This window comes from Xanthomarina sp. GH4-25, from assembly GCF_045363175.1.
In the GTDB taxonomy this organism is placed as follows: domain Bacteria; phylum Bacteroidota; class Bacteroidia; order Flavobacteriales; family Flavobacteriaceae; genus Xanthomarina.
Window position 1 is genome coordinate 115,344 of sequence record NZ_JBJFLO010000005.1, and the last position, 205,366, is coordinate 320,709.

A 205,366-nucleotide genomic window follows, 5' to 3' on the forward strand; every position below is an offset into this window, starting at 1 on the left:
ATTAGATCCGGCTTTTGCAAAAGACAATGCAGATATTTGGGCTATCAATCAATTATTTAATGGTTTGGTGCAAATGGACACCAGTTTAAATGTGAAACCAAGCATAGCTAAAAAATGGACAATTTCTGAAGACGCCCTTAATTATACTTTTACACTTAGAAATGATGTATCTTTTCATAAGCATTCATTATTTGGAAAAGATTCTACAAGAACTGTAAAAGCAAGCGACATTGAATTTAGCTTTAATAGGTTAATTGACAAAAAGTTAGCCTCTCCTGGAAGCTGGGTATTGAATAAAGTAGACTCCTATAAAGCAGTAAACGATTCCACATTTCAGATAAAATTAAAACAACCATTTCCTGCATTTTTAGGACTATTGACCATGAAATATTGTTCTGTAGTTCCTAAAGAAATTGTAGAACATTATAAGAGTGATTTTCGTTCGAATCCAATTGGCACTGGACCTTTTAAATTTAAGCGTTGGGAAGAAAACATCAAGTTAGTTTTTAGAAAAAATAATAATTATTTCGAAAATGATCATCAAGGACATCAGCTCCCTTATTTAGAAGCTGTAGCCATTACTTTTTTACCAGATAAACAAAGTGAATTTCTTCAATTTGCCCAAGGAAATATTGATTATGTTTCTGGCTTAGATGCATCTTATAAAGATGAAATTCTAACAGCTAATGGACAGCTTAGAAATTCGTATTCGAAAGATGTGAACATGTTAAGAAGCCCTTATTTAAACACGGAGTACTTAGCTTTTTTAATGGATTCTAAAATTCCAGAAATTCAATCTTCACTCATCCGAAAAGCCGTAAATTATGGTTTTGATAGAAAAAAAATGATGATTTATCTTCGCAATGGCATTGGTATTCCCGCAAATGGTGGTTTTATCCCAAAAGGACTACCTGGTTATGATGAGTCTATTGGTTTCACGTATCAACCAGAAAAAGCTAAGCAACTAATTGAACAGTTTAAAAAAGAGACTAATATTCAAAATCCAGAAATAACAATTACAACTACAAGTAATTATTTGAGTTTTTGTGAATTTATTCAACGTGAATTGCAAAAAATTGGACTTCAAGTTTATGTTGATGTTATTCCTGCTGCCACTTTAAAAGATGCTAAAGCTAATGGCAAATTAGATATGTTTCGAGCCAGTTGGGTTGCCGATTATCCAGATGCTGAAAATTATTTATCTTTATATTACAGTAAGAATTTTGCTCCAAATGGGCCTAATTACACACATTTTAAAAACAACCAGTTCGATTTGTGGTATCAACAAGCATTTACCGAAACAAACACATGGCAAAGAGAAATGTTATATACAAAAATGGATAGCCTTATTATGCAAGAAGCCCCTATTGTACCTTTGTTTTATGATGAAGTCGTACGGTTTACTAGAAAAAACATTGAAGGGCTTGGCATTAATCCAATTAATTTATTGGAGCTAAAACAAGTAAAAAAGAATTAATTAAGTACTCCTAAACTTTTTTGTTTCCTCAAATATATGCTCTAAAATAGCAGCATCTTGTTCCGTAAATTCTAAATTTCTTCGAGACATCACTACATTAGCCACCTCAAAAGCTTTCTTAGTTAAATAAGTTGTAAAACCAGAACTTCCTCCCCAAGAAAAACTTGGAACAAAATTTCTAGGAAAACCACTTCCAAAAATATTGGCGCTTACACCAACAACTGTTCCTGTATTAAACATGGTATTAATTCCGCATTTGCTATGGTCTCCCATCATGAGTCCGCAAAACTGCAAACCAGTTCTTGCAAAACTTTCTGTTTGGTAATCCCAAAGCCTTACTTCAGCATAATTATTTTTAAGATTAGAATTATTGGTATCTGCTCCAAGATTACACCATTCGCCTAAAACGGAGTTTCCTAAAAACCCATCATGACCTTTGTTTGAAAACCCAAAAACAACTGAATTTGTAACCTCTCCTCCTACTTTACTAAAAGGCCCAACAGTTGTTGGTCCATAAATCTTAGCTCCCATTTTCACTGTTGCATGCTCGCACAAGGCAAAAGGACCTCGAATAATGCTCCCTTCCATTATTTCGGCATCTTTACCAATATAAATGGGACCATTTGTGGCATTTAAAGTGGCAAAATTTAGCTTAGCGCCTTCTTCAATAAAAATAGATTCTGCATTAATAGTATTAACCGTTATAGGTATAGGTTGCGACCTCCTATTGTTTGTTAATAACTCAAAATCTTCTTGAATAGCTTCACCATTTTTTGAGAAGATATCCCAAGTGTGTTCAATTCTCAACACATGGTCATGATATTCGATAGCTTCGTATGTATCTAAATCTATGTCCTCTTGAGTGTCTTTAGTAAAGAAAGCAATAACATCTTCATTTTTAAAAATAGCTTGATTACTTTCTAAGCTTTTAACCATTTCAGCTAATTCCAAATTTGGCAAAAAAGAAGCATTTATCATGATGTTTTCATCCATTTCAACCATGGGATACTTATCAGACAAATAATCTTCAGTGACCGTAGTAGTTGTAAACTCTAAATAGGCTTCCCACTTTTCTCTAATGGTTAAAATACCAATTCTTATATCTGCTACTGGTCGCGTATATGTAAATGGCAACAAATTATTTCGAGAAGGACCATCAAAGAGAATGTAATTCATGAGACATTGGTGTTTATAGCTTTATAAAATGAAAACCTAGAGTTAATCAATTCAAAAGTAAGGTAAATATAGAAACAAAAAAAAGCCTTCAAGAAAAATCTGAAGGCTTTTGTATAATATAGTCGAGCTAAATTATTTTTTAAATTTAGCGTATTTGTTTTTGAATTTATCAATACGACCAGCAGTATCTACCAATTTAGATTTACCAGTGTAAAATGGATGAGATGTTCTAGAAATCTCCATTTTCACTAATGGATATTCAACACCATCAACTTCTAAAGTTTCAGTTGTATTAGCAGTAGATTTAGTTAAAAACACATCTTCATTCGACATATCTTTAAAGGCTACTAATCTATAATTTTCTGGATGTATATCTTTTTTCATCGCTAATCGCTTTTATTGTATTCTATTTTCGAGGTGCAAATTTAAGAATTTTTTACAAATGAACAATACTTTTGTTTTTATTTTTTTAAGTTTTATTATTTTTCAAAAATAAGCTGTAACGTTTTCCTATATTTGTTTACTAACTTACTATAACTTTAACTAACAAAACTATATTAAAAATGGAAAAAACCTTAAAATCGCTATCTATAAATAATGGTCTAATTTTAGGTCTTATTTTATCTGTTATTACAGTGCTAATGTACGCTATAAATCTAGATCTTTTCACCAAATGGTGGGTAGGGATTATTTTATTTTTATTAGCACTTGGTATTGGAGTTTATTCTGCAATAAAAGTCAAGCAACAACAACAAGGTTTCCTTAGCTTTAAACAAGCTTTTAGTGCTTATTTTATTACTATTGCAGTTGGAAGTTTTATTTCAACAATTATTGGAATTGTTATTTTTACATTTGTGGATCCTGATGCTGCAACTTATTTAAACGAACAAATTCTTATCATGACAAAAGAAGCTATGGAAGGATTTGGAGCACCGCAAGAAACCATTCAAAATGCACTTATGGAAGCAGAAAAGAAAAACAATTTTGCGTTAATTGAACAATTAAAAGCGTTTGTTTGGAGACTTTTGTTTTATTGCATCTTTGGGCTTATTGTAGCTTTAATAGTCAAGAAAAACAATCCTGAAACTGAATAAATTCTCTATTTTTGTAAAGCGATTTATAAAACACATACATGAATATATCAGTAGTTATACCACTACTTAATGAACAGGACTCATTAAACGAGTTACATGATTGGATTGCAAAGGTTATGCAATCCAATCATTTTTCTTATGAAATCATTTTTATCGACGATGGTAGTACTGATGATTCTTGGAAAACTATCATTCAATTATCGGAAAAAGATACCAATGTAAAAGGCATTCGCTTTTTAAAGAATTTTGGAAAATCTCAAGCCTTACATGCTGGATTTGATAAAGCACAAGGCAATGTTATAATTACTATGGATGCAGATCTTCAAGATAATCCTGAAGAAATACCCGAGCTTTACAACATGATTGTTTCAGAAAAATACGATATGGTTTCCGGCTGGAAAAAGAAACGCTACGATTCAGTTATTTCTAAAAATCTTCCTTCCAAATTGTTTAATTATGCTGCACGAAAAACTTCAGGTGTTAAACTTCACGATTTCAATTGTGGCTTAAAGTCTTATCACAAAGATGTTGTTAAAAACATTGATGTGAATGGTGAAATGCATAGATACATTCCTGTTCTAGCTAAAAATGCTGGTTTTACCAATATTGGTGAGAAAGTTGTACAACATCAAGCTAGAAAATATGGTGTTACTAAATTTGGGATGGATCGGTTTATTCATGGTTTTTTAGACTTAATTACCATTTGGTTCTTATCACGTTTTGGCAGAAGACCTATGCATCTATTTGGTGCTCTTGGTGTTTTAATGTTTACCATAGGTTTTGCTTTTGCTATATATCTCGGTATTGATAAATTGTTTCTAAATCCGTTTGGAAGATTAATAACACAACGTCCACAATTTTATATCTCTCTAGTAACCATGATTATTGGTACCCAATTTTTTGTAGCTGGATTTTTAGGTGAAATCATTCTTAGAACCAAACAGGACAAAAAACGCTATTTAATTAAAGACGAATTGAATTTGAAACCTCAAACTAATTAAAAGTAATTGAATCTTTTAGAATTACTTATTTTTGCATCACATTTTTAAAATATGATATACATTGAACCAGAATTATTAGAAAGAGTAAATACATGGCTCACACCAGCTTTTGATAATGAAACACAAGCACATATAAAAAATTTAATTGCTACCAATCCCAAAGAACTTAAAGAAAGTTTTTACAAAAACTTAGAGTTTGGAACTGGTGGTATGCGTGGTGTTATGGGAATTGGCACCAATAGAATTAATAAGTATACGCTAGGAAAAAACACACAAGGACTAAGTAATTACTTGCATCAATCTTTTCCAAACGAAACTATAAAAGTTGCCATTGCTTTCGATTGCAGACACAACAGTCAGTCGTTAGCTAAACTTGTAGCAAACGTATTTTCAGCAAATAATATTGAAGTATTTTTATTTGAAGATTTACGACCAACTCCTGAATTATCTTTTGCTCTAAAGCATCTAGGTTGCCATTGTGGCATTGTATTAACAGCATCACACAATCCTCCAGAATACAATGGATATAAGGTATATTGGCAAGATGGCGGACAACTTGTACCACCTCAAGATATTGAAATTATAAACGAAATAAACAATCTGGATTATTCCGAAATTAAATTCGAAGCCAACGAATCTTTAATTCAATATATTGGTAAAGAAGTAGATGATGTCTTTATTAACGCATCTATTAAAAACGGGAGTTTTAACACTACACAACAAGCTAAAGATAATTTAAACATTGTATTTACCTCGTTACATGGCACTTCAATTACTATTATTCCTGAAACATTAAAACGAGCCGAATATAAAAAGGTGCATATTGTGGAAGAACAAGCCGAGCCTAATGGCGACTTTCCTACTGTGGCTTCGCCAAACCCTGAAGAACCAGAAGCCTTAAAAATGGCTTTAGATTTAGCGGATAAAGTTGAAGGAGACATTGTAATTGGAACAGATCCTGATAGTGATAGAATTGGTGTGGCTGTTAGAGATTTTAACGGAAACATGACCTTGCTTAATGGCAATCAAGCCATGCTAATGATGACAGATTTTTTATTGAAACAATGGCACGCTGAAGGGAAAATTCAAGGAAACCAATTTATTGGATCCACCATCGTTTCAACACCAATGATGAGCGTTTTAGCAAAAGCTTATGGAGTTGAATGCAAGATAGGCTTAACAGGTTTTAAATGGATTGCCAAAATGATTAAAGACTTCCCAGAACTCGATTTTGTTGGTGGTGGCGAAGAAAGTTTCGGGTATATGGTTGGTGATTTTGTACGAGATAAAGATGCGGTAACTGCAACACTACTTGCTTGCGAAATTGCTGCTCAAGCCAAAGCTAACGGCAGTTCATTTTATAACGAATTAATCAAACTTTACGTAAAACACGGTTTATATAAAGAAAGATTAATATCCTTAACTAAAAAAGGTATTGAAGGTGCTCAAGAAATCAAACAAATGATGGTTGATTTCAGAAAAAAACCACTTACAATTATTAATAATTCAAAAGTTATTAGAATTGAAGACTATCAAAGTTCAATGGCTAAAAACCTTGTTACTGGAATCGAAGAAATGATACCTATTCCAAAATCAAACGTATTGATATATTATACTGAAGATGGGAGCCAGATAGCATTACGACCAAGTGGAACCGAACCAAAAATTAAATTCTATATTAGCGTGAATACAACGCTAGACAATGTGTCAGATTTTATTATCACGGAACAAAAATTGGAAACCAAGATAGATGCTATCATTAAAGATATGCAACTTAATTAAATGAAAAAAATAATAAATCAACTTTGGCCATTTATAAAAAAGTTTAAAAAGCACGTTTTTTTAAATGTCTTTTTTAATTTATTATATGCGTTGTTTAGTGCTCTAGCTTTTATTTCGCTTATTCCCATGTTAAATGTTTTATTCGATAAAACATCTGTAGTTACAGAAGCTCCTGTTTGGAATGGCATAAAAGGCATAAAAACTTATGGAGAACAATTATTAAATTATAAAGTTAGTAGTTATTTAGAAGATGGAAATGCACAAATGGCTTTGGTAATTGTTATTTCTTTGGTAATTTCTACCTTTTTACTTAAAAATTTATTTGGCTATATTTCAATGCAACACATGATGTATCTTAAAAATGGGGTTCTCAACAACCTTAGAAAAGATATGTACAAAAAAATTATCGAGCTACCTTTAAGTTTTTATTCTAAAAAACAAAAAGGAGATGTCATGGCCAGAATTCTAGGTGATATTAATGAAATGCAAAACTCTTTCTTTATTGTTTTAGAACTTATTGTAAGAGAACCAGCAACTATTATTTTCTCTTTAATTTTCATGTTTACCTTTAGCTGGAAACTAACACTATTTGTTTTACTATTTATACCGGTTGCAGGACTTTTAATCTCTAGATTAGGAAAAAGCTTAAAAAGCAATTCTTTAAAAGCTCAACAAGAATCTGGAAAATTAATCTCAATTGTAGAAGAATCTTTAACAGGTTTAAAAATTGTTAAAAGTTATAATGCTGAGCCTATTTTTAAAAATAATTTCACCAGTTCAGCAGATAGAATTTTAAGGCTTTCTAATAAAATAGGACTCAAAAATAATCTAGCTGGACCTGTTAGTGAAGTTTTAGGAATTACTACTATTGCTGTTCTGTTATGGTATGGTGGCCAATTGGTACTTGTAGATAAAGTGATTGAAGGTACAGATTTTTTAGCGTTTATGGGATTGTCTTATGCTATTTTAACCCCAGCAAAAGCTATAAGTAAAGCATCTTATCGTGTTAAAAATGGCATGGCAGCAGCCGATCGTGTTTTCGAAATTTTACACGAACAGGATACTATGGCCGATTTACCTAATGCGACTGTATTATCTGACTTTAATAAAGAATTGACTATTAATAATATGTCTTTTAAATATGATAATGATCTTGTCCTTAAAAACTTCAGCATTAAAGTACCAAAAGGGAAAACCGTTGCCCTTGTTGGACAGTCTGGATCCGGTAAAAGCACCATTGCAAACTTGGTTACAAGATTCTACGATATTAACGAAGGAAGTATTAACATAGACGGAATTAATATTAAAAATGTTACTAAAAAATCTTTAAGAGATCTTATGGGGTTAGTCACTCAAGACTCCATCCTATTTAACGATTCTATAAAAAATAATATACTCATTGGAAAACCAAATGCTACCGAAGATGAAATTATTGAAGCTTTAAAAATTGCTAATGCTTGGGAATTTGTTAAAGACCTACCGAGTGGCATTGAAACCAATGTTGGAGATGCAGGAAATAATTTCTCTGGAGGCCAAAAGCAGCGTTTAAGTATTGCTAGAGCTGTATTAAAAAATCCTCCAATCATGATTTTAGACGAAGCAACTTCTGCCTTAGACACAGAAAGCGAACGCTTAGTGCAAATTGCTTTAGAGAATATGATGAAGAACAGAACATCTATAGTAATTGCTCATAGATTATCAACTATCCAAAATGCAGACGAAATTATCGTGATGCAAAAAGGTGAAATTGTAGAACAAGGAGCGCATCAAGAATTATTAGACAAAAACGGTATGTACAAAAAGCTGGTCGACATGCAAAGTTTTGAGTAAACTAGAATAAACTTATAAATTAAAAAAGGACAACATTTACATGCTGTCCTTTTTTGCTATTGTTAGACTTGGGGAAAACTAACAAATAAGTAGGTTGGTTGCTGTAAACATAAAACAAATTTGTATATAAACCAAATAAAATATGCTACTCATCGTATTAAACATGCTGTTTGTCGATGATTTCTAATTTATACTATTGATTTACAATCGATTAGCTTTTTTATTCTTTTTTGATTAAACTTTTAGTAATTTGTAGTGTCTAATAATAAAACATACGAGTGACTGAGGAATTAAATCTTGTTGAGCAACTTAAATCAGAAGACACAAAAGAGGCTGCCTTTAGAGAGTTAATTACTCAATATAAAGAACGTTTATATTGGCATATTCGAAATATTGTTAAATCTCATGACGATACAGACGATGTCCTACAAAACACTTTTATTAAAATTTTCAAAAACATTCATAACTTTAAAGGAGACAGCAAACTCTTTTCATGGATGTATAGAATAGCAACAAATGAGTCTTTAACTTTTTTAAAACAAAGAGCAAAACATTTACAAATCTCGAACGAAGAAGCACAACAACTTGCTATAAACAACTTGAAAGCTGATGTTTATTTTGAAGGAGATGATATTCAATATAAATTACAACTGGCAATTGCAAAGTTGCCTGAGAAACAACAATTGGTATTTAACATGAAGTACTTTCAAGACCTTACTTATAAAAACATGTCCGACATTTTAGAAACAAGTGAAGGAGCACTAAAGGCATCATACCACATTGCTTCAAAAAAAGTTGAAGAGTATTTAACTAACAATTAAACTTTTATTATAAAAAACAGTCTAAACATTAAGATGAAAAAGAATAGTATCCATAATATAAAAAAATCGGGATTAAAAACTCCTGAAAATTATTTTTCCAATTTGGAAGAAACTATTATGTCACAAATACATCTAAATGAGAACATAAATAAATCAGCATTTAAAACTCCTGAAAATTATTTTGAGACCCTTGAAGATAGAATTATCAATCAAGTTCAAGACAAAAAAGAAACAAAAGTTATTTCATTAATATCTAAACGACATATATTAACCATTTCAAGTGTTGCAGCTGCCATTGTCATATTATTTAATCTTAATATATTTAATAACAGTATCTCTTTTGACGAGATAGAAACCGAAGCTTTAGAAAATTATGTCTCGAATCAGGATTTAGAAACGTTAGATATGGAGGCTGAAATTATTGAAGACATCGATATTTCATCATTTATTTTAGAGGATGCCATTAGTGATGCATCTCTTGAAAACTATCTATACAATTCATCAGACTTTGAAGATTACATGTCTGAATAACATTTTATACAAATGAAAAAAAACATCCTTATTACCTTATTAATACTCTTGAGCCTCACAGGTTTCGCTCAAGACAAACACGAAAAAATAAAAGCTCTTAAAACAGCTTATATTACTGAGCAGTTAAATTTGTCTAAAACTGAAGCAGAGAAATTTTGGCCTATTTATAATAAATATGAAGAAGAAAAAAGTGCTATAAAAAGTGAAAGCCATAAAGACAGAAAAGATATTGATTATAATAAATTAACTGAGGTCGAAGCCAATGCCATGCTGGTTGAAATGAAAGCCTTAAACAATAGACGATACAAAATCTACAACAATCTGATTACCGATCTACAACAGGTCATTTCGTCCAAAAAAATTGTTCAACTAAAAAAGGCAGAAATGGACTTCAACAGAAAAATGTTTGATGAGTATCGAAAAAGGCATCATCCCGAACATAAAGAAAAACCATAAAAAAAGAAGCCAGTTGGCTTCTTTTTTTATTTAAATTTCAGCTTACTTATTCTTCCATGACCAGCTGCATAAGCAATACTATCATTTAAAAACCTTAAAGTATAAAATCCTTCCTTACTTAAATTTCGCCAGGTAACTCCTCCATCATTACTATAATCTATTCCTTTAAAACCAACCGTTACTAACTCTTTTCCTTCTCTGTTTGGAACATACCGAACACAACTTCTATAACCAGGATTTTGTCCATTGGCAATTAAGTTCCATGTTTTTCCACCATCGGTAGTAGTTATTTTATTAGCTGTATTGTTATCTGGTTTTGTATAATCTCCTCCTATACCAAAGCCAATGTACTCATCGTAAAAAGCAATAGAATAGATCCCTTCTGTTTCTTTTTCGTTAATAATTGGAGTTTGTACTACATCCCAAGTCAAGCCCTTATTTTTAGATAAATAAACTCTTCCTGATGTTGTTGCAACCCAAGTGTTATTACCAGAAATAGCAATATTGGTATTGCTTGCTGCAAAAGCACCTTCACTTTCAATTCCTATTGGCAACTTACTACAAGGCACTTTATTCCATGTATGTCCACCATCTCTAGTTATAATGATACTTAAACACTCTTCTGTAGTATCACCAATGGCTATTCCTTCTTTATCATTCCAAAAGGTCAAGGCATCGTAAAAAACTTTAGGGTGCTCTTCTAAATAGACCAAATCCATACTTCCTTTGTCTCCTGTTTTAAATAACAGAGCTGGATTACCAACACTTAACATAAAAAAATCTGTTGCTGTATGAGCAATAGACCTAAATTCTAATTGTAATGAGTCGAGTTCTTGTTTAGAAATCTGCCAATTTGCCTTCTTTGGATTATAAAGTCCATATGTGCCATTATTAGCTGCAAAAGCCAGGCTTCCATCATCTAAAATATCAATAGCTCTAATACTCAACAAAGAATCTTTTAAAATAGACTCAATTTCTATAGACTTAAAATCCCTTGGAATAAATACTTCATTTTCTTTACATGAAATCAATAATCCACAACCAAGAATAAAACAAATAAGGTATCTCATTTTATAATTTTTTGAGGAAAGATAAGTCTATTCATCTAAATAATAAAAACATTCGTGAAATCGTAGCAATTAACGTAACTTTGCAAGCTTATAAAATTACAATGAGATTACACAGGAATTTATGTTTTGCAACAATTGACGGTTTAACGTTAATCTTCAATGAAGGAAAATATGCCGATAAAGTTATTCAACAATTATTAAAACGAGATAAACGTTGGGGAGCAAGAGATCGTGCTTTTGTTGCCGAAACCACATACGAAATAGTAAGATGGAAGCGCTTATATAGTGAAATTGCTGAAGTAAAAGAACCTTACAGTCGTGAAGATTTATGGCGAGTATTTGCTGTTTGGGCCACCTTAAGAGGTATCAAATTACCTGATTGGAAATATTTCGAAAACACACCTACACGAAAAATTAAAGGACGATTCGACGAACTTTCTAAAATTAGAAAATTTAAAGAATCTATTCCAGACTGGTTAGACGAAGTAGGTGAAAAAGAACTTGGAAAAGCTGTTTGGACCAAAGAAATTGCTGCATTAAACGAACAAGCAGATGTTATTTTAAGAGTGAACACCCTTAAAACAACAAAAGAAAAATTACAATCTGAATTATTCGATCTAGACATTGAAACCGAATTTATAAAAGATCATCCTAGCGCTTTAAGATTAAAAGAACGTGCCAATGTTTTTACTACTGACGCTTTTCAAAATGGGCATTTTGAAGTTCAAGACGCCTCTTCACAATTAGTTGCAGAATTTTTAAATGTAGAACCAGGTATGCGTGTGGTTGATGCTTGTGCTGGTGCTGGTGGGAAAGCTTTACATCTAGCTTCTCTAATGGAAAATAAGGGTCAGATTATCGCCATGGATATCTACGATAATAAATTAAAAGAATTAAAACGTAGAGCTAAACGTAATGGGGCACATAATATAGAGCCTAGACATATAGATTCTACTAAAGTTATCAAAAAATTATACGGCAAAGCTGATCGTGTTCTCATAGATGCACCTTGTTCTGGACTTGGTATTTTACGTAGAAACCCTGATGCTAAATGGAAATTACAACCAGAATTTATTGAAAACATCAAACAAACACAACAAGAAATTCTTCAGCAATACTCTAGAATGGTAAAACCCGGAGGACAGCTAGTATATGCCACTTGTTCTATTCTACCTTCTGAAAATAAAAAGCAAGTGGATACTTTTTTAACATCAGAAATGGGAAAAGATTTTACCTTTGTAAAAGATAAAAGCATTTTATCTCACAAATCTGGTTTCGACGGATTTTACATGGCATTATTAGAAAATAAAAAATAAATACTTATGAAACACATTTACTTTATAATAGGATTATTATTAGTAGCTACAACTGCTTCTGCACAAATTCCAACAAATTATTATAGTTCTGCAACAGGAACTGGTTACGCCTTAAAAACACAATTAAAAAAAATAATTGATGATGTAAACGATGGTTTATCAACCGAGTACACATCAATTAATCTTAGTTATGGTGATCTATATGATACGTTTGAACTATCAGATAAAGATTTTTATTTCGAAAACAATGGAACACTTTTAGACATGTATTCTGAGGGTGTTATAGCTGTTCCTGGACCAGCAAATGGTATAAACGATACAGATTCTTATGAGTATACTTATGGATCTGCTCAACAAGATGATGGTACATTGGGTACAGAAGAAGGACAACGTTTTAATAGAGAACATATCATTCCACAAGCAGTTTTCGATGGAGATACACCAATGAAAAATGATGCGCATTTTGTTGTACCTACTGATAAATATGTAAATGGCCGAAGAGATAATTTCCCTTTTGGAGTTGTTCAAAATGCAACTTTAATAACAACAAATGGTTCAAAATTAGGAAACAATTTAAACTCTGGATATTCAGCAGGTTATACAGATACTGTTTTCGAACCTATCGATGAGTTTAAAGGAGATATAGCTAGAATGTATTTTTATTTTGTAACTAGATATGAAGATGACATGACTAGTTTTAACCAATACGATATGTTTGATGGTTCTAACGACAAATGTTTTACAGATACTTTTTTAAACATCTTATATACATGGCATGTAAACGATCCTGTATCTCAGCGTGAAATTGACAGAAATAATAATATAGATGGTATTGGAAATACCACAAGACAAAGAAACAGAAACCCTTTTATTGACAATCCTCAATACGTATTAGATATTTGGCAAAATGAGCTTACTATAAAAGAATTTGAAATTACAAATACAATCAAAATGTTTCCTAATCCTGCTAAAGGTAATGTAGTAACAATTTCGACTAATGATGACATATTAGTTGAAGTTTATGATATTTTAGGTAAAAAAATAAAATCTCAAAACATATCATCAAATCTAAATAAATTAGATATTTCTAGACTTTCTAAAGGTATTTACTTAGTAAAACTTAATTCATCTAAGGGCAGTACCACAAAAAAATTAATTAAACAATAAGCATTGTGTAACAAAATATTAAAAAAGCGCCTTAATATTAAGTCGCTTTTTTTTTGGTGAATAACTCTAAATTTTCAATAATTTATATAGTAATTATTATGCTGAAAAAAAGTAAATTTGCACTTTAAAAGAAACAACATAATCTAACTCATACATAATGATTCATTTCTTCGGAAACCAAAACAGTAAAATATTTGCTGTTCAAGCAACAAAAGAATTATCAACCGAAACCATATCTAAATTAGTGTGGTTATTTGGCAACCAACCAAAAATAGAACAAGCATCTCTAGATGCTTTTTTTGTTGGACCTCGCGCTGCCATGATTACACCTTGGAGTACCAATGCTGTGGAAATCACGCAAAACATGGGTATTGAAGGTATTATCCGTATTGAAGAGTTTCAAGCAACTGATGAAGATTTCAAGGATTATGATCCTATGATTTCGGAAAAATACAACGGGTTACATCAAGATTCTTTCTCTATTGATATTAAGCCAGAAGCTATTTTAAATATTGATAATATTTCGGCTTACAACCAACAAGAAGGACTCGCTTTAAATGATGAAGAAATAGCATACCTAGAAGGCGTTTCAAAAAAAATAGGCAGACCATTAACCGATTCAGAAGTTTTTGGTTTTTCGCAAGTAAATTCGGAGCATTGTCGCCATAAAATCTTCAATGGCACTTTTGTAATTGATGGTGAAGAAAAACCAAGCTCACTTTTTAAATTAATAAAAGAAACATCTAAACAACATCCAAACTCCATTGTTTCAGCATATAAAGATAACGTGGCTTTTGTAAAAGGCCCACGAGTAGAACAGTTTGCACCTAAAACGGCTGACAAACCTGATTTTTACCAAATAAAAGAATTTGATTCTGTTATTTCACTTAAAGCAGAAACACACAATTTCCCAACAACGGTTGAGCCTTTTAATGGAGCTGCAACAGGTTCAGGTGGTGAAATTCGCGATCGATTAGCAGGTGGAAAAGGCTCATTACCATTGGCTGGAACAGCTGTTTATATGACAGCCTATTCCCGATTGGAAGAAAAGAGATTTTGGGAAGAAAAAATGGAAGCACGTCCTTGGTTGTACCAAACACCAATGGATATTTTAATTAAAGCCTCTAATGGTGCTTCAGATTTTGGAAACAAATTTGGACAACCACTTATTTGTGGTTCTGTGCTAACATTTGAACACGAAGAAAACACAGCATCTAGTAATGCAAAAGCAAGGAAACTGGGCTATGATAAAGTTATCATGCAAGCTGGTGGCATTGGTTATGGCAAAGCAGATCAAGCGATAAAAGACACACCAAAAGAAGGCAACAAAATAGTTATTCTTGGTGGAGAAAACTACCGAATTGGCATGGGTGGCGCAGCCGTTTCATCAGCAGATACGGGAGAGTTTGCTTCAGGAATTGAATTAAATGCTGTTCAGCGTTCCAACCCAGAAATGCAAAAACGTGCTGCAAATGCAGTTCGTGGTATGGTGGAAAGTGATGAAAATTTTATTATTTCTATTCACGATCATGGTGCTGGTGGTCACTTAAATTGTTTAAGTGAATTGGTTGAAGACACTGGAGGTAAAATTGATTTAGATAAATTACCTGTTGGAGATCCTACCCTTTCGGCTAAAGAAATTATTGGAAACGAGTCTCAAGAACGAATGGGATTAGTGATATCTGACAAACATATTGAAACCTTACAAAAAATTGCAGAACGTGAGCGTTCGCCAATGTACACGGTTGGCGATGTTACAGGTGATGACCGTTTTACGTTTGAATCTAAAACCACTGGTGAAAAACCTATGGATTTAGCCTTGACAGACATGTTTGGAAGCTCTCCTAAAACCATCATGACAGATAATACGGTTGTCAGAAAATATAAGAATCCAAGATATAAATCGAAAAACGTACTCATCTATTTAGATCAAGTTTTACAGTTAGAAGCTGTGGCTTGTAAAGATTGGTTAACTAATAAAGTAGATCGTTGTGTTGGAGGAAAAGTAGCCAAGCAACAATGTGCTGGCCCCTTACAATTGCCCTTGAATAACTGTGGCGTTATGGCTTTGGATTATAAAGGAAAAGAAGGCATTGCAACATCTGTTGGTCATGCACCTATCTCAGGATTAATTTCACCAAAAGCTGGCAGTAGAAATGCCATTACAGAATCGCTTACCAATATTATTTGGGCGCCTTTAAAAGATGGATTAGAAAGTGTTTCATTGTCTGCCAACTGGATGTGGCCTTGTAAAAATGAAGGTGAAGATGCACGGCTATATGAAGCTGTTGAAGCGGTTTCAGAATTTGCCATCGATTTAGGAATTAATGTTCCCACTGGAAAAGACTCACTTTCCATGAAGCAAAAATATCCAAATGAAGACGTTATTTCCCCTGGAACGGTTATTATTTCAGCTGCTGGAAACTGTAATGATATTACCAAAGTTGTAGAGCCTGTTTTTCAAAAAAATGCGGGAAACATTTATTATATCAATATATCCCAAGATGATTTTAAATTAGGTGGAAGTTCATTCAACCAAACCTTAAATGCCATTGGAAATGAAACGCCAGATGTAACAAATCCAGAATTTGTAAAAACCGTTTTTAATACCATTCAGGATTTAATTAAAGCTGACAAAATTGTTGCAGGACATGATGTAGCTTCAGGTGGTTTAATTACAACACTTTTAGAAATGTGTTTTGCAGATGTGAATTTAGGAGCCGAATTAAATCTAACGGACTTGGCTGAAACAGATTCTATCAAACTCTTTTTCTCTGAAAATACAGGAATTGTTTTTCAAGCAGCTGATGATTCAATTGAACAGATATTAACAGACGCAAATATTAAATTCTTCAATATAGGAACCGTTCAAGAAAGTGATGTGTTAAGCATTATTAATGATGATGAAGTTTTCACATTAACCATTTCAAGACTACGTGATGTTTGGTATAAAACATCCTTCCTATTGGATCAAAAACAAACGGCAAACGGTTTGGCACAAGACAGATTTGATAATTATAAAAACCAACCATTAGAATATATATTCCCTAAACATTTTATTGGGAAACTTCCTGCCATTCAGAACGCTAGTGAAAAATCTCGCCCAAAAGCCGCTATACTACGAGAAAAAGGTTCAAACTCTGAACGCGAAATGGCTAACGCCATGTATTTAGCTGGATTTGATGTGAAGGATGTTCATATGACCGATTTAATTTCTGGTCGTGAAACACTTGAAGATATTCAATTTATTGGGGCTGTTGGTGGTTTTTCAAATTCAGATGTATTAGGTTCTGCTAAAGGTTGGGCAGGTGCTTTTAAATACAATGAAAAAGCCAACACAGCTTTAAAGAATTTCTTTAAACGTGAAAACACACTTTCTGTTGGTATTTGCAATGGCGCACAACTTTGGATGGAACTGGAATTGGTTAATCCAGACCATGATACACATGGAAAATTAACGTATAATAATTCCAAAAAACACGAAAGTTCATTTACTTCTGTGGAAATCCAGAAGAACAATTCTGTTATGTTATCCAGTTTAGAAGGCTGCAAATTAGGTGTTTGGATATCTCATGGCGAAGGTAAATTTAGTCTACCTAACAAGGAGAAAGATTATAACATTGTTGCTAAATATGGCTACGAAGGTTATCCTGCAAATCCTAATGGTTCAGATTTTAATACGGCTATGATGTGTGATAAAACAGGAAGACATTTAGTAACCATGCCGCATATTGAGCGCTCAACATTCCAATGGAACTGGGCAAATTATCCAGAAGGCCGAAAAGATGAAGTGTCTCCTTGGCTAGAAGCATTTGAAAATGCTAAAAAATGGATTGAGAACAAAAAGTAACTCGTTAATTAATTATAAATCAAGGGACTTGAATAATTCAAGTCCCTTTTTTTATACTGTCAATTTATTATCAGTTTTTTTTCCTATTTTGCAAGTCTTCAAACCTCATAGACAAATGACAGAAATTACCAGACTTTTTGACTTTCCATATTATCAACTTGAAAAATATAATTTGGAAGCTGCACTTGTTACCAAACAAAATGGTGAATGGGTAAAGACTTCTACCAAAGAATATCTAGAAAAGTCGAATGCAATGAGTCGTGCGCTTTTAAAATTAGGTATTCAAAAGAATGATAAAATTGCAGTGATTTCTTCTACAAATAGAACGGAATGGAATATCATGGATATAGGTATTCTTCAAATTGGAGCTCAGAATATACCTATCTACCCAACGATTTGTGCTGAAGATTATGAATATGTTTTAAATCATAGCGAATCTATCTACTGTTTTGTTTCAGACGAAGAAGTTCTAAAGAAAGTACGTAAAGTACAATCAAATACAAAAATAAAAGATGTGTATTCTTTTAATCATATTGAAGGCTGTAAGCATTATTCAGAATTACTAGACCTTGGCAAAGATGAAAGTAATCAAAATGAGGTACAGGCTCGTAAAGATGCCGTTTCTCCATTAGATTTAGCAACAATCATTTATACTTCAGGAACAACAGGTAAGCCAAAAGGAGTCATGTTGTCTCATAATAATATTACAAGTAATGCTCTGGATGCTTCTCATCGATTACCAATAATGAGTCATAAAGAAAATAGAGTGTTAAGTTTTTTACCTATTTGTCACGTTTTTGAACGTGTCCTTATTTATTTATATCAATATGCAGGTGCTACTATTTACTTTGCAGAAGGCATTGACAAGATTGGGGAAAATGCAAAAGAAATTAAACCGAACTTAATGAGCGTTGTTCCTAGACTTCTAGAAAAAGTCTATGATAAAATCATGGTTAAAGCCGAAGATTTAACAGGAATAAAAAAAGTGCTTTTCTTCTGGGCAGTGTCACTAGGTGAGCAATGGGAACCCTATGGTCAGAATGGTTGGTGGTTTGAATTTAAACTTAAAATTGCTAATAAGTTAATCTTTAGCAAATGGCGTGAAGCCTTGGGAGGAGAATTACATACCATGGTCTCTGGTAGTGCTGCATTACAAACAAGATTAACTAGAGTGTTTTCGGCTGCAGGTATGCAGGTGATGCAAGGTTATGGACTTACAGAAACATCTCCAGTAGTTTCTGTTGAAATGTATAAAGACAACAACTTTAGAGTTGGTTCCGTTGGAAAACCAATTTTGAATGTTGAAGTTAAAATTGCAGAAGATGGAGAAATCTTAATTAAAGGACCAAACGTAATGATGGGTTATTATAAAGATCCAGAAAAAACTGCAGAAGTAATGACCGGAGAATATTTTCACACAGGTGATAAAGGCGAAATTGATTCAGATGGTTTCTTAAAAATTACAGGTCGTAAAAAAGAAATGTTTAAAACCTCTGGCGGAAAATATGTTATTCCAACACTATTAGAAAATGAATTAAAACAATCCCCTTTTATTGAACAAGTTATGGTTGTTGGAGAAGGCGAAAAAATGCCAGCAGCATTAATTCAACCAAACTTTGAGTATATTCAAAATTGGATTGATAGAGAAGAAAAAAATATTGGAAAATCTGAAAAAGAAATAGCAAACTCTGATGAAATTATTAATATCATTCAAGACAAAATAAATACCTGCAATAAAAATTTTGGTAAATGGGAACAAATTAAACGCTTTGAGCTAACTCCTGATGTTTGGTCAATAGATGGAGGCCACCTTACTCCTACTATGAAAATGAAGAGAAATGTTATAAAAGAAATCTACAAAGACCTCTACGAAAAAATATATCGCCCATAAATTTCAAACTCCTTTTTTTATTTAAGGAGTTTTTTTTATTCAATTCCATGTTAAATTTTTACAATTTATTATGCGTGCATAATAAATTTTCATATCTTTGGTTTTCATAAACACTAAATATGAAGGATAAAACCATTGACTATGTATTACGAACTACCTGGTTAACAGTTCAAAAAATGTACAATGAAGAAGCTTCAAAATTCGAAAGCACTATGGCTACCGGATTTACTTTATTAAGCATAGACCCAGAAGAAGGAACTCCCTCTACCTCTCTTGGACCAAAAATGGGAATGGAAGCAACAAGTCTTTCAAGAATATTAAAAACGATGGAAACTCGAGGATTAATTGAAAGAAAGCCTAATCCTGAAGATGGACGAGGGGTTTTAATTTATTTAACAGATTTTGGGAGAGAGAAAAGAGGCTATTCTAGAGATCGGGTTTTAAAATTTAACGAAGCCATTAGAAAAAATGTACCATTAGAAAAATTAATCACGTTTTATGAAGTAGCCGATACCATAAACGATTTAATTTCTAATAAGAAAATATATACCAACGAAGTAAACAACACAAATATTAATAGATAAAATCGTTTAGAATAAAATGAGTATAAGACGTATAAAAAAAATAGCAATTGTTGGTTCTGGAATTATGGGATCTGGTATTGCATGTCATTTCGCCAATATTGGTGTTGATGTGTTATTATTGGACATCGTTCCAAGAGAACTAAATGACAACGAAAAAGCTAAAGGACTAACTTTAGAAGATAAAGCAGTTAGAAATAGAATTGTTAACGATTCTTTAACGGCCTCATTAAAATCGAAACCTTCTCCTATATATCATCAATCCTTTGCTAGTAGAATTACTACTGGAAATCTAGAAGACGATATTTCCAAAGTAAAAGATGTCGATTGGATTATGGAAGTAGTTGTGGAACGTCTAGATATTAAAAAGCAAGTCTTTGAAAAACTTGAAAAACATAGAACGCCAGGAACTTTAATTACATCCAATACGTCTGGTATTCCTATCCATTTTATGAGTGAAGGAAGAAGCGATGATTTCCAGAAACATTTCTGTGGTACCCACTTTTTCAATCCAGCTCGATACTTAAAATTATTTGAAATTATTCCTGGACCAAAAACAGATCCTTCTGTTCTAGAGTTTTTAAATGAATACGGTGAAAAATTCTTAGGAAAAACATCTGTTGTTGCTAAAGACACTCCTGCATTTATAGGAAACAGAGTTGGTATTTTTAGCATACAAAGTTTATTTCATGCCGTTAAAGATTTAGATTTAACTATCGAAGAAGTAGATAAATTATCTGGACCAGTAATTGGTCGTCCAAAATCGGCAACCTTCCGTACAGTAGATGTTGTAGGTTTAGATACTTTAGTTCACGTGGCAAATGGTATTAGAGAAAACTGTCCTAAAGATGAACGTTTAGAGTTATTTGAATTACCAGATTTCATCAACACCATGATGGAAAACAAATGGTTAGGAAGTAAAACTGGACAAGGTTTTTATAAAAAAGTTAGAAAAGAAGATGGATCTTCAGAAATTCTTTCTCTAGACTTAAATACCTTAGAATACCGTTCTGCAAAACGTGCAAAATTCGCAACTTTAGAAATGACTAAAACTATTGATAAAGTAGTAGATCGTTTTAAAGTATTAGTAAAAGGAAAAGATAAAGCTGGTGATTTTTATAGAAAAAGCTTCACAGCATTATTTGCTTACGTTTCAAACAGAATTCCGGAAATTTCAGATGAGCTTTACAAGATTGATGATGCCATGAAAGCTGGTTTTGGGTGGGAACACGGACCTTTTCAAATTTGGGATGCTATTGGTGTAGAAAAAGGAATCGAATTAATGAAGGCTGAAGGTTTAGAGCCTGCTGCTTGGGTAAATGATATGATTGCTTCTGGTAATACATCTTTTTACTCTGTTAAAGAAGGAGCTTCATACTTTTATGACATTCCTTCTAAAAAACAAACTAAAATACCTGGACAAGATAGTTTTATCATCCTTGATAATATTAGAAAAACAAACGAGGTATTTAAAAACTCTGGTGTTGTTGTTGAAGATTTAGGAGACGGAATCCTTAACCTAGAATTCCAATCTAAAATGAACACGATTGGAGGCGACGTTTTAGCAGGATTAAACAAAGCTATTGATATAGCCGAAAAAGATTTTGCTGGTTTAGTTGTTGGTAACCAAGCTGCCAACTTCTCTGTTGGTGCAAACATCGGAATGATTTTCATGATGGCTGCAGAACAAGAGTACGACGAACTTAACATGGCTATTAAATACTTCCAAGATTCTATGATGCGTATGCGTTATTCTTCCATCCCAACTATCTCTGCTCCTCACGGAATGGCTTTAGGTGGTGGTTGTGAAATTTCTTTACACGCAGATAAAATTGTTGCAGCAGCCGAAACATACATGGGACTTGTAGAATTTGGTGTTGGTGTTATTCCTGGTGGTGGTGGCTCTAAAGAAATGGCTTTAAGAGCACAAGATCTTTTCGAAAAAGGCGATGTGCAATTAAATATCTTACAGGAACATTTCTTAACTATTGGTATGGCAAAAGTATCTACTTCTGCTTATGAAGCATTTGATCTAAACCTAATGCAAAAAGGAAAAGATGTAGTTGTAGTAAACAAAGACCGACAAATTGCAGTTGCAAAACAACACGCTTTGTTAATGGCAAATTCTGGTTACACGCAACCTGTAAAACGAAACGACATACTAGTCCTTGGTAAACAAGCATTAGGTATGTTTTTAGTAGGAACAGACGCGATGCAAGACTCTAATTACATTTCAGAACATGATATGAAAATTGCTAATAAATTAGCTTACGTTATGGCTGGTGGTGATTTATCGGAACCAACTCGAGTAACAGAACAATATTTATTGGATTTAGAGCGTGAAGCTTTCTTAAGTTTATGTACAGAACGTAAAACTTTAGAGCGTATTCAACACATGTTAACCAAAGGAAAACCTTTAAGAAACTAAAAAAAATGAAACAAGCATATATAGTAAAAGCATATAGAACAGCTGTAGGAAAAGCACCTAAAGGCGTTTTTAGATTCAAACGTACAGATGAATTAGCTGCTGAAACCATTCAGCACATGATGAAAGAACTTCCTAATTTAGACAAAAAACGTATAGACGACGTTATTGTTGGTAACGCCATGCCAGAAGGTTCACAAGGATTAAATATGGCACGATTTATTTCATTAATTGGATTAGATAGTGTAGATGTTCCTGGTGTAACGGTAAATCGTTTTTGTGCTTCAGGAATTGAAACCATTGGAATCGCAACTGCAAAAATCCAAGCAGGAATGGCAGATTGTATCATTGCTGGTGGTGCAGAAAGTATGAGTAGCGTACCAATGACAGGATTTAAACCAGAACTAAATTACGACACCGTAAAAGCTGGTCATGAAGATTATTATTGGGGCATGGGAAATACTGCTGAAGCTGTTGCAAAACAATTCAACGTATCTCGTGAAGACCAAGATGAGTTTGCATACAACTCACACATGAAAGCATTAAGAGCACAAGCTGAAAATCGTTTTCAAGATCAAATTGTTCCAATTGAAGTAGAACAAACTTATATAGATGCTAACGGAAAAAAAGCAACAAAATCTTATACAGTAACTAAAGATGAAGGACCTCGTGCAGGAACTAGCAAAGAAGCTTTAGCTAAACTTAGAGCAGTATTTGCTGCTGGAGGAAGCGTTACTGCTGGTAATTCGTCTCAAATGAGTGATGGAGCTGCTTTTGTGATGATCATGAGCGAAGAGATGGTTAAAGAATTAAACCTTGAACCTATTGCTCGTTTAGTAAACTATGCTGCTGCAGGTGTGGAACCTCGAATCATGGGAATAGGTCCTGTAAAAGCAATCCCTAAAGCCTTAAAACAAGCAGGTTTAAAACAAGACGATTTAGCACTTATTGAATTAAACGAAGCATTCGCTTCTCAATCTTTAGCTGTTATTCGCGAACTAAACTTAAATCCAGACATCATTAATGTTAATGGTGGTGCCATTGCACTAGGTCATCCACTTGGTTGTACTGGAGCAAAATTATCTGTCCAGTTATTTGACGAAATGCGTAAGCAAAACATGGTTGGCAAATATGGAGCAGTAACGATGTGTGTTGGAACTGGTCAAGGTGCTTGTGGCATATTTGAATTTTTAAAATAATACTAAATACTTAACACAATTATAAAAATGGAAGCAACAGAAAAAGACATCTTACGTGGAGGTCAATTCTTAGTTAAAGAAACAAAATGCGAAGACGTTTTTACTCCTGAAGATTTTTCAGAAGAGCAAAAAATGATGAAGGAAGCCGTTCAGGAATTCAACGAACGTGAAATTATTGCACATAAAGCTCGTTTTGAAGCAAAAGATTATGCTCTTACTGAAGAAGTGATGAAGAAAGCAGGGCAACTTGGATTTTTAGGAGTTGCTGTTCCTGAAGCTTATGGAGGATTAGATATGGGATTTGTATCTACTCTATTGGTTTGCGATTACATTTCTAGTGGTACTGGCTCTTTCAGTACAGCTTTTGGTGCTCATACAGGAATTGGAACTATGCCAATTACATTGTATGGAACTGAAGAACAAAAACAAAAATACGTTCCTAAATTAGCTACTGGTGAGTGGTTTGGGTCTTACTGTTTAACAGAACCAGGAGCTGGTAGTGATGCCAATTCTGGAAAGACAACTGCTACACTATCTGAAGATGGTAAATCTTATAAAATTAACGGTCAGAAAATGTGGATTTCCAATGCTGGTTTCTGTCATTTAATGATTGTTTTTGCTCGTATTGAAGATGACAAAAACATTACTGGCTTTATTGTTGAATACGATAAAAATAATCCGAACGGCATCACTTTAGGTGAAGAAGAACATAAATTAGGAATTCGTGCCTCTTCTACCCGTCAAGTATTTTATAGCGATACGGTTGTTCCTATAGAAAACATGTTGGCTGGTCGTGGTGAAGGTTTTAAAATTGCCATGAATGCACTTAATGTGGGTCGTATTAAATTAGCTGGTGCTTGTTTAGATTCGCAAAGACGAATATTAACAACTGCTGTTCAATATGCTAACGAACGTAAACAATTTAACACACCAATTGCAGATTTTGGTGCCATTAAATACAAATTAGCAGAAATGGCTTCAAGTGCATATGCAGGAGAATCTGCGACTTATAGAGCTGCTAAAAATATTGAAGATCGTATTGCCATGCGTCAAGCTGCTGGAAATACACATCAAGAAGCAGAGCTTAAAGGAGTTGAAGAATACGCTATTGAATGTTCTATTTTAAAAGTAGCTGTTTCTGAAGATGTACAAAATTGTGCAGACGAAGGTATCCAGATTTTTGGTGGTATGGGATTCTCAGAAGAAACTCCAATGGAAGCTGCATGGAGAGATGCTAGAATTGCTCGTATTTACGAAGGAACAAACGAAATTAATAGAATGCTTTCTGTTGGTATGCTTGTTAAAAAAGCCATGAAAGGTCATGTCGATTTACTAGGTCCTGCTCAAAAAGTTCAAGAAGAGCTTATGGGAATTCCTTCTTTCGACACACCTGATTATTCTGAGTTATTTGCAGAAGAAAAAGAAATGGTTGCTAAATTGAAAAAAGTGTTTTTAATGGTCGCTGGTGCTGCTGTTCAAAAATTTGGCCCAGATTTAGACAAACATCAACAATTGCTAATTGCTGCTTCAGACATCTTAATAGAAATTTATATGGCAGAATCTGCTATATTAAGAACAGAAAAGAATGTGAAACGTTTTGGCGAAGATGCTCAAGCTGTACAAATAGCGATGGCAAAATTGTATTTATATAATGCTGTTTCCATTGTTGAGAAAAACGGAAAAGAAAGTATTATTTCTTTTGCCGAAGGAGACGAGCAACGTATGTTGCTTATGGGATTAAAACGTTTTGTAAAATACGCAAACTATCCAGACATTGTCGATTTACGTATTGCTATTGCTGAAAAAGTAAAAGCAGAAAATAAATATTGCTTTTAAAAATTAAGTTTAGTTAGAAGAAAAAAAGTCGTTTCAAATTGAAACGACTTTTTTTATTTTGATACTTTTTCATCCAAGATTAAATCATTACAAAATGAATAAAGATGGTTTTTGGTATTATTATTGTGATCGTGTCTGCAACAAGAATTATTTTTAAATTTAAAGTTTCATCTTAATCAAAAAACTATTACTAAACTCATCAATCATGAAATCATTAAAACTACTACTTTTCATTTGCATTACTTTTACTTCTTTAAACGCACAAAACAATTTTTCAACCGAATATTTTAGACAACTACGCTACAACCATGTGTCTCCATATATTCCATTGGCTGGAACTCACCAAATAGATAGTATTACTGCTCAATCGACATCTCATTATATTTTTAAATATGATGGTTCCAACAGATTGACAGAGATTATTAACAATCATTATTTTACAGAAAAAGTGCATCCATTGGCATCCATTGGAGTTTACAAATTAGTTTTTGAATACTCAAAAAATAAAGTCACTAGGACTTTCTTTGATATGAATGGGAAACGAATCAGTAACGACAGGGGCATTTACAAGGAAGTTTATTCCCACAATAAAAATGGCTTTATAAATAACCTAAAATTTTATGATCTTGAAGACAAACCTATGGAGTCTAATTGGGGAATTGCAGAGTATCAATGGGAAAAACACAAAAAATTAATAATTGAAAATAGGTTTAATTTAAAAAACGAACCCGTTCCTTTATCTCCATATTTTCAATTTGGTACCACTGGTATCTTATTAGATAAAAAAGGACTACCAAAAGCACATTATAATTTAGACACGAACTTAAACATTATAAATAACGATAAAGGGACAGCTTCTTATCAAGACACTTATGATGACAAAGATAACCATATAAAATATAGCTATCACGATGCAAATGATAATCTGATTATGAATCAATGGGGTTTTGCTTATGGCATTAAAGAATATGATAGTATTGGCAACCAGATTAGACTCAATCAATTTAATACTAAAGGAGAGCAAATTAGAACTCGAGAAATTTATTCGAATACAACCATAGAATATGCATCTTCTGCCTCCAAAAAAGACACGCTAAAAATTCACAATACATCTTTAGGATATATAAAAGCACTACAGCAATTAAAACCAGATGTTATGAATCAGGTAATGAACGATAGTCTAAATAAAGTTAGTATAGGTTATGATAGAGAAACTAAAAAAGAATATGCAAGAGCAACCACAAAAACAGACATGATGGCTTTTGCAAATAATTGGAATAAAGCAAATAACAAATTCCCTTTTAAGCCAAATGACCAAATAGAAATCCTAGATATATATAACCGAATTGCAACTGTTAAAGTATTTTCTGATAATTGGGTGGACTATCTACATTTAATAAAATTAGATGGTGAATGGAGTATCATCAACATACTTTGGCAACATAAAGATATTAATCGCTATCCTAAAGAGTAATTACTTTTTTTATTTTCATTAATTTAGTGGAAAATATGTCACATGAAAAACACTCTAATTCTTTTTACCTTTATATTCTTATTTTCATTCACTACGCAAGGACAAGGGTTACTTACAGAAAAAAATAATTTCACACACCAAGATACTCTTAGAGGAACTATAACTCCAGAGCGAGAATGGTGGGATTTAACCTATTATCATTTAGATGTAAAAATAGCGCCCGAAACGAAATCTATTTCCGGTAAAAACACCATACAGTATAAGGTGTTAAAGCCTTATGCAGAAATGCAAATAGACTTACAAGAACCTTTAAAGATCACCAAGGTGGTTCAAAATGGAGAAGAATTAAATGTTAGAAAAGATGGAAATGCTCATTTTATAACACTAACTGAAGCGCAAAAAAAAGGAAGTATCCAATTTATTGATGTGTACTACGAGGGGCAACCCAAAGAAGCTGTTCGTGCACCTTGGGATGGTGGTTTTACCTGGTCTGAAGATAAAAACGGGATTCCGTTTATTGCAACCTCCTGTCAAGGCTTAGGTGCTAGCGTATGGTGGCCAAACAAAGACCATATGTACGACGAGGTAGACAGCATGTTAATTAGCGTTAATGTGCCTAAAAACTTAACGAATGTTTCAAACGGAAAACTAAGAAGTACTGAAAAACATAGCGATAATACTGTAACCTCAAATTGGTTTGTTAGCAACCCCATAAACAATTATGGCGTCAATGTAAATATTGGCGATTACGTGCATTTTTCTGAAGTATACGAAGGTGAAAAAGGCCCATTGGACATGGATTATTATGTATTACGAGATAACTTAGTTAGAGCCAAAAATCATTTTAAAGATGCTCCAAGAATGATAGAGGCTTTTGAACATTGGTTTGGACCATATCCTTTTTATGAAGATGGTTTTAAATTAGTTGAAGTTCCTTACTTAGGGATGGAACACCAAAGTTCTGTAACCTATGGCAACCAATACAAAAAAGGGTATTTAGGGAATGATATCACTGGTTCAGGTTGGGGTTTAAAATTCGATTTTATTATTATTCATGAATCTGGACATGAATGGTTTGCAAATAATATTACGTATAAAGACATGGCAGACATGTGGATTCATGAAAGTTTTACAAACTATTCAGAAAGCTTATTTGTTGATTTTTTCTATGGAAAAGAAGCGTCTTCAGAATATGTTATTGGTTCTCGAAAGAACATAAGAAACGACAGTCCGATTATTGGTTCTTACAACGTAAATAAAGAAGGTTCTGGAGATATGTATGCAAAAGGAGGAAACATGTTACATACCTTAAGACAGCTAATTGAAGATGATGAGAAATGGCGACAAATTTTAAGAGGATTGAACAAAACCTTCTACCATCAAACGGTTACAACAAAACAAATTGAAGATTATTTAAGCGAACATAGTGGTATTGATTTAACCGCATTTTTTAATCAATATTTAAGAGACATCAGAATCCCAACATTAGAGTATATAATAGAAAATAATGAATTAAAATACAGATGGATCAATATTGTCTCCAATTTCGATATGCCAATTCAAGTCACTTTTGACGATAAAAAACAATGGATTTATCCAAATGCTGAATGGAAATTGACACCAATTGAAGGAGACACTATAGAAGTAGATCCAAATTTTTACATAGAGATAAAAAAGCTTTAACAAATTGTCAATTCCAGAAATATACTTTAAAACTGATGATGAATGGCGTGATTGGCTACACCAAAATCATGATGTTTCTATAGGTGTTTTCCTAATATTTTATAAAGTAACTCATGAAAATGAAAGCATGCGTTGGGAAGAGGCTGTTAAGGTTGCACTTTGTTATGGTTGGATAGATTCTACTGTTAAAAGTTTAGGTAACGGAAAAAGACGGCAATATTTCACACCTAGAAACTCTAAAAGTGTTTGGAGTGCTTTAAATAAAAAACATATTAAAGAGCTTAAAAAATCCAAATTAATGCATGAAAGTGGTTTACAAAAAATAAAAATTGCGAAACAAAATGGTTCATGGGCTGCTTTAGACGACGTTGAAAAAGGTATCATACCTCAGGATTTGCAGATAGAATTTAATAAAAATTCAACCGCTTTTTTAAACTATCAAAACTTTGCTCCTTCCTACAGAAAGAGCTATTTATATTGGTTAAATCAAGCAAAAAGAGAAATTACTCGGCAAAAACGTATTGTAGAAATTATAAAATTATGTGAAGCAAACATTAAAAGTCGAGGCAATTGGTAAGTTACTCTACTCGCTTTAACCCTTCTAAATCTTCAATTTTAATTTGTTTTCCTGAAGTGGAAATTAAATTTTCTTTTTTAAATTGAGATAAAACACGAATGGCCGATTCTGTAGCTGTTCCAACTACGCTTGCATAATCTTCTCTAGAAAGTACCACATTTAAAAATCCTTGGTTGTTTAGACCGAAACTATTATGAATATATATGAGTGCTTCTGCCAAACGCTGCTTTACAGATTTCTGAGCCATATTAACCACTACATTATCAGACTCTTTTAAATCGTGGGCCATCTGTTTTAGCATGTCCATGGAAAAATCAGAATTATTCTTTAAGTTTCCAAAAATTTCGGCTTTAGGAATAAAACAAACCTCCATATTGTTTAGAGCTACAGCACTTAAATTAACAGCTTCGTCACTAATTAAAGAACGCTGTCCTAACAAATCACCTTTAACAACTAGTTTTACAATTTGATCTTTACCGTTTGCACTTAACTTAGACAGTTTACATATGCCATCTTTAACACAGTAAACTCCATTAAGCGTATCTCCTTCTTCAAAAATAGTTTCACCTTTTTTAATAAACTTAGATGTTTTACAACCAGAGATGCTTAACAACTCCTCCTTAGATAAAGACTTTAAAGAGCTAAACTCCCTAATGATACACTGTTCACACTTACTCATACCTATTTTATTAAGTTCAGTAAAATTAACTAAAACATGACAAATATCATATCAAAATTCTTAGTATCTTTTAATCTTTGTAAAAGGTATAAACGAGCAATCAATTATGAAGCATTCTTTATGTTTCCACTGTGGTGATTCATGTGATCGTCATGTAATTACATTTCAAGAGAAATTATTTTGTTGTAATGGGTGTAAAACCGTTTACGAGATTTTCTCTGAAAACGATTTAACTTGTTATTACGATTTACAAAATTCTCCAGGAGCCATTCCAAAAGAAATCCAAGGTAAATACGATTTTTTGGAACAACAAAAAATAATTGATAAGTTACTTGAGTTTAATAATGAAAACACACAAATTGTTACATTATACATTCCTCACATACATTGTAGTTCTTGTATTTGGATTTTAGAAAACCTCAATAAATTAAACCCTGGAATTTCGTCTTCGCAAGTTAATTTTGGAAAGAAAAATGTTCGAATCACATTTAATTCAATAACATGCTCCTTAAAAGACGTTGTCTTATTAATAAGTTCCATAGGTTACGAACCATATATTAGTTTAGACGATTTTAAAACAGGCAAAAACAACGTTAACAGATCTTTAATATACAAATTAGGGATTGCTGGTTTTGCTTTTGGAAACGTCATGTTTCTTTCGTTTCCAGAATATTTTGAAGTTGGCGAATACTGGTTAGAACAGTACAAGCATTTGTTTCGTTGGCTGATGTTTGCTTTTTCTGTTCCAGTTATATTTTATTCTGCTCAAGATTATTTCATTTCAGCTTATAAAGGACTGCGTTCCAGAATTTTAAACATTGATGTGCCAATTGCGCTTGGTGCAGCAGTTTTGTTTTTAAGAAGTACCGTTGAAATAATTTTCGATTATGGTTCTGGATTTTTCGACAGTTTAACTGGTTTGATATTTTTCCTACTTCTAGGAAGATTTTTTCAACAAAAAACTTATGCTTATCTATCCTTTGAACGCGATTATAAATCTTATTTCCCTATTGCAGTAACCAAAGTAACTTCTGATGGGAAAGAAATACCCACTCAAGTTTATGATGTAAAGAAAGGTGACAGATTACTTATTAGAAACGAAGAATTAATTCCTGTGGATGGTATTTTAATTAGTGGTAATGCATCTATAGATTATAGTTTTGTAACTGGAGAGTCTGAAACCGTATCCAAACAATCTGGCGACAAACTATTTGCTGGAGGAAAACAAACTTCAGGAGGTATAGAAATGGATGTTTTAAAAAGCGTTGAACAAAGTTATTTAACACAACTTTGGAGCAACGATGTTTTTAGTAAAAACAAAGAAGATGGTTTTACAACGCTAACAAATGCAATTAGTAAAAAATTCACTTTCACCGTTCTTGCCATTGCTTTTATATCTACAGCATATTGGTTATTTGTTGATCCTTCTAAAGCTATTAATGTCTTTACTGCTGTTTTAATTATTGCCTGCCCATGTGCCATTGCACTCTCTGCTCCTTTTACATTTGGAAACTTATTACGGATTTTTGGAAAACTAAAATTTTATGTAAAAAACGCATCAGTTATTGAACAATTAGCCGAAGTAAACACCATAATTTTCGATAAAACAGGAACTATTACTACTAGCCAAAAAAGTCACGCAACCTACCAAGGCGAAGCTTTGAGTGCTTCGGAAGAAATGCTCCTAAAAAATACGCTTCGTGGTTCAAATCATCCATTAAGTAGAACTTTATATCAAATTTTAGATGAACATAATATTATTACTTTAAATCGTTTTGAAGAACACTTAGGTAAAGGCATCGAGGCCTCTCATAACGATACAAATATTAAAATTGGATCTGCAAATTTTGTAGGAAACTTAGCAGACACAAGTGTGTTAAACACATCTGTTCACATTAGTACAAATAATATTTACAAAGGTAAATATACCTTCCATAATAATTATAGAAAAGGCTTGTCTAAACTTTTTAATACGTTAAAAAAGGATTACGATTTAGTAATTCTATCTGGTGATAACGAAGGAGAACAAGAAAATCTAAAAAAAATATTACCTTCTAAAACCAAGCTAATTTTTAATCAAAAACCAAACGATAAATTAGAATATATAAAATACCATCAAACAGAAGGTGCCAAGGTGCTTATGGTAGGAGATGGACTTAATGATGCGGGTGCTTTGGCTCAAAGTAATGTAGGTATTTCTATATCAGAAAACGTGAATGTATTCTCTCCTGCTTGTGATGCTATTTTAGATGCTTCAAAATTTAATCAAATAATTAATTATATTAGAGCATCAAAAAGCGCTATAAAAATTATAAAATGGAGTTTTGTATTGTCTTTTTTATATAACACAATAGGGCTTTATTTTGCTGTAACTGGACAGTTAGCTCCAGTAATTGCTGCAATTTTAATGCCGTTAAGTTCTATTAGTATTGTAGTTTTTACAACTATTGCTACTAATTTGTTAGGAAGAAGATTAGAATGATTAAAAATAAACAAATATGATAAAAATCATATTTTTAAAACGGTTACAAAAGTATTTTTGAACCTTAACTTTGTGTTGGTATGAGTGCTATTTATATATTATTAGGTATCAGCATTTTAGTTGCTATCTTCTTTTTCATAATCTTTATTATGGCGGTTAGAAGTGGGCAATTTGACGATGGTTATACGCCTTCAGTACGCATGCTTTTTGAAGATGAATTAGTAAAAAAACAAACAGAGACAACAAATAAAAAACCAAAAAAGACTAATTAACTATTATGGAAGTACAACAATTTTATTACGATAACAAAGTCGTTAGGAATTTCCTTTATGCAACAATTTTATGGGGAGTTGTAGGAATGTTGGTAGGGTTACTATTAGCATTTATGTTTTTATTCCCGAATTTAACCGATGGTATTTCTTGGTTAAGTTTTGGGCGATTAAGACCTTTACATACAAATGCTGTAATTTTCGCTTTTGTTGGAAATGCTATTTTCGCAGGTGTATATTACTCAACCCAACGCTTACTTAAAGCTAGAATGTATAGCGATGTATTAAGTAAAATAAATTTCTGGGGGTGGCAGTTAATTATTGTTGGCGCAGCAATAACTCTTCCTTTAGGTTTTTCTACATCTAAAGAATATGCAGAGTTAGAATGGCCGTTCGATATTGCTATTGCAGTTGTTTGGGTAGTATTTGGCGCCAATTTAATTGGAACCATGATTAGAAGGAGACAACGTCACCTTTATGTCGCTCTTTGGTTTTATTTAGCAACCTTTGTAACTGTTGCTGTTCTTCATATATTTAATAGTTTAGAAGTTCCTGTAAGTGCTTTTAAAAGTTATTCTGTTTATGCTGGAGTTCAAGATGCTTTAGTTCAATGGTGGTATGGACACAATGCCGTTGCGTTTTTCTTAACTACTCCTTTTTTAGGTCTAATGTATTATTTTGTGCCAAAAGCAGCTAATAGACCTGTATATTCTTATAGATTATCTATTATACATTTTTGGTCCTTAATCTTTATATACATTTGGGCAGGACCACACCATTTATTATATACTGCTTTACCAGAATGGGCTCAAAATTTAGGAGTTGCGTTCTCAATTATGTTATTAATGCCTTCTTGGGGAGGGATGATAAACGGGTTGTTAACGCTACGTGGTGCATGGGACAAAGTACGTACTGATCCTGTTTTAAAATTCATGGTTGTAGCGATTACTGGTTATGGTATGGCAACCTTTGAAGGACCAATGTTATCTCTTAAAAATGTAAATGCTATTGGCCATTATACAGATTGGATTATTGCACACGTACACGTTGGTGCTTTAGCTTGGAACGGCTTTTTAGCTTTCGGTATGATTTATTGGTTAATACCTAGATTAGTTAAATCTAAATTATATTCAAACGCTTTAGCAAACTTCCATTTCTGGATTGGTACTTTAGGTATCATTATGTATGCTCTACCTCTATATGTTGCTGGTTTTACCCAAGCAAGTATGTGGAAACAGTTTAATCCAGATGGGACTTTAGTTTACGGGAACTTTTTAGAAACAGTTACCGAAATTATGCCAATGTATTGGATGAGAGCTATTGGGGGTACTCTGTATCTAACTGGGATGTTAGTCTTAGTTTATAACGTCATTCAAACTATAAGACATGGGGCTCAAGTTGTAGATGAACTTGCTGAAGCACCTGCTTTACAAAACGTTTCTAAGAAACGTACAGCTGGCGAAGGATGGCACACATGGTTAGAACGTAAACCAATTAGATTAACTATTTATGCCACTATAGCGATCTTAATTGGGGGAATTGTACAGATTGTTCCAACCATTATGGTGAAATCTAATATTCCAACAATAACAAGTGTGAAACCTTACACACCTTTAGAGTTAGAAGGACGTGACATATACATTCGTGAAGGTTGTGTTGGATGTCACTCACAAATGATTCGCCCCTTTAGAAGTGAAGTAGAACGTTATGGAGAATATTCTAAAGCAGGAGAGTATGTTTACGACCATCCATTCCTTTGGGGTAGTAAACGTACAGGTCCAGATTTACACCGAATTGGTGGGAAGTATTCAGATAACTGGCACTTAAACCACATGTACGATCCACAAAGCACATCTTCTGGCTCCATAATGCCAGCTTATCAATGGTTGGTAAGAGATGAATTGGATAAATCCAATACAGAAACCAAACTAAGAGCTATGGTATCACTAGGTGTTCCTTACACAGAAGAATATATTGCCAATGCACAACAACATATGCTAGAGCAAGGAACTCAAATTGAGAAAAACTTGTATTCCGATCCAGATTTTGCTGAAACTTACGAAGCAGACAAACAAGCTGGTGGCGAAGATTTTATTGAAATGCGCAATCGTGAAATAGTAGCTATAATTGCTTACTTACAACGATTAGGCACAGATATTAAAGTACAAGATTTAGACGAATCAGCAACCACAATAAACTAATAAATCATGTTAAAATTTGCAAAAAATTATATGGATAGTATAGAGGGAATCGAAATTTTCCCTATCATTTCCTTATTGATATTTTTCACTTTTTTTGTGGTATTGTTTTGGTGGGTTTTTACTGCCAAAAAGGAGTATATCGACGAAGTAAGTGACTTGCCACTAGATAACCAAAAAGACCAAATATTATGAGACATTTAATCCCTTCATGGGTAAGAGTACCCGTTATATTTTTTATTGTTTTTTCATTAGTAGAATATTTTACTAATTCAGGTAAAATGCCTGCGTTTGTAGAGTATCCCATGGTGCTACTGTTTTTGGTTTTTATTCTTTTGTTAATAATTGCTATAGAGGCCATTGTTAGTTCTATAGAGAATATTCTTTATCAGAGTTTAGACAAGGAAGCCAAGGCTAGATATGATGCTAAAAAGCAACAGCCTTCTAAATTAGGTGTTTGGTTAGAAACAGTATATAAAAAATCTTTAGGCCAAAAACCAATTAAAGAAGAACATGAAATTGTATTAGATCATAATTACGATGGTATTAAAGAATTAGATAACGATCTTCCACCTTGGTGGTTGTATGGCTTCTATGCTTCAATCATATTTGCTGTAATTTATTTAGTGAAGTTTGAAGTTTTTGAAAGTTATGATCAATATGATGAGCTTGAAACCGAGTATGCTGAAGCTAAATTAGCCATAGAAGAATATAAGAAAACAGCCAAGGATTTAGTAGATTTTAATACAGTAGAGCTTTTAACAAGTGCATCCGATTTAAGTAATGGAAAATCAATATACGAAGCCAATTGTGTGGCATGTCACCAAGCAGATGGAGGAGGTGGTATTGGACCAAACCTAACTGATGAATATTGGATTTTAGGTGGAGGTATTAAAAACGTCTTTAAAACAGTCTCTGAGGGTGGTAGAAACGGCAAAGGAATGATTGCCTGGAAACAAAGTTTAAAACCATCAGAAATTGCTCAAGTATCCAGTTATATCCTACAGTTTTCAGGTACAACACCTGCAAAACCTAAAGAAGCAGAAGGAGAAATTTGGACAGAATAAATAACAAAATCAATAGATTTAAGAATTAAGACCACATCTTCCAACCAAATGTCTTAATTCTTAACTCTTTAATTTAAAGTCATGGAAGTTCCAGAAAACGAATCATTTAGAGACACCATAGGCACATTAACTGAAGATGGAAAACGTGCTTGGGTATATCCTAAAAAACCAAGTGGAAGATTTTATGAATATCGTAAAATAGTTAGCTACATTCTATTATTATTTTTATTTGCTGCTCCATTTATTAAAATTAATGGAAACCAGTTTTTATTATTTAATATTTTAGAACGACGCTTTAACATTTTTGGACTCCCTTTTTGGCCACAAGACTTCCATCTCTTTGTAATTTCCATGATTATAGGAGTTATATTTATAGCTCTTTTTACCGTTAGTTTTGGTAGAATCTTCTGTGGATGGATTTGTCCTCAAACCATCTTCATGGAAATGGTTTTCCGAAGAATTGAATATTGGATTGATGGAGACAGAAACAAACAACGCAGGTTAGACAACCAACCATGGAATGCAGAAAAAATTAGAAAACGCAGCTTAAAGTGGTTTATTTTTGTAATTATTTCGTTTCTAATAGCCAATGTATTTTTAGCATACCTCATTGGAAGTGATAAACTTTTACAATATATCGTTGAAGGTCCTCTAGAACATACAGGAACCTTATTTCCTCTTATTATTTTCACAGCTGTATTCTATTTTGTTTTTGCATGGTTTAGAGAACAAGTTTGTATTATTGCTTGTCCTTACGGTAGATTGCAAGGAGTGCTTTTAGATGATAAGTCCATAATTGTAGCCTACGATCATAAAAGAGGTGAAGGCGAGAATGGAAGAAAGAAATTTAGAAAAGGAGAAGACAGAGAAGCTTTAGGACATGGAGATTGCATAGATTGTTTACAATGTGTACATGTATGCCCTACCGGAATTGATATAAGAAATGGTACGCAATTAGAGTGTGTAAACTGTACTGCTTGTATAGACGAATGCGACCATATTATGGAAAGTATTAATCTACCAAAGGGCTTAATTAGATATGCTAGTGAGGACGAAATTGAAAAGAAGGAGACGTTTAAAGTTACTGCAAGAATGAAAGGCTATATAGCTGTTCTTGTAATTTTAACAGGAGTCCTTTTTGGAATGATGTCTTTAAGGAACGATGTAGAAGCACGTGTATTAAGATTACCAGGACAACTTTATGAACATAAAGAAGGTGACATTATTAGTAACGTTTTTACATATAAACTTATTAATAAAACCACCAAAAACATTGAAAACATTCACTTTAAACTAAGAAAATATAAGGGTGAAATAATATTAGTTTCAAACTCTAATACATTTGTAGTTCCAGAACAGGGCATGGCAGAAGGCACTTTGTTTATTGAAATTGAAAAGAAAAATTTAGAAGGAGATAAAAACAAACTTATGATTGAGGTCTATAGTGGAGATGACTTAATTGAAACGACAACTGTAAACTTTTTGGCTCCTAGAAGTTATCATTAAATTTAAAACAATAAGTATTAACTAAAAGAGATTCTTGCTTTGCAGGAAGTTAGATATGAAAATAAATTGGGGAACAGGTATCGTTATTGCTTTTATATGCTTTATAAGCTTTATTATGTATTTTGTTATAAATATGAATACCAATAGTAAATACGATCATGATTTGGTTGTAGAAGAATACTATCAAGCAGAATTAGGCTTTCAGGATGAAATAAACAAAGAAGAACATGCAAAAACATTATCTGTAAACATTAGTTATAAAAATAGCGATGAAGGTTTATTAATCATTTTTCCTGAAAACTTAGAAACTCAAGAAATTACAGGAATGGTATCTTTATATAGAACTTCTAATAAAAAACTTGATTTCGAACTACCTATTACTATTTCCAATAACACCATGCTTATTCCAAACAATAAACTGTTAAAAGGTAGATGGAATTTAAAAGTAGATTGGAAATATCAAGATAATGCTTATTTATTCAAAAGAGAAATCATGTTTTAAGCATATTTAAAAACTACAATTCTCAAATTTATAATACTAAGTTTATGCTTTGGTCTGCACTTTTATTAGGTTTATTGGGTAGTTTCCACTGTGTTGGCATGTGTGGTCCTATTGCCTTTATGTTGCCTGTAGACAGAAGTCATTCTTTAAGAAAAGTAGTTCAAATTTTCACTTATCATTTTGGAAGATTATTAGCATATAGCCTTATTGGATTAGTATTTGGTCTCGTTGGGAAAGGATTATACCTTTTTGGCATTCAGCAGCAACTTTCCATTGCTATTGGTGTTTTAATGATTGTAGTTGTATTAATTCCTACAAGAATCTTTAACAAATATAATTTCTCGAAACCTATTTATAAATTGATTTCTAAAGTAAAATCTGCACTAGGACAGGCAATGAAAAAAAAATCGGCAGATACTTTTTTAACTATTGGGTTTCTTAATGGCTTTCTTCCTTGTGGTTTAGTTTATATGGCTGTATTTGGATCTCTGGCATCAGCAAGCGCTCTACAAGGCAGTTTATATATGTTTCTATTTGGCTTAGGAACCATTCCATTAATGACCTCGGCTATTTATTTAGGTAAATTTTTAAATGCAACCATCAAACAACGTATCCAGAAAGCTATTCCTGTTTTTGTAGTAATTATTGGTTTGCTTTTTATTATTCGTGGTTTGGGTTTAGGTATTCCTTACCTCTCTCCTGCTCCAGTTGTTGAAATGGTTAAAGGCGACATGGATTGCGAATAAGCCCCTTACTTATTGAAACAATCTTTTGCTATTGCCAAAATAAGCTTGATTTTAACTCAGCTCTTTGTTTTATACAGTGCTGTTTTTTTTCTCCCAAGCGTTATGTTAAATTAGAATTCCAAAAACCCATAAAGAAATATTTTTGAACTCATCATATCTTAACAGTCTTTCAGCTTCTCTTGATTTTGATTATCTAGATAACAACTGCTTTTTATTTACACATCTTAATCACATTAGTTAATTACAAAAGATGCATTGATATAAAAATTACGCCCTTGTTGTGAAATGTTATTCCAATCTGCATAGGTTGAATAATTCGTGTCCAAGATATTTTCAATCCCATATTTTAAAACCAATTTGTTTTCTTTTAAATAGAATATATTCCCTAGATTCAGATTTAAAATAGCAAACGAAGCTGTTTCATTTTCACCATAAAAATTGCTGTAATTTGTTTGATTTCCGTTTCCGCTTAATTGCAAAGCTGCGTTAAATAAATTTCTGGAATAATTAATTTCAGCTAGATAAGAAAATGGTTTTATAAATGGTAAATACTCGTCATTACTTCCTTTTCCATAATTATAACCAATGGTTCCATTTACAGAAAACGCATCAGATAATTTATATTCAGAATTTAAATACACATCAAAAATTTTAGCGTTAGACAAGCTGTTATAGATTTTAACTCCATTTGCTCCAATTGTCATTGCACTTAAATCTGAATCAATGTCTCCAATAATATAATCCATGAGATAAAAGTAAGATGTTTCTAAACCTATTTTAAATCTGTTTAAATAAAAATTTGTAGCAGCGTTGACCTCTAAAGCTTTTTCGTTCTCTAAATTTGGATTTCCTATATAATCGAAATTATCGAAACTATTGTATAAGAAAAACCCATAACCTTCACTAACAGAAGGTGCTCTCTCTCCATAACCAACACCAAAAGTAGCATCGTAATTATCTTTTTTAATTTGATAATCTGTTGAAAAGCTCATTAAAAAACGTGTTTTAGAATCGGTTAAATCTGGATAAAAAATCTGTAAGCTTTCTAAACCAACTTCTTCGGCAATGGTATTATTATGGTATCCAAATCTAGCCGAAGCTGAAATAGTTTTATCTTCAGATAAAGCAAATGCATCTTTTACATAAATTCCGGTATACAACGTTCTAATATCTGGCCATGTGTACATAAACATAGCTGGCTGATTGGAATCGTTTGGATACATGGTCATTTCGGCTAAAGAACGATTGTAAAACCCATTTAAATTAATCAACAGACTATGTTTGTTTTCCTTTAAGGTTGCTTTGGTGTAAAAACCATAGGTATCGCTCCAACCTGGCATATCCATTCTTATAGGCACATCTGGACGTTTAGAATCGTCCATAATATGTGTAATGGTATTGAAATACAATTTAGATTCCCAGGATTTAATTCTAGTTGAATCGTTTATATAGGTATGTGTTAGAGACGTTATTAAGGCTTCTGCTAAGGACACGTCCATTGGTAAGGCAGGATAACCAACATCTGTAGCTTTATCGTAAATGATATTGGCATCTAATACATGGTTTTCTGATAATTTATAGCCTCCTTGTAATGACAGGTTATACTTTTGAAATTGAGAATAAAGAACTTCATTATGTCCTCCAGCATCATAATTATCAGATTTTCTAAAAATACCATCGGCATTAATATAGAATTTATTACCTGTATATTCTAAGTCTAAACCAGCAGACCTATAGTTTCCATTAGTTTCATAACCTAAATCGACACTTGTTTTTAAACCTGTACCATAAAACTTAGAACTAGGCATTTTTAAATCGATTCCTCCACCAACACAATGGCCATTTTCTGTTCCTTCCTGTCCAGAATCGACACTAACTTTATCTAGATTAGAGACATCGACATAAGATGTAATTGGATCCATGGTATCTGTACATGCTCCAAAGATTTGCATCCCATCGATGGTTACAACTAATCTTTGACTAGCCATATTATTCATGGTAGGTTCCCATGCATAATTCCCCCTTTTAATCATGGTTATTCTATTAGATTTCTCTAAATAATCGTCAATACTGGATAATGTTTTTTCCTGACGGTAATTGCTTAGTTTTCTTTGACCAATTAAGATAACTTCTTCTAATTTGGTAGTGTCATTCTCTTTGATATATGGATCTTCCTGTGCATAAACTAACGCACCAAAAAGAAAGCAAACACACAATAAGGTGAGCTTTTTCATAATTTTTAGTGATTTAAGCAGACACATTGAGACATCTCAATGTGTCTGCTTTGTTTAAATGAATTGTCTCTTATTAAAATTCCAATTCTAAATAAAGACTACTTTGGGAATTATCTTCAGTTACTTCTTCCCCTTTCAGAACTGTATTTAATGGGTCCATAAGTTTTAGGTTAAGTACCCAATAGCCTGTCATGGTTAAAGACAAGTCTCCTTGATACGTACCTTCAACAGGTTTATAGGTTAAATCTGTATTGTTTGGCGAACCATGATTCCCCATTCCTGGCATTCTTGGATCTAGGGTTATAGTATAGTCTTCTACAATTGGAAAAGACATCATGCTTTCCATTTTATACAATCCAACTTTCATATTATTAATCGCAATTTTAGGGTCTTTAGGATCTATTAATGCTAAGACGTAATTTGAACCATCGCTTCCCATAAAGCTAGTTACATTCTGGTTATCGTTTTGCAAAACAGTAATGGTATCCATAACAGAATAATCTACATCATTTATGGAATAATTAAAAGTTAAAGACCAACCAGAGCCATCCATACCTGTCATTTGGTAAATAATATATCCTTGATAAACAGTGTCTTTTCCTGGTGCTTTTGTAATGTCAGAATAAGGACTAGAATGTTGCATAGTTGGCATTTGCATCATTGGCATCCAACTAATTGAATAGTCTTCAAAATATGTGTCGTTAGTATGATCTTTTATTCTTAAGCTTACTTCGTTATAACCAGTTATAAAATAACCTGATTCGCTATATAACTCTATGGTATGTGAGTTATTTATAATTTCTTTGATTTTTGTTAATCCCTCCACTTCACTTATTTCTTGAGGGGAATCGTTAGTATCATCGTCTGTAGAACAAGCAGTAGTGAATAAGGCCATAAATAGAATTAGCACTATATATTTTAGTTTCATTTTTTGTGTTTTTAGTTTAAAAATTTTATGTAGCATGTTAGTCTCGCCTATACAAATAAGCCAGAAACTACTTAAACTCTTAGAGTTTATGTGATAATAAATAATTAACTAAAAATTGGTGGAGGTGTATCGATGTCAAAATACGTTTTTACGATTTTAGGCGACATATGTGATAATAAAACTTGAGGTAATTTATACTCAGAAAATTGAATTTCTAAGATATTGATATTAGAAACACAAAAAACATCCAAAGATATCCTTTTACTCTCTTGAGCAGGAATTTTACTGTTTGTTTCCGAATTATTCTCAGAGAGCTGTTTTTTTAATTGACACTTACCATTACAACCTTGCTGATTGTCTTTCTGAATACATAACGTTTTAGCAATAAAATCCTGATTCACAAGAAACTCTCCCACAATAACAAGCGTATTTATATTATGTGCAAACAATATAAATACAAGTACAAAGGCAGTTATTTTATGAGCTATTGCTGAAAACATACACAAATTTAAATAATAAAATACTTACAAAACATGATTAAAATCAGATAATTTAAAGAATTACAAAAAAATAAAAGGATAAAAAAAAGAGCTAAACAAATGGTTTGGCTCTTTTAGATTAAATATCGAAATAATTACATTTTAAATGTCATAACAGGTAATACTGCATGATTTGCTATATCTTCAGAAATACTTCCTTCAAAAAAATGTGCTATTCCAGTTCTTCCATGTGTAGCTACAGAAATCATGTCTGCTCCTATTTTATTTGCGAAGTTTAGCACGCCTCTTTCAACCGTATAATCTGAAACAAAATTAATGTGCTTTAGTTTCTCTAAATGACCATCTGCTTTCATTAGAAAGTCACTTACAAGCTCATCTATTTCATTTGTACTTCTAAATCTATCTGAAGGCAAATTAACATATAGTAAATGTAAGTTGGTGTTTAAGCTATTAAATAGTTTAACTGCTCTTAAATACACCTCAACAGAATTAGAAGAAAAATCGCTAGCAAAAACAACATCTTTTAAATCAGTTTTATCAAACCTACTTTTAAGAACCAAAACAGGAATTTCAGAATGTCTTACAACCCTTTCAGTATTAGAACCTACAAATATTTCTGAAAGCCCACTAGAACCATGAGAGCCCATAACAATTAAATCTGCATCGTGTTCTTGAGCTACATCATTAACTTCGCTAAACACTTTAAAATGCTTAACAATTGGTGTAATAGTCGCTGCTTTTAAATAAGGTTTATCTAAAAACTCATTAAATTTTTTTTCGGCAAGCCTTAAAAAGAAAACAGCTTTTTGGTATTGTTCTGAATCTGTTGTATTTATAACAGCATCAGACATTTCGAGCATGTGTAAAGCTAGAATTTCTGCATTGTTATTTTTTGCTAATTTAACAGCTGCTTCTAGTGCATATTCAGAATGTTCTGAGAAATCTATTGGGACAATTATTTTTTTCATTTTAAAAGTTTTTGTGATTTAACTTAAGGCATGAATGATGACTTAATTTAACGATTTTTACTTAGAAATCAAAGCACTAATCAACTTTAAAATAAGAGTTGCTTAAAAATCTTTTCTTTTAGATTTAAAAACAATTCTAAGCACTGGCATAATTACCCAAATTGCTAACATGCCGATTGAGACAACAAACCCGAAATTCGTTCCAAAAAACTGTTTAAAAACGGCTCCTGTATAACCTAATAAAGCAGAAATATCTAGTTTTAATAAAATAAGAGTTCTTGACAAATCGATAGGATTTAACATGGTTCCTATTAAGGATAATTTGTCTAATGGATAGTCCTCAAACAAAATTAAGGTCATTAAAAAAATACCATCGTAAATTATGGCAAGAAACAACCATAATAAAATAGCATAGCCAAAACCTTTTATTTTATTCTCGTTAGAAAGTGCAATATTAAATGCTAAAGCAGTAAAAATAAAAGTTAGGAATGTTCCAGTAATTAATAACAATGAAAAATCCCATATAGCTGAAGATTCAAACAATCCGTAAAAAATAAACGGAATTCCTAAACCTAAAATTAAGCTCATAGATAAAGAAATAGCAACACCAAAATACTGTCCTAAAAAAATGGAAGATCGTTTTAAAGGTTGCGCTAAAAGAAGCTCTGTAAACTCTTTGGAATTATAGTAATACATAACACCAAAAATGGTTCCTATTAATGGTACTAAAACAATAATTACATTCATGAGTGTTATAACTGCTTTGGAGAGGTCGTTATTTAAAAACAATAAGACTATTCCAAGCAATAAGTAGAATGCAAAGTACACGTAACTCCAACGGCTTCGCATTAAATCGTAAAAACTATATTTTAATATTTTAAGCATGATTGTCTGTTAATATGGATGCGATAGCATGTTCGAAATCTGGTTGTTTTGTTTTGTTTTTAAGCTCGTCGATACTTCCTTTAAAGTAAATTTTTCCTTCAAGCAGAAATACAATTTCATCTGAAATCTCTTCAACAAAACTCATAATATGAGAGGTAATTAAAATGGTCTTACCACTCATTTTTTGTGCTTGGATTAGTTTTTTTAACCTTAATAAGGAAATGGGGTCTAAACCAGAAGTTGGTTCATCAAGAATTACCAATGGACTATCGAACATAAAAGTTAAAACTAGGTTTACTTTTTGTTTGGTTCCACCTGAAAGATTTCCTAATTTTTTATCTAAAAATGGTTCTAGTTTAAAGAGATTGATTAAGTCTTGATCCAAAGTGGTGTTTTCACGCAAATCCTTAATCATTTTAATTAATTCTTTCACCTTCAAATTACTTGGAAAATTAGCAATTTGTGGTAAATAATCAATTTTATGCCTGTAATCTGAACCGTTTTTCACATTTTCACCCAATACAGAAATTTGACCTTTATTAGGAATAACCATTCCTAATAAACATTTTATAAGGGTTGTTTTACCGGAACCATTTGGTCCAAGGACTGCAAAAATACCACCTTCGCTAATCTCTAAATCGAGACCACTTAAAACCTGGTTTTTTCCGAATTTTTTATGTAAATTTTGAATACTTACCATACTATTTTTTTCATTTTAGGATTATTATCCAGTAAATTATCTGGCGTAAATACAGGCGATACTTTTTCAGAAAAATCAATAATATCTATAAATAAACTACGCAATAATATGATAGTTTCTGGTGTTCGGTTTACAATATAAGAAAACAACTTTACTGGTCTATATGGAATGTCTCCAATCCCATTTTTGTTTAAATCGTAACCTGTGTAATTGCTCCAATAATTTTTATCGAAAAGATTATCGTTAATGTTGCTGTTATAAGAAATATCAAAAGAATTATATAGAAAGTTATTACTTGTAAAATGATTGGTATAACAAGCGCCACGTACTTTTATAGCCCAACCATTACTAATAAAATTATTCTTTTTATAGTTAATTCTATTAGAGCCTTCGATGTTAATACCAATAGTGTTATCTTTAAAAGTATTCCCTTCTATTTCGGCATCGTTAATTTCTTTTAGAAGCAAACCATAAGAGGCTGTTCCCCAGTTTTCTTTAAAAATGTTATTATACATTTTTATTTTTTTGGAAAACATCACTGCGACTCCTGCGCCATTATTTTCGAAAATATTATCTTGATAAATATCGTCGTTAGAGAACATAAAATGTAATCCATAACGAACATTATTGGCACTTACATTGTTTTTAATTATACAATCATCAGAAAATTCTAGATAAATTCCATCTCGAACATGTTCAATAAAATTATGTTCTATTTCTATATTCTTACTATACCATAATTGAATGCCATTTCCAGAATTGTATTCTTCAACAGCATCTCCAATAATTTTATTATGAAATATTTTTCCATTGCGTCCTTTTTCAATATAAATTCCAAAAAAAAGTTTTTCCAATACCAGGTTTTGTATCACAAAATCATTACTCCTTTTGACACGAATGGCTGCATAATCTTCGGTATAGCTTGTTCCAACATTTATAATAAATAAGCCATCAACAGTTACGCTATCTGAAACTATGGTAATTATTTCACCTTTCATTTCGCCATCAATTACTGGATAGTTTTTACCAATAATAGTTAATGGTTTATCTACTAAAATATTATACTCTTTGTAAGTCCCTTTTTTAACAACAATGGTATCGAAGCTTTTAGCAACTTTTATAGCATCATTTAATTTTGAAATCGGACAATCTTTGCATACCTCAATTGTTTGTGCATGCAAGCCTCCAACTAACAAAACAATTAAAAAAGACACAATCTTAATTTTCATGTTATTGTTCTTTAAAATGAATCAATAATTCGTTCCATGTATAAAGTGTTCCTTCTTTATCAGCTTGAACCATTTCAGCATCATTTTTTGTTTTAAAAGCTGTTAAAAAAGCTCCCATAGGACTTGGAACATTTTTACTAATTAAAAAAGTAGCTTTGGTAGCGTCTACAAGTGTTTCTGGTTCTGTATATATGTTTGTTAGATATAGTTTTATTTCAGAGTCATCGAATTCTTTTTTAAAGTTTATCATACATTCTGAAGCATCAAACTTGTAAATTTTACCTTTATTTGTTACTATTTCGGCAGCATGTACTTTATCTACTATGGTCATTTTACAAAAATGACACCCATCGTTTCCATAATCTATAGCTTGTGGCCCTACGTTACAACTAGCAAGCATCAATAGCATGACCACAAAGGAATATTGTTTTAATCTTTGCATAATTTTAGTGTTTTATTTAAGAAATTAATAAGCTTACTCTTTTGCCTTTATTAAGCTAAATTTTCTACCTAACCAAAAAGCTACAAGAGTTAAAGACATACCAACAAACATCAAGTAACCACCTATATGTGGCAAAGATGTCACATCAAAATTCAATAGTTTTTGGTGTCCAAATAAAGGGGGTTTGTAAGACATTGGTGTCCCATCTGGATTGTTTAATTTTAAAATAGCATGTGGATCTAAATCACTTCCATATTCAGTGAGCCAATTATTAAAATCGTACATGCCTAATAAGCCTAAAACAGACATTAGCACAAACCATCCAATAAAGAATTTATAACTTACTTTACCTGCAAATCCTAATAAACCAATAAGAACTCCTAGTAGGCTCATTCCAAGAATGACTTTAGGAAAAACTGAAAACTCCCACATATCTTCTGCTTTCGGAATGGTTTTCATGCCTATATAATGATTTAAACCATCAATATTTTGAAGATCAAATTCTTCGACACCTTGAATACCATCCAAGTAAATGTTCATTCCTAATGGTTCTGGATATTGTGGAGCACCAAGCATAATGTTCCATAAAGGGAATTTAAAAAGCCCAAGTAACAAAAGTGATCCGATTACCATTATAATTCCAGCCTTTTTCATAATATGAATTATTATTTAGTTAACCATTTAGTTAATAGTGATTTAAAAGAAAGGCGAGAGAGACAAATCTACTCTCGCCTTATATAGGAAAATAAACACTAAAACAAAATTTTCCTAATTGTATAATATGGTTAATGATAAAATTTAATCTTCACCTAAAGACCATGATAGCTCTATGTTAGAGTCTGCTGGAGATACACGAATATATCCTTGCATTTCTTGGTGAAGTGCCGAACAGAAATCTGTACAATAGAATGGCCAAACACCAACTTGTTTTGGCTCCCATGTTAAGGTTCTAGTTTGACCTGGAGCTATTAACAGCTCAGCGTTATTTGCACCAATCATAGCGAAACCGTGAGGTACATCGAAATCTTGCTCTAAATTAGTAACATGGAAGAATACTTTGTCTCCTACTTTAACACCTTCTATATTATCTGGTGAAAAGTGACTACGTATCATGGTCATGTAAACATGCACATTTTTACCATCTCTAACTATTTTTGCTTCAGCATCGTTAGTTGCTTTTCTTGGGTGCTCATTTTCAGCTAGTCTATAGATTTTTTTCGAATTATTTTTAATGATTTCTGCTGGAATTGCTGCTGCATAATGTGGTTCGCCATGTGTAGGGAAATCTAAAAGTAATTCCATTTTATCTCCAGAAATATCATATAGTTGTGCAGAATGCTCCATCTCTGGACCAACTGGTAAATAGCGATCTTTTGTAATTTTATTCATAGCGAACATATATTTACCAAATGGCTCTCTTGAGTTTCCTCCAGGAATAGTTAAATGACCCACAGAGTAATACGTTGGTTTTCTATCAATAACTTCCCATGTTCCTAATTTCCATTTTACAACTTCAGAAGAGATAAAGAACGTAGTATAAGCGTTTCCTTGACCATCAAATTCTGTATGTAAAGGTCCTAAACCTGGTTGTTCTACAGAACCTGCAAGCACGTCTTCGAATTTTAAAATTGGAATACCATAAGCATCGCCATCAAATTTTTTGTTTTCGATGGCATCTAACATTTTAGAAAATGAATGCACAGTTAGGTTAGCAGATAATTTACCATTACCTACAATGTACTCTCCTGAAGGATCCACATCACAACCATGAGGTGATTTTGGAGTTGGTAATAAGTAAACAGCTCCAGGAACTTCAGCTGGATTAACCACACGTACTTCTTTCTTCATAGTAGAAGTTGCTGTATGAGTTGCTTCATCATAAACATTATGAGCATAATTTGCTGGCATCATGGTACCACCACCATTATTTACATATTCTTCAATTTTCTTCCAGTTTATGGCTGCAATAAAATCTTTGTCGTTTTGTGATGCATTTACTTCTAGCAATGTATTTGCTTCTTCTGTATTATATGTTGTAAAAAAGAACCAACCATGAGATTTTCCACGTCCAGGATGTGACAAATCGTAATTAAATCCTGGCATTAACACTTGGAATTTAATATCCATATGGCCATGCTCTGGATCTACTGATATAAAAGACAAAGCCCCTTTAAAGTTTCCTTTATAATCTTTAATTGACATATCTCTTTGTGGCACTGGCACAGAAAAACGTGTTCCAGCAACTACATATTCAGTATTTTCAGTTATAAAAGATGAACTATGGTTTCCGGCACTATTCGGAACTTCAATAATTTCTTCGGTTTCAAAGGTTTCAAGACTAATTCTTGCAATACGTGGTGTGTTGTTTCCATTAATAAAAACCCAACGGCCATCTAATTTACCATTAGTTTGAGAAATGTCTGGATGATGAGAATCATCCCAAGGAATAAAACCATAAGAAGTTTCTAGCAATGGTTTAGTTTCTTCAGAATACCCATAACCATTTGTTGGAAATTGTGAGAATACTGGAATCTCTTTAAACATTCGTCCAGATGGCAAACCGTAAACCGTTAGGTTTCCACTATATCCACCAGAAATGAAAGCGTAATGTGAATCATGTTCTCCTGGTGCAACATATACTTTCTCTGCATTACTCGATTTTAAAGCTCCACCCGTTTTGCTAGATTTTTGGTCGCCACAGCTTGTAAAAGCTACAACCGTAATTAAAAAACCTATTGTTAATTTATAAATGTTTTTCATTGTTATAATATTTTTAATTTGTGTTTATTCTGTTGGTGGTAACATAACTTTATCTACCACATGTACAATTCCATTTCCTGCTGGAACACTTGCAATTATTTTTGCACCTCCAATATACACGTCGTCACCTTTTACTTCTACTGCAACATATTCATTATTGGCTTGCCCTAATTTTTTAAACTTTTTTAGAAAGTCTTTAGAATAGTTTCCAGGCGTTACATGATACTTCAAGATATTTGCTAAAGCATCTTTGTTTTCTGGTTTTAGAAGGCCTTCAACTGTACCATCTGGCAAAGCTGCAAACGCTTCGTTTGTTGGTGCAAATACCATTAATGGACCAGCATTAACTAATACATTTTCTAACTGAGCCGCTTGCACTGCTGCAACAAGTGTTGTATGGTCTGGTGAACCTATTGCTATTTGCAAAACATTTGGTGTAGCTTCATCGTCTTGGATAAATGCTTGCCCTTGTCTTTCAGGTGCTTCTGTTGATGCCACTTTTGTTGATTCTTCTGATTGACCTGTTGTATTAGCTTCATTTTTGCAGCTAAAAAACAAGACAACTAGAATTATCGTGACTAAAAATTTTAGGTTAGTAGTTTTCATATTAAATTATTTAAGTGTTCTAAAATATTCTAATACAGCTCTAGCTTCTGCTTCTGTTAAATTCTGATTTGCCATTGGCGAACCATTAAATTCCATTAACAATTCTTTGGCTAGAGGATCTGATTTTGTCATTTCTTCTGGATTTAGAATCATGTTCATAACCCATTCTGGAGTTCTACGTTCTAGAATGCCAGTTGGAGCTGGACCGATAAATTTTTTGTCGGTTCTATGACAAGCTGTACACATTTTTTTAAATACATCTTCTCCTTTAGTAGCCATAGACTGATCTATATCTGCAGATAAGTCTACTGATTTAATTGGGCCAACTCCCTTATTAGTTAAGTCGATCTTCTCAGATGCTTTAACTGTTTTTTCTACTTTAGGGGCCTCTTTTTTCTCTGTTGCCTCCTTTTTTTGGTAAGAAAATGTTTCTTCTTTTTTCTCTTCTTTTCCTCCACAACTTACAAGTAGTGAAATAAATAAAACGGTAATAATTTTTAGTGTTAACTTCATGGTATATATTTAATTTATTAAGACAAATTTAAGGGCTAGATTTAGAATAAAATATGATATAAATCATATTTAAGATAATTTGGTCTTTTTTATAAAAAAAAGAGTTGAACAATTGTTCAACTCTTTTAAACTCTGTTAAAGTTACTAACTAAAAATCTTATTTAAATTTTAAAGGTCATGACTGGTAAAGTAGAATGATTAGCAATATCTTCAGAGATACTACCTTCAAAAAAATGAGCAACACCTTTTCTACCATGGGTGGCTACAGCAATAACGTCTGCACCAATAATATTTGAAAAATTTAAGATACCTTCTTCAATGCTATAATCATTTACGTAATTAACTTCGTTCATTTTTTCAATTCCACCATCGGCTTTTCTTAAAAATGTTGCTACTTGTTTTTCTATTTCTGCAGAACTTCTAAATTTGGTGCCTGGCATATTTACATAAACCAAATGCATTTTTGAATCTAATTTTTTAGCCATTTCTTTGGCTCTTAGATATTGCTGTACAGCTTCTTCTGTAAAATCGCAAGCAAAAACCATATTTTCAAACTCCATTAATATTGGGTTATGTTTAATAACCAACACTGGAATGTCAGAATGCCTTACTACTTTCTCTGTATTAGAGCCTACAAGAACTTCTTTAATACCACTTGCGCCTTGGGACCCCATAACTATTAAATCTGCTTGATTTTCTTTAGCAACTTCATTGACTTCGCTAAACACTTTAAAATGCTTAACAATAGGAGTCACTTTTATGTCTTTTAAATAGTCTTTATTTAAAAATTCTTTGAATTTTTTTTCTGCCAATTTTAAAAAGAAAAGAGATTCCAATTGTTTAATATTATCTGCTTTATTAATTACAGCTGTAGATATTTCCAACATGTGCAATGCTAGAATCTCAGCATTGTTTTTTCTTGCCAAAAAAGATGCTGCTTCTAAAGCATACTCAGAAAATTCTGAGAAGTCGACAGGTACAATTATTTTTTTCATTGTATTTGGTTGTATTTTTCTTTAAATAGTCATAGAAAACAATTGAGTTTCTGGCATTTTTTCTTGCAATAATAAATCGAATGCCATGCAAATGTTTCGTACATATGGTTTTCCTTTTTCTGTAACCTCTATGTTGTTTAAATTTATTTTTAACAAACCATCAGCTTCCATTTCTTGAAGTTTTACAAGTACTTCTGGAAGTTCTTTGAAATATGATTCATCTGTATCCCAAGATGTTTTAAACTGACACATAAGATTTAATATATGTTTTCTTATTATCAAGTCTATTTCGTATAAAATATGACCTCTATAAACAGGTATAATATTTTCGTTTATTAAATGATAGTATTCTTCTAATCCTTTTACGTTTTGTGCAAAACCATACCAGCTATCGCTTATGGAAGAGACGCCTAAACCAATCATAACCTGTGTTTTAGATGCTGTATAACCCATAAAATTTCTATGCAATTTATGCTGTTTTATAGATTTATAAAGAGCATCTGTTTTTAAGGCAAAATGGTCCATGCCAATTTCAACAAAACCAGCTTTGGCTAATAACTCTTTGCCTAATTCGTATTGTCTTCTTTTGGTTTCAGGAGATGGCAAATCTTCATCTTTAAAACCTCTTTGTCCATTTCCTTTTATCCATGGTACATGCGCATAACTATAGAATGCCAAACGATCTGGCATAAGTTCTTTAGTCTTTCTTATGGTCTCTTCTACGTGTTCAATAGTTTGAAATGGTAATCCGAAAATAATATCATGACTAACAGATGTATATCCAATTTCTCTAGCTTCCTCTGTAACGCGTTTAACATTTTCGAAAGGCTGAATTCTGTGAATAGCTATCTGTACCGTTTTATTATAATCTTGAACTCCAAAACTAACCCGTCTAAAACCTAGATTGTAAAGCGTTTGTAAATGATCTTTGGTGGTATTGTTTGGATGCCCTTCAAAACTAAATTCGTAGCCTTCAGCTAAAGTGGCTCTTTTTAATAAACCATCTATTAGGCGTTTTAAGTTAGCTGTCGAAAAAAAGGTTGGTGTACCACCTCCCAAATGAATTTCTTTAATATTTGGTTTCGAATCAAATAAATTACAATACAAATCCCATTCTTTAAGAACAGCTGTTATATATGGAGATTCAACTTCATGCCGTTTAGTAATTCGTTTATTACAACCACAAAAAGTGCATAAGCTTTCGCAAAAAGGCAAATGCAAATACAGACTTAGACCTTCAGTTTTATTAGTCTCATTAAACGATTTTACTAACGACGTTTTCCATTTTTTAGATGAAAACGTATTAATATCCCAATAAGGAACTGTTGGATAACTGGTGTATCGTGGTCCAGCAACATTGTATTTATTTACTAACGACTTTTTCATTACGAAGTTATTCAGATACAAATGTATATTTAAGACACTTTTTAAAATATGACTTTTATCATATTAGCAGGTTTAAAATTTTAAATCCTTCTAATATTTATGTAACTTTGAGTAAACATTAAATAATATTTCAAAATGAAAAAATCGATAATATTTGCGCTATTGCTAACTTTAACATTTGCAATAAGCTGTAAAAATGACAAAAAAGAAAGCACTGAAACAGAAGTAACAGCTACTGAAGAAAAAGTGGTTGAAACTGTAAACGAAGAAGTAAAAAAAATAAAGATTAAGCTAGAACCTAAAAGCGATAGTAACGTAAACGGAAGTGCTATATTTACTGAAACTGAAGGAAAAGTTACTATGGTTGCCGTTTTTGATGGTCTAACTCCTGGAACTCATGCTATTCATCTGCATGAAAAGTCTGACTGTTCTTCTCCAGATGGAAAATCTACTGGTGGACACTGGAATCCTACTAACGAGCCTCATGGAAAATGGGGAGACGCTAAAGGTTACCATAAAGGCGATATTGGAAACATGGAAGCAGATGAAAATGGAAATGCAACTATTACATTTAGCACAGACCAATGGTGTATAGGTTGTGGAGACGCTAATAAAGATATTTTAGGAAAAGCGATTATAGTACACCAAGGTGTAGACGATTTTATTTCGCAACCAACTGGTGATGCTGGTGGACGTGTAAGTTGTGGTGGTATAATAAGTTTAGAATAAGATTTAAAAATATAGATTTAAAAAATGCTGCCTATTGGCAGCATTTTTTTGTTTAAAGTTGTTGCTATTTTCTCTTGATTTTACACCTAATAAAAGTAAGCCTTCATCATAAAGCCTCCTATTTAATTTATTGTCATATCTTTAGAGAAACCAACCATTAAGATTCCCGATTTCTCAGGAAATGAATATGATAAAATTCTTTAGAAAAATTAGACAAAACTTACTAATGGAAAACCCAATCTCTGCTAAAGCTTCGGCTGGCACGAAAACAGGCAAGCCTGCCTTGTCGGCAGGCAGGTACTTTAAATATGCTATTGGCGAAATAATTCTAGTAGTTATTGGAATCTTGATTGCCCTTCAAATTAATAATTGGAATGAAAAAACCAAATTAAAAACTGAAGAAATCAAACTATTAACAGAATTGAAGTCGGCATTAATTAGTGATAAAGAAGATATAAAATCAAATATTGGTGAACACGCTTCTACAGCAAACTCTATTTCAATTTTGTTAGAACATCTTTCTAACCAATTACCTTACAATGATTCCCTGGATTTTCATTTTGCAAATGCTTTAAATACTACAAGGTTTGCTCACACTTCAAGCCCTTACGAAACTTTGAAGATAAAAGGGCCAGACCTAATTGAAAATGATAGCTTAAGAGTGATGCTAGGAGACTATTACGATAAACATGTTGGATATCAATTTGAACTGCAGGAATTGAGTTTGGAGAATTTTAATTTAGCTAAAGAAAGACAGTTTGAACTTTTTACAAGTTTACGTTTTTGGGATAAAATGAAACCAGTTGATTATAATTTGTTAGTTAAAAACACTTATTACAATTCTTGGTTAACACTCACTGAAGGAATGCGAAAATGGGAAGTCAAAAAATTCCGAATACTAAATGAAAAAAACGAACAATTACTTAACCTTATAAATAATGAGATTGATAAAAGCAAATAATGAACATTTAGCATTAATCCATGATAAAATTCTTTAGAAAAATACGCTACAACCTTATGGAGAAAAACTTGCCTTCCGGACAGGCAGGCAAAACAGGTAAATACCTAAAATATGCTATTGGCGAAATAATCCTGGTGGTAATTGGTATTCTAATAGCTCTTCAACTTAATAATTATAAAGAAAACGAAAAACTAAACGACACCAGACAAAAGTATTATCTACAATTATTAGAGGATTTACATAAGGATATTCAATTTTCAAATAATATTATAAATAGGTTACAAATAGATAGACAGGCTTACAATAATTATCTAGAACATTTTAATAATACGGAATTAAAACCCATGGAGGTTTATAATGAATTGATGGCCTTAAACATTCTTTCTAGTACTATTGATTTCAATTCAAGCACCATAGAATCTCTTAGAAGTAGTGGCGAATTAATTCTTTTCCCTTTAGAAATACGCAGTAAATTAATTGACTTATTACGTATGCAGGAAGCTACCTTAAAGATTGTGGCAGATAATGATGGTGGCAAATCCGATCTTTTAATGAATCTAGGACTAGTTCGTGGTGCATCAACCCTTGTTAATAGATTACATAATAAGCCAGAATTAAAAGCTTATTTGAACATTGAACAGAACCTACCTCAAATAATTCTTGGATTAGAAGCTGCCCATAAATGGAAAGATATATCTGAAAAAAACACCATTCATAATTTAAATGAAGTGATAGAGAATATTGAATCTATTATTGACATGATAGAATCAGAAATGAAAAACAACTAAAGTCTGACCATAAACCCATGATAAAATTCTTTCAAAAAATTCGCTACGACCTTATGGAGAAAAATAAAACAGGTAAATACCTTAAATATGCTATTGGCGAAATAATTCTTGTTGTTATTGGTATTTTAATTGCCCTTCAAATAAATAATTGGAATGAAGCCCGAAAACTTAATGATTCCATGAAGAGTGTGTATTCCATCATAAAAACAGACCTTGTAACTGATATTGAAAATATTGATAAAGTTTTAAACGGCAGTGTACGAAGAGATAGTATTCTTAAAAGAATTATTAATGGTGATATCACTAAAGAAGAGTATCTAAATTGTGAGTTTTGCAGTTTTATTATACTTGGTTTCCCAGATATAACTTTAAACACGCGTGGCGTAAAATTATTAGAAGATAATAGCGCTTGTTTTCAATTCTCACCTAGATAGTCTTTCTATCGATATTAGTAATTTTTATGGGTATTCCAATACCATAATCAGCGTTGCACTTAAGGAAGTAGGAAACAATTATAACGACGATTTTTTCTACTTTAAGAATAACAAAACTTGGTTCAAAGACTATATTAATTACGTAAAAAATGATGACTTATTAAACTATGTTCTTACATCAGACGATTATATGAATAGAGCGAACTCCTTTTATTTATTATATTTTCAAAGTTATCTAAGGCATTTAAGAGATTTCAAAAAAAATGCTCAAGTATTAATAGAAAAAATAAATACGAAAATAGAATAGCCAAAGCCTGCCAACAGGCAGGCATAACCACTAGTTTAGTACTTGTTTACATGAAACAATAACCTAAATTAATAGGCCATTAAAACCTATAACTAACATTCGCTTTTAAAAAGAAAGGCGTTCCAGGTGTAAAATGTATTTCTTCAACTGGCTCTAATTCGTTTTGTAATCTAGATTCTGTTGCAAATTGTGTTTCATTCCATTCAGTATCTAAAAGGTTTTCAATAGCAATCCCAAAAACTAAATTGTTAGTAAACTCGTAACTTAAATTTAAATCGGTCACAAAATAACCATCTGCAACTATAGAGTTGTCTTCGTTTGCAGGTCTATCATCTATATAACGATAGCGAATTCCTCCAGAGAAACCTTTTAAATTATTAACCGATAAGCCTCCTGTAAGCGTAAAATCTGGTGCTAAAGGGATATAATCTTCACCTGATGGTTCATCGACACTTCTAGCATCTGTAAAAGTGGCATCTGTATCGAAATATAACCAATCTGCTATTTGATATCTAAATCCTAAATCCAATCCATAGCGTCTAGATTTTCCACTAGGTTCTACAATTCCTGCGTCTCCAACATATACAAACTCTTGTTCTAAGAATAAGTACCATAAAGCTGTATTAAAAACCACTTTTGGAAAGGGTTTCCAAATAGCACCAAAATCGGCTCCATAAGCTCTTGGCAAAATATCTTCGCCTTGTTGTTGTACTACTACTCTAGTGTCGTTAGAGTGAAAACCAATACCAGTTTTTAAGAACCATTGCAAGTTTTCATTTTGATTAAAGAAGACGTTTACTTTTGGATTTACAATGGTTTTGTTTTCAGATAAGGTTTCGTAATCGCTTACCAACGCATCGTTATACATAAATTTAAAATAATCTAAACGTAAAGCTGGGGCAATAATAAACTTCCCAAAATCAATTTCAGCATTGATATAAGCAAACATATTGGTTTCATTAACATCACCTAAAGACAAATAATTTAATGTTTCATTTCTATTTAAAGTATGAGATAATTCTACATCGTTTACAAAATCGTAACGCATTCCAAAACCACCTGTATAAGTAGCATCGGCAGATCCTAATTTTGAATCACGTGTAAATTCTGCATTAAAACCAAAAATATCTCTAGCTTCTTTCTGTTTTATCTGGTCGCCATTTATTGGGTCTTCTAAAAAGAAGGTGAAGTTGGAATACAATTCAAAATTATATTGCGAATAAAACACATTGGATTTAAACTGTAAATCTTCAGATAAAAGTGTATTGTATTCAATGTTTACATTGGTTCTAGACGTGTTTCCTCCTTCGGTATCGTCTATAGAACCCCAACGATCTATCAAGCCCGAATCTATAGCTCTTTGTGGAATTTGCCCTGAAGCATCCCAACGACTTTTAAAATGTGATAAGGAAACCGATAATCTATCATTCCCCTTTAAATACGTGGTATATTTTCCAAAAAGATTGATACGATTGAAATTTTGAGGAGATTGGTAAGGTCCATCAAATTGAATATATTCGAAAGCCACATAAGCATTTTGATTTGGTGTATTTCCTAATAAATCGAACATACCAAGCGTTCTTAAAGAGTTAAATTGTCCGTAACTAAAGTTTATTTCACTAGAACCAATATCTTCTTTGGTATTAAAATCTACATAACCAGCCGTATTAAAATCGCCTTTATTGGCATAATAAGGTCCTTTACCAAAGTTGATATTATTAATAGTTTCAGGAATTAAAAAGTGTAAATCACTATAACCTTGTCCATGCGCATGAGACACCATGTTTACTGGCATGCCATCTACAGACAGACTGATATCTGTTCCGTGATCAATATCGAATCCTCGAAGGAAAATTTGTTCAGCCTTCCCTCCTCCTGCATGTTGTCCAATAATCAAACCAGGAACTTTTCGTAATATTTCTTGAGATGAGTTTACAGGATTGGTTTCTAAATCAATTTTCGAGATACTGTTTAAGGCATCTATTTGTTCAGTAATCACCAACTCATCCAATAAAATGGTTTTACTTTTTAAAGCTACTGTAACGCCTTTGTTAAAATGATTCTCATCTAAAACCATTAATAATTTGCTATAACCCAATAAACCTATGGTTAAAGTATCTCCAACCTTATTATTTTCTAAAACAAAAGACCCATTTGCTATCGTATGTGCATGACTGGAAGAGTTGGTATTGTAAATGTAGACACCTTCAAGAGGTTGTAGATTTTTATCTGTGACAACCCCTTTTATGTTTTGGGCATTGAGGTTAAAAATTATTAAAAGACTAAAAAAAGTAAAAATCTGCTTCATATTTGAAAGTTTTTGGTTGATAATGGATTAACTGGTAAAAATAAGACGACCTAATCAAGACCTTTTTATCATTAACAGCTTTTTAACTTTTAAACACTGTTAAAATTATAGTCTTAGGTGTTCTTACTATTACCTACGAAAAAAAGTGCGAGTCGGTTTTAAAAAAATAAATTTTACAAATAAAAGCCTGTTACTTATTACTCCTTAGTATTTAATTAGTATTTTAGAACTCTATAAAACAATGTATGCAATTAGAACAACTAGTTTCTAAATTTCAAGATAAAGATGAAAAGGCTTTCGAAACCTTATACAACATGTATAGCGAAAGCATGCTAGGTGTTATTTATAATATTGTTAGAGATCATGATATAGCACAAGATGTGATGCAAGAAGTTTTTATTAAAGCTTGGCATAGTGCAGACAGCTATTCTTCAAAAAAAGGACGATTTTTTACATGGCTAATAAACATTTCACGAAATGCAGCCATTGATAAAATACGTTCTAAAAGCTTTAAAAACTCAGGTAAAAACCTCAACGCAGATTATTTCGTAGATATTATACAGGACCATGACAATTTGGACGACAAAACGGATGCCATTGGTATTAAGAAGTTTGTTGGGAAGTTAAAAAAGAAGTGTGTAGAAGTTATTGAGCTTTTATATTTTAAAGGTTTTACACAAAAAGAAGCTTCAGAAACATTAGAAATGCCCATTGGAACTATTAAAACAAGAAATAGAAATTGTATCAACGAGTTAAGGTTGATGCTTGAAGTATAATATGGATATTAAAGAATACATAGAATCTGGAATTTTAGAACTGTATGTTGCAGGAATACTTTCTGAAAAAGAAAATCAGGAAATCTATGCGCTTTTATTAAAACATCCAGAATTACTTGACGAAGTTCTAAAAATAGAATCTGCCATTGTAACATTAACTGCAGCTGTGTCTCCAACAGACACCAAACATCTGTTTAAAGCTGTAAAAGAAAAACTAGGAATTACCAATACTAATGACACACCAGTAAGACCACTACACAAACCAGGAACAAATTGGTTTAGTTATGTAGGTTGGGCAGCAACACTTGTTATTGGACTTGGACTAATGTGGTTTGTAAACCAAAATAACAACTTAAAAGACCAAATACAAACCGTTGAAACTGATAAGGAATTATTGGAAGTTACACTTGAAAAATACAGTAATGAATTAACCGAAACCAAACAATTAATCACCTTCTTAAGAGACAAAGATATTATTGCTGTGCCACTAGCTGGACAAGCTGTATCTCCAGACTCTTATGCTAAAGCCTATTGGGATAAAAAAACCAATACAGTTGTTTTAGACGTACAAGGTTTACCAGAACCACCACAAGGAAAAGTGTATCAAGTTTGGTCTTTAACATTGAATCCGTTAACGCCTACAAGTTTAGGTACTATAGATGATTTTAGTACAGACGACAACAAACTCTTTACTATAGAAAATGCCAATGCCACTGAAGCCTTTGGAATTACTTTAGAACCAGCAGGTGGAAGCGAATCTCCAACACTTGAGCAACTTTATACACTTGGTGCTGTTGAACAGGCTTCTTAAATTTTTTATCTTCTATTTACTTACTATTCATAAACATTAATAGATAATTAATATATTAGTGTGTGTAAAACTAGTTTCCCACAATACGAAAAAATAGTTCTAAATGACAAAACTTAGAGTTTTAACAGCAATAATTTTCGCAACTATTCTGATTGGTTGCAACTCTGAAAAATCAAAAAACAATTTTGGAAAAGAGAATTTAATTCAAACGGAAATAGAATCGGATACTCTAACGAAGCACTTAAAACCATTCAAATCGGAATTGCCAACAATCGGACTTTTGATGTATAACGGAGTTTTACAAAGCGAAGTAATTGCAACTTCTGATGTTTTCGCAAAACCAAACGAAAAAGGAAAACAAATTTTTAATGTCATCACAATTGCAGAAACTGAAAAACCAATCACAACTGAAGAAGGAATCAACATTTTGCCTGATTTTACATTCAAAAATTGTCCAAAATTGACTGCTCTTTTTGTGCCAAGTGCTTATGATATGTATGCACAAATACACAATAAAAAAATTGTAAACTTTATAAAAGAAAAAAATAAAGAAACTAAATATGTTGTGAGTAATTGTGCTGGGGCTCAATTAATAGGAAAATCTGGAATTGCAGATGGACATAAAATCGTAACTTGGATTGGTGGTGGAGAACAATTACAAAAAGACTATCCCAATTTAATAGTTCAAAATGATAGTTTGGTGACTTTTGTTGAGGACGGAAAATTTAGTTCATCAAATGGAAATTTGGCAAGTTACATTTCAGCATTGAATTTATTGGAGAAAATGACAAGTTCTGAACATAAAAAATTCGTGGAAAGTTATTTATATCTTGACCGACTTCAAAATTGGTGAAAATAATAGTTCTTAGTGCAACAACGTACTTAATCCATTGCTAGTTAGCCTATTTACAAAAGTCTTCGCAGATATTATATGCATCAGTCCACTATCGTTAAGTATAATTTTAAAATTGCCCCAGAAAACGTAGCTACTTCAAAACATCACTTTGGATTAGGTTTAAACATCCGAAATGGGAAAAATCTCTGGAAAAGTGGACCTATAAAAACGTATTTTAGATTAAATGGTATTAGACATCCTGATGATATGAGTGGAATTATTTTAACCACATATCATCGTAAACTGAACAATAAACTAATTAATTTCAAAGAACAAAAGAAATATTATAAGCAATATTGGAAAATTTCAAAAATAAGTTCAGACTCACTTAACAAATGGTATAATTATAAAAACCCGGAAGACCTGTTTCAAAAAGAAGAAGAAGAAGAAGAAGAAATCTATCTTTCAAATTTCAATAAAGGCAGAATGGTTTTAGGTTCAGGATATACTTGGAAGTATTGGGATAATGGCAATGCTTCAGGTAAAGATGTTAAATTAATTGCAGAGATAATTGAAAAAAATAAGAATTCATTTTTATATATCGAGATTTATAGATATGTTTGTAGTATGAATTTGAAAAGAGCAACAGAAATAGGAAAGTGTTTATCGAACCAAATTAGGTTTCAGATTATGGAATGGCTAAAAGAACCAGAGAAACATTTCCCACCACACGAGACATTAAAACATTTCGATGATGGTGTTTGCGTTACATATATACAAGAAAAAGCAGGGTTATCACAATCGACCATTTCGACCTATCTAACTAATATGGAAAAGTGCGGACTTTTAATTTCTACAAGACACGGAAAATGGTCATATTTAAAAAGGAACGAAAAGACAATTAAACAGTTTAAGGATTTTCTATCATAAAAAAAAAAAATTACTATTACATATCGATATTTCGCTATATAACAAACTATGGAATTATTAATTGACATTTTAGGTTGGTCAGGTTCAGGCTTCATAATTATTGCCTATGCATTAACACTTATAGAAAATAAAAAATATTTAGACTATGGTAAGTATTTAAATTTGTTTGGAGGACTTTTAATAGCTGTAAACTGTTATTTCTATAATGCAATTCCACCATTTGTAACCAATTTACTTTGGAGTGTCATTGCAACTTTAACGATATATAAGTCAAGAAATACAAACGAGAAATGTAACAAAACTCAATGTTTAACTTAAAAATGATAACAATGAAAATTTTAATTATTGGAGGAAACGGAACAATAGGAAAAACTGTTGTTTCACACTTTAAAGAAAAGAACGAAATTTTAATAGCTGGAAGAAGCAATGGAAACGTAACTGTTGATATTGCAGATAGTAATTCCATAAAATCCATGTTTGAGAATATTGGTAAAGTGGATGCTATAATTTGTATCGCAGGTGAAGCCAAGTGGGCAGATTTTAATGAACTTACTGAAGATGATTACTATATTGGATTAAAAAGTAAATTAATGGGGCAAGTCAACCTTGTACGCATTGGACAGAATTACTTAAATCCAAATGGTTCGATTACTTTATCAACAGGAATTTTGGCAGACGACCCAGTTGTAAAAACAACAAGTGCCTCTATGGTAAATGGCGGAATACATAGCTTTGTAAAAGCGGTTGCACTTGAAATTGAAAACGGAATTAGAGTAAATGTGGTTTCTTCGGGAATGGTTGAAGATGCTTACGAAAAGTACAAAGATTATTTTCCAGGACACAATCCGATACCTATGAAAAAAGTAATTAACGGATATGTGAGAAGTGTAAACGGAAAAGGAAATGGCGAAATAATTAGAATTTACGACTAACAAAAAGCCAGTTGCCTACAACGTATAAAATTAATTGTTAGTTCTAGCTTACTTACGAAGGTCTTCACAGATGTTACATACACCAGCCCACTACCCTCGTTTCTATTTGGGTTTTAATTGCTAACTTTATATCTAAACGTATAAAACAAAAAGCGCCAAGTTTAAATAAACTTGACGCTTCCCAAAAAACCAACAAAAAACACTACCAAATCCCTCAATTTTATTTTTTATATTAAAAAAACAGGTTTTTCGTTGGTTACGACTACTTCAATTTTTAATATTATATTTTTTGTATATCTCTTTCCATAAGTGGTCCAAGCTCAAAAGTGCTTTCTAATAAGTCTTTCTTTAAAGCTTCTGCTTTAACTAGTTTCCCATTAGCTTTATAAATTTTAGCTAAATGAAATAAGGCCTCTGGTTCAAAGGTTTTCTCTGCAACATGTTCTTCGGCAATGACTAAAGCATTTGCATAATTTCCTTTATTGTAATAAGTCCATGCCAACAGATCGTATGACTGTGGCGTTGGTCTGTTTTTAATTTCGGTATGGGCTATTCGCAAAGCCTCATCAAGTTTTTGTAATTCTTCGGCATATAAAATAACATTGTATTTATTATACATATTGCCATATTTCGTGTTTGCAACTGCTTTAAAATAAGCATTCAGGTTTTCATCTTTGGCTTCAAAATTGTTCTGATATTCAGCAATTTCAGCTTTAAACAAATAATAATCTGGTGATTGATGATTTTCAGAAATACTATTTAATATACGAAGTGCTTCGTCTGGATTTTTTTCGTAAGAATATACAATCCAAGCAATGCCTTTTTTAGCATAAGCATTGTCTGGATGTAATGCTAAAGCTTTTAAATAATATTGATAAGATGCATCAATTTGTCCATCATGACCATAAAAATCAGCAATATTGGTATACGTCCACTGTTTGAAACCTGCTACATTTGAGGCTTCAGAAATTGCCAGTGCTTGTTCCATATACTTTATGGCAGACTGCAAATCTCCTTGATGATCGCTCCATTTTGATAAACGAATTAAATAATCGAAATCTGAAACATCCTTAATTTTATAGAGGTATGTTTTTGCCAATTCGTAATCTCCTAGTTCTAAGTACACATCAAAAAGCATTTTTTGAGTTCCTTTTAGATTCTCTCCATGAGTTTCTGCTTTCTTTAATAGCTCTAAAGATTCTTTAAATTTATGTTGCGAAATATAATTTCTTGCTAAAGCTCGTAAATAACCTGATTGCTCATAATTAGTACGTTTGTTTGCTTGAATCAAGCTTTCTTCAGCTTGAATTAGATAATCGATATCTCCAGTAACATGGAACATTTGAGATTGTGCCGAAGCAATTTTAGCCAAATATGGATACTGACTCGGTTCTTTTTCTAGCTTTTCTTCCCAAAAATTTAGTTCCTCAGTGGCTTTTTGCTTCGTTATATTTTCTTTTGTATTCAGATATAGATTGTAATCTTCTACATCTGTAATTTTATTTTGGTTTGTATGACAACTTGTTAAAAACAGAAGTAATAAAACCATTGGAAGGAATTTGTTATACGTGTTCATCTTGTTGTTGTTTTTTGTTGTTGTTTTTTTTGATTTTGGCTTTATTAAAACCATTAGAGCATGGCAACCATACTCTAATGGTAATGATAATATTACCAAGCCGAAGCTAAGTAAGGGAATGAGGCAGAAAAAGGTTTGTCGTTTGCATCTACGTTATCGTTAGATAGCTGAGGATTTTCAGAGAAATCTTCACCTCCAAAAATTAGGAGTAATTCTACTGTAATCACATCGTCTGCTAAAGCACGACCTGTTAAGACATTGGTGCCATCGTAAAACGTTGTTGTTCCATCTAAAGACAGGTTTAAGACATCTGTTGCTAATAAACCTGTAAAGGTTGCTGCATCTAATCCTAAGGCATTGGCATCTCCAGGATTAGCATAAGCTGGGCTTAAAGCCATTAAATTTGTTTGAAACATGCTTTGAAAAGCATCACCTTGTTGCGAAGGTGTTGTTACGTTAAACATATCTTTACTTGAAGGTGACACAAAAACAGTATTTACAGCTGGTCTTCCCATTTGATCTTGTTGCATGTACGTTCCAGAAAAATCAGGACTTGATTGCATTGGCATTACATCGTTCATATCATCATCGTTTGAACAATTAAAAGCTAATCCAGAGATCAAAAGGACTGCAACGATGTTTTTTATATTTAATATAGTTTTCATAATTCTAGTGTTTTTTTAAGATTTTTATTGTTTTCTTTTAGATTCTACCCACGTATTTACGGTTCCAGAACCTCCTAACATCACTTTTGGTACTTCTACTACAATTGACATTACGTTTGTTCCAGCAAAAGTATCTGAGCCAGGGTTATTAAATCCGGTGGCATTTCCAGCAAGTATTTCGCCATATTGCGCAAAATCCATAAAGAAAGGATCGTCACGAGGACCTGCAAAAATTTTCAGTCCATTACTCTCTTTTACAATCGCATTAGAACCATAAGGTGTTACTTCGACCATAGATTGTGGTGCAGAAGTTTCAACAGAACTGTTTAGACCTACACTTCCAGGAGTTGTTGGTCCAAAGAAATACATCTTCCCATCTCGTGGAATAGCTTGTATCACTAAATCTTCAACATTGTCTCCAGTTGTGTCAATGTTAAATTCAATCATAACGTTTTCATCGAAGCTGGCATCTGCTGTAGCCGAAGGACTTAATAATCCTTGAACATTTGCTACAAATACCACATTGTTTGTGTTCTGCCCTTGGAAGGCATAAAAATCTGTGATATCGCTTGTACCACCTTGTACTGCAGGAGCATCTATATGATCTGCTGCTACCATAAAGAAACCGGCAACTGCAATTGCACCGATTCCTAATAATACTTTCATTTTTTTCATAATAGTGAGTTTTTTGTTAATTAATAATTGTCTCTCATCCATACCTACGAAAAAAAGGAAAGGCCGGTTTTATATTTTTTTTTAAAAACCGATTCAAACATCTAAAAACACAACAATCCATAAGATATTCATTTGTTTGTCAGCGACTTAAATCATGTTTTCTGAGAAATATTTTAATAAATAATAATTCAATTCAACTTAAATAAACAACATTTCAGTAGTATAAATTTCTTAAACCCAAGCTTAAACCCGTATTTTGGTTTAAACCTTTAAATTAATAACCATGGAAGAGACTCTTAGAATATTTATTTACATACATGCCTTCTTTGGTGGATTAGGGTTAATTGTGGATTGGGAAGTATCACTGTAAAAAAAGGAAATCTGCTTCATAAAAGGTTGGGGAAATTATTTTCGGTTGGGATGATTATTAGTTCTTTAATCTCTATACCAATTTCTTGGTTACCCAATCATAAAAATCTATTTCTATTTCTTATTGGAATCTTTACTATATACCTGGTAGTCTCAGGAAATAGGATGATAACTTTTAAGTCTAGAAAAAAGAAACACGCTAATGCTATCGATAAAATAACTTCAGGAACCATGTTAATTCTTTCATCTTTTATGATTGTATTAGGTGTTTATGGTTTATTTAATGGTCATTATGTCCATATACTTTTTATTCTTTTTGGTGGTTTTGGTCTTTTCTTAACAGTTATGGATTTTATTTTTTACAAAAACCTCTCTAACCCAACAAACAACTGGCTAATTAATCATGTTCGAAAAATGATTGGTGCTCTCATTGCTTCCATAACTGCATTTATTGTTGCAGGATTAGGAATAGGAAATTTAATAGCTTGGATTTTACCTTCCGTTATTGGAACCATCTATATTATATATTGGAGAAGAAAATTGACTGCAAACACAGAATAAGGCTTCACTTCCAGTTTATATACCAAAAATTTACAGAAGTTGTTTTAAATATTTTTTACACCTAAAAGTTTTAGTTGATTTTCGATTTAAAATATATCTTTACAGCCAAGAAATATTTTAATCATGAATCCATCAGCAAGTGGCTGGATAAAAAAATTACTCAAAGAGTTAGAGACAACCTCTATCTGGAATCATACAGATAATCAATCGTTTTATGATTCTTTAAGAGAGAGTGGTTTTATATATGGAAGTAATGTTAAGGTTGTAAAAGAATATCTTGACTATTCTGAATTTACCGAAGAAGAAATTTGTAAAGTCAACTTTTTACTTGCTTTAAAATATATTTTTCAAGAAAACAAAACGACTCAGGTTGATTTTGTTGAGAGTGTTATTAATTTTTACATTGAAATAAATGCCTATTCAACTTCTATCTTTTCTGAAATTTTAGGAGGAAAAAAAACAGAATCTTTATTAGAAAAAATAATTCATAAACGCATACAAATTGACGATAATTTAATTGATAGAAGCTTTAATTATTTTATAACTAATGCGTTACTTTTTACAGACATATTAGCTTATAAGGCATTTTTGCAAACTCAAGAAATATCTGAAAAGCATATACAACACCTAGAATCTGCTATTGAAGCCATTGTTAGCGAGGTTTTAAATTCTAAAACAATAAAAACCGAATATGACAATAGTTTAATAAAATTAGTGGAGCAATCTGTAAGATATAAATCTCATAAAACACTTACATTTCAAGAGGCTTTAGAGTTTGTAAACACCGATTTGGAGAAATATTATATTATGGATATTGCCAGTATGGCAACTTGGGGAGATCTAAAAATTGATAAAAATGAAAAATCGCTGCTTTTAAAACTTGGTGAAAATCTAAATTTAGAACAGGAACGCATTGATAACTCCCTACTTTTTATTGAAATATTTTACAACAATAATAAAGATAAAATCGCCTTATTAAGCTCTCAGAACATTGTAAAAACCTTTTATTCAAACTCGAGTAAAATGGTTACCAAATTAATTTCTAGGAATAGTAAGAGGCTTCAAAAAGAGCTATTGGAGAGTAAAGAATTAATGGTTTTGCTAACAAAATCGACCGTTCGAGATTTAAATGACGAAGAGCAAAAAAAAGTACAAGGGCAATTATTAGATATTTTTAAATCCATACCTAGTTTGGCCATTTTTTTACTACCTGGAGGCGCTTTACTTTTGCCTTTGGTTATTAAATTTATACCAAAATTACTTCCTTCTTCCTTTGATGACAATAGAATTGAAGATTAAATTACTCTAACCAAGCTTTAAAGTCTTTAACACGTTCTCTGGCAACAATAACTTCTTGCTCGTTATAGGTATGTAGTTTTATTTGCAAACGCGAGTTTGTATAACTTATCATGTCTTTTATAGCGTTAATATGAACATAAAAAGTTCTATTGACTCTAAAGAACAAATCCGGGTTCAACTCACTTTCTAACTGTTCTAAAGTTATATCTATTAAATAACTCCTACCATCGTTTGTGTATAAATAGGTGCCTTTATTTTCGCTATAAATACATTCAATGTTTTCAATGGAAATGAGTTTTAGATGCTGCCCTACTTTTATTGAAAAGCGTTTTTTATATTCTTTTTCTTCTCTCTCAATGGGGTTTATTAATAGTTTTTTTATATCGTCGAAATTTAAAGTTATGGGCTGATTAGATTTATGGTTAGAGTTAAACTTATTTAGAGCTTGCTCCATTTCTTCAGCATCTATAGGTTTTAATAGATAATCGACACTATTTAATTTAAATGCTTGAAGTGCGTACTCATCATAAGCTGTTGTAAAAATAATAGAAGATTTTACCTCAACCAGATCGAAAATCTCAAAAGAAAGTCCGTCGCTCAACTGAATATCTAAAAATATCAAATCTGGATGTTCATTTTCCTGGAACCACGTTACAGATTCTTCAACAGAATGCAACATGGTTTCTGCCTGAACCCCCATTTTATCTAGCATTCTCTGTAAACGTCTTGCTGAAGGTTTTTCATCTTCAATAATAATGACTTTCATGTGTGTATATTTATAGCAATTAGAAAAGTTTACTTCCAGTGTTTTTTATCTTTATTCATTAACTCTTTTATTTTACGCTCTTCCCAGTTATTTCCCAATAAAAAATCTGGTAAAAACACACTTAGCCCATGTACAGCTAAGCCAATTCCCCAGAAAAACAAAGTAAAGAAATTTTTATACTGAAAATAACTTTCACCAGGATTTAGATCTTGAATGTTTATAATAACAATCATGATGTTAATTACAATATAAACCAATAAGTGGGAGTAAAATCCTTTAATTTTTTTCACCCGTTTTCTAGCACGTTCTAAACGTTCTAGTTCAGAAAAATCTCGTTCCATAATTATTTCCATTTATTTTGATTAGACTCTTCTTCTTTCTCTAAAATCTCTTGTATTTTACGTTGTTCCCAAGATTTACCATACCCAAATACGGCAAATCCATGAAAGATCAAGCCCATTCCCCAACCTAACATAGGGAACCAAAACCATTGAAAACTCCATGATGTTTGGTAATTTAAAAATGCTAAAAAAGGAATAACTATACAATAAGAAAGTAAATTCCCGTAAAAGCCTTTCATTTCTTCTACTTGTTTTTTTGCTCTGTAATATGCGTCTTCTCTGTTGTGTTCTGATTTTGTTTCCATAATGGTAATTTGTTTAGTAAGCATTGGAATTGCAACTGCAAAACTATCTGCTTGTTGATTGATGATGACTTTTCGTTTGGTTAATAAATCGTAGCGTTGCATGATATTACTCAAACCTACGCCACTGCTCTTTTTTACTATTTGTTTAATCTGTAAATTGTTTTCTACGAGTAAAAGTCCGTCTTTTTCGTAAATTTTTATATGCAACGGGTTCTTTTCTGTAACCATATTGTGTTTAACTGCATTCTCTAATAATAACTGAAGAGATAAAGGCACCACTTTACTGTCTGGGTTAGATGCTTGTTCTGGAATATCGAAAACAATACTATCTTCAAATCGCATTTTTAATAAAGACATGTAAGTTTTAGCAAATTTAAGTTCTTCGTCTACAGACACTAAATCTTTGTTTTTTTGCTCCAAAACATATCGATAGATTTTAGATAAGGAGGTTGTAAAATCTTGTGCTTTGTCTGGGTTTTCTTCTATTAAGCTTGTCAACACATTTAAGCTATTAAAAAGGAAATGAGGATCTAACTGATTTTTTAAAGCATCGAATTTAGCTGTTTGCGTTTGGGCAACTATTTGCGATTCTTTAACCTTTTTTTCCTGATTCTTTTTAAAAAAATAAAACGCATGGAATGTAATTACAATGCTTAATGTAATCCATAAACCAAAGGTGTAATTTCTATAAGATTCGTTAGCTATAAAAACTTCAATCGATTGGCCATTATAAAACATGGCTGTTAACATTCTTAATAAAAACAGTCCAATAAGAGTAATAACAACAGAACCTACAATACCTAAAATAATTCTTTTAATACTATCATTTTCTTTCCATGGATATTTTTCTAGATAACCAAAAAAATACATATTAGAATATCCTAGAACAAATGCATATAGTTGATAGAATGAAAAATGGATCAATAACTCATTAACACTTTCAAATTCAAAACCGTTAAAAATGGCATTACCTATTACAAAGACAATACAGCCTATACCAAAGGTTATTAAAATATTTTTAGTGTTACTATTCATGAGTATTATTATTTACAATCTTTTAAAATTTCTTCGGCTCTTTCTTTTCCCCAAGATGGTGCAAATTTAGATTCTGGTTTAAAGGTAGCAAAAAGTTCTAAGGCTCTTTCTACATCTTTACAAAATGGCTGAGTATCCTGACCAAAATAGCGGGCTCCACCAATTTCCCAATCAGCTTTATTTAAAACAACTCTGGGATTGTTAGGCGCAATGGCCTCGGCTTTAGTATATAATGCCATAACTTTTCCAGATAACGTCATCCCATATTTAGCCCCATCGCTTGCCACATAAACCGTATATAACAAAGCTTGCATAACCATTATTTCAGGATTTTCTTTTGAAATAGCTGTAGCATCATTTAAAAAATTTTGTGCTTGATTTAGCTGAGCTTCTAAAGCACTTTTGTCGTTTAGTTTTGTAAAACCATTCAAAATCAAAGTTTCGGCAGCATAATATGGAGGCAACCAATTATCAGGTTCAGCGTTTGCTATACGTTCAAACAGCTGTGAAGCTTCAATTGGGTTTGTTTCCCATAAATCGAATGCTTTCTGCATACCTTGTTCATATTGTGTTTGAGATTGCATGTTTGCAGTAAACAAAATGGCTGCAATTAAAATAAAATGTTTTAAGATTGTCATTGTATTCGTTTTTAATGTTGAGACAAATATCTGATTAATGATACAACAAATAAAAAGTGATTAACCGAACTGTAATATTTTAATTCTGAATTGTTATTAAACAATAAACACTTTCATAAATTTACAAAAGTGTTTATCTAATGAATTACATAGATGCCAATTAATTTTCAATCTTAAAATTAATAGGAATACTATAAGGTACTGTTACTGGATTTCCTCTTTGCAGACCAGGTTTCATTTTTGGAAGCAAGCCAATAATACGTTCTGCTTCTTTTTCAAGCATCTTATCTGGTCCACGAGATCTAATATTGGTTACGTTTCCATCTTTATCCACTTGAAAAAGGACAATAACTCTTCCATACACTCCTAGCTCTAAAGCTGTTTGTGGGTAAGTGAAATTTTTAATAATATGATTATTAATTTTTTTATTAAAACACTCTTTTAATGCTTCATTGGAAGTGTCTAAACATCCAGGAAAAATAGGCACTTTCTCTACTACTGAAAAAGGAATGCTTACGTCTTCCTCGACTTCTTCAACTTGTACTTCTTCAACTTGCACTACTCGCTCTTCAATTTTTTCCTCTTGATCTGTTTCTGTGCTTTCCAGAACAGTTTCTTCTATTTCCTTAGTGTTCTCAACAACAGTAATAATTTCTGGAGTTGAAAGTACTGTTGGTGGTGGTGGTGTTACACTTAAATCTGTAATAGGAATGTCTTCTTCATACAATTCTTCCATTTGAACATTATCTATTGAGACTTTTGTCCTTTGGTAAGTTTTATGCTCTAAAGTAAGATACGTAAAAAGTAACATGACATTTAAGCCAATGGCAAAATATAGACCACTATTTCTGCCAACTTCAACCTTTGGATTTTTTTTAGTTTTCATAACAATCTCATTTAGTCTCTTAAAGTTAAGACACTAACCATCAGATTACTATGATATTTATCATGTTTGCAACAAGCTAGGAACTGAAAAAATTATAAATTTTTAAGTTGATTGTCTGTGCCTTTTTCACTTATAGTCCAAAAGAAACCAACAAAAAAGAATTGATCGGCTGCTGGCCTTAAAGTTCTACTTGCGTAATTCCCATTACTATCTGGTGTATCTGCATATTGATATCCATTGACATTCTTGATTCCTAAAACGTTGTTCACCGATAGGTATAATATTTTTTGTGGTGAAATTAAATAAGCCCAATTCACACTTAAACTGTTATACGATTTTGTTTTCTGATTTAAAAACCCTGCCATATTTGGGTTGGTATAGGTTCTTCCAGATGCAAAAGAATAACTCATTCCAAATTGACTTCGCCAGTTCTCAATCCAATATTTAGTAACCAGTGACAGGTTATGAGTATTTACGAAATTTGGTGTGGCCTCTATAGGATAATTATTATAATCTCTTTCGCTATCTAAAAAACTGTAACTCACCCAATAATCTAAGTTTTTAATACTTTTACTGTCTCTCCAAAACAAATCGATTCCCGTTGCATATGCAGAACCAGAATTGTTGTAATTACTATTAAAATCGGCATATTCTGTATCGTATTTTATCAAGTGTTTATAATCTTTATAAAATGCTTCAGCTCTAAAAATCTGTCCATCATTATTTAACTGATAGTTTAAGATATAATGTGCTGTTTTTTGAGTATTTAAATCTTGTTCAAATTTCAATATGTTGTTGTTAGGATTTTGGAAAAAATTACCATAAGCCAAAGAAACTTGGCTCTTAGCAGATGTTTTATAAGCCAAAGATAGTCTTGGAGATAATGTTAATTGCTCAAACAACTCACTATACTCCATTCTTAAACCTGCTTTTAAAGCCAGGTTTTTTGAAAAAAACACATCGCTTTCAGCAAAAGCTGCTGAAAGGTTATTTTTAAATCCGTAAGAAATGTCATTTATAAATGGATTATCATAAGCTTCATTAAAATTAGTTGCAAAATATTCTGCTCCAAAATTTAATTTAAATCTATTGCTAAAACGATGATGTAATTTGAATTTGGCATGATACGAATTCTCTTTATCGGCTATATTATCGTCCATCACTTCAAATTCACTTTTATTGTATGTATAGCTTAGGCCTCCAAAAACAGACCAATTACCACCTAAGCTTCCCTTATAAGAGCCATTAAAATAAAGGTTTTGGTTGTTCATTTTATTATGAATTCCTTCCGAGAAATTAATATCCTCTTGAATTAAATCAAAACTTCCAAACTCGAAGGCTGAATACAATTTCAATAAACCTGTATTTGTTTTCTGTCTAAAAACAGCTTCTCCCGATCCTCCTTGAAAAGGTTTAATCCAATCGTTTCTATCTGGAAACAAAGCAACATAAGGTGCTAGATTAATATAAGAGCCATTAACACTTAGGGAGCTGGATTCCCATTTTTCTGTATGACCTAAACTAGCTCCCACGCTCATAATACCAATATCTGTTTTTTCTTGATCTGGTTCTTCAACTGTATTTAATAGAAGTACGGAAGATAAGGCCTGACCAAATTCAGCCGAATAACCACCTGTTGAAAACGTAATACCATCAAATAAAAAAGGAGAATAACGACCTCTAGTTGGTGTGTTATTAGTTGTAGGTACATAAGGTGTAAACACCCGAATACCATCTATAAAAATTTGAGTTTCTTCTGCTTCACCACCACGTACAAATAACCTGCCATCTTCGGCAACTGTTGTGGTTCCTGGAAGAGTTTGTAAAGCGCCAACAAAATCCCCTAAAGCACTTGCTGTGGTAACAACGTCTAATGGCTTCAAGACTGAAATTTTACTATTGTCTCCAGCTGAGAACGTACCTGCAGAAATAACAACTGTATCTAAAGCATTCACGTCTTCTCGTAATTTAAGCTGTAAATTGTTTAATTCGGAAATGTCCTTTGTTAACAACAAAGTTTCAAAGGCTAAGAAGGAGACTTTCAAAGTTTTGAATCCTGTTTCACTGGTTTTGAATGAAAAGTTTCCATTTTCATCTGTAGTGGTACCATCGTATGTGCCATCTAAATAAACATTAGCACCTTCTATGGGTTGGTTTTTAGTGTCTGTTACATTTCCATTAATAATCGTTTGTGAGGTTGCAGATAAGGTTAAAAGGTAGAAAAAGATTAAAAAGGTTTGTTTCATGATTGATTGTTTTACTGTTCGATTTTTTGATTGATGAAACAAATCTCTTTAGAAAATGATTGAACAAAAACAAAAAAAGACCGAAATGTAAAAATTATATGATGAATTGAATATATTTGATTTCAACCTAGAATCTATGCTAACCAAAACTGAGAAATCCTTTGCTATTCTATTTATTTTTCTTCTCATATTAGAAATTGCAACATCAAGTTACGAAAGTATTTCTAATCTAAACTATATAGCAAAACCAGCTATTCTGATTTCATTAATCATATTTTTTTGGACACAAAGTTCAAACCTAGAAATCAAGTTAAAAACCATGATATTATTAGCCTTAGTTTTTTCTTTGCTTGGAGATATTCTACTCATGTTTGTAAGTCAATCGGCAAACTATTTTATTGGAGGGTTAGTCGCTTTTTTAACAGCACATATTTTCTATGTTTTAGTGTTTTTAAAACATAGAAACACTTCAAAAAACAGCATCGTTTTTATTGGATCTTTACTAGCTTATGGCGTTCTAATATTTTATATTTTAAGAGATTCTTTAGGCAATATGTTAATCCCAGTTATACTATATATGTTAGTTATTTTTGCAATGGCAACTGCAGCATTTTTAAGAAAAGGGCAGGTTGTTAAAACTAGTTTTACTTTAGTGTTTATTGGTGCTATTTTATTTATGATTTCGGATAGTATTTTAGCTTTAAACAAATTTTATCAGCCCTTGCCATTTACAAATTTTAGTATTATGTTTACTTACTCATTTGCACAATTATTTATTGTTTTCGGACTTTTAAAACAACGATAGATTAAATCTATAACTTATATTTAACATATTGTAATCCATAGTTTTACAACAATTACATAAACTATTAATTTAGCTTTTTAAAAGGTCTAATAATTAATCTAGCTGCTTTATCAAAATTGATATAATTATAAGTCCAATTAAATAAAACAACAATTTTATTTCTAAAACCCACCAAAGACATTAAGTGTACAAACATCCAGACAAACCAAGCAAAAAAACCAGAAAACTTATACGCTTTTAAATCGACTACTGCTTTATTTCTTCCTATGGTTGCCATAGAACCCTTGTCTTTATATTCAAATTTTTTCATCGGTTTTCCTGCAATCAAACTCATCAGATTTTTTCCTAATAATTTTCCTTGTTGAATAGCTGGTTGCGCAACTTGAGGATGTCCATTTGGATAGGCTTCGGTTTTCATTAAAGCAATATCTCCAAGAGCAAAAATAGCATCATATCCTTCTACTTGATTATAGTTGTTTACACGATATCTGTTAGCTTTTTCTATAAGCACATTCTCCAAGCCTTGAATTGGGTTTCCAGTAACACCAGCTGCCCAAATTAGGGTTTCTGTTTCAAGTATTAAATTGGTGTTTGTAGATACTTTTAATCCGTCGTAATCTTTTACAAACGTATTACAATGCACAACAACTCCTAATGTATTTAAAAATTTTAGGGATTTTTTAGAGGCATGTTCACTCATTGGAGGTAACAATTTAGGTCCTCCTTCTAAAAGGTGAATTTGCATATCGCTAGAATTCAGATCATGATAATCTTTAGGCAGAATATGGTTTTTAAGCTCAGCAATTGCACCAGCAAGCTCCACTCCTGTTGGTCCACCACCAACAATTACAAAATTGAGATAAGCTTCTCGCTCTTCTTTAGAATTAGCAATTGCCGCTTTTTCAAAGTTCTGAAGGATTAAACTTCTAATGTTTAGAGCTTGTGGCACTGTTTTCATTGGCATACTATTAATCTCAATAGCTTTATTACCAAAATAATTGGTTTTTGTTCCTGTTGCAATTACCAAATAGTCGAAAGACAATTCTCCAATGTCTGTAACAATCTTTTTAGAAATTCCATCAATTGAACGAACCTCTGCTAATCTAAAAAATGTATTAGGTTGGCTTTTTATAATTTTTCTTAATGGATAGGCAATCGAATCAGGCTCCAATCCAGATGAAGACACTTGATATAATAATGGCTGAAACGTATGGTAATTGCGCTTATCTAACAGAACAACTTGTACACTTTTATTTGCAAGCATTTTAACCAAACTAACACCTGCAAAACCTCCTCCTATAATAACAATTCGTGGATTCTTAGATTTAGGAATATTCATAATATGTAGAAAAAAAATCTATTTCAAAGATACAACTTATGCTTGTTTAACACTATTTTTAAATAATGTTTCGAGTAACTGTAACAAATTTTAAAAAAGACTACTTATAGTATAACTAAACCATCCTTTTGAATAAAGAATTAGAACATAATTTTATTGAAGAGTTAGAAAAGAATCAAAACATTGTGCATAAAGTGTGTAGAATTTACACAAACAATCAAGAGGCACATAACGATTTATTTCAGGAAATAACCATACAACTTTGGAAAGCTTATCCGAAATTTCGAGGCGATTCAAAATTTAGTACATGGATGTATCGTGTTGGTTTAAATACTGCCATAACACTTTATAGAAAACGTAAACGGTCTATTAAAACTGAAGAATTCGACTCGTTTCAATATAAAATTTCATCTGAACCTTATGATGATACTGAAGAGGAACAATTAAAATTGTTATACAAAGCAGTACATCAATTAAACGATATTGAAAAAGCACTTGTCTTCCTTTATTTGGAGGACAAAAACTATAAAGAAATTAGTGAAACAATAGGAATTAGTGAAGTTAATGCGCGTGTGAAGATGAATCGAGTAAAAAACAAATTAAGAACTATTTTAAATCCGTAAACATATGGATGAATTAGAATTATTAAAAAAAGACTGGAAAAAAGATGAAGATACAAAGTATCCGAAGCTATCCTATAATGAAATCTATAAAATGATTTTGAAGAAATCGTCTTCTATTGTCAAATGGATCTTTATTATTAGCATATTAGAATTTGCTCTTTGGACTTTAATTTCATTTGCTTTTAAAAACACCGATTATAACAAGCGTTTTGAAAGTTATCATGCTGAAAATATCATGATTCCATTCTTAATATTAGGCTATATCATTTTAGCTTATTTTTTCTATAAATTTTACATGAATTATAGAACTATTTCGGCTACAGATAGCGCCAAAATTTTAATGGAAAACATCTTGAAAACAAGACGAACCGTTAAACACTATGTTGGTTTCAACCTTATTTATATGGCTGTTTCGGCGTTTGTTGCCTTGGGTATTCAGTTTGATAGAGATGAAGACATGATTTCCTTGGTGGAAAAAGCTTCGGCAAATGGTGAAGCCTTTAAATTTTATGCAATTACCATTGTTTTAACCCTTGTATTTTTAGCAGTGTTTATTGCCGTTATTCTAGGTTTTTATTATTTAATTTATGGCATCTTATTAAAACGACTTAATAAAAATTATAAAGAACTTAAAAAACTAGAAGTGTAAATATAACACCTCTAATAAGGTCCAGAAATCAGATTAATAATCATCTTCAAGACGCCATTTTCGTTTTTTATTTAATTCTTCTTTTTCCTCTAATTCTTCACGAGGTATCACTTTTAAAAACGAAGGGTGCTGTTCGATGGCATATTCTATTTTTTCAACGATATCTGCAATACTTTCATTATCATAATCGATAACAAGTGGTTCTTTAACTTCAAAAGTTTGTAAGATATTTTTCTTTTTTACACGCAAACCTTTCTTATCAAAAGATCGTCTAAAACCATCAATGACAATAGGTACAACCACAGGTTTATAATGTTTAATAATATGGGCTGTTCCTTTCCTTATAGGTTTAAATGGTGTGGTGGTTCCTTGAGGGAACGTAATAACCCAACCATCGTCTAAAGCTTTCTTTATATTAGAAATATCGCTCATTTTAACCTGACGCTTAACATCTTCACCTTTAGATCGCCATGTACGTTCAATACTAATCGAACCAGCATAAGCCAATATTTTTGGCAATAATCCAGACTTCATCGTCTCTTTTGCTGCAACGTAGTAGATATTTAATTTTGGGTTCCACAAATAACCAATGTTCTTAATATTGTCTCCTCTATTACTTAAACTTGCATTAAAAACATGAAACATGGCAACGACATCAGCAAAATATGTTTGGTGATTTGAAATAAACAAGACGTTTGTTTCTGGTAAGTTTTTAATTATTTCTGAGCCTTCAATTTGAAGCTCATTAAACCCTCTAAACCTTCTGTGGGAGAGAGAACCAATGATTCTAATAACCCATTTTTTTATAAAAAGTAAGTGTCCGAAAGGATTTCTTTTAAACAAACCCATAAAAGATTTTTTTCTTAGTTAGATAGCACAAAGATACTAAAAACAGAACCTTTACATAGCCTGTTTTAACAAGTCTTTAATTTCGCTTAACATCATAGCTGTTGCTCCCCAGACTATATGTCCGTTTAAATTAAATGCTGGAACCACTACATCTCTATTATACGAAGTAGCAACCGTTTTTTGCACCACATTTATATCGTTAATAAAATCTTGCAATGTCACTTCTAAAATATCTTCCACCTCTTCGTCCTGCTTAATAAAACTAGGAGTGATTCTAGAAATTCCAATAAAAGGCTGCACAAAAAAGTTGCTAGGTGGAATATAAACTTGTGTTAGTTTTCTTAAAACCTCAATGCAATTTTCTGGCACACCAACCTCTTCAAAAGTTTCTCTAACAGCAGCAGCTTCAATGGAAGCATCTGATTTTTCTAACTTCCCACCAGGGAATCCTATTTGTGCAGAATGCACACCTTTATAGGTCTTTCTTAATATTAAAACCAGATTTGTCTCTAAGTTCAAATTCGGATAAAATAGCGCCATCACACCTGCGTGCTTAGCATCTTTAATTACATACTTTTGTTTTTCTTTCAAAGCTTCTCTAAAAGGTGGCGACATTTTTAACTGAGAAGGTTCGGCTGGAAGTGGTATATTTTCTATTTTTGAAATGAGCTTACAAAATTTATCAAATTCCATAGTTTTCTAAATGCTATCAAAAAACATAAGCAACCATTAATAAATCTGAATATAAAAAAGGATCAAAATTCATTTATGAAGTATATTTTTCTAGTTGTAGTTAGTTTGTTCTTATTGAATTGTGAAGATAAACAATCTGATAAAAAAACAAATACATCGGTTACAGAAACAAGCAAAAAAAATAAAAAAGACACTTTTTCTGAGAAAGATGTCGAAATTAAAACGATAGAGAAAGAGCCTGAACGTTTAACAGACGAAAATGCTATGGAGTTTTTTCTTCAATACGAAAAAGAAAATCCTGAAAATAAAGTACGCATCACCACTCGTTTTGGAGACATTGACATTTTATTATTTAATGAAACAAAATTTCATCGTGCTAATTTTATTTTTTTAACGAAACAAAACTATTTTGAAGGCACACAATTTTATCGTGTTATCAATAATTTTATTATTCAAGCTGGAAACTCTGACGATTCTAAAGTGTCTAAAAAACGCAACAACATTGGCAGGTATCTTTTACCTACCGATACTAAGCGTGGTTTTAAACACGATAGAGGTGTTATAAGTATGCCTAGTGGTGAGATAGACAATCCATACAAATTAGCATCTCCATTTGAATTTTTTATTGTTCAACAAGAAGGTGGTGCACACCATTTGGATGGCGATTATACTATTTTTGGAAAAGTAATAAAAGGTTTAGATGTTGTTGATATGATAGCCAAACAAAAAACAGATGTTGGAGATTGGCCTTTACAAAACATTTACATTGAAAAAGTTGAAATTTTAGAATAGTTAAAAAATTGAAATCAAAATTAAATTTCAATTATGATTTTATTAGTCTTTATACAAACTTGGTAGACTAATTTTAAATCGAATAGCTAATAATCTTACCAAGATCACAATAAATCCTGCAATAACAAAAGCTATGTCGATATCTATTGGGAGCTTTTTTATTAAAAAATAAGAAAACCCACCAACAATACAAGCAGTAGCATATATCTCTTTCCTAAAAATAACTGGAATTTCGTTGCATAATATATCGCGAATAACACCACCAAAACAAGCAGAAATAGTCCCTAAGGAAACACAAATAATAGGGTTTAATCCTGCAGATATGCCTTTTTCTACACCAACAACTGTATAAAGTCCTATTCCAATAGTGTCGAATAACAGCAATGATTTTCTTAAATAATCTATTTTAGATTTAAAAATTACGGTAAATATGGTAGAAGCTAGAATAACATAAGCATACGTCATGTTTTTCATCCAACTAACTGGCGTGTCTCCTATTAAAATATCGCGTAAGGTTCCACCACCAACAGCTGTTACAAACGCAATTATTAAAACTCCAAAAGGATCCATTCTTTTGTTTAAAGCAACTAAAACACCAGATATGGCAAAAGCGATAGTTCCTAATATATCAATGGCGTAAAACATATTTTATAAATTCTTGTTCTAAAACATTCTTCTTAAATAGATGTACAAAATAAAGGTAAAAGCACTCAATAATAAAGCTAATATTGATTAAATTCTGATTAAAACAGAATAGATATATACAATTCAAGCAATTAAATTTACAATTGGGTAAGTATTCTTATCTTCACATGCATAATAATTAGACATTTGAAAAGTATTAATCAATAAATCAACAAAAATGAAAACACTAACTTTAATTTTATCACTTATTTTAACTTCAACATTAAGTTTTGCTCAAGAAAGTACAGAAACCTACAGTATTACTGTAAAAGTAGATAATGCTTTAAGTGATGAAGGTCACATGTTAATTGGTCTGCATACAGAAGACACTTTTATGAAAGCAAAAGGGGTTCAGATCTCTAAAAGCGAGATAGTAGATGGCACTGTTGCAGTTACTTTCGACAATGTAACACCTGGAACTTATGCTATTATGGTGTTCCATGATGCAAATGATAATGAAAAAATGGATTTCGATACTACAGGAAGACCTAGTGAATCTTATGGTATGTCTAATAACCCTGTACTTTTTGGCCCACCAAATTTTACAGACGCAAAATTTGAATTAGTAGATGAAGATATAGAAGTTGTAATTCGATTCTAATTCATTATACATCTATAAATAAAAGCGACCAAATAAATATTTGGTCGCTTTTTTATTTACAACACATTTAATCTATTATTAACACTCATTGTTATAAATTTTATTGATAGTTTTTATATTTTTATAGTCTAAATTAATTGGCATGACCATTACACAACTATATTATGTTTTAGCTGTCGCTGAAAATCAGAATTTTACAAAAGCTGCTGAAAAATGTTTTGTTACGCAACCAACATTAAGCATGCAAATACAAAAATTAGAAGACGAATTAGATGTTTTGATTTTTGATAGAAGTAAGAAACCCATTGAACTTACTGAAGTTGGTAGAAAGATTGTTAATCAAGCAAAAAACATTGTCAATGAATCCTATAGAATACAAGACATAGTCGATCAACAAAAAGGTTTTATAGGAGGCGAATTTAAACTTGGTATAATTCCAACTATTATGCCGACACTTCTACCCATGTTTCTAAAAGCTTTTATTAAAAAGTATCCGAAAATTAAACTTAAAATAGAAGAATTAACAACTGAAGATATTATAACTAGGTTAAACGAAGGGCATTTAGATGCAGCTATTGCTGCAACTCCATTGGAAACCGATAGCATTAAAGAACGAGTCTTATATTTCGAACCATTTGTTGGTTATATTCCCGAACATCATAGATTACACAGTAAACAAAAAATTAACACTTCAGATTTAGATATTGAAGATATGCTACTTCTAGAAGATGGGCATTGTTTTAGAGATGGTGTTATTAATCTTTGTAAAGCATTTAAAAGTCAAGTAGATTCGCATTTCCAAATAGAAAGTGGTAGCATAGAAACCTTAATTAAACTTTCTAATGAAGGTATGGGAATGACACTTCTACCCTATTTACACACTTTAGATTTAAATGAAAAAGCGAAACTTAATTTACATCATTTTAACGAACCAAGTCCTGCCAGGGAAGTCAGTATTATTTATCATAAAAGTGAGCTTAAAATGCAAATAATAGAAGCCTTACAGAATGTAATTTCTGGCATAATTAGAGGTGCTATTAAATTCCAAAATGTCGAAATAATTAGTCCATTACCTAAATAAAAAAAGCGACCTGTTGGTCGCTTTTAATTTTATTATTCTTTTAGATAGATTAGACATTGATTTAAATCTGGATTTTGCAGTACAAGAGATTGGATATAAATCTTTAACTCTTCAATTTCATAGGGTAATAATCTTTGAAGGGCTTTTTGTACTTCTTTGCAAAACAACGTAGCATCAAAACTAACTTTATTAAGTACTGTTTTGGTGTACTCGAACATTGCTCTCGCCATAATTATTTTAGGTTTTGGTTTAAAAAAGTAGATTTGTTAAATAGGCATTTATGTTTAGTTCTATGTCTAAATTTACTAAAAAAAAGCATTGGTTTTATATTTAAACAAAACTTTAACAGTACACATAAATTTAAAACCTGTTATCTCCATCAAGCAAATCTCCTAACCCTCCTAAGACACTCCCTTCTCCTTTGTCTTTCCCTCCTCCTTTTGGAGCTGAAGCTAAAACTCGTCCAGCCAGCCTACTAAAAGGGAGGGATTGAATAAATACAGTTCCTGGACCTTGAAGTTTTGCAAAAAACAAACCTTCACCTCCAAAAATGGTGTTTTTTATACCTCCAATAAATTCGATATCGTAATCAATATGTTGTGTAAAGCCTATAATACAGCCTGTATCTACTCTTAATATTTCACCTTGTTTTAATTCTTTTTGCACCATGGTTCCACCAGCATGAACAAATGCTTTACCGTCTCCTTCAAGCTTTTGCATAATAAAACCTTCACCCCCAAAAAGGCCTCTGCCTAATTTTTTACTAAATTCTATTCCAATACTAACACCTTTAGCTGCGCATAAAAAAGCATCTTTTTGACAAATAAACTTCCCGTTAAAAGCCGTTAAATCTATCGGAATTATTTTTCCAGGATATGGTGAGGCAAAACTTACTTTACGTTTTCCTGTTAAGTTATTATAGAAAGCAGTCATAAATAAACTTTCACCAGTAAGTATTCGTTTTCCAGCTCCAAGTATGGAATCTAAAAACCCTTTGCTTTTAGCAGAACCATCGCCAAAAATAGTTTCCATTTTAATCCCGTCGTCCATCATCATAAAACTTCCTGCTTCTGCAACTACGCCTTCTTGTGGATCTAATTCTATTTCCACAAATTGCATTTCTTCACCGTATATTTTATAATCTATTTCGTGTGCTGTCATAATAATTTATGTTTAATTTATACTTTATATGTTGCAGAAAATAACATTTTGTTACAATTAAGCTCTTACTTTTACAGACCAAGTGAAAGTAAATCTTGACACTTCTATGTTATTAGAGTTTTTGCCAACAACATTTAAAGTAATTTGCTCTCCTAACTCGGTTTGTATGGCTTTATTAATAACCTCATCTACCAAAAGCCCTTCGGAACACTCAAAAGTAATTCTTCCAGTGGCTTTTTTAGAATAGCTTGCATCATTTTTAACTAATAGCATCGCAATATTTTTACCACTTGCTTCTATTTTATTTATTATTAATGCCCCTGTAGTTAATTCGGCAGCCATACCTTGTACTGCCCAAAATAAAGATTTAAACGGGTTTTGATTAATCCATCGATGTTTTACGCTAACAATACATCTTTCTGCATCTAAATGTTTTGTACGAACTCCAGTAAAATAGGCCGACGGTAATTTAAAAAGTAAAAAGCTATTAAGTTTTTTGGGAGTTATTTTCATGTTTTGATTTTGAAATTAAAAATAGGATTTAATCATTCAAAGATAAGATTTCAATAATTTAAAAAATAATGGACGCTTATTTCTTTTCAACAACAAATGCTGGAGGATATGTTGTTGTAAACAACCCATTCCAACTACTGGCAAAAATCATTTTTGTTCCATCTCTATTTACAACAGCTTGAGCTTGCTCTTCATAACTATCATGGTAGGTTGCATGATGTTCTCCAAACCTTTCTATGGTATTGCTTGAATCTAATTTTATAGCAAATAGTTCCTTTTTTCCTATCGTCTCACAACATCCTTCACTCACGTAGGCCCAACCTGGTCTTTTTGTATTTCTACAACTTATATGTCCTCCCCAAACACCAGTAGCTTCTGTGTATTTAAAGAGTGGTGTAACTAACCCATCGGAAAGCCGAACCATTTTCATATAAAAATGATTAGGTCTGGTTGTTTTATCTCCAAAAGCGACGTACACTTCATTTCCTTCAGTATCAATTCCTAAATCTGAATGTGTAGTGTAATTATTTAGATGCCTTTTATTCGTCAAATCTATATCGTATGCTTTTAATCCCTGATTTTCTTCTTCCCCATCTTCAGAAAAAGCAGTAATAGCAAAATTACCTAAAGGACTTACCGAAAACCAGGCTAAATTAACAGCACCAAGATAATCTGTGCCAACAATTTGATTGTTTTGAATATCGAACACTAGTAACGTTAATTCGTTTTCATTAACTCCTACAATGCCAATATATTTATCATTATAAGACATATTCCCTTTATTAAGTCCATAACTAATTTTTTCAAAATCACTGAATTCATAAATTTCTCGAATGTTATTACTCTTTAAACTATAAGAAACCAACCTGTTTTTTAAAGTCCCATACATCACATCTGGATTGGTATTAGACCAGGTAGCAGAGTTTGGAATATCTGCCCATTTAATAAATTTATAAGTGCTTCCATCAAGAATGGCTGCTGGGTAACCAGATAGTTTAATAAAGGTCTCATTACTGTTCCATGGAGAATCTAAACTATAGTGATGTCTTAGTCTTTGACTATCTCCTTCAAAGACAGAAACATCGCTTATTCTTGTTATTTGATAACCAAACTTATTTGTAAAAGGCTTTAAATAATCTGGTGTATTCGTTGGAGACTGATACGTTTTCCAAGCAACATCCATAATATTTTCTTCAACAGGATGAGTTTGAGAAATACAACTTGAACACAGTATAGTCAAGACATAAGCGAATTTTTTAATCATAACTTAGTTATAAATTAGACGATATTAATCGTACCCCAATTTATTAAAAATAACCGAACTACAATTTGTTAATGTTTTGTTAAATTTTAGTACTTTGTATTGCATAATACCTTCTTTTAGATATATATTTGCATAAGAAACTATTATATGCTTTTAAAATGTTAGACAATCACCAAAAAAATATTGCCACATTTATTCATCTTTCAACCTTCTCTAGATTTATTATACCTCTTGGGAATTTTATAGGACCTTTAATATTATGGATTGCAAATAAAGACAAATCAGAATTTGTAGATGCTCATGGAAAACAAGCAATTAATTTTCAGATAAGCATTTTATTATATGCTATTATTTTAGGAATGTTAACAATTCCGTTCTTTGTTTTTAATCTATTTAGTGGTTTAGATTTTATAAATATTGACACGTTTGACAGCATTCATTTAAGCTTAACAAAACCTTCGCCACTTTTATATATAACAGGTGGATTAGGTTTTATAGCTTTTACGGGATTCATACTAGAGCTCGTTTTTATTGTAAAGGCTGGTTTGGCAGCAAAAGATGGCGAATATTACAAATACCCATTAACCATTAACTTTTTAAAATAAAATCATCAATTCTTCTTTGTTAAAACATAGAAGTATAAATCAAAATCAAAAAATGAACAGTTTAAAAAAATTAAAACGATTGACACTATGAAGATAGAGAACACAAAGGCACAAATGCGAAAAGGTGTTTTAGAATACTGCATTTTATCTGTCCTTAAAGATGAGGATGCATATGTAGCAGAAATTTTAGGCACTCTTAAAGACGCAAAACTGTTAGTGGTTGAAGGCACCATTTATCCTTTACTAACACGTCTTAAAAACGCAGGACTTCTCAATTACAGATGGGAGGAATCAACATCAGGACCACCAAGAAAATATTATGGTCTAACAGAAACAGGTAAATTGTTTCTAAACGAATTAAACACTACTTGGAGTGAATTACAAAATGCAGTTAATATAGTAACCAGTCAAAAAAACACAAAATAATGAATAAAACAGTCAACATAAATTTAGCAGGTATCTTTTTTCATATAGATGAAGACGCATACATAAAACTACAACGCTATCTTGAGGCTATAAAACGTTCATTTACAGACTCTCAAGGAAGATCTGAAATCATAGCTGATATTGAAGCAAGAATTGCAGAACTTTTTGGCGAACGTGTCAAACACGAGAAACAAGTTATTGGAAATAAAGAGGTTGATGAAGTCATTACCATAATGGGACAACCAGAAGATTATCTTGTGGACGACGAAATCTTTGAAGATGAACCAAAGACACATCAAAGCAGACCTTCAGGTCGTGCAAAAAAACTATTTAGAGATACAGATAACTCTTATGTAGGAGGTGTCTCTTCTGGGCTTGGGCATTACTTAGGTATTGATGCACTTTGGATTCGTTTAATCTGGATATTATTAATCTTTGGCGCAGGAACAGGTGTCTTACTTTACATTTTATTATGGATTTTAGTTCCAGAAGCTGTAACCACTGCCGACAAGCTAACCATGACTGGCGAGCCTGTTAATATTAGCAACATTGAAAAAAAAATCAAGGACGGCTTTGATGGTGTTTCAAATGCCGCAAGAAATGTATCAGATACGCTTTCTGAAAAAGCAAAAGATGTCTCAAATACTGTTTCCGACGCTGCTAAAAACGTCAATTTTCAAAAGCAAGGAAATAGTCTAAAATCGACATCTAAGTCATTTTTCGATACCATTGGAGATATCTTCATGTTTTTCCTTAAAGTATTTGCGAAATTTATAGGAATCATGCTTATCATTATTGGTTCTGCAACGTTAATAGGACTCATAATAGGATTCTTTACAGTTGGCGCAACCGATTTAATTCATGTTCCTGGTTTCGATTTTATAGACGCAGCAAATGCAGCTAATACACCTATCTGGCTTGTGTCTCTATTAATTCTTTTTGCTATTGGCATTCCATTTTTCTTTGTTTTCTATTTAGGATTAAAAATTTTAGTAAACAATTTAAAATCTATTGGAAACATTGCAAAATTCTCATTACTAGGTCTTTGGTTTATTGCTGTAATTAGCCTAGCGGTTATAGGTGTAAAGCAAGCTAGTGAACATGCTTTTGATGCAAATGTAAACACCAAGGAAACTCTTAATATTACAGCAAACGATACACTTAAAGTTAAGATGACTACAAATGATGCTTATAAAAATAGTGTGTATAGAAATAGTAATTCTGTAAGATTGGTTTATAATGAAAATGATGAAAAAATCATCTATTCATCAGACATTCGTCTTATTGTAAGATCTACTAAAGATAGTTTGGCTTCTTTAAGAATTGAGAAAAGTGCAGAAGGAAGCAGTTATCAACAAGCAAAAGAAAGAGCAAACAACATTAATTACAACTATGTATTAAAAGACAATGAGCTTTTATTAGATGCTTATTTAACAACTGCATACGAAAATAAATTTAGCGATCAAGAAGTAGAACTTATTCTGTATTTACCTGAAGGTTCAACCCTTTATGCAGATGATAACACTTATAGTTTTCATAGAAATTCAAGCTATTACGACGATATTTTAGAGAATGGCATGGAAGAAAAGTATTTAAAAATCATGAATAATGAAATTTTATGTTCAGACTGTCCAGATGAGGATTTTAAAATAGACATCAACGACAACGATTCTCATATTAAAATAAATGACAAAGGCATAGAGATAAAATCGAAAGGTTCTAATCTAGAAATTAATGATGCTGGCGTCAATGCAAATAGCGAAACAATGAAAGTAAACATCGACGAAAACGGTATTAATATTACTTCTGATGATAATCATACAGTTGAGTAATATTATCTAACAGTTCAGAAAAGAAAACTTTTTAAAAACTTAATAAAAAGCAATCTTTGAATCATCAATAAAATCATCAATCAAAAAACGAACAATTATGAGTACACTAACAAAAATCATGGCATCAATTATACTAGCCATCTTAATGATGTCATGTAATTTCGACGGAAATTTTGGAACAGGAATAAATGGAAACGGACAAGTAGTAATTAAAGAACGACCTTTAAATGGCACTTTTAATTCCATTAAAGTGAGTAGAGGTATTGATGTCTATTTAACACAAAGTGATACAGAACGCTTAAGTGTAGAAGCAGACGAAAATCTTCACGATATTATTACTACAAACATTGAAAACGATGTGCTTATTATAACTGCAAGTGAAAACATTGGAAGATCGACTTCTAAAAAAGTGATGTTGCATTTCAATCATATTTCATCTATCAAAACCACAAGTGGTAGCGATGTCGTTTCAACAAATACCATTCGTGTTTCAGATTTAGAATTAAATTCTACTAGTGGAAGCGATATAGAATTATCAATTGATGCCGAATCTGTTTCCTGTCACTCAACCAGTGGTAGCGATATCGAATTAACAGGTAAGACAGATAATTTTATTGCAGAAGCAACAAGTGGTAGTTCTATTGAAGCCGAAAATCTAATGACATTAAATGCGCAAGTAAAAGCTACTAGTGGTGCTGACATTAGAGTAAACACTTCTAAAAAACTTACTGCAAAAGCCTCTAGTGGTGGCGATATTAGATATTCAGGAAATCCAGAAGTTGTAAAAACTAGCGATGGTGTCTCTGGTTCAATAAAAAGAAATTAAACCCCTAACTAACAACCAAAAACTAAAACCATGTCAATCTTTAAGGGATTGAGATGGTTTTTATTAATCTTCATAAAACAAAAAAATCCAAAAACTTTCGTTTTCGGATTTTTTAATAATTTATAATATGCTATTTAGTTATAGTTAGACGTAGACACTTCAAACGAAGCATCTTTAGAAGCCAACCATCTTTCGGCATCTAAAGCTGCCATACATCCAGTTCCTGCTGCTGTAACAGCTTGTCTGTACACATGATCTGCTGCATCTCCAGAAACAAAAACACCTTCTATATTGGTTTTAGAAGTTCCAGGTACATTGATAATATATCCTGTTTCATCTAAATCTAAAAAGTCTTTAAAGATATCTGTATTTGGTTTGTGTCCAATAGCCACAAAAAAGCCAGTTGCTGGAATCTCGTGCTTTTCTTGAGTTTGATTATTAAATACTCTTACTCCAGTCACAACCTGTCCATCTCCTAGAACCTCATCGGTTTCTGTGTTATAAAGAATTTCAATGTTCTCTGTATTTTTAACACGAGCAGCCATAATTTTTGAGGCTCTAAACTCATCACGTCTTACCAACATCGTTACCTTTTTACAAAGCTTTGAGAGGTAATGTGCTTCTTCGCAAGCAGAATCTCCTGCTCCAACAATCACTACTTCTTGATTTCTGTAAAAGAATCCGTCGCAAACAGCACACGCAGAGACACCTCCACCAAGCTTTAAATATTTCTGTTCAGAATCTAACCCTAAATACATGGCCGAAGCTCCAGTAGATATAATTACTGTATCGCAATGAATTTCTTTTGTATCATTTACCCAAACTTTATGTACACCTCCAGAAAAATCAACTTTTGTTACCCAACCGTCGCGTACATCTGTTTCAAAACGTTCAGCTTGTTTTTGTAGCTCAATCATCATTTCTGGTCCTGTAATCCCATCTGGATAACCTGGAAAATTTTCAACTTCGTTAGTTGTTGTTAATTGACCTCCTGGTTGAGTTCCTTGGTATAAAACAGGTTTCATATTTGCTCTGGCAGCATAAATAGCTGCAGTATATCCTGCAGGTCCAGACCCTATTATTAAGCACTTTACTTTTTCTATTGTATCAGACATAATGAAATGTAATTTATATACAACAAAAGTAGAATTTTTATAAGAAACCTTACATGAAACTTATTAAAAGTTATTATTATCATATTAGTTTCTTTGATGCTATTTTTTTATCTCAAATAAAATTAAGAATCATTTTCATTTTCTAAATCCTTTTGATTCTCTTTTGCCTCCTCTTGATCGTTATAAAGCAACGGGTGATCTTGTTTTAAACCTACAATCAAAATAATATTTCGAACTGTATTATAAAGCATGAGTATTACTAAAACCATTAATCCACTTAACATTGATGACATGATTAATGTGAACCAATAAATAGCTTTAAACCATAAGTTTGGCACATTATCTGATTCGGTTATAGGAATATTAAAGACCTGAAATAAAACAAGTGTCACTACAAATAAAAAAGTATCTATTTTGGCAATGCTTAAAACCTCTAAATAATGACTGTCTTTTAGTTTAGATTTGGTTCCAGAGCTAATTCCTAATAAAGTTAAAAGCAATGCTAAAATGGTTGCTGAAGCTAGAATTATGGTATTACACAGCATGTTAATCCCCATTAAAGAGGAACTTAACAACTGTCTGGCTTCGTATCCAGATATATTACCTAATAAAAAAACACTCATACTAATTAGCACAAACGTAATCAATGCTCCATAAATGGCTCTTTTGTTTTGTTTTAAAAATTCTGTCATTGTTAAACAAGTAATTTTATATGAATTAATAATATAATTTTTACAGTTAGTAGGACACTTTTTAAAAAGGTAGATTTATTTATTAAAAAACAAATTATGGGAACAATTGCAATAGATAAAAGAAAAATCATTCTTTATTACCACTCAGAAAACCAATTAGGCAAACAAGCTTATAGTTATTTACAAGCGACAAATAAAAAGATTTTGGCTGTAGATATTTCTAAAACTAAAGTAACTGGAACACAATGGTTAGAAATTTCAGAAAATTTACACACCATACTTTCTAAGTTAATCAATCAAGAACATCCAAATTTTAGAGATTATTACGATTCTGGTATCACCTTAGATAAAGAAGACTGGATAAAAGTACTACAAAAACATCCTGAAACTTTACGTTGCCCAATATTAATTAATGGTGAAAATTACCATCTTATTGAAACGCCATCTGAAGTTTCTAAATACTTAGAAAACGAAGACATTTCTAAGGATGCTCGCTCTAAAAGCTAAATACATTAAATATTTTCATTAGATCGATCGTTTTCTTTTGGAATGTTTTTAAAAAATTCATCCAATTCTGTATCGCTATTTACACCATAATTAGCAGTTACCATCCCTTTTACACCATCGTGTGTTTTAATAACATATAAAATTGACATGTCCGATGGGTTACTCATCCCTTCAAACCTGTGTTCCCTTTCAATAATAATTTGTTTAGGTGAATACATGTTTTTGGTGTCAAGTTCTATTAAAGAACCTTCTTCACATTTAAAATTACTTGTATAACCTTTGTTTTGGTATTTTGTAATAAGATCTAATTCGTTTCTATCGTGTTTCATAATATATTGTATTAATTTAAAAAAGGCAGACGAGCTTTTAAGAATGCTTACCTGCCTTTAACTACCAACCAACTAACTAATCTTTACTAACTAATAAGTACTTGATTCTAATTATTAGTCAAATACATCTTCTACTTCATCTGCAGCGTCATCAACAGCATCTCCTACATCGTCTGCAACATCTTCAATATCGTTGTTTTTTTGCTCTCTACAACTTGGTAAGACCAAGGACATTGTGAATGAAAATAGAAATATATAAAATAGTTTTTTCATGATATGACGTTTTTAAGTGTTAGTGTTTAAACTCGGTTTTTAAATTTTTTTCTTTCCCATAAATAATGAGATGATGAATAATACTATAAATACAAAGAATAGTATTTTAGCAATTCCTGCTGCTGCTCCAGCAATTCCACCAAAACCTAAAATTCCGGCGATTAAAGCAATTATAATAAAGGTGATTGTCCAACGTAACATAATGTTTGTTTTTTAAGGTTAATTATAAGCTAACTGACTATCAGTTCTCTATAATATAAAGATCGTTATATATTTTTGTTAGAGTTTGCTCTATCGAATCATCCTTTAACTCAAATAAGTTTGTTGAAGTTGATTGGTAGTAAAACAATAAAAAGGGTCTTTAAAAAAGACCCCTTGATTTAACTATGTAAGCTGATGATATTATTGTATATCCTCCAAACGCTTAATTGTGTTTAGCTCTTGAGATATGGTGTTTTTTTGATTTAACACAAGATCTCTTGTTGATGTTGGTAAACTTGCTTCTTTAAGAACTTCATTATATTCTTCAACAGAAGCTTTTTCACCTCTAATAGCTTCTTCCAACATGGATTCTTCATTATCTGTTGAAAAAAGTGCTTTTACATCCATCCAGGTTCTATGAGCTGTTCCTGTTGCACTGCCACTTTCTTTTGGGTTTTCGCCAAAATTTCTAATTTCAGACTTTAATTGATGTCCAAAGTCGTATCGTTCTGCAGCTTTACGATTAAAATAATTTTTTAAAGCGGAGTTCTTTGTGTTTTCTGCTGCTTTTTTATAGCCTTTTTCAGCATCATAATTTTTCTCTAACAAGGCGTTTAACTTGTTTCCAACTTCTTCTGTGTATGAGTTCATAATAATATGTATTTATGTTTTGAGCAATTTTTTTAATAGATGCTTGCTGTTTGACATCCTATCAATTATTTTTTTTGATATAATAAAATTACGAAGAGACTAAGAGGTAGATTAATCTGAAAAAAATAAAAATTAACCCAATGAATTTGATGGGTCTATTTTAGACAAGAAACTATAAGTTTGATTTCATATGTTTTTTATAATCTGTAGCCAATGACTTTTTTTGAGTTTCATTAAATACTTTTCCTGCCATTTGAAAAAACGCATGTTCTTCGTCTTCCAAATGATGCTCTACTTTATGTTTTAAGTCTTTGGCAATTTTTAACCAGGCAGAAGAATCGTAATCGGTTTCTTCCAATTGTTCTATAAGCTCGTCTATTTCATGATGTTCTGCTATACCATGTCTAGCATGTTCTTGCATCATGTCGCTACTAATTAAAGGTTTATAAAAATGACGCTCTTCGGCATCTGCATGCACATGAAGCTGTGTTTTTATAGCTTTAAAAAGCGCATCCCTTTTATTTGTGTCTCCAGAGGTTTCAATAAGTTTTTTTAATAAATCACGTTGTATATCATGATCTTCTCTTATAGCTTCAAAAATATTCATTGTATTGTTTTTTTTTAGATAGTTTAATAAATGTATGTGTGTTTATCATGTCTTAATAGCAGTATCAACGCTTTGTAAAAAATTTTCTTAGCAACATAAACACACCATATTTACTTGCTCCTTTAATAATTGGCTCTACCCAATTAAAAGGTTTGAAACTTTCTTTGAAATCCGTTTTTAATAATTTCATTTCTTCCCAAGCAACTTTACGCTCTAAATCAAATTGTTTTAAATCTGTTTCAATTTGTTCAAAATTGGTATACGTTGGTTTCATAAACACTATCTTTTAATTTATATGAATTATTGTTTTAGGAGAAGAATTTGAGACCTATTTTTTGTATTACTATCTTATTAATAATTGCTCTTCCTATATAAATAAATAATCCTATAAGAATAAAAATTGCACCTACAATTAAACACCCTAAGAGCATGTTATTTAAAACTTCTCCTATAGCTATGGCAGCTGCAACAGCACAAAAAACAAATCCAGTAAAAACAAATACACTTATTGCAAACAATTTCATTATCATACTAACTGACAAGGTTAATTGCTGAAATACTTTTAACTTAAGATATTGGTGAGATGCCTTAATATATGTCTCACCAATATCTGTTGCTTTATCTGTTGTCTCTCCTAAAGATTCAAAAACACTCATAATTTATGATGCTTTTTGAAATTTTTTATTTTTAGCTTTCAAATCTTTTAGCTTGGCTTCCAGAGTTGTAATTACATCTTCAGCTTTATAACTTGCATCTGAGGCAATAGATTCTACTTTGGCTTCTAAAGTGTTTTTCTCAGCACTTACGGTGTCGGCAATCTTATCTCTTAAATCGGCAGCAGAAGATGTTAATCTATCTCTTTGCAATTCGGCCTGATCTGCAATACGTTGTCTTGTTACACTTCCTTTGTCTGGAGCGAATAAAATTCCTAAAACAGCACCAGCTGCTGCTCCTACTAAAACTCCTAATCCTGTACTTCCATTATTTGTCATGATCTAATATATTTTTAATTAAACTTTTTTGTTATATATCAAATTTCAGAAAAAATACCTACATCCCTTAACGCTAAAAATTAAAATATTGCCTTAAACCAAAATACTTAAAAGAGTTAATTGTTTTATGGAATAGGTTAAGTGTTAAAGACTTAAAAAGGTACATTTAATAAATTCAAAAAAAAGAAAACAACATGTCTTCTAAAATTATTTCACAGAATCCATATAATGGAAAAGAAATTAATAGCTACAAACTATTTTCTAAAACTACAATAGAGACATGTGTAGCTCTTTCAGAAAAAACATTTAATACATGGAAACATGTAGAAATCTCAGAACGCGAAAAGCTATTAAAAAACCTTTCTAAAAACTTAATTAAAAACAAACAGACATATGGTGAATTAATAACTCAAGAAATGGGCAAGCCTATTTCTCAAAGTTTAGCCGAAATTGAAAAATGTGTGTTTCTGTCGGATTTTTACGCTAAAAATGCCGATCAATTTCTAGCAGACGAACTTATTGAAACAGATGCTGAAGAAAGCTTTATAAGTTACGATCCTTTAGGTTGTATTTTAGGAGTTATGCCTTGGAATTATCCATTTTGGCAAGTTCTTCGATTTGCTATTCCAACCATTACAGCTGGCAACACCGTGTTATTAAAACACGCCAGTAATGTTACGGGTTGTGCATTGGCACTTCAGGATTTATTTGAGGATAGTGGGTTTCCAAAAGGTTGTTTTCAAACACTCATTGCAAACCACAATCAAATAGACCAAATTATAGAAGACCCAAGAATTAAAGCAGTATCTCTTACTGGAAGTGAAAAAGCAGGAAGACATATTGCCGAAATTGCTGGAAAACATCTCAAAAAAACAGTCTTAGAACTTGGTGGAAATAATGCGTGTCTTGTTTTAGCTGATGCCGATTTGGATACACATTTAGAAACTATGGTAAATGCCAGGATGCAAAATACAGGACAAAGCTGTATTGCTGCCAAACGGTTTATAGTTGTAGAAACTATTTACGAGGAGTTTGTAGAAAAATTTAAAAATAATGTAGAGGCTTTAAAAATTGGAGATCCAATGCAAAACTCTACTGAAATTAGTGTTTTAGCTAGAAAAGACTTAGCAGATACTTTAAAAAAACAAATAGATAATGCCATTAAAAAAGGTGCTAAGGTTTTAATAGGAAATAAAAAAAACAAAGCATTTTTTGAACCAACTATTTTAACAAATGTTACTCCAGGAATGCCTGTATTTGATGAAGAAACATTTGGTCCTGTTGCTGCTATTGTAAAAGTAAAAAATACCGAAGAAGCTTATAAAACTGCCTGTAATTCTAAGTTTGGTTTAGGCACCATGGTTTTTACCAAAAACATTCAAGAAGCTAGAGAACAAATATTGAGAATTGAAGATGGTGCTTTTTTTGTTAATGAATTAGTAAAATCTGATCCTAGATTGCCTTTTGGAGGCACCAAAGCTTCTGGTTTTGGAAGAGAACTTTCAAAAGAAGGCATGCTTGAATTTGTAAATAAAAAAACAATATATATTAACCTTTAAAATTAAAATTATGCCAATTATTAAAGACAAAGATTCAAATAGAGAAGATTACTTACTCCAAAACGATAAAAAGACGAGATTTGGTGCAAAATTTATTATTATAACTTTAATTATATTAGTTATAGCAGTAATAGCTTCAGGTCTGCATTTTAAATGGTTTTAATGGTTAGTTATGTAAAACTATTATAAACATTCATGTTCCACAGTTACCAAATTTAAAAAGTTAACTTACTGGAACATGAATGTTTAGTTTAAATTTCCTGCTTTAAAATCTTTAAATAAAAAGACCCAACAAATGTTGGGTCTTTTTTAATGTATTTGTATTCTATAACTTTTAATCAGGTGATGATTCTATTTAAAATTATGCTGAAATGGCTATAGTACGTTGTGCAAATTTGTAATCTTTCGGACTACAGTTATACTTTTCTTTAAATATTTTAGAAAAATAACTTCTACTAGTCAAACCAATGGTATAAACTACTTCCGAAATATTCATGTCTGTATTTTTAATAAGCGATTCTGCTTTTTTTATACGAACTTCTCTAATATATTCAGTTACTGTATGTCCATGCATTAATTTAAATCCTTCTTGTAGTTTTGAAGGTGAAAGACCAAACTGACTATAAAGTTGAGAAATGGTTATTTGAGATTCAGAATTCTCATTAATGAATTGACTTACTTCTTTAATAGTATTCATGTCTCTTAGAGTTAAAGAGCCTTTTTGAATATGACTATTATTTAAATCGTCTTTATGTTGTTGTATTTCTAATGCTAAAATAACATGTACCAATCCTTGAATTAAAAGACTTCTTACAATCCCTTTTTGAGAAATGGCGTTAAGTTGTTTAATTTTTTCAGCAATTTTTAAATTATGAGATCCTATATAAATATAATTTTCGTCAGCCTTTTCATTAAAAAAAGTTTCTTGTAGCTTATCTTTTAAACTATCTGTTCCAGGATTATTATCCTTTTTAGTATTCTGAACGGTAATTAAGGTTGATTTTAATTGTTCATTTTTATTAAAATACAACACATTCTCTTCGTTTTTATGACTCGTTAAAATTCCGGTCTGATAGCTTTCCAGTTTACGTTTTTCTCCTTCCGAACCAAAACTATGTGTTAATGTTCCCTTAGAACAATATGTGAAAAAGATAGGTTTTCCGTTTGGTGTATTGATTGCCAAAACTAGATCGTGATAGAAAACCATATCAAATTCTAAATAAGTAATCCCTCCTTTAAGAGACATTCCTTTTATAATTCCTTTGCCTATGTCGTTATTGATTTTTAATGTATACTCTTTCAGCTCTTTAGTTAATGTTCCACCAAAATTTGTCTGTAACTGTTCTAACATGGCTTTAATAACATTTGATTCAATATATGTAGTTTTCATAGAATTTTGATTTAGTTAAACGATCTTTTTTGTAGTCATTACAAATGTCGTTACAGAATCATGTTTTTCTATTACACAATTTTCGCATTGTGTTATACAACTATAGGTTTTTGGTTAAAAAGGTGTTAAAAAAGCTTAAAAACGAAGTAAAAATGAGCTTTTTGAAGCAAAAAGCATCAAAAGCAGTTATTATTAATTTATGTAAGAAAAACAAAAAGAGTCTAATAATACCATTAAACAGGTAAGTAAATTATGAACTGAGCTCCTTCTCCTAGTTTTCCTTTAGCATGCATATATCCACTATGGTTTTCAACAATTTTTTTACAAATTGCTAAACCAATTCCAGTTCCAGAATATTCGCTTTTTTGATGCAAACGTTGAAAGACTTCAAATATTTTTTCTGCATAAACCTCATCGAAACCAATACCATTATCTATAATAGAGATTTTATGATACTCTTTTCCAATAGTAACAAACAACTTTGGAATATTAGTTGCTAATACTTTTTCATATTTAATTTGGATAACAGGAATCTCAACAGTGTTTTTATATTTTAATGCATTAGAAATAAGATTGGAAAATAATTGTTCCATTTGAAAAAAGATTCCTTTTATTTCAGGAAGCTTATCAGTATTAATTTGAGCATTAGTATCCTTAATATTTGTATTTAAATCTTCCGTAACTTTTTCTAATACATGATTTAAATCTATATTTTCAAAATCTGTTTTAGAGCTATCTATTCTAGAGTAAGCTAATAGGTTTTGAATTAAAGACTGCATACGTCTTCCTCCTGTCTTAACTTTTTCAAAATAGGTTTTTCCTTTATTAGAGAACCTACCAGATTCCATGTCTTCTATCCTAGAAATAAATAACTGTATTTTACGAAGTGGTTCCTGAAGATCATGACTAGCAACACGATTAAAAGACTCTAATTCAGCATTACTCTGCAACAGTTCTAAATTGCTTTTACGTAAATTTTCTTCGGCAACAATACTATGTGTGACATCTTGCACAACTCCAATCATCACTGTTTTATTCTCTTTATTTATAAATTGTCCGTTGGTTTTAAAATATTTTACATCTCCCTGTTTTGTAATAACGCGATAAGTGTATTCGTTAGGCTTTAAGCTTTTAAGTGCTTGTGCATATTTTTTTTCAACCATATTTAAGTCTTCAGGATGAATAAACTTTTTAAAGGTTTTAAACGAAGATTTGAATTCGTTGGTTTGATAGCCCAATAAATGAAATAAATTCTCTGAAAAATCTGAAACATCTGAATCTACATACCATAGGAAACTTCCAATTTTTGCAATACTTTCGGCATCGCTTAAAATAGAATTTCTAATAATAAGTTGTTCATTTACTTTTAATAGTTGGTTTGCTCTTTCTTTTTCTTCGGTGATATCTCTAGTTGTAACAGTTACGCCATCTCCAAATTTTATAGCTGTAGCATGAAACCAAAAAATTTGCCCATTCTTTTCATGAGACACCTCATACTCTTCAGGTTTATTTAGTTCAACTGCATTTACAAGATGATTGAAAACACCATTTTCAAAAATATTAGTAAAAACTTGAGATAGTTTTTTGTTTTTTAACTCTTCTGGTATGTCTCCAGTAATAGGGTTGATTCTATCGTTTACAAATAAAATTTTAAAATCTATAATTTTTCCTTCAGCATCTCGAATACATTTAAAATTCATAACAACATGCGATATACTTTTAAAAATATTGCTTAAAAAAGCACGATTATCTAACAGTTTAAGGTTCTGATTTTCTAATCTCTTTTTAAATGCTAGTTGAACCTGTTTGGTTTCTTCTTCAGCTGTAGAGTTTCGAGCTGTAATTAAGATTCCGTCTGATAATGGCGTAACAAAACTTTGAAACCACATATGAGAATCATTCATATTCACTTCAATATCAAAGCTTACTTTTTCTTGACTGTTATAACTTATTTTAAACTTGCTAAAAGCTTCACTTCCTTTTAAGAATGGAAAAATCTCAAGCACTGTCTTCCCCATCATCTCATCAGGTTCTAATCCAAAATAATCTCGGTTACAGTCGTTTGCATAAATAATTTTAAAATCTATTATCTTATTATCTGCATCGAAAATTGGCTCGTAGTAATTAACCACATTATCAGTTGTCGCTAGAATATTTTTCAAGAAAGCTTCAGACTCACGAAAACGGAGTTTATTTTTATAAATACGAATAAATGAAAGAATAAAGACTAGTAACGCTACAAAAGTCAATGCTAATAATGTTAAAGGGGCTAAAGACTTATAAGAATCGTATTTGCTTTTTCTTTCATGCATTAATTGTTGGGCAGTAACAAGCATATCACTCTTAATGCTACGAATATGATACAAAGTACCACTTACTTTCATTTTCTGTGATTGTGTGTAAGATTGAGCTTCTTGAGTGTTTTTAAAATTTACTGCTTCTAACAATTGAAGCTGTTTATATAATCTTTCCAATAAAACACTTAAAGAATTTAAACGGTCTATTTGCAAAGGGTTGTCTTGAGTAAGCACTTTTAAACTATCAATTATAGCTAGTCCTTCTTGTCTGTAGGCTATAAAATCTTGACTAGCTCCTCCAGTTTTTAATAATTTATTTCTAAACTCCTCGGATTCTGCTTGAGAATAATGAGTTGTTAAATTACTAATACCATTATAAACTTGAAGCGTATGTTTAATTGATTCTGAAGATTTTTGCATATTTATTATCTGCAAATAAGTCATGCTTGCTGTTGTTACAAGCAAAACCAAAGCAACAATCAATAAAACAATATACGCTTTAGAAGAAGTATATACACGTTTAAAATCCATAATATTATATCATCTTAAATACGGAAGAGGAAGGTTTCTTTATTTAAATTGGACGTATGGTATTGCCAATTGAGTTGTAGAACTTTCTCCACCACTTCTCGCAATTTACTAAAGTTATTGGGCTTATTTACATATATGTTTGCCCCATTTAAAAAAGTTTCTTCTATATCGTTTTCTGAAGAAGACGTAGAATAAATGGCTATACATAAATCTTTCAGTTTTGGATTATTTCGAATTTCCACCAAACATTGTTGCCCATTTTTTATAGGCATATTAAGGTCTAAAAAAATCAAGCTTGGAAGTACAATATTTGGTAACGTTAAATAATCCATTAATTCTTGACCGTGATTAAAAAGCGACAATTTTGTACGAATGTCTATTTCTTCAATAGCTTCGCTAAATAGCATTCTATCATCTTCATCATCGTCTGCTAATGCTATATTTAATATGATATCGCTCATGAAGGCAGGTGTTTTTAGTTAGTTTTAGAGTTTTTTCTTATTCATAATTCTCTGGAATGCACTTGGTGTAAGTCCAGTGGTTTTTTTAAACTGTCCAGATAAATGTGCCACACTACTATAATCTAAACGGAAAGCTATTTCGGTAAGTGTTAAATTGGTATTACAAATTAAATCTTTTGCCAAATCAACTTTTTTTAGAATCATGTAATTCTCTATAGAGGTGTACGTGTTTTCTGAAAAAATAGTAGACAAATGTGCATAAGAATAATGTAGTGTATCTGAAAGATATGTTGATAATTTTATAGAACGGAACTCTTTGTTTTTTAAATAATCATCAACAGCATTTTTTATTCTATCTATTAAAGTAACTTTTTGTTTTGATAAAATTTCAATGCCATATTTTTTCAAAGATGTTGTTAAAGTCTCTTGTTTTTCTTGAGACAAAACTCCCTTTATAATTAATTCTCCTAAACTGTTTAAAGTATAAGATATGTCTAAGGCATCAAGCTGCTCTTTTAAAAGTGTCTTACATACCAAATCGAAATCGTATTTTACAAATAGTGTCATTGATAATAGATCCTTCTACATTAGAATTTTAAAGATATATCAATTATTTCATATAAATAAAATTGTTTGAAAATAATTAACAGCCTTATCACATTCAAAGGCTTTGTCAGGTTATATGAAACAAAAACATTCAATCTTTATTGATTTTGCTCGCCACTATTGTTTTCAATTTGCATGTTGTTTTTACTAAAATCCAGAGTACGAATTGGAAAAGGAATATTAATACCATTCTCATCAAAACTACTTTTAATTAACTTTATAGCTTTATGTGTTTCGGCATATTTTTCTTTGCTTTTTACCATATCAATCCAAAAACGGGTTATAAAATTAATAGAACTATCGCCAAATTCTGTGAAAAAAAACTCTACTTCTTCACCATTATTTTGTTTGAAATTTTCGGAAATTACACGTGTAACTAAATCTTCAACCTCTTGTAAATTACTTTCATAACCTACACCACATGATACTGAAATCCTACTTCTTGAACTTAAAGAGTAGTTAGTGAAGGCATTATCAACAAATTTAGAATTAGGAATTATAACGTAATTATTGTCTGGCCTTCTTAGTACTATGCTACGCAAACTAATTTCAGACACAAACCCTTTAACACTATCTGTTTCTATATAATCGTTAATCTTAATCTTTGGCATAAACGATAATATCAAGCCACCAAACGTATTACTTAATGTACCTTGTAGTGCTAAACCAATGGCTAGACCTACAACACCTGCTCCTGCAAGAATACTTGTTAAGACCTTGTTTAGTTCTAATACACCAAGGGCAATAAAAAAACCAATTAATATAACAATTAAGAATATTATTTTTGAAATAATATCTTGAATGGATTGTTGACTAATACTTTTTAGAAGATATTGTCTAAAGATTTTTTTTACTCCTCTTGCTATAAAATAAAACAGGATCATGATTAAAACAGCCATCACTAAGTTTGGCAACTTCAAGATGATGGCTTCTAACCAGCCATCCAATTTGTCCCATAATTTACTTATCGCGTCTTCTATTGAAAAATTATTATTCATATTAATAGTTTATAACATTTTGGTTAATAAAAAAGTAGCAACTATCCACAGGATTAAACTAAGACCTCCACCAATAAACAAGAAATGTCTAAAACGATAATTACCTATACCGTAAACTAATGCGTTTGTTTGATAACCTACTGGAGTAAAAAAACTAAAATTAGCAGCAAACATTACTGCTAGTATAAAAGGTTTAAAATCTAAACCCATGCCTTGTGCCACGGATATGGCTATTGGAGTCATAATAATAGCTGTCGCATTATTACTTACAACACCACTCAATACCATAGTAACAATAAATAAAGTTCCTATGATAATATAATTAGGTTGGTGATGTAGAAAGCCAAGTAATTTTTCCGAAATCCACATATCTGTTCCCGTATTGTGCATCGCAACTCCTAAAGGAATCATACCAGCTAACAAAAAGAAAATTTGCCAGTTTACTTTTTTATAAATAGTATTTAAATTTAAATTGTTAGTGACTAATAACAAACAAATTCCTGTCAATGCACTAACCATTATGGATAACAACCCTGATGCTGCCATGGCTATCACTAGTAGTAATACAAAAAAAGTAAAATACCTTTTATTCTTGGAGATTGAATGGGTCTTGTCTAACTGTTGCAAGACAACCACATTCTCCATAGTATCTAAAGCAAATAGTTTTTCTTTAGAAATCTCCACTAAGAGTCTATCTCCAGCTTTCAGTTCAAGCTTATCTGTACTACTATGGATCATTCTTTCGTTTAAATTTACAAGTGTTTTTCTTTTTTTGATAGCAATAGGAATCGCATCTTGTATCATAAACCTTCTTAAGTTCCCTAAAGTTTTACCTAATAAAGAAGCTCCAGGTAACATGAGTAATTCAATAAATACATGCTCGTCTTTTTCAACCTCTTTAGCTTCGGTCTCAGCTTTAACGTTCTTTGATGTATTTTCTTCAATGACATTTTTATTTTCCTGAACAATATTCATGTTCTCGGACTTGCTTATACGTTCTAAATTTTCAAGATCGCACATTAAGAGTAATTCATCACCAACTTTTAAACTAATGTATTTTCCTGGAGAATTATGAGCATGATTATTTCTTGTAAGCCTTAAAAGAGTGACATCCGGATTATTATGTAAAAAACTTTTATTAATTCTTCTTCCAACCAATTTTGAATTTGGGGTCACACAAACACTTGTAATATAATTGTCTATTTTATAGTCTTTGTTAAGATTTTGTTTATCTCCCCAAGGCAACCAACGTAGCGTAAACGTTAAATAAACTATAGAAATACTTAGAAAAATAAGACCCAATATTGAAAATTCGAAAAAACTTAATTTTTCAGCTCCAAGGTTTGTGGATACAGAATTGACAATTAAGTTTGTTGATGTGCCCATTAATGTACAAGAGCCTCCTAGAATACCTGCGAAAGAAATTGGTAAAAGCAGTTTTGATTGAGAAATATTATATTTTTCGGAAAGCTGGTTAACCATTTTTATAAAAACTATTACTACAGCAGTAGTACTAATAAATGCTGAGATACCAGCAGCAACAAACATAAAAATTGGTGCCATTACAAATACTGGCATTGATTTCACCTTACTCATCCCTGAAGTTAACCAATTTATAACACCATTTTCTTCCATGGCAATAGCCAATATCATAAGTGCAAGAACTGCAATAGTAGCTGTGTTTGAAAACCCACTTATACCCTCTTCTGGTGTTACCAACCCTAATAAAATTAGTAACACAATGATGAAAAAAGCGATTTTATCCATTGGGAAAATCTCAAATACAAAAAGCACTACTGTAGTAAGTAGTACTAAAAACATTAAAATGATTTCCAAACTCATCTATTAATTTATTAGTGTGTGTTTTTTTAAGCATGTCTTCTTTTATTAAAATTAATAAATTAACATGAAGTTTATGAATGTTTTTATTGAGTACCTTAAAAATCAACCTCTTAAAAAACCTCTAGTTCTATTTACCAACTCTTTAAGTTTTCCTATTTCCATGGATCTACCATAAATTTCCTGATTTGGATCCATAATACTAGAATCACTTAAGCTGCCAATATAAAAGGCATCAAATCCAATGTCTTCAATAAGCTTTTTACCAATAGCTTTGCCTTCTTCATCTTGAGCTGCATAAGGAATGGATAGTTTCTCGTAATCTCTAAAAGCCTTATCACGCAAATCCTCGGCTATAATAGTATTAAACGCTTTTATGGTGTTAGCAGTACTAAATTTCATTGCTGTATATTCTGTTGCATTATAATTAGCATCTCTAACTTTTTGTGCCATGTCTCCATCGCGTTTAGGATAAGGATTTGTAGCGTCGATAATTATTTTATTATCATATTCTCCAGCGTATAATTCTGAAATTTGATCGATTGCTTCAAATGGGATAGCCAAAAGATAAGCATCAGCATGAGCATTAAAAGCATCTGTAACACTAACGGCTTTTGCGTTTTCTCCAGCATCATGAGCTAAACTAATAAGCTCTTTTGGGTGTCTAGAACTAAATAACACTTCATGACCTGCTTTAGCCCAATGCTTGCCTAAATTTCCTCCAATATGTCCACTTCCTATAATTCCTATTTTCATTATTTTATTTTTAAAATAATTCTTAATTTCAATTCCATTCGTTTTTATATACAAATTCTTCTTGCGAAATTCTTTTTCGCTTTGCTGTTTCTTGTTTTTGTAAATCTTCTGGCAAATCATCCAAATCACCTCCATAATAACCAATTGCAATGGCTGTAGAGACATGAAACCCTTCTGGGATGTTAAATTCCTTTTCAGCTTTCTTCCAGTTTACTCCTGCCATATGATGCAAAGCAATTCCTAAATATTGTGCTTGAACTGTCATAGAACCTAAACATAAACCTAGATCGTGTAAAGCATGAAAATTTTCCTTTCCTTCATCTGTCTTTTCTTTATAAGCCGTAAGCAATAAAACGGGTGCGTTTTCTGTCCATGATTTATTAAAATCACTTAAACAATTATATATTTTATTGAAAGCTTGAGAGCCCTTCTCAGCATATATAAAACGCCAAGGTTGTAGATTGTTTGAGCTTGCAGACCAACGTACAGCTTCAAAAAGCTGTTTTAAATGCCTCTCTTTAAGTGGTTCTTTTTTAAAAGTTCTTGGACTATATCTTTGTTTTAATAATGCAAATATTTCATATTCTGCCTCTGCTATATTTTCTAATCTTATTTGCTCTGCTGCATTCATCATATTCTTTTCTTTAGATTCTATAGCAAATTATTTATTTATTGAGTAAATATTTAACGGTAAGCAAAAAAATATTGATGCTAATCAACTATTAAATAAACTTTAATAATATTGAAAAACAGGAAAGACCTAAGTGTTTAATGTGTGTCTAATTTACTAGGCGCATATTCGTTTTTGTAAATCCTAACAATTATTAAAGACAAACTAACCAATAATGGACCGAAAATTAATCCAATAAATCCGAATAACGGAATTCCCACAATAACTCCAATTAGCGTGATTAATGGATGGACATTATCCAATTTTCGAAGGACAAATAAACGTATAATGTTATCTGTAGAGCCAACCACTATAATTCCATATAATAATATACCCCAAGCTTGAAAATCATTTCCATTAGAGATCGTTAAAATAAAAACCGGAATGGTTCCCAAAAGATTTCCAACAAATGGAATCATAGATCCAATAGTTACAATTATAGCCCAAAAAAAAGGACTTTCTATTCCAAAAATTAAAAAACCAATTAGGGCAACAATTCCCTGAGCAACTGCAACCAAAGGTATCCCTATGGCATTAGCTCGAACCATTTGTCTTGTTTCTTTTCCTAATATTTTTAAATTATCTCTACTAATAGGAATATACTCCATTAAAGATTCTTTAAGCTGTTTTCTATTCGTTAACATATAAAACAATAAAAAATACATGATAGCTATGCCAATGGCAGTATTAAATGTGCCACCTGCAACATCTTGTAAATGTTTAGACAACCAACTTGAAATAGCTGAGGCATCTATTTGAGACGTTAGATCAAAACCAAAACGACTTTCTAATTCTCCTAATTGTGTTTTAACAACTTGTATGACTTTTTCTGAATTGTTAGCTGCTTTCCCTATTTTATTACCCAACATTAATATAGCTCCAGCTATTGGAATTAAAATAGAAACAAAAGATAGGAACATTAAAAACACTGCTGCTAAGCTTGTATTCCAACCCCTTTTAACCATTTTAGACATGAAGTTTTTAAGCAAGACATAAAAAGTAATGGCGCCTAAAACTCCAGAAAAATAAGGGATCATTTCCCAAAAAATTAAAACTCCTATTAAAAGTATTAATAGAAGTAAAAAGATTTGACGTATTATACTAGATTTAATCATAGATATTGAATAGGAACTGTGAATTTAAACTAAAATTATTAATTGTTTCTCAATGCAAAAATTAGTTCTGTTTTGTCCATTTTAGAACGACCATTGATATCGGCCTTTTTTGCTTGTTGATACAAATCGCTTCTCGTCCATTCTTCATAAGGTTTAGCTTCTCCACCTTTTTTACTAGCATTTGGAGTGTTGGCTATTCTTGCAGCTTTTTCTTTGCTATATCCTTTATCTCTTAGAGCTTTATATTGTGCTTCGTTTTCTATACTTGGAATGTCCATTTTGTTCTTTTTATTAGGTTTAGTTATATATTATTAGACAAATATCACTTGAAAATCTTAGTGTATTTAACACTATCAAAAAAAATATTACTCTCAATAAAAAGAAATTTTTAAGTTCAATAAATTATTTTATTGAGTTAAAGAGAAAGTTGAAAACACCATAAATTGTAATAGTTAAAATATTATGAATTTAAAAAAATATAATCATGAACAAAGATCAATTAGAAGGCAAATGGAAACAAGTTAAAGGTGATTTTAAACAAAAATATGGCAAACTTACCGATAACGATTTAACTTATGCTGAAGGGAAGTTTGACGAAATGCTAGGTAAACTTCAAGAAAAAACAGGAAAGAAAAAAGAAGACCTGAAAAATGAAATTGAAAATTGGTAAATGCTAATTTCTATAGCAATCACCAATAATTTAAAACACTTCTATTAATAAATAGAGGTGTTTTTATTTATTATTTTTATTTAATGATTTTGGTTGAATTCCTAACCCATAGCGTTTGGCATATACCCATGTAAACTCTGCTCCAAAAAACAAAATTAAACAAGAATATGATACCCATATTAAAATTAACACAATGGTTCCAGCAGCGCCATAAGTGGATCCTGGATTAGCCTCCCCAAAATAAAGGCCCATTAAAAATTTCCCTAAAACAAACAATATTGAAGTAATTAAAGCACCAATCCAAACGGTTTTCCATCTAATTTTTGCATCTGGAAGAAATTTAAAAATCATGGCAAACAAAACTGTAATTATTCCAGTAGAGACCAAGAAGTCCATTACAAAAGCAATATAAACTATTAAATCTGGAAGGAGGCTTCTAATATAATCATTAAGAACTGAAATAGCTGTAGTCATTAAAAAGCTTATTAATAACAAAAACCCCATAGCTAGAATAAAAGCAAAGCTTCTAGCTCGACTCCAGAGCATTCTTATAAAAGTCATACTACTTTCTGAACTCACCTGCCAGATTTGATTAAGCGAAAGTTGTAAATGATAAAAGACACCAGTTGCACCGAATATTAAAGTAGCAATACCAAGAACGGTTGCTAAAGTACTTTTGTCTTCATTTTGGGTCTCTATCATCATAGCCTGTATAGCATCTGCAGCATCTCTACCCAAAGCACTTGAAATTTCGCTTGTTAGTCTTCCTTGAACAATATCCACTCCCCAAACAGAACCAACTAGATTGATAATAATAACCAATAAGCCTGGCATTGAAAGAACAGCATAATAAGCTACAACTGCACTTAATCTAAACGGGTTATTAGCGTCCCAAGCTTTATAAGTTTCAACTATAAGTGAAGGCAAATCCTTCATTTTAAATTTATTTGAATTCACTTGATTCATTTTATAAAACTATACCTTTATAAAACTTCAGATTAACTTAAATCGAGTTTTACTTAACTCAATACAAATAAAAGTGTTTAAAAAAAGCCATTCCCTCTCGGAAAATTTTTAGGATTTTATAGAAATGAAGTGTGAATTAACTAAATATTTAAAATAATAAGTTAAATACAATTTTCTAGATTTTATTACTTCTTGATGCTTGCGTTTCATTTAAAAAAGCGCTTGGCTAATAAAAACAAACCATATTTCCCAGCAGTTTTAATTGCAGATTGTATCCAATTTGCAGGTTTTAAATCGTCTTGAAATTCGCTTTTTAAAAGTTTCATTTCTTCTAGAGCAATGTTTCGCTCCAAACTTAAACGTTTTAAATCTGTTTCTATATCTTCAAAAGATTGATATTGTTTCATGTGTGTTTTAAAGTCTAGGAATCAAAAAATTTAGTAGAAAGTGTTCGAATAATTTTTTTGTTTATAACCTGTCTATTATAATAAAGAATAACAGTTACTAATAAGAAAAAAGCAGCAACTATTAAATAACCTAATGCTAGATTATCTAGCCACTCTCCTATTGCCAATGCCAATGAAAATGTTAGAAAGAATAATGCTAAAAATAACACACTGCCTATTATTAATCCTCTAGTAACAAAGCTAATAGAAACACTAATTTGTTGAAACACCTTTAATTTATAGTATTCCTCAGTTTTTTTAACATACACCTCTCCTGCATCTACCATTTTGCTAGATGTGTCGTTTAACGATTCAAAAATATTCATTTAGTTTAAGATTTTTGATATTTTTTATTTTTAGCTTTTAGGTCGCTTAATTTTTTTTCTAAGGTTGTGATAACATCTTCTGTTTTATGACTTGCATCACTCATAATATGCTCTATTTTTTCATCAAGACTTTCTTTTTTTGAAGACACAGTGTCAGCAACTTTATCTCTTAAATGATGTGCTTCTTCAGACATTTTATCTCTTGCTGCTGCAGCTTCATCTGCAATTCGTTGTCTGGTATTAGACCCTTTATCTGGAGCAAATAAGATTCCTAATGTTGCTCCAATAGCTGTTCCTGCTAATATTCCTAATAAGGTACTACTTTCTTTTCCCATGATATTTTTATTTTTTAAAGTTAATAAATTGACTTACTTTAAAGTACCACATAAATCTGACTTATTTATATAGATTATAAATATTTTAACAAAAAAAGCCTGAGAATTCACTCAGGCTTTTGTTACTTATCTTAAAATATTATTTTATTTCGATTAATTCAAGATCAAAAGTAAGGTCTTGACCAGCTAAAGGGTGGTTTCCATCAACTACAATATGATCGTCGTTTACAGCAACAACTCTAAATTGATTTTCTGAACCATCAGGGTTTTTAGATGCTAAGCCCATTCCAACTTCAGGAGCCATATCTTGTGGTAACTGCTCTTTTTTAACTTCATGAAATAATTCTTTTTGAATATCTCCATAAGCTTCTTCTTTAGCAATGACAACTGTTTTTTTATCATTTACTTTCATGTCTATAACAGCATTCTCAAAACCAGGAATTAACATGCCTTGACCAAGAGTCACTTCTAACGGCTCTCTTTCTAAAGAACTATCAAAAATTTGACCATTGCTTAATTTTCCTGTGTAATGAACTTTTACAGTATCATTTTCTTTTACTTGACTCATATTATATTTTTTCTTGTTTAATAAATCTGTGCAAAACTATTAATTATTCATCGAAATACCATAAAACTCTAGTGCCTTATAATAATATTAACTTTTATAAATACATTTGTATACCTATAATAGTAAACTGTTTATGCTAATCATATTTCTAACGAATAAACGATTTTTATAAAAAAACATATAATGTAATTTTAATTTACTACAACCTACATGCAATTAGTGTGTGTTTTTATATATCGTACTTTTGTTATTATTTAATAATTTATAATGAATAAAACAGAACAAATATTAAATGCAGCTTTGCAATTAATTATAGAAAAAGGTCTTGAACGCACACCAATGTCAAAAATTGCTGAAAGAGCAAACGTTGGTATGGGTACTGTGTACAGATACTTTAAAGACAAGGAAGACATCATTAATGGCATCTATATAAAAATTAAAGTAGAAGAGGCCGAGCTAGTTTTCGTAAACAATGGGCATAACCCTGATATTAAAGAAACTTTTATGGACTACTATGGTCGTATGATTGATTACTTTACTACAAACCCACTTAAATTCAATTTCATTAGCCAATATGCTTTTTCACCGATTATTAAAATTGATACGCAAAAGAAAGCAATGGCACAATTTTATCACTTTGATGAACTCTATAAAAAAGGACTGAAAGAAAACCTCTTTAAAGATATTAAGGCAGAACACATGACATTCTTTGTCTTTAGCGCTATTGCTTATTGGATAAAAGCAGCATATGAGCTCAATATTACAATTGATCAAAAATATAAACAAGTCTTATTGCAAATGGCTTGGGATGCAGTTAAACAGTAATATTATGTTTTTTTTAACATTTACTGAATGAATATTCAGTCATCAGCCTTTAGCTTTGTTTCATAACAAATAAAAAAGATGTAAAATGAGTAAAATTAATTTAAAAGACAAAGTCGTATTAATTGCAGGTGGTGGTAAAAATCTTGGTGGTTTAATTAGTAAAACATTCGCAACAGATGGAGCTAAAATAGCAATACATTATAATAGTGGTAAATCAAAAGCTGAAAGCCAAAAGACTTTAGATGCTGTAAGAGCATCTGGTGGCGATGGCTTTATCTATCAAGCAGATTTAACTAAAATAGAAAACATCACCAAACTGTTTGATGAAACCATCTCAAGGTATGGAGGAATCGACATAGCAATTAATACAGCTGGTATGGTACTTAAAAAGCCTTTCATGGAAACAACTGAAAAAGATTACGATCAGATGTTTGATATCAATTCAAAAATAGCATATTTTTTTATAAAAGAAGCAGGTCAAAAACTAAATAACAACGGCAAGATTTGCACCATAGTTACATCATTATTAGCAGCTTATACTGGTTTATATTCTACCTATGCAGGAGCAAAAGCACCCGTAGAACACTTTACACGAATGGCATCAAAAGAATTTGGAACTCGTGGGATTTCTGTAACTGCAGTTGGGCCTGGCCCTATGGATACCCCATTTTTTTATGGTCAAGAATCCAAAGAGGCTGTAGAGTATCACAAATCAGCATCTGCACTTGGAGGATTAACACAGATTGAAGACATTGTTCCATTAGTTAAGTTTTTAGTAACTGATGGCTGGTGGATTACAGGTCAAACCATCTTTGCTAATGGTGGTTATACCACAAGATAATCAACCATCAATTTAAAAATAACAATATGATATCAAAAATAATTAGTACCGTATTATTCTTAATCATACTTTTTATGGGTGGGAAACAAGGATTTGCAATGGTTTCAGGTAAACTAGAAATGTTGGACATGTTAGGTAAATTTGGTTTTGGAAAAACAGGAGTCTTGATTTTAGGGTTGATTACTTTATTGAGTACCGTTTTAATAGCCATACCAAAAACATTTGTTTGGGGAAACTTTTTAATGGCAGCAACTATTTTATTGATTCTTTGTTTTCAACTTTTTAATGGGAACTTAAAAGGTGTAGCAATTGAAATACCTTTTCTATTACTCAATTTAGCAGCCATTTATTTTAAGCATCCATTAAAATAATAATGATGAAAACTTTATATAGTATCTCAATTTTTCTTTTATCACTTACTGCTTGTGGACAAAACAAAGCAAATATTTCAATACAAGAATCAAAAAATAAAACAGAATTAAAACAAACATCTATGAGTAATAACATTGAAAACTCTGAAACCAATCCTGAAAAAGTTATTAAATTATTAATAACTGCAATGTCTAAAAACGATGCAAAAACAATTCGATCATTGTTTCATGAAAATGCGTCTCAAGCTTATGGTAGTGGAGCTGAAAAATCAGGGACTGCATTTTTTAGTTGGCTTGAAAGTGATATTATTGAACGACAAGGACACGTTGAGAACGTGCAATATTTGGCAAATAGTAACGAAGTTGTTGTAACAGGCCTATACAGCAGTAAAGGTTATACTAATAAAGCTGATTTTTTGTTCAAAGTAGAAAAAGGAAAGATTTTAAGTTGGAAAATGCGCTATTAATTGGGTTTTAAATTAAAATTAATTAGAAAAATAGACTATTTTAACAGAGGTTTTTAAAATCAAGATAGGCATTTTTAAGTTTATAATAATACGTATAAGCCTTATTCTACTATTTTACAAAACAGGAGATTATTAAATAATAAGAACTAACTTCAATTACTAATAAATAAGTTATGAAAAAAAATCTACAAATTTCAATAGTAACCTGCATGCTCTTTATTAGCACCAATTTAATGCAAGCTCAAAATGACATCATTTTAAAAACCGATGGAAACGAAATGATAGGAAAAGTTACTGCAATTGAAGATATTGATATCAAATTTACGTATCAAAATGAAACTATTGAATACACCATTTTGAAGAGTAAAATTTCTAAAATTACATTTTCTTCTGGAAGAGTTGAGTTTTACAACGAATCTTCTGAATTAAAGGATCATCATAATAAAGTAGCCATTTTACCTTTTGCTTTTATTAAAAATCAGGGTGATGGATCGAAAGTTATGTCTAAAAAGATTCAACAAGAAACTTATGCTGTATTTAATGCTAAAAAAGGTAGTTTAACATTTCAGGACGTATCTACTACAAATAGGTTACTTGCTAAAGTTGGAATAGGTGCAAACGATGAGCAAAATTATTCCATGGGTGAAATATGTGATATTTTAGGTGTAGAATATGTTGTTCAAGGTTTGGTTTCTATTGACTCTAGTGGTCAATCAAGTTATTCTTCAACAAATGTGAATGTAAAAACCAATGATAAAAAACCGGCAAAAACATTTGTAGGAAAACTTTTTGACGACTCTGGAACAAATGCTACATCTGGCACCTACAGCTCTACAACCCAAAATTACACAACTACGATTACCATGAACATCTACAACGATAAAGGTGATAATATTTTCAGTAAAGACCATGAATCTTTTTGGCAAACAGAAGATGCCTATAAAATTACTTTGAATTTTTTAGCTAAACGCACTCCTATTTACATGAAGTAATTCTTAACGAGTTATTTTATTAAGCAGCATATATTATGAAGCATTCCAGATATCTATTCAGATTAATTAGCTTTATAACGCTAACATTTATGTTATTAAATCAGCTAACTCAAGCTCAAGATTTATCAAATAAAAATATTTCTAAAGCAATCAATGTTGGTGTTTATATGAGTCCTCCATTTGTTATTGAAACAGATGGAGAATTATCAGGAATGTCCATTGAGTTGTGGGAGAATATAGCTAAACAATTAAGTCTTAGCTCCAACTATAAAATTTATAATAATTTTCATGATCTGGTTTTAGCAACAAGTATGGACTCGGTAAGTATAGCTGTTACTAATCTTACTATATCTAAAGCGCGTGCACAAGTGATAGATTTCACCCAACCATGGTATGATGCAGGATTAAAAGTGATGATTAGTAAAAAAAGTATAAGTAATTCCAATGACCTTTTAAGTGGTCTTCGAGATGCTGGCCATTTAAGTTCGTATTTAACCATTGGTATAATTGTACTTATATTAACCATCCTTATGACCATCTTCGATAGAAAGTTTGACAAAGAATTTTCAACTAGTTGGCGAGATGGATTAGCAGAAAGTTTTTACCAAGTAATGCTCATGTTTACCTCAGGTAAATTAAGTAGAAAGAATTTATTTGGATGGATAGGACGTATCTTTTCTGCCATTTGGTTAGCTGTAGGAGTTTTGGTAGTAGCCTATGTTACTTCATCAATAACAAGTGTTATGACAACCATGTCATTGACAAATGATATCAATCAATTATCAGACCTTCATGATAAAAAAATTGCAGTGATAGAAGGCAGTGAAACCGAAGATTATATTAGAAATAAAGGCTTTAATTATATTTCTTTCAAGAATATTGACGACATGGTAGATGGGCTTGAGAATAATTCTGTAGATGCTATAGTAGGTGATGCTCCAGTATTGCAATATTATAAATTCACACATCAAAACAAACAGTTGGAGGTTATTGGAAATTTATTCGAGCCAGATAAATATGGTTTTGGGCTTTCACCTAATAATAACTACAAAAAAGAAATTACTCTAGAAATTTTAAAAGCTCATGAATCCGGTTTCATCAGGAAACTAAAGTCTAATTATTTTGGTCAATTAGAGTAATTTCAAGCTAATTTGTTATAATTTAATGGATCTCTTCTATATTTTATTTAATTCAGAAAATTTGTAATAAAAAAAGCCCAACATGTTGTTGAGCTTTTTATTGAAGTCGGGGTGGCAGGATTCGAACCTGCGACCTCCGCGTCCCAAACGCGGCGCGATAACCGGGCTACGCTACACCCCGAAATAGTTATCTAAATTTCAAGATGCAAATATATGGCTTTTCTTTAACAAGAAACAAGTTTTTATTTTTTAAATTTAAACCTTAAACAAATTTCTATGAAATTAAATTATATATCATATTTTATGTTGCTTTTGTTAAGTGTTTTAACCTGTGCACAATCAAAAAAAGATAGTCCTCTTGAAAATGCTTATCAAATAATAGTTCCAGACTTAAATATACCTTGGGGCTTTACTTTTTTACCGGATAATGCCATGTTAATTACCGAAAAAAAAGGAGAACTTATTCACTTTAAAGAAGGTAAAAAAACATTAATTCAAGGGCTTCCTAATATAGAAGTTCGAGGGCAAGGTGGACTAATGGATATTGCATTACATCCAAATTATAAAAACAATGGATGGATTTACTTTTCATATGCTTCCCCAGATGGAGATGGTAAAGGGAGTAATACAGCCATAATGAGAGCCAAATTATCAAATAACCAACTTACTAATAAAGAATTAATCTACAAGGCTACACCTAATAGTACTGCAGGACAACATTTTGGTTCCAGGATTGTTTTTGACAACAAAGGCTATTTATTTTTTACTATTGGAGAAAGAGGTGATAGAGATACCAATCCTCAAGATATTACAAGAGATTGTGGTAAAGTTTATAGATTATTCGATGATGGTCAAATTCCAGAAGACAACCCTTTTTACAACACACCAAATGCAAAAAAAGCTATTTTTGCTTATGGGAATAGAAACCCTCAAGGCATGAAAATACATCCTAAGACTGGTGATATTTGGTCTCACGAACATGGTCCAAAAGGTGGTGATGAAATAAATATTATAAAATCAGGAAAAAATTATGGTTGGCCAAAAGTAACTTATGGAGTCAATTATATTGGCACAAAAATCACAGAAAACACTGAACTTCCAGGTATGGAACCGCCAATTCATCATTGGACGCCATCTATTGCTCCTAGCGGTATGGCATTTATTACTAGCGATATATATCCTGATTGGAAAGACAATTTATTAGTTGGCTCTTTAAAATTTCAATATGTTAGTAGATGTATCTTAAAAGGTAACAAGGTTGTGAATGAAGAAAAATTACTGGAAGACCTTGGTCGAGTACGCTCCATAGAACAGGGTCTTGACGGCTATATTTATATTGGTATTGAAAATTTAGGTATTGTAAAACTCTTACCAAATAAATAAAAACATCCAAGTTTATCAACTTTCAAAAATACATCCTATAATTAAAATGTAAATAACTAAATTTGTGCTTAATTTAAAAAACAATAATACATGCTAATAATCGGTATTGCTGGTGGAACTGGCTGTGGAAAAACGACCGTAGTAAATCAAATTTTAAATCAACTACCTGAAGGAGAAGTTGGAGTTATTTCACAAGATTCTTACTATAAAGATACCTCACATTTAAATTATGACGAACGTGTAAAAATAAATTTCGACCATCCTCGTTCTATCGATTTTGAATTATTAGAATCGCATTTAAAAGAACTAAGATTAGGAAACGACATACACCAACCAGTATATTCATTTATTAAACACAATAGAACTGGCGATACCATCTTAACCCATCCAAGAAAAGTGATGATTGTTGAAGGTATTTTAATACTAACAAATCCAGAATTAAGAGAGATGTTTGATATTAAAATATTTGTACATGCTGATAGTGACGAACGATTAATTCGTCGTTTAAAACGAGATATTACAGAAAGAGGTAGAGATATAGATGAGGTGCTCTCTAGGTATCAAAACACATTAAAACCTATGCACCAACAGTTTATTGAACCTATGAAAGAGTATGCAGATATTATTATTCCTAATAACAAATACAATACAGTTGCTGTAGATATTGTTAAAACCATTATCAATCAAAGACTCGTTTAATGACAAAAAGCAGAAACAAATACTTAAAACCTTTTAAGAACATCTTTGTTCTAATAATTGCAGTATTTGCTGTTTGGATGATTTTTTTCGATGCGAATTCATGGCTAATTCATAACGAGCTAAATTCAGATATAAACGAATTAGAAGATGAAAAAGATTTTTATAAAAATGAAATTGTAAAAGACAAAAAAGCCATAAAAGAATTAAGTACAGAAGAAGGAATTGAAAAATTAGCAAGAGAAAAATATTATATGAAGAAAGAAAATGAAGACATATACATAATTGAATACCAAGACAGTATAGCTAAAGTAAAGAAAAATGAGTAAGAAATTATTTGAAGAATTTAGCGACGTTTCATCTAAAGAATGGAAACAAAAAATTCAGGCCGACCTTAAAGGAGCAGATTACAACGAAACCCTTATCTGGAAAACTAACGAAGGGATCGATGTGAAACCTTTTTATCATGCAGATGAGTTTTCTTCCTTGCCAAATGTGTCATCCTCTCTAGCTACAAAATGGCTAATCTGCGATACTATTTTTGTTTCAGATGTAAAAAAATCGAATCATTTTGCTAAAGAATTTTTAAGCAGAGGAGCACAAAGTATCAAGTTTATTATTCCGTCTAAAGATGTTTCAATTAACGAACTTCTAATTGGTATTGATGCCTATGCAACAAGCTTGTATTTTGAGCTTCAGTTTTTAGATTCAGAATTTGTTAAAAAACTAATAGCATTTTCTTCAAAAACAAAAATTTATATTCTTACAGATATTGTTGGAAATCTCGCAAAAACTGGCAATTGGTTTACCACGCTTCAAGAAGACCATAATCATTTCGAAACCATTATAAATAACACTTCTACATGTAGTGTCGATCTGTCTTTATATCAAAATGCTGGAGCCACTATGGTTCAACAATTAGCTTATTCTCTTGCCCATACCAACGAATACTTAAATCATTTAGAAAACAAAAAAGACCTTAAAATCATTTTCACCGTTTCAGTTGGAACCAATTATTTCTTTGAAATCGCTAAACTTAGAGCTTTACGCATATTATGGAAATCTTTAGCTTCAGAGTATAATATCACTTCAGACTGCCACATTTTTGCAACACCTACAAAACGAAATAAAACACTTTACGATTATAATACAAACCTATTACGCACAACTACGGAATGTATGAGCGCTATTTTAGGTGGATCAAATACTGTAAACAACCTGGCTTACGATGCTATCTATCATAAAAACAACGAGTTTGGAAATCGAATTTCTAGAAATCAACTTCTGGTTTTAAAACATGAAAGTTATTTTGATAAAGTGAATAACCCAGCAGATGGAACTTACTATATTGAAAGTATTACCCAGCAATTAGCTGAAAAAGCTCTTGAATTATTTAAAGACATCGAAGCCAACGCTGGTTTTCTAAAACAATTAAAAGAAGGTATTATACAAAGAAAAATTAAAGAAAGTGCTCAAAACGAACAAACCCAGTTTAATACTGGTGAAGACGTATTGTTAGGCACCAACAAACATCCAAACCCTAACGATAAAATGAAACAGGATTTAGAGCTTTACCCATTTGTAAAAACAAACCCTAGAAAGACGCTTATTGAACCAATAATTGAAAAAAGACTGGCAGAAACTTCAGAACAAAACAGATTAAAAACAGAATAAATATTAAATCATGAGTAAAACACTAGTAAAACTTACATTTATAGCATTATGCTTAACTTTATTTAATTGTAAAAATGACTCTGCAACATTTGATGATTATAAGTACGCCAATCCGGGAGATATCTTAATTTGCGACAACTTAGACACTAAATTATATGTAGAAGCATTACTTTCTTTTGAAAATGATATTGCTTCGGTTTACGGAAAAGAACAGAAAAACCTTCAATTTGCACATTTTTTTTATTTCAGTGAGGCACTAGCTAATAAAGCAGATTATGAGACGTTTGTGTCACCTCATACCATGAAAGTGTTTGAAGCATTAAAGAAAGACAAAAACCTTTGGAATGAGGATAATAGTATAAATTACCATGCGGAAATTTTCACCTGCATTTTAAATAATATTAGTGTAGATGGATTACAAACAACATTTAATGCCCTTGTCTCTACCAACAGTATGAAACCAGAATTGTTTGGTGAACCCTTAAAAAACCATATTAAAGATGCTCATAGAGACAGATATATGGCAATGTATGTTGCTTTAGACCTATTCTATGCTAAGCTTTTTGATGTAGACCCTACAAAGATTACCGAAAGAACAGAATCTAACAATATAAATGAAGAATTAGAAAATAATCTAAACGCTGTTAAATAACTGATAATTTAAGGATAGGAATAAATAGAACTCAAATGTCTAGAAAAAACATTCAACATATCGCTTTAAAGTCTGAAATTGAAAATCAAACATCAGAATCATTTCCATTGAGAGAAATAGCCGATGAACAACGTGAGCTTTTCAATACAGCCGAAAATATTGATATTAAAGCTACCTATTCCAAAAATGATATAAGCGAGTTAGAACACTTAAATTTTGTAGCTGGAATTTCGCCATATCTTCGTGGACCTTACAGCACTATGTATGTTCGTAGACCATGGACCATTCGTCAATATGCAGGATTTTCTACAGCCGAAGAAAGTAATGCGTTTTACAGAAGAAATTTAGCTGCTGGTCAAAAAGGGCTCTCGGTAGCTTTCGATTTAGCGACACATAGAGGTTACGATTCTGACCACAATCGTGTGGTAGGAGATGTTGGTAAAGCTGGTGTGGCTATAGATTCTGTAGAAGACATGAAAGTGCTTTTCGACCAGATTCCACTAGATAAAATGTCCGTTTCTATGACCATGAATGGAGCCGTTTTACCCATCATGGCTTTTTATATAGTGGCTGCTGAAGAACAAGGTGTTTCTCCAGAACATTTAGCAGGAACCATTCAAAATGATATTTTAAAGGAGTTTATGGTTCGTAACACTTACATCTACCCTCCTACACCATCCATGAAAATCATTTCAGATATTTTTGAATATACAAGCAAGAACATGCCAAAATTCAATAGTATCAGTATTTCAGGTTACCATATGCAAGAAGCTGGAGCAACATGCGATATTGAATTAGCATACACATTAGCAGATGGTCTGGAATATATAAGAAAAGGCTTAGAAGCTGGTATGGACATTGATACCTTTGCACCTAGACTCTCTTTCTTTTGGGCTATTGGGATGAATCATTTTATGGAAATTGCCAAAATGAGAGCTGCCAGAATGTTATGGGCAAAAATAGTCTCACAATTTCATCCAAAAAACAAAAAGTCCTTAGCCTTAAGGACGCATTGTCAAACAAGTGGCTGGAGTCTTACAGAACAAGACCCTTTTAATAATGTGGCTCGAACAACTATTGAGGCTGCTGCAGCTGTTTTTGGTGGTACACAATCTTTACACACCAATGCCTTAGACGAAGCCATTGCGTTACCAACAGATTTTTCAGCTAGAATAGCAAGAAACACCCAAATATTTCTTCAGGAAGAAACTAAAATAACAAAAACCGTCGATCCTTGGGCTGGAAGTTTTTATGTTGAAAAACTCACCCATGATATTGCACAAAAAGCTTGGGAACTTATTGAAGAAGTTGAAGAGCTTGGAGGCATGACCAAAGCCATTGAAGCCGGCATTCCAAAATTACGAATTGAAGAAGCTGCCGCTAGAAAACAAGCCAGAATAGATTCTGGTGAGGATATTATTGTTGGTGTTAATAAATACAGACTAGAACAAGAAGATCCAATAGCAACATTGGAAGTCGATAATCAAACCGTAAGAACCCAACAAATAGAACGATTAAACAAAATTAAAGCTGAACGAGATTCTGAAAAAGTAAAACAAGCTTTAACTAATTTAACTAATGCAACCAAAATGTGGTCTAAAAATTCTAAAGATTCCCTTTTGCAAGGCCATAATAATTTATTAGCTTTAGCTGTTGTAGCTGCTCGAGAAAGAGCGACTCTAGGCGAAATAAGTGATGCTTTAGAAACCGTTTATGGACGTTATAAGGCACAAATTAAATCCTTTTCTGGTGTGTATAGTAAAGAAATAAAAAACGACGTATCTTTTAAGAAAGCCAAACAATTAGCAGACACCTTTGCTGAGCAAGATGGTAGAAGACCACGTATTATGATTGCCAAAATGGGGCAGGATGGTCATGATAGAGGTGCCAAAGTAGTCGCTACTGGCTATGCAGACGTAGGTTTTGACGTGGATATTGGGCCACTTTTCCAAACACCACAAGAAGCAGCTAAACAAGCTGTTGAAAACGATGTACACATTCTTGGTGTTTCTTCTTTAGCAGCTGGACACAAAACACTTGTGCCACAAGTAATCGAAGCTCTTAAAAATTATGGTAGAGAAGATATTATGGTTGTTGTTGGTGGCGTAATCCCGAAACAAGATTACCAATATCTTTTCGATGCTGGAGCCATGGCTGTATTTGGTCCTGGAACTAAAATTAGTGATGCTGCTATAAAGATATTGGAGATTTTGATTGATTAAAAAATCGGATTTTAGAGCATTAAATAATAAAACAAAATACAACACTCAACCAGAAAATTGACATTTAAACCATTTCCAGAATTACAATCACAACGACTTCTACTAAGAAAGATTGTAGAAGCAGACTGCAGGTCGATCTTATTCTTACGTTCAGATAAAAAGGTCACCAAGTTCATTGAAAGACCAGAAGACAGAAAAACTAAAACCCAAGCAGATGCTATCAAATTTATTAAAGAATTAGACGAATATATTGAAACAGGCAAGTCCATTTCATGGGGTATAACTTTAAAAAATAATCCTGAAATAATTGGAACCATTTGTTTATGGAATTTTTCAAACAATAATAAAACAGCTGAAGTTGGTTATGATTTAGATCCGAAATTTCAAAGTCTTGGAATTATGAATGAATCTCTAAAAATGGTTATTAATTATGGTGTTGATAATTTAAAACTTAACAAAATTGAGGCCTTTACACATACTAACAATAAACCTTCTATAAAGCTTTTAGAAAGGAATGGCTTTCGATTAAATAGACACAGAAAAGATTTAGAAAACAAGTCAAATGTAATATTTGAACTTAAAAATACACGAAACAAGATCTAAGCAATTTAAAATCAAACGAGTATATTAGCTAAAGATTTTACAAGTTTAACATCTAACTTTTTCATAAAAAGCAATGACATGAAACCAATCTTTTTTTTTAGTCTAATTGTTATTTGTTTATTAGCTTCTTGCGATAATAAACAAAGAGCTACACAAGAAATAAATAAAGAAATTCCTAAAGATACTATTAGAGAGATAATAATCGATTTATCTCATGTGTATTCAGATGAAACCATCTATTGGGTTACTGCACAAGAATTCAAACTAGATACAGTTTTTAAAGGTCAAACAGATAAAGGGTTTTATTATTCTGCTAACAATTTTAGTTCGGCAGAACATGGTGGTACTCATATTGATGCGCCAATTCATTTTGCAGAAAACGGTATGTCAGTTGATGAAATACCTCTTGAAAAACTCATGGGAAAAGCCATTAAAATAAATGTCTCGGCTAAAGCTTTAAATAATTCGGACTATCAAATAAGTATTGATGATTTAAAAGCATGGGAAACTAAAGAAAAAACTACAATTCCAGATGGAAGTATTGTTTTATTACAAACAGAATTTGCTAAATACTATCCAAATAAAGTTAAATATTTGGGAACTGATGAACGTGGAGAACTTGCCATTCAAAAATTACATTTTCCAGGACTTTCAGAAGCAGCAGCAAAATGGTTGGTTGAAAACAGAAATATTCATGCCATTGGAATTGATACTCCTAGTATTGATTATGGGCAATCTGAATATTTTAAAAGTCATGTTGTATTACTCTCACAAAACATTCCTGCCTTCGAGAATTTAACCAATTTAGATAAATTACCAAATAGTGGCTTTGAAATAATTGCTTTACCTATGAAGATTCAAGGTGGAAGTGGTGCTCCTTTAAGAATTGTGGCCATTCTTAATAATTCTCATTAATAGCTATTTTATTTAAAAAACGAAAAACACATCAAACAACTCAAACAATCTAAAATTAATGAAAAAACCTTTAACAATATTATTTCTAATGTTATGTGGAAATATCCTATTAGCCCAAAATTTAGAGGTACAAACTTTTGGACATGCAAACGATAAACCCATCATCTTTTTGCATGGTGGACCAGGATACAATAGTGTGTCCTTTGAAAAAACAACAGCAGAAGCTCTAGCTAAAAACGGCTTTTTTGTAATCTCTTATGATAGACGTGGAGAAGGACGAAATGAACCATTAACAGCAGCTTACACGTTTAACGAAACTTTTGATGACATCAATCAAATCTTTAAATCCTTCAATTTAAAAAAGGTATCTTTAATTGGTCACAGTTTTGGAGGTGTTATTGCAACGCTTTTTGCCGACAATTATCCAGACAAAATAAACTCATTAATATTAGTTGGAACTCCCGTATCCATGCAGGAAACATTAAAGAATATTGTTTCCAAATCCAAAGCTATTTATTTAGAAAAAGATGATAAAGTAAGTCTTAATTATATTAACATGCTTGAGAAAATGGATAGCACAAGTTTAGAATATAGCAGTTACAGTTTTATGCATGCCATGTCTAATGGGTTCTACGCTACAAAAAACCCAAATCAAGAAGCGATAGCCTTATATAAAACGTTTCAATCAGACACTCTGCTTAAAAAATATGCTTCCAAAATGGGCTACGTAGCACCACAAAAATTTTGGAAAAACGAACAGTATACAACCATATCATTAAGAGAAAATTTGGAAAACTTAAAAGCAAAAAAAGTTAAGGTATTCGCTATCTATGGGAAAGAAGATGGGTTATACTCTGAAGAACAAATTGAAAATCTTAAAAGTATTTTAGGAGACTCTAAAGTAATATATTTAGACAATTGCTCTCATAGTGTTTTTATAGACCAGCAAAAAGAGTTTATTGAATCCATAAAAAAGTGGACAAAGTAACGAACATAACCTAAGGAATATATTTAATATTGGTTATATAATCTCTAATCAAAAAAAGTAGCAGACAGAAAAAACTAAAAAAAACAACCCCTTGAAAATGGCTCCTCAAGGGGTTTAACTTAACTAATATTCCGACTTTAACATATATAACCAACTCTAGTCGGTAAAGAGCACTAACTATCTTCGTTTTCTAGTTTGTTTCGCTTCTAGTTTCATTCTAATTTTTTCTTGTCTTTTCTCCTTTAAATCAACAGTAGGAGCTTTTAAATTTCTACCTTTTGCCATGATATATTATTTTAATTTTAATAATTAATTGAAAATATAACGACAATCCTAATTGTTAAACCTTTTCCTTACGAGTTTAAACCAAGTGCAAACAGCACACAGTATTATTAATTGATAGAATAAGGTTTTAGAATTGTTTTAAGCACACTCGCGAGTGCTTAAAAATTCGGAAAGATAATTTTAGTTTTTCTAATTGGAACTAGTGGTTGAAGTGCGTAATTTAAATCACCAAACACAACATGTCTTACTTTATATGAAGTAAGTCGAAACTGAATTTGTCTTTTAAAAATGTCCACCATAATAAACATATTTTGTCAGATTATTGACCTTTTTTGTTACAAAGCGAACATATACAATATTATTGACATTTCAAAAGTTACCCCTCAAATTAACCCTATTTTAAGAACTTTTAACAATTAAATCAAAGGTTGCAAAAATTTAACTGCATATTAATTCGGATAAATTTGTCCGTATTGATTTTTTGTTTTAAATTTGTGCTATAATTAAATTGAATATATGTTTTCTAAAGCATGCGAATACGGAATTAAAGCGTCCATTTTTATTGCGCTAAACTCTTACGAAAGTAACCGAGTTAGCTTAAAAGCTATTGCTAAAGAAATAAATTCGCCTGAAGCCTTTACAGCAAAAATTTTACAGGATTTGGCTAGACATGGTATTATTAATTCTGTAAAAGGTGCTTATGGTGGTTTTGAGATAGATAAACATGCTATTGCATCAATTAAATTATCTCAAATTGTAAATGCTATCGATGGAGACAGTATCTATAAAGGTTGTGGTTTAGGATTACATACCTGCGATGAGCTTCACCCTTGTCCTGTTCACGATAAATTTAAAACGGTTAGAGACGAATTAAAGTTTATGTTGGAAAACACCAATTTAGAAGAACTTGCATTAGATATTAAATCTGGGGTATCATTTTTAAAAACTTAAATTAAAAAAAATTTGAATATAAATAGGATAAAACTATCCGAATACAATTAATTATGGAGACATTAAGCAAAGACACGCAAAAACAAATAGGTCAGTTTGTGGCAGAAGATTACAGAACAGCATCTGTGTTTTCTAAATACGGAATAGATTTTTGTTGTAAAGGACATAGAACTATAGAAGAGGTATGTACCAAAAACAATATTGATAGCAATAATTTATTAAACGACTTAGATAAGATTGTAACAACAAACACAGATCAATCGATAGATTATAGATCTTGGCCATTAGATTTGTTAGTTGAGTATATAGAGAAAAAACACCACAGATATGTAGAAGAGAAAACACCTGTATTGCGTCAGTTTTTAGACAAGCTTTGTAAAGTTCATGGAGAAAGACATCCAGAATTATTTAAAATTAATGAGCTGTTTACTGCATCTACAGGAGAATTAGCATCACACATGAAAAAAGAGGAGCTTATTTTATTTCCCTTCATCAAAAAGATGGTAAAAGCGCAAATTGATAAAGGAGCCATTTTATCTCCACAATTTGGAACTGTTGCTAATCCTATTGCTACCATGATGGAAGAGCATGAAAATGAAGGCGAGCGTTTTAGACAAATTGCCGAATTAACAGACAATTACACACCACCAGCAGATGCTTGTAACACGTATAAAGTAACATTTGCAATGTTGGATGAATTTGAAAAAGATTTACACCTACATATTCATTTAGAAAATAACATATTATTCCCTGAAGCAGCGAAATTAGAAAAAGCGTTTCTTTAAGAATGATTAATAGCAATTAGTATTTTCTAAAGTTAAAGCTGGAAGTTGTCCCCAACAGCTTCCAGACTTTAAAATATAAACAGTTGAAGGTTAGTAATAGTAGTTTTTTTTAAAACACTTCTTTTGTAAATAATTATAATATTTAAATTTGTTGAGGAGGAAATTTATGTTATTAAAAATTATAACTTCAAAAGGAGTGTTTTTTTATTCTATACTTTTACTTAAAAACTTATTTTTATGTCTAAAAAGCTTGTTGTTACTTGCTTAATTAATTTTTTTATTGCTGCCTTATTAGGATTGGCCTTACGTTATACCTATCTATCTCCTATTTCCTTTAATTATCGATATTTAACACATGCACATTCACATATTGCTATGTTGGGTTGGGTGTATTTAATGCTTTACACACTTTTTGTTCGTTATTTTATTCCAGAAAAGAAACCTGTTTATACAACACTTTTTTGGGTAACACAAATAGCAGTGGTCGGTATGTTGCTAAGTTTTCCTTTTCAAGGCTATGCTGCAATTTCAATAACCTTCTCAACACTCCATATTCTTTGTAGTTATTATTTTTTTCGTCTCATTTGGAAAAATCATGAAACCCAATCCATTGTTACCAAACTATTATTAAAAGCATCGCTGTTATTTATGCTTATTTCAACCTTAGGAGTTTGGTGTTTAGGTCCTGCAGTTGGAATTCTTGGTCAGGCCTCAGCTTTTTACCAAATTGCCATACAGTTCTTTTTGCATTTTCAGTTTAATGGTTGGTTTTTAATAGCTGTTTTAGCTGTTTTATTTCATAAACTACAAATCAAAGATTCAAAAGAATTTCAATTGTTTTTCAAATTACTTATAAGTTCAAGCATTCTAACGTTTGCATTACCTGTAAATTGGTTTGCACCACATGTTGTATTATTATGGATTAATGGCTTAGGTGTGTTGCTTCTAATGGCATCTTTGCATGTCTTTTTAAAACTCATCAAACCTCGTTTAAAAACTATGATGAATGCAAGCTCAAACAATCTAAAATTCATACTATGGTTTGCCTTGTTTTGTTTTATTTTAAAAATAGTCCTGCAATCCCTGTCTTTAATTCCTGAAATTTCAAATATGGCATTTCAGCATAGAAATCTTGTTATAGGCTTTATACATTTAACCATGTTAGGTGTTATTTCAGGGTTTTTATTCGTTTTTATTTTGCAAAGTCAATTAGTAACCCAAAACAAAAACTTAACTCTAAGCATGTTTGTCTTTGTGTTGGGTTTTTTGCTAACAGAACTCATATTAATCATTCAAGGTTGTTTATTTTATTTTGGAATCGGATTATTACCAAACTATTATGTCTTACTGTTTTTTAGTAGTATCTTACTTCCTTTAGGAATTGTAGGTCTTATTTTTAATATTTATAAAACTAAATCAGCATGAAAACCAAACCTCAAAAACGCCATAAAGCATTACAACCACTTAGTAGAGAGCATCATCATGGCTTGCTTTTAACTTGGAAAATTAGAAGTGGTTTTAACAAAAACATTGATCCAAAACGCATTAAGACCTATGCCGATTGGTTTTTTGAAACCCATTTGATTCCACATTTCGATATGGAAGAAAATCATATTTTTTCTATTTTAGAAAGCGATAACGAACTAATAAAACGTGCGTTAGCAGAACATAGACGTTTAAAACGTTTGTTTTCTGAAACTGATGTTGAACCTAAAACTCTTAGCAAGATTGAGGAAGAATTAGAACAACATATTCGTTTTGAAGAACGTGTGCTTTTTCCTGAAATTCAGAAGATAGCAACCGAAGAACAATTACAACACATTGAAAAAATTCATCACGAAGCGCCTTTTAAGGACAATCTTGATGATGAATTTTGGAAATAATTTTATTTATGTTGCTCTATTGTTTCTACTTTCTAAAAAGTTGTTTTAAATAAAGATGGTTTTACTGTAATCATGGCCCAAGCCCAGTTATTTGTGGCATCCTTATCCCCTCCTTTTAAGATTTCCATACTTTCAGTTGCAAACATTTGAGAATATCCAACTTGAAAATTAATGTCTTTAGAGAAGTTATACCCAAAAACCAAATCGATTTCTGTTCCCAAACCAGGACTCATGTCGTCTCCCACATTATTCACAATAGTTGCTGCCGAAGAAAAGATATGAGGCATTATTTTAGCTGAAAATTTATTTTTATGATAGGCAATAGTTGCATTAATATCTATTAAACCTACTGAGGCTAAATGATTTCCAACATAGAAATAATCCATCCAGCCATTGAATTTATGATTGGTTCCATACCATGGATTAAAGGATTTTAGTTTGCTACTTGTTGCATTCATGTCTGTACCCGATAAATATTCTCCTCCTAACCCAACATTAAAGCTATTTGCAATGTTATAATGTGCATTTAAAGCAAAATTATATGCACTTACATCTGTATCTGCTATTTTTCCTGTTTGAAAATAAAAAGACGCGTCTGCTTTCAGTTTATTTTTTCCTAAGGTAGCATGTAATCCAAAAGTCTGATTGTAATCTACTTGTTGCTCGTCGTTTTCATCGTTGTAGGCTAAGCCATTATTTAGAATTAAAAAGCTCAATCCAACGTTTTTTAAATTGGTATGATACCATAGATATTGAAACGATTTGTAATTATTTACATTATAATCTACTTCAAACAAAGTTTCATCTTCTGCACTTAACGCCAAGCCTAAATCTATTCTATTGTTGTCGTTAGGCTTATAAGTTACAATAAGTGCATCATGACTTCTTGCTTGTTGTGCCCAACCGACATTACCAAACATTCGTTGATCGTCGTAAATTATTTCCTGACGTCCAAATTTTAAAGAAAACTGATTGTTTAAGAGTACTTCTGCCCATGCCTCATGTAAGGTTGTTCCATGTTTATCTGAAGTTGCCAAAGTAGACACGTCTCCCCAAACTCTTACGTTTTGGACACTTATGTATGCTTTTAATTTTTCGCTTTTGTAACCGAAGTTTAAACGTGTACGTTGAGATACAAAAGTAGCTGCATTTATAGAATCTACAGCTAGTGTTTTGTAACCATGTCTGTACTCAAAACGAGGTCTTAACTCGGCTGAGACCTGAAATTCTTGAGCATAACTTGCCATGCCAAGTCCTATACATAGGATTGCTAGTATTTTTTTCATCAATATTATTTTAAGAAAGTTTCTGCGTTATAAATACGCTTTCAAATAAATTATATTATTCTTGAGTTAATTGTAAAATAGCTTCTACAGTTTCTTTATTATCTACTCCTAGACCTTCTTGTTGGTGTATAAGTTCACCTTTAGGATTAAACACACTTATAATGTTGGAGTGTGAAAAATCTATTGGAGAAATTTTCTTGTATTTTACAGCTAAGACATTTGCAAATTCCTGAACACTACTTTCTGTACCTTGTAAAAAAGTCCATTGTTTCCCATCCATTGTATTTTCAATGGCAAAAGCTTTTAACCGTTCTGGTGTATCTGTTTTAGGATCGATACTTACTAAAACAAATCGAAGATTTTCTATATTAGATTTTGGAAGTTGAGATTCAATATGTCTCATATCTGCAACCAATCTAGGACATGCAGCTTTGCACGACGTATAGATCATGACCATTACTAAAGTCTTCCCTTTTAAATCTTCAAGCTGAATTTCTTCACCTTCTTCAGTGTGCCATTTAGAAGTTAGATTGAAAATAGATTCTTCTGAAATCCCTTCATCTTCAACCTCTTTAGAATTCTGATTCTCCACAGCCTGTAAATCCATTTTACAAACTGGACAACTTCCGGGTTCAAAATATACTTTTTCTCCTTCGCATTGCATTGGACATTGGTATATGGCTAATTCATCTGAGACTTTATCAGATTTATTTGAATTACAAGATGCCAAAGTCAGGACCATGACACAGATTGTTATTATTGTTTTTAAGTGTTTCATTTATTTTTCTTCATTGATATCTTGTACACATCTAAAACCCAGATTTTTCATTGAATACTTTGCATTTAAACTACCACGAATGGCATAACGCATAAAAGCAGCATAGTTCATTAAATCTGTTGCGTTTACCGATGCGCTTCCACAAAATAGATTACTGTCTTTATCCACATCTTTTCTTGATTCTCCAGTAATTAAAACCGAATTAAAATCAAGTGTCCACTCCCAAACCAAACCATGTAAATCGTAAACTCCCCAAACATTTTTGGGTGATTCTCCAATTAAATTTTCGTTAGATCGAGGGGCTTCATACCAAGCAAGAATCTGTTCGTTATAAGATGGTTTTACTCGTGCATCCTTTGTTATTTCATCAGACATGGCAACATATTCCCACTCATCTACAGTTGGCAATCGTTTTCCTTGGCATTCGCAATAATCTTTTGCAGCAAACCAAGAAACATAGGTTACAGGACTGTTAGGGTTTTCGGTGTCTTTTAATTCTAAATCATTTTTCCAATTACTTAGATAACTCCCGTCTGAAAATAATTTTATGACCTTCGATTTTTGCCATTTTGGATATTTTGCTACAAATTGCTCAAATTCTTTATTAGTCACAGGATATATATCCATGTTAAAATTGTTTACCTCAACAACTGTAGAGTCTCTACCATACAAAGGCAAATATCTACCTCCTTCAATAAAAACCATGCCTTCAGTCTGTGCAAACAAGAACATTTGAAAGACACAACAAAATACAACTAGACCGAAGGCATTGATTTTCATATGAGACGTTTTTAAAAATTAAAATTATTTATTTTTTACTTTATCAACCATGGCTTTGGTAACAACTGTACCATTGTTTCCCCATGAGTTATAGACATAAGTTAATACGTTTGCAACTTCATCAGAAGACAAAGACTGACGTGTCATAACACTGTTATACTTTTCACCATTCACAGTAATTTCTCCAGTTAAACCGTGTAATACAATATCAATGGCTCTATTAACATCAGCATTTAAATAATCTGATTTTGCCAACGGAGGAAATGCATTAGGAATACCTTGACCTTCGCCTTGGTGACATGCAAAACAGGTTTGCATATAAGCTTGTTTACCAAACTCCATTTGTTCTTCGAAAGATTTTGCAGGAATCTCAGATTCTACAATCTCGTCTGTAGTAGGCATGGTTTGAATTCCAGGACCTTCAGGTAAATAAATATCGTCTCTTATTTCTCCAGAATAGATTTTCTTATCCTCTTCTCCTTCTACTTTAAGCATACCTAAAGCTCCTTTATTAAAAGCTCTGAAAATAGAATGATCTACCAAAATTAAAGTTCCTGGAACATCTACTCTAAACTCAACAATGGCAGCTCCACCTGCAGGAATTAGGGTAGTTTGGACATTTTCATTAATTAAATCGCCTCCTTCAACGTGAACTTTATCGAAAATCTCACCAATAACATGGAATGAAGACACCAAACCAGGCCCACCATTACCTACAAAAAGTCTAACAGTTTCACCTACTTTAGCTGTAATAGCATTATCACCTGTTAACGAACCTACGTTACCATTAAACACTACATAATCAGCTTTTTCGTCTACAGCTTTTTGCATATCGAAAGGCTGTAATCCTCTTTCACCATTAGCACCTTTAGTATAAAAATCTCCTTGCATGACATAGTATTCTTTATCAACTGGTTCTAAACCTCCTTCTGGCTCAACTAAAATAAGTCCATACATTCCGTTAGCGATGTGCATCCCAACAGGAGCTGTTGCACAATGGTAAACATACAAACCTGGATTTAATGTTTTAAAAGAAAACACTTTTACGTGGCCAGGAGCAACAAAAGAAGACTCTGCTCCACCACCAGGTCCAGTTACAGCATGTAAATCGATGTTATGAGGTAATTTGTTATCTGGATGATTTTGTAAGTGAAATTCCACTTCGTCTCCTACTCTAGTTCTAATAAAACTCCCTGGCACAGAACCTCCAAATGTCCAGAAATTATACCTTACGCCATTTGTTAATTCGCCTTCTTTTTCAAGAATTTCCATTTTTACAATAAGCTTTTTTGCTTTTCTAGCTCCAATAGGTGTTGGCACATGTGGCGGAGCTGTTAATTCTGCTAACATTTCTTGATTTACTGGAATTTCTGAAGCATTTGCAGTCTCTTCTTTTTTATCGTTAAAACAAGCGATAAAGAAAAAAGGTGTCAATAGTAAAATCACTATTCTTACTATTTTTAATTTTCTGTTTGGTTTTTGGTTTGTTTTCATGAATAAAGTATTTAGTGTTTTCTAATTTAAATTTTTAAATCGGATAATTTAATCCTAATTATTATATATGCAAATATAATAGACAGACTATAACAAAAACATGATAAAAATCATGAAATTAATTTATGGAAACTATATCTTTGAATCTCTAAAATATAAAAAAACGATATGAAATACCCAATAATCTATCTCTTTGTTTTTTTTACAAGCTTCGTGTTTGCACAAAAAAATAACACAGCTATTATTTACTATAACAGTGGTGAATCGAAACAGTTTTCTAAGGCACAATTAGCTATTAATTCTGAAGGTTTTATTACTGGGATAGAAACAAAAACCACTACTAATCAAAACCAAGTAATTAACTTGGTAGGAGTTTCTAAAGTTAATTATGAAGGTACAATTTTTACGGTAAAAACAGCTAAGAGTAAACCTTATTTATTTGAAACAGTAATATCTGGCTCTCTTTCTTTATACAAAAGTGGAGAACATTACTTTCTAGAAAATGAAGAATATGGATTTAATGAGATTGAAAGAAAGAAGCTTAATGATTTAACTCTAGGAGCGTTTAACTACGGTCCAATATCTCTGTATATAAATAAATGTTTAGAAGCTCAAGAGCTTGCATATAATAAACATGTTTCTATTATTCTAAGCAACTTAAAATCCATTATAGAAGTTTATAACAACTGTAATTTAAGTGAAGAAACACAAATTGCATCAAATGTTATGAAAGAAGCAAATGCTTCTTCTGAAACTATTGAAGTTGGTGTTAATATTGGTTATAATTTTTTAAACACATCTTTTGAAAATTTTTCTCCAGGAGTTACAAATAATTACGGAGCACCAACTATTGGAGCACAAATATATTTTAATACCAATATGTTAAATGAAAATATTGGCTTTATACTTTCTGTGGACTATTCTTTTCCAGAAGAATTTGAATCTAATGCCAACAATGTTTTTATAAAATCAAAATTATCCTATATAAATTCTATGATAGGTTTTCGATATACTATTAATAATGTAAGTAAAACCTTAAGACCTTACTTAGGTTTTAATGGAGGGATTATATTTAATTCAAATTCTTATGTCATTATTCAAGAGGCTTCTGTAGGTTCTACTGCTATAAGTTTTGAAACAACAAACAAATTGGTCTATAATGTAGGGCTTGGAACTTATATTCATTTTGGAAAACAAAAAATCGATTTTAATCTATCATATCAACCTGAAAATAAATTTGTACTTCTTTCTAATAACACTTTTTACGTTAATGAAAGCTTTTACAAACTATCTGGTTTTCAACTAAAAGCGACTTATGTATTTTAATTTCCAATAAAGACAACTATTATTTTTTAGAGTCGCTTATAAAAGCGACTCTTTTTGTTAACAAGTTCCGTTTTTTATCCTCATAAATAATTGTATTTTTACCGATACCAAAAACCAAATCATTAATGGGTAAAATCATAGCAATTGCTAACCAAAAAGGTGGCGTTGGAAAAACAACAACTTCTGTAAACTTAGCAGCTTCTTTAGGTGTTTTAGAAAAAAAAGTGCTACTTATAGATGCCGATCCGCAAGCAAATGCAACATCAGGATTGGGAATTGATGTAGAAACTGTTGAAATTGGAACCTATCAACTACTCGAACATACCAACATTGCAAAAGAAGCTATTGTTAAAACAAGTACACCAAATTTAGATGTTATTCCTTCTCATATAGATTTAGTAGCTATAGAAATAGAATTGGTTGATAAAGACGAAAGAGAGTACATGCTAAGAAAAGCATTACAAGACATTAAAGACGATTACGATTATATATTAATTGATTGTGCACCTTCTCTTGGCTTGCTTACATTAAATGCTTTAACAGCAGCAGACTCTGTCTTAATTCCAATTCAGTGCGAATATTTTGCATTAGAAGGATTAGGCAAACTATTAAACACCATAAAAAGTGTTCAAAAAATACACAACCAAACTTTAGACATTGAAGGATTGTTACTAACCATGTACGATTCCCGATTACGTTTATCTAATCAGGTTGTTGAAGAAGTTCAAAAACATTTTAGTGATATGGTGTTTCAAACCATCATTCAAAGAAATGTGAGACTAAGCGAAGCACCAAGCTATGGTGAAAACATAATTAATTATGATGCTAGTAGCAAAGGTGCAAGTAATTACTTAAGTTTGGCAAAAGAACTTATTATTAAAAACTCCTAAAAATGGCGAAGGCAACAAAAAAACAGGCTTTAGGTAGAGGATTATCGGCTCTTTTAAAAGACCCTTCAAACGACATCTCTTCAGTTCAAGATAAAAATGCAGATAAAGTTATTGGCAGTATTGTTGAATTAGATGTCGATTCTATTGAAATAAATCCGTTTCAACCTAGAACCAATTTTAACGAAGAAACCTTATTAGAGCTAGCTTCTTCTATTAAAGAATTAGGCGTTATTCAACCAATAACTGTTCGTAAATTAGAATTCAACAAATTTCAATTGGTCTCTGGAGAACGACGTTTTAGAGCATCAAAATTAATAGGGTTACAAACCATTCCTGCATATATTCGTATAGCTAACGATCAAGAGTCGTTAGAAATGGCTTTAGTTGAAAACATTCAGCGACAAGATTTAGATCCAATCGAAATTGCTTTGTCGTATCAAAGATTAATAGATGAAATAAATTTAACTCAAGAGCAAATGAGCGAACGTGTTGGTAAAAAACGTTCCACCATTGCCAATTATTTACGCTTATTAAAACTCGATCCAATTATTCAAACTGGAATGCGAGATGGTTTTATTTCTATGGGTCATGGTCGTGCCATTATTAATATTGAAGACCAATCGGTTCAATTAGATATCTACGAAAAAATTATTTCAAACAAATTATCTGTTCGAGATACTGAAACATTAGTAAAATCGTACCAAACAGACAATACAGTTAAAGTCCCAACAAAAAAACAAGAACTTCCTAAATTCATAAAAAAAGGAGCTAAAGAATTTTCAGAATACTTTGGTCATAAAATAGACGTTAAAGTTTCTAAGAATGGCAAAGGGAATATTAGTATTCCGTTTCATTCCGAAGAAGATTTTAATCGCATTATAAAACTTGTTAAACGTGCCAAATAGATTTGTAATCATATCTGTGTTTTTATTAGCATTTTGTTTTTCAGCTTTTGCTCAAGAAGGTGAAAAAGAAAAGAAAAAGAAAAAAAACTCCATCACTCCTACTGAAGAGCTTGTAGTAGAATCTGCCTCTATTATAAAAGAACCCATAGATCCATTATCTCCTGCTCGTGCAGCATTTTATTCTGCTGTTTTACCTGGTTTAGGACATGCTTACCTTAAAGAATATTGGAAAATCCCAGTTATATATGCCGGACTTGGTGCAGGAATTTATTTCTACGTTAATAATAATAACGAATACAACCGTTATAGAGACGCCTATAAACGTCGACTAGCCGGTTTTGAAGACGATGAGTTTTATGGAACCATTTCGGATGATGGCCTACAAGATGCTCAAAAACAATTTGGTAGAAATCGAGAAATTTCACTTTTAGTAACCATTGGCATTTATGCTCTTAATATTATTTGGGCAAATGTGGATGCGCATTTATTGCAATTCAATGTCGACGACAACCTGTCTCTAATGCCTCATTATCAATTAAATGAATTTGATAATAAAGGAGATCTAGGATTAACTTTAAACTTCAAATTTTAACTCATGAAAATAGCTTTACTTGGTTATGGAAAAATGGGTAAAACCATTGAAGACATAGCATTACAACGTGGACATGAAATAGTTATTAAAACCTCAAACGAAGATGGTTACGATATTTGTCTCGCAGATGTTGCAATAGATTTCAGTGTGCCTAAAGCTGCTTTTTTCAATATCGCTAATTGTCTTAAACATAAAATACCCGTAATATCAGGAACTACAGGTTGGCTTGATAATTACGAAAAAGCAGTTGCGTTATGTAAAGAAGAAAATGGCGCTTTTCTTTATGCTTCCAATTTTAGCTTGGGTGTTAATGTCTTTTTTGAACTAAATAAAAATTTAGCAAAAATGATGAGTCTCTTAAAAGAATATAAGGTATCTATCGAAGAAGTTCACCATACCCAAAAACTAGATGCACCTAGTGGCACAGCAATTACTTTAGCTGAAGGCATTGTTACGGAACATTCAGAATATTCTAATTGGATTTTAAACGAAACAAAGGAAAAAGCCATCCCTATTACAGCAAAAAGAATAGATGCTGTTCCAGGTACGCATAGCATAGATTACACAAGTATAACCGATAGCATACAAATAAAACATACAGCCCATAACAGACAAGGGTTTGCTCTTGGAGCAGTTATAGCTGCCGAATGGATTCTTGAGAAGAAAGGCGTCTACACTATGAAAGATGTGTTAAATATTGGTTAATACTATTAAATAAAGTAACATTTGTAGGTGTTTAAGCACTTATAAAAACAAAAGATAAAATTATGACATTTACGCAATTGTTTATTTTCTTGTTAGTCATTCAATTGATCCATGGATTAGGAACTTGGAAATTATATATTAAAGCTGGCAGACAAGCGTGGGAGGCTTTCGTTCCTATTTACAATGCCGTTATTTTAATGAAAATAATAAACAGGCCTTGGTGGTGGACTATTTTACTTTTCCTTCCTATTGTCAACCTTATTATGTTTCCTGTTGTTTGGGTTGAAACGGCAAGAAGTTTTGGTAGAAACTCAACTACAGACACTATTCTGGCAGTAGCCTCTTTAGGGTTTTATAATTATTATCTTAACTATTTTACAGATGTAAAACACTTAGAAGATAGAAGTTTACATCCTAAAACTGCTGCTGGAGACTGGGTAAGTTCCATTCTATTTGCCATTGTAGCAGCAACTATTGTGCATACGTATTTTATTCAGCCATACACCATTCCAACCTCTTCATTAGAAAAATCTTTATTAGTAGGAGATTTTCTTTTTGTAAGCAAATTTCATTATGGAGCTCGTGTACCAATGACCACTATTGCAGCTCCTATGGTTCATGACACCATTCCTTTTTTAAAGAAAAAATCGTATTTATACGACGATCATTTAGAGAATAAAAATACGGCATTTGTAAATAAGTTGTCTTTACCTTATATGCGAATTCCCGGTTTTCAGAACATAAAACGTAATGATATTGTGGTATTTAATTGGCCTGTAGACACCATGTTAAATATGCGTTACACAGATAGAAACCGATATAAGCCCATCGATAAGAAAACAAATTATGTTAAACGTTGTGTTGGCTTACCTGGAGATTCTTTAGAGATTCGAGATGGGTTTGTTTATATAAATGGTAAGCAAAATGAATTACCAGACAGAGCAAAATTACAATTCTCTTATAAGATTGAAACTAAAAGTGGTCCTTTTAATAACGACCAATTAACTAAAAGATACGACATTACAGATTTACCTCAATACAGTCAGGATTATTCAATAAGCTACTTTCCTGGATTAACAGATGAAACTTTAAATCAGTTTAAAAATCACCCAAATGTTAAGAGTGTCGAGCCTCTTAAACGTGAAAAAGGACAACGTGAAGCAAGTGTTTTTCCTCATGATCCTAATTACGATTGGAATAACGACTTTTTCGGCCCTCTTTATATACCTAAAGCAGGCACTACCATCGACTTAAATTTAAATGTATTACCACTTTATAAACGTGTTATTACTGAATACGAAGACAACAAACTTCAAGTAAAAGGAAACCAAATTTATATTAATGATAAATTAGCGACCAATTACACCTTTAAAAAAGATTATTACTGGCTTATGGGAGACAATAGACACAACTCACAAGATGCTAGATCATGGGGATTTGTGCCATTCGACCACGTAGTTGGAAAACCTGTATTTATTTGGATGAGCTGGGATAGATTTGGAAAACCACGCTGGGAACGTTTCTTTACAACTGTTCATGGTAGTGGAAAAGCGACATCTTATTTAATTCCGTTTTTAATTTTATTGGCCGCTTGGTTTGGATTTAGTAAGTGGAGAAAACATAAAAAAGCGAATGCTTAAAATGGTTTTGATGGATAGGTGTTAAGTCGATGAAAATCACTGTTTTAAACACAACTTAACAACAAACAACTAAACATATGAATATTCTTATTCATCCAACATATTTTCCTAACGTGGCACATGTTGCTGCTATGGCTCTTGCTGGTGATGTTGTTTTTGAAATGGACGATAATTACCAAAAGCAAACCTACAGAAACAGGACATATATCTATGGTGCCAACGGAAAATTACTCTTAAATATTCCAATTATTCATTCACAAAAAGAAAGGCAAAAATATCGCGATATTAAAATTTATAATGCTGAAAACTGGCAAACTGTCCATTGGAAATCTCTTGAAGCAGCTTATAGAACGTCTCCTTATTTTGAATTTTACGAAGACGATCTTTATCCATTATTTACAAAAAAAGCAGACTATCTATTAGATTTTAACCTAAAGTGTATGGACATTGTTTTCGATTGCCTACAACTGGATTTAAATATTTCAAAAACAGATACCTATCAAAAAACAGTTGAAGACAAAACGGACTTTCGATATTTGGCAAACGCAAGAAAAGAAGTTTCCTATAACTTTGAAAGCTACATACAAGTCTTTGATGACAAGCATGGCTTTATTCCTAATTTAAGTATTTTAGATTTGTTATTTAATGAAGGAACAAACGCCTTAAATTATTTAGAAAATCAATTTAAATATTTGTAATGCTGCAAACTATTATACATTATGGCATTCATTTTTTGTTTCCTTTGGCAATAGCACTTTTCTTTTTTAAAACACATTGGAAAACAGCTTACCTGGTCATGATTTGTGGTATGTTTATAGATTTAGATCATTTACTTGCAGATCCTATATTTGCCCCAAATAGATGTAGCATCAATTTTCATCCGTTACATAGTTATTATGCTATTGCTATTTATTTCCTATTATTAATTCCAAAGAAAACAAGAATTATTGGGTTAGGATTAGTTATTCACATTTTAGCTGATACTGTAGATTGTATGTTTATGGAATTAGTTTGAAACAAATTTCAGACCAATAATAGAAGTAATTAGAGTCAATAAAAAGAAGAGTCTCCAAAAACTAGCTGGTTCTTTAAACACAAAAATTCCAACAAGAACAGTTCCAACGGCTCCAATACCTGTCCAAACAGCATAAGCCGTTCCAATAGGCAACTCTTGTGTTACTTTTACCAATAAATACATGCTTATAGCCAAACATATTAAGAACCCAACATACCAAGAAATCATTTCGTTTCCTGTTGTTTCTTTAGCTTTCCCTAAACATGCAGCAAAAGCCACTTCAAAAATTCCAGCAATAATTAATAAAACCCAATTCATTTTACACAATTTATGGTTGAAGTTTAAAAGTTGCTAACGATGGATAATGATCTGAATACTTATTATCAAACGTTTTAAAATCCGTAATTTCAAATGCTTTATCGGCAAAAATAAAATCGATTCTAACAGGAAAAAATTTAAAATCGTAAGTTCTTCCAAAACCATTTCCAGCCATTTTAAAAGCATCTTTTAAGTTCCCTTTTATTTCTTTATAAACATACGAAAAAGCGGTATTATTAAAATCGCCACAAATAATCATTTTATAAGGAGATAGCTCTTTATGTTTTACAAATAATTCGGCTTGAAATTGCTGCATTTTAAAAGTATGCTCAACACGTTTTAAAAGCCTATCGGAATCTTCTTGCTTTAACTTTTCAACATTTGCATCTATACCAAGCGATTGTAAATGTACGTTGTAGATTCTAACAGTGTCTTGCCCTTTAACAATATCAACAAAAATGGCATTATTAGAGGTCTCCGGAAATTCAACAGAACCAGAATTTATAATGGGATATTGTGAAAAAATAGCCTGTCCATTCAGCACCTTCTTTCCAGACAGTTTTTCAAATTTGTATTTAAAAAAAGATAAATCAACGTTTTTATGTGGATGATATTCCTGCAGACTTAAAACATCTGGAGATTTTGATTTGATAAAATCAATCATCTTAGTTTCTACTTCTTTTTCTGGAATCCATTCGTACAAATTAAACAATCTCACATTATAACTCATAATGGAAAGATCTGAATCATTTGGTGCTTTATCTGAAGATGAAAATTTATACAGCGAGCCTAAAGAAAAATAGCCAATAACTAGAACTAGCAATGAGAGTAATAGTTGTTTTTTTACCTTAATTAACCAGTAAATAAAAAAGAGAACATTGGTTAAAATTAAAAAAGGAACTCCTAGACTCAAAACGGAAAGTATTGCAAATGTTTTAGGTGGGAAATAAGGTAATATATAAGATAGCAAAAGCATGGTTGCAACTAAAGCATTAACAACATAAATTATTTTATCAATAAGCTTTAGGTTTTTCATAAATACAACTTATTATTTACCTGCTTTAAACAAAAATTCTTTCTCTTCTTTTGTCAAGCTATCATAACCACTTTTGCTAATTTTATCTAAGATGACATCAATTTTTTTCTGTTTATTAAACTCTTCGAACTCTTGTTTAGCATAGCCAGCAACCTTGCTAGATTTTCTTTTATGGACTGTTTTTAATGGTGATTTTTTAGATTTTTTAAACAAACTAACAAACCAATCCATAATTCGTTCAAAGCCTTTGCCTATATCATTTCCTTTCTTTAATTGAACAGCATAGAAATATCCTAATAATGCACCTCCTAAGTGGGCAATATTACCTCCAGCATTCAATCCAAATAAACCTAAGAAATCTATAATTACAATAGCTACGCCAAGATACCAAAGTTTTAGATTAAACATAAAAAACCTGACTTCCATGTTTGGCATATAAGCACATAAAAATATTAGCAAGGCTCTAACAGCAGCCGAAGCACCTACCAACCTACTATCCCCATCAAAAAAAGAAGGCAATACATTATAACCAAATAAAAACAGTAGTCCTCCAAAAATGGCTCCAAGAAAATAGATATTCAATCCAAGTTTTACAGGAAATAAATTAGCAAACATGCGTCCAATAAAATAAAGCCAAAGCATGTTAAATAAAATATGCCAAAAATCGTAATGCGTAAATGCATAAGTAATAATGCTCCAGGGTTTTAATATAAATTCTGTAAGACTACTTGGCAACTCTAACCAGCCTAAACTTCCACTTACATTAAATGACACCTTAATAATTAAACCAATGAAAAACACAAGCAGATTAACTGCTATAATTTTTTCGAACACATTTAAATGCTGAAGCTTATCTTGTATGTCTTTATTAAGAGAGGTCATAATTAGTCCCAACGATTTTTATTAAACTGTGTTTTTTTCCAATACCACATGATTAGAAACCCTGTTAAAGCACCTCCAATATGTGCTACATAAGCTGTGTTACTTGGACTAAAAAACGATTGACCTGTAATTGCTGAAATTAAATCTAAAGCAATAATTCCTGGAATAAAGTATTTTGCTTTTATGGGAACAGGTAAAAAAATCAACATCAATTTCGATTCAGGGTATAACATTCCAAAAGCAACTAAAACTCCCATGATAGCTCCAGATGCTCCGACCATAGTACTATTAAAGACACCTACAAAATTTTGAAGCTGGTCTTGGTTTAAAAATTGATTCCAACGCGTGTCGTACACGCTATAACCAGATTTTAAAGTTTCTAAAGTTTGAGCTTGATCGAAACCTGCTCCATTAAGAATGTCCATTCCAGAAATAAACCTGAAATAATAATAGCCTATCATACATAAAGCTGCACCTAACCCAGATGAGATATAAAAGAATAAGAATTTTTTGGCTCCAAAACGTTCCTCAACTGCAGTGCCAAACATCCAAAGCGCAAACATGTTAAAGAAAATATGCATAAACCCTCCATGCATAAACATGTGTGTAATTATTTGCCAAGGCTGAAATGCAGCATTCTTAGGAAAATGTAAGGCAAACCAATCGTAAAACAAGGTACCACCTCCTATTGTAAGTGTACCAATAAACATAATAACATTTATAATAATTAAATGTTTTACGGTATCTGTAATTTTGTTCATCATGATAAAAAAATACTTAAATAAATTTTCTCTCTAATTCATCTACACTTAACGTAATGAAAGTCGTTTTATTTGTTGGAGACATATTTGGTTCTTTACAACCAAATAGACTATTAACTAAATGTTCTTGTTCCATAACAGAAAGTGATTGTCCTGTTTTTACTGCCAAACTCTTAGCCATTGATTTAGCAAGCAAGTCTGTTGAGCTAAAATTACTGTCAGGAACTTCGTTTTGAATATCGTTTATAAGTTGTTCTAAAATAACCGAAACCTCGCTCTCAGGAACACTTACCGGAACACCTGAAACCTCTATACCTTCTTTCGAAATCTTTGAAAACTGAAATCCTGTATGCTCTAAATCTTGTTTAACTTGTTTAATAATTTCTATTTCCTGAGTTGTAAAATGAAGCTGAACAGGAAATAATAATTGCTGACTCATGCTTTCTTTTACAGTAATATGCTGCAGGAAATCTTCGTATAACACCCGTTGATGAGCTCGATGTTGATCGATAACCAACATGCCAGATTTAATGGTGCTAATAACATATTTATTTTGAAGTTGAAAAGTTGTTTGTTTGGTTTCAACTTGAGAACCATCTTTAAAAATAGACCCCGTTTGTTCTTGACTTTCAAACTGAATGCTACTAAAATCCTGTTGCGTCTGGGTGCCTTTAGATTCTAATCCTACATATAAACTATCCCAATTTGCTGGGGTTTGTTTTTTAAAGGCTGTGGTTTGTCTTCCTGAAAATTGTTTTTCTTGAAACGGGTTAAAACTTCTGTCAACCTCTATTTTTGGTGTATTCGGACTATTTAAATCTTTATAACTATAAGGTGTATCTAAATTTGCATCTCTTTCAAAATCTAAAACTGGTGCAATATTAAACTGTCCTAAACTGTGTTTTACTGAAGCTCTTAAAATGGCATAAAGTGTATGCTCGTCATCAAACTTAATTTCAGTTTTTGTAGGATGAATATTAATATCAATGGTTTTAGTATCTACCTGTAAATTTAAAAAATAACTGGCATGCGTATTATCTTTTAAAAGTCCATCGAAAGCAGAAGCTATTGCGTGATTTAAATAGGCACTTTTAATAAATCGATCATTTACAAAAAAGTATTGTTCCCCTCTAGTTTTCTTAGCATATTCAGGTTTACCAACAAATCCTGAAATTTTAACCACTTCGGTTTCTTCGTTTACTGGTACTAATTTCTCATTGGTTTTGGCACCAAATATATTTACAATGCGTTGTCTGTAATTACTCTCGGGAAGATTAAATACTTCGCTTCCATTATGATACATCACAAACTGAATGTTTGGATGTGCTAATGCAACTCTATGAAATTCGTCAATAATATGGCGTGTTTCTACCTGATTAGACTTTAAAAAATTACGTCTTGCCGGAATATTAAAAAACAAATTTTTAACGGCAATAGAGGTTCCTTTCGGTGTGACAATAATGTCTTGCGAAACCACCTGACTGCCTTCAATGACTAATTGGGTACCAACCTCGTCTTGTTCTTGTTTAGTTTTAAGTTCCACATGAGCAATAGCAGCAATACTTGCTAAGGCTTCACCTCGAAATCCTTTGGTGTGAAGTTGAAATAAATCTTCGGCAGAACGAATCTTTGAAGTAGCATGACGTTCAAAACTCAAACGTGCATCAGTAACACTCATCCCTAAACCATTATCAATCACCTGAACTAAGGTTTTGCCTGCATCTTTTATAATAAGTTTGATGGTTGTAGCTTTCGCATCTATAGCATTTTCCATTAATTCTTTAACCACAGAGGCAGGACGTTGAACAACTTCTCCTGCTGCAATTTGGTTTGCTACATGATCTGGTAATAACTGTATAATATCTGACATGAGCGCTTTAAAAGAAAATGGATAAATCGAATTCTATAATAAAAAGGAAGATTAAAACTAGAATAGCAATAATAATTAAAACACGCTTATTTACGGTTCTATCTGCATTGTTTTTATAATCGTCGAGAGCAGAAACAAGCTTGCCCTTCAATCCTTTATTACTTCCAACAGTTGTTCTAAATTCGTCGAACTTGTGTTTAATTTCATACGGATTTCCTTCACCCTTATAATGTCTTGGTGTATAACTATATGTTTTATTTTTTCTTGTTTTAAAAATACCCATACTATCTTCTATTCATAACCACTTAATATATACAAAAGCACTAATATAGCTATCAAAAATAAGACCATATATAATGGAGAGGTTAAAATGCTGTTTTTTCGCTCTCTGGTTCGTTTTAACGCTTGCCATTTTGACTGAATATCTTCTTCAGGATGAACCGTACCATCTTTCTGATAGGTTGGCTTGATGTTAAATTGTCTATTCTTTTTGAATATTGTCACTAGAAATTTTGTTATACTTCAAATGTACTTAAAATACAAAGAAATAACGGTTTAGAACTGCCAAAAATTGTTAATAAATGCTTCTGAAAGTTTCGAATTAAAAGCGAAGCATTAGGTATAAATACATTAGGGTTTTGTATTAAGGTCTGCCATTTTTATGGCGGCTATTGCTGCTTCTGTTCCTTTATTTCCATGTTTACCACCAGAACGATCAATAGCTTGTTGCAGATTAGTATCTGTTAGTACACAAAAAATTACAGGCACATTGTGTAGAATATTTAAATCTTTGATGCCTTGAGAAACTGCTTCGCAAACAAAATCGAAATGTTTAGTTTCTCCTTGAATAACACTTCCAATAGCAATAACAGCATGGACGCTTTGTTCTTGCATTTTTTTACTACCAAAAATAAGCTCGTAGCTTCCAGGAACATTCCAACGTATAATATTTTCTAAAGCAACACCATTTTCTATCAAAGCATCAATTGCACCTTGGTACAGACCTTCAGTAATGGACTCATTCCATTCTGAAACAACAATCCCAAACCGAAAATTTTTCGCGTTTGGGATTGTTGTTTTATCGTATTCAGATAAATTGTTGTTTTCTGTTGCCATGTTTACTTACCGAAAAATCGGATAGATTATTTACCAGATAAAGCTTGTGCTTTACCAATAAAGACATCAATATTAGTTGCTTCTGTTGAAGAAGGATAATTCTCTTTAATGTCATTAAAATTCGTTAATGCTTTATCAGCTTTCCCTAATTCTAAAGCGATAATACCTGCTTTATATAAATATAATGGTGTTGTAAATTCGTTGGTTCTTAATTTTGCAGCTTGCTCGTAATAATCTAAAGCATCTTCTGGTTGATTTAATTGCACAAATGCATCACCAATACTTCCTTTAGCCATTGGAGCTAAAACTTCATCATTACTAGAAAAATCTCCTAAATAAGTAACAGCGTTCTTGTAATCTTTAAGATTTAAATAAGCCATTCCTGCATAGTAGTTCGCTAGATTTCCTGCTTGAGATCCACTGTATTCTGAAGCTATATCTAACATACCTAATTTTCCTTCCCCACCATTAAGTGCTAAGGTATAAAGAGAATCTTTAGATGCACCAGTAACAGCTTCATTAAAATATTTCTTTGCTTGGAACATTTCGTTCATTGCCTCGCTTTGTTTTGGCTTTGCAACAAACTCGTTAAATCCTAGATACCCTAAAACGATTGCAGCTACAATACCAATAATAATAAAAATGTATTTTTGATTTGCTATAACCCAATCTTCCGTTTTAGAAGCAGATTCGTCTAATGTGTTAAAAACTTCAGCAGTTGTTGAGTTGTCAGCAATATCATGCTCTTTTTCCTCTTTTGTTGCTGGTTTATATCCTCTTTTCTTATAAGTTGCCATATATTCTAAATTAATGCGTGGCAAAAATATGATTTTTCTTCATATATAAAAGCCTATTTATTTGTTATTTTTCAATAATTTGCACAACCTTTTTTATTTAAAAACTCAAAAACAGAATTAAGCGGTATTTTTATGATTTTAAAATCACTTTCATTACTAAACTATAAAAATTTTGAAAGTCAGTCTTTTGCTTTTAATCACAAAATAAATTGTTTCGTTGGCAATAATGGTGTTGGGAAAACAAATGTGTTGGATGCTATCTATCATTTATCTTTCGGTAAAAGCTATTTTAACCCCATTGCTTCTCAAAATATAAGGCATGACGAAGCCTTCTTTGTAATTAATGGCGATTATGAAAAGGAGGGTAAAACCGAAAAGATAGTGGTAAGTCTTAAAAAAGGGCAGAAAAAAATTATAAAAAGGAATAGTAAAGCTTACGAAAGATTTAGCAACCATATTGGCTTTTTACCACTTGTTATTATTTCTCCAGCCGATAGGGATTTAATTACTGAAGGTAGTACAATGAGGCGAAAATTTATGGATAGTGTGATTTCGCAAAGCGATAAGCACTATTTAGACAATTTAATTAATTATAATAAAATTTTAGTTCAAAGAAATTCTTTATTAAAGTACTTTGCTTTAAATAACACCTTTAATGCAGATACTCTTGACGTATACAATAAGCAGCTTGACACCTATGGGAGTATTGTTTTTGAAAAAAGACAGGCCTTTTTAGAAACTTTTATTCCTATTTTTAAAGAACGTTACAAAACCATTAGTAATGGAAACGAAATGGTTAACTTAAGTTATAGCAGTCATTTATTAGACGACAAATTAGAAACTCTATTAAAGACTTCCTTAAATAAGGACAAGGCGTTACAATACACAAGCGTTGGCATACATAAAGACGATTTAATTTTTGAAATTGAAGGACATCCTATTAAAAAGTTTGGCAGTCAAGGGCAACAGAAATCTTATTTAATTGCTTTAAAATTGGCTCAATTCGATTTTATAAAAGCACAAAGTGGTGTGAATCCTATTTTGTTACTAGATGATATTTTTGATAAATTAGATGAGCAACGTGTGTCTCAAATTATTAAATTGGTAGACGATGAAAACTTTGGTCAATTATTTATTAGTGATACGCATGCAGATAGAACTGAAAATGCTGTAAAACAAGTACATCAATCTTATGAAATTTTTAAATTATGAAACAATTTATAACATTTACTATTATAGCTTTATGCTTTAATAGCTGTTCCAAAAATCCAGAAACATTTATAAATCATCTCGATGGTTATTGGGAAATTGAAGAAGTAACTTTAGCAGATGGCACCAAAAAAAGCTATACTTATAATGATACTGTTGATTACATTGAAGTCAATGATAGCTTGATTGGATTTCGAGTAAAATTGAAACCTATTTTCGATGGCTCTTTTGAAACCTCTAAAGATTCTGAACAATTTACTATTAAAATTGAAAACGATAGTTTGAATTTGTATTACAAAACACCTTTCGACAATTGGAAAGAAACCGTTTTGTTAGCAACAGAAGATCAACTTAAGGTAGTAAACAAAAATAAAGCTGTATTTTTATATAAGAAATTTATTCCTATAAACTTAGATTAATGGCCAAACGAAATAACGAACACATTAGCATTTCTGATGCATTAAAAGAATTTGTTGAAACCAACAAGTTAGAATATGGTTTAGATGTTGTAAACGTTCAAGACACATGGAGAGACATGATGGGAAATGGGGTAAATAATTACACAACAGATATTCAGTTAAAGAACAACACACTTTATGTTCAATTAAGCTCTAGCGTTCTAAGAGAAGAGCTTAGCTATGGAAAAGAGAAAATTATCTCTATGTTAAATGAATCTCTTGGAAAAGACGTAATCAAGAAGCTGGTATTACGTTAAATTATTAGCATAAAACAAGCCGTTAAATTCCTGGCACATTGTTTGCTTTATATATAATAATTAATTTAATATTATTTATTATGAGTAAAGGAACAGTAAAATTCTTCAACGATGCCAAAGGTTTTGGCTTCATCACAGAAGAAGGTTCAAACAGAGAGCATTTTGTACACATTTCAGGATTAATCGACGAAATTCGCGAAGGCGATGACGTTGAATTCGAATTGACAGAAGGTAAAAAAGGATTAAACGCCATAAACGTAAAAGTTATTTAATATATACACTTATCTTTTTAAAACAAAAAACCCACAACATGATGTTGTGGGTTTTTTAGTATATATAAGTTTTATTATTGCTTAATTAATTTCATTACTCGAGTAGCATTTTTAGCATGAACATTCATGAAATAAATTCCAGAAGTTACTTGTGTTATATCTATCGTATAAAGACTTTGACCATTTGAAAGGTCGATGGTATTAATTAACCTTCCGTTAATATCAAATATTTCAGCTTTAATTAAATCGATATTATTTAAGTTTTTAAGTGTAAATTCTCCATTTGATGGGTTTGGATACACTTTAATAGTATTCTGTAAACTTTCAAAATCTGCAATCGAAAGGCTCATATCGCAATTGTAGACTGTAATATCATCTATATACCATCCTTCTCTTCCATTACAGCCATCGGTTCCAACTTCAAATCTAAATTGAATGCTTGCATTGGCAGTTACTCCCAAAACAGATAAATCGATATAACTTCTTCCCCAACTTCCAGAGGTCGAACCACCATCAGAGCCCGTAAAAGCTTGCTCACCAGCTAAAGGGTTATCGTTTCCATTATTGTTAATTGTACCATTGTAAGCATTTGCAGTAAAAGCACTTCCAGGCAATATAGACCAAGCGTTGCCATTTAAACTATATTTTATATTTGCTCCATCCCAACTGTCTTCTGTGGATACGTAATGCATAAAAGTCATCTCAAAAGTTCCTGTTGGTTGATCTGGAATATTAATAATTGGACTTTCTAATCTTAGAATCCCATTCTGCAAAGATGATGTACAATTCCCATTAACTGGATCGATCCCAAAAATAGCTTGTCCGGTTCTACCATCAGGTAAATTAGATTCTATAACCCAATCTCTAGCTTCCCATGAGCTAGGGTTTGAAGCTACTTGAGACACGTTCCAACCACTCATTCCAGTTTCCCAATCTTCAAAAAATATAGGAACTGTTGCTGCAGCTTCACAAGGATCAGCAGTAGCCGTAAGAATAGGTACAAATCCACAATTATTATCAGTTCTTAATTCGATAGCAATTAAAGTATTCACTAATTGGTTGTAATCTGAAGCAGTAATTATTTCTCCAGAAAGACCAACTGGAGCAGCTGTACTTAAACCTTCTAAATTAACTCCTAACAAATCTGTACAAGCAGCATCTAAAGCATCTGCTAAAGAATAAAAATCACTTGTAGCAGTAAGGTATTGGCTTTGAGCTCTCCAAAAAATATGAGCAGCTTTAGTGAAACCAATGCCACTAATAGTTTGACCATTATAGGTTCCTCCATCTACTAAAAGTGCATAGGTATGATTAGGAATTCCAGAATTTGAGTGGACTCCTCCACCATCTCCTTCGCCACAATAATATTGACCATCTGTTAATTTCCCTGGATCTCCATTACATGGTGGATTCCACATATCTCTAATTGCACCACCAAAAGCAGAAGCATCCTCTCCCATTCTCCATCTATCCGAACTATTACAAGCCGTTCTTAAAGATTGATCGTCGTCTGCATCTTCATAATTATTCAACAAATCCACCGTTTCTCCCCATATATCTGAGAAAGCTTCGTTCATGGCTCCAGATTGGTAGGCATAAATAAGTCCACTTGTATATTCTGTATAGGCATGTCCCCATTCGTGAGCAATCACATCATCCGATGCTGTACCATTACAATAATTTGCTGTAACACCATTCCAGTTAGCATTAGGGCAAGAAATATTTGGATTATTATTAATCGTTCGCATTTGCGCATCTGCACCATTATAAGATACATAGCCAAACGCATTATTAAAAAAATTATACACATGTGCCGATGCCTCAACTTCATTTTGTTGCCAGATACTTAAAGTTCCTGGAAATGCATCTCCTTCTTGCCAAACAATGTTAGCCGTATTATTTTCGTAAACAATTCGATCTAAGGCATGAGCCATACCTGTAAATTGTTCCGTGATGTTTCCATTATGTGCATTTACATAAACATATTCTCTTACATCTGCATCATTTCTAACTTCAACTTCATACACCAAATATGTAGCTCCAAAAGAATTATTAATTAAACCTTTTTGAAATAAATATAAGTTAGTATCAAAAGCAAACAAAGCAACTCCAGAAAGATTAATATCTTGTTTATTTACTGTTTCAATAGCTATCTGCTTTGCTTCTAAAATAGAAATAGTAGGATTTGTATTATTTTTAATATTTGGTATATAATTACCATTAATAGCCGTTAGTTTATTTTCTGCATTAAAATGAAAACGTAGTTGTCCATCAAATACTGGAACATTATTTTTATGTTGTGTTAATACTAATTGTTTAAAACCATAAGTATCTGTTTTAACAGATCCAAACACAAAAGATTCTTCAACAGTTGCAAAAGGAAACAAATTTTTATTGGTTTCTAAAAACGATACTACTTTTTCCTGAAGGGTAACACCTTCTAGATGTAAAGGGTTTGAAGCTGGAAACTTTATAAATTCTGCAATACCGTTTTGGTTTACAGTTATTTTAGCATTGGTTTGAGATTGTAAATTCGTAATAGCATTTGTTGTGTTCTGTGAAAATATATAAGAGCTAAATATCACAAAAAGAAACAAAAGCATGGTAGCTTTTTTCATTAGTAAGTTTTTAAGGTTAGGCGAATTTATAATAAAAAAAATAAAAAAGCCTGAAAAATATTATTTTCAGGCTTGATCTAATTTATAAGGATTGTTTTATTAAAACATCTCTCTTCCAGAAAAATGAAAAGCACCTTCAATAGCAGCATTCTCATCGCTATCACTTCCGTGAACTGCATTTTCTCCAATAGAAGCAGCATATAATTTTCTAATTGTACCTTCTGCAGCATCAGCAGGATTTGTAGCACCAATTAAAGTTCTAAAATCTTCAACTGCATTCTCTTTTTCTAAAATAGCAGCTACAATAGGACCACGTGTCATATATTCTACTAATTCTCCAAAGAAAGGTCTTTCGTTATGAACTGCATAAAATGCTTGAGCATCTGCTGTAGTCATTTGTGTTAATTTCATTGCTACGATTCTAAAACCTGAAGCATTAATTTTCTCTAAAATTGCGCCAATGTGTCCTTTTTCAACCGAATCAGGCTTAAGCATTGTAAATGTTCTGTTAGTTGCCATTTATTTTTTTTTTAATTTCGTGCAAAAGTAAGGTATTTCATTATAAAAACCACAATTTCCAATATTAAAAAATTGTATCTTCGTTGCCTATGACAAAAGACGCTATTAAAAACATAAAACAACTGTTAGAAACACCTAAGCAGATAGTTATTGTTCCTCATAAAAATCCAGATGGAGACGCTATTGGTTCGACACTCGGGTTATACCATTACCTTTTAAAACACAACCATATAGCAACTGTTATTGCACCAAACGATTATCCTGATTTTTTAAAATGGATGCCCGAAGAATCAAAAGTTTTAAAATACGATTCTCAAAAAGAACAAAGCGATAATTTAATAAATAATGCTGATGTTATTTTTACATTAGATTTTAATGCCTTAAATAGAGCTGGAGACATGGAAGATGTTTTAGCGACAAGTAAAGCTGTAAAAATAATGATAGATCATCATCAACAACCAGATTCATATGCAACCTATATGTATTCGGATGTTAGCATGAGTTCGACTTGCGAAATGGTCTATCATTTCATAGACATGCTTGGTAACAAAGACCAAATAGATTCTGATATTTCTAGTTGTTTATATGCTGGAATTATGACAGATACTGGATCGTTTCGGTTTCCATCAACAACTAGTAAAACACATCTTGTAGTTGCAGATTTAATAGACAAAGGCGCAAATCATTCAGACATACACAATCATATTTTTGACACTAATAGTTACGAACGCATGCAACTTTTGGGTTGTGCACTTACCAATTTAAAAGTATTACCAGAGTATAGAACAGCCTACATAACATTATCTCAAGACGAACTCAATCAATTCAAATTTAAAAAAGGAGATACCGAAGGGTTTGTTAATTATGCGTTATCCTTAAACAACATTATTTTTGCTGCAATTTTTATTGAAGATTCACAAAATAACATCATTAAAATATCGTTACGTTCTAAAGGAAATTTTTCTGTTAACGAATTTTCTAGAGCTCATTTTGAAGGTGGAGGACACACAAATGCTGCTGGAGGAAAAAGTGATTTAGACTTAAAATTAACCATTGAAAATTTTATTAGTATATTACCAAGCTATAAAAATGCCCTAAACAATGCGTAGAATAATTACCATAATAATAGGCTCTCTGCTTCTAGTAGCTTGCAAATCGCCAGAAGCTAGAAGACCCATTTCTTCAAAATCTGGTTCTTTTATTGATGCTTCCGTTGCTAGAAACATTAAACTAAACGAGAAAGAGCAGTCTTTTATAAAAAAAATAATGAAAGAAAATCCGAATGAAAAATATTTAGCATCGGAAAATGGTTTTTGGTATTATTACAACACAAAACAAGCAGACAGTTTGATATCTCCAGATTTTGGCGATATTGTCAACTTTATTTACGATATAAAAACATTAAACGGACAAGTTATTTATACTAAAGACGACATAAAAACTCAAAATTATGTCATGGATAAACAAGAACTTTTTTCTGGATTAAGAGAAGGCTTAAAACTTATGAAAGCTGGAGAAACGGTCACTTTTATGTTTCCATCACAGAAAGCTTATGGATATTATGGAGACGAAAACAGAATTGGAACTAACGTTCCACTAATTTGCGAAGTCTCTATAAACTCAATTATAGATAATCAACAAGAACAATAAAACACTAATTTTAATTACAAATGAATATTTTAAAGCATACTATGAAAATTTTATTTCTTACCATTTTATTAAGCTTCACTTCTTGTGAACAGCAAAAATACCCTGATTTAGAAGACGGACTTTACGCTGAATTTGTTACCAACAAAGGCGTTATGGTTGCCAAATTAGATTACAAAAAAGTTCCAGTAACTGTCGCTAATTTTGTTGGTTTGGTAGAAGGAGTACATCCCAATCTTCCAGACTCTTTAAAAGGAAAAAAATATTACGATGGCACCTCTTTTCACAGAGTTATCGACAAATTCATGATTCAAGGTGGAGACCCAACAGGAACAGGTGCTGGAAGCCCAGGCTATAAGTTTTTAGACGAATTTCATCCAGATTTAAAACACGACAAACCAGGTATTTTATCTATGGCAAATTCTGGTCCAGCAACCAATGGAAGTCAGTTCTTTATTACAGAAGTTCCTACACCAAATTTAGATAACAGACATGCTGTTTTTGGAGAATTGGTTATTGGTTTAGATATACAAGACAGCATTTCTAACGTAGCTGTTAGTCCAGGAAACAACAAACCAGTTGAGCCTGTTATTATTGAGTCGATAAACATTATTAGAAAAGGAAAAGAAGCTGAAGCATTCGATGCAGCTAAAGTGTTTACGGAAGATTTACCTAAAATTGAAGAAAGACAGAAACAATTAAAAGAAGAAGAACAAGCTAAAATGAAAGAATCAGCAAAACAAGCTGGTCAAGAATTTTTAAAGAAAAATGAAGCCTTAAAAGGTACAGTTAAAGAATTACCTACAGGTCTAATTATGATTATTACTGAAGCTGAAAATGGTGTAAAACCAAATTCTGCTCAAAAAGTGCTTGTTAATTACGCTGGATACTTTGAAGATGGTCGTTTGTTTGATACCTCTTGGGCTGAAGTTGCAAAAGAAAACAACGCTTATAATGAACAACGAGACACACAAGGAGGTTATAAACCTTTCCCTATGATTTATAACGAAACAGCTCAATTAGTACCTGGCTTTAGAGAAGCAATGCTAAATATGAATGTAGGTGATAAAGCTCGTGTATTTATTCCTAGTTATTTAGGTTATGGAGCAAATGGTATGGGACCAATTCCACCAAATAGCAATTTAGTGTTCGATTTAGAAATCTCTGGAATAGCTGAATAATTTACTGATAGCATAAAAATAAAAAAGCAGCTCAAAGAGCTGCTTTTTTTTGTTTTACATAGTTACATGTAGTTTTTTAATCGTTTCCATAATTTAGAATTAAAATGGTATTTGATTCAGTATCAATTCCAATTATTGTAAAAAACCAAGAATAAATCCATTCGAATTCGTGCTTTTTATTTTGCTCAATTAAGTCGGAATCTAAAAAATAATAAACTCTTTTATTCAGATTAAAATCGTGAAATTCTGTCAAGAATTTGTTATGAAATATTTCTAAATCATAAGCTTCATAGTCATCTCCAGCTTTTCTCCAACTATCAATAATTAATTCAATTTTTGTAATATATTCTTTAAAATTATGTTTTTCAAAATCATTCGCTGTTATGGTAGGTTTAAGAATCGGACCATATGAATTAATTACTTTAGTTTTGTTTTTGGGGTATTTTAAATTCCAATTTTGAATTTTAGAGGTTCTGTTTTGCTCTCTTTTCTCTAGAAAGTATTTTTCATGCAGTAAGTCTAATTCAAATATGTCATTCAGTTCTATTTTATCAGCATCAATTTTGAATAAATTGCAGATGTAAAATGAACAAATTTCACTATCAGTTCTAACATATCTTAAATGTTCTACAGTTTTTTTCAAATTACATAAAACGATTTATAAAAAAAATTACTTCTTAGGAATCTGTTTCAAAATCTCTAAAACAAACTTCCAGTATTTTTGAGCTGATGATATTTGCGCTCTTTCGTCTGGCGAGTGTGCTCCTTTAATATTTGGACCAAAACTAATCATGTCCATGTCTGGATAATTCTGTCCAAGTATACCACATTCTAATCCAGCATGACAAGCAGCCACATGCGCTTTTTGTCCATTCATTTTTTCGTATAAGTTATCCAACACTTTTAAAATGGCAGAATCCATATTAGGTTTCCAACCAGGATAATCTCCAGAAAACTCCACTTCGCAACCTGTTAATTCAAACGTGGCACGTAGCATATTGGCTAGATCCCATTTCGAACTTTCTACAGAAGAACGCGTTAAACATCCTATTTTAATTTCACCTTCTTTAACTATGACTCTTGCAATATTATTAGATGTTTCTACCAAATCTGGAATATCTGCACTCATTCTATAAACCCCATTTAAAGCTGCATACAAAGCTCTGGTCAAACCTTCCTGAACACCTAAATCCATGATGTTTTTAGGAGTTTCAGTTTTAGAAACCACAATCTCTAAATCTGGTTCCTTAGTTTTTAATTCTGTTTTTATTTCGTTAACATAGTCTGTCATTTCAGACATAAAAACCTCTTCATGAATCGCATCAATGGCTACAATAGCTTTACTTTCTCTAGGAATAGCATTTCTTAAACTTCCACCATCTATTTCAGAAATACGTAAGCCAAAATTCTCGAAACCATCAAATAACAAACGATTCAAAACTTTATTAGCATTTCCTAAACCTTCGTGAATTTGCATTCCAGAATGCCCACCTTGTAGTCCTTTTACTGCAATTGTATATCCTGTTTTAAATTCAGGTGTTTCTTCTTCATTATAGGTTCTTGTAGCAGTTACATCGACGCCTCCTGCACAACCTACTCCAATCTCATCGTCTTCCTCAGTATCTAAATTCAAAAGAATACTTCCTTCAAGCAAACCACCTTTTAAACCCATGGCTCCTGTCATTCCAGTTTCTTCATCGATTGTAAAAAGTGCTTCAATAGCAGGATGAGGAATATCTGTACTTTCCAAAATAGCCATAATAGTTGCTACACCTAAACCGTTGTCTGCACCAAGAGTTGTGCCTTTAGCACGAACCCAATCGCCATCAACATACATCTCAATACCTTGAGTTGCAAAATCGAAATTGGTATCTGCATTTTTTTGGTGAACCATATCCAAATGCGACTGCATAACAATTGTTATACGATCTTCCATTCCTGAAGTTGCTGGTTTTCTAATAATCACATTACCAACCTCATCTTCAATGGTTTCAAGTTGTAGTTTTTTACCAAAATCTTTCATAAAAGCGATAACTTCCTCTTCCTTTTTTGAAGCTCTTGGTACAGCATTTAAATCGGCAAATTTATTCCAAAGTTGTTTTGGTTCTAGGTTTCTTATTTCTGAATTCATATCTGTATTTTAAAAGTTTTACAAAGGTACTTATATCTTATAGAGTATTAAAACATTTGACTATTTTTGAAAGATGTTGAAAAACCCAAAACCCTATATCGCCTTTTCAATACTTCCACTATTTCTGATGGTGAAACTTCTAAAACAGTTTCCAGAAGTTATTGAAACCTATTACAGTTTGGGGATATATCCTGTAGTTTCAAGTTTGTTTCGTTATACTTTGGGTTGGATTCCGTTTTCGTTTGGAGATTTATTTTACGGCTTTGCCATTATTTACATGTTAAGATGGTTGATATTAAATAGAAGACGCGTTTTAAAAGACACCAAACATTGGTTGATTGATGTATTTGCATTTATTTCAATTATATATTTTGCCTTTCATTTGTTTTGGGCCATGAATTACCACAGACTGCCTTTGCATGAAAGCTTAAATTTGGTAGCCGACTATTCAACAGAACAGCTAATTTCTGTAACTGAAAAATTAATAAACAAATCGAATGCACTTCATCTAAATTTAGCTAAAAACGATTCGACTAAAATAGAGTTACCTTATAGCAAAAACGAGATTTTGAATTTAGTTCCTGAAGGTTACCAAGCTTTAGAAAAACAATTTCCTCATTTAGAGTATCATCCAAAAAGCATTAAAAAATCTCTTTTCAGTTTGCCGTTAACATATATGGGATTTAGTGGCTATTTAAACCCGCTAACCAATGAAGCACAAATTAACAGCCTTATTGTTTCATATAGATTCCCTGTAGTTGCATCTCATGAAGTGGCGCATCAACTTGGTTATGCTAAAGAAAATGAAGCTAATTTTATTGGAGGTTTGGCTGCTATAAATCATGACGATATTTATTTTAATTATAGTGGATATACCTTCTTATTGAAACACTGTTTAATAGAAATTTACAAAAGGGACAACGACTTATATTTCGATATTTTAAAAACAGTAAACAAAGGTGTTCTAAAAAATTATCAAGAAGTACAAGATTTTTGGGACAGTTATCAAAATCCTGCAGAACCCTTATTTAAAAGCACATACAACAACTATCTAATTGCAAATAGCCAAAAAGATGGCATGGAAAGCTATAGTTATGTAGTAGCTTTAATTGTGAATTATTTTAATAATTAAATATTGAGTAATAAAAAGCGAACTCATAAAAAATTAGCTCGCTTTTTTTTTGTCTATTTATAAATTCTATTTTACAAATTCACCTGTTTCTGGTTTTTCAAAAACACCTAAATCTATTGTCTTCGTTGAAACTTGAACATCTATAAAATCTGTACTATTTTTAGCTTCAGTTGGCTTGTCGTCTTTAAAACCATAGCCTATAATTGTTTTAGGCAAAAGTAATCCATTAATTTCCTGCCAATCGCTGTATTTTCTAAAATGCAATTCTTTCTTGTCTATTCCAGGAACAAAAGAAACCGTATAACCTAACCACTCCATTTGGTAAGTTGTTGGATTGTAATACAACACATAACGATCTTCTGGTGTTTCACCTACTCCAGCATTATAAGTAATTTGTATTCCAGGATACGTTACTCCTTCAAAAACTAAAGGCTCTGCATCTGCATAATTAATACCATCGTCTGATAATACAAATGGCATTGCATAGAAATAAAACATGAGGTTGTAATAATATTTAGGATCATATCCCTTATAATCACCATCAGTTTTATTTAAAAACCAGGCCTGATTACCATCAAATCCTATATTTGCTTTTGGACTTTCAATTAATGCTTCTCTTGAGTTTAGGTTTGTTTTTGTAACTTCTTTACCATCTGGTTTCTCCATAGTAAATTCTAAAGAACTCATAGATTTCCATGCATCAATACCACCATGAGCATCAAAAACTTTTGTAAGATTTTCAGGGTAAACTAAATCAGGAGTTTCAACTTCAATTGTGGTAGTTTCTGCTCCCTCAACAGGATCTGGTTGGCTTGTATTTTGTTTACAGGCCGAAATACTAAATAAAATGGCTATCGCTAAAATGTGATTTTTCATCAATTAAATGGTTTTGGTTGTTTGTCGAATCGCAATAATAATCATTACAAAAAAAAACTCTAGATAAAAGAAGCTTTTATAACTTAAATTTAACGAATAAAGTACAGTTGTAATAAGTTCTTTAATAATTTTAAAGTCTGTTTGAAGCTGAACTATTTGTGATCATGTAAAAAATAAAATATTTGCATCATAAAAGTGTAACTTTACAACTTTAAACAAGCAATTTAATGACCTTTAAACAAATAACAAGCAGTCAAAACGCTTACATTAAAGAATTATATCAGCTTAAAGAAAAATCCAGAGAACGCAAAAAAACTGGACTATTTTTAATTGAAGGTGCAAGAGAAATTGGTCTAGCTATTAAAGGAGGCTATTCAATAAACTCTATTTTATTTTATCCCGATATATTTTCAGAAGAACAAGTAAACAGCTTAACAACAACACTGCCAAATACAATTAAAATATCTAAAGAAGTTTACCAAAAACTAGCTCATAGAGAAACAACTGAAGGTGTCATAGCTGTTGCCAAGACTAAAGAATTTTCAATTAAAAATTTAAGTTTTAAAAATGAAAATCCGTTAATTTTAGTTGCCGAAGCTCCTGAAAAACCTGGAAATATTGGCGCCATTTTACGTACTTCAGATGCTGCCAATGTGGATGCTGTAATTATTGCCAATCCAAAAACCGATTTATACAACCCGAATATTATTCGTTCTAGCGTAGGTTGTATTTTCACAAATCAGATAGCAACTGGAACGACTTCAGAAATTATTCAGTTTTTAAAAGAAAACAACATATCTATTTATTGCGCAGCCTTACAAGCAAGTGAAGATTATCATCTACAAGATTACACCAAACCAACGGCTTTGGTTGTTGGAACAGAAGCCACTGGACTTAGTGACGAATGGTTAGAAAATGCATCTCAAAACATCATTATTCCGATGCAAGGAGAAATCGACTCTATGAATGTCTCTGTTGCAGCCGGAATCCTTATTTTTGAAGCCAAAAGACAGCGAAATTTTATTTAAAACATGACAGCCACTTCCCTATTCTACATCATTATTGCCATTTTAATCATCAGTTTTATTATTGATAAAATTCTTGATGCCTTAAACGCCAAGCATTTTAACGATGAAGTTCCTCAAGAACTTCAAGACGTGTATGATGAAACGGAATATAAAAAATCACAGAGCTACAAAAAGACAAATTACAAATTTGGTCTTTTAACATCGACCTTTTCAATTGCATTAACATTAGGATTTCTGTTTTTTGATGGTTTTGAATACGTAGATAATATTGCAAGAAGCTATTCTGAAAACCCCATTTTAATCGCTCTTTTTTTCTTCGGAATTATCATGATTGGAAGCGACATTATTACCACACCATTTTCTTACTACAAAACGTTTGTAATTGAAGAAAAATTCGGTTTCAACAAAACCACAAAAAAAATCTTTATCCTAGATAAAATAAAAGGCTGGCTCATGTTGGCAATTGTTGGTGGAGGTATTCTAGCGCTTATTATATGGTTTTATCAATTCTCAGGAGATAACTTCTGGTTGTATGCTTGGGCCTTAATGAGCCTTTTTACAGTTATAATGAATATGTTTTATGCCAGATTAATCGTCCCTTTATTTAATAAGCAAACCCCTCTAGAAGCAGGTGATTTACGCAACAAAATCTCTACTTACGCAAAAACGGTGGGCTTTAAATTAGACAAGATTTTTGTCATTGACGGTTCCAAACGAAGCACCAAAGCTAATGCCTATTTCTCTGGATTTGGAAGCGAAAAACGTGTGACGCTTTATGATACTTTAATAAACGATTTAGAAGATGAAGAAATTGTGGCTGTTCTTGCTCATGAAGTGGGACATTATAAAAAGAAACATATCATTTTTAATTTAATTGCTTCGGTATTATTAACCGGATTGACACTTTATATCCTATCAATTTTTATTTCAAACCCATTACTTTCAAATGCTTTAGGCGTTGAAATTCCTAGTTTTCATATTGGACTAATTGCTTTCGGATTGCTTTATGCACCAATTTCAGAAATTACTAGTTTAATTATGAATTGGTTTTCCAGAACCTTTGAATATCAAGCAGATAATTATGCTAAAAATACATACAAGGCAGAACCTTTAATTACGTCACTAAAAAAATTATCTAAAAACAGTTTGAGTAATTTAACACCTCATAAAGCTTATGTATTTATGCATTATTCGCATCCAACACTTTTAGAAAGGGTTAAAAATTTAAAATTGTAAGTCCTTCTTCACAATAAATATTTTTTTTCTTGTTTTAAATACCATAAAATCCTGAAACATCTTATATTTAAATAAAAATTCACCCTTTTTAGAATCAGATGATCGTTTCTATTTTTTAAATACAAAAGGGTTGTAAATTCGTTTCGATTATACTATTTTTAAGTTTATGACAGAACTAGAGCTAGAACAGGAAAATGCTGCTATTACACAAGCTTATAAAGAATTGCTTCGTGTAAGTTACAGAACGCTTACAGATGACGATAAAAAACTTATTAGAAAAGCTTTTGATGTTGCCGTAGATGCACATAAAGAACAACGAAGAAAATCTGGTGAAGCTTATATTTTCCATCCCATTGCAGTGGCTAAAATTGTAGCGCAAGAAATTGGAATGGACGCAACGTCTATTGCTGCTGCACTGCTTCATGATGTAGTTGAGGACAACGAAGATTATTCCATTGCAGATATCGAACAATTATTTGGGGAAACTGTTGCAAAAATTGTAGACGGTTTAACAAAAATTTCTTCTTTAGATACAGAAATGGATGCCTCTCTTCAAGCTGAAAACTTTAGACGCATGCTTTTAACCCTAAATGATGATGTTCGGGTTATTATAATCAAAATAGCAGATAGGCTTCACAACATGCAGACTATGGATTCCATGAGGTCTGATAAGCAAGTAAAAATTGCTTCAGAAACCCTTTATATCTATGCGCCTTTAGCTCATAAAATTGGGCTTTACAACATTAAAACAGAATTAGAAGATTTAGGCTTAAAATATACAGAACCAGAAGTTTACAAAGACATTCTAACAAAAATAAAAGAAAGTAAGGAAGAACAAGATGCTTATATTAACGAATTTAATAATGTAATAAAAACAACTTTAGACAAAGAACAATTAGACTATGAAATAAAAGGAAGACCAAAATCCATTTTTTCTATAAAAAGAAAAATGCAGAATCAAGGTGTTACTTTCGATGAAGTTTACGACAAGTTTGCTGTTAGAATTATTTACAGATGTGAACCAGAAAATGAAAAATTTCTAGCCTGGAAAATATACTCTATTGTAACCGATCACTTTAGACCAAATCCTACCAGACTTCGAGATTGGATTTCATCGCCAAAATCTACAGGTTACGAGGCTCTACACATTACAGTAGTTGGCCCAAAAGGGCGTTGGGTAGAAGTACAGATTAGAAGTGAACGCATGAACGAAATTGCCGAAAAAGGCTTTGCTGCTCATTATAAATACAAAGAAGGAAGCGAAACAGATGACAGTTTGGACAGTTGGATTGCTAAACTCCAGGAAGCTCTTGAAAATCATGAAACCAATGCTGTAGATTTTGTGGAGCAGTTTAAACTCAACCTCTATTCTAAAGAGATCTTTGTTTTCACACCCAAAGGAGAACTTAAATCATTACCAAAAGGAGCTTCACCATTAGATTTTGCATTTAGTATTCATACTGAAGTTGGCATGAAAACTCGAGGGGCAAAAGTAAACGGAAAATTAGTCCCTTTAAGTCACGAACTTAAAAGTGGTGATCGAGTAGATATTTTAACTGCAGATGCCGCTAAACCAAACGCTAACTGGCTGGATTATGCCACAACGGCAAAGGCAAGAAGTAAAATAAAATCTGCTTTAAAAGAAGATAAAAAAATTATTGCAGAAGATGGAAAGGAAATTCTAAGACGGAAATTAAAACAATTAAAAATTGTTTTAGATGAAAAATCAATAAACGAATTAGTTAGTCATTTCAAACTAAAAACAAGCTTAGATTTGTTTTATAGAATAGGCGTTGGGACCATAGACAATACCATGCTTAAAGAGTTTGCTTCATCTAGAAGCAATGCTTTTATGAGTTATATTAAAAATAAAATCTCTAGAAAGCCTACCCTTACAAAAGAAGAACTTGATAGAGATGAAATAACCTCTAAATACGACTTATTAGTCTTTGGAAAAGAAGAAGAAAAACTAGATTACAAATTTGCTAATTGCTGTAATCCCATTCCTGGAGATCCTGTATTTGGCTTCTTAACTATTAATGATGGTTTAAAAGTGCATAAAAAAAATTGTCCAAACGCTGTTAGTTTGCAATCTAACTATGCATACCGAATTATGATTGCCAAATGGATAGATTCTTCGCAACAAGAATTTGCAGCTCAAATTATTCTTTCAGGAATAGATAATTTAGGATTGGTAAATAATATCACTAAGGTCATTTCATCCAACATGCATGTCAACATGAAAAGCATCAGTTTTCAAAGTGACGATGGCATTTTTTCAGGTAAAATAAATGTGGTTGTTAAAAACAATACCTTACTTAAAAAGCTTATGGACAACCTAAAAAAAATTAATGGTATCGATAAAGTATCTAGAGTTTAAAAATTAATGTAAATTTGCAACGGATTATGAGTTTAAAAACAGATACAAAAAACCAGGAGATTGTAAAAAACGTTTTTACAGCTTTTTTAGAACAAAAAAGTCATCGTAAAACACCAGAGCGTTATGCCATTTTACAAGAGATTTACAATAGCGAAGAACATTTCGATATCGAGTCTTTATACCTTAATATGAAAAACAAAAAGTATCGCGTATCTCGTGCTACTCTTTACAACACCATAGAATTATTATTAGAATGTGGCTTGGTTAGAAAACACCAGTTTGGACAAAATCAAGCACATTACGAAAAATCGTATTTCGACAAGCAGCACGATCATGTTATTTTAACAGATACAGGCGAAGTTATCGAATTTTGCGATCCTAGAATACAAAGTATTAAACAAACAATTGAAGAGGTTTTTGATATTGAAATTAAAAACCATTCACTCTACTTTTACGGCAACAGAAAAACAACTAAATAATTTATTTTACAATGGCAGTAGATTTACTACTAGGATTACAATGGGGAGACGAAGGCAAAGGAAAAATTGTTGATGTTCTTACCTCCAACTACAATATTATTGCGCGTTTTCAAGGTGGACCCAATGCTGGACACACCTTAGAATTTGATGGCATAAAACATGTTTTAAGAACCATACCTTCTGGAATTTTTCACAAAGATTCCATGAATGTTATTGGTAACGGTGTGGTGATTGACCCTGTAGTTTTTGCCAAAGAATTAGAAGGATTAGATCAGTTTGATATTGATTATAAAAAAACATTGATTATTTCTAGAAAAGCACATGTCATTCTTCCAACACATAGACTGTTGGATGCAGCAAGTGAAGCTTCTAAAGGAAAAGCTAAAATTGGTTCCACTCTTAAAGGAATTGGGCCAACTTATATGGATAAAACGGGAAGAAACGGTATTCGTGTTGGTGACTTAGAATTATCTGATTGGAAAGAAAAATATCGTGCTTTAGCAGATAAACATGAAGCCATGATAAAATTCTATAATGTAGATGTTCAATACGATTTAGAAGAGATGGAAGTAGAATTTTTTGAAGCAGTCAAAGTTTTAAAATCTCTACAATTTATTGATTCTGAAGAATACTTATATCAAGCTCAAAAATCTGGAAAAACTATTTTAGCTGAAGGTGCTCAAGGCTCTTTATTAGATATTGATTTTGGAACCTACCCGTTTGTTACTTCAAGTAATACAACAGCAGCAGGAGCTTGTACTGGTTTAGGTGTAGCTCCAAACCAAATTGGTGATGTTTATGGTATTTTTAAGGCTTACACCACTCGTGTTGGCTCTGGCCCATTCCCAACTGAATTATTTGATGAGGTTGGAGCCAAAATGGCTAAAATAGGAAATGAATTTGGAGCAGTTACTGGACGTGGTAGACGTTGTGGCTGGTTAGATTTGATTGCTTTAAAATACGCATGTCAGGTTAATGGTGTTACCAAATTAATGATGATGAAAGGCGATGTGCTTTCTGGTTTTAAAGCCTTAAAAGTTTGTACAGCCTATAACTATAAAGGCGAAACGATTACACATTTACCTTATAATATTGAACCAGAAAACCTAAAACCAATTTATACAGACTTTAAAGGTTGGAAAGAAGATTTAACTAAAATGACTGAAGCTTCGCAATTCCCTAAAGAATTGAATGATTATATCGATTTCTTAGAAAAAGAACTCGAAATTCCAATCTACGTGGTTTCTGTTGGCCCAGATAGAAAGCAGACTATTTTTAGGTAAACAATTTATTTAAATAAAGTATCTGACCTTTCAAGTATATAACCTGAAAGGTCTTTTCTATTAAAAATATCTTAATACAACCCAATGGAAGATATTAATCATTATTTTTGGACAAAATTTAAGATGTTGCATCAACCAAATCAGAACTTACTTAGCGTTTTATTTTGTCTTTTATTCTTCGGGCTTTCTTTTGCCCAAGAACAAAAACGCATAGAAATTAAGTATTCTGGATTTCTTGAGTTTAAAGAAGAAGATGCGCCAGGCTTGAAAGTGATGACTCGAGACGATTCGCAACAAATTCACGTCCTCCACGAAGGTGTTAATATGTACTGCGATCAAGCGCTACTTTATAGCAACGAAGATTTTATTGAAGCCTACGGCAATGTGAGAATGATTCAAGGAGACACCATTAACATGACTGCCAAATACTTAGAATATAGTGGCAAGACCAAGCTAGCTTTTGCTAGTGGAGATGTTGTACTTACTGAGCCTAATTCAACCTTAACAACAGACACCTTATATTTTGACCGTGTCAAGCAACAATCATATTACAAAACTGGTGGACAAGTAGTTCGAGATTCTTCTGGAACAATTACTAGTAAGATTGGAAGGTATTACATGGATACTAAAAAGTATCAATTTGTTACTGATGTGGTTCTAACACATCCAGATTATAAGATTAACACCAAACATTTAGATTTTTATTCCGAAAGTGGCTACGCCTATTTATATGGCCCTTCTACTATAGTTACAGAAGACAGTAAAACTTATTGCGAAAAAGGCTTTTACGATACAGAAAACAAAACAGGTTATGGTGTTAAAAAAACCAAGATTGAATATGATAATCGGGTTTTTGAAGGAGACAGTATGTATTTTGATAACACCAGAAGTTTCGCATCTGCAACCAACCATATAACCGTTACAGACACCATTAATAAAAGCATCATTAAAGGACATTATGCTGAAGTATACAAAGACAAAGACTCTGTTTTTATTACCAAAAGAGCCTTAGCGATTTCTGTTCAACAAAAAGATTCTATCTATATTCATGCTGATACATTAATGGTTACTGGAAAACCTGATAAACGAATTACAAGAGCTTTCAGAAATACCAAGATGTACAAATCGGATATGAGTGGTAAGGCAGATTCTATTCATATCAATCATCAAACAGGTTTAACACAACTCATCAATCTTTCAAGGTTATCTACAAGTGATGCTTTTGCTGTGAAAAGAAGACCGATTCTTTGGAATTTAGAAAATCAGATTACAGGAGATACCATTCATATTAAATCGAATCCTAAAACAGAAAAATTAGATTCTTTAATTGTTTTTTATGATGCTTTTTTAATTAGTAAAGACACCATTAGTGAAGATAATTATAACCAAATTTCTGGTAAAAGCTTAATAGGATTATTTGATGATAAAAACAATTTAAGACAGGTTGATGTAATTAAAAATGCTGAATCTATCTTTTTTGTTCGAAATGACAAACAAGAACTTTTCGGTATAGACAAAGCTAAATCAGGAAGTCTTTCCATCTTTTTTACAGAAGGAGAGATTGAGAAATTTAACAGATATAATCAAATTGATGCTAAAACCTATCCTGAATCCGAATTCCCAAAAAACGCCAGAAAGCTAAGAGGATTTGATTGGAGGGATGACGAGCGTCCAAAAAGTGTGGAAGATTTATTTAGCGACGATCCACCTTTAAATTTACCCATAATTAAAGGATTGGAAGATTATGTGCCACAAGAAGAATTTTTCGATGAGGCCATGATTGATCGTATTGAAAAAGCCGAAAAATCTGAAAAGTCTAAACCCAACAAAAACAAGAAAAAAACACAGAATAAAAACAAGAAAAAACGCTCAAAAGTTTCCAGACATGTACCACAAAAACTTATGGATAGCTCGAAGCTAAAAAAAGAAAACCTGAAACCTGTAATTAAAGATAATAGCAATTAATATGGCTATAGATTTCTTAAAATATCAAGCACAAACTTCTCCACACCCTTTAGCAATGAAAGTATCTCATGCTAAAGGTTCTTACATTTATGATGAAGACAACAAAGCGTACTTAGATTTTGTTGCTGGTGTTTCTGCTTGTACTCTTGGACATAGTCATCCAAAAGTTGTTACCGCTATTAAAAATCAATTAGACCAATACATGCATGTCATGGTTTATGGCGAATACATTCAAGAACCAGCTGTAGAATTAGCAAAATTATTAGCTAAAAATCTTCCAAACTCATTAGAGAAAACATATTTAACAAATTCAGGCACTGAAGCGATTGAAGGTGCTTTAAAATTAGCAAAAAGGGCTACTGGAAGAAGCCAGATTATTTCTGCAAAAAATGCCTACCATGGGAACACCATGGGAGCAATGAGTGTTATGGGGTTTGAAGAACGTAAAAGAGCATTTAGACCATTAATTCCTAATGTTGACTTTATAACATTTAATAACGAAGACGAATTAATTAACATCACCAAAAAAACGGCATGCGTTATTTTAGAAACCATTCAAGGTGGCGCAGGTTTTATAGAGCCTAAAAATCATTATTTAGAGAAAGTAAGAAAACGTTGCGATAAAGTTGGAGCACTTTTAATTTTAGATGAGATTCAGCCTGGGATTGGACGAACAGGAAAACTTTTTGGGTTTGAACATTATAATTGTGTACCAGACATTTTAGTTACTGGAAAAGGATTAGGTGGAGGTATGCCAATTGGCGCCTTTACTGCTTCGAGTAAATTGATGGATTTACTAAAAGACAACCCAAAATTAGGACACATTACAACCTTTGGTGGCCATCCAGTAATTGCTGCAGCTGCTCTAGCAACTTTAAAAGAAGTTACTAAAAGTGACTTAATGGCTAGAACCCTTGTAAAGGAACAGCTAATTAGAGAACATTTGGTACATCCACTTATTTTACAAATAAGAGGTAAAGGATTAATGCTAGCTGCCATAACGCCTTCGGCAGAAATTACAAATCAGCTCATTTTAGGATGTCAGGAAGAAGGTCTTATACTTTTTTGGCTGCTTTTTGAGCCTAAAGCTATTAGAATAACACCCCCATTAACCATATCAAACGAAGAAATTATTAAAGGTTGCCAAATTATCTTAAGTGTTTTAGACAAAATACAAGATAATCACTCTCAATCAAACCACTGATTATCAGTAACAAAAAAGCAGTTTCGTTAATATGTTGATTACTTTGTTAAAAACATTTAAGCAATTTTCTCATAAAAATCAATTAGTACGTTACATTTAATCATGTAAACCATACAAATGTGCTTATGGAGTTTAGTCCCAACGACAACAACAATTTACCTCTTACGAAATTTGAATCGATGCTAAAAACTAACCATGTGTTGTTTTTCGATTCTGAAGAATTTGAAAATATCATTCATCATTACTTAACTCAAGGTAAAGTTTCATTAGCTAAAAAAGCGATTAAATTAGGATTACAACAACATCCAACTTCAACAAATTTAAAGCTTTTTAAAATTGAAATTTTTGTGTTTGAAGACAAGTTAGATGAAGCAGATACTATGTTAAATGAACTTCATGAATTGGAACCAATGAATGAGGAAGTTTACATTCAAAAAGCTAATATTTTTTCAAAAAAAGACAAGCATAAGAAAGCCATTCATGTTTTAAAAAAGGCTTTAGAATTAACTGAAGACACACAGGACATCTATTCTTTGTTAGGAATGGAATATTTGTTTCTTGATAAATTTGAAGAAGCCAAATATTATTTCATGAAATGTATGGAAGAAAATCCTGAAGATTTTTCAGCCTTATATAATATGATTTATTGTTTTGAATTTCTTGAGCAACATACAGAAGCTATAGATTATTTAAATACCTTTTTAGATACAAATCCGTATTGTGAAGTGGCATGGCATCAATTAGGAAAGCAATATTATTCACTAAAAGAATATGAAAAAGCACTAGCAGCTTTTGATTTTGCCATTATTTCTGAAGATTCATTTATTGGAGCATATTTAGAAAAAGGTAAGGTTTTAGAAAAGTTGAAACGCTATGAGGATGCATTAGAAGCCTATACATTAACCCTAAAATTAGATGATGCAACTTCTTTTGCATTATTAAGAATTGGTCAATGTTATGAAAAATTAAATCAAGACGATTTGGCCATTCAATATTATTCTAAAACGGTTAAAGAAGACCCTTTATTGGATAAAGGTTGGATTGCAATTACCAAGTTTTATAACAAAAAAAGAAACTATAAAAAATCGCTTTACTATATAAACAAAGCTATAAATATTGATTCAGAGAATGTGGTTTATTGGAAACTATATGCCCAATTAAATCAGCGTTTAAACTTTTTAGAAGAAGCTGAACGAGGGTATAAAAAGACTCTTGAACTTGGCAATTACGAACTAGCTACATGGCTTATTAGAGGTGACATTTTATTAAAGCTAGGCGAACCAGAAGCTGCCGTATATAATTTTATTCAAGCTTCAGAATTCTATCCAGAAAACGCTGAAATAGAATATAGATTGGCTGGATTATATTTCACTCTAAATGAAACTGAGAAAGGCGAATATCATTTAAAAAACGGTTTATGTTTTAATACAGAATACGTTTTTATTATTGAAGAGCTATTTCCTAAAGTTTACAAAAAAAGAAAAATCAAGAGCTTGCTAAAATCGAATCAAAAGTAAAACGTCTAACATAATTTATATACCTTTGGTTTTCTATAAAAAAGCGAAGCATGCAGAGACGTTTTAAACATTATTTCACTATTACCTTAAAAGGAATTGCTATGGGAGCAGCAGATGCTGTTCCTGGAGTTTCTGGTGGAACTATAGCCTTAATTTCTGGCATCTACGAAGAATTAATTTTTACAATAAGCAATGTTAATTTTTCGCTTTTAAAGACCCTTCGCAAAGATGGTTTTCCAGCTTTCTGGAAACAATTAAACGGCAGTTTTCTTCTAGCACTTTTAATAGGAATATTAACAAGTTTCGTTACGTTTATGAGACTTGCTAAATACTTAATCGAACAACATCCTATATTAATATGGTCCTTCTTTTTTGGGTTAATTATTGCAAGTATCTTCTTTGTTGGTAAACAAATTAACAAATGGAATCTGGTTTCCATTCTCGCTTTAATAATTGGAACTTTTATAGCCTATTATATTACAACACTACCTTCCATGGCTAACAATAGTAATCCGCTATTTTTATTTATTGCTGGAGCTATTGCTATTTGCGCTATGATTTTACCAGGCATTTCTGGGTCGTTTATTTTAGTTATCCTTGGAGCATATAAAACATTAAGTGATGCAATTTACGATTGGGATTTTAAACGCATTACCATTTTTGGTATTGGTGCTATTGTAGGTTTATTAAGTTTTAGCCGTGTTTTAAAATGGTTGTTTAAAAACTATCACAATACAACCCTTGCTGTATTAACTGGTTTTATTATTGGGTCATTAAACAAAATATGGCCATGGAAAAAAACACTAACCATTTTAAATGAAACAACTGGTGAAACTTTACCATTTTCGAGTATCTCAGAATTAGGTACGCTTTCTGTTTATCAACAACAGTTACATAATTTCGATTCTATTAAAGTTATTACCGAAGAAAGTGTGTCCCCTTTTGTGTATTCATCGATCAATAATCAAGTTGATTCCCAATTAAATATAGCAATAGCACTCATTATTGCAGGTTTTTTAACTATTTTTATTCTTGAAAAAATAGGGAACAAAAATCAATAATGCAAAGCACGAGAACCTTTACTGATAAATTATTTCTAGTTTTAAAAGGATTAGGAATGGGAGCTGCAAATAAAGTCCCAGGTATTTCAGGTGGTGTTGTTGCTTTCGTCGCTGGTTTTTATGAAGAGTTTATATATTCGTTGCAAAAAGTAAACGCTAAAGCATTTAAACTTCTTATAAATGGCCGGTTTAAAAGTTTTTTTCAATATATAAATGGTCGGTTTTTAAGTCTGCTTTTCTTAGGAATGATTGTAAGCTATTTTAGCGTTTCAAAAATTCTAGATTATCTTATTAGACATTATGAATTGTATGTTTGGAGCGTTTTCTTTGGAATGATAATTGGTTCTATTTATTACATCAGTAAAGACTTTAAAGATTGGAATTACAAAACGTATCTAGCTTTAATTATTGGAATTGTTTTTGGAGTTGGAATTAGTTTCTTAGATCCTGCAACCGAAAACGACAATCTGATATTTGTTTTCTTTTGTGGTGTTATTAGTGTCTCGGGTATGACACTTCCAGGTTTTTCTGGCTCGTTTATACTAATATTGTTAGGCAATTATGTGTTGTTGTTAGTCGACTCTGTAAATGCTTTATACGACACGTTTGCAGAATTAATTACTGGAGATTTTAGTTTTATAAATAATATAGAGCGTCTTAGAATGTTAAAAGTTCTCGCTGTTTTCACCATAGGATCTGTTGTTGGGTTAGTTACTTTTTCTCACATATTAAATTACATTTTAAAACATTATAAAAGCATTACTATTTCTACTATTATTGGTTTTATTATAGGTTCTCTTGGTGTTGTTTGGCCATGGAAAAAAACCATTTATAAAACCCATATGGAAGGTGCTTATAAATTAGACTCTTCGGGTAGCAAAGTTATTGAAAACTACACTCGATATTTACCCGAACTCAATAACGAAACATATCTTGCTATTGGCTACATCATTCTAGGAATTATGATTGTTTTGGCTCTTGAAATATATGGCAAGAAAACTCGAAAAACACATGGATAAATTTGGACTAATTGGTAAAAACATTTCTTATTCGTTCTCTGAAAATTATTTTAGAAATAAATTTAAAGAAGAAGGTGTTTTAAATACAACTTACGAAAATTTTGACATTCAAGATATTTTAGAATTTTCAAAAATTTTAAAAGACAATCCAGATTTAAAAGGCCTGAACGTAACCATTCCATATAAAAAATTAATTATACCATATTTAAATGCCGTAGATAAAAAAGCAAAAAAAATTGGCGCTGTTAACACCATTAAAATCTTAAAAAATGGAAAACTAAAAGGGTTTAATACAGATTATTATGGATTTAAAAAATCATTAAAACCTTTTTTAAAACCACATCATAAAAATGCTTTAATTCTTGGAACTGGTGGCGCAAGTAAAGCCATAGCTTATGCGTTAAATAAAATGAATATCTCAAGTACTTTTGTTTCTAGAAATCCATCAAATAAGACCACACTTACATATACTTCTTTAACTGATAAGCAGATAAAAAACAATCAAATAATTATTAATTGCACACCATTGGGGACTTATCCAAATATTGATGTTTGTCCAGAAATTCCTTACCAAGCCATAAACCATAAACATATTCTGTTCGACCTAATCTACAACCCTCTAGAAACTAAATTTTTAGCTTTAGGCAGAGCAAATAATGCAATAACTATCAATGGTTTAAACATGCTAAAACTACAAGCAGACAAGGCATGGCAAATATGGAATTCTTAGTTCTATACGTATAAAATCAATCTAAGCCTTTGTTAATATTACAGTTGTTGTTATCTTTAACGCTAGAGTATATTTACGAACCATAACATTTTATTAAAATGTCAGAGCAAGATAACCTGCAAAAAGCAGACGGAAAAGAAGAATTTATAGTTTCAAAAGAACCTGTTGAAAAAGAAAATAAGGCTATTGAAGTAAAGCCCGAAAAAACCGATAGTATAGAGAATTCGGAAAAGGCTATTTCAGAAATTGATGACCCTAAAACAGACCTTAAGACGGAAACAAAAACCGAAGAAACTAATAATCAAGAAAATGATGATGAAGCTATTTCAGAAATTGAAGAATCTAATGCAGAAGACGCTGAAGACGAAGGTAGCAAAGACAGACACGTTATAGTTAAAAAAGACTATGAAAAAATGTCGATGGAAGATCTTGCTGACGAATTAGAAAACTTGGTAAGTAAAGAAAAAGCGCAAGCCATAAAAGCGCATGTAGAAGAAATAAGAAGTGAATTTAAGTCTAAATTCAGTACACTTTTAGACGAAAAAAAGGAAGAGTTTTTAAATGATGGAGGTAATGAAATCGACTTCTACTACTCTAGTCCACTACAAAAAAGAGTTAAAGACACTATTAAAGAATACAGATCAAAAATTACATCACATTATAAAAGTATTGAAAATAACCTAAAAGATAATTTAGCCGAAAGATTAGAAATTATTGAAGAAATTAAAGGCTTAATTAATATTGAAGAAAACATCAATACGACTTACAAGCATTTTAAAGACTTACAAGAAAGGTGGAGGCATGCTGGACCAATTCCTAGAGATAAATATAATAATGCATGGAATAGTTACCACCATCATGTTGAAATTTTTTACGATTTTCTTCACCTAAATCGCGATTTAAGAGACCTAGACTTTAAACACAACTTAGAGCAAAAATTAAAGATTATAGATCGTGCTGAAGAACTAGCACAAGACGATGACTTAAATCGTTCTTTTAGAGAATTACAAGTTTTACATAAAATGTGGAAGGAGGAACTTGGGCCAGTAGACAAGGTATATCGTGAAGAAATATGGAAACGTTTTAAAGCGGCCACCAAAACCATTCACGATAAGCGTCAGTCTTATTTTAACGATTTAGATAAAGTTTACGAGAAAAATCTCGAGACCAAACAGGAAATTATTGAAAAAATAAAAAAATTAAACGATGGTGGCGCAAAATCTCATAGCGATTGGCAAAAGAAAATTAAATCTCTTGAAGCTTTACGAAATGATTTTTTTAGTGCAGGAAAAGTACCTATCAAGGTAAATGAAGCCACTTGGTCTTCATTTAAAACAGCTGTTAGAAATTTTAACCGAAAGAAAAATGCTTTTTATAAAGATTTAAAAAAAGATCAATACGAAAACCTTCAGAAAAAATTAGATTTAATCAAAATTGCTGAAGACAATAAAGACAGTGAAGATTTTGAGGTTACTACAGCCTTAATGAAAAAAATTCAAAGTGATTGGAAGAAAATTGGTCATGTTCCTAGAAAAAATAGTGATAAAATTTGGAATCAGTTTAAAACGGCTTGTAACCATTATTTCGATAAATTACATGAATCAAAAAACGAAGCAAACAAAGAAGAGATAGAAGCTTATAACGACAAGGTAAAGTTACTCGAAGAAATTAAGGCTATAGAACTTTCAGGGAAAAAAGACGCTGACTTAGAAACGGTTAAAAGCTACATTGAAAAATGGAAAGCTTTAGGAAATGTCCCTAATGACAAAAGGTATATTGAAGGAAAGTTAAATAAAACTCTAGATAGTTATTTTAAAAGTTTAAAATTAAATAAAACAGAAGCTGAACTCATAAAGTTTGACAATAAACTTGAAGTATTAAATAACGCTGAAGATTCTAGACACTTAGATAACGAACGTACCTTTATAAATAAAAAAATTAAGGAAGTGAAAAGTGAAATTAATCAGTTAGAAAACAACTTACAGTTTTTCACCAATGTAGATGAAAGTAATCCACTTGTAAAAGAAGTTATTGATAATATTCAAAGACATAAAGACACCCTTGATCTTTGGAAAACCAAACTCAATAAGATTAAAGAGTTATATTAAGAAATAAAACCCATTTAAAACAAAATCCTATTTGTAGAACTAAGCAATTGCTTAAGCTAACAAATAGGATTTTAATCTAACTAAACTAACTAAAAAGTTATTTTTTCCCAACCAAAAATAACCTACTTATTGAATAACACTTTAATGGTAAGAATTTGATTATGCTATTAATCTACTTATAATAAGTATGTCATTCAATTATTATATATACGTACAGAATACTAATTTGGATTACAAGATTTAAAAAAAATCTGTTTTTACACTTCTTCTCAAGTTTTAGTATTTGAAAATCAAATATTTTCCAATTACTTGTTTTGAGATAGCTTTGCTTCTTCCCACGTTTTAGTATTTGAAAATCAAAGATTTTCCAATTACTTGTTTTGAGATAGCTTTGCTTCTTCCCTCGTTTTAGTATTTGAAAATCAAAGATTTTCCAATTACTTGTTTTGAGATAGCTTGGCTTCTTCCCTCGTTTTAGTATTTGAAAATCAAAGATTTTCCAATTACTTGTTTTGAGATAGCTTGGCTTCTTCCCACGTTTTAGTATTTGAAAATCAAAGATTTTCCAATTACTTGTTTTGAGATAACTTTGCTTCTTCCCAAAACACATCCATTTCAGCAAGTGTCATATCTTTTAAATCCTTATTTAAAGTTTTAGCTTTTGCTTCTAAATACTGAAATCGTTTAGAGAATTTTTTATTGGTTCTTTCTAAAGCATTTTCTGGATTGATTTTTATAAACCTTGCATAATTAACTAAAGAAAATAAAACATCACCAAATTCTGCTTCCATAGCTTCTTTATTGCCGTTTTTTATTTCTTCTTTAAATTCATTCAGTTCCTCCTCTACTTTTTCCCAAACTTGATTTGGTGCCTCCCAGTCAAAACCAACTCCTGCTACTTTATCTTGTATTCTATTGGCTTTTACTAAAGCAGGTAAACTTTTTGGTACGCCTTCTAACACACTTGTTTTACCTTCTTTGAGCTTTAATTTTTCCCAATTACGTTTTACATCCTCTTCGTTTTTTACAACCGCATCACCATAAATATGAGGATGTCTATCAACCAATTTATCACAAATACTATTACAGACATCAGCTATATCAAAATGTTTGGTTTCACTTCCTATTTTAGCATAAAACACAATATGCAATAAAACATCTCCAAGCTCCTTTTTTACTTCATCTAAATTCTTGTCCAAAATAGCATCTCCTAACTCGTAAGTTTCTTCAATGGTTAAATGTCTTAAGCTTTCCATAGTTTGTTTTCGATCCCACGGACATTGCTCACGCAACTCGTCCATAATAGTTAATAATCGATCGAAAGCTTTCAGTTGATTTTCTCTAGAATTCATTAATGCCGTTTTTATAAAATTACTATATTATTAGAAAAGATTAAGATTGTTAAACAAAAAAATCCAGCCTTACAAGCTAGATTTCTTTATGATTAAGATTGTTAAAAAAGAAAATTATTCTTCTTCCTCTGATGTTGTTGCATCAGCATCAAAATCTAACATATCGTGTTTTTGAAGTAAGTTGTACCATTGAATTACTTTCTTAATATCGCTGGCATACACTCGATCTTCGTCGTAGTCTGGTAAAATTTCAAAGAAATATTCTTCTAAAGCATCTTTTCCATCTTTATGGCTAATAGCTGTCTCTTTACTGTCTTCTTTCTCTTTAATTTTTGAAAGCACTTTACGTAAAGGGACTTCTTCAGTTAATGTATAAATAGCGATTTCGCTTAATACACTTACATTTTGATGAATATTTACCGACAATCTTTTCTTATCTATCAATGATTCAGCAATAAAACCACCACGTGTTTGGGTGATTAATTTAAATAACCCTGGTTTTCCAGAAATGGCTAATACTTTTTCTAAACTCATAATTACTTTTTAAGGAGCGCAAATATGCTACGTTTGTTATATTAAAACAAATATTATCGTTTCTTTTTTTGGTTGGGAAAGCGCATTCTATAATCGACACTAATTTTCCCTTTAGAAATGTTTGTTAATTTCCCTTTTATTAAGCGTTTTTTTAATACTGAGAGCTTATCTGTAAATAAAACACCTTCAATATGGTCGTATTCATGTTGAATAACACGAGCAATTAAACCTTTGAATGTTTCAGTTTGTTTCTCAAAATTTTCATCAACATATTCCATGGTAACTACTGGTTGTCTAAACACATCTTCTCTAACATCTGGAATACTTAAACATCCTTCATTAAAAGCCCACTCGTCTCCTTCTTCATTCGTTATTTGAGCATTAATAAAGGTGCGTTTAAAATTCTTTAATTCTGTTTGTTCTTCAGGTGTAAATACGTCATCTTCTGCAAATGGGGAAGTATCTACAATAAACAATCTTATTGGCAATCCAATTTGAGGTGCAGCAAGTCCAACACCAAATGCACCATCCATCGTCTCGTACATATTGGCAATAAGTTCCTTTAGTTTTGGATAGTCTTTAGTTATGTCTTTACCCTTTTTCTTTAATACAGGATCTCCATAAGCTACAATAGGTAATATCATTTTATTCTTTTTGAAAAATTCTATGCAAAAATACAATCTTTAATTAAGATATATAAAAAAACTCCTTTTATTAAAAAGGAGTTTTAAATTTGAATTTATAATTAGATTATTAGCACATTTTACTTTTATCGGCTACAAAGAATAAATCTACTTCGCCTTTTAATTTAGAATTAATTTTAGCGTTTAAGATATCTTTCTTTTTTGCAGTAATTTCTTTATTAGAATTAGATTTAACTTCTTCAACAGTATTTTGTATTACAACTTCAATTGTTGGGTTAATAACCGCAACTTGAGATTGAGCATTTACTTGAAAAGTGGTTAATAAAACAATAGCAAATAATATTAATAAGGATTTCATAATAGCACATTTAATTTTGATAACAGGACAAATATATGCTCGACGAACGGTATTAAAAGAATAAATTTGTTGAAACCCAATGTATAATCGTTAATATGGTGAAGACATGCATTTCATCGATAAACGTACTACTTATAAACCTTAACAAATGGTGATTTATCGATAGAGTTTATTAACCCTCCAATAAATCGTTATTTCAAGAAACTATATATAAAGTGATTATTTTTTATAATTTAAAGTTATAGAATATCATCTTATTTAATCAAAATGGAAAATATAGATATAAAAAAACTCCTTTTATTAAAAAGGAGTTTCATAAATTAAATATATTTTAATTATACTGTTATTTCATAATAATCACTTTCTTAGTGATACTTGAAGAACCTGCATCAATTTTAAGTAAATAAACACCATTAGCTAAAGAAGAGGCATCTATTTCTTTTCTACTTAAATTATTAATTTCAGAGCTAAGAACTATTTTCCCTGTTACATCATATACATTTACCTTTCCATTTAGGTGCGAATTAAAAATAAGATGAATGCTATTTCCAGACGTTAAAGGATTAGGAAAAACTTTAGTCGTTTTTACAACATCATCTACCTGGCTAATGGAAAGTGTTTCTTCTGTTAGATCTCCATTAGTATATTCGCAAGTACCAATACCAAAATCAGCAATAAAATAATTGATATTCGCTACAGGTGCACCTGAAGTTAAATCGTAGATTGAATAGCCACTTTCACAAACAGCCATTGTAAATTCGCTCGCTCCTACACTAATAGTATTTGGTCTATCTCCACACATCACACCACCAGCATCGTAAAAGAAATACAAAGAGGTTCCATTTGTAAAGCCCGTAGGAGGACAAAATTGTGCGTAAGACTGATTAAAGCTAAACATAGCCATTACAGTCAATAGAAATAAGTAGTAATTTTTCATAAGTAATAAATTTGGGTTAATAATGAAACAAATATAAGTTTGGGATAAATCCAAATTAAAACAATTAGATAAAAGGTGTTTTAAAAACGATAAATTAAAGAATAATGCGAAAATTATCGATAAAATACACGTTTTGAGGTTACTTACTTGGAAATAATTACTTAGAATTTAAATAACTTTGAAGGATAAGAGTTGCACTAATTTCATCTACCAACGCTTTGTTTTTGCGCTTCTTTTTAGACAAGCCACTATCAATCATAGTTTGAAAAGCCATTTTAGACGTAAATCTTTCATCGACCCTTTCTATTGGAATTGTTGGAATAGCTTTTTTAAGTTTTTCTAAAAAAGGAATGATGAGAGCTTCGCTCTCAGAAGGTTCATTATTCATTTGTTTGGGTTCTCCAACTACAAATAACTCTACGTTTTCTGTAGCTATATAAGATTTTAAAAACGCTATTAATTCTTTTGTAGCAACAGTTTCAAGTCCAGATGCGATAATTTGCATTTCATCTGTAACTGCAATACCTGTTCTTACTTTTCCAAAATCTATAGCTAGTATTCTTCCCATGTGGCAAAGTTAACATTAAATTAAGAACGATTCATCAAGTCATTTTATTTTCATGTTAAATATCCTATAAAACAGTCTGCCTTTTGATAGATTAGACTTTATAGATTTCAATTATAGGCTTATCTTTGCAAAAACACTTTCTAAATATATGAAACAACTTCAGCAAATAATAGAAAATGCTTGGGATGACCGAAGCTTACTAACCGACAAAATAACTATTGACAGTATACGAAATGTTATAGATTTACTTGATGAAGGCACCTTACGAGTTGCTGAGCCAACTAGTAAAGGTTGGCAAGTTAACAAATGGGTAAAAAAAGCGGTCGTCTTATATTTTCCAATTCAAAAAATGGAAACTTTTGAAGTCGGTATTTTTGAGTATCATGATAAAATTCCGTTAAAAACGGGTTATGCAGACAAAGGTATTCGAGTGGTTCCTCATGCAGTTGCCAGACATGGAGCTTACATTTCAAAGGGTGTTATTATGATGCCAAGTTATGTAAATATTGGAGCCTTTGTAGATGAAGGAACAATGGTAGATACATGGGCAACCGTTGGGAGTTGTGCTCAAATTGGAAAAAACGTGCATTTATCTGGTGGAGTTGGCATCGGTGGTGTTTTAGAGCCTTTACAAGCTGCTCCAGTTATTATTGAAGATGGTGCATTTATTGGATCTCGTTGTATTGTAGTTGAAGGCGTACGTGTAGAAAAAGAGGCTGTTTTAGGAGCCAATGTAGTTTTAACTATGAGCACAAAAATTATTGATGTTACAGGCGATGAACCAATAGAGACTAAAGGAGTGATTCCTGCCAGATCTGTCGTAATCCCAGGAAGTTATACCAAAAAATTTAAAGCTGGAGAATTTCAAGTACCTTGTGCTTTAATTATTGGAAAACGTAAAGAAAGTACCAACAAAAAAACATCGCTTAATGATGCTTTGCGTGAATATGATGTAGCTGTATAAGATAGCTTAGTACACAAACAAGAAAATATAATAAATTAAAACCTGTATGAAGAATATGGGTTTTATTTTATTCAGATTTAAATTTCATCTTTCTTCCTGAACGACGTAACTTTTTAGAATTTACTTTCTTTTGAAAAGCTCTGCTGTGTTTCAACATTAAGCTATAAGTTTCTTTGTAAGAGGTATGATATAATTCCGAATAGGTTTCAGACATGATTTTCACCATGGATTTAGACAACCACAACCTTCTAAAATTATGCATGCGTTTATTAAAATCCATAGTTTTAAAACGCATTCGGTTTAAATCAATTAAATAAAAATCGTATTGTTTATCTTGTTTTTCAACAATCAAGGTGTTTCCCGGAGAATGATCTAAAAAATCAATATGGTTTTCATGCAATTTAAACGTAAATGCTGTAAACTGCTGTAAAATAATTTTCCTATTTGGAAAAAGTGGCTTGTGGATTAAATCCCTGAAATCGAAATCGTAATTAACATGTTTACTTATATAATAGCTTGTAGTAAGCCCAAATACATTCGTGTTTTCAATATAAGCAATAGGGAAAGGTGTTAAGATATCGCTTGCAATTAGCCTATTGGCATACTCAAAAGAACGTTTGGCTTTAGATTTTCGAATATATTTATACACAAAACTATTAAAAGTATTTGGTTTTTTAAACGACTTGACGTTAATTGCCTCTCCATTGACTTCAAACTGTTTGATAACATTTCGTTGCCCAATAGTTACAGCTTCACCTGAAGTTTCAAAATCTGCAATAATTGCTTGTAGCGTTACGTTTAAATGTTGATATTGTGAATGTAAGTGTATAATTATTTTTAGGTTTTGAAATTTCTCAAAGATATGTCAATTGATATTTTAATAAAAGTAGAAAATATAATACTTTGCAGTTGATTTATTTTAAATAAAAGAGATATCTCCTTCTTGGAGTCACTATGAAGAAAATACTTGTTATACAAAACAAACGCATTGGAGATGTTTTAATAGCTTCGGTTATTGCTCAAAACATGAAAAAAGTTTTTCCAGAAAGTCAGATTGATTATTTGGTATACGATTATACTGTTGGTGTTATTGAAAACCATCCAGATATTGATCAAATTATTGATGTAAACGACAAGGAATTAAAAAAACTAGGCAATTTAAAGAAGCTTATTCAAACTGTTAGAAAGAGTGAATACGATATTATTTTCGATCCATATTCCAAACTTCAAAGCCGACTTATATGTTATTTTTCCAAAGCGCCTATTAGAATTGGCTTTCAAAAAAGAGGTAAAAACCCAATATTAAAATTTTACACACACAACATTCCTTTTTTAGAAGAGAAAACAAAAATTTGTGGCAAAGCTATTGAAGACAGAATCCATATGCTGACTTCAGTTTTCACACTACCCGAAAACCAAATTGATTACGAACCAAAAATTGTTTTAACCGAAAAAGAAAAACAATACAGCAAATTAGAATCATACAAAAAGCCTGCTATCATGCTAGGTATTTTAGGGAGCACTCCTCAAAAATCCATGCCTTATAACTATATTGTTGAATTGATTGATTTCATAACCGATAATTACCAAGTAAATGTACTTTTTAATTATGCGCCACATCAAAAAGAAGATGCACTAAGTATATACAATGATTGTAAAAATAAAGACAACATCATTATAGATATTTATGAAGACAGCATCCGTGGTTTTATAGAACTTATGAATAAATGTCAACTTCTTGTTGGAAACGAAGGTGGTATTGTACATATTTCTAAAGCTTTAAACAAACCAACATTTACTATTTTTTCTCCATATGTCATGAAAGATCATTGGGCTAGTTTTGAAGATGGTAAAAAACATGCATCCATTCATTTATTGGAAGAAAAGCCAGAATTATACAATGAAAATAGTGTTGAAAACAGACGAAAAATTGAAGCAGACCCTAGCTTTATGTACAAGCAATTAACTCCAGAACTTATTATCCCAAAGCTTAAAGCTTTTTTAGATAATCATCTAAAAAGTTAAAGCATTCCTATTGTTTAACAATCCCAAAGTCGGTCCAGGTTTTTTGTTCCGTTTTAGTTGTTTTTCGAATGGCAAGATTTTTATTAATCGACTCCTGATTTTTATAACCTCTTGGATGGTCTAAATGGATACAAACAGCACTGTATCTAATTTGTTTACCTTTAATTCCTAGATTCATTAAACGTTCACCTAACTCTCTGTCTTGTCCACCATATTGCATACGTTCGTCGAAACCATTAATAGCAACAATGTCTTTTTTCCATCCAGAAGCATTGTGTCCATTCCAACTGGCATTTGTTGGCGTTATTGTATTTAAAAACCAAGACTTTAAGCCTCTGGCTGTTAATTTGTTGTTTTTAAAAGACGGTCTTAATCCTTGAGACTTTAACCATTTTAAATTAAAACAATCTCCACTTAAAATAGATTTTTTGTCAATGGCTTTAGAAATTTCCATAGGTAACATAAAATAGCCTCCAGACAAGAAATATCCTAGCTCTCGTTCTCTAAAATGTACTTCAACAAAATCTTCTCTTGGAATACAATCGCCATCAGACATTAAAATATAATCTGCTTGACATTTTACAATAGCTTTATTTAAAATTTGTGACTTTTGAAACCCGTTGTCCTCATGCCAAACATGGGTAATGGGATAAAAAACCTCCTTTTTAAATGTTTCAATAAGATCGATAGTTTCTTGTTTGGATCCATCATCTGCAATAACAACTTCAAAATCTTGATACGTTTGATTGTTATATCCATGTAACACTTTTGCCAACCATTCAGGAGAATTATAGGTGCTTATTATTACAGAAATAGATATTTCGTTCATCAATTTATTGTTTTTGCACAGCAAAGATAAACATAATTCAGGTATTTATTTTAAGGTTTAAATAGGACTCTTTTAATTTGAATTTGTTAAGTTTGAAGTGGTAATCATAATTTGAACAAACTCATTTATGCATACTAATTTAGTATAATACTGTGAATGAAAGACTATTTTCTACTTCAATTTAAAATATTAAACAGGAAAACAATTGAATTTGGTCTACCACTCTTAATTGGTTATACTTTAATTCCTTTTTTGTTCTTTTTCCTTTCTAGTTATTTATTTGAAAAAACAGAATTTGCTAGTTATATCTTCTTGTTTATTGCTGTAGGTTTTGTTTCAAAATTAAGCGACCCTAAAAGAAATGATTTTCTAAAATCTATATTCAATAAAAAGAAATTTTTAATGTTAAGAATCATTGAAAATATAATTTACAGCATACCATTTACATTGTTTTTAGTCTATAAGGGGTTATATGTTTTGTTTTCACTACTCAGTCTTTTATTTATATTAATTGCTTTAATAGATTTATCTGTCAATTTCAGATTCACCATTCCAACACCATTCAGCAAAAAACCTTTTGAATATGTCGTCGGTTTTAGAAACACTTTCTTCATCTTTCCAATTGCATATTTTTTAGCATATATAGCAATTTCAGTAGATAATTTTAACCTTGGTGTCTTTTCGATGCTATTAATTGGAATTACTTGTTTGTCTTATTATTCAAAAGTTGAAAACGAATATTTTGTTTGGAATTTCAGCCTAACTCCTAAAGAATTTTTATTCGAGAAGGCAAAAACCTGCTTAATCTATTTTTCACTTTTAACTTCCCCAATATTAATAGCTTTAAGTATTTTCTTTTTTAGTGAAATAGACATACTAATTGTATTTTTCCTTTTATGCCTTGTGTATCTTATTACAATAGTTTTTTCTAAATATTCAGCATTTCCTAATGAAATGAGTATATCGCAAGTCATATTAATTGCAGGTAGTTTAATTTTCCCACCAATTCTATTAGTTGTTATCCCACTTTTTTACTCACAATCTCTTAAAAGATTAAACTCTATTTTAAATGATTAACATTGAAAATTTATCTAAATATTATGGTAAGAAACAAGTACTAAACTCCATTAATTTAGAATTTAAAAAAGGAAAAACTTATGGTATTGTAGGTGAAAATGGTGCAGGAAAAACAACTTTATTTAGATGTATAGCTGGACTTGAAAAGCATCAAGGGAAAGTATCCTCACTTTTTAATGAGTTAAAGGATCATTTAGGATTTTTACAAACAGAACCTTTCATTTTTTCGAAAATTACTGGAAAAGAATACATACAGCTTCTTATTAATGCAAGGAGTCAAAAAATTTCTAACATCGAAGAGAGAAATATTTTTGACCTACCATTAAATCAATATGCCTCAACCTATTCTACTGGTATGAAAAAAAAACTGGTTTTAACGGCTATATTATTACAAAATAATGATGTTTTTATTCTTGACGAACCTTTTAATGGCGTAGATATACAAAGTAATATTGTTATTACTGAAATTATAAAAAAACTTAAGAAATTAGAGAAAACAGTTATTATTTCTTCTCATATATTTTCTACATTAGCAGATACTTGCGATGAAATTTATTTATTGCAACATGGTGAAATAATTAGGAGAGTAAAACAACCCGATTTTAATAACCTTGAAACAGAAATGAAAGCGTTTACTGTTGGAAAACGAATTGAAAAACTTAATTTAAAGTAAGTACTCTTTTTCAATTTTTATAATCATGCAAATCCAATACAGAAAACTTCAAGCAAACGAATCAATCAACTATAGAAGAATACGATTGGAATGCTTGAAGAGATTCTCAAAATACTTTGTTTCCAATTACCAAAACGAGAAAGCAAAAGCAACACTATTCTTTCAGCCACATATAGAGAATCACCATCACTTTATAAGTAAACTTAAATTTTGACTAAAAATCAACTAATTATTTACTCTTTTCTTTCAGTCACTTCAGACAGTTTTGCTAAAGAAAAAGCACCAATAGCCATAACTAAATCCCTAACTGCAACATCTACAAACGTCCAGCTAAAAATTAAACTTAGAGCAATACAAGTTAGCCAAGCTGTTACAATATAAGCACCAATTTTGGTTTTTGTAAATACTAAAATACCAGCCACTATTTCAATAACACCAACAATCATCATAAATGTAGTAGGTTCAAATGGTAACATTGCTGCCAAACCATCTGATACATAATTACTCCAATTGGTTAAAATATTAGCAAATTTGTCTAATCCCGCAACAATTGGCACCAAACCAAAAGTGCATTTTAATAAGTTTCTAACTAACGTTACATTTGAATCCATAATTATATATTTTTAATTGTTTAGTCTTTTGATGAAGGATTTTAAAAAAGGATACAAAATTTTGTATCTTTTTTTAACTTTTATTATCCAATACTAAAAGACAATAGAATGGAAGCTATAAATATCAACGATTACAACAATCATAAAATAAAAGAATCAGAAGTCATAAAACGTGTACTTAAAGGAGAAAAAGAGCTTTACGAAATTTTAGTTAAAAGAAATAATCAAAAATTATATCGCGTTATTAGAAGCTATTTAAAAGATGAAGCTGAAATTGAAGACCTTATGCAAAATAGCTATATCAAGGCATTTACCAAACTGTATCAATTTAAATTAGAATCTTCTTTTTCAACATGGCTAATTCGAATTGGCATAAACGAATCCTTAGCTAGAATAAGGGAAAAAGGCAAACTAAATCATTTAAAAGAGCAAACAGGCAATGAAAATAAAAACAGTATTTTAGAAATTCCAGATGATAAACAATTAAATCCACAGCAAACAATGATTAGACAAGAAGCAAAACAATTATTGGAAAATGCCATCGATTGTTTAGAAACAAAATATAAAACAGTCTATATTTTGAAAGAACTTGAAGACATGAGTTTAAAAGAAATTGCCATAGTTTTGGATTTAAGTTTAGAGAATGTAAAAATACGCTTACATAGAGCCAAGACTATGCTTAAAAATAATCTATACGAATTGTCAAACGATAAAAACATTTTTGAATTTGGGTATGGAAGATGCGACAGAATTACCGAAAACGTTATGAAAAGTATATAAAAATACAACTTCAAGAAACAGTATTAAGTTAGTTTACCAATAAATATATCTTTACAGCTAAACCATAGCTTCAACTAATTTACATATCTTAGTATATCTTTATCAAGATAAAACCCATAAGTTAAAGCACTTAAACGTAATACTTTTCATGAATTCAACAGTAAAAAACATTTTAGCAGTAGTTGCAGGAATCATTATTGGAGGCATTGTCAATATGGGATTAATAAATATAAGTGGCTCTATTATTCCACCACCAGAAGGTGTAGATAATACTACCATGGAAGGTTTAAAAGAGTCCATGCATTTGTTTCAACCCAAACATTTTATATTTCCATTTTTAGCTCATGCTCTTGGAACACTTGTTGGAGCCTTTATAGCAGCTAAAATTGCTGCAACCCGAAAAATGACATTCGCTTTAGTAATTGGTGCCTTTTTTTTAATTGGTGGCATTACCAGTGTTATGATGCTTCCTTCGCCTACTTGGTTCTCCATACTTGATATTGTTGGAGCTTATATTCCAATGGCTTATATTGGTGGAAAGCTGGCCATTAAGAAAAACAACTAACAATACAACATTATAAAAATGAAAAAAATAGTATTAGTCTTCGGAATACTTTTGTCTATTGGAAGTTTTGGTCAACAAGCTAATAGAGATTTACAAATAATTACGCTTTCAGGAAGTGGTTATGACCTTGGCTTACAACATGGCAAAAAACTAAAAGAAGAAATTGGAGACATCATTAGTGCATGGAAAGAAAACACTTCTAATGCGTTAGGAAAAGATGCAGATTTAGTTGTGGCAGAGTTCTTTGAATATGCTAATTTTGATGAAGCCATTAAAAAATGGACACCAGACCTATATGAAGAAGTAAAAGGAATTGCAGATGGTTCTGAACAAAATTTCAATGATGTGTTTGTTTTGAATTTACTCGATGAGTTTTGGGTTTATCTAGACAATCTGTACAACCATCATTGTAGTAGTTTAGGCGTACCAGCTAGAAATGGGAATCCAGGTTATATCTCACAAAACATGGATCTTGAAAATTATACTGATGGTTTTCAAGTACTCATGCGATTAAATAAAACAGAAAATCGTCCGGAACAATTAATTTTAACACATCCTGGATTAATTGCATTAAATGGCATGAACGAAACAGGAATTGGTGTTTGTGTTAATACAATCATGCAATTAAATGCTTCAGCAAAAGGTTTACCTGTAGCGTTTGTTATAAGACGCATTATAAATACTACAGATAAAGAAGATTTATTATCCTTTATCCAAACTGTAAATCACGCTTCAGGACAAAATTATATCTTAGGCATAAAAGGTGAAGTTTACGATTTTGAAGCTTCTTCAAATAAAGTCGTTAGATATAATCCATTAAATGAAAATGGTACAGTTTATCACACAAATCACCCTATAGTAAACGATGATATAAAACCATGGTTTGAAAAATACAATCCAAATTTGAAAAAAAAACCCACTAACTCAAATAGTTATAAAAGGTTAAGTGCCGTTGAAACTAGATTAGCTAATACCCCTGTAATTAATGACAAACAGATAATGGATGCCTTGCGCTCTAAAGACGATAAAAACAACCCTGTTTGTAGAACAAATAATAACAATGGTTATGGGTTTACCTTTGCATCTACTATCATGACAATGTCTGAAAAACCTTATATACAAATTCTTGCTGGACCACCAGATGAATCTGATTATATAAGAGTAGATTTTAGTTCAAAATAATAATTACCTTTGAAGCTTTAATTGCCATGAAAAAACTATCTGTCATCATTCCTACTTATAACGAGGAAGCCTATTTAAAAAATGCGCTTCTTTCGGTTTCTTTTGCCGATGAAATTATTGTGATAGATTCTTTAAGTACAGATAAAACAGTAGAGATAGCTGAAGCTTTTGGCTGTAAAATATTAAGCAGAAAATTCGATAACTTTTCCAATCAGAAAAACCATGCACTTCAATATGCTACTGGAGAATGGGTTTTATTTATTGATGGTGACGAACGTATTACATACAAGTTAAAGCAAGAAATTCTTGAAGCTATGGATTCTGGAAAACATGCTGGATACAAGCTCAATTTTCCTCATTTTTATATGAATCGGTTTTTGTATCATCATAGCGATCATGTGACCAGATTAGTCCTTAGAGAAAAATGCCATTTTGAAGGTTCGGTTCACGAAAAACTCATAGTTGATGGCAGCATTGGGAAACTTAAAAACCCAGTTTTACATTTCACTTACAAAGGTTTGATGCATTACATAAGTAAAAAAGATAGTTATGCTTGGTTTCAAGCCGAACAACTCTTAAATAAAGAAAAAAAAACCACTTACTTTCATTTAGCATTTAAACCGTTTTACCGTTTTTTTAGCAGTTATATTTTGCGTAGAGGTTTTATGGATGGTATTCCTGGATTAGCAGTTGCCAGCATTAATGCTTATGGCGTTTTTTCACGTTATGTAAAACTCATGTTGCTACAAAAAGGTATCAGATAAATGTTTAGAAAAACAGTTTACCAAACTTTAGTTTACGCTTAAAAGTCACCAAACTTATTTCTCCTTTAATATCCAATCGTTGAATTTCGTAATTATTCTTAAAAGGAAATGAATTCACTCTGTTTCCAATTCGTAAACCATAAGCTATTTGGTTTTTATTTAGTAGCCTAAAAAATTGCTTTATCTCCTCTCCTTTTCTTGGGTATTTTCCATATGGATAAGCCAACGTATTGTGTACTTCTAGTTTATTTTTAACTATAAATTTTTTACATAAATCAAAATCGGCCTGTATGTCTTCGGGAGTCATTTCATGATATTTTTTATGAGAATAACTATGTAATCCAAGCTCCACAACTTCAGGATCTAAGGTTTTTAATTGCGCTACAGACATAATAGCTTCTTCATCTGTATTCCAAGAATCCGTTCCATTAACATATTTAAATGGCACATAAAAACAGGCTTTTAAACCATACTTTTTCAGCAATGGATAAGCCAATTCCAACTGATTAACATATACATCGTCGAACGTAATGATAACGGCTTTCTTAGGGAAATCTGCTAGATCTTTTATATCCTGAAAATCCTTAAAATGAAGTGATTGATAACCGTTTTCCTTTAAAAAAGCAAATTGTTCTTCCAATTTTGAAACAGCAATAGTTAAGCCTTGACTCTCTTCAAGATTCGCACTCACACTATGATACATTAAAACAGGTAGTTTAGGCATTGCTTGTTATTATTGAAAAAAAATCTATGTAAATTGATTACTTTTGACACAAATATATAAAGGCATTAGCAATATATTTGATAAATCTGAAATTTTATAAATGATAAGCGCTTTAGCTATAACCTATAACGAGGAATCCAACATTGAAAGCTACATTGAGAGCCTGTCTTTTGCCGACGAAATTATTATTGTAGATTCTTTTAGTACAGACCAAACGGTTGCTCTAGCAAAAAAACACAATGTCAATGTTGTGCAACGTGTTTTTGATAATTTTTCAGCCCAAAAAAATTATGCCATTTCATTGGCTAAGAACGATTGGATTGTATTTTTCGATTTAGATGAAAAAATCTCCGAATTTCTTGCAAACGAGATTGTTTCTACAGTAAATTCTAAAAATCCGTTGAAAGCTTATAAAGTCAAACGCAACTTTATTTTTATGGGCAAACGCTTAAAATATAGTGGATTTCAAACAGATGAAGTCATTAGACTTTTTAACAAAAATTATTGTGAATACAATGGAAACTCTGTTCATGAAACGATAGAAACCTCAGAAAAAACAGGGCTTTTAAAAAATACATCAGATCACGATACCTATAAGGATTTTGATAGTTACAATCAGAAATTAAGTCAATATAGCAAACTACAAGCAGAACAATTATTCGAAAAAAATGTACGACCTAACATGTATCATTTCCTGTTTAGACCTTGGTACAGATTTATGCATCAGTACTTTTTAAGATTAGGTGTTTTAGATGGAAAAGAAGGTTTTGTCTTAGCTTACATCAATGCCTTTTCTGTGTTTAAACGTTATATTCAACTCTGGTTGATGTATCGAAAAATTGATTAGTTGTATTCGAGTTATCGTTTATAAATATTTGTCAACTCCATTTTCACACCATGTTAATTTTTGTACTATCGTGTATTTTTCTATATCATCGTTCAACTCTAAACGAGCTCTAGATTTTTCATCATGATAGATATGAAACACAATACCTCGATACCTCAATCGTCTTGAACTCAAACCTTTGTTATAAAAACGCCAAGCCAATTCGGAGTCTTCCCTTCCCCAACCTTCAAAACGTTCGTCATAACCATTTACAGAAATAAAATCTGATTTAAAATAAGACGTATTACAACCACGGAACTTTTTTGAGACTTCCCATTTTTTTGAGTATAACAAGCTTAAAACTGGCATATGGATGGCTCGTGTTCTTTTTTTAATTCCCTGAGACAAAATATTAAATTTTATTTGCTGTTTATTAAACAGCTGATCTAAGTGGTCTTCCTGAATATTAACTCGAGAACCATATAAAAAAGTGTTAGGAGACACAAACTCGATATGGTCTTTAATAAAATGTTTGTGTAGAATACAATCGCCATCCACTTGAATAATATAGTCTCCAGTAGTCTTTGCAACCGTTTTATTTAGAATTACTGATTTGGTAAACCCTGTATCTTCATGCCAAACATGATACAATGGGATTGGAAACAATCTTCTAAACTGTTCAATTAATAATTTTGTAGTCTGGTTTGAGCCATCATCGGCAATTAAAACTTCATGAGGCATAACGGATTGATCTAAAACACTTTTAAGAACAAGTTCTAAAGCTTCTGGCCACATATATGTAGATATAATTAAACTGCTTTTAATGCTCATGATTTGAAATAAGATTCAAAATTAATATTACTTCTTTTAAAAATCTTTAAAAACTTAAACCATTGACCAAAATTCTTTTTTATTAAAAAGGAAGAGGATAATTTTAAATTCTCGTCGTTTTTAACATAGTCTTTTATCTCTTTTAGGTTCTGAGTTGGAAAATATCCTAAACCCTTCCAAATATCTGGGTCTAAATAAAATACATTTTTTATGGATTTATAATTAGTCTCATTGGCTTTACGCCATTTATCAAAAAACTCTGGATTTAACTCATCGCTATGCCCCCAATTTTCAAACTTAAATTTCAACTCTTTTTCAGTTCTAGACAGACATTCATGTAGCAATACATTATTCGTGTAAATAACACGTTCTTTAGTATTACGTGCATATTTATAATTTGGGTAATTAGTAGCTAACATGACTTTTGTAGGTTCATTAACATAAAGCAAACCTGTTTCTAAATACTTATATATATTTATTAAAAATCCTGCTATTTGAACAGGGTGATCTTTTGGGTTTTCTAAAAATCGATTATGCTTTTTAAGAGTTTCAACAAAATTTTTAAAATCTATAAAAAACTCATCAGCATCAATTTGTATTAGCCAATTACCAATACCCATTTTTTTAGATAACATATAACGCTCCCTGGTATCGTTTTGAATTGTAGTTAATTCTGGGATATAAAAATTATCTTTATAGATAATAATCTTATTATCAACATCAAACTTTTTTAACCACTCAAAAAATTCGTCATCAATATTAAAAGTATTTCCTTTCCATGTACGCTGCTTTTCATCTAAAGCCAAGTATATGACATCTGCATAATTATAAACTGGAGGAATAGAACTCCTTAGTTTTTCATAATCATAAGACATTAAAAAACCGACTACAATTTTTTTCATGGATTATTTTTTACAAATATAGTTTATGCCTTAGAAATAACTACTTTTGTTACTTAAATTGTCGTAAAATGCCTGATTTAACTGTAATAATGCCTGTTTATAATGGTGAAAAATTCATATCAGAATCTATTGATAGTGTTCTTGGTCAGACATTTTCTAATTTCAAACTTTTAGTTTTAAATGATAATTCTCAAGACCAAACAGCCAAAATATTAGAAGACTACAAAAAAAAAGATTCTAGAATAGAAGTTGTAACTAAATTAGAAAATGTGGGACCTGCTAATTTAAGAAACGAAGGCATAACATTAGCAAAAACAGAGTATATTGCTTTACTTGATGCTGATGATATTGCGTTACCAACGAGATTTGAAAAACAACTTAATTTTTTAAAAATCAATCCTGAACATGGTGTTTGCGGTACCTGGTTTACCTTTTTTGGCGATAAAAAAAACAAGACTATAAAACATGAAGAAACTCATGAGAAATTAAAAATTCAGATGCTTAGCAATTGCTGTATTGGAAACCCAACGGTTATGTTTAAAAAATCTCACCTCGGAGATTTACGTTTTGAAAACGACTTTGTTCCTGCTGAAGATTATAGATTATGGAGTCAGTTAATTGCTAAAACAAAATTTTATAATATTCAAGAATCTTTATTACTCTATAGATGGCATCCAAATAACATTAGCCAAACAAAGGCAGCAAACTTAAAGAAATCTGAAGAAATCATTAGAAAAAAACAATTAATTCATTTGGGTATTGCATTTGACGATGCAAATATGGATAATTATCTAAACGCTATTAATTTAAAAAGAAAGCTAACCAAAAATGACATTATAAAAACCATTGAAGCGTCTAAAACACTCTTAAAATTAAACACTTCACATCAGGTTTATAACCAAAACATGTTTAAGTTGCATATTGATAAAGTTATTTTAAGAACAATAAGAAACTGTAAAGAAAATAATAAGTCTTATTATAAATATATTAAAAATGAGTCTGGTTACTTTTCAAAAATGTCAACATTAGATGCTGTAGTGCTTTTTTTTAAATGCTTATTTTAAATAATTGAACTTAGTTTAAACTAAATTATACAAAATTCTATTTTAAATGCCTCTTAAAAACAAAACCTTAAAATCGCCTCTTATAAGCATTATAATCCCATGTTATAATGTAGAGAAATACATTTATAAGGGATTGGAAAGTATTCTAAACCAAACATACAGCAATTGGGAGTGTTTTATTGTAAATGATGGAAGTACAGATAACACAGAAAATAAAATAAAAGAGTGGGTAAATAAAGACAAGCGATTTAAATTAATTTCTCAAGAAAACCAAGGAGTTTCAGCTGCAAGAAACACTGGTTTAAAACAAGCTAAAGGAGATTGTATTTATTTTTTCGATCCTGATGATATAATAGCAAAGAACTGTTTAAAAAGTCTAATTAAATTATATCAACCAGATATCGATATTGTTGTTGGAAAAAATGCTGAAGTTATTGGACAAACAACCACAAATAGCAAAACACTAGAACATGGAATAATAACAGACAAAGTATTCCGAAATGATAATTATATAGAACTTGCATTAAAGAGTCCGTTTTTAACTGTTTGTTGGAATAATTTGTATAACGCAGAATTTATTTTTTCAAACAATCTTAGATTTAAAGAAGGAATAGTACATGAAGATGAACTATGGTATTTTGAGACTTTGCATTTAGCGAAAACAGTAGTTTTTAATTCAAATACTACCTATTATTACAATGTTGGAAATCAAAATTCTATAACAAAAAATTATGGTTTAAATAATCTTAAGTCCTATATAACGGTCATTGAGGATATCTATAAAAAATATTATATATCTGAAAATAATAAACAAAGTAAACTAATTATTGGAACCTATATACTCAATCTGCAAATTCCTGTTGTATCTGCGTTTTTTAGATTCATAAAAAAGAATAAGAAAACACCTTTTAAATCTGAAGGGGTGTTTTTAATTAAAAAACATATAAAGAACCATAAAATCAATAAATATTATCATATAGATTCAAAAAAATCAAAACAATTTAAGTTATTTATTAAATATGGATTGATCGATCCTGAAAAAACGTTTAAGCTTATTAGAAACACAAACAAAAAAAATATTTTAAAAAGTTTTGAAAACTTATACTTAAAATTACTTCTAAAAAAAAACCTTGTTTCAACATGATTTTGATATCCTGTTTAATAAAAATAATATCATGAAAGATTCACCTTTGATATCTATAATAATTCCTTGTTATAATGGCTCTGAATTTATACAAAAGGCTTTAGAGAGCGTTAAAAGTCAAACATATTCCAATTGGGAGTGTATTGTTATTAACGATGGAAGCACAGATGCTTCTGAACAAATTATAAAAGAAACCATTAAAGAAAACCCTCAATTTACTTATCATTATAAAAGTAACAATGGCCTTTCTGAAGCTAGAAATACTGGGATGAATTTGGCTCAAGGAAAATTTATTTATTTCTTCGATTCAGATGATTTATTAGATAGTGAAGCTCTTGAAAATTTATTGTTATTATTTGAAGATGACATAGATTTTGTAATAGGAAAAAATGCCATTACAGAGGGACAATCCAAACAGGTGGCTGGATATTTGGAACATTTTTCGCATCCTTTTAAAAAATTAAATAATACTAAAAATAAGGACTTAATAAAACTGGTATTAGAATACCCAGTTACATCTGTTGTCTGGAATAAACTTTATAGAAAATCTTTTTTAGACAAACATCAGTTAGTTTTTAAAAAAGGGATACTTCATGAAGATGAATTGTGGTTTTTTGAAACACTTTTCCATGCAAAAGCTATTATTTTTAATAACAAAGCAACTTACTATTACAACGTAGCTAATAGTAATTCTATAACTAATGACTTTAAACTAAGAAACCTAGAATCTTATTTAGAAATTATTGAGTATATAAATGAAAAATACTATCAGAATGCATCTATAGATTATATTAGAGAAATGCATTCCATATATATCACTCATCTTAAAATAAGAGTCATTAGATACTGTTACAAGAAACTAAACAAAAAAGATAAAACAATTGGTAACTCTAAGATTAAGAACAGTTTTCAAAAGGTTCAAACAACAAGACATAAGCAAGTATTAAACAAACATTTAGAAGAATTTCATTACCATTTTAGAATAGCTGAAGTTCTAGAATCAGATAAAATCCTTAAATTCTTAAGATACTTTAGATCGCCAAAAATTTTCAGAAAAATAAAATTCATATTGCTTTTACAAAAAGCAAAAAAACTAAACACTAAAAATAATAGAGTTATAAATAAAGTCTACTAAAGATACTTTCGTTTAAGTTGCTCGATTAAGGAGTCTTTATGAAAGGTCGCATTTTTATCAAAACTTTCACGTCTAGACATTTCATTCCATAAATGAATGGCATAAGTATCTGCAAATAAATGAATCCCTTTGTTAAAAGTGTCATCGTAAACCGTATACCAGTTATCAAAATGTATTGGATAGAAAAAAACAAAAGGTTTTGCTAATTCTCTTAACCCAAAATAATCTAAAGCTTTAGTAAAACCTTCTGGGCCTCCAGTTTCACCCCATTCCATTGCTTCACGACCCTTACCTAATAATTTTCGTTTTAATTTTTTTTTCTTTGTTTTAGTTCTATCGTAAGGCAAAAAATCATTCGGATTTTCACAACTATCTTTTATAAATTTGCTAAATTCATGCCTTGGTGGAAACCCTAAAACAGCAGGACACACTAACTGTCTACTCTCTGAACCAAATACTAAATCTGAATCAAAATCGAATGGTTTTAAACAAATCATGTCTGTATCTACCCAAAAACCTCCTTTTTTATACAATAACTCCCAACGAAACCAATCTGCAAATCCAGCATAACTACCGTTACAATAAGTAAAAATATATTTCTTATCAAGAATATCATGCCCATCTTTCACGATGGTTCCTTCTGGAATCCCTTTCACCTCACCATAAGTGTACAAATGAAACTCATGATTGTTTTTTAAAAAAGATGATATAGACAACTGTTCTATTAAAGAAAGCTCTCCACCAATCCATAAAGATTGTATAATTGGTAATGACATACTTGTTTTTTTATATACTTTTGCAATATTACAACAAATTGTACCTAAATCTATTCAAAAAAAATAAAGCCTTAATAATTTAGTTATTAATATATTCAAAGACTTAATAACAAATTATTTTTGCAAAAATTAATTTTAATTATTATTAACGTAACATAAAATTAATTAAAAAAAAACAACAATTACTTTATGAAATATGGCCTGCTTAAATATCGCGACAAAGAATCTAATATTGGAGATTATATTCAAAGTTTGGCTGCCTTACACTTTTTGCCTCATGTTGACAAGTTGGTAAGCAGAGAAAAACTCGATAAAGTTTCTGAAGATTTATATGTCATCTTAAATGGTTGGTTTATGCACCATCCCGAACATTGGCCTCCAAGTGAACATGTAACTCCAGAGTTTATTTCATTTCATATTAACGAGCATGCAAAAAGATTAATGACTAATAAAAAATCTATTGCATATTATAAAAAACATGAACCCATTGGTTGTCGTGATAAATTCACAGAAAAACTCTTAAAAAGCAAAGGAGTAGATGCTTATTTTTCGGGTTGTTTAACTCTTACTTTAGAAAAAAATCAATATTTAAAAGATGAAAAAGCCGATGTTATTTTTTGTGATATTTTATCTCATAAAAATGATGTTGTAGATGAAGGACAAAAAATTCCATGGAAAAAAATTCGTAACCCTCATAAAGTGGTTATTAAAAAAACGAAAAAGGAATTATTTAAAAAGAAAACAAGAAAACTAGTAAAAAAACTAGTTCCTAGTCAGCTTAGAAAAGATGCTATTTATGTTTCAAATCAAAACTTTGAAGCAACAACCCATGAAGAAAAATTTGAAATTGCAAAAAATCTGTTGGCAAAATATGCAGCAGCTAAACTAGTTGTAACTTCTAGAATTCATGTAGCTTTACCTTGTTTAGCATTTGGTACTCCTGTTGTTTTTATTCATCCAGAAAGAGACACAAGTCGTTTGTCTGGATTAATCGAATTATTTCATACGTTTACCATAAAACAAATTGAAGAAACACCAAAAGAAGAACTTCAACAACAATTTCTTAAAGCTTCAGTTAAAAACAAAGACTTGCATCTTAAATTAAGAGATGACTTGATTAAAAATCTTCAAAATAAATAATAGTGATTAACCATACTATTTTAAATTTGGCATTAGACACCTTAAAACAAGGTGGTCTAATACTCTACCCAACAGATACAGTTTGGGGAATTGGTTGTGATGCAACGAATGAAGAAGCTGTTGAAAAAATCTTCAAACTAAAAAAACGTAGCGACAGCAAAGCTTTGATATGCCTAGTAGCAGACGATAGAATGCTGAAAAAATACGTCAAAAAAATACCTGAAGCAGCTTTCGACTTCATGGATATTGAAGACAACCCTATTACCATTATCTATGACGAGCCACAAAATTTAGCTAAAAATTTAATTGCAGAAGATAATACCATTGCTATAAGAATTCCAGATAATGATTTTTGTTTTCAGCTGCTTCGGAAATTTAATGGTTCTATTGTTTCAACCTCAGCAAATATTAGTGGACAACCTACGCCAAAATCCTTTAAAGAAATACATGAAGACATTTTAAAAGGTGTGGACTATGTTGTAAATTTGCCAGATGAAAAAATAGGTGCTAAACCATCGTCTATTATTAAATTGAGCAATGATGGAAAAGTACAGGTTATAAGAAAATAAATTCCCAATTTCAAGTACCAAAAGCCAAAAATCCTTTTTGAAGTTTTGTTCTTGTATATTTTGGAATTTGAAACACATATGAATTACAAACAAGCATTAAAAAACCCAATCTTTAAGATTATTTCGAAATCTGCAAAAGAACTTCAACTAGATGCTTATGTTATTGGTGGTTTTGTTCGAGATTATATCCTACAACGTGGAACAGCAAAAGACATAGACATTGTAGCTATTGGATCTGGAATTGAATTAGCAAAACAAGTCGCTAAAAATTTACCAAACAACCCTAAAGTTCAAGTTTTTAAAACCTATGGCACTGCCATGTTGCGTTTTGAAGATATTGAAATTGAATTTGTTGGCGCACGAAAAGAAAGTTATAACGAAGACAGCAGAAATCCTATTGTTGAAAATGGCACGTTAGAAGACGATCAAAACCGTCGTGATTTTACTATTAATGCTTTGGCTTTAGATTTATCTGAAGATAATTATGGTAACATATTAGATCCATTTAATGGTATTCAAGATTTAAAAGAGGCTATTATTCGTACGCCTTTAAATCCAGACATCACTTATAGTGACGATCCGTTACGCATGATGCGAGCCATTCGTTTTGCAACTCAACTAAACTTTAAAATTGAAGAAGAATCGCTTAAATCCATTTCAAAAAACAAAGAACGAATTAAAATTATAACCAATGAACGTATTGTTGTTGAATTAAACAAGATTCTAGAAAGCAGCAAACCTTCTATTGGTTTCTTACTACTTGAAGAAACAGGATTACTGGAATATATTTTACCAGAATTAACTGCCTTAAAAGGTATTGATGAAGTTGAAGGCCAAAAACATAAAGATAATTTTTACCATACTTTAGAAGTAGTTGATAATATTAGTAAAAACACAGACAACTTATGGTTACGTTGGGCTGCTTTATTACATGATATAGGAAAAGCACCAACCAAAAAGTTTCATAAAAAGATAGGTTGGACTTTTCATGGTCACGAATTTAAGGGATCTAAAATGGTGTATCATTTATTTAAGCGCTTAAAAATGCCCTTAAATGACAAAATGAAATTTGTGCAAAAAATGGTTTATATGAGCTCAAGGCCTATTGTCTTAGCTGAAGATATGGCTACAGATTCTGCCGTTAGAAGATTGGTCTTTGATGCTGGAGATTATGTAGAAGATTTAATGACACTCTGTGAAGCAGACATAACTACAAAGAATCCAAAAAAGTTTAAAAAATACCATAACAACTTTAAAATTGTTAGAAATAAAATAATTGAGGTTGAAGAACGGGATCATATCAGAAACTTTCAACCACCAGTTTCTGGAGAAATAATCATGGAAACTTTCAACTTAAAACCTTGTAGAGAAATTGGTACTATTAAAGAAGCGATTAAAGAAGCGATTCTTGAAGGAGACATTCCAAACGACTTTGAAGCAGCATACCAATTGATGCTTAAAGAAGGTGAAAAATTAGGATTAAAAGTAAAGAAGTAATCATGTTTAAATTAGTTAGAACAAATTCTAAAAACATTGATTTTGTTTACTTAGTAAAACAACTAAATGCGTACTTAAAAATTATGGATGGCAAAGAGCATGATTTTTACAATCAGTTTAATAACATCGATGTTTTAAAACATACAATTGTTGCTTATTTAGACAACAAACCTATTGGTTGTGGCGCTTTTAAAGAATATGGATCCAACAGTGTAGAAGTTAAACGCATGTTTACACTTCCAGAAAATAGAAAGCAAAGCGTCGCCTCAAACATTTTAACTGCATTAGAAACGTGGGCTAAAGAATTAAACTATTCCACATGTATTTTAGAAACTGGATTTAGACAGGTAGAGGCTGTTCAGTTTTATAAAAAGAAGGGTTATAAAATAATTCCAAACTACGGACCTTATAAAAATATTGAAAATAGTATTTGTTTTAAAAAAGAATTAATCGACAATGAAAAAGGATAATAAAAAAGTCATCTACTGGCTATTAACAGGTTGTGTTTTAATCTTCATTATGGTTATTATTGGAGGCATTACCAGATTAACAGATTCAGGTTTATCAATTTCAAATTATAAATTAATAACCGGAACCATTCCTCCAATTGGAGAAGCAGAATGGCAAGAGGCATTCGAGTTATATCAGCAATATCCTGAATTCCAAAAGTTACATTCGCACTTCACCTTAGAAGATTTTAAAGGCATTTATTTCTGGGAATGGTTACATCGTGTTATAGGTCGATTAATAGGACTTGTATTCTTTATTCCGTTTCTATATTTTCTATTAACGAAACAACTTACTAAAAAAACCATTAAAAAATGTATTGTCTTATTATTGCTTGGAGGATTTCAAGGTTTTTTAGGTTGGTATATGGTAAAGAGTGGCTTGGTCGATATGCCAGATGTGAGTCATTATAGACTAGCAGCACATCTAACAACCGCTTTTTTAACTTTTGCTGCAACTTTATGGGTGGCTTTGGATTTAATTTTCCCTGAAAGAAAAACAGTTAACAAGAAATTTAGAAACCTAATTATTGTTGGCTATCTCATTTTAATTTTCCAAATTGTTTATGGAGCTTTTGTCGCTGGATTAAAAGCTGGTTTATTACATAATCATTGGCCTTTTATGAACGAAGGGAAATTCATGCATGAAACTGTTTATATTTTAGAACCGTTTTATAAAAACCTTATCGAAAACCCAAGTGGCATTCAATTTATACATAGAACATTTGCATATATAGTGGTTGTTTTCATTATAATTATTTGGTATCAGGCTAAAAAAATGACACTAACCAACTATCAAAATAAAGCTGTGGATAGTTTATTTATTTTAGTTGGAATTCAATTTTTATTAGGCATTTTTACCATTATTTATCAAGTACCATTATGGTTAGGAGTAGCGCATCAAGTAGGGGCATTTTTCTTACTATCGGCTATGACTTTTACCTTACATCGTTTTAGTAAATAGTTGAAAATAACTTATCTTTGCAAAATGATTTACAGATTTAGAATTATACTTGACCACGACTCTGAAGGTGATATCTTTAGAGATATTGAAATTCGTGAAACTGACACTTTAGAAGATTTTCACAACACTATTACTCAAGCTTTTGGTTTTGAAGGCAGTGAAATGGCTTCGTTTTATTTAAGCGATGACGAATGGAATCAAGGTGAAGAAATTTCTTTATTTGATATGAGTGAAGTAGCTAATCAAGTTCGATTAATGGGTGACACCTTAATTAATACTGTTACTCATAAAGAAAGTACAAGACTAATCTACATTTACGATTTTCTAAGCATGTGGACCTTTTTGGTGGAACTTGCAGAAATTGTTGAAGAAGCAGAAGGCACAGATTACCCAAACCTGATGTTTGTGCATGGTCAGATTCCTGATGAAGCTCCAGAAAAATCTTTTGAAGCTGAAAATTTAGACGATTACAACGATGAGTTTGATGACGATTTCGATCCAGAAGATTACGATAATTTAGACTTTAATGAGAATTGGAATTAATTTCCAAAAAAGAAGATAAAACTAAGAGTGGTTTTTAACTAAACAAGCTCACAAAACTTAAATAAACACATAATCAGTAAGCATTCTAGTAAAAGTTTTTCATGTTTACATCTTCGTAATTTCGTTTTACAAAATCAAGTGCATATTTTAAGATATCTCCCATAGTTTTGCTTTTTTTGAAATTGATATCTGAAGTAAACTCATAAATACCTTCTCTCAACATCTTAACGTATTCTGGTTTTGAAAGTGTATCTCCAATCATACAAGCTATTAATTGCTCAATTCTATCATGATAACTTATCAATCGTTTTGCCATAATGGAACGCTCTTCTAGTTTGTATTGGTCTATAGATTCTGCTTGAAACTTTTCAGTTACCAACTTAACCATTTCAAGGTTTTCTTTAAAAAACTGAGGCTTGTAAATATTAAACTTCCCTTCATAACATTGTTGATCAAAATCGATGGCTCGAATTTTATAAACCACTTGATCGAAATCGTGAGTAGGAACAATTACGTAATTATAAGACCTCATATCTCCTAAAAGCCTAATTGTACAACGTTCGTTAAATTTTACAAACTCTTTAGCAATTTGAGATTTCTCTAACGGATTGCATTCTGGCAACATGTTTTTTATAAATTCATCGCCTGGAATTCCAGCTATATGCTCTTCAATTAAGGTGTCTTTATGTACTAAAAAATTCAGATTATAAGGAGACAGCATATGTTCTAATTCCAAACCATAAATTCTTGAAGCATCTGCTTTTTTTACATAGAAATAAGTAAAATTATCGTTTAAAATATTTCTAACTTTTACACGAAAAGGCTTCGAGTTACCAAAGGTGCAATAATCAACAGCATCAACAGTTAAAAATGGAATGGTCTTTTCGTTTCCATCACTATGTAAAATGGTGTAAACTTTTTTAAGACTTAAGTCAATTTCTTCACGTTCAAATTCATTATAATACACACGAATCCAAAGGGTGTCGACATCATTTTTATCATATACCACAATAGATCCTTGAAAACGTAGCAAGTCGTCATAAAAAATTGGCAGCCTAATATTTCTATTATATTCTGTGAGATATTGGTGTAGTTTTTCACTAACTGGATAAGATGGTTTTTTTTTTGATATCTTTAAGTCTTCCATAAAAAAATAAGTTCTTCAAATTTAAGCTTTTATTTTTATGGTTGTAACATTTTTAAAAGACACTCGTCATATAAATACTAACTGTTACCGAGTACATTATCGGGATCAATCAAAAAACTAAAATAATTTGGAACCAATTCTTTCAATTAATCATCTCACTAAAAAATTTGGCCATTTAACAGCCGTCAAAGATTTGTCGTTCAGCATAAACAAAGGCAATGTTTATGGTATTCTTGGACCCAATGGCAGTGGGAAATCTACCACTTTAGGCATTGTTTTAAACGTTGTAAATGAAACTTCTGGAGACTTTAAATGGTTTAATGGAACCGTTTCTACGCATAATGCCTTAAAAAAAGTTGGAGCCATTATAGAGCGTCCAAACTTTTATCCATATATGACAGCAGCTCAAAACCTAAAATTGGTTTGTAAAATAAAAGGTGTGGATTATTCAAAAATTGACGAAAAGCTAGAAGTGGTCAATTTATTAGATAGAAAAAACCATAAGTTTAGCACCTATTCTTTAGGGATGAAACAACGATTAGCAATAGCTTCAGCATTACTAAACGATCCTGAAATTTTAATTTTAGACGAACCTACAAATGGATTAGATCCTCAAGGAATTCATCAAATTAGACAAATAATTAAGGATATTGCCAGTGAGGGCACAACTATTTTATTAGCTTCACACTTGTTAGATGAAGTTGAAAAAGTATGTTCTCACGTAGTTGTATTAAGAAAAGGTGAAAAACTTTATTCTGGTCGTGTAGATGAAATGATTTCTAGCCATGGTTTTTTTGAATTAAAATGTGAAAATGAGGATGCACTTATAGCTTACTTAAAATCGAATCCAGATTTTGGAACTTTAAAAGTAGAAAATCAACTAATCACTGTCTTTTTAAATGAACCTATGGAGGCTGTAACTTTCAATAAACTGATGTTTGAAAAAGGGATTGTATTATCTCATTTAGTAAAACGTAAGGAAAGTCTGGAAGAACAATTTTTACAACTTACAGATAAACTTTAATTCATCCAATCAAAATCAATTTCATGTTAAGACTTTTAAATCTAGAATTACAAAAACTGCTTTTAAACAGAACCAGTAAAATATTAATCTTTGTATCTTTTGTATTACCATTTACTGTATTAATACTATCGTCTATAAAAATAAATTTCTTTGGTTTTTTCACCTTAGAACTAGGAGAATTAGGCATTTTCAACTTTCCAATAATTTGGCATATCACAACTTTTTTCGCATCGCAATTCAAATTCTTCTTTGCCATAGTGGTTGTAAGTATGATTGGTAATGAATACAGCAACAAGACCTTAAAACAAAATTTAATAGATGGATTAAGCAAAAAAGAATTTATACTTTCTAAATTTTACACCATCCTTTTCTTTTCTTTAGTTGCCACTTTATTAATAGCTATAGCATCGTTTTTTATTGGCTTATATTATTCAAGTTATACAGAAGCATCAATAATTATAAGAGAAACTAATTTTCTTGTAGCTTATTTTGTGAAGTTAATTGGCTTTTTTAGCTTGTGTTTGTTTTTTGGAATGCTTGTAAAACGTTCAGCATTTGCATTAGCTTTTTTGTTTATTCTTTATATTTTAGAATGGATTATTTTTGGTTTAATTTCTTGGCAAGTAAACATGGATATTGCTGGTAAAATTCAGAATTTCTTTCCATTAAAATCCATGTATAATTTAATAGACCAACCATTTCAAAGAGTCATGATGACTAAGTTTCCTGACAAAGCAGATTTAATGTACGACTATGGAGTACATTGGTACGAAATTGCTATTGTCTTGTGTTGGACTGCTATATTTATCTTTTTATCCTATAGATTATTAAAAAAGCGAGATTTATAATACCTTTGGTAGCTATATCTCTCTAGATGAAAAAACTATTTGCTTACATTCTATTATTTTGTACCACGCTAACTTATTCTCAAGAGGAAGCTTCTAATTGGTACTTTGGCGAAAATGCTGGTATTCAATTTTCTAATGATGGTTCTGTCAACGCTTTAAACGATGGGCAATTAGATACCATTGAAGGTTGCTCTTCTATTTCAGATAGTAATGGTGATTTACTATTCTATACTGATGGAATTAGAGTTTATAATAGGCAACATAGTATTATGAGTAATGGATTTGGTCTTTTAGGAGATCCTTCAAGTTCGCAATCTGCCATTGTAGTCCCAAAACCAAATGATTCAGAAATTTATTACATTTTTACAGTTGGATCCAATCAATCGTTTACGGGTTTAAAATATTCAGAAGTGGATATGACTCTTGATGGAGGTTTAGGAGCAATTACTCAAAAAAATATTAATTTATTACATCAATGTTCAGAGAAAGTTTCAGCCGTTTTAAAAGATTGCGATTCTCAAGCTGTCTGGGTTATTTCTTTATCTAACCCTAATGGAACTTCAACATCACCATTAAATACATTTCATGCATTCGAAGTAACAACTGCTGGTGTAAATACCACAGCTATTACATCAACCTTTAATAATTTAGGCATTACAGATTCTAGAGGTTATTTAAAACTATCTCCAAATGGAGAAAAATTAGCTTGCGCCAATGTGCAACCAGACGGCTTATTTTTATTCGATTTCGACAAAGATTCTGGTATTGTAAGCAATAATCAGAGACTACTTATAAATAGCCCGTACGACGAACCTTATGGAATTGAATTCTCGCCAAACAGTCAATTGTTGTATGCGTCTTCATCAAACGATAATTTTAGTTCTACAGATCATTTGCCTTCAAGCCATTTTTCAGCATTAACTCAGTTTAATTTAACAGCTGCAAATATTATTGGCTCACAAGTTTTAATAGACCAACAAAATTTATATAGAAGCGCCTTACAATTAGGTCCAAATGGGAAAATTTATCGATCTATGGCTGCTACTTACACCCAAGGTCACCCCTTTTTAAGTGTTATCAACAATCCAAATGAAATTGGAGGCGCATGCAATTATCAAAACAATGCGGTTGATTTAGGTGGTCGTAATTCAACACAAGGCTTACCTCCCTTTATATCGTCTTTCTTTGTAGAGAAAATAGATATTATTAACAATACGGTAACGCCATTAGCAACTAATTATTTACCCTTATGTCTTGGAGAAAATTACAGATTAATGGCTGAAGAAATTCCAGGTGCCATTTACTCATGGACATTCAATGACATTCCTTTACCAAATACAGATTACTTTTTAGACATCAATCAAAATGGAGTTTATGAAGTTTTAATTGATTTAAATACAGGTGGTTGCGACTTTTTGGAAGGCGAAGCTACAATAGAATACTTTCCAATTCCTGTAGCAAATCTTGCTCCTAAAATTGATGTTTGCGATAACAATAACGATGCTATTTGGCAGTTTGATTTTTCTGCACAAGATGTTAATGTTTTAGATGTACAAGATACTAATCATTATAGCGTTCGTTATTTTGAATCTCAAATTGATGCCGATTTAAATCAAAATGAAATTACCGGACTGTATACAAACACATCCAATCCCCAAGAAATATTTACAAGAGTTGATTTAATAGGAAGTCCAAGTTGCCATGACACTTCTTCTTTTTTTATTGAAGTTTTTAACACACCAACTGCAAACATTATAAGCCCTCAGGAATTTTGTGATGATGATACCGATGGCAATGTTTCCAATGGGCAAATAGACATAAATTTACATGAATACGATGCAACAGTTCTAGATGGTCAAGATGCGTCTGCTTATACAATCACCTATCATCCAACTCTAATAGATGCTATTGATAATACGGCAGAACTTCCAGAACCATACTACAATCAAACACCTTTTAATGAAACTATTTTTGTTAGAATTGAAAACAATTTAAATACCTCATGTTTCGACACAACATTTTTTGATATCACCATAAACCCT

Annotated in this window: 210 protein-coding genes, 1 tRNA gene and 3 pseudogenes (1 of these 214 running past the window's edge); 121 read left to right on the forward strand and 93 right to left on the reverse strand. The window is 31.5% G+C overall.

What is annotated here, in order from left to right; translation table 11 throughout:
- Positions 1-1,477 carry the 3' portion of an ABC transporter substrate-binding protein gene (locus ACI5KZ_RS08555; RefSeq protein ID WP_109308851.1) on the forward strand. The gene continues 104 nt to the left of window position 1, outside the view, so the window shows 1,477 of its 1,581 coding nt (coding positions 105-1,581); the start codon falls outside the window, past its left edge; it ends in the stop codon at positions 1,475-1,477.
- Here ACI5KZ_RS08555 and ACI5KZ_RS08560 read toward each other — a convergent pair whose 3' ends face one another.
- Together ACI5KZ_RS08560 and ACI5KZ_RS08565 are read right to left on the reverse strand one after the other, a co-directional pair.
- Positions 1,478-2,653 (reverse strand): GlmU family protein, encoded by a 1,176-nt coding sequence (locus tag ACI5KZ_RS08560; protein ID WP_109308852.1) that lies wholly within the window; start codon positions 2,651-2,653, stop codon positions 1,478-1,480. It abuts the gene before it with no gap.
- Between the two features lie 132 nt (positions 2,654-2,785).
- The gene (locus ACI5KZ_RS08565) at positions 2,786-3,037 is read right to left on the reverse strand and encodes a type B 50S ribosomal protein L31 (RefSeq protein ID WP_109308853.1); all 252 of its coding nucleotides are present in this window, start codon (positions 3,035-3,037) and stop codon (positions 2,786-2,788) included.
- A 179-nt stretch (positions 3,038-3,216) separates the two neighbouring features.
- On the opposite strand from ACI5KZ_RS08565, the gene ACI5KZ_RS08570 reads away from it, so the two are divergent.
- The 7 genes from ACI5KZ_RS08570 (at position 3,217) to ACI5KZ_RS08600 (ending at position 10,168) form a co-directional block, all read left to right on the forward strand.
- Positions 3,217-3,747, forward strand: a complete 531-nt coding sequence (locus tag ACI5KZ_RS08570; RefSeq protein ID WP_109308854.1) for a DUF4199 domain-containing protein — start codon at positions 3,217-3,219, stop codon at positions 3,745-3,747.
- Positions 3,748-3,785: 38 nt separating this feature from the next.
- Complete coding sequence (locus ACI5KZ_RS08575) at positions 3,786-4,748, forward strand: glycosyltransferase family 2 protein (RefSeq protein WP_406847425.1); 963 nt, start codon at positions 3,786-3,788, stop codon at positions 4,746-4,748.
- Between the two features lie 51 nt (positions 4,749-4,799).
- Positions 4,800-6,530, forward strand: a complete 1,731-nt coding sequence (locus ACI5KZ_RS08580; RefSeq protein WP_406847426.1) for a phospho-sugar mutase — start codon at positions 4,800-4,802, stop codon at positions 6,528-6,530.
- Positions 6,531-8,360 (forward strand): ABC transporter ATP-binding protein, encoded by a 1,830-nt coding sequence (locus ACI5KZ_RS08585; protein WP_109308856.1) that lies wholly within the window; start codon positions 6,531-6,533, stop codon positions 8,358-8,360.
- Positions 8,361-8,638: 278 nt separating this feature from the next.
- On the forward strand, positions 8,639-9,181 hold the full coding sequence (locus tag ACI5KZ_RS08590; RefSeq protein ID WP_406847427.1) for an RNA polymerase sigma factor: 543 nt from the start codon (positions 8,639-8,641) through the stop codon (positions 9,179-9,181).
- Positions 9,182-9,214: 33 nt separating this feature from the next.
- A complete protein-coding gene (locus tag ACI5KZ_RS08595; protein ID WP_109308858.1) occupies positions 9,215-9,712 on the forward strand; it encodes a hypothetical protein in 498 nt (165 codons plus the stop codon).
- Positions 9,713-9,724: 12 nt separating this feature from the next.
- Positions 9,725-10,168 carry a sensor of ECF-type sigma factor gene (locus ACI5KZ_RS08600; protein ID WP_109308859.1) on the forward strand — a complete coding sequence of 148 codons (444 nt, stop codon included), beginning with the start codon at positions 9,725-9,727 and terminating at the stop codon, positions 10,166-10,168.
- Between the two features lie 26 nt (positions 10,169-10,194).
- Here ACI5KZ_RS08600 and ACI5KZ_RS08605 read toward each other — a convergent pair whose 3' ends face one another.
- Entirely contained in the window at positions 10,195-11,238 is a 1,044-nt protein-coding gene (locus tag ACI5KZ_RS08605; RefSeq protein WP_109308860.1) for an oxidoreductase, read from the reverse strand.
- 101 nt (positions 11,239-11,339) lie between these two features.
- On the opposite strand from ACI5KZ_RS08605, the gene ACI5KZ_RS08610 reads away from it, so the two are divergent.
- The 11 genes from ACI5KZ_RS08610 to ACI5KZ_RS08660 all read left to right on the forward strand — a co-directional run bounded on the left by ACI5KZ_RS08610 (position 11,340) and on the right by ACI5KZ_RS08660 (position 29,237).
- Positions 11,340-12,554: an RsmB/NOP family class I SAM-dependent RNA methyltransferase gene (locus ACI5KZ_RS08610; RefSeq protein WP_109308861.1), complete on the forward strand. Its 1,215-nt coding sequence runs from the start codon at positions 11,340-11,342 to the stop codon at positions 12,552-12,554.
- Positions 12,555-12,560: 6 nt separating this feature from the next.
- Positions 12,561-13,721: an endonuclease gene (locus ACI5KZ_RS08615; RefSeq protein WP_406847428.1), complete on the forward strand. Its 1,161-nt coding sequence runs from the start codon at positions 12,561-12,563 to the stop codon at positions 13,719-13,721.
- 157 nt (positions 13,722-13,878) lie between these two features.
- Positions 13,879-17,571, forward strand: coding sequence for a phosphoribosylformylglycinamidine synthase (gene purL, locus ACI5KZ_RS08620; RefSeq protein WP_406847429.1), 3,693 nt, complete (start codon positions 13,879-13,881; stop codon positions 17,569-17,571).
- Positions 17,572-17,686: 115 nt separating this feature from the next.
- Positions 17,687-19,462 (forward strand): AMP-dependent synthetase/ligase, encoded by a 1,776-nt coding sequence (locus ACI5KZ_RS08625; RefSeq protein ID WP_406847430.1) that lies wholly within the window; start codon positions 17,687-17,689, stop codon positions 19,460-19,462.
- A gap of 119 nt (positions 19,463-19,581) precedes the next feature.
- Positions 19,582-20,046 carry a MarR family winged helix-turn-helix transcriptional regulator gene (locus tag ACI5KZ_RS08630; RefSeq protein WP_109308864.1) on the forward strand — a complete coding sequence of 155 codons (465 nt, stop codon included), beginning with the start codon at positions 19,582-19,584 and terminating at the stop codon, positions 20,044-20,046.
- 16 nt (positions 20,047-20,062) lie between these two features.
- Entirely contained in the window at positions 20,063-22,471 is a 2,409-nt protein-coding gene (locus ACI5KZ_RS08635; RefSeq protein WP_109308865.1) for a 3-hydroxyacyl-CoA dehydrogenase/enoyl-CoA hydratase family protein, read from the forward strand.
- A 5-nt stretch (positions 22,472-22,476) separates the two neighbouring features.
- Entirely contained in the window at positions 22,477-23,667 is a 1,191-nt protein-coding gene (locus ACI5KZ_RS08640; RefSeq protein WP_406847431.1) for an acetyl-CoA C-acyltransferase, read from the forward strand.
- Between the two features lie 27 nt (positions 23,668-23,694).
- Entirely contained in the window at positions 23,695-25,503 is a 1,809-nt protein-coding gene (locus ACI5KZ_RS08645) for an acyl-CoA dehydrogenase family protein (RefSeq protein ID WP_406847432.1), read from the forward strand.
- Positions 25,504-25,708: 205 nt separating this feature from the next.
- Positions 25,709-26,977, forward strand: coding sequence for a nuclear transport factor 2 family protein (locus tag ACI5KZ_RS08650; RefSeq protein ID WP_406847433.1), 1,269 nt, complete (start codon positions 25,709-25,711; stop codon positions 26,975-26,977).
- A gap of 42 nt (positions 26,978-27,019) precedes the next feature.
- On the forward strand, positions 27,020-28,660 hold the full coding sequence (locus ACI5KZ_RS08655; RefSeq protein ID WP_406847434.1) for a M1 family metallopeptidase: 1,641 nt from the start codon (positions 27,020-27,022) through the stop codon (positions 28,658-28,660).
- Positions 28,661-28,664: 4 nt separating this feature from the next.
- Positions 28,665-29,237 (forward strand): YdeI/OmpD-associated family protein, encoded by a 573-nt coding sequence (locus ACI5KZ_RS08660; RefSeq protein ID WP_406847435.1) that lies wholly within the window; start codon positions 28,665-28,667, stop codon positions 29,235-29,237.
- A 1-nt stretch (position 29,238) separates the two neighbouring features.
- Here ACI5KZ_RS08660 and ACI5KZ_RS08665 read toward each other — a convergent pair whose 3' ends face one another.
- Positions 29,239-29,916 carry a Crp/Fnr family transcriptional regulator gene (locus ACI5KZ_RS08665; RefSeq protein WP_109308870.1) on the reverse strand — a complete coding sequence of 226 codons (678 nt, stop codon included), beginning with the start codon at positions 29,914-29,916 and terminating at the stop codon, positions 29,239-29,241.
- A 106-nt stretch (positions 29,917-30,022) separates the two neighbouring features.
- On the opposite strand from ACI5KZ_RS08665, the gene ACI5KZ_RS08670 reads away from it, so the two are divergent.
- From ACI5KZ_RS08670 to ACI5KZ_RS08705, 8 genes are all read left to right on the forward strand, one after another.
- A complete protein-coding gene (locus ACI5KZ_RS08670; RefSeq protein ID WP_406847436.1) occupies positions 30,023-32,398 on the forward strand; it encodes a heavy metal translocating P-type ATPase in 2,376 nt (791 codons plus the stop codon).
- An 80-nt stretch (positions 32,399-32,478) separates the two neighbouring features.
- Positions 32,479-32,670 carry a cbb3-type cytochrome oxidase assembly protein CcoS gene (ccoS, locus tag ACI5KZ_RS08675; protein WP_109308872.1) on the forward strand — a complete coding sequence of 64 codons (192 nt, stop codon included), beginning with the start codon at positions 32,479-32,481 and terminating at the stop codon, positions 32,668-32,670.
- Between the two features lie 5 nt (positions 32,671-32,675).
- Positions 32,676-34,868 (forward strand): cytochrome-c oxidase, cbb3-type subunit I, encoded by a 2,193-nt coding sequence (gene ccoN / locus ACI5KZ_RS08680; RefSeq protein ID WP_109308873.1) that lies wholly within the window; start codon positions 32,676-32,678, stop codon positions 34,866-34,868.
- Positions 34,869-34,874: 6 nt separating this feature from the next.
- Complete coding sequence (locus tag ACI5KZ_RS08685) at positions 34,875-35,060, forward strand: CcoQ/FixQ family Cbb3-type cytochrome c oxidase assembly chaperone (RefSeq protein ID WP_109308874.1); 186 nt, start codon at positions 34,875-34,877, stop codon at positions 35,058-35,060.
- The gene (locus ACI5KZ_RS08690; RefSeq protein WP_109308875.1) at positions 35,057-35,932 is read left to right on the forward strand and encodes a cbb3-type cytochrome c oxidase N-terminal domain-containing protein; all 876 of its coding nucleotides are present in this window, start codon (positions 35,057-35,059) and stop codon (positions 35,930-35,932) included. Before ACI5KZ_RS08685 ends, ACI5KZ_RS08690 begins: the two co-directional genes overlap by 4 nt.
- A gap of 81 nt (positions 35,933-36,013) precedes the next feature.
- Positions 36,014-37,438, forward strand: coding sequence for a cytochrome c oxidase accessory protein CcoG (ccoG, locus tag ACI5KZ_RS08695; RefSeq protein ID WP_109308876.1), 1,425 nt, complete (start codon positions 36,014-36,016; stop codon positions 37,436-37,438).
- Between the two features lie 55 nt (positions 37,439-37,493).
- Positions 37,494-37,940 (forward strand): FixH family protein, encoded by a 447-nt coding sequence (locus tag ACI5KZ_RS08700; protein ID WP_109308877.1) that lies wholly within the window; start codon positions 37,494-37,496, stop codon positions 37,938-37,940.
- A gap of 44 nt (positions 37,941-37,984) precedes the next feature.
- Positions 37,985-38,686: a sulfite exporter TauE/SafE family protein gene (locus ACI5KZ_RS08705; RefSeq protein ID WP_109308878.1), complete on the forward strand. Its 702-nt coding sequence runs from the start codon at positions 37,985-37,987 to the stop codon at positions 38,684-38,686.
- Positions 38,687-38,919: 233 nt separating this feature from the next.
- On the opposite strand, the gene ACI5KZ_RS08710 is transcribed toward ACI5KZ_RS08705, so the two are convergent.
- From ACI5KZ_RS08710 to hemN, 14 genes are all read right to left on the reverse strand, one after another.
- On the reverse strand, positions 38,920-40,920 hold the full coding sequence (locus ACI5KZ_RS08710; protein ID WP_406847437.1) for a TonB-dependent receptor plug domain-containing protein: 2,001 nt from the start codon (positions 40,918-40,920) through the stop codon (positions 38,920-38,922).
- A 73-nt stretch (positions 40,921-40,993) separates the two neighbouring features.
- Positions 40,994-41,848 (reverse strand): hypothetical protein, encoded by an 855-nt coding sequence (locus ACI5KZ_RS08715; RefSeq protein ID WP_109309115.1) that lies wholly within the window; start codon positions 41,846-41,848, stop codon positions 40,994-40,996.
- 104 nt (positions 41,849-41,952) lie between these two features.
- On the reverse strand, positions 41,953-42,348 hold the full coding sequence (locus tag ACI5KZ_RS08720) for a hypothetical protein (RefSeq protein ID WP_109308880.1): 396 nt from the start codon (positions 42,346-42,348) through the stop codon (positions 41,953-41,955).
- A 134-nt stretch (positions 42,349-42,482) separates the two neighbouring features.
- A complete protein-coding gene (locus ACI5KZ_RS08725) occupies positions 42,483-43,316 on the reverse strand; it encodes a universal stress protein (RefSeq protein WP_109308881.1) in 834 nt (277 codons plus the stop codon).
- Positions 43,317-43,418: 102 nt separating this feature from the next.
- On the reverse strand, positions 43,419-44,201 hold the full coding sequence (locus ACI5KZ_RS08730; protein ID WP_109308882.1) for an ABC transporter permease: 783 nt from the start codon (positions 44,199-44,201) through the stop codon (positions 43,419-43,421).
- Positions 44,194-44,901 carry an ABC transporter ATP-binding protein gene (locus ACI5KZ_RS08735; RefSeq protein ID WP_109308883.1) on the reverse strand — a complete coding sequence of 236 codons (708 nt, stop codon included), beginning with the start codon at positions 44,899-44,901 and terminating at the stop codon, positions 44,194-44,196. Before ACI5KZ_RS08735 ends, ACI5KZ_RS08730 begins: the two co-directional genes overlap by 8 nt.
- Complete coding sequence (locus ACI5KZ_RS08740) at positions 44,895-46,130, reverse strand: nitrous oxide reductase family maturation protein NosD (RefSeq protein WP_406847438.1); 1,236 nt, start codon at positions 46,128-46,130, stop codon at positions 44,895-44,897. The genes ACI5KZ_RS08735 and ACI5KZ_RS08740 overlap by 7 nt, the downstream gene beginning before the upstream one ends.
- A gap of 1 nt (position 46,131) precedes the next feature.
- Positions 46,132-46,572: a nitrous oxide reductase accessory protein NosL gene (locus tag ACI5KZ_RS08745; RefSeq protein WP_406847439.1), complete on the reverse strand. Its 441-nt coding sequence runs from the start codon at positions 46,570-46,572 to the stop codon at positions 46,132-46,134.
- 33 nt (positions 46,573-46,605) lie between these two features.
- A complete protein-coding gene (locus ACI5KZ_RS08750) occupies positions 46,606-47,226 on the reverse strand; it encodes a hypothetical protein (RefSeq protein ID WP_109308886.1) in 621 nt (206 codons plus the stop codon).
- Between the two features lie 144 nt (positions 47,227-47,370).
- Positions 47,371-49,332, reverse strand: a complete 1,962-nt coding sequence (gene nosZ / locus ACI5KZ_RS08755) for a Sec-dependent nitrous-oxide reductase (RefSeq protein ID WP_109308887.1) — start codon at positions 49,330-49,332, stop codon at positions 47,371-47,373.
- Positions 49,333-49,356: 24 nt separating this feature from the next.
- Positions 49,357-49,938: a fasciclin domain-containing protein gene (locus ACI5KZ_RS08760; RefSeq protein ID WP_109308888.1), complete on the reverse strand. Its 582-nt coding sequence runs from the start codon at positions 49,936-49,938 to the stop codon at positions 49,357-49,359.
- A 6-nt stretch (positions 49,939-49,944) separates the two neighbouring features.
- Positions 49,945-50,451: a c-type cytochrome gene (locus ACI5KZ_RS08765; RefSeq protein ID WP_109308889.1), complete on the reverse strand. Its 507-nt coding sequence runs from the start codon at positions 50,449-50,451 to the stop codon at positions 49,945-49,947.
- 161 nt (positions 50,452-50,612) lie between these two features.
- Positions 50,613-51,446: a universal stress protein gene (locus ACI5KZ_RS08770; RefSeq protein WP_406847440.1), complete on the reverse strand. Its 834-nt coding sequence runs from the start codon at positions 51,444-51,446 to the stop codon at positions 50,613-50,615.
- A 21-nt stretch (positions 51,447-51,467) separates the two neighbouring features.
- Entirely contained in the window at positions 51,468-52,832 is a 1,365-nt protein-coding gene (gene hemN, locus ACI5KZ_RS08775; RefSeq protein ID WP_109308891.1) for an oxygen-independent coproporphyrinogen III oxidase, read from the reverse strand.
- 135 nt (positions 52,833-52,967) lie between these two features.
- Between hemN and ACI5KZ_RS08780 the strand changes: the two genes are divergently transcribed.
- From ACI5KZ_RS08780 to ACI5KZ_RS08795, 4 genes are all read left to right on the forward strand, one after another.
- Positions 52,968-53,561, forward strand: coding sequence for a superoxide dismutase family protein (locus ACI5KZ_RS08780; protein ID WP_109308892.1), 594 nt, complete (start codon positions 52,968-52,970; stop codon positions 53,559-53,561).
- Positions 53,562-53,787: 226 nt separating this feature from the next.
- Positions 53,788-54,522, forward strand: a complete 735-nt coding sequence (locus ACI5KZ_RS08785; protein WP_406847441.1) for a DUF6090 family protein — start codon at positions 53,788-53,790, stop codon at positions 54,520-54,522.
- A gap of 20 nt (positions 54,523-54,542) precedes the next feature.
- Complete coding sequence (locus ACI5KZ_RS08790; RefSeq protein ID WP_406847442.1) at positions 54,543-55,310, forward strand: DUF6090 family protein; 768 nt, start codon at positions 54,543-54,545, stop codon at positions 55,308-55,310.
- 17 nt (positions 55,311-55,327) lie between these two features.
- Positions 55,328-55,744, forward strand: coding sequence for a DUF6090 family protein (locus tag ACI5KZ_RS08795; RefSeq protein ID WP_406847443.1), 417 nt, complete (start codon positions 55,328-55,330; stop codon positions 55,742-55,744).
- Positions 55,745-56,130: 386 nt separating this feature from the next.
- Here ACI5KZ_RS08795 and ACI5KZ_RS08800 read toward each other — a convergent pair whose 3' ends face one another.
- Entirely contained in the window at positions 56,131-58,359 is a 2,229-nt protein-coding gene (locus ACI5KZ_RS08800; protein ID WP_406847444.1) for a TonB-dependent receptor, read from the reverse strand.
- Positions 58,360-58,604: 245 nt separating this feature from the next.
- Here ACI5KZ_RS08800 and ACI5KZ_RS08805 point away from each other — a divergent pair, with 245 nt between their 5' ends.
- The 7 genes and pseudogenes from ACI5KZ_RS08805 (at position 58,605) to ACI5KZ_RS08835 (ending at position 62,643) form a co-directional block, all read left to right on the forward strand.
- Positions 58,605-59,135, forward strand: coding sequence for an RNA polymerase sigma factor (locus tag ACI5KZ_RS08805; RefSeq protein WP_109308897.1), 531 nt, complete (start codon positions 58,605-58,607; stop codon positions 59,133-59,135).
- 1 nt (position 59,136) lies between these two features.
- Entirely contained in the window at positions 59,137-59,946 is an 810-nt protein-coding gene (locus ACI5KZ_RS08810) for an anti-sigma factor domain-containing protein (protein WP_406847445.1), read from the forward strand.
- A gap of 103 nt (positions 59,947-60,049) precedes the next feature.
- Complete coding sequence (locus tag ACI5KZ_RS08815) at positions 60,050-60,799, forward strand: DJ-1/PfpI family protein (RefSeq protein ID WP_406847446.1); 750 nt, start codon at positions 60,050-60,052, stop codon at positions 60,797-60,799.
- A gap of 78 nt (positions 60,800-60,877) precedes the next feature.
- Positions 60,878-61,075 (forward strand): annotated as a pseudogene (locus ACI5KZ_RS08820) (DUF6794 domain-containing protein); the annotation flags it as partial.
- A 333-nt stretch (positions 61,076-61,408) separates the two neighbouring features.
- The gene (locus ACI5KZ_RS08825; protein WP_109309116.1) at positions 61,409-61,711 is read left to right on the forward strand and encodes a helix-turn-helix transcriptional regulator; all 303 of its coding nucleotides are present in this window, start codon (positions 61,409-61,411) and stop codon (positions 61,709-61,711) included.
- Between the two features lie 48 nt (positions 61,712-61,759).
- The gene (locus ACI5KZ_RS08830) at positions 61,760-62,029 is read left to right on the forward strand and encodes a hypothetical protein (protein ID WP_406847447.1); all 270 of its coding nucleotides are present in this window, start codon (positions 61,760-61,762) and stop codon (positions 62,027-62,029) included.
- 11 nt (positions 62,030-62,040) lie between these two features.
- Positions 62,041-62,643 carry a short chain dehydrogenase gene (locus ACI5KZ_RS08835; protein ID WP_109309117.1) on the forward strand — a complete coding sequence of 201 codons (603 nt, stop codon included), beginning with the start codon at positions 62,041-62,043 and terminating at the stop codon, positions 62,641-62,643.
- Between the two features lie 280 nt (positions 62,644-62,923).
- Here ACI5KZ_RS08835 and ACI5KZ_RS08840 read toward each other — a convergent pair whose 3' ends face one another.
- On the reverse strand, positions 62,924-64,219 hold the full coding sequence (locus ACI5KZ_RS08840; RefSeq protein ID WP_406847448.1) for a tetratricopeptide repeat protein: 1,296 nt from the start codon (positions 64,217-64,219) through the stop codon (positions 62,924-62,926).
- 92 nt (positions 64,220-64,311) lie between these two features.
- Positions 64,312-65,559: pseudogene (locus ACI5KZ_RS08845) on the reverse strand (DUF4331 family protein).
- A gap of 396 nt (positions 65,560-65,955) precedes the next feature.
- On the opposite strand from ACI5KZ_RS08845, the gene ACI5KZ_RS08850 reads away from it, so the two are divergent.
- Together ACI5KZ_RS08850 and ACI5KZ_RS08855 are read left to right on the forward strand one after the other, a co-directional pair.
- Complete coding sequence (locus ACI5KZ_RS08850) at positions 65,956-66,489, forward strand: hypothetical protein (RefSeq protein ID WP_406847449.1); 534 nt, start codon at positions 65,956-65,958, stop codon at positions 66,487-66,489.
- A 123-nt stretch (positions 66,490-66,612) separates the two neighbouring features.
- Positions 66,613-67,788 carry an LETM1-related biofilm-associated protein gene (locus ACI5KZ_RS08855; protein ID WP_109308904.1) on the forward strand — a complete coding sequence of 392 codons (1,176 nt, stop codon included), beginning with the start codon at positions 66,613-66,615 and terminating at the stop codon, positions 67,786-67,788.
- A 1-nt stretch (position 67,789) separates the two neighbouring features.
- Here the strand turns inward: ACI5KZ_RS08855 and ACI5KZ_RS08860 are convergent, their stop codons facing one another.
- The 6 genes from ACI5KZ_RS08860 to ACI5KZ_RS08885 form a co-directional block, all read right to left on the reverse strand.
- On the reverse strand, positions 67,790-68,554 hold the full coding sequence (locus ACI5KZ_RS08860; RefSeq protein ID WP_109308905.1) for a LytTR family DNA-binding domain-containing protein: 765 nt from the start codon (positions 68,552-68,554) through the stop codon (positions 67,790-67,792).
- A gap of 29 nt (positions 68,555-68,583) precedes the next feature.
- The gene (locus tag ACI5KZ_RS08865) at positions 68,584-68,895 is read right to left on the reverse strand and encodes a 2TM domain-containing protein (RefSeq protein ID WP_406847450.1); all 312 of its coding nucleotides are present in this window, start codon (positions 68,893-68,895) and stop codon (positions 68,584-68,586) included.
- A 2-nt stretch (positions 68,896-68,897) separates the two neighbouring features.
- Positions 68,898-70,235, reverse strand: a complete 1,338-nt coding sequence (locus ACI5KZ_RS08870; protein ID WP_406847451.1) for a 2TM domain-containing protein — start codon at positions 70,233-70,235, stop codon at positions 68,898-68,900.
- 8 nt (positions 70,236-70,243) lie between these two features.
- Positions 70,244-70,873 carry a hypothetical protein gene (locus ACI5KZ_RS08875; RefSeq protein WP_406847452.1) on the reverse strand — a complete coding sequence of 210 codons (630 nt, stop codon included), beginning with the start codon at positions 70,871-70,873 and terminating at the stop codon, positions 70,244-70,246.
- 160 nt (positions 70,874-71,033) lie between these two features.
- Positions 71,034-71,759, reverse strand: coding sequence for an energy transducer TonB (locus ACI5KZ_RS08880; RefSeq protein WP_109308908.1), 726 nt, complete (start codon positions 71,757-71,759; stop codon positions 71,034-71,036).
- Between the two features lie 92 nt (positions 71,760-71,851).
- Positions 71,852-74,005, reverse strand: a complete 2,154-nt coding sequence (locus tag ACI5KZ_RS08885) for a TonB-dependent receptor (RefSeq protein ID WP_406847453.1) — start codon at positions 74,003-74,005, stop codon at positions 71,852-71,854.
- A 136-nt stretch (positions 74,006-74,141) separates the two neighbouring features.
- On the opposite strand from ACI5KZ_RS08885, the gene ACI5KZ_RS08890 reads away from it, so the two are divergent.
- On the forward strand, positions 74,142-74,810 hold the full coding sequence (locus ACI5KZ_RS08890) for a lysoplasmalogenase (protein WP_406847454.1): 669 nt from the start codon (positions 74,142-74,144) through the stop codon (positions 74,808-74,810).
- Positions 74,811-74,874: 64 nt separating this feature from the next.
- Here the strand turns inward: ACI5KZ_RS08890 and ACI5KZ_RS08895 are convergent, their stop codons facing one another.
- The gene (locus ACI5KZ_RS08895) at positions 74,875-76,149 is read right to left on the reverse strand and encodes an NAD(P)/FAD-dependent oxidoreductase (protein ID WP_109308910.1); all 1,275 of its coding nucleotides are present in this window, start codon (positions 76,147-76,149) and stop codon (positions 74,875-74,877) included.
- Between the two features lie 128 nt (positions 76,150-76,277).
- Here ACI5KZ_RS08895 and ACI5KZ_RS08900 point away from each other — a divergent pair, with 128 nt between their 5' ends.
- Positions 76,278-76,772, forward strand: a complete 495-nt coding sequence (locus ACI5KZ_RS08900) for an RNA polymerase sigma factor (RefSeq protein WP_406847455.1) — start codon at positions 76,278-76,280, stop codon at positions 76,770-76,772.
- Between the two features lie 4 nt (positions 76,773-76,776).
- Positions 76,777-77,421 (forward strand): hypothetical protein, encoded by a 645-nt coding sequence (locus tag ACI5KZ_RS08905; protein ID WP_109308912.1) that lies wholly within the window; start codon positions 76,777-76,779, stop codon positions 77,419-77,421.
- 33 nt (positions 77,422-77,454) lie between these two features.
- Here the strand turns inward: ACI5KZ_RS08905 and ACI5KZ_RS08910 are convergent, their stop codons facing one another.
- Both ACI5KZ_RS08910 and ACI5KZ_RS08915 read right to left on the reverse strand, forming a co-directional pair.
- Positions 77,455-78,270 carry a lysophospholipid acyltransferase family protein gene (locus tag ACI5KZ_RS08910; RefSeq protein WP_406847456.1) on the reverse strand — a complete coding sequence of 272 codons (816 nt, stop codon included), beginning with the start codon at positions 78,268-78,270 and terminating at the stop codon, positions 77,455-77,457.
- A gap of 51 nt (positions 78,271-78,321) precedes the next feature.
- A complete protein-coding gene (locus ACI5KZ_RS08915) occupies positions 78,322-78,963 on the reverse strand; it encodes a CoA pyrophosphatase (protein ID WP_109308914.1) in 642 nt (213 codons plus the stop codon).
- 75 nt (positions 78,964-79,038) lie between these two features.
- Between ACI5KZ_RS08915 and ACI5KZ_RS08920 the strand changes: the two genes are divergently transcribed.
- The gene (locus tag ACI5KZ_RS08920) at positions 79,039-79,755 is read left to right on the forward strand and encodes a peptidylprolyl isomerase (RefSeq protein WP_109308915.1); all 717 of its coding nucleotides are present in this window, start codon (positions 79,039-79,041) and stop codon (positions 79,753-79,755) included.
- Between the two features lie 42 nt (positions 79,756-79,797).
- Here the strand turns inward: ACI5KZ_RS08920 and ACI5KZ_RS08925 are convergent, their stop codons facing one another.
- Positions 79,798-80,400 carry a trimeric intracellular cation channel family protein gene (locus ACI5KZ_RS08925; protein ID WP_109308916.1) on the reverse strand — a complete coding sequence of 201 codons (603 nt, stop codon included), beginning with the start codon at positions 80,398-80,400 and terminating at the stop codon, positions 79,798-79,800.
- A gap of 217 nt (positions 80,401-80,617) precedes the next feature.
- On the opposite strand from ACI5KZ_RS08925, the gene ACI5KZ_RS08930 reads away from it, so the two are divergent.
- Both ACI5KZ_RS08930 and ACI5KZ_RS08935 read left to right on the forward strand, forming a co-directional pair.
- Entirely contained in the window at positions 80,618-81,040 is a 423-nt protein-coding gene (locus ACI5KZ_RS08930; RefSeq protein WP_109308917.1) for a DUF2141 domain-containing protein, read from the forward strand.
- A gap of 142 nt (positions 81,041-81,182) precedes the next feature.
- Positions 81,183-82,121, forward strand: coding sequence for a LysR substrate-binding domain-containing protein (locus tag ACI5KZ_RS08935; protein WP_109308918.1), 939 nt, complete (start codon positions 81,183-81,185; stop codon positions 82,119-82,121).
- A gap of 32 nt (positions 82,122-82,153) precedes the next feature.
- Here the strand turns inward: ACI5KZ_RS08935 and ACI5KZ_RS08940 are convergent, their stop codons facing one another.
- The 4 genes from ACI5KZ_RS08940 to ACI5KZ_RS08955 all read right to left on the reverse strand — a co-directional run bounded on the left by ACI5KZ_RS08940 (position 82,154) and on the right by ACI5KZ_RS08955 (position 85,059).
- On the reverse strand, positions 82,154-82,351 hold the full coding sequence (locus ACI5KZ_RS08940; RefSeq protein WP_109308919.1) for a hypothetical protein: 198 nt from the start codon (positions 82,349-82,351) through the stop codon (positions 82,154-82,156).
- A 130-nt stretch (positions 82,352-82,481) separates the two neighbouring features.
- Complete coding sequence (locus ACI5KZ_RS08945) at positions 82,482-83,282, reverse strand: TIGR00266 family protein (RefSeq protein ID WP_109308920.1); 801 nt, start codon at positions 83,280-83,282, stop codon at positions 82,482-82,484.
- Positions 83,283-83,339: 57 nt separating this feature from the next.
- Positions 83,340-83,795: a DUF4442 domain-containing protein gene (locus ACI5KZ_RS08950; protein ID WP_109308921.1), complete on the reverse strand. Its 456-nt coding sequence runs from the start codon at positions 83,793-83,795 to the stop codon at positions 83,340-83,342.
- A gap of 76 nt (positions 83,796-83,871) precedes the next feature.
- Positions 83,872-85,059: a hypothetical protein gene (locus ACI5KZ_RS08955; RefSeq protein WP_109308922.1), complete on the reverse strand. Its 1,188-nt coding sequence runs from the start codon at positions 85,057-85,059 to the stop codon at positions 83,872-83,874.
- A gap of 158 nt (positions 85,060-85,217) precedes the next feature.
- Here ACI5KZ_RS08955 and ACI5KZ_RS08960 point away from each other — a divergent pair, with 158 nt between their 5' ends.
- From ACI5KZ_RS08960 to ACI5KZ_RS08975, 4 genes are all read left to right on the forward strand, one after another.
- Positions 85,218-85,664, forward strand: coding sequence for a DUF4870 domain-containing protein (locus tag ACI5KZ_RS08960; protein ID WP_406847457.1), 447 nt, complete (start codon positions 85,218-85,220; stop codon positions 85,662-85,664).
- Between the two features lie 87 nt (positions 85,665-85,751).
- On the forward strand, positions 85,752-86,090 hold the full coding sequence (locus ACI5KZ_RS08965) for a PadR family transcriptional regulator (protein ID WP_109308924.1): 339 nt from the start codon (positions 85,752-85,754) through the stop codon (positions 86,088-86,090).
- Positions 86,090-87,922 carry a PspC domain-containing protein gene (locus ACI5KZ_RS08970; RefSeq protein WP_406847458.1) on the forward strand — a complete coding sequence of 611 codons (1,833 nt, stop codon included), beginning with the start codon at positions 86,090-86,092 and terminating at the stop codon, positions 87,920-87,922. Before ACI5KZ_RS08965 ends, ACI5KZ_RS08970 begins: the two co-directional genes overlap by 1 nt.
- A gap of 97 nt (positions 87,923-88,019) precedes the next feature.
- Positions 88,020-88,748 carry a head GIN domain-containing protein gene (locus ACI5KZ_RS08975; RefSeq protein WP_165815805.1) on the forward strand — a complete coding sequence of 243 codons (729 nt, stop codon included), beginning with the start codon at positions 88,020-88,022 and terminating at the stop codon, positions 88,746-88,748.
- A 134-nt stretch (positions 88,749-88,882) separates the two neighbouring features.
- On the opposite strand, the gene trxB is transcribed toward ACI5KZ_RS08975, so the two are convergent.
- Both trxB and ACI5KZ_RS08985 read right to left on the reverse strand, forming a co-directional pair.
- Complete coding sequence (gene trxB / locus ACI5KZ_RS08980; protein WP_109308926.1) at positions 88,883-89,863, reverse strand: thioredoxin-disulfide reductase; 981 nt, start codon at positions 89,861-89,863, stop codon at positions 88,883-88,885.
- A 122-nt stretch (positions 89,864-89,985) separates the two neighbouring features.
- A complete protein-coding gene (locus tag ACI5KZ_RS08985; RefSeq protein ID WP_109308927.1) occupies positions 89,986-90,555 on the reverse strand; it encodes a hypothetical protein in 570 nt (189 codons plus the stop codon).
- A gap of 96 nt (positions 90,556-90,651) precedes the next feature.
- Here ACI5KZ_RS08985 and ACI5KZ_RS08990 point away from each other — a divergent pair, with 96 nt between their 5' ends.
- Complete coding sequence (locus ACI5KZ_RS08990) at positions 90,652-91,062, forward strand: arsenate reductase family protein (RefSeq protein WP_109308928.1); 411 nt, start codon at positions 90,652-90,654, stop codon at positions 91,060-91,062.
- Between the two features lie 5 nt (positions 91,063-91,067).
- Here ACI5KZ_RS08990 and ACI5KZ_RS08995 read toward each other — a convergent pair whose 3' ends face one another.
- From ACI5KZ_RS08995 to ACI5KZ_RS09030, 8 genes are all read right to left on the reverse strand, one after another.
- A complete protein-coding gene (locus ACI5KZ_RS08995; protein ID WP_406847459.1) occupies positions 91,068-91,391 on the reverse strand; it encodes a hypothetical protein in 324 nt (107 codons plus the stop codon).
- Between the two features lie 114 nt (positions 91,392-91,505).
- A complete protein-coding gene (locus ACI5KZ_RS09000) occupies positions 91,506-91,664 on the reverse strand; it encodes a hypothetical protein (protein WP_165815806.1) in 159 nt (52 codons plus the stop codon).
- A gap of 39 nt (positions 91,665-91,703) precedes the next feature.
- Positions 91,704-91,865, reverse strand: a complete 162-nt coding sequence (locus ACI5KZ_RS09005; protein WP_109308930.1) for a DUF1328 family protein — start codon at positions 91,863-91,865, stop codon at positions 91,704-91,706.
- A gap of 201 nt (positions 91,866-92,066) precedes the next feature.
- A complete protein-coding gene (locus ACI5KZ_RS09010) occupies positions 92,067-92,516 on the reverse strand; it encodes a PA2169 family four-helix-bundle protein (RefSeq protein ID WP_109308931.1) in 450 nt (149 codons plus the stop codon).
- Between the two features lie 172 nt (positions 92,517-92,688).
- Positions 92,689-93,123, reverse strand: a complete 435-nt coding sequence (locus ACI5KZ_RS09015) for a hemerythrin domain-containing protein (protein WP_406847460.1) — start codon at positions 93,121-93,123, stop codon at positions 92,689-92,691.
- A 64-nt stretch (positions 93,124-93,187) separates the two neighbouring features.
- Positions 93,188-93,397, reverse strand: a complete 210-nt coding sequence (locus ACI5KZ_RS09020; RefSeq protein WP_109308933.1) for a hypothetical protein — start codon at positions 93,395-93,397, stop codon at positions 93,188-93,190.
- 34 nt (positions 93,398-93,431) lie between these two features.
- On the reverse strand, positions 93,432-93,779 hold the full coding sequence (locus ACI5KZ_RS09025; protein ID WP_406847461.1) for a hypothetical protein: 348 nt from the start codon (positions 93,777-93,779) through the stop codon (positions 93,432-93,434).
- A 3-nt stretch (positions 93,780-93,782) separates the two neighbouring features.
- Complete coding sequence (locus ACI5KZ_RS09030) at positions 93,783-94,115, reverse strand: YtxH domain-containing protein (RefSeq protein ID WP_109308935.1); 333 nt, start codon at positions 94,113-94,115, stop codon at positions 93,783-93,785.
- Positions 94,116-94,309: 194 nt separating this feature from the next.
- Between ACI5KZ_RS09030 and ACI5KZ_RS09035 the strand changes: the two genes are divergently transcribed.
- The gene (locus ACI5KZ_RS09035; RefSeq protein ID WP_406847462.1) at positions 94,310-95,674 is read left to right on the forward strand and encodes an NAD-dependent succinate-semialdehyde dehydrogenase; all 1,365 of its coding nucleotides are present in this window, start codon (positions 94,310-94,312) and stop codon (positions 95,672-95,674) included.
- 361 nt (positions 95,675-96,035) lie between these two features.
- Here the strand turns inward: ACI5KZ_RS09035 and ACI5KZ_RS09040 are convergent, their stop codons facing one another.
- From ACI5KZ_RS09040 to ACI5KZ_RS09085, 10 genes are all read right to left on the reverse strand, one after another.
- Positions 96,036-97,064: a helix-turn-helix domain-containing protein gene (locus ACI5KZ_RS09040; RefSeq protein WP_406847463.1), complete on the reverse strand. Its 1,029-nt coding sequence runs from the start codon at positions 97,062-97,064 to the stop codon at positions 96,036-96,038.
- 233 nt (positions 97,065-97,297) lie between these two features.
- Positions 97,298-99,892 (reverse strand): PAS domain-containing protein, encoded by a 2,595-nt coding sequence (locus ACI5KZ_RS09045; RefSeq protein ID WP_406847464.1) that lies wholly within the window; start codon positions 99,890-99,892, stop codon positions 97,298-97,300.
- A 14-nt stretch (positions 99,893-99,906) separates the two neighbouring features.
- Positions 99,907-100,353, reverse strand: coding sequence for a response regulator (locus ACI5KZ_RS09050; protein ID WP_406847465.1), 447 nt, complete (start codon positions 100,351-100,353; stop codon positions 99,907-99,909).
- Between the two features lie 24 nt (positions 100,354-100,377).
- On the reverse strand, positions 100,378-100,920 hold the full coding sequence (locus ACI5KZ_RS09055; RefSeq protein WP_109308940.1) for an AraC family transcriptional regulator: 543 nt from the start codon (positions 100,918-100,920) through the stop codon (positions 100,378-100,380).
- Between the two features lie 137 nt (positions 100,921-101,057).
- Complete coding sequence (locus tag ACI5KZ_RS09060) at positions 101,058-101,957, reverse strand: mechanosensitive ion channel family protein (protein ID WP_109308941.1); 900 nt, start codon at positions 101,955-101,957, stop codon at positions 101,058-101,060.
- A gap of 9 nt (positions 101,958-101,966) precedes the next feature.
- Entirely contained in the window at positions 101,967-103,778 is a 1,812-nt protein-coding gene (locus tag ACI5KZ_RS09065) for an SLC13 family permease (RefSeq protein ID WP_406847466.1), read from the reverse strand.
- 123 nt (positions 103,779-103,901) lie between these two features.
- Positions 103,902-104,552 carry an NADPH-dependent F420 reductase gene (locus ACI5KZ_RS09070; RefSeq protein ID WP_406847467.1) on the reverse strand — a complete coding sequence of 217 codons (651 nt, stop codon included), beginning with the start codon at positions 104,550-104,552 and terminating at the stop codon, positions 103,902-103,904.
- Positions 104,553-104,580: 28 nt separating this feature from the next.
- On the reverse strand, positions 104,581-105,186 hold the full coding sequence (locus ACI5KZ_RS09075) for a nitroreductase family protein (RefSeq protein ID WP_109308943.1): 606 nt from the start codon (positions 105,184-105,186) through the stop codon (positions 104,581-104,583).
- A 134-nt stretch (positions 105,187-105,320) separates the two neighbouring features.
- Positions 105,321-106,337, reverse strand: coding sequence for an AI-2E family transporter (locus tag ACI5KZ_RS09080; RefSeq protein ID WP_406847468.1), 1,017 nt, complete (start codon positions 106,335-106,337; stop codon positions 105,321-105,323).
- A 38-nt stretch (positions 106,338-106,375) separates the two neighbouring features.
- The gene (locus tag ACI5KZ_RS09085) at positions 106,376-106,615 is read right to left on the reverse strand and encodes a Rho termination factor N-terminal domain-containing protein (protein ID WP_406847469.1); all 240 of its coding nucleotides are present in this window, start codon (positions 106,613-106,615) and stop codon (positions 106,376-106,378) included.
- Positions 106,616-106,821: 206 nt separating this feature from the next.
- On the opposite strand from ACI5KZ_RS09085, the gene ACI5KZ_RS09090 reads away from it, so the two are divergent.
- Positions 106,822-107,007: a CsbD family protein gene (locus ACI5KZ_RS09090; protein WP_109308946.1), complete on the forward strand. Its 186-nt coding sequence runs from the start codon at positions 106,822-106,824 to the stop codon at positions 107,005-107,007.
- A gap of 63 nt (positions 107,008-107,070) precedes the next feature.
- On the opposite strand, the gene ACI5KZ_RS09095 is transcribed toward ACI5KZ_RS09090, so the two are convergent.
- The 5 genes from ACI5KZ_RS09095 to ACI5KZ_RS09115 all read right to left on the reverse strand — a co-directional run bounded on the left by ACI5KZ_RS09095 (position 107,071) and on the right by ACI5KZ_RS09115 (position 109,648).
- Positions 107,071-107,973 carry a YihY/virulence factor BrkB family protein gene (locus ACI5KZ_RS09095; RefSeq protein WP_406847470.1) on the reverse strand — a complete coding sequence of 301 codons (903 nt, stop codon included), beginning with the start codon at positions 107,971-107,973 and terminating at the stop codon, positions 107,071-107,073.
- A 206-nt stretch (positions 107,974-108,179) separates the two neighbouring features.
- A complete protein-coding gene (locus ACI5KZ_RS09100; RefSeq protein WP_109308948.1) occupies positions 108,180-108,380 on the reverse strand; it encodes a hypothetical protein in 201 nt (66 codons plus the stop codon).
- A 14-nt stretch (positions 108,381-108,394) separates the two neighbouring features.
- The gene (locus ACI5KZ_RS09105) at positions 108,395-108,745 is read right to left on the reverse strand and encodes a hypothetical protein (RefSeq protein WP_406847471.1); all 351 of its coding nucleotides are present in this window, start codon (positions 108,743-108,745) and stop codon (positions 108,395-108,397) included.
- A 5-nt stretch (positions 108,746-108,750) separates the two neighbouring features.
- Positions 108,751-109,080: a YtxH domain-containing protein gene (locus tag ACI5KZ_RS09110; RefSeq protein ID WP_109308950.1), complete on the reverse strand. Its 330-nt coding sequence runs from the start codon at positions 109,078-109,080 to the stop codon at positions 108,751-108,753.
- Positions 109,081-109,219: 139 nt separating this feature from the next.
- Complete coding sequence (locus tag ACI5KZ_RS09115) at positions 109,220-109,648, reverse strand: peptidylprolyl isomerase (protein ID WP_109308951.1); 429 nt, start codon at positions 109,646-109,648, stop codon at positions 109,220-109,222.
- A gap of 267 nt (positions 109,649-109,915) precedes the next feature.
- Between ACI5KZ_RS09115 and ACI5KZ_RS09120 the strand changes: the two genes are divergently transcribed.
- The 6 genes from ACI5KZ_RS09120 to ACI5KZ_RS09145 all read left to right on the forward strand — a co-directional run bounded on the left by ACI5KZ_RS09120 (position 109,916) and on the right by ACI5KZ_RS09145 (position 114,283).
- Positions 109,916-110,473 carry a TetR/AcrR family transcriptional regulator gene (locus ACI5KZ_RS09120; RefSeq protein ID WP_406847472.1) on the forward strand — a complete coding sequence of 186 codons (558 nt, stop codon included), beginning with the start codon at positions 109,916-109,918 and terminating at the stop codon, positions 110,471-110,473.
- Between the two features lie 85 nt (positions 110,474-110,558).
- Positions 110,559-111,314, forward strand: a complete 756-nt coding sequence (locus tag ACI5KZ_RS09125) for an SDR family oxidoreductase (protein WP_406847473.1) — start codon at positions 110,559-110,561, stop codon at positions 111,312-111,314.
- A gap of 26 nt (positions 111,315-111,340) precedes the next feature.
- Positions 111,341-111,685 (forward strand): hypothetical protein, encoded by a 345-nt coding sequence (locus ACI5KZ_RS09130; protein WP_406847474.1) that lies wholly within the window; start codon positions 111,341-111,343, stop codon positions 111,683-111,685.
- A gap of 5 nt (positions 111,686-111,690) precedes the next feature.
- Complete coding sequence (locus ACI5KZ_RS09135) at positions 111,691-112,152, forward strand: nuclear transport factor 2 family protein (protein WP_406847475.1); 462 nt, start codon at positions 111,691-111,693, stop codon at positions 112,150-112,152.
- A 173-nt stretch (positions 112,153-112,325) separates the two neighbouring features.
- On the forward strand, positions 112,326-113,144 hold the full coding sequence (locus ACI5KZ_RS09140; protein WP_406847476.1) for a hypothetical protein: 819 nt from the start codon (positions 112,326-112,328) through the stop codon (positions 113,142-113,144).
- Positions 113,145-113,179: 35 nt separating this feature from the next.
- Positions 113,180-114,283, forward strand: a complete 1,104-nt coding sequence (locus ACI5KZ_RS09145; protein WP_406847477.1) for a transporter substrate-binding domain-containing protein — start codon at positions 113,180-113,182, stop codon at positions 114,281-114,283.
- Between the two features lie 106 nt (positions 114,284-114,389).
- Here ACI5KZ_RS09145 and ACI5KZ_RS09150 read toward each other — a convergent pair.
- A tRNA-Pro gene (locus ACI5KZ_RS09150) sits at positions 114,390-114,464 on the reverse strand.
- Between the two features lie 95 nt (positions 114,465-114,559).
- Between ACI5KZ_RS09150 and ACI5KZ_RS09155 the strand changes: the two genes are divergently transcribed.
- The 13 genes from ACI5KZ_RS09155 to ACI5KZ_RS09215 all read left to right on the forward strand — a co-directional run bounded on the left by ACI5KZ_RS09155 (position 114,560) and on the right by ACI5KZ_RS09215 (position 127,320).
- The gene (locus tag ACI5KZ_RS09155; RefSeq protein WP_406847478.1) at positions 114,560-115,666 is read left to right on the forward strand and encodes a PQQ-dependent sugar dehydrogenase; all 1,107 of its coding nucleotides are present in this window, start codon (positions 114,560-114,562) and stop codon (positions 115,664-115,666) included.
- A gap of 90 nt (positions 115,667-115,756) precedes the next feature.
- Positions 115,757-116,365: a uridine kinase gene (udk, locus tag ACI5KZ_RS09160; protein ID WP_109308953.1), complete on the forward strand. Its 609-nt coding sequence runs from the start codon at positions 115,757-115,759 to the stop codon at positions 116,363-116,365.
- Positions 116,365-116,691, forward strand: coding sequence for a septum formation initiator family protein (locus ACI5KZ_RS09165; RefSeq protein ID WP_406847479.1), 327 nt, complete (start codon positions 116,365-116,367; stop codon positions 116,689-116,691). The genes udk and ACI5KZ_RS09165 overlap by 1 nt, the downstream gene beginning before the upstream one ends.
- Positions 116,684-118,036, forward strand: a complete 1,353-nt coding sequence (locus tag ACI5KZ_RS09170; protein ID WP_406847480.1) for a methylmalonyl-CoA mutase subunit beta — start codon at positions 116,684-116,686, stop codon at positions 118,034-118,036. Before ACI5KZ_RS09165 ends, ACI5KZ_RS09170 begins: the two co-directional genes overlap by 8 nt.
- 10 nt (positions 118,037-118,046) lie before the next feature.
- Positions 118,047-118,688, forward strand: a complete 642-nt coding sequence (locus ACI5KZ_RS09175; RefSeq protein WP_109308956.1) for a hypothetical protein — start codon at positions 118,047-118,049, stop codon at positions 118,686-118,688.
- A 35-nt stretch (positions 118,689-118,723) separates the two neighbouring features.
- Positions 118,724-120,910: a methylmalonyl-CoA mutase gene (scpA, locus tag ACI5KZ_RS09180; protein ID WP_406847481.1), complete on the forward strand. Its 2,187-nt coding sequence runs from the start codon at positions 118,724-118,726 to the stop codon at positions 120,908-120,910.
- Positions 120,911-120,967: 57 nt separating this feature from the next.
- A complete protein-coding gene (locus ACI5KZ_RS09185) occupies positions 120,968-121,513 on the forward strand; it encodes a GNAT family N-acetyltransferase (RefSeq protein ID WP_109308958.1) in 546 nt (181 codons plus the stop codon).
- Positions 121,514-121,591: 78 nt separating this feature from the next.
- Positions 121,592-122,428, forward strand: a complete 837-nt coding sequence (locus tag ACI5KZ_RS09190; protein ID WP_406847482.1) for a cyclase family protein — start codon at positions 121,592-121,594, stop codon at positions 122,426-122,428.
- A gap of 58 nt (positions 122,429-122,486) precedes the next feature.
- The gene (locus tag ACI5KZ_RS09195) at positions 122,487-123,416 is read left to right on the forward strand and encodes an alpha/beta hydrolase (RefSeq protein ID WP_406847483.1); all 930 of its coding nucleotides are present in this window, start codon (positions 122,487-122,489) and stop codon (positions 123,414-123,416) included.
- A gap of 801 nt (positions 123,417-124,217) precedes the next feature.
- Complete coding sequence (locus ACI5KZ_RS09200) at positions 124,218-124,652, forward strand: RrF2 family transcriptional regulator (protein WP_406847484.1); 435 nt, start codon at positions 124,218-124,220, stop codon at positions 124,650-124,652.
- Positions 124,653-124,705: 53 nt separating this feature from the next.
- Positions 124,706-125,437, forward strand: coding sequence for an iron-sulfur cluster repair di-iron protein (ric, locus tag ACI5KZ_RS09205; RefSeq protein ID WP_109308962.1), 732 nt, complete (start codon positions 124,706-124,708; stop codon positions 125,435-125,437).
- A gap of 237 nt (positions 125,438-125,674) precedes the next feature.
- Positions 125,675-126,862 carry a hypothetical protein gene (locus tag ACI5KZ_RS09210; RefSeq protein ID WP_406847485.1) on the forward strand — a complete coding sequence of 396 codons (1,188 nt, stop codon included), beginning with the start codon at positions 125,675-125,677 and terminating at the stop codon, positions 126,860-126,862.
- Positions 126,859-127,320 carry a cation-binding protein gene (locus ACI5KZ_RS09215; RefSeq protein ID WP_109308964.1) on the forward strand — a complete coding sequence of 154 codons (462 nt, stop codon included), beginning with the start codon at positions 126,859-126,861 and terminating at the stop codon, positions 127,318-127,320. Before ACI5KZ_RS09210 ends, ACI5KZ_RS09215 begins: the two co-directional genes overlap by 4 nt.
- A gap of 32 nt (positions 127,321-127,352) precedes the next feature.
- Here the strand turns inward: ACI5KZ_RS09215 and ACI5KZ_RS09220 are convergent, their stop codons facing one another.
- The 4 genes from ACI5KZ_RS09220 to nirK all read right to left on the reverse strand — a co-directional run bounded on the left by ACI5KZ_RS09220 (position 127,353) and on the right by nirK (position 131,658).
- Positions 127,353-128,606: an alginate export family protein gene (locus ACI5KZ_RS09220; protein WP_406847486.1), complete on the reverse strand. Its 1,254-nt coding sequence runs from the start codon at positions 128,604-128,606 to the stop codon at positions 127,353-127,355.
- A gap of 55 nt (positions 128,607-128,661) precedes the next feature.
- Positions 128,662-129,270, reverse strand: a complete 609-nt coding sequence (locus tag ACI5KZ_RS09225; protein ID WP_406847522.1) for an SCO family protein — start codon at positions 129,268-129,270, stop codon at positions 128,662-128,664.
- A 114-nt stretch (positions 129,271-129,384) separates the two neighbouring features.
- On the reverse strand, positions 129,385-130,164 hold the full coding sequence (locus ACI5KZ_RS09230; RefSeq protein WP_109308966.1) for a formylglycine-generating enzyme family protein: 780 nt from the start codon (positions 130,162-130,164) through the stop codon (positions 129,385-129,387).
- Positions 130,165-130,188: 24 nt separating this feature from the next.
- Positions 130,189-131,658: a copper-containing nitrite reductase gene (nirK, locus tag ACI5KZ_RS09235; RefSeq protein ID WP_109308967.1), complete on the reverse strand. Its 1,470-nt coding sequence runs from the start codon at positions 131,656-131,658 to the stop codon at positions 130,189-130,191.
- 168 nt (positions 131,659-131,826) lie between these two features.
- Here nirK and ACI5KZ_RS09240 point away from each other — a divergent pair, with 168 nt between their 5' ends.
- The 8 genes from ACI5KZ_RS09240 (at position 131,827) to ACI5KZ_RS09275 (ending at position 138,731) form a co-directional block, all read left to right on the forward strand.
- Positions 131,827-132,984, forward strand: a complete 1,158-nt coding sequence (locus tag ACI5KZ_RS09240; protein WP_406847487.1) for a hypothetical protein — start codon at positions 131,827-131,829, stop codon at positions 132,982-132,984.
- Between the two features lie 125 nt (positions 132,985-133,109).
- On the forward strand, positions 133,110-133,874 hold the full coding sequence (locus ACI5KZ_RS09245; RefSeq protein WP_109308969.1) for a ParA family protein: 765 nt from the start codon (positions 133,110-133,112) through the stop codon (positions 133,872-133,874).
- Between the two features lie 2 nt (positions 133,875-133,876).
- Positions 133,877-134,779, forward strand: a complete 903-nt coding sequence (locus tag ACI5KZ_RS09250; protein WP_109308970.1) for a ParB/RepB/Spo0J family partition protein — start codon at positions 133,877-133,879, stop codon at positions 134,777-134,779.
- Positions 134,769-135,371: a DUF5683 domain-containing protein gene (locus ACI5KZ_RS09255; RefSeq protein ID WP_109309125.1), complete on the forward strand. Its 603-nt coding sequence runs from the start codon at positions 134,769-134,771 to the stop codon at positions 135,369-135,371. Before ACI5KZ_RS09250 ends, ACI5KZ_RS09255 begins: the two co-directional genes overlap by 11 nt.
- 3 nt (positions 135,372-135,374) lie before the next feature.
- Complete coding sequence (dapB, locus tag ACI5KZ_RS09260; protein ID WP_109308971.1) at positions 135,375-136,076, forward strand: 4-hydroxy-tetrahydrodipicolinate reductase; 702 nt, start codon at positions 135,375-135,377, stop codon at positions 136,074-136,076.
- A gap of 62 nt (positions 136,077-136,138) precedes the next feature.
- On the forward strand, positions 136,139-137,716 hold the full coding sequence (gene lepB / locus ACI5KZ_RS09265) for a signal peptidase I (protein WP_406847488.1): 1,578 nt from the start codon (positions 136,139-136,141) through the stop codon (positions 137,714-137,716).
- A 77-nt stretch (positions 137,717-137,793) separates the two neighbouring features.
- Positions 137,794-138,414: a WbqC family protein gene (locus ACI5KZ_RS09270; RefSeq protein ID WP_109308973.1), complete on the forward strand. Its 621-nt coding sequence runs from the start codon at positions 137,794-137,796 to the stop codon at positions 138,412-138,414.
- Positions 138,414-138,731, forward strand: a complete 318-nt coding sequence (locus tag ACI5KZ_RS09275; RefSeq protein ID WP_109308974.1) for a DUF6122 family protein — start codon at positions 138,414-138,416, stop codon at positions 138,729-138,731. Before ACI5KZ_RS09270 ends, ACI5KZ_RS09275 begins: the two co-directional genes overlap by 1 nt.
- Here ACI5KZ_RS09275 and ACI5KZ_RS09280 read toward each other — a convergent pair.
- The 9 genes from ACI5KZ_RS09280 to ACI5KZ_RS09320 all read right to left on the reverse strand — a co-directional run bounded on the left by ACI5KZ_RS09280 (position 138,723) and on the right by ACI5KZ_RS09320 (position 145,511).
- Positions 138,723-139,049 carry a multidrug efflux SMR transporter gene (locus ACI5KZ_RS09280; RefSeq protein WP_109308975.1) on the reverse strand — a complete coding sequence of 109 codons (327 nt, stop codon included), beginning with the start codon at positions 139,047-139,049 and terminating at the stop codon, positions 138,723-138,725. The two genes, ACI5KZ_RS09275 and ACI5KZ_RS09280, sit on opposite strands and share 9 nt — an antisense overlap.
- A 10-nt stretch (positions 139,050-139,059) precedes the next feature.
- Positions 139,060-140,085, reverse strand: a complete 1,026-nt coding sequence (locus ACI5KZ_RS09285) for an endonuclease/exonuclease/phosphatase family protein (RefSeq protein WP_406847489.1) — start codon at positions 140,083-140,085, stop codon at positions 139,060-139,062.
- Positions 140,086-140,097: 12 nt separating this feature from the next.
- Entirely contained in the window at positions 140,098-140,967 is an 870-nt protein-coding gene (locus tag ACI5KZ_RS09290) for a rhomboid family intramembrane serine protease (protein ID WP_406847490.1), read from the reverse strand.
- 2 nt (positions 140,968-140,969) lie between these two features.
- Complete coding sequence (locus ACI5KZ_RS09295) at positions 140,970-141,728, reverse strand: rhomboid family intramembrane serine protease (RefSeq protein WP_109308978.1); 759 nt, start codon at positions 141,726-141,728, stop codon at positions 140,970-140,972.
- Between the two features lie 16 nt (positions 141,729-141,744).
- Positions 141,745-143,598 (reverse strand): DNA mismatch repair endonuclease MutL, encoded by a 1,854-nt coding sequence (mutL, locus tag ACI5KZ_RS09300; RefSeq protein ID WP_406847491.1) that lies wholly within the window; start codon positions 143,596-143,598, stop codon positions 141,745-141,747.
- Positions 143,599-143,605: 7 nt separating this feature from the next.
- The gene (locus ACI5KZ_RS09305) at positions 143,606-143,881 is read right to left on the reverse strand and encodes a riboflavin synthase subunit beta (RefSeq protein ID WP_109308980.1); all 276 of its coding nucleotides are present in this window, start codon (positions 143,879-143,881) and stop codon (positions 143,606-143,608) included.
- An 8-nt stretch (positions 143,882-143,889) separates the two neighbouring features.
- Positions 143,890-144,102, reverse strand: a complete 213-nt coding sequence (locus ACI5KZ_RS09310) for a hypothetical protein (protein ID WP_406847492.1) — start codon at positions 144,100-144,102, stop codon at positions 143,890-143,892.
- A 126-nt stretch (positions 144,103-144,228) separates the two neighbouring features.
- A complete protein-coding gene (gene ribH / locus ACI5KZ_RS09315; RefSeq protein ID WP_109308982.1) occupies positions 144,229-144,714 on the reverse strand; it encodes a 6,7-dimethyl-8-ribityllumazine synthase in 486 nt (161 codons plus the stop codon).
- A gap of 26 nt (positions 144,715-144,740) precedes the next feature.
- Positions 144,741-145,511 carry a tol-pal system YbgF family protein gene (locus tag ACI5KZ_RS09320; protein ID WP_109308983.1) on the reverse strand — a complete coding sequence of 257 codons (771 nt, stop codon included), beginning with the start codon at positions 145,509-145,511 and terminating at the stop codon, positions 144,741-144,743.
- A gap of 132 nt (positions 145,512-145,643) precedes the next feature.
- On the opposite strand from ACI5KZ_RS09320, the gene recF reads away from it, so the two are divergent.
- The 4 genes from recF (at position 145,644) to ACI5KZ_RS09340 (ending at position 147,707) form a co-directional block, all read left to right on the forward strand.
- On the forward strand, positions 145,644-146,723 hold the full coding sequence (recF, locus tag ACI5KZ_RS09325) for a DNA replication/repair protein RecF (RefSeq protein WP_406847493.1): 1,080 nt from the start codon (positions 145,644-145,646) through the stop codon (positions 146,721-146,723).
- On the forward strand, positions 146,720-147,139 hold the full coding sequence (locus ACI5KZ_RS09330; RefSeq protein WP_109308985.1) for a hypothetical protein: 420 nt from the start codon (positions 146,720-146,722) through the stop codon (positions 147,137-147,139). Before recF ends, ACI5KZ_RS09330 begins: the two co-directional genes overlap by 4 nt.
- Positions 147,139-147,435: a DUF721 domain-containing protein gene (locus ACI5KZ_RS09335; RefSeq protein ID WP_109308986.1), complete on the forward strand. Its 297-nt coding sequence runs from the start codon at positions 147,139-147,141 to the stop codon at positions 147,433-147,435. The genes ACI5KZ_RS09330 and ACI5KZ_RS09335 overlap by 1 nt, the downstream gene beginning before the upstream one ends.
- 80 nt (positions 147,436-147,515) lie before the next feature.
- On the forward strand, positions 147,516-147,707 hold the full coding sequence (locus ACI5KZ_RS09340; protein WP_109308987.1) for a cold-shock protein: 192 nt from the start codon (positions 147,516-147,518) through the stop codon (positions 147,705-147,707).
- A 74-nt stretch (positions 147,708-147,781) separates the two neighbouring features.
- On the opposite strand, the gene ACI5KZ_RS09345 is transcribed toward ACI5KZ_RS09340, so the two are convergent.
- Both ACI5KZ_RS09345 and ACI5KZ_RS09350 read right to left on the reverse strand, forming a co-directional pair.
- Positions 147,782-150,325, reverse strand: a complete 2,544-nt coding sequence (locus ACI5KZ_RS09345; RefSeq protein ID WP_406847494.1) for a M4 family metallopeptidase — start codon at positions 150,323-150,325, stop codon at positions 147,782-147,784.
- Between the two features lie 99 nt (positions 150,326-150,424).
- A complete protein-coding gene (locus tag ACI5KZ_RS09350; RefSeq protein WP_109308988.1) occupies positions 150,425-150,844 on the reverse strand; it encodes a nucleoside-diphosphate kinase in 420 nt (139 codons plus the stop codon).
- A gap of 89 nt (positions 150,845-150,933) precedes the next feature.
- Here ACI5KZ_RS09350 and ACI5KZ_RS09355 point away from each other — a divergent pair, with 89 nt between their 5' ends.
- The 3 genes from ACI5KZ_RS09355 to ACI5KZ_RS09365 are packed head-to-tail and all read left to right on the forward strand — an operon-like array spanning position 150,934 to position 153,672.
- A complete protein-coding gene (locus ACI5KZ_RS09355; protein WP_109308989.1) occupies positions 150,934-151,953 on the forward strand; it encodes a bifunctional oligoribonuclease/PAP phosphatase NrnA in 1,020 nt (339 codons plus the stop codon).
- Positions 151,946-152,494, forward strand: a complete 549-nt coding sequence (gene gldI, locus ACI5KZ_RS09360) for a gliding motility-associated peptidyl-prolyl isomerase GldI (protein ID WP_109308990.1) — start codon at positions 151,946-151,948, stop codon at positions 152,492-152,494. Before ACI5KZ_RS09355 ends, gldI begins: the two co-directional genes overlap by 8 nt.
- Positions 152,495-152,535: 41 nt before the next feature.
- Positions 152,536-153,672: a peptidylprolyl isomerase gene (locus tag ACI5KZ_RS09365; protein ID WP_406847495.1), complete on the forward strand. Its 1,137-nt coding sequence runs from the start codon at positions 152,536-152,538 to the stop codon at positions 153,670-153,672.
- Between the two features lie 76 nt (positions 153,673-153,748).
- Here the strand turns inward: ACI5KZ_RS09365 and ACI5KZ_RS09370 are convergent, their stop codons facing one another.
- Together ACI5KZ_RS09370 and ACI5KZ_RS09375 are read right to left on the reverse strand one after the other, a co-directional pair.
- The gene (locus ACI5KZ_RS09370; RefSeq protein WP_109308992.1) at positions 153,749-154,315 is read right to left on the reverse strand and encodes a hypothetical protein; all 567 of its coding nucleotides are present in this window, start codon (positions 154,313-154,315) and stop codon (positions 153,749-153,751) included.
- 27 nt (positions 154,316-154,342) lie between these two features.
- Positions 154,343-155,803 (reverse strand): aminoacyl-histidine dipeptidase, encoded by a 1,461-nt coding sequence (locus ACI5KZ_RS09375; RefSeq protein WP_406847496.1) that lies wholly within the window; start codon positions 155,801-155,803, stop codon positions 154,343-154,345.
- Positions 155,804-155,930: 127 nt separating this feature from the next.
- Between ACI5KZ_RS09375 and ACI5KZ_RS09380 the strand changes: the two genes are divergently transcribed.
- Positions 155,931-156,935 carry a DUF3810 domain-containing protein gene (locus ACI5KZ_RS09380; protein ID WP_406847497.1) on the forward strand — a complete coding sequence of 335 codons (1,005 nt, stop codon included), beginning with the start codon at positions 155,931-155,933 and terminating at the stop codon, positions 156,933-156,935.
- Between the two features lie 66 nt (positions 156,936-157,001).
- On the opposite strand, the gene ACI5KZ_RS09385 is transcribed toward ACI5KZ_RS09380, so the two are convergent.
- The gene (locus tag ACI5KZ_RS09385; protein WP_109308995.1) at positions 157,002-157,811 is read right to left on the reverse strand and encodes a DUF6503 family protein; all 810 of its coding nucleotides are present in this window, start codon (positions 157,809-157,811) and stop codon (positions 157,002-157,004) included.
- A 227-nt stretch (positions 157,812-158,038) separates the two neighbouring features.
- Here ACI5KZ_RS09385 and ACI5KZ_RS09390 point away from each other — a divergent pair, with 227 nt between their 5' ends.
- From ACI5KZ_RS09390 to ACI5KZ_RS09445, 12 genes are all read left to right on the forward strand, one after another.
- The gene (locus ACI5KZ_RS09390) at positions 158,039-158,839 is read left to right on the forward strand and encodes a TrmH family RNA methyltransferase (protein ID WP_406847498.1); all 801 of its coding nucleotides are present in this window, start codon (positions 158,039-158,041) and stop codon (positions 158,837-158,839) included.
- A 3-nt stretch (positions 158,840-158,842) separates the two neighbouring features.
- A complete protein-coding gene (locus tag ACI5KZ_RS09395; RefSeq protein ID WP_406847499.1) occupies positions 158,843-160,075 on the forward strand; it encodes a M48 family metallopeptidase in 1,233 nt (410 codons plus the stop codon).
- A gap of 166 nt (positions 160,076-160,241) precedes the next feature.
- On the forward strand, positions 160,242-162,455 hold the full coding sequence (locus tag ACI5KZ_RS09400) for a RelA/SpoT family protein (RefSeq protein ID WP_406847500.1): 2,214 nt from the start codon (positions 160,242-160,244) through the stop codon (positions 162,453-162,455).
- A gap of 26 nt (positions 162,456-162,481) precedes the next feature.
- Complete coding sequence (locus ACI5KZ_RS09405; protein WP_109308999.1) at positions 162,482-162,934, forward strand: Fur family transcriptional regulator; 453 nt, start codon at positions 162,482-162,484, stop codon at positions 162,932-162,934.
- Positions 162,935-162,945: 11 nt separating this feature from the next.
- Positions 162,946-164,217: an adenylosuccinate synthase gene (locus ACI5KZ_RS09410; RefSeq protein WP_109309000.1), complete on the forward strand. Its 1,272-nt coding sequence runs from the start codon at positions 162,946-162,948 to the stop codon at positions 164,215-164,217.
- An 84-nt stretch (positions 164,218-164,301) separates the two neighbouring features.
- Positions 164,302-166,182: an OstA-like protein gene (locus ACI5KZ_RS09415; protein WP_406847501.1), complete on the forward strand. Its 1,881-nt coding sequence runs from the start codon at positions 164,302-164,304 to the stop codon at positions 166,180-166,182.
- Between the two features lies 1 nt (position 166,183).
- A complete protein-coding gene (locus ACI5KZ_RS09420; protein WP_109309001.1) occupies positions 166,184-167,386 on the forward strand; it encodes an aspartate aminotransferase family protein in 1,203 nt (400 codons plus the stop codon).
- Between the two features lie 125 nt (positions 167,387-167,511).
- A complete protein-coding gene (locus ACI5KZ_RS09425) occupies positions 167,512-168,903 on the forward strand; it encodes a tetratricopeptide repeat protein (protein WP_109309002.1) in 1,392 nt (463 codons plus the stop codon).
- A 50-nt stretch (positions 168,904-168,953) separates the two neighbouring features.
- Positions 168,954-169,964, forward strand: coding sequence for a DUF368 domain-containing protein (locus tag ACI5KZ_RS09430; RefSeq protein ID WP_109309003.1), 1,011 nt, complete (start codon positions 168,954-168,956; stop codon positions 169,962-169,964).
- Complete coding sequence (locus ACI5KZ_RS09435) at positions 169,964-170,983, forward strand: DUF368 domain-containing protein (RefSeq protein WP_406847502.1); 1,020 nt, start codon at positions 169,964-169,966, stop codon at positions 170,981-170,983. Before ACI5KZ_RS09430 ends, ACI5KZ_RS09435 begins: the two co-directional genes overlap by 1 nt.
- The gene (locus ACI5KZ_RS09440; RefSeq protein ID WP_406847523.1) at positions 170,976-171,713 is read left to right on the forward strand and encodes a shikimate dehydrogenase family protein; all 738 of its coding nucleotides are present in this window, start codon (positions 170,976-170,978) and stop codon (positions 171,711-171,713) included. The genes ACI5KZ_RS09435 and ACI5KZ_RS09440 overlap by 8 nt, the downstream gene beginning before the upstream one ends.
- Positions 171,714-171,811: 98 nt before the next feature.
- Positions 171,812-173,821, forward strand: a complete 2,010-nt coding sequence (locus ACI5KZ_RS09445; protein ID WP_406847503.1) for a DUF349 domain-containing protein — start codon at positions 171,812-171,814, stop codon at positions 173,819-173,821.
- Between the two features lie 569 nt (positions 173,822-174,390).
- Here the strand turns inward: ACI5KZ_RS09445 and mazG are convergent.
- The 6 genes from mazG to ruvX form a co-directional block, all read right to left on the reverse strand.
- Complete coding sequence (gene mazG, locus ACI5KZ_RS09450) at positions 174,391-175,173, reverse strand: nucleoside triphosphate pyrophosphohydrolase (protein WP_109309007.1); 783 nt, start codon at positions 175,171-175,173, stop codon at positions 174,391-174,393.
- 114 nt (positions 175,174-175,287) lie between these two features.
- Positions 175,288-175,707, reverse strand: coding sequence for a DUF5606 domain-containing protein (locus tag ACI5KZ_RS09455; RefSeq protein ID WP_109309008.1), 420 nt, complete (start codon positions 175,705-175,707; stop codon positions 175,288-175,290).
- A gap of 53 nt (positions 175,708-175,760) precedes the next feature.
- Complete coding sequence (gene def / locus ACI5KZ_RS09460; RefSeq protein WP_406847504.1) at positions 175,761-176,351, reverse strand: peptide deformylase; 591 nt, start codon at positions 176,349-176,351, stop codon at positions 175,761-175,763.
- A 109-nt stretch (positions 176,352-176,460) separates the two neighbouring features.
- Entirely contained in the window at positions 176,461-176,709 is a 249-nt protein-coding gene (locus ACI5KZ_RS09465; protein WP_109309010.1) for a hypothetical protein, read from the reverse strand.
- Positions 176,710-177,052: 343 nt separating this feature from the next.
- A complete protein-coding gene (locus ACI5KZ_RS09470; protein ID WP_406847505.1) occupies positions 177,053-177,646 on the reverse strand; it encodes a T9SS type A sorting domain-containing protein in 594 nt (197 codons plus the stop codon).
- 157 nt (positions 177,647-177,803) lie between these two features.
- On the reverse strand, positions 177,804-178,214 hold the full coding sequence (ruvX, locus tag ACI5KZ_RS09475; protein ID WP_109309012.1) for a Holliday junction resolvase RuvX: 411 nt from the start codon (positions 178,212-178,214) through the stop codon (positions 177,804-177,806).
- Between the two features lie 148 nt (positions 178,215-178,362).
- Here ruvX and ACI5KZ_RS09480 point away from each other — a divergent pair, with 148 nt between their 5' ends.
- Complete coding sequence (locus tag ACI5KZ_RS09480; protein WP_406847506.1) at positions 178,363-179,178, forward strand: 2,3,4,5-tetrahydropyridine-2,6-dicarboxylate N-succinyltransferase; 816 nt, start codon at positions 178,363-178,365, stop codon at positions 179,176-179,178.
- A 67-nt stretch (positions 179,179-179,245) separates the two neighbouring features.
- Here ACI5KZ_RS09480 and ACI5KZ_RS09485 read toward each other — a convergent pair whose 3' ends face one another.
- On the reverse strand, positions 179,246-179,827 hold the full coding sequence (locus ACI5KZ_RS09485) for a lipopolysaccharide kinase InaA family protein (RefSeq protein ID WP_109309014.1): 582 nt from the start codon (positions 179,825-179,827) through the stop codon (positions 179,246-179,248).
- Between the two features lie 305 nt (positions 179,828-180,132).
- Here ACI5KZ_RS09485 and ACI5KZ_RS09490 point away from each other — a divergent pair, with 305 nt between their 5' ends.
- On the forward strand, positions 180,133-181,203 hold the full coding sequence (locus ACI5KZ_RS09490; RefSeq protein ID WP_406847507.1) for a glycosyltransferase family 9 protein: 1,071 nt from the start codon (positions 180,133-180,135) through the stop codon (positions 181,201-181,203).
- Between the two features lie 7 nt (positions 181,204-181,210).
- On the opposite strand, the gene ACI5KZ_RS09495 is transcribed toward ACI5KZ_RS09490, so the two are convergent.
- A complete protein-coding gene (locus ACI5KZ_RS09495; protein ID WP_109309016.1) occupies positions 181,211-182,032 on the reverse strand; it encodes a glycosyltransferase family 2 protein in 822 nt (273 codons plus the stop codon).
- Positions 182,033-182,188: 156 nt separating this feature from the next.
- On the opposite strand from ACI5KZ_RS09495, the gene ACI5KZ_RS09500 reads away from it, so the two are divergent.
- Positions 182,189-183,109, forward strand: coding sequence for an ABC transporter permease (locus ACI5KZ_RS09500; protein WP_109309017.1), 921 nt, complete (start codon positions 182,189-182,191; stop codon positions 183,107-183,109).
- Positions 183,102-183,782, forward strand: a complete 681-nt coding sequence (locus ACI5KZ_RS09505; RefSeq protein WP_406847508.1) for an ATP-binding cassette domain-containing protein — start codon at positions 183,102-183,104, stop codon at positions 183,780-183,782. The genes ACI5KZ_RS09500 and ACI5KZ_RS09505 overlap by 8 nt, the downstream gene beginning before the upstream one ends.
- 233 nt (positions 183,783-184,015) lie before the next feature.
- Here the strand turns inward: ACI5KZ_RS09505 and ACI5KZ_RS09510 are convergent, their stop codons facing one another.
- The gene (locus ACI5KZ_RS09510; protein ID WP_109309019.1) at positions 184,016-184,393 is read right to left on the reverse strand and encodes a DoxX family membrane protein; all 378 of its coding nucleotides are present in this window, start codon (positions 184,391-184,393) and stop codon (positions 184,016-184,018) included.
- 108 nt (positions 184,394-184,501) lie between these two features.
- Between ACI5KZ_RS09510 and ACI5KZ_RS09515 the strand changes: the two genes are divergently transcribed.
- From ACI5KZ_RS09515 to ACI5KZ_RS09530, 4 genes are all read left to right on the forward strand, one after another.
- Entirely contained in the window at positions 184,502-185,173 is a 672-nt protein-coding gene (locus ACI5KZ_RS09515; RefSeq protein ID WP_406847509.1) for an RNA polymerase sigma factor, read from the forward strand.
- 148 nt (positions 185,174-185,321) lie between these two features.
- Positions 185,322-185,738, forward strand: a complete 417-nt coding sequence (locus tag ACI5KZ_RS09520; protein ID WP_406847510.1) for a hypothetical protein — start codon at positions 185,322-185,324, stop codon at positions 185,736-185,738.
- An 18-nt stretch (positions 185,739-185,756) separates the two neighbouring features.
- A complete protein-coding gene (locus ACI5KZ_RS09525) occupies positions 185,757-186,920 on the forward strand; it encodes a C45 family peptidase (RefSeq protein ID WP_109309022.1) in 1,164 nt (387 codons plus the stop codon).
- A 26-nt stretch (positions 186,921-186,946) separates the two neighbouring features.
- On the forward strand, positions 186,947-187,684 hold the full coding sequence (locus tag ACI5KZ_RS09530) for a glycosyltransferase family 2 protein (RefSeq protein WP_406847511.1): 738 nt from the start codon (positions 186,947-186,949) through the stop codon (positions 187,682-187,684).
- Positions 187,685-187,688: 4 nt separating this feature from the next.
- On the opposite strand, the gene ACI5KZ_RS09535 is transcribed toward ACI5KZ_RS09530, so the two are convergent.
- A complete protein-coding gene (locus ACI5KZ_RS09535) occupies positions 187,689-188,408 on the reverse strand; it encodes a polysaccharide deacetylase family protein (RefSeq protein ID WP_406847512.1) in 720 nt (239 codons plus the stop codon).
- Positions 188,409-188,508: 100 nt separating this feature from the next.
- On the opposite strand from ACI5KZ_RS09535, the gene ACI5KZ_RS09540 reads away from it, so the two are divergent.
- A complete protein-coding gene (locus ACI5KZ_RS09540) occupies positions 188,509-189,255 on the forward strand; it encodes a glycosyltransferase family 2 protein (RefSeq protein WP_406847513.1) in 747 nt (248 codons plus the stop codon).
- 18 nt (positions 189,256-189,273) lie between these two features.
- Here ACI5KZ_RS09540 and ACI5KZ_RS09545 read toward each other — a convergent pair whose 3' ends face one another.
- The gene (locus ACI5KZ_RS09545; RefSeq protein ID WP_406847514.1) at positions 189,274-190,065 is read right to left on the reverse strand and encodes a glycosyltransferase family 2 protein; all 792 of its coding nucleotides are present in this window, start codon (positions 190,063-190,065) and stop codon (positions 189,274-189,276) included.
- Complete coding sequence (locus ACI5KZ_RS09550) at positions 190,062-190,967, reverse strand: hypothetical protein (RefSeq protein ID WP_109309025.1); 906 nt, start codon at positions 190,965-190,967, stop codon at positions 190,062-190,064. The genes ACI5KZ_RS09545 and ACI5KZ_RS09550 overlap by 4 nt, the downstream gene beginning before the upstream one ends.
- Positions 190,968-191,035: 68 nt before the next feature.
- Between ACI5KZ_RS09550 and ACI5KZ_RS09555 the strand changes: the two genes are divergently transcribed.
- The 3 genes from ACI5KZ_RS09555 to ACI5KZ_RS09565 are packed head-to-tail and all read left to right on the forward strand — an operon-like array spanning position 191,036 to position 194,310.
- Positions 191,036-192,031, forward strand: a complete 996-nt coding sequence (locus ACI5KZ_RS09555) for a glycosyltransferase family 2 protein (RefSeq protein ID WP_406847515.1) — start codon at positions 191,036-191,038, stop codon at positions 192,029-192,031.
- A gap of 46 nt (positions 192,032-192,077) precedes the next feature.
- Positions 192,078-193,175: a glycosyltransferase gene (locus ACI5KZ_RS09560; RefSeq protein WP_406847516.1), complete on the forward strand. Its 1,098-nt coding sequence runs from the start codon at positions 192,078-192,080 to the stop codon at positions 193,173-193,175.
- 31 nt (positions 193,176-193,206) lie between these two features.
- The gene (locus ACI5KZ_RS09565; protein ID WP_406847517.1) at positions 193,207-194,310 is read left to right on the forward strand and encodes a glycosyltransferase family 2 protein; all 1,104 of its coding nucleotides are present in this window, start codon (positions 193,207-193,209) and stop codon (positions 194,308-194,310) included.
- On the opposite strand, the gene ACI5KZ_RS09570 is transcribed toward ACI5KZ_RS09565, so the two are convergent.
- Complete coding sequence (locus tag ACI5KZ_RS09570; protein WP_109309029.1) at positions 194,307-195,086, reverse strand: glycosyltransferase; 780 nt, start codon at positions 195,084-195,086, stop codon at positions 194,307-194,309. The genes ACI5KZ_RS09565 and ACI5KZ_RS09570 overlap by 4 nt on opposite strands.
- A gap of 189 nt (positions 195,087-195,275) precedes the next feature.
- Between ACI5KZ_RS09570 and ACI5KZ_RS09575 the strand changes: the two genes are divergently transcribed.
- The 6 genes from ACI5KZ_RS09575 to ACI5KZ_RS09600 all read left to right on the forward strand — a co-directional run bounded on the left by ACI5KZ_RS09575 (position 195,276) and on the right by ACI5KZ_RS09600 (position 200,305).
- Positions 195,276-196,226, forward strand: a complete 951-nt coding sequence (locus ACI5KZ_RS09575; protein ID WP_109309030.1) for a polysaccharide pyruvyl transferase family protein — start codon at positions 195,276-195,278, stop codon at positions 196,224-196,226.
- Between the two features lie 5 nt (positions 196,227-196,231).
- Positions 196,232-196,795, forward strand: coding sequence for an L-threonylcarbamoyladenylate synthase (locus ACI5KZ_RS09580; RefSeq protein WP_109309131.1), 564 nt, complete (start codon positions 196,232-196,234; stop codon positions 196,793-196,795).
- Positions 196,796-196,873: 78 nt separating this feature from the next.
- Positions 196,874-198,292: a CCA tRNA nucleotidyltransferase gene (locus tag ACI5KZ_RS09585; protein WP_109309031.1), complete on the forward strand. Its 1,419-nt coding sequence runs from the start codon at positions 196,874-196,876 to the stop codon at positions 198,290-198,292.
- 2 nt (positions 198,293-198,294) lie between these two features.
- A complete protein-coding gene (locus ACI5KZ_RS09590) occupies positions 198,295-198,762 on the forward strand; it encodes a GNAT family N-acetyltransferase (protein ID WP_109309032.1) in 468 nt (155 codons plus the stop codon).
- A complete protein-coding gene (locus tag ACI5KZ_RS09595; RefSeq protein ID WP_406847518.1) occupies positions 198,749-199,762 on the forward strand; it encodes a COX15/CtaA family protein in 1,014 nt (337 codons plus the stop codon). The genes ACI5KZ_RS09590 and ACI5KZ_RS09595 overlap by 14 nt, the downstream gene beginning before the upstream one ends.
- A gap of 24 nt (positions 199,763-199,786) precedes the next feature.
- Positions 199,787-200,305 (forward strand): IS1096 element passenger TnpR family protein, encoded by a 519-nt coding sequence (locus ACI5KZ_RS09600; protein WP_109309034.1) that lies wholly within the window; start codon positions 199,787-199,789, stop codon positions 200,303-200,305.
- Positions 200,306-200,390: 85 nt separating this feature from the next.
- Here the strand turns inward: ACI5KZ_RS09600 and ACI5KZ_RS09605 are convergent, their stop codons facing one another.
- The gene (locus ACI5KZ_RS09605; RefSeq protein ID WP_109309035.1) at positions 200,391-201,452 is read right to left on the reverse strand and encodes a hypothetical protein; all 1,062 of its coding nucleotides are present in this window, start codon (positions 201,450-201,452) and stop codon (positions 200,391-200,393) included.
- A gap of 127 nt (positions 201,453-201,579) precedes the next feature.
- Between ACI5KZ_RS09605 and ACI5KZ_RS09610 the strand changes: the two genes are divergently transcribed.
- From ACI5KZ_RS09610 to ACI5KZ_RS09620, 3 genes and pseudogenes are all read left to right on the forward strand, one after another.
- Complete coding sequence (locus ACI5KZ_RS09610) at positions 201,580-202,476, forward strand: ABC transporter ATP-binding protein (RefSeq protein ID WP_109309036.1); 897 nt, start codon at positions 201,580-201,582, stop codon at positions 202,474-202,476.
- 23 nt (positions 202,477-202,499) lie between these two features.
- Complete coding sequence (locus tag ACI5KZ_RS09615) at positions 202,500-203,324, forward strand: ABC transporter permease (protein ID WP_109309037.1); 825 nt, start codon at positions 202,500-202,502, stop codon at positions 203,322-203,324.
- Between the two features lie 26 nt (positions 203,325-203,350).
- A pseudogene (locus ACI5KZ_RS09620) lies at positions 203,351-205,366 on the forward strand (hypothetical protein); the annotation flags it as partial.

What these genes read in the sequence shown, in the direction of transcription:
- ACI5KZ_RS08560 (WP_109308852.1), bottom strand. Translation starts at nt 2,653, where the DNA reads ATGAATTACATTCTCTTTGATGGTCCTTCTCGAAATAATTTGTTGCCA.
- ACI5KZ_RS08565 (WP_109308853.1), bottom strand. Translation starts at nt 3,037, where the DNA reads ATGAAAAAAGATATACATCCAGAAAATTATAGATTAGTAGCCTTTAAA.
- ACI5KZ_RS08570 (WP_109308854.1), top strand. Translation starts at nt 3,217, where the DNA reads ATGGAAAAAACCTTAAAATCGCTATCTATAAATAATGGTCTAATTTTA.
- ACI5KZ_RS08575 (WP_406847425.1), top strand. Translation starts at nt 3,786, where the DNA reads ATGAATATATCAGTAGTTATACCACTACTTAATGAACAGGACTCATTA.
- ACI5KZ_RS08580 (WP_406847426.1), top strand. Translation starts at nt 4,800, where the DNA reads ATGATATACATTGAACCAGAATTATTAGAAAGAGTAAATACATGGCTC.
- ACI5KZ_RS08585 (WP_109308856.1), top strand. Translation starts at nt 6,531, where the DNA reads ATGAAAAAAATAATAAATCAACTTTGGCCATTTATAAAAAAGTTTAAA.
- ACI5KZ_RS08595 (WP_109308858.1), top strand. Translation starts at nt 9,215, where the DNA reads ATGAAAAAGAATAGTATCCATAATATAAAAAAATCGGGATTAAAAACT.
- ACI5KZ_RS08600 (WP_109308859.1), top strand. Translation starts at nt 9,725, where the DNA reads ATGAAAAAAAACATCCTTATTACCTTATTAATACTCTTGAGCCTCACA.
- ACI5KZ_RS08605 (WP_109308860.1), bottom strand. Translation starts at nt 11,238, where the DNA reads ATGAGATACCTTATTTGTTTTATTCTTGGTTGTGGATTATTGATTTCA.
- ACI5KZ_RS08610 (WP_109308861.1), top strand. Translation starts at nt 11,340, where the DNA reads ATGAGATTACACAGGAATTTATGTTTTGCAACAATTGACGGTTTAACG.
- ACI5KZ_RS08615 (WP_406847428.1), top strand. Translation starts at nt 12,561, where the DNA reads ATGAAACACATTTACTTTATAATAGGATTATTATTAGTAGCTACAACT.
- purL (WP_406847429.1), top strand. Translation starts at nt 13,879, where the DNA reads ATGATTCATTTCTTCGGAAACCAAAACAGTAAAATATTTGCTGTTCAA.
- ACI5KZ_RS08625 (WP_406847430.1), top strand. Translation starts at nt 17,687, where the DNA reads ATGACAGAAATTACCAGACTTTTTGACTTTCCATATTATCAACTTGAA.
- ACI5KZ_RS08630 (WP_109308864.1), top strand. Translation starts at nt 19,582, where the DNA reads ATGAAGGATAAAACCATTGACTATGTATTACGAACTACCTGGTTAACA.
- ACI5KZ_RS08635 (WP_109308865.1), top strand. Translation starts at nt 20,063, where the DNA reads ATGAGTATAAGACGTATAAAAAAAATAGCAATTGTTGGTTCTGGAATT.
- ACI5KZ_RS08640 (WP_406847431.1), top strand. Translation starts at nt 22,477, where the DNA reads ATGAAACAAGCATATATAGTAAAAGCATATAGAACAGCTGTAGGAAAA.
- ACI5KZ_RS08645 (WP_406847432.1), top strand. Translation starts at nt 23,695, where the DNA reads ATGGAAGCAACAGAAAAAGACATCTTACGTGGAGGTCAATTCTTAGTT.
- ACI5KZ_RS08650 (WP_406847433.1), top strand. Translation starts at nt 25,709, where the DNA reads ATGAAATCATTAAAACTACTACTTTTCATTTGCATTACTTTTACTTCT.
- ACI5KZ_RS08655 (WP_406847434.1), top strand. Translation starts at nt 27,020, where the DNA reads ATGAAAAACACTCTAATTCTTTTTACCTTTATATTCTTATTTTCATTC.
- ACI5KZ_RS08665 (WP_109308870.1), bottom strand. Translation starts at nt 29,916, where the DNA reads ATGAGTAAGTGTGAACAGTGTATCATTAGGGAGTTTAGCTCTTTAAAG.
- ACI5KZ_RS08670 (WP_406847436.1), top strand. Translation starts at nt 30,023, where the DNA reads ATGAAGCATTCTTTATGTTTCCACTGTGGTGATTCATGTGATCGTCAT.
- ccoS (WP_109308872.1), top strand. Translation starts at nt 32,479, where the DNA reads ATGAGTGCTATTTATATATTATTAGGTATCAGCATTTTAGTTGCTATC.
- ccoN (WP_109308873.1), top strand. Translation starts at nt 32,676, where the DNA reads ATGGAAGTACAACAATTTTATTACGATAACAAAGTCGTTAGGAATTTC.
- ACI5KZ_RS08685 (WP_109308874.1), top strand. Translation starts at nt 34,875, where the DNA reads ATGTTAAAATTTGCAAAAAATTATATGGATAGTATAGAGGGAATCGAA.
- ACI5KZ_RS08690 (WP_109308875.1), top strand. Translation starts at nt 35,057, where the DNA reads ATGAGACATTTAATCCCTTCATGGGTAAGAGTACCCGTTATATTTTTT.
- ccoG (WP_109308876.1), top strand. Translation starts at nt 36,014, where the DNA reads ATGGAAGTTCCAGAAAACGAATCATTTAGAGACACCATAGGCACATTA.
- ACI5KZ_RS08700 (WP_109308877.1), top strand. Translation starts at nt 37,494, where the DNA reads ATGAAAATAAATTGGGGAACAGGTATCGTTATTGCTTTTATATGCTTT.
- ACI5KZ_RS08705 (WP_109308878.1), top strand. Translation starts at nt 37,985, where the DNA reads ATGCTTTGGTCTGCACTTTTATTAGGTTTATTGGGTAGTTTCCACTGT.
- ACI5KZ_RS08710 (WP_406847437.1), bottom strand. Translation starts at nt 40,920, where the DNA reads ATGAAAAAGCTCACCTTATTGTGTGTTTGCTTTCTTTTTGGTGCGTTA.
- ACI5KZ_RS08715 (WP_109309115.1), bottom strand. Translation starts at nt 41,848, where the DNA reads ATGAAACTAAAATATATAGTGCTAATTCTATTTATGGCCTTATTCACT.
- ACI5KZ_RS08720 (WP_109308880.1), bottom strand. Translation starts at nt 42,348, where the DNA reads ATGTTTTCAGCAATAGCTCATAAAATAACTGCCTTTGTACTTGTATTT.
- ACI5KZ_RS08725 (WP_109308881.1), bottom strand. Translation starts at nt 43,316, where the DNA reads ATGAAAAAAATAATTGTCCCAATAGATTTCTCAGAACATTCTGAATAT.
- ACI5KZ_RS08730 (WP_109308882.1), bottom strand. Translation starts at nt 44,201, where the DNA reads ATGCTTAAAATATTAAAATATAGTTTTTACGATTTAATGCGAAGCCGT.
- ACI5KZ_RS08735 (WP_109308883.1), bottom strand. Translation starts at nt 44,901, where the DNA reads ATGGTAAGTATTCAAAATTTACATAAAAAATTCGGAAAAAACCAGGTT.
- ACI5KZ_RS08740 (WP_406847438.1), bottom strand. Translation starts at nt 46,130, where the DNA reads ATGAAAATTAAGATTGTGTCTTTTTTAATTGTTTTGTTAGTTGGAGGC.
- ACI5KZ_RS08745 (WP_406847439.1), bottom strand. Translation starts at nt 46,572, where the DNA reads ATGCAAAGATTAAAACAATATTCCTTTGTGGTCATGCTATTGATGCTT.
- ACI5KZ_RS08750 (WP_109308886.1), bottom strand. Translation starts at nt 47,226, where the DNA reads ATGAAAAAGGCTGGAATTATAATGGTAATCGGATCACTTTTGTTACTT.
- nosZ (WP_109308887.1), bottom strand. Translation starts at nt 49,332, where the DNA reads ATGAAAAACATTTATAAATTAACAATAGGTTTTTTAATTACGGTTGTA.
- ACI5KZ_RS08760 (WP_109308888.1), bottom strand. Translation starts at nt 49,938, where the DNA reads ATGAAAACTACTAACCTAAAATTTTTAGTCACGATAATTCTAGTTGTC.
- ACI5KZ_RS08765 (WP_109308889.1), bottom strand. Translation starts at nt 50,451, where the DNA reads ATGAAGTTAACACTAAAAATTATTACCGTTTTATTTATTTCACTACTT.
- ACI5KZ_RS08770 (WP_406847440.1), bottom strand. Translation starts at nt 51,446, where the DNA reads ATGAAAAAAATAATTGTACCTGTCGACTTCTCAGAATTTTCTGAGTAT.
- hemN (WP_109308891.1), bottom strand. Translation starts at nt 52,832, where the DNA reads ATGAAAAAGTCGTTAGTAAATAAATACAATGTTGCTGGACCACGATAC.
- ACI5KZ_RS08780 (WP_109308892.1), top strand. Translation starts at nt 52,968, where the DNA reads ATGAAAAAATCGATAATATTTGCGCTATTGCTAACTTTAACATTTGCA.
- ACI5KZ_RS08785 (WP_406847441.1), top strand. Translation starts at nt 53,788, where the DNA reads ATGGAAAACCCAATCTCTGCTAAAGCTTCGGCTGGCACGAAAACAGGC.
- ACI5KZ_RS08790 (WP_406847442.1), top strand. Translation starts at nt 54,543, where the DNA reads ATGATAAAATTCTTTAGAAAAATACGCTACAACCTTATGGAGAAAAAC.
- ACI5KZ_RS08795 (WP_406847443.1), top strand. Translation starts at nt 55,328, where the DNA reads ATGATAAAATTCTTTCAAAAAATTCGCTACGACCTTATGGAGAAAAAT.
- ACI5KZ_RS08800 (WP_406847444.1), bottom strand. Translation starts at nt 58,359, where the DNA reads ATGAAGCAGATTTTTACTTTTTTTAGTCTTTTAATAATTTTTAACCTC.
- ACI5KZ_RS08805 (WP_109308897.1), top strand. Translation starts at nt 58,605, where the DNA reads ATGCAATTAGAACAACTAGTTTCTAAATTTCAAGATAAAGATGAAAAG.
- ACI5KZ_RS08810 (WP_406847445.1), top strand. Translation starts at nt 59,137, where the DNA reads ATGGATATTAAAGAATACATAGAATCTGGAATTTTAGAACTGTATGTT.
- ACI5KZ_RS08815 (WP_406847446.1), top strand. Translation starts at nt 60,050, where the DNA reads ATGACAAAACTTAGAGTTTTAACAGCAATAATTTTCGCAACTATTCTG.
- ACI5KZ_RS08825 (WP_109309116.1), top strand. Translation starts at nt 61,409, where the DNA reads ATGAATTTGAAAAGAGCAACAGAAATAGGAAAGTGTTTATCGAACCAA.
- ACI5KZ_RS08830 (WP_406847447.1), top strand. Translation starts at nt 61,760, where the DNA reads ATGGAATTATTAATTGACATTTTAGGTTGGTCAGGTTCAGGCTTCATA.
- ACI5KZ_RS08835 (WP_109309117.1), top strand. Translation starts at nt 62,041, where the DNA reads ATGAAAATTTTAATTATTGGAGGAAACGGAACAATAGGAAAAACTGTT.
- ACI5KZ_RS08840 (WP_406847448.1), bottom strand. Translation starts at nt 64,219, where the DNA reads ATGAACACGTATAACAAATTCCTTCCAATGGTTTTATTACTTCTGTTT.
- ACI5KZ_RS08855 (WP_109308904.1), top strand. Translation starts at nt 66,613, where the DNA reads ATGAATCCATCAGCAAGTGGCTGGATAAAAAAATTACTCAAAGAGTTA.
- ACI5KZ_RS08860 (WP_109308905.1), bottom strand. Translation starts at nt 68,554, where the DNA reads ATGAAAGTCATTATTATTGAAGATGAAAAACCTTCAGCAAGACGTTTA.
- ACI5KZ_RS08865 (WP_406847450.1), bottom strand. Translation starts at nt 68,895, where the DNA reads ATGGAACGAGATTTTTCTGAACTAGAACGTTTAGAACGTGCTAGAAAA.
- ACI5KZ_RS08870 (WP_406847451.1), bottom strand. Translation starts at nt 70,235, where the DNA reads ATGAATAGTAACACTAAAAATATTTTAATAACCTTTGGTATAGGCTGT.
- ACI5KZ_RS08875 (WP_406847452.1), bottom strand. Translation starts at nt 70,873, where the DNA reads ATGACAATCTTAAAACATTTTATTTTAATTGCAGCCATTTTGTTTACT.
- ACI5KZ_RS08880 (WP_109308908.1), bottom strand. Translation starts at nt 71,759, where the DNA reads ATGAAAACTAAAAAAAATCCAAAGGTTGAAGTTGGCAGAAATAGTGGT.
- ACI5KZ_RS08885 (WP_406847453.1), bottom strand. Translation starts at nt 74,005, where the DNA reads ATGAAACAAACCTTTTTAATCTTTTTCTACCTTTTAACCTTATCTGCA.
- ACI5KZ_RS08890 (WP_406847454.1), top strand. Translation starts at nt 74,142, where the DNA reads ATGCTAACCAAAACTGAGAAATCCTTTGCTATTCTATTTATTTTTCTT.
- ACI5KZ_RS08895 (WP_109308910.1), bottom strand. Translation starts at nt 76,149, where the DNA reads ATGAATATTCCTAAATCTAAGAATCCACGAATTGTTATTATAGGAGGA.
- ACI5KZ_RS08905 (WP_109308912.1), top strand. Translation starts at nt 76,777, where the DNA reads ATGGATGAATTAGAATTATTAAAAAAAGACTGGAAAAAAGATGAAGAT.
- ACI5KZ_RS08910 (WP_406847456.1), bottom strand. Translation starts at nt 78,270, where the DNA reads ATGGGTTTGTTTAAAAGAAATCCTTTCGGACACTTACTTTTTATAAAA.
- ACI5KZ_RS08915 (WP_109308914.1), bottom strand. Translation starts at nt 78,963, where the DNA reads ATGGAATTTGATAAATTTTGTAAGCTCATTTCAAAAATAGAAAATATA.
- ACI5KZ_RS08920 (WP_109308915.1), top strand. Translation starts at nt 79,039, where the DNA reads ATGAAGTATATTTTTCTAGTTGTAGTTAGTTTGTTCTTATTGAATTGT.
- ACI5KZ_RS08925 (WP_109308916.1), bottom strand. Translation starts at nt 80,400, where the DNA reads ATGTTTTACGCCATTGATATATTAGGAACTATCGCTTTTGCCATATCT.
- ACI5KZ_RS08930 (WP_109308917.1), top strand. Translation starts at nt 80,618, where the DNA reads ATGAAAACACTAACTTTAATTTTATCACTTATTTTAACTTCAACATTA.
- ACI5KZ_RS08935 (WP_109308918.1), top strand. Translation starts at nt 81,183, where the DNA reads ATGACCATTACACAACTATATTATGTTTTAGCTGTCGCTGAAAATCAG.
- ACI5KZ_RS08940 (WP_109308919.1), bottom strand. Translation starts at nt 82,351, where the DNA reads ATGGCGAGAGCAATGTTCGAGTACACCAAAACAGTACTTAATAAAGTT.
- ACI5KZ_RS08945 (WP_109308920.1), bottom strand. Translation starts at nt 83,282, where the DNA reads ATGACAGCACACGAAATAGATTATAAAATATACGGTGAAGAAATGCAA.
- ACI5KZ_RS08950 (WP_109308921.1), bottom strand. Translation starts at nt 83,795, where the DNA reads ATGAAAATAACTCCCAAAAAACTTAATAGCTTTTTACTTTTTAAATTA.
- ACI5KZ_RS08955 (WP_109308922.1), bottom strand. Translation starts at nt 85,059, where the DNA reads ATGATTAAAAAATTCGCTTATGTCTTGACTATACTGTGTTCAAGTTGT.
- ACI5KZ_RS08960 (WP_406847457.1), top strand. Translation starts at nt 85,218, where the DNA reads ATGTTAGACAATCACCAAAAAAATATTGCCACATTTATTCATCTTTCA.
- ACI5KZ_RS08965 (WP_109308924.1), top strand. Translation starts at nt 85,752, where the DNA reads ATGAAGATAGAGAACACAAAGGCACAAATGCGAAAAGGTGTTTTAGAA.
- ACI5KZ_RS08970 (WP_406847458.1), top strand. Translation starts at nt 86,090, where the DNA reads ATGAATAAAACAGTCAACATAAATTTAGCAGGTATCTTTTTTCATATA.
- ACI5KZ_RS08975 (WP_165815805.1), top strand. Translation starts at nt 88,020, where the DNA reads ATGAGTACACTAACAAAAATCATGGCATCAATTATACTAGCCATCTTA.
- trxB (WP_109308926.1), bottom strand. Translation starts at nt 89,863, where the DNA reads ATGTCTGATACAATAGAAAAAGTAAAGTGCTTAATAATAGGGTCTGGA.
- ACI5KZ_RS08985 (WP_109308927.1), bottom strand. Translation starts at nt 90,555, where the DNA reads ATGACAGAATTTTTAAAACAAAACAAAAGAGCCATTTATGGAGCATTG.
- ACI5KZ_RS08990 (WP_109308928.1), top strand. Translation starts at nt 90,652, where the DNA reads ATGGGAACAATTGCAATAGATAAAAGAAAAATCATTCTTTATTACCAC.
- ACI5KZ_RS08995 (WP_406847459.1), bottom strand. Translation starts at nt 91,391, where the DNA reads ATGAAACACGATAGAAACGAATTAGATCTTATTACAAAATACCAAAAC.
- ACI5KZ_RS09000 (WP_165815806.1), bottom strand. Translation starts at nt 91,664, where the DNA reads ATGAAAAAACTATTTTATATATTTCTATTTTCATTCACAATGTCCTTG.
- ACI5KZ_RS09005 (WP_109308930.1), bottom strand. Translation starts at nt 91,865, where the DNA reads ATGTTACGTTGGACAATCACCTTTATTATAATTGCTTTAATCGCCGGA.
- ACI5KZ_RS09010 (WP_109308931.1), bottom strand. Translation starts at nt 92,516, where the DNA reads ATGAACTCATACACAGAAGAAGTTGGAAACAAGTTAAACGCCTTGTTA.
- ACI5KZ_RS09015 (WP_406847460.1), bottom strand. Translation starts at nt 93,123, where the DNA reads ATGAATATTTTTGAAGCTATAAGAGAAGATCATGATATACAACGTGAT.
- ACI5KZ_RS09020 (WP_109308933.1), bottom strand. Translation starts at nt 93,397, where the DNA reads ATGAAACCAACGTATACCAATTTTGAACAAATTGAAACAGATTTAAAA.
- ACI5KZ_RS09025 (WP_406847461.1), bottom strand. Translation starts at nt 93,779, where the DNA reads ATGAGTGTTTTTGAATCTTTAGGAGAGACAACAGATAAAGCAACAGAT.
- ACI5KZ_RS09030 (WP_109308935.1), bottom strand. Translation starts at nt 94,115, where the DNA reads ATGACAAATAATGGAAGTACAGGATTAGGAGTTTTAGTAGGAGCAGCA.
- ACI5KZ_RS09035 (WP_406847462.1), top strand. Translation starts at nt 94,310, where the DNA reads ATGTCTTCTAAAATTATTTCACAGAATCCATATAATGGAAAAGAAATT.
- ACI5KZ_RS09040 (WP_406847463.1), bottom strand. Translation starts at nt 97,064, where the DNA reads ATGAAAACTACATATATTGAATCAAATGTTATTAAAGCCATGTTAGAA.
- ACI5KZ_RS09045 (WP_406847464.1), bottom strand. Translation starts at nt 99,892, where the DNA reads ATGGATTTTAAACGTGTATATACTTCTTCTAAAGCGTATATTGTTTTA.
- ACI5KZ_RS09050 (WP_406847465.1), bottom strand. Translation starts at nt 100,353, where the DNA reads ATGAGCGATATCATATTAAATATAGCATTAGCAGACGATGATGAAGAT.
- ACI5KZ_RS09055 (WP_109308940.1), bottom strand. Translation starts at nt 100,920, where the DNA reads ATGACACTATTTGTAAAATACGATTTCGATTTGGTATGTAAGACACTT.
- ACI5KZ_RS09060 (WP_109308941.1), bottom strand. Translation starts at nt 101,957, where the DNA reads ATGAATAATAATTTTTCAATAGAAGACGCGATAAGTAAATTATGGGAC.
- ACI5KZ_RS09065 (WP_406847466.1), bottom strand. Translation starts at nt 103,778, where the DNA reads ATGTTTTTAGTACTACTTACTACAGTAGTGCTTTTTGTATTTGAGATT.
- ACI5KZ_RS09070 (WP_406847467.1), bottom strand. Translation starts at nt 104,552, where the DNA reads ATGAAAATAGGAATTATAGGAAGTGGACATATTGGAGGAAATTTAGGC.
- ACI5KZ_RS09075 (WP_109308943.1), bottom strand. Translation starts at nt 105,186, where the DNA reads ATGATGAATGCAGCAGAGCAAATAAGATTAGAAAATATAGCAGAGGCA.
- ACI5KZ_RS09080 (WP_406847468.1), bottom strand. Translation starts at nt 106,337, where the DNA reads ATGATTAAATCTAGTATAATACGTCAAATCTTTTTACTTCTATTAATA.
- ACI5KZ_RS09085 (WP_406847469.1), bottom strand. Translation starts at nt 106,615, where the DNA reads ATGGACATTCCAAGTATAGAAAACGAAGCACAATATAAAGCTCTAAGA.
- ACI5KZ_RS09090 (WP_109308946.1), top strand. Translation starts at nt 106,822, where the DNA reads ATGAACAAAGATCAATTAGAAGGCAAATGGAAACAAGTTAAAGGTGAT.
- ACI5KZ_RS09095 (WP_406847470.1), bottom strand. Translation starts at nt 107,973, where the DNA reads ATGAATCAAGTGAATTCAAATAAATTTAAAATGAAGGATTTGCCTTCA.
- ACI5KZ_RS09100 (WP_109308948.1), bottom strand. Translation starts at nt 108,380, where the DNA reads ATGAAACAATATCAATCTTTTGAAGATATAGAAACAGATTTAAAACGT.
- ACI5KZ_RS09105 (WP_406847471.1), bottom strand. Translation starts at nt 108,745, where the DNA reads ATGAATATTTTTGAATCGTTAAACGACACATCTAGCAAAATGGTAGAT.
- ACI5KZ_RS09110 (WP_109308950.1), bottom strand. Translation starts at nt 109,080, where the DNA reads ATGGGAAAAGAAAGTAGTACCTTATTAGGAATATTAGCAGGAACAGCT.
- ACI5KZ_RS09115 (WP_109308951.1), bottom strand. Translation starts at nt 109,648, where the DNA reads ATGAGTCAAGTAAAAGAAAATGATACTGTAAAAGTTCATTACACAGGA.
- ACI5KZ_RS09120 (WP_406847472.1), top strand. Translation starts at nt 109,916, where the DNA reads ATGAATAAAACAGAACAAATATTAAATGCAGCTTTGCAATTAATTATA.
- ACI5KZ_RS09125 (WP_406847473.1), top strand. Translation starts at nt 110,559, where the DNA reads ATGAGTAAAATTAATTTAAAAGACAAAGTCGTATTAATTGCAGGTGGT.
- ACI5KZ_RS09130 (WP_406847474.1), top strand. Translation starts at nt 111,341, where the DNA reads ATGATATCAAAAATAATTAGTACCGTATTATTCTTAATCATACTTTTT.
- ACI5KZ_RS09135 (WP_406847475.1), top strand. Translation starts at nt 111,691, where the DNA reads ATGAAAACTTTATATAGTATCTCAATTTTTCTTTTATCACTTACTGCT.
- ACI5KZ_RS09140 (WP_406847476.1), top strand. Translation starts at nt 112,326, where the DNA reads ATGAAAAAAAATCTACAAATTTCAATAGTAACCTGCATGCTCTTTATT.
- ACI5KZ_RS09145 (WP_406847477.1), top strand. Translation starts at nt 113,180, where the DNA reads ATGAAGCATTCCAGATATCTATTCAGATTAATTAGCTTTATAACGCTA.
- ACI5KZ_RS09155 (WP_406847478.1), top strand. Translation starts at nt 114,560, where the DNA reads ATGAAATTAAATTATATATCATATTTTATGTTGCTTTTGTTAAGTGTT.
- udk (WP_109308953.1), top strand. Translation starts at nt 115,757, where the DNA reads ATGCTAATAATCGGTATTGCTGGTGGAACTGGCTGTGGAAAAACGACC.
- ACI5KZ_RS09165 (WP_406847479.1), top strand. Translation starts at nt 116,365, where the DNA reads ATGACAAAAAGCAGAAACAAATACTTAAAACCTTTTAAGAACATCTTT.
- ACI5KZ_RS09170 (WP_406847480.1), top strand. Translation starts at nt 116,684, where the DNA reads ATGAGTAAGAAATTATTTGAAGAATTTAGCGACGTTTCATCTAAAGAA.
- ACI5KZ_RS09175 (WP_109308956.1), top strand. Translation starts at nt 118,047, where the DNA reads ATGAGTAAAACACTAGTAAAACTTACATTTATAGCATTATGCTTAACT.
- scpA (WP_406847481.1), top strand. Translation starts at nt 118,724, where the DNA reads ATGTCTAGAAAAAACATTCAACATATCGCTTTAAAGTCTGAAATTGAA.
- ACI5KZ_RS09190 (WP_406847482.1), top strand. Translation starts at nt 121,592, where the DNA reads ATGAAACCAATCTTTTTTTTTAGTCTAATTGTTATTTGTTTATTAGCT.
- ACI5KZ_RS09195 (WP_406847483.1), top strand. Translation starts at nt 122,487, where the DNA reads ATGAAAAAACCTTTAACAATATTATTTCTAATGTTATGTGGAAATATC.
- ACI5KZ_RS09200 (WP_406847484.1), top strand. Translation starts at nt 124,218, where the DNA reads ATGTTTTCTAAAGCATGCGAATACGGAATTAAAGCGTCCATTTTTATT.
- ric (WP_109308962.1), top strand. Translation starts at nt 124,706, where the DNA reads ATGGAGACATTAAGCAAAGACACGCAAAAACAAATAGGTCAGTTTGTG.
- ACI5KZ_RS09210 (WP_406847485.1), top strand. Translation starts at nt 125,675, where the DNA reads ATGTCTAAAAAGCTTGTTGTTACTTGCTTAATTAATTTTTTTATTGCT.
- ACI5KZ_RS09215 (WP_109308964.1), top strand. Translation starts at nt 126,859, where the DNA reads ATGAAAACCAAACCTCAAAAACGCCATAAAGCATTACAACCACTTAGT.
- ACI5KZ_RS09220 (WP_406847486.1), bottom strand. Translation starts at nt 128,606, where the DNA reads ATGAAAAAAATACTAGCAATCCTATGTATAGGACTTGGCATGGCAAGT.
- ACI5KZ_RS09225 (WP_406847522.1), bottom strand. Translation starts at nt 129,270, where the DNA reads ATGCAATGCGAAGGAGAAAAAGTATATTTTGAACCCGGAAGTTGTCCA.
- ACI5KZ_RS09230 (WP_109308966.1), bottom strand. Translation starts at nt 130,164, where the DNA reads ATGAAAATCAATGCCTTCGGTCTAGTTGTATTTTGTTGTGTCTTTCAA.
- nirK (WP_109308967.1), bottom strand. Translation starts at nt 131,658, where the DNA reads ATGAAAACAAACCAAAAACCAAACAGAAAATTAAAAATAGTAAGAATA.
- ACI5KZ_RS09240 (WP_406847487.1), top strand. Translation starts at nt 131,827, where the DNA reads ATGAAATACCCAATAATCTATCTCTTTGTTTTTTTTACAAGCTTCGTG.
- ACI5KZ_RS09245 (WP_109308969.1), top strand. Translation starts at nt 133,110, where the DNA reads ATGGGTAAAATCATAGCAATTGCTAACCAAAAAGGTGGCGTTGGAAAA.
- ACI5KZ_RS09250 (WP_109308970.1), top strand. Translation starts at nt 133,877, where the DNA reads ATGGCGAAGGCAACAAAAAAACAGGCTTTAGGTAGAGGATTATCGGCT.
- dapB (WP_109308971.1), top strand. Translation starts at nt 135,375, where the DNA reads ATGAAAATAGCTTTACTTGGTTATGGAAAAATGGGTAAAACCATTGAA.
- lepB (WP_406847488.1), top strand. Translation starts at nt 136,139, where the DNA reads ATGACATTTACGCAATTGTTTATTTTCTTGTTAGTCATTCAATTGATC.
- ACI5KZ_RS09270 (WP_109308973.1), top strand. Translation starts at nt 137,794, where the DNA reads ATGAATATTCTTATTCATCCAACATATTTTCCTAACGTGGCACATGTT.
- ACI5KZ_RS09275 (WP_109308974.1), top strand. Translation starts at nt 138,414, where the DNA reads ATGCTGCAAACTATTATACATTATGGCATTCATTTTTTGTTTCCTTTG.
- ACI5KZ_RS09280 (WP_109308975.1), bottom strand. Translation starts at nt 139,049, where the DNA reads ATGAATTGGGTTTTATTAATTATTGCTGGAATTTTTGAAGTGGCTTTT.
- ACI5KZ_RS09285 (WP_406847489.1), bottom strand. Translation starts at nt 140,085, where the DNA reads ATGAAAAACCTAAAGCTTATTGATAAAATAATTTATGTTGTTAATGCT.
- ACI5KZ_RS09290 (WP_406847490.1), bottom strand. Translation starts at nt 140,967, where the DNA reads ATGACCTCTCTTAATAAAGACATACAAGATAAGCTTCAGCATTTAAAT.
- ACI5KZ_RS09295 (WP_109308978.1), bottom strand. Translation starts at nt 141,728, where the DNA reads ATGAACAAAATTACAGATACCGTAAAACATTTAATTATTATAAATGTT.
- mutL (WP_406847491.1), bottom strand. Translation starts at nt 143,598, where the DNA reads ATGTCAGATATTATACAGTTATTACCAGATCATGTAGCAAACCAAATT.
- ACI5KZ_RS09305 (WP_109308980.1), bottom strand. Translation starts at nt 143,881, where the DNA reads ATGGGTATTTTTAAAACAAGAAAAAATAAAACATATAGTTATACACCA.
- ribH (WP_109308982.1), bottom strand. Translation starts at nt 144,714, where the DNA reads ATGGCAACAGAAAACAACAATTTATCTGAATACGATAAAACAACAATC.
- ACI5KZ_RS09320 (WP_109308983.1), bottom strand. Translation starts at nt 145,511, where the DNA reads ATGGCAACTTATAAGAAAAGAGGATATAAACCAGCAACAAAAGAGGAA.
- recF (WP_406847493.1), top strand. Translation starts at nt 145,644, where the DNA reads ATGATTTTAAAATCACTTTCATTACTAAACTATAAAAATTTTGAAAGT.
- ACI5KZ_RS09330 (WP_109308985.1), top strand. Translation starts at nt 146,720, where the DNA reads ATGAAACAATTTATAACATTTACTATTATAGCTTTATGCTTTAATAGC.
- ACI5KZ_RS09335 (WP_109308986.1), top strand. Translation starts at nt 147,139, where the DNA reads ATGGCCAAACGAAATAACGAACACATTAGCATTTCTGATGCATTAAAA.
- ACI5KZ_RS09340 (WP_109308987.1), top strand. Translation starts at nt 147,516, where the DNA reads ATGAGTAAAGGAACAGTAAAATTCTTCAACGATGCCAAAGGTTTTGGC.
- ACI5KZ_RS09345 (WP_406847494.1), bottom strand. Translation starts at nt 150,325, where the DNA reads ATGAAAAAAGCTACCATGCTTTTGTTTCTTTTTGTGATATTTAGCTCT.
- ACI5KZ_RS09350 (WP_109308988.1), bottom strand. Translation starts at nt 150,844, where the DNA reads ATGGCAACTAACAGAACATTTACAATGCTTAAGCCTGATTCGGTTGAA.
- ACI5KZ_RS09355 (WP_109308989.1), top strand. Translation starts at nt 150,934, where the DNA reads ATGACAAAAGACGCTATTAAAAACATAAAACAACTGTTAGAAACACCT.
- gldI (WP_109308990.1), top strand. Translation starts at nt 151,946, where the DNA reads ATGCGTAGAATAATTACCATAATAATAGGCTCTCTGCTTCTAGTAGCT.
- ACI5KZ_RS09365 (WP_406847495.1), top strand. Translation starts at nt 152,536, where the DNA reads ATGAAAATTTTATTTCTTACCATTTTATTAAGCTTCACTTCTTGTGAA.
- ACI5KZ_RS09375 (WP_406847496.1), bottom strand. Translation starts at nt 155,803, where the DNA reads ATGAATTCAGAAATAAGAAACCTAGAACCAAAACAACTTTGGAATAAA.
- ACI5KZ_RS09380 (WP_406847497.1), top strand. Translation starts at nt 155,931, where the DNA reads ATGGTGAAACTTCTAAAACAGTTTCCAGAAGTTATTGAAACCTATTAC.
- ACI5KZ_RS09385 (WP_109308995.1), bottom strand. Translation starts at nt 157,811, where the DNA reads ATGAAAAATCACATTTTAGCGATAGCCATTTTATTTAGTATTTCGGCC.
- ACI5KZ_RS09390 (WP_406847498.1), top strand. Translation starts at nt 158,039, where the DNA reads ATGACCTTTAAACAAATAACAAGCAGTCAAAACGCTTACATTAAAGAA.
- ACI5KZ_RS09395 (WP_406847499.1), top strand. Translation starts at nt 158,843, where the DNA reads ATGACAGCCACTTCCCTATTCTACATCATTATTGCCATTTTAATCATC.
- ACI5KZ_RS09400 (WP_406847500.1), top strand. Translation starts at nt 160,242, where the DNA reads ATGACAGAACTAGAGCTAGAACAGGAAAATGCTGCTATTACACAAGCT.
- ACI5KZ_RS09405 (WP_109308999.1), top strand. Translation starts at nt 162,482, where the DNA reads ATGAGTTTAAAAACAGATACAAAAAACCAGGAGATTGTAAAAAACGTT.
- ACI5KZ_RS09410 (WP_109309000.1), top strand. Translation starts at nt 162,946, where the DNA reads ATGGCAGTAGATTTACTACTAGGATTACAATGGGGAGACGAAGGCAAA.
- ACI5KZ_RS09415 (WP_406847501.1), top strand. Translation starts at nt 164,302, where the DNA reads ATGGAAGATATTAATCATTATTTTTGGACAAAATTTAAGATGTTGCAT.
- ACI5KZ_RS09420 (WP_109309001.1), top strand. Translation starts at nt 166,184, where the DNA reads ATGGCTATAGATTTCTTAAAATATCAAGCACAAACTTCTCCACACCCT.
- ACI5KZ_RS09425 (WP_109309002.1), top strand. Translation starts at nt 167,512, where the DNA reads ATGGAGTTTAGTCCCAACGACAACAACAATTTACCTCTTACGAAATTT.
- ACI5KZ_RS09430 (WP_109309003.1), top strand. Translation starts at nt 168,954, where the DNA reads ATGCAGAGACGTTTTAAACATTATTTCACTATTACCTTAAAAGGAATT.
- ACI5KZ_RS09435 (WP_406847502.1), top strand. Translation starts at nt 169,964, where the DNA reads ATGCAAAGCACGAGAACCTTTACTGATAAATTATTTCTAGTTTTAAAA.
- ACI5KZ_RS09440 (WP_406847523.1), top strand. Translation starts at nt 170,976, where the DNA reads ATGGATAAATTTGGACTAATTGGTAAAAACATTTCTTATTCGTTCTCT.
- ACI5KZ_RS09445 (WP_406847503.1), top strand. Translation starts at nt 171,812, where the DNA reads ATGTCAGAGCAAGATAACCTGCAAAAAGCAGACGGAAAAGAAGAATTT.
- mazG (WP_109309007.1), bottom strand. Translation starts at nt 175,173, where the DNA reads ATGAATTCTAGAGAAAATCAACTGAAAGCTTTCGATCGATTATTAACT.
- ACI5KZ_RS09455 (WP_109309008.1), bottom strand. Translation starts at nt 175,707, where the DNA reads ATGAGTTTAGAAAAAGTATTAGCCATTTCTGGAAAACCAGGGTTATTT.
- def (WP_406847504.1), bottom strand. Translation starts at nt 176,351, where the DNA reads ATGATATTACCTATTGTAGCTTATGGAGATCCTGTATTAAAGAAAAAG.
- ACI5KZ_RS09465 (WP_109309010.1), bottom strand. Translation starts at nt 176,709, where the DNA reads ATGAAATCCTTATTAATATTATTTGCTATTGTTTTATTAACCACTTTT.
- ACI5KZ_RS09470 (WP_406847505.1), bottom strand. Translation starts at nt 177,646, where the DNA reads ATGAAAAATTACTACTTATTTCTATTGACTGTAATGGCTATGTTTAGC.
- ruvX (WP_109309012.1), bottom strand. Translation starts at nt 178,214, where the DNA reads ATGGGAAGAATACTAGCTATAGATTTTGGAAAAGTAAGAACAGGTATT.
- ACI5KZ_RS09480 (WP_406847506.1), top strand. Translation starts at nt 178,363, where the DNA reads ATGAAACAACTTCAGCAAATAATAGAAAATGCTTGGGATGACCGAAGC.
- ACI5KZ_RS09490 (WP_406847507.1), top strand. Translation starts at nt 180,133, where the DNA reads ATGAAGAAAATACTTGTTATACAAAACAAACGCATTGGAGATGTTTTA.
- ACI5KZ_RS09495 (WP_109309016.1), bottom strand. Translation starts at nt 182,032, where the DNA reads ATGAACGAAATATCTATTTCTGTAATAATAAGCACCTATAATTCTCCT.
- ACI5KZ_RS09500 (WP_109309017.1), top strand. Translation starts at nt 182,189, where the DNA reads ATGAAAGACTATTTTCTACTTCAATTTAAAATATTAAACAGGAAAACA.
- ACI5KZ_RS09505 (WP_406847508.1), top strand. Translation starts at nt 183,102, where the DNA reads ATGATTAACATTGAAAATTTATCTAAATATTATGGTAAGAAACAAGTA.
- ACI5KZ_RS09510 (WP_109309019.1), bottom strand. Translation starts at nt 184,393, where the DNA reads ATGGATTCAAATGTAACGTTAGTTAGAAACTTATTAAAATGCACTTTT.
- ACI5KZ_RS09515 (WP_406847509.1), top strand. Translation starts at nt 184,502, where the DNA reads ATGGAAGCTATAAATATCAACGATTACAACAATCATAAAATAAAAGAA.
- ACI5KZ_RS09520 (WP_406847510.1), top strand. Translation starts at nt 185,322, where the DNA reads ATGAATTCAACAGTAAAAAACATTTTAGCAGTAGTTGCAGGAATCATT.
- ACI5KZ_RS09525 (WP_109309022.1), top strand. Translation starts at nt 185,757, where the DNA reads ATGAAAAAAATAGTATTAGTCTTCGGAATACTTTTGTCTATTGGAAGT.
- ACI5KZ_RS09530 (WP_406847511.1), top strand. Translation starts at nt 186,947, where the DNA reads ATGAAAAAACTATCTGTCATCATTCCTACTTATAACGAGGAAGCCTAT.
- ACI5KZ_RS09535 (WP_406847512.1), bottom strand. Translation starts at nt 188,408, where the DNA reads ATGCCTAAACTACCTGTTTTAATGTATCATAGTGTGAGTGCGAATCTT.
- ACI5KZ_RS09540 (WP_406847513.1), top strand. Translation starts at nt 188,509, where the DNA reads ATGATAAGCGCTTTAGCTATAACCTATAACGAGGAATCCAACATTGAA.
- ACI5KZ_RS09545 (WP_406847514.1), bottom strand. Translation starts at nt 190,065, where the DNA reads ATGAGCATTAAAAGCAGTTTAATTATATCTACATATATGTGGCCAGAA.
- ACI5KZ_RS09550 (WP_109309025.1), bottom strand. Translation starts at nt 190,967, where the DNA reads ATGAAAAAAATTGTAGTCGGTTTTTTAATGTCTTATGATTATGAAAAA.
- ACI5KZ_RS09555 (WP_406847515.1), top strand. Translation starts at nt 191,036, where the DNA reads ATGCCTGATTTAACTGTAATAATGCCTGTTTATAATGGTGAAAAATTC.
- ACI5KZ_RS09560 (WP_406847516.1), top strand. Translation starts at nt 192,078, where the DNA reads ATGCCTCTTAAAAACAAAACCTTAAAATCGCCTCTTATAAGCATTATA.
- ACI5KZ_RS09565 (WP_406847517.1), top strand. Translation starts at nt 193,207, where the DNA reads ATGAAAGATTCACCTTTGATATCTATAATAATTCCTTGTTATAATGGC.
- ACI5KZ_RS09570 (WP_109309029.1), bottom strand. Translation starts at nt 195,086, where the DNA reads ATGTCATTACCAATTATACAATCTTTATGGATTGGTGGAGAGCTTTCT.
- ACI5KZ_RS09575 (WP_109309030.1), top strand. Translation starts at nt 195,276, where the DNA reads ATGAAATATGGCCTGCTTAAATATCGCGACAAAGAATCTAATATTGGA.
- ACI5KZ_RS09585 (WP_109309031.1), top strand. Translation starts at nt 196,874, where the DNA reads ATGAATTACAAACAAGCATTAAAAAACCCAATCTTTAAGATTATTTCG.
- ACI5KZ_RS09590 (WP_109309032.1), top strand. Translation starts at nt 198,295, where the DNA reads ATGTTTAAATTAGTTAGAACAAATTCTAAAAACATTGATTTTGTTTAC.
- ACI5KZ_RS09595 (WP_406847518.1), top strand. Translation starts at nt 198,749, where the DNA reads ATGAAAAAGGATAATAAAAAAGTCATCTACTGGCTATTAACAGGTTGT.
- ACI5KZ_RS09600 (WP_109309034.1), top strand. Translation starts at nt 199,787, where the DNA reads ATGATTTACAGATTTAGAATTATACTTGACCACGACTCTGAAGGTGAT.
- ACI5KZ_RS09605 (WP_109309035.1), bottom strand. Translation starts at nt 201,452, where the DNA reads ATGGAAGACTTAAAGATATCAAAAAAAAAACCATCTTATCCAGTTAGT.
- ACI5KZ_RS09615 (WP_109309037.1), top strand. Translation starts at nt 202,500, where the DNA reads ATGTTAAGACTTTTAAATCTAGAATTACAAAAACTGCTTTTAAACAGA.